The organism is Rhodococcus olei (genome assembly GCF_039540555.1).
Taxonomy (GTDB): domain Bacteria; phylum Actinomycetota; class Actinomycetes; order Mycobacteriales; family Mycobacteriaceae; genus Rhodococcus_G; species Rhodococcus_G olei.
The window spans coordinates 112,267-290,683 of the sequence record NZ_BAABFB010000030.1 but is presented as its reverse complement, the minus strand read 5'-3'; the positions used below and the strand labels follow the sequence as shown (position 1 = coordinate 290,683).

Genomic DNA, 178,417 nt, shown 5'->3' with positions numbered 1-178,417 from the left:
TGCAGCGCGGTCCCCGATTCGGCGCGCAGTGCCATCTCGTCGACCGGGAACCCGCTCCGCGCCTGCAGCTCCTGGAGCCGTTCCCCGAGCGCCGTCGCAGTGGGCCGATCCGCCGGTGCGCGGGCCATCGCGTGCTCGATCACCGCCGCCATCTCGTCGTCGACCCCGTCCTCGCGCAGGTCCGGCACCGGCGCGGTGGTGATCCGCAGGAACTGCGCCACCACCTGCTCGCCGCTGCGCCGCTCGAACGCCGCATGCCCGGTCAGCGCCGCGAACAACGTGGCACCGAGCCCGTACACATCCGCGGCGGGCGTCGGCGGCTCCCCGCCGAGCACCTCCGGGGCGGTGAACGCCGGCGACCCGGTGACCGTGCCGGTCGCGGTCTCGAACCCGCCGGTGACGTGCGCGATACCGAAATCCGCCAGAGCGGGCTCGCCGAAGTCGGTGAGCAGGATGTTCGCCGGTTTGACGTCCCGATGCACGATCCCGGCCCGGTGCGCCATGGCGAGCGCCCCGGCCGTCTTCACCCCCAGCCGCAGCACCTCCTCCGCGGTGAGCGGACCGTGAACCCGGATCCGGGCGTCCAGGGACCCCTGCGAGTAATGCGGCATCACCAGATACGGCCGACCGCCCTCGGTGGTCCCGACCTGCAAAACCGCCGCGATGTTCGGGTGCCCGGTCAGCCGGCCCATCGCCCGCTGCTCCCGCAGGAACCGCCCGAGGTTCTCCTCGTCCAGCTCGGCGGTGAGCACCTTCACCGCCACCGTCCGCTCCAGGACGCTTTGCGTGCAGCGGTACACCACCCCGAAACCGCCGCGCCCGATCTCCTCGGCGCCGTCGAACCCGACCGCACCCAGCTCGTCCGCGACGGTGGCGGTCACGTCGCGTTGGGTCCGGAACGGATTGCTGTCGGTCATCGGGTACGCGATCTCCGCCACCCCGCGACACCCCCGACAGTCGGGAGGGGCTTGCTTACAACTCCGGCGAATGTCTGTTCAGGATATCGCCGCTCTGCTGCATCTCTGCCGGGTTCGTCGGTGCACCCCTGTGGTCGCGAACACGGCGGCTTGATCCCGCCCGCCGTTCAGCCCAGCGGTCCCGCAACCCGCTCCGCCGCGGCGACCAGACTCCCGTCGGCCGCGAGTTCCACGACCGCCTCGATCTCGGGTGCCAGATGCCGGTCCGGTCCCGGGCCGGGGATCCGGTCCCGGATCGCGTCCCGCACCGCCGCGGTCGCCTGCGCGGGCTCGAGCGGTGCCCGCAGGTCGAGTGCCCGTGCGGCGGTGAGGACTTCGATCGCCAGCACCCGGGTGAGCCCGTCCAGCGCGCGCCGCAGCTTGCGCGCCGCGGACCACCCCATCGACACGTGGTCCTCCTGCATCGCCGAGGACGGGATCGAGTCGACACTCGCCGGGACCGCGAGCCGTTTCAGTTCGGCGACGATCGCGGCCTGCGTGTACTGCGCGATCATGTGCCCGCTGTCCACCCCGGGGTCGTCCGCGAGGAACGGCGGCAGACCGTGGTTGCGGGCCTTGTCGAGGAACCGGTCGGTGCGGCGCTCGCTCGCGCTCGCCAGATCGGCGACCGCGATCGCGAGGAAGTCCAGGACGTACGCGACCGGCGCCCCGTGGAAGTTGCCGTTCGACTCCACGCGCCCGTCGAGGGTGACGACGGGATTGTCGACGGCACTGGCCAGTTCGCGGGACGCGACCTGTTCGGCGTGGGCGAGGGTGTCACGGACCGCGCCCGCGACCTGCGGCGCGCACCGCAGCGAGTAGGCGTCCTGCACGATCGGGCAGTCGGGTGTCGCGTGACTGGCGACGATGCCCGACCCGGCGAGCACCCGGGTCATGTTGGCCGCCGCGACCGCCTGCCCGGGGTGCGGTCGCAGGGCCTGCAGGTCCGGCGCGAACACCCGGTCGGTGCCGAGCAGGGCCTCGACGCTCATCGCGGCCGCGATGTCGGCGACGCGCAGCAGGCCGCGCAGGTCGGCGCTCGCGAGCACCAGCATGCCCAGCATGCCGTCGGTGCCGTTGATCAGCGCCAGCCCCTCCTTCTCGGCGAGCACCAGCGGATCGATCCCGGCCGCGGCCAGCGCGTCGGCGGCCGGGCGCAGCTCCCCCGCGGCATCCCGAACGGTGCCCTCCCCGGTCGCGGCGAGGGCCACGTGGGCGAGCGGTGCCAGATCGCCGGAACAGCCGAGGCTGCCGAATTCCGGCACCACCGGGGTGATCCCGACCGACAGCATCCGTGCGTACGTGCGCGCCACCTCGGGCCGGGCACCGGTCCGCCCGGTCGCGAGCGTCGACAGGCGCAGCAGCATCAGCGCCCGCACCACCTCGCGTTCCACCTCAGGGCCGGATCCCGCGGCGTGCGACCGGATCAGGCTGCGCTGCAGTTGCGCCCGCAGCCCGGGCGGAATGTGCCGGGTGGCCAGGGCACCGAATCCGGTCGACACCCCGTACACGGGCCGGGCCTCCTGCGCGAGCGCCTCGATGCGCGCGCGGCTCTCGGCCATCGCGGCCATCGCGGCGACCGACAGCCGCACGTGCGCGTTCGAACGTGCGACGTGCACCACCTCGTCGGGCGTCACTGCGCGGACGCCGACGACGACCGTGTCCGGGCTGTCCACTGCGCGCTCCTTCGCCGAGGGAAGCGGGCCGATGCTCACATCATCCCCGTTCCCGGCCCCGACAGGGGCGTTATCCGACGTTGTCCACTGGCAGAATCGGCCCGGTGAACAGGCCAGCTGGTTCCAGCACATCACCGGCGGTCGGTCGCGCGCTCGACATCCTGGTACGGCTCGCGCAGCGCCCCGGCCCGGTTCAGGCGGCCGCCCTGGCCCGCGACCTGGACCTGCCACGTTCGTCCGTCTATCACATCCTGTCGGTGCTGGTGGACCGCGGTTTCGTCGTCTACATGCCCGGCGAGCAGGCGTACGGGCTCGGGGTGACGTCGTTCGAGATCGGCTCGGCGTATCTGCGCCACGAGCCCCTCGAGCGGCTCGCGCAACCGATCCTGCACCGGCTCGCCATGCAGCTCGGCCAGGCCGTGCACCTGGGGATCCTGCACGGCAACGAGACCGTCTACCTCCTCAAGGAGCGCCCCACGTCGGGCCCGGCGGCGGAGGTCTCGCTGATCACCGACATCGGGGTGCGGCTGCCCGCCCACCTGACCGCCAACGGCCGCGCGATCCTCGCGGCACTGCCCGACGCCCAGGTCAAGGCGCTGTACTCGCGGCGCACGGACTTCATCACCCGCACCGGGCACGGACCCCGGACACTGACCGAGTTGCGCCGCACCCTCGCGGAGGCCCGCGCGCGCGGCTGGGCGGAAGAGGTGGACCTCGTGACGACGGGTCTGCGGTCGGTGGGCACCGCCGTGTTCGACCACAACGGCCGCGCGGTCGCGGCGCTGAGCACCACGTGGCGCAGGCAACTGGCCTACCCCGAGCCGGAGGCCGTGGGACAGATCCTGTCGGCCGGCGCGGAACGCCTCACCTCCCACATCTCGGGCCACGCCCCGTCCCCCGGCTGAGCCCGTCGCCACAGCACGGTAGGGCTTGTGAGGCACTTCACATGGTTGTACAGTCCTGTATATACAACTGCTGCCACACGAGGAGATGCCGACGATGACGCAGGCCTGGGACGACGACTTCCGCACCCGGATGGCGGACCGGGCGCTGGCGGAGTTCTACTCTCGAACCCTTCCGGAGGCCTACAAACAGGACTTCGATCCGCCGCGCGCGGTCGCGGACGTCACCCGGATCGAGGCGTTGCGCACCGACTCCTTCGAGGTGGCCCTGCACGCGCCGACCGGGTCCGCCCGGGGCCAGCTGCGCCTGACGCTCTACATCGACGGCGCCGCCGTCTCGCTCAGCCGCATCCTGCCGGTGATCCAGTCCTTCGGAGTCGAGGTGCTCGACGAGCGCCCCTATCCGATGGCCGACTCGACCGGCAGCCAGTGCTGGATCTACGACTTCGGCCTCGCACTCGACGTCGATCCGTCCCCGACCGACACCGGCATGGCCGCCCGGTTCACCGACGGCTTCGCCGCGGCGTGGCGAGGCGACTGCGAGGTGGACCCGTTCAACCACCTGGTCCTCCGCGCCGGATTGACCTGGCGGCAGGCGTCGATGCTCCGCGCCTACGCGAAATACCTGCGTCAGGCCGGTTTTCCCTACAGTCAGGCGCGGATCGCCGAGGTGCTCGCCGGCCACCCCGGGTTCGCCAGGCAGTTGGCCGGACTCTTCGCGGCCCGTTTCGACCCGGCCGCGCACGACGAGGCGGCGGAGACCCTGATCGTCGACCGGCTCGACGCGGCCCTCGGCGAGGTGGTCAGTCTCGACGAGGACCGCATCCTGCGGGCCTTCCTGACGCTCGTTCGAAACACCCTGCGCACCAACTACTTCGTCCGAGGCGGGACCTCGACGTTGCTCTCGTTCAAGTTCGATCCGAGCCGCGTCGACGAACTCCCCCACCCCCGACCACGATTCGAGATCTTCGTCTGCTCCCCGCGCGTCGAGGGCGTGCACCTGCGGTTCGGCACCGTGGCCCGGGGTGGGCTGCGGTGGTCGGACCGCAAGGAGGACTTCCGCACCGAGGTTCTCGGTCTGGTGAAGGCCCAGGCGGTGAAGAACGCCGTCATCGTGCCCGTCGGCGCCAAGGGCGGCTTCGTCGTCAAGCAGCCACCGGCACCGACCGGCACCGACGCCGCCGATCGCGACGCCCACCTGGCCGAGGGCGTCGCGTGCTACCGGCAGTTCATCGCCGGACTGCTCGACGTCACCGACAACATCGACCCGGCCACCGCTGCGGTCGTGCCCGCCCGGGACGTGGTCCGCCACGACGCGGACGACACCTACCTCGTCGTCGCCGCGGACAAGGGCACCGCGTCCTTCTCCGACATCGCCAACGAGGTCGCCGCCGAGTACGGCTTCTGGCTCGGGGACGGTTTCGCCTCCGGCGGTTCCGTCGGCTACGACCACAAGGCGATGGGCATCACTGCGCGTGGCGCCTGGGAGAGCGTGCAGCGCCACTTCCACGAGATGGGCCGCGACACCCAGAGCGAGGACTTCACGGTCGTCGGCATCGGCGACATGAGCGGCGACGTGTTCGGCAACGGCATGCTGCTCAGCGATCACATCCGGCTGGTCGCCGCCTTCGACCACCGCCACATCTTCCTCGACCCCACACCGGACGCGGCGACCTCGTTCGCGGAGCGCCGGCGACTGTTCGGCCTGCCGCGCTCGTCGTGGGCGGACTACGCCCCCGGGCTGATCAGCAGCGGCGGCGGCGTCTGGGCGCGGTCGGCGAAGTCGGTGCCGATCAGTCCGGAGGTGCGGGCCGCGCTCGGCCTCGCCGACGGCGTCACCGCCCTCGCTCCGGCCGATCTGATCGGCGCGATCCTGTGCGCCCCGGTCGATCTGGTGTGGAACGGCGGCGTCGGCACCTACGTCAAGGCCTCCACCGAATCCCACGCCGACGTGGGCGACAAGGCCAACGACGGGGTCCGCGTCGACGCGGGTGCCCTGCGGGCCCGGGTCGTCGGAGAAGGCGGGAACCTGGGGCTGACCCCGCTCGGCCGCATCGAGTTCGCCCGCGCCGGAGGCCGGGTCAACACCGACGCCCTGGACAACTCGGCCGGCGTCGACTGCTCCGACCGCGAGGTGAACATCAAGATCCTGCTCGCCGGCCTCGTCGCGTCGGGGCACCTCGCCCCCGGCGAACGGGACGGGCTGCTGCGGTCGATGACCGACGAGGTGAGCCGACTCGTCCTGGCGGACAACCGCTCCCAGAACCGCCTGCTCGGGGTGAGCCGATCCCACGCGGCCACCGCCCTGGGAGTGCACGCCCGGATGATCGCCCGGCTCGAACGCGATCGCGGACTCGTCCGCGCCCTCGAGGCGCTGCCCGACGCGCGCGAACTGGCCCGCCGGGCACAGGAAGGCCAGGGGCTGACCTCACCGGAGCTGGCCACCCTGATGGCCCACGTCAAGCTCGCGGTGAAGGACGAACTGCTGGCCGGTGACCTGCCGGACGATCCGGCGTTGCGCGACCGGCTGCGGGAGTACTTCCCCGACACCGTGCGGCGCCGATTCGGCACCCGTCTCGACTCGCACCGCCTGCGCCGCGAGATCGTCGCCACGATGCTGACGAACGATGTGATCGACCACGGTGGCATCACTTTCGCGTTCCGCCTGGCCGAGGACTCCGCGGCGATCGGATCCGATGCCGTGCGTGCCCACGTCGTCGCCGCGCGGATCTTCGACCTGAACCGGTTGTGGGCGGACATCGCCGAGAGCGGCCTGCCCACCGCCGTCACCGACGCCCTCGTCCTCGACACCCAGCGGGTGCTCGACCGGGCCGCACGCTGGCTGCTCGCCCACCGGCCGCAGCCACTCGACATCGGCGCCGAGATCGAGCGGTTCGCGCCGCGCCTGGCCCGGCACGCGCTCGCCGTCCCGGAATGGCTTCGGGGACAGGAGCTCGCCGATCTGCACGCGCGGGTCGCCGCATCGGTCGACGCCGGTGTTCCGCACGACCTCGCCACTCGCGTGCACCTGCTGCTCGACCAGTTCGGCCTGCTCGACATCATCGAGGTTGCCGACGTCAGCGGCTGCGGGGTGCCCGAGGTCGCGGAGCTGTACTACGCCCTGAGCCAGCATCTCGGCGCCGTGCACCTGCTGCAGTCGGTGTCGCGGCTGTCCTACGACGATCGCTGGAACTCCCTGGCCCGCCTCGCGATGCGGGACGAGCTGTACGGTTCCCTGCGCGCCCTCTGCCTCGACCTGCTCGCGAACCCGTCCGGCGGGTCCGCCGCGGAGATGATCGCCGGGTGGGAAGAACGCAACTCCACCCGGATCCGGCGGGCCCGTTCCACGCTGGACGCGATCTTCGAGACCCCGTCGGTCGACGTCGCGGCCATGTCCGTTGCGGTGCGCCAGATCCGGAGCCTGGTCGGCAGCGCCTGAACCGAACAGCACCCGGGCGACCGCCCGTGGCTCACTGGGTGTCGAAGGTCCCCTCGAGCCGGTAGCGGGAGCCCGGGTGCACCAGCCGTGCCGTGCTCACCAACCTGTCCTCCGACCAGGTGCGCCGGTGGATCAGCAGACACGGCTCGGTCGGGGAGATCCCGAGCAGCCGGCACTCCTCCGCGGACGCCAGCACCGACTCGACCACGTGCTCGCCGCGGCCCAGCGGTGCGACCGACATCAGGTAGTTGTTGGGCGTCTGCGCGGTGAAGTCCTGGTCGAGGTAGTCGGGCGCGATCTGCGGATTGACGTGCCGGTCCTCCACCTGGATGGCGAGGTCGTCCTCGAAATGCACGAGGCGCGAATGGAACACGGGACTCCCGTCGGGCACACCCAGCTGGTGCGCGATCAGCGCATCGGCCGGTTCGGCGCGCACGAAGTCCACCTCGCTGCGGTGCCGGTGCCCCCGGTGCACGACCTCGTCGGCGATGTTGCGTACCTCGAAAAGCGCTGAACTGACCTTTCTTTCGGCGACGAAGGTGCCGACTCCGATGAGCCGGACCACCAGCCCGTCCGCGCTCAGCTCGCGCAGCGCCCGGTTCACCGTCATCCGGGACAGTCCCAGCGTGTTGACGAGCTGGTTCTCCGAGGGCAGCTGATCACCGGCCGACCAACGGCCCGAGACGATCTCCTCGGCGATCAGGTTCTTGACGCGTTGATAGGCGGGCGCCGATTCGTGCCCGCGGGCCCGATACAGCGACGCCACGTCGGACTCGTCGATCGCCACCCTTGTCACCATCCACATCCCGGCCCGCTCGTGGGCACCCTCGTTTCGGCCAGTCTATCGGCCGGCGGTGGGCACCCCGGACGGACGCGCCCGGAGCACGCCGTCTCGTATCCGAGATCTTTCGACGGCGGCACTGTTCCCGGGCGCGGCGGGCCGGTGTCATTGCGTCACACCACTTCGTCAGGAGACTCACGATGACCGACCACGCCACCTCCGGCCCCCGCCCCGTCCGCGCCCCGCACGGCCCCGAGCTGACCTGTCGCGGCTGGCAGCAGGAGGGCGCCCTGCGGATGCTGATGAACAACCTCGACCCCGAGGTCGCCGAGCGCCCCGACGACCTGGTCGTCTACGGCGGCACCGGCCGCGCGGCCCGCAGCTGGGAGGCCTACGACGCGATCGTGCGCACGCTGCGGACGCTGGAGTCGGACGAGACGATGCTCGTGCAGTCCGGCAAGCCGGTCGGGGTCTTCCGCACCAACGAGTGGGCGCCGCGGGTCCTGCTGGCGAACTCGAACCTGGTCGGCGACTGGGCGAACTGGGAGCAGTTCCGCAAGCTCGAGGCCGAAGGCCTGATGATGTACGGCCAGATGACGGCCGGCTCCTGGATCTACATCGGCAGCCAGGGCATCCTGCAGGGCACCTACGAGACCTTCGGCGCCGTGGCGCGCAAGCGGTTCGGCGGCACCCTGGCCGGGACGATCACCCTCACCGCGGGCGTCGGCGGCATGGGCGGCGCCCAGCCGCTCGCGGTCACGATGAACGACGGTGTCGCGATCTGCGTCGACGTCGACGTCACCCGCATCGACCGCCGGATCGCACACGGCTACCTCGACACCAAGGCCGAGAGCCTCGAGGCCGCCCTGGCGCTGGCGATCGAGAAGCGCGACGCCCGTGAGCCGCTGTCCATCGGTGTGGTCGGCAACGCCGCGGAGATCTTCCCGCAGCTGCTCGCGATGGGCGCCCCGATCGACATCGTCACCGACCAGACCTCCGCCCACGACCCGCTGTCCTACCTGCCGGTGGGGATCGCGGTCGAGGACTGGCACGCGATGGCCGAGAAGGACCCCGAGCACTTCACCCGCGAGGCACAGAAGTCGATGGCCGCGCACGTCGAGGCGATGGTCGGCTTCATGGACGCCGGCGCCGAGGTCTTCGACTACGGCAACTCGATCCGCGACGAGGCCCGGAAGGGCGGCTACGAGCGGGCCTTCGAGTTCCCCGGCTTCGTCCCCGCCTACATCCGCCCGCTGTTCGAGGAGGGCCTCGGCCCGTTCCGCTGGGCCGCCCTGTCCGGCGACCCGAAGGACATCGAGGCCACCGACAAGGCCATCCTCGAACTGTTCCCCGAGAACGAGCACCTCAAGCGCTGGATCACGATGGCCGGCGAGAAGGTGCACTTCGAGGGCCTGCCCGCGCGGATCTGCTGGCTCGGCTACGGCGAACGCCACCGCGCCGGACTGAAGTTCAACGAGATGGTCGCCAACGGCGAGCTGTCGGCGCCGCTGGCCATCGGCCGCGACCACCTCGACTCCGGATCCGTCGCCTCCCCCTACCGCGAGACCGAGGCCATGGCCGACGGCTCCGACGCGATCGCCGACTGGCCGCTGCTCAACGCCCTCGTCAACACCGCATCCGGCGCCTCGTGGGTGTCGATCCACCACGGCGGCGGCGTCGGCATGGGCCGCTCCATCCACGCCGGCCAGGTGTGTATCGCCGACGGCACCGAGCTCGCCGCCCAGAAGCTGGAGCGGGTCCTCACGAACGACCCGGGCATGGGCGTCATCCGGCACGCCGACGCCGGCTACGAGCACGCGACGCAGGTCGCGGCCGAGCGTGGCGTGCGCATCCCGATGCGGGAGGCCTGACCCGTGTACGACGCACCCGGGCCGGCCGGCCGGTGGACGGTCATCGACAACATCGGGACCCTGGTCACCAACGATCCCGAGGTCGGTGCCGGCCCCCTCGGGGTCATCCAGGACGCCGCCGTCGTCATCGGTGACGGGGTCGTCCACTGGGTGGGCCCGCGGTCCCGGATTCCGGAGGGCAGCGCCGGCTCGCGATACGACCTGCGCGGGCGGGCCGCCCTGCCCGGGTTCGTCGACAGCCACTCCCATCTCGTCTTCGGCGGCGAACGGGCCGAGGAGTTCGCGGCCCGGATGACCGGCGCCCCCTACGGAGCCGGCGGCATCCGCACCACCATCGCCGCCACGCGGGCCGCCTCGGACGCCGAGTTGGGCGCGAACGTGGGCCGGCTGGTCGCCGAGTCCCTGCACTCGGGCACCACCACGATCGAGACGAAATCCGGCTACGGGCAGTCGGTTCCCGACGAGCTGCGCAGCCTCGAGGTCGCGGCGGAGCACACCGACGAGACGACACTGCTCGCCGCGCACGTCACGCCGCCCGAGTTCGCCGGTCGCACCGACGACTACGTGCGGATGGTGATCGACGAGATGATCCCCAAGTGCGCGCCGCACGCCAAGTGGATCGACGTCTTCTGCGAGGAGGGCGCGTTCGACGCCGACCAGTCGCGGGCCGTCCTCGAGGCCGGCATCGCGGCCGGGTTGACGCCGCGTGTCCACGGCAACCAGCTCAGCTACGGCGCCGGCGTGCAGCTGGCCGTCGAGCTGAATGCCGCCTCGGTGGACCACGTCACCTACACCAGGGACGCCGACGTCGAGGCGCTCGCGGCGAGCGGCACCGTCGCCACGCTGCTACCCGGTGCGGATTTCTCCACCCGCAACAAGTATCCCGACGCGCGCGCCCTGCTCGACGCGGGCGCCACGGTGGCGCTGGCCGCGGACTGCAATCCCGGCACCTGCTACACGACCAGCATCCCGTTCTGCATCGCCCTGGCGGTGCGCGAGATGCACATGAGCCCGGACGAGGCGGTGTGGGCCGCCACCGCGGGTGGCGCGGCGGCGTTGCGCCGCACCGACGTCGGGCGGATCACGGTCGGTGCGCGCGCCGACCTGATCGCGCTGGACGCGCCCTCGTACGTGCACCTGGCCTACCGGCCGGGGGTCCCGCTGGTCCGCGAGGTCTGGAAGGACGGTCACCGACGATGACGGATGTCGATGTGACCCCGGCCGCCTGGACCGGGCGCGACGACGGACCCGGCGCCCGGCACCTGCGCTGGCACCGCGCCGTCGAGCCGCTCGACGGTGACGCTCGTTCGGGGGCAGGCGTTCTCGTCGGGTTCCGCAGCGACGAGGGGGTGCGCCGGAACAAGGGCCGGCCCGGCGCCGCCGACGGCCCGGCCGCACTCCGCCGGGCCCTGTCGTCGATGTCGCTCGCGGCGCCGGTCCGGGTGTTCGACGCGGGCGACGTCGCGGTCCGCGACGACGACCTCGAGAGCGGCCAGACCCGGCTCGGCGCTGCCGTGACCGGCCTCCTCGACGCCGGTCATCTCGTCACCGTGCTCGGCGGTGGACACGAGGTCGCGTACGGCAGCTATCTCGGTGTCGCGGACTCCGCGTCCGTCGCCTCGGGCGCCCGACTCGGCGTGCTCAACCTCGACGCGCACTTCGACCTGCGCGCCGACGCCCGGCCCAGCTCCGGAACACCCTTCCGACAGATGGCCGAGCGGGAGGCGTCGCTGGGCCGGGAGTTTCGGTACTCGGTGCTGGGCATCTCCCAGCCCAGCAACACCGCGGCGCTGTTCGAGACCGCGGCGGAACTCGGTGTGCGCCACCTCCTCGACGACGACTGCACGGCGGCGAACCTGCCCGTCGTCGAGTCGTTCGTCGAGGACTTCCTGGGCACCGTCGACGTGGTCTATCTGACGATCGACCTCGACGTCCTGCCCGCCGCGGTCGCGCCCGGGGTCAGCGCACCGGCCGCGTTCGGGGTGCCCCTCGAGGTGATCCAGCGGGTGTGCGATCTGGTGGCGTCCAGCGGCAAGCTCGTGCTGCTCGACGTCGCCGAACTCAACCCGGCGCTGGACATCGACAACCGCACCGCGCGGACCGCGGCCCGGCTGATCCACCGGATCGTCACCACCGCGCTCGAGCGGGCGTAGCCGCTCCCTCATCGTCCCCGGCCCGACGCGTATGTCACCGCGTCGGGCCGGGGATTTCCACGTTCGGGCCGAATTGGTGAGATGCCGTCAGAACCCCGCTACCGAACCCCACGGGCCCACGCTGCGATCTGTACCCGCTAATCGGCTCTCACGCGTCTGCTGGCGTATGCCCACATCGCGATCTCGACACGGTTGCGGGCACCGAGCTTGCTCATCAACGATGCGACGTGGGTCTTGACCGTGCTCAGGCCGACGAAGAGCTCGGTGGCGATCTCGGCGTTGGTCCGGCCCCGTGCCACCAGCGCGAGCACCTCCTTCTCGCGCTCGGTGAGCGGGTCGATGGGCTGGACCGGTACCACCGGCGCCTGGTCGGCGAAGGTCGCCAGCAGCCGGCGGGTGACGTTGGGGGCGATCAGCGCGTCCCCGCGGGCCGCCGCGTGGATGGCCTGCACGAGGAGCTCCGGCCCGGCGTCTTTGAGCAGGAAGCCGCGGGCGCCGGCGCGTAGGGCGCCGAGGACGTACTCATCGAGGTCGAAGGTGGTGATCACGACGACCGCCATCGGGTCCGTCACGTCTGGCCCGGCCAGGCGCCGCGTCACCTCGACGCCGTCGAGCCCGGGCATCCGGATGTCGACAAGGAGGACATCGGGACGCAGCCGGGTCGCCAGGTCGAGCGTTGCGAGCCCGTCTGCTGCCTCCCCCACGACCTCGAGGTCGGGTTGCGCGCCCAGGATCATCACGAGCCCGGTCCGGACCAAGTCCTGGTCGTCGGCTACGACGACACGGATGCTCATGCCAGCGCCTCCACCGGCAGCACGGCCTCGACCACCCAGCCACCCTCGGGCCCCGGCCCCGCGGAGAGCGATCCGCCGAGGAGCTGGGCACGTTCGGCCATGCCCAGCAGGCCGAACCCAGGCTCCGGGACAGGCCCCGGCTCGGTCTGTCCATCGTCGCTGACACGCAGCCTGACGGCGTCGCCCTCCCGGCGCACGTCGATCCCGACGCGGGTCGCGCTCCGGGCGTGCCGTACGGCGTTGGTCAGCGACTCCTGCGCGAGCCGGTAGAGCGCGGCATCCACGGGTCGTGCCAGCCGGGTCAACGACCCGTCCAGCGAGACCTCGACGGTGGGCGTCGCGTCGGCGCGCGCCAGAGCAGGCAGGTCCGCGACACCCAGCTGCGGCGAGTAGGCGACGGCTACCTCCTCACGCAGCACCCGCACCATGGATCTCATCTCCGCCAGGGTTCGCGACGCTTCGGACTCGATCGCGGCCAGGATCTCGGCAGCCTTCTCAGGCTCGATGCCGGCAACCACGCCACCGGCCTGCGCCTGCACCGCGATGGCCGAGACGTGGTGGGCCACGGTGTCGTGCAGCTCGCGAGCCAGCCCCACCCGCTCCTGATTGCGGATCTCGCGCTGTTGGCGATGCCAGAGGTCCGCGCGGTAGCGGAACACCGCCGCGAGGGCGACGAACAACAGCAAGAGGACGCTCCCGCCGAAAGCGTCGGCCCAGCCCGCGGAGGAGACGTACATCCCCAGCGCGACGACGACCGTCACGAACGCCGTCCCCAAGACCATCTCCCGGCCCGAGCCCCACCGCACCAGGGAGTAGAGCAGGATCAGGACGGCCATCATGGAGTAGAGGCCGAGGTCCCCGGCGTGTGCAGTCAGCTGGAGGACCGAGAGCAGCCCGGCGACGCCCCACCCGACCAGGGCGGCCATCAGGGGGCGACCCCGCCGCCAGAGCAGGGCAGGAATCAGCGCCAGGGCGAGCACCGTCACAAGGGGTCGCCAGGACAAGCCCGGCCGAGCGATGCCCTCGACCAACGCGGCGGCCGCGAACACGCCCACCAGCAGCCAGTCGAGCCGACCGATGGGTGGGGCGTCAGCAGGCCGCGGCTCATGCCAGATGGAGCGCCGGACAGTGACCACGGCTCCAGACTAGGGGTCGGCGCGCCTCGGCGTACCCGCCGAAAGTACGAGAGAGAGACCATGCCATCGGCCAGGCGAACCCCGGCCTCCGGGCCGAGGCGCCCGCCGCCGGGCTCAGCGATCGTGGACCTACCGATCCTCACCACGACAACGGAGCCCATGATGAGAACAGGTCAACCCCCCACCGCCACACTGGAAGACCAGCCGATCCCGGTGAGAGCCAAGCTCGCCGCAACGTGGACAAGCTTCATGTTCCTATACGCCTACGTGGACATTCTCAACTTCTTCACGCCCGGCGTCATCGAAGACATCCTCGACGGCAAGGTCTTCGAGTTCGCCCTCTCCCAGACCTTTTCGACCACGGCGCTGACCCTCATGGCCATCCCGATCCTCATGGTCGTGCTGTCGACGACGCTGCCCGCCCGGGCGAACCGCATCATGAACCTCGTCGTGGCCTCGCTCTACGTCCCCGTCACGGCATTCAACGCGGCGGGCGAGTCCTGGCTGTACTTCTACGGCCTCGGCATCGTGCTGGAATTGATCCTTCTCGCCCTCATCGTGCGGTACGCCTGGACCTGGCCCCGCACCGCACCGTCGGCGAGCACGGCGACCAGCCCGGACCGTGAAACCGTTCGCGCCCAACAGCAAGCGTGAACCCAAGAGCAGTCCCCCGTCCTGTTCGGAGCCATCTGCCTCGGTGCCGCGGTGGGGGCCTCCTGGCGGTGGGACACCAACAGCCACTGGGACCGTCGCGTAGGGGCCTTCCAAGGCCCCTACCGGCAGGTCAGGTCGAGATCGAGATGATCGCACACCTTCCCGGACGTACAGGCGGCATCAACTCGCCGGGTGGCACGACCAGGGCGTCTTCGGTTGCGAGGTCGAGACAGATCCGGACCGAACCGGAACGGTCGGGAATCTCCGACGACCCGATCTCCACCATCATGTCGGCCACACCCCGCCTGGCCATGACGTTGAGGGCCCGCGTGCGAGACGCCGCCCGAGACGTCGGCGCCCACTCCCCCGGGAATGCGAATGATTGCAGCGGCTCGATCACGTGTCGCACGACGATGGCCGCATCGAGACCGTCCTCCGTTGCGGAGAAGGGCGGGCCGGTGAGCTCGAGAGCGACCGAGCCGATCGGGATGATCAATCGGTCGTAGCCCGCGATCACCGAGAATGTCGACTCGAGCGGTTCCTCTGCGATGCTCACGCGCCAGTCGCCGGTCTCCGCAACCACCTGGGTGGTGCCCTGGCCGTTCAGCCAAGGCACCACCCTGCGGTCGGACGCCGTGGTACGGAACGACGTTGTCCCGTAGCCGGTTTCACCGGTTGCCCGATATGCCATGTCGAGGTGCGGCCGGCGGTGATTCAGGCGAGCTTGCCGATCACGGCCTCGGCACTGTCCAGCAGCGCGCCGGACGCGGCCAGCTGCACCGCGGCCTCGATCTCCGGCGCCAGGTGCCGGTCGGTGCCGGGACCCGCGACGTGCTCACGCAGGGTGTCGCGGACCGCGGCCGTCGCGGGCGACGGCTCGAGCGGGGCCCGCAGGTCCAGGCCCCGGGCGGCGGTGAGCGTCTCGATGGCGAGCACCCGGGTGAGCCCGTCGACGGCCCGCCGCAGCTTGCGGGCGCCGGACCAGCCCATCGACACGTGATCCTCCTGCATCGCGGAGGACGGGATCGAGTCGACACTCGCCGGCGCGGCGAGCCGCTTGAGCTCCGAGACGATCGCGGCCTGCGTGTACTGCGCGATCATGTGCCCGCTGTCCACACCGGGGTCGTCCGCGAGGAACGGCGGCAGACCGTGGTTGCGGGCCTTGTCGAGGAACCGGTCGGTGCGGCGCTCGCTCATGCTCGCCACGTCGGCGACGACGATCGCGAGGAAGTCCAGGACGTACGCTACCGGCGCCCCGTGGAAGTTGCCGTTGGACTCGACCCGGCCGTCCAGGGTCACCACCGGGTTGTCGACCGCGCTCGCCAGCTCGTACGACGCGATGCGCTCGGCGTGTGCGAGGGTGTCGCGCGCGCCGCCCGCGACCTGCGGCGCGCAGCGCAGCGAGTAGGCGTCCTGCACCACGGTGCAGTCGGGGGTGGCGTGGCTGGCGACGATGCCCGATCCGGCGAGCACCCGGGCCATGTTGGCGGCCGCGACCGCCTGCCCGGGGTGCGGGCGCAGGGCCTGCAGGTCCGGCGCGAACACCTTGTCGGTGCCCATCAGGCCCTCGACGCTCATCGCCGCCGCGACGTCCGCCAACGACAGCAGCTTGCGCAGGTCGTGGCAGGCCAGCACCAGCATGCCCAGCATGCCGTCGGTGCCGTTGATCAGGGCCAGCCCCTCCTTCTCCTTGAGCTCGACCGGCTCGATCCCGGCCGCCGCCAACGCCTCCGCGGCCGGCATGAGCTCGCCGTCCGCGTTCCGCACGGTGCCCTCGCCGATCACGGCCAGCGCGACGTGCGAGAGCGGCGCCAGGTCGCCCGAGCAGCCGAGGCTGCCGTACTCGTGCACGACCGGGGTGATGCCCGCCGACAGCAGCGACGCGTAGACCTGCGCGACCTCGGGGCGAACGCCGGTGCGTCCGGTCGCCAGCGTCGACAGGCGCAGCAGCATCAGCGCCCGCACCACCTCGCGCTCCACCTCCGGGCCGGACCCGGCGGCGTGCGAGCGGACCAGGCTGCGCTGCAGCTGCGCCCGCAGCTCCAGCGGAATGTGCCGGGTCGCGAGGGCGCCGAACCCGGTCGACACGCCGTAGACCGGCTTCGGGTCCTCGGCGAGGGCCTGGATGCGGGTGCGGCTCGCCCCGATCGCCGCGAGCGCCTCGTCGGACAGTCGCACCGGCGCGCCGAACCGCGCGACACGCACGACCTCGTCCGGGCTCACCGCGCCGATTCCGACGACGACCGGCTCCTGCGTGTCCAGTGCGTGCTTCTCCATGTTCGGGAGGGTGTTCGTGCTCATGGTTGTTCTCCGTTTCGAATGAGCGGTAGTGAAGAGTCCGGCTCGGTCAGGGGGTTTCGACCGCGACGGCAAGATTCGGCGCCACCGGGGCGGGTCGCACCCACCGCCGGTACGCGAGGGTGAGCAGCAGCAGCCAGCCTGCCCCGACCGCGAGGGCGACGCGGGTGTCGGCGTCGAAGGCGAGGACCGCGATCACGAACACCAGGAACCCGATCGCGATCAGCTGCCCGTACGGCCAGAACGGCACCGGGAACTTCAGGGCGGCGGCCTCGGCGGCATCCATCCGCTGACGGGACCGGTACTGCGACAGCAGGATCATCAGCCAGACGAAGATCGTCGCGAAGGTGGCGATCGACGCGATGACGAGGAACACCTTGTCCGGGATCAGGTAGTTGAGCAGCACGCCGATCAGCAGGGTGACGGTCATGATCACGACGGTCATCCACGGGACGCCGTTGCGGGACACCTGCTTCATCACCGCGGGTGCCTGGCCGCGCTGGGCCATGCCGTACATCATCCGGCCGGCGCCGAAGATGTCGCTGTTGATCGCCGACAGGGCGGCGGTGATGACGACGACGTTCAGAACCGTCGCGGCCGGTCCGATGCCGAGGCTCTGGAAGATCTGCACGAACGGGCTGCCCTCGGATCCGATCGACTGCCAGGGGTTGATCGCCATGATGACGGCCAGGGTGAGGACGTAGAACACGATGATGCGCACCGGAACCGTGTTGATCGCGCGGGGAATGGTCCGCTCCGGGTTCTCCGCCTCACCGGCGGTGATGCCGATGATCTCGGTGCCGCCGAACGCGAACATCACGATCGCGAAACAGCTGACGAAGCCGCCGAAGCCGGTGGCGAAGAAGCCGCCGTCCGACCACAGGTTGCTCACCCCGGCGTCGGCGTCCTGCATCCCGAATCCCCAGATCAGGATCGCGATGCCGCCCGCGATCATCGCCACGATCGCGACGATCTTGACCAGGGTGAACCAGAACTCCACCTCGCCGAACACCTTGACGCTGAGCAGGTTGACCGCGCCGATGAAGAAGATGATCGACAACACCCAGATCCACCGGGGCACGTCCGGGAACCAGAACCCCATGTAGACGCCGAACGCGGTCACGTCCGCGAGGCACACGACGACCATCTCGAAGGTGTACGTCCAGCCGGTCATGAAACCGGCCAGCGGCCCGAGATGCTTGCTCGCGTACTCCCCGAACGAGCCCGACACGGGATTGCTCACCGCCATCTCGCCGAGCGCGCGGAGCACGATGTAGATCGCCGCACCCCCGATGAGGTAGGCGAGCAGTACCGCCGGTCCGGCCCGGTTGATCGCCTCCGCCGATCCGTAGAACAGGCCCGTCCCGATGGCCGAACCAAGCGCGATGAACCTGATGTGGCGTGCTGACAGACCTCGGGTCAGCGCCGCGGCGGTGTCTTTCACAATCGATCTCCCTGGACTGGGGTGGCAGTGTGTCGGCCGGACCGGCCAGCCAACTGTGTGGCGAGTCACACCCTCATAGGCATGTATAGTCCTGTATATACATTTGACTGTCAAGAGGGTGGTCCCGAGAGCCGGCCACCGGACGGCCGGTTCAGCCCACCCGGACCTCCGTCGATTCGGCCTGTACCGCCCGCCGCGGCCGCACGAACCGCCGATACGCGAGAGTGAGCCCGACCAGCCACGCCGCCCCGACCACCAGCGCCACCCTGCTGTCCGCGTCGAACGCGAGCACGACGATCACGAACCCCAGAAACGCGAGCGCCGCCCACTGCGCGTACGGCCACAGCGGAACGGGGAACTTCAACGCCGCCACCTCGGCCGCGCCCATCCGTCGCCGCGACCGGTACTGCGCGAGCAGGATCATCACCCAGACGAAGATCGTCGCGAACGTCGCGATCGAGGCGATGACCAGGAACACGCTCTCCGGGATCAGGTAGTTGAGCAGGACCGCGACCAGCAGCGCCACCGTCATCACCACGACCGTCATCCACGGCACCCCGGCCCGGGAGACCTTCGTCATCACCGCCGGAGCCTGACCGCGCTGGGCCATCCCGTACATCATCCGGCCGGCGCCGAAGATGTCGCTGTTGATCGCCGACAGGGCCGCGGTGATGACGACGACGTTGAGCACGGTCGCGGCGGGGCCGAGCCCGATGCCCTCGAAGATCTGCACGAACGGGCTGCCCTCGGTGCCGATGGTGTGCCACGGGTTGATCGCCATGATCACCGCGAGCGTGGCGACGTAGAACAGCAGAATCCGCATCGGCACCGTGTTCACGGCGCGGGGAATCGTCCGGGCCGGATCCTCCGCCTCCCCGGCCGTGATGCCGATGATCTCCGTCCCCCCGAACGCGAACACGACGATCGCGAACGAGGCGACGAAACCTCCGACGCCGTTGGGGAAGAATCCGCCGTCGGACCAGAGGTTGCGCACGCCGTCGCCGGTGTCGTGGGCACCGAACCCGAAGATCAGCACCGCGACACCGGCGGCGATCATCGCGACGATGGCCGCCACCTTGACGATCGTGAACCAGAACTCGAGTTCCCCGAAGACCTTGACACTGAGCAGGTTCAGCGCGGCGATGAAGAACACGATCGCCAGCACCCAGATCCAGCGCGGCACGTCCGGAAACCAGAACCCCATGTAGACGCCGAACGCGGTGACGTCCGCGAGGCAGACGACGATCATCTCGAAGGTGTACGTCCAGCCGGTCAGGAACCCGGCGAGCGGGCCGAGGTGTTCGCCGGCGTACTCACCGAACGACCCGGACACCGGGTTGCGCACGGCCATCTCGCCGAGCGCGCGGAGCACCACGTACACGGCGGCGCCCCCGATCAGGTACGCCAGCAGCACGGACGGGCCGGCCTTCTCGATCGCACCCGCCGAGCCGTAGAACAGCCCGGTCCCGATGGCCGAGCCCAGTGCGATGAATCGAATGTGGCGGGCCGTCAGCCCTCGGGTCAGCGCCGTGGCGGCGTCCTTCACTTCGAGCTCCCAGCTTGGTCGTGCAACGTGCGACCTAGCAGGGTAGTCGTGTTGCGCAGATCACCCGGAGTCGGGTTGGGTCGGCGTCCGTTCGGACCACTTCGCCATCCAGCTCGCGTTCTCGGCCGAGATCGCGTTCTCGCAGTCGTCGACGAACCGGGTCCAGCTCGCCGGGTCGGTGGGCGACCCCTGGCTGCGCCAGCGATTCAGGTGCCGCTGCAGTCTGGCCGCGGTCGCGGCGAAGCTCATCGCCAGGAAGTCGTAGCGGCACGCGGCACGGTGCGCGGCCACCGCGCCGCCGAGCGTGGTCAGCACCGCGACCCACGGCGCCAGGCCGGACGGGCTCGCCCCCGCCTGGGCCGCCGCGCCCGCGGCCACGGCGGCGACGATCGCGGTGACGACGCTCAGGGTGAGCGCGAGTCGACGAAGCCGGCGCGCGCGTGCGAGGTGCTCCTCGGCCCGCGGGAGGTAGTAGCCGGACAGCTGTGCCTCGACCCGGTCGCGGACGTACTGCTGGGGTGACATCGGTCCCGGGGCGGCGGGCACCTCGAAGGTGAGGCCTGCGCGTATGGCGAGGAGGTCCTCGGACGCCTCTTCGATCTCGGCGTACTCCTCCTGCAGCCGGTCCAGCGCGCTTCCGCACCGATCCGGCAACGCGCCGGCCCGGTACCTGAACACCAACTGCTTGATGCCCTCCGACGTGGCACGCGCTCGCGTCCACCGGCGGATCGCCTCGGCGGTGAGGTACATCGCGGAGACCACCGTCGCCAACCCGAGGCACACGGCACCCGTCGTCGCCGCCACCACCCGCGGCGCACCCGGCGTCTCGAGCAGCGTCGCGGCCAGCGTCGCGGCGATCGCGCCCGCACTGCTCAGGCACAGGACGGCGGCACGGGCCCGGACGATCCGCCGCTTCAGGGAATCCGCGGCGCGCGACCAGCGAATCCGGTTGTCCCACATCGAGGCGACGACCATGTCGGCCCGACCGACCATGCCCTCGGCGCTCATCGGCCACCTCCGGCGTCGGCGTCGTTCGAGGTGTCGGGCGGGACCGGAAGGCCGTCGCAGATCTGCTGGAACCCTGCTCCCTCCGGTGCCCAGTCCCGCCACACCTCACGGCTGATGTTCTCGGTGATCTTGGCGCACAGCGCCTCCGCGTTCGCCTCCGGCACCGACCAGATTCGTGTGGTCGAGTCGGCACTCCCCGAGACGATGCTCCGGCCGTCGGGGGCGAACGCGACACCCGTGACAGCACCGTGGTGGCCGGTGAGCGGCGGGCCGACCGTATCCCCCGATTCCGCATCCCAGATCCGCAGGTTGTTGTCACTTCCCCCCGACGCGATCCGGGTTCCGTCCGCGCTGTACGCGACGCCGTTCACGTACCCGTCGTGCCCGACCATCGCGGCGCCGACCGGGTCCCCGGTCTCCGCGTCCCACCGGCGCACCGTCCTGTCGAGACTCCCACTCGCGATCCGCCTCCCGTCCGGGCTGTAGACGACACTTCTCACCCAGCCGGTGTGCCCCTCGAACGGCGGAAGGGCGAGTTGCCCAGTGTCGACGTTCCACACGCGCACCTTCCAATCCGTGCTACCCGTGACGACTCGACTTCCGTCCGGACTGAATGCGGCACTCAGCACCATCTGGTCGTGTTCGAGCGTCGGACCGACCGGCTGACCACTGTCGGCATCCCGGAAGCGAACCGAGCCGTCATCGCCTGCCGAGGCGATGCGGCGACCGTCCCGGCTGATCGCGACCTGGTTCACCACTTCCCGGTCGATCAGTGGTGGACCGATCGGCGCAGCGGTGGCCGGGTCCCATCGACGAATCACGTTGCCGCCGCCGGACACCAGAAGACGGCCGTCCGCGCTGAACGCAACGCTGGTCACCGGGCCGCCGGGCACGGCGGGCGTGGCGGCGATCGGCACACCGGTTTCCCGGTCCCACAGCCGCACCACCCCGTCGAGGCCGCCGGTCGCGATCCGGCGACCGTCGGGGCTGACGGCAACTGCGAGCACCCACGAGTCCTCACCGGCCGGTGAGGCGATGGAGCGAACAGATTTCGTGGACCACACGCGGATCGTCCGATCCCAACTGCCCGACACGACATTGCCATCGGGCGTGAAGGCGACACTCGACAGGAACCACTCGTGACCGGTGTACGGGTCGCCGATCGGCCGCCCGGTGCCCGCGTCCCACAGTCGCACCGTCTTGTCGTCGCCGCCCGACGCGATCCGCGATCCGTCGCGGCTGAAGGCGACGGCCTCGATTGCCTGGGTGTGCCCCGTCAGCGGTTCGCCGATCGGTGCGCCCGACTCGGCGTTCCAGCGGCGAATCGTCTTGTCCGAGCTGCCCGAGACGATCGTGCGCCCGTCCGGACTGAACGCGACGCTCGAAACCCAGAAGGTGTGCCCCTCCAGCGGCCCTCCCACCTGCCGGTGCGTGTCCGCGTCCCAGATCCGCACCGTCTGGTCACTGCTGCCCGACACGATTCTGCGGCCGTCCGGACTGACGGCGACACAGTTGACCTGATCGCTGTGCCCGATCAGGGGCTCACCGATCTGCATCCGCGAGTCGGCATCCCAGATTCGGATGGTCTTGTCCCCGCTTCCCGACACGACGCGCCGCCCGTCCGGGCTGAACGCCACGCTGGAGACCAACTTCTCGTGACCCCGAAGCGGCTCCCCGATCGGTTGCCGCGTGTCGGCATCCCAGATTCGGATGGTCTTGTCCCAGCTACCCGAGACGATCCGGCGACCGTCGGGACTGAAGGCGACGCCTGCCACCGTGTCCGCGTGGCCCTTCATCGGGTCACCGATCGGCTGACCGGTCTGCGCGTCCCACAGTTGCACGCTGTTGTTCCAGCTGGCGGAGGCGATGCGGCGGCCGTCCGGGCTGACCGCAACTCCCATCACCTGGTCTGGGGTGTCGATGATCCTGACCAGGTCGCGTTCGGCGAGGGCCGCCTGCATGAGTCCGTACTTCGTGTTGTCACCGGGGTCGACCGCATTGGCCGTGAGGACACGCTGAATGGCTGTCGCGTCGTTGGTGCCCGGGTTCAGACCGTCGAATTCGACACCGGCGTTCGCCATCATCGCCAGTGCGGCCTGCTCGCGGGCGCGGGTGTCGGCCTCCCCCTCCGCGATCTTCGCCCGCACCCATCCGGCAGCGGCGACCACCGCGACCACCGTCGTGACGGCCAGCACGGCCCGCAGCGCCCGGGTCCTCTTGTGTAGCGCGACGGCGTGCGCCTGCGCCTTCTCCCTGGCCTCCGTCTCGGCGGCCGCGAGGGCCTCGGCGGCCTGCTGCCGGTCGCGGGCGGCCTCCAATTCCGCTTCCCTGCGCCGTTTCTCGTCCGCCAGCCGGGCGTCCTCGCGCTGCCTCGACGCGAGGAGGAACTCGCGGGTCGAGCTCAGTCGGTCCCGGAAACCCGGTTTGGCGGCAAGGGTCTCGGCGCCACCGAGCCGATCCCCACCGAGCAGCCAGGACTCACCCCGGTCGCTCTTCGCCCAGGCGGCCGCGGTCCGCTCCAGATCGTCGGCCGCCCTGAGGTCGGTCGCTTCGGCGCGGAGCCACCCGGCCAGTTCGGTCCATTGCCGCAGCAGCGACTCGAGGGCCACCTCGACCACGACCTCGCCGTTGCGTTCGCCCTTGACCAGCAGTCGTCGGCCCACGAACGCGTCGATCAGCGCGCGACCGTCCGCGGGCAGGTCCGACCAGCGGGCGACGCGCCGCAGGGGCTGGTCGTTGTCCGGACTGACGGTCGCCAGCCACGGAATGAACGCCGCCTTCAGCCGCTCCAGCTGCCACCCACGCTCGGCGGGGTCGTCGGAGAGCAGCGCGTCGATCTCGGTCTGCACGACCTGGCGCATCCCGCCCATCGCCTCGTACTCCGCCACGGTGAGGTCGCCGTCTCCCCCGTAGTCGCGGTACAGCCGCGACAGGGTCAGCGCCAGCAGTGGCAGGGTGTCCGCGCCGCGCGTGGACTCGTCGAGCAGTCGGTCGATCAACTCCGGTTCGATGGTGAGCGGCCGGCCCGCCTCGGTCGCCCGCACCGCGGGCCCGGCGACGACCTCCTTGAACTGGGTCGGGGGCATGGGTTTGAGGTCGTCGAAGACGACGGACCCGACCGCCGCCAGTTCGGGAGCCGTCTGCAACGGCTCGTAGCGGTCCGATCGAATGGCGAACACCGAGACGATCGGCAGCGCCGACCCGCTGTCGCCGTCCAGCAGGCGCGCGAGCAGGGCGAGGAACTGCGTCGCCTCGGGCCCTGCTTCCGCCCCGAACAACTCCTCGGCCTGATCGACGGGCAGCACGAGCGTCGGCGGCGGCATCCCGACCGGAACGTCCACCACCCGGCCGAGCGCCGCGTCCTGTGCCTCGCGCAGCCACACCGCGAGCCGCTCGGTGTCGTCGGGGCAGGCCGCCTTGATCTCCCCCAACGTCGGCCGGGTCAGGCCGAGCCGGGCGCGCACCGCGTGGACCGCATCCGCGAATCCGCCGTCACCGGTCAGCGGTCGCCGGCCCGGCCGCACCACGTCGAGCGGCAGGAAGTGCCGGTCGTCCCGAGCGAGTCGGGGCAGCAGACCGGCGCGCAGGAACGAGGACTTCCCCGCCCCGGACGGTCCGAGGATCACGAAGAGTTTCTCGGCGCCCGGGGCACACATGCCGCGGAGCGCTCCGAGACTCCGGACGAGTTGCGCGTCCCGACCGAAATACACGGCCGCGTCGCCCGCGTCGAGCGGCTCCCACCCGCGATAGGGCGCCCGGTCCGGATCGCCCGGCGGCGGCCACGGGAAGCCCTCCGCGCCGACCCCGGACCGCCGCAGCCCGTCGTAGAGCCGCTCCAGCCCCTCGGTGAGGAACACCACCGGAGCCTCGTCCCCGGAGACCACGATCTCGGTGGTCGGCCCGTCACCGAACAGATCGCAGCGCTGCCACTCCGCGGTGATCTCGCGGCCGACACTCGGCTCCAGACGCGCCGGGAAGATCGGCTTGTTCAGGTTCTCGGCGGTGCGGTACTCCGCCTGGCATTCGCGGGAGCCGTCCCAGTTCCGGGACAGCAGGCAGATCACCGCCTCGCAGCGCGCGTTGGCCCGCTGGAGGGCCTCCTTCCAGCGAACGCCGACCGGGATTCCGGTGTGGCGGTCGAGGTCCAGGAAGATCTCGTCCGCGAGGCCGGGATCCCGCTCGGTCAACCACAGTCCGAGCGCGATCGCCTGGCGGTTGTCCCGGCTGGAGTGACTGAGGAATATGCGCGACATTGGGATCATCACCACTCGACGCCTCGTTGAAGGCCCGCTCTGCGTCCACAGTGCTGTCCCGACGTCGCCGCGTCACGAGTAGTCGACTACCCGGAAATCCGTGCCGGCCCGTCGACGCGGCGAGCTCCCGGTCCGGTCGAGGCACCGATCGCCGAGATTCTGCCCGCGTGAGCCAACCCGCTGCGGACGATGTGACCGGTACCGCTAAGATCGCGGGCAGGTCATGAGTGCCAGCGCCAAGCCCCGGCTCGCTGGTCGGCAACCCTCCATCCGCGGTGGGGTGCCCCGGGTGATGACCTGGTTCTCCGGGAAATCGGAGGACAAGCGCGGGTCCGCTGGGACGGACCCACCGACCGGGCCACGACCCAACGGAGGTTTCACCATGTGTTGTTGTCGCAGATAGGCCTCAGCCGTCCAGGGCGCCGTCGCGCCCGCATCTCCCACATCCTCTGGAGTAGAGACAACCCATGAGCGAGAGCATCGCCGACCCGTCGGCCAACTGGAGCTTCGAGACCAAGCAGATCCATGCCGGACAGACCTCGGACGCCACCACCAAGGCCCGGGCCCTGCCGATCTACCAGACCACCTCGTACACGTTCGACAACACCGACCACGCGGCCGCGCTGTTCGGGCTGGCCGAACCGGGCAACATCTACACCCGGATCATGAACCCGACGCAGGACGCGGTCGAGCAGCGGATCGCCGCGCTCGAGGGCGGCGTCGCGGCGCTGCTGCTCTCCTCGGGCCAGGCCGCGTCGACGTTCGCGCTGCTCAACGTCGCCGGCTCCGGAGACCACGTGGTGTCCAGCCCGAGCCTGTACGGCGGCACGTACAACCTCTTCCACTACACGCTCGCCAAGCTCGGCGTCGAGGTCACCTTCGTCGAGGATCCCGACGATCTCGAGCAGTGGCGCGCCGCGATCCGCCCCAACACCGTCGCGTTCTACGGCGAGTCGATCGCGAACCCGCGCAACGACGTCCTCGACATCCCGGGCATCTCCGCGGTCGGCCACGCGGCAGGCATCCCGCTGATCGTCGACAACACCGTCGCCACCCCGTACCTGCTGCGGCCGCTCGAGCACGGCGCCGACATCGTGGTGCACTCGGCGACGAAGTACCTCGGCGGCCACGGCACCGCGATCGCCGGCGTCATCGTCGACGGCGGCACCTTCGACTGGTCGCAGGGCCGGCACCCCGGTTTCACCACCCCGGACCCCAGCTACCACGGTGCGGTGTTCGCGGACCTGGGCGCACCGGCGTACGCGCTCAAGGCCCGGGTGCAGCTGCTGCGCGACCTCGGGTCGGCGGTGTCCCCGTTCAACGCGTTCCTGATCAGCCAGGGCATCGAGACGCTGAGCCTGCGGATCGAGCGGCACGTGCAGAACGCGCAGCGGGTCGCGGAGTTCCTCGAGGGCCGCGACGAGGTCGTCTCGGTCGCGTACGCGGGGCTGCCCAGCTCGCCCTGGTACGAGCGGGCGCAGAAGCTGGCCCCGAACGGGGCCGGCGCGATCGTCGCGTTCGAACTCGCGGGCGGCGCCGAAGCGGGCAAGAAGTTCGTCGACGGCCTCACCCTGCACAGCCATGTCGCTAACATCGGCGACGTGCGCTCGCTCGTGATCCACCCGGCCTCGACCACCCACGCGCAGCTCTCCGCCGAGGAGCAGCTGGCGTCCGGTGTCACTCCCGGCCTGGTTCGCCTGGCCGTCGGCATCGAGGGAATCGACGACATCCTCGCCGACCTCGAGACCGGATTCGCGGCGGCGAAGTCTTGACAGTCGGTTCCGTCTCCGGCGCCCGTCCGGCCGGTCCCCTCGCGGGGTTCCCGTCGCCGGACGGGCGGCTGGCGCACGTCTCGGTCGGCACCCTGACCCTCGAGAGCGGCGCGGTGCTGCCCGACGTCACCCTCGCGGTGCAGGTGTGGGGCGAGCCGAACGCGGCCCGGGACAACGTGGTGCTGGTCGAACACGCGCTGACCGGCGACTCCCACGTGACCGGGCCCGCCGACGCCGACCACCCCTCACCCGGGTGGTGGGACGGCATGGTCGGTCCCGGCGCGCCGATCGACACCGACGAGTGGTGCGTTCTCGCCGCCAACGTGCTCGGCGGCTGCCGCGGCACCACCGGCCCGGCCTCACCCGCGCCGGACGGTGCGCCCTGGGGGTCGCGCTTCCCGTACATCTCGATCCGGGACCAGGTGGCCGCCGAGGTCGCGCTCGCGGATCGTCTCGGCATCGATCGGTTCGCTGCCGTGGTCGGCGGTTCGATGGGCGGGATGCGTGCCCTCGAGTGGATCGTCGGCCACCCGGACCGGATCACCTCCGCACTGGTCCTGGCCGTCGGGGCGCGTGCCACGGCGGACCAGATCGGCACGCAGACCACCCAGATGGCGGCCATCACCACCGACCCGGACTGGCAGGGCGGCGACTACCACGACACCGGGCGGGCCCCGGAGGCAGGTCTGGGCATCGCCCGGCGGATCGCGCACCTGACCTACCGCACGGAGGGCGAGCTCGACTCCCGGTTCGGCAACGCGCCGCAGGACGGCGAGGACCCGCGGGACGGCGGCCGGTACGCGGTGCAGAGCTACCTCGAACACCAGGCGGCGAAGCTGGTCGCCCGCTTCGACCCCGGCACCTACGTCCTGCTGACCGAGGCCATGAACCGGCACGACGTGGGTCGCGGCCGCGGCGGCATCGAGGCGGCGCTGGCGTCGTGCACCGTCCCGACGATCGTCGGTGGCGTCGACTCGGACCGGCTCTACCCGCTGTGGCAGCAGCGGGAGATCGCCACCCACCTCGCCGGCTGCGAGGGCCTGCGGGTGGCGAACTCGAAGGACGGCCACGACGGGTTCCTCACCGAAGCCGCCTGGGTGACCGAGCTCCTCGGGGAGACGATGGCAATGGCCCGCGACGGGCGCCTCTCGTCCTGACGGTCTCCGCTCGCCGGTAACCGCAGTTTCGCCAATGCGTCCATCGCGACGGCGCCCGCTCGCTGGCATCGGCGCCGTGCGCCCGCCTGCGATGGACCCCATGTCGACGCCCCCTGCACCGCTGACCGGTGGGCCACAGCTGGTCGGGCTGCCCTCCGCCACGTCGCCCGGACGGCACGGCGGCGCGGCGGCGGTCTCGCACCCGGCGGACATCGGGCCGATCGGCGCCTTCCCACCGGCCGACGGGACCCTGACCCGGGTCGACATCGGAACACTGCGCCTCGAATGCGGCGGCGACCTCCCGGACGTCACGCTGGCGGTCCAGTGCGGGGGCGAGCCGAGCGCGGCCCGGGACAACATCGTGCTGATCGAGCACGCGTTGACCGGGGATTCCCACGTTGTCGGCCCCGCCGACGCGGAGCATCCCAACCCCGCCGGAACCTACGTGGTTCTCACCGACTCCATCAATAGGCACGACGTGGGACGTGGTCGCGGCGGCGTGGCCGCCGGGCATTGGCGTCCACGCCGGTTCCGGTGATCGTCGGCGGCGTGGACTCCGATCGGCTCTTCCCGCTGCGGCAGCTCGAGGAGCTGGCGACACTGCTGCCCGGGTGCGACGGCCTGCGGACAGTGCACTCCGCGGCCGGGCACGACGGATTCCTCACCGAAGCCGAGTGGGTGACCGGCCTCCTCGGCGAGACGCTGGAGCTTGCCCGCGCACGTCGCCGCGCCGCCTGACAGTCCTCCGGGTCGCGCGCGCCTACCCCGTTCCCAGCGGGTCGATGGACACGGCGAGCCACACGATCGTGCCGCCGACCAGGGTCAGCGCGGTGACGTCGAAGGCCTGACCGCGGACGGCCAGCAACCCGACCTCCTCGGGCCGCAGGCACAGCCGGAACCCGGCGGCGAGCAGCGTCGCGATGCCGAACACGAAGGCACCACGACGCCACCGGTCCGCGAGGACGAATCCGATGCCGACGAGGACGACGGCCGACACCACGAGCAGTGGCAGGTTGCGACGGGCGAACCCGAGCCACCGCCTCGCGGCGCCGGCTGAGGCGGGCACCCCGGTCAGGCCGACTCTGCCGCGAGCTGCTCGGCGCGCTCGACGACGTTGCTGAGCAGGAACGCGCGCGTCAGCGGTCCGACACCACCCGGGTTCGGCGAGATGTATCCGGCGACCTCGCGGACGTTGTCGGCGACGTCGCCGCGCAGGCCGTCCGGGGTGCGGCTGACCCCGACGTCGAGGACCGCGGCGCCCGGCTTGACCATGTCCGCGGTGATGAGGCCGGCGACACCGGCGGCGGCGACGACGATGTCGGCGCGCCGCACCTCGGCGGCCAGGTCCTTGGTGCCGGTGTGGCAGAGCGTGACGGTCGCGTTCTCGCTGCGGCGGGTCAGCAGCAGACCGATCGGGCGGCCGATCGTGACACCGCGGCCGACGACCGTGACACGAGCGCCGTCGATCGGCACGTCGTAGCGGCGCAGCAGGTGCACCACGCCGCGCGGTGTGCACGGCAGCGTCGCCTCCTTGCCGAGGACGAGGCGGCCCAGGTTGACCGGGTGCAGGCCGTCGGCGTCCTTGTCCGGATCGATGCGCTCGAGCGCGGCGTTCTCGTCGAGGTGCTTGGGCAGCGGCAGCTGCACGATGTAGCCGGTGCACTCCGGGTTGGCGTTGAGCTCGTCGATGACGGCCTCGAGCTCGGCCTGGGTGATGTCGGCGGGCAGGTCGCGGCGCAGGGAGTTGATCCCGACCTTCGCGCAGTCCGCGTGCTTGCCCCGCACATAGGACGCGGATCCGGGGTCGTCGCCGACCAGAACGGTGCCCAGTCCGGGGGTGATGCCCTTCGCCTCGAGCGCGTCGACCCGGGCCTTCAGGTCGATGAAGATCTCGTCGCGGGTTGCCTTGCCATCCAGGATCGTCGCAGTCACGGCGCCCATTGTTTCAGGTAAGACTGGAGCCATGGCACACAGTCCTGCCCTCGCACCCGAATTGCACGGTCCGCGCGTGGTGCTGGAGCCGCTGCGACCGGAGCACCGCGCCCGCCTGCGGGAGATCCACCGCGAGCCGGAGGTCCGCCGATGGTGGCAGATGCCCGACGACGACTGGCCCGAGGTTCCGGAACCGGACACCACCAAGTACACGGTGCTCGAGGACGGCCGGATCATCGGCTTCGCCCAGTGGTACTTCGAACCGGACCCGGACTACCGGCACGCCGGGCTCGACCTGTTCCTGTCCGCGGAGGTCCAGGGCCGCGGCCTGGGCACCGAGGTGGTGCGGGTGCTGTGCGCGCACCTGATCGACGACCACCGCTACCACCGCCTGGTCATCGACCCGAAGCTGTCCAACACCCCCGCGATCGCCTGCTACCGGAAGGTCGGGTTCAAGGACGTCGGGGTGCTCCGCGAATACGAGATGCGCCACGACGGCACCTGGGAGGACGGACTCCTGATGGACCTGCTGGCCCGCGAGTTCATCCGCTGACCCGATACCCGCGCCCGGGACGGCGGGGGCCGACGGCGGGCCTCAGCTCGGCGCGGCGGTCGCGAGCCAGGCGGGAGCACCCTCGTCGCCGTGGAATCTCGTCTGTATCCGCTCCGGCTCGACGGAGACGACTCGCCACCCGCCGGAGTCGAACGCCGCCCGCAGCTCGTCGCGACCGACCGGGTGTGGACCGGTGCCGGGGGCCACGTCGCTGAAGCACAGCAGAATCAGGACCCCGTCACGCTCGATCACCGCCGCCAGGCTCGCCAGGTACCGCTGCTGCTCCTCGCGGTCGAAGGTGTGAAAGAGCCCGCAGTCCAGCACGGTCGTGAAGCGGCGACCCACCCGCGACAGCCGGAGGGCGTCGACGTCCTCGAATCGGGCCTCGATCCCGCGGTCCGTCGCCTTGTCCCGGGCGATCGCGAGCGCCGTGTCGGCCACGTCGACACCCAGCACCGGAAGGCCCGTCGAGGCGAGGTACAGCGCGTTCTCGCCGGTCCCACAGCCCACGTCGAGCACCGCGCCGGTGAAGCCGCCCGCGGCGGCGACCCGCACGACCGCCGGCTGTGGCCGGCCGGTGTCCCAGGGCGCGGGGCCGCCGTGGTACGACGCATCCCAGGGCTGTCCCGTCGTCCGTTCGTGGCTGGTCGGGCGCCGGCCACCGAACGGATCGTCGGCGAGGGGTCCTGATCGCTCGGACATCGTCGGCTCCTTCCGGCGGGACTTCCACGACCGATCGTGCCACCTCGGCCGTAGCCGGCCGATCCCCCGCGCTCAGTGCTCGACGACGAGGCCGTGCGCGGCGGCCATCGCGACGGCCTGGGTGAGGTCGATCTTCGCGCCGTCGAGTTTCGCGGTGGTCCACAGGCTCGCGTCGACGTGCGCGCCGCGCAGGTCGGCGCCCTCGAGGCGCAGCCCGAACGTGCGCGCCCCGAACAGGTCGACGGCCCGCAGCGCGGTGTCGCGCAGGTCCGACTCGACGAGGTTGGCCTCCCGCAACCGGCAGTCGGTGAAGTCCACCCCGCGCAGGTCGGCCTTGCCGAGGGAGGCGAGCGTGAAGTCGACCTCGTCGAACTGGATCGGCCGCAGGCGACACTGCTCGAACGTCGACCCGAGCATTGTCGAGGAATGGAACTCACTGTGCCACAATGTTGTTCGCGCGAAGGTGCAGGACCGGAACGCGGCCACGGTGTGGTGGGACCCGGTGAGGTCGGCGCCGGTGAAGTCGCAGTCGGTGAACACGACACGCTCGGTGCGCAGCTCGCTCAGATCGGCGTCCCGGAACGTGCAGCCGGTGTAGCGCCGATCGGACCACTGCTGTCCCGACAGCCGCGCATCCGAGAAGTCCTCGCCGACGATGTCCTCGATCTCTTCCGCTGCCATGCCCCCGATCCTGCCCGCCCCCACCGACGGCATCAGCCGGCGGTGCCCGCCCACCCAGCGCACCACGTCTGCTACTCGACTCCGGGACGTTGGTCCAGTAGCGCATTGCCTGCCCCTGTGACGCCGCGCTTCCAACGGCATGTACACGGGCAGTGATCGTCCGCCGCGGGAATTCGGATGATTCGACACACCAGCACTCCGAGTCGGACACATCGCACGCTCGGCACCGCGAACGGGGTTGTCCATCGATCAGCGGACTGCTGCCGTCACGTCGCCGCCAACTATGGTCTTCACAGTCGAATATGGAGGAGTGTGAATGACTTTCACGGAGAACGTCGCTGCTCTCGCCGGGAAAATTCGGGCGAAGAAGGATGACATTGCAACCGAGGAAGCAACCAAGAATGCCTTCATCATGCCCTTCATTTCCTCGGTCCTCGGCTACGACGTGTTCGACCCCAGCGAGGTCGTGCCGGAACTCGTTGCCGACGTGGGAGTGAAGAAGGGCGAAAAGATCGACTACGCCATCATGAAGGACGGTCAGGTTCAGATCCTGATCGAATGTAAGAAGATCGGCGAACCGCTCAATCTTAACCATGCATCGCAGCTGTTCCGGTACTTCGCCGCAACGTCCGCTCGGATCGCCATCCTGACGAACGGCCAGGAGTACCAGGTCTACACGGACGGTGACGCACCGAACCGGATGGACGAAAAGCCCTTCCTCGTCTTCGACCTGCTCAACGTCGACCGGACCTTGCTCCCCGAGATACAGAAGTTGTCGAAGGAATCGTTCGACCTCGACTCCGTGGTCAACGCCGCCGAAGAATTGAAGTACATCGGCATGATCAAGCGGATCATCGGCAACGAGGTCAGGGAACCCAGCGACGACTGGATACGATACTTCGTGTCGCGTGCCTACGACGGCAAGGCGACGCAGAAAGTGGTCGATCAATTTCGGGGCCTGGTCGGGAAGGCCACGACGCAGTACATCAGCGACCAGGTCAACGACCGGCTCAAGAATGCACTGGGGGGCGATGCACCCGAGATCGCAGTTTCGAACGTTCCTCTGATGCCCGCTCAGCAGCCATCCGGCGATGCCGTGGCCATCGAAGTCCCGGACGCAGACATCGTCACCACCGACGAGGAAATCGACGGATTCAACATCGTTCGAGCGATAGCGGTGTCCGAAGTCGCACCCGAGCGGATCGTCCACCGGGACGCGAAGACCTACTTCGCAGTGCTGCTTGACGACAACAACCGCAAACCGATCATTCGACTCCATTTGAATGGCAAGAACGTCAAGTTCGTGACCACGTTCGAAAACGACAGCAAGGCCGGCGTGCGGCACGACATCGAGTCGGTTGTCGACATCTACAAGGTTGCCGACGTGATCCGATCCACCATCCGCGCATACATCCACGACGGCGTGCCGGCGAACGCCTGACGGCGTCGCGGTGGCCAGGGGCCGAGGGCGATGGTCGGGCGGTCCGCGGCAATGGCAAGCTGATCGCGTGTTCCGTCTGCTGTTCCACGAGCCCCGCATCCCGCCCAACACCGGCAACGCGATCCGGCTGGTCGCCGGTACCGGGTGTGAGCTGCACCTGGTCGAGCCGCTGGGGTTCGACCTGTCCGAGCCGAAGTTGCGCCGGGCCGGGCTGGACTACCACGATCTGGCGTCGGTGACGGTGCACGCGAACCTGGAGGCGGCGTGGGCGGCGCTGGCCCCGGAGCGGGTGTTCGCGTTCACGGCGCACGCGCGGACGCGGTACGCGGACATCGCGTACCTGCCGGGTGACGTGCTGCTGTTCGGTCCGGAGCCGACCGGCCTGTCGGAGGAGGTGCTCGCCGATCCGCACGTCACCGAACAGGTCCGGATCCCGATGGTCCCCGGGCGCCGGTCGCTGAACCTGTCGAACGCGGCCGCTGTCGTGACCTACGAGGCGTGGCGGCAGCACGACTTCGCGGGCGGCGTCTGACGCGCGCGGGCGTCCGACTCACGCCGGGCTACGGAGCACCGGCTCGACACCGTCGCCCGTCAGCTGCGGCAACGCCGCCCGGCGTCCGGTGAGCAGCAGCCGGCCGCGGTGGACCGGCACCGCCCCCACGGCACCGCCGTGAACACGCGGGCCGTGCCCCGGCCGCCGTACGACCACCCCGGGACGCGGCGAACGCCGCGGCGGCCGTGGACATCCCGAGTTCCCGCCCCGGCGGCACGGCGATGTCCCGGCCGTGGCCGGCGCGCCGCACCAGCGTCCATCGCCGGCCGCGAGATCACCGACCCGTACCGGCCGCCGCGCACAGCTCGGCCCGCATCTGGGTGAACCGGAACAGTCCCGGCCGGCCGACGACCTCCTCATAGGCCCCGACCACCTCGGCCGCGAACCGGTCGGCACGATCCGGCGCGAGCCGACCCGTCCAGTCGGTGGAGCCGACGCGGCACCACCGGGTGAAGTCGTCGCGCGAACCGAAGTCCCACTCGACGTCCCACGTCCGCAGATCGGCCACCGCCAACCCCGCCGACGCGGCGAGCGCGGGATACGCGTCGGGATCGGGGTGGATGTACGGAGCGGGGAAATCCTCGAAGTACCGGGCCCATTCGGGACGCCGGGTGACCGCCATCTCGACGTCCTCGATGCTGGGCCGCTCGTTCGCGCAGACCATCTGCACGACCGCCCGACCGCCGGGGCGCAGCGTGCGCGCGATCGCGGCCAGCGCCCGCCGCTGCTCCGGCACCCAGTGCAGCGCGTTGAACGAGACGACGACGTCGAACTCGCCCGAGAACGGCAGGTCGCGCGCGTCGGCGACGAGGAACCGGACCGACGCCCCGTCCGGCACCGCCCGGCTCACGGCGGTCTCGACCATCCGCGGGGACGCGTCCACACCGACGACCGATCCGCGCGGTACCCGCCGCGCCAGGTCGAGCGTGACGTGACCATCGCCGCATCCGACGTCGAGAAGCCGCTCGTCACCGGCCAGGTCGAGCCCGGCCAACGCCTGCCCGGCGAGCATGCGCTGCAGCGCACTCACCTCTGCGTACTCCCGACCGTCCCACGCGGGCACCGTTCAATCCTGCACCTCGAACCGCTTGTGCCGCGAGGTGGCGCCCGAAATCAGCGTCACCGAACTCTTCGACACCCCGAAGTGCCGGGCCAGCAGTTCCGCGGCGGCCCTGTTCGCCTTCCCCTCCACGGCCGGCGCCCGCACGTAGAGCAGCAGCGTGCCGTCGTCGAGGGTCTCGACGAGCGGCCCCTTCCTGCTGTTCGGTTTGATCTGCGCAGCGACGATCATCGGGACCCCGCCGCGATGTCGAGGAAGTCGCGCGCCGATCCCCGCAGCCCGCGGTTGCGGTCCCAGACCGCGAGCAGCCGCCGCGGCATCCGCAACCCCCGCAGCTCCACCGCGACGAGCCGGCCGTCGACGAGATCCGCCGCAACGGCCAGCGACGACACGACCGCCGGGGCGTTGCCTGCGACCACGGCCGCCTTGACGGCGGTGCACGAGGTGAGTTCGAGCAGCGGCGCGACGCAGCCGGGGACCGCCTGCTCGAGGGTCGTGCGGGTGCCGGAGCCGAACTCGCGCTGGATCAACGGTGTCCGCGCGAGTTCGGCCGCGTCGATCGGGCCCGACCGCGCCCACGGGTGGGCGGGTGGCACCACGACCACCAGCTCGTCGCGGGCGACCTCGCGGACATCGAGACCCGCCGGCGCCTCGGGGCCCTCGACGAAACCGAGGTCCGCGTCGCCGGCCAGCACGAGGTTGGCGACGTCGGTGGAGTTCAGCAGCCGCACCGAGGTGACGACGTTCGGGTGTTTGCGGCGCATCGTCACGGTCCAGCCGGGCACCAGGTACTCGGCGATCGTCATGCTCGCGGCCACGGTCAGGTTCGCCGCCCGCTCCCCCCGGAGTGCGGAGATCCCGGACGCGAGTTGTTCTGCGGCCGAGAGGGTTCCGGCCGCCCACTCGAGCACGAGCCCACCCTCGTAGGTGGGGGTGACACCGGTGGTGGTGCGGTCGAAGACCTTGATGCCGAGCTGGCGTTCGGCGGACCGGACGCGGGCACTGATCGCCTGCTGACTGAGCCCGTGCTCGCGTCCGGCGGCTCCCATGCTGCCCAGGCGCGCGACGGACAGCAGCACGTCGAGGGCGGCCAGCTCGGGGACGCGGGGCGACAGTGGCATGACACCCAGGATAGCCCGGCCACAAACGGTGGTTGTGACCGTGGCGGTTCAGATCAGCAGGAACACCGTCGCCGCGGCCACGGCCACCACCAGCAGGGCGACGAGCACCCAGAGCAGGACGCGCGACCCGCCGCTCGGCTCGGACTCGGACTCGGCCCGCGCCTCGACGGTGACGACCGGCGCGGCGGCGACCTCGGCCTCCCCCGCCGACTCCGCAGGCTCCGGTCCCGGCGGTTCCGTCTCGGCGCCGGGCGTCTCGTCGTCGAGCCGCAGCGGGCCCCGGATCGCGGTGAGCACCTCGGTCACGTCGTACGACGGCGGGAGCCCGATCGGCTTGTTGGGACGCGTCGAACTCCGGAACCCGGCCGCGATGATCGCCGCTCCGAGCGCGGCGGCCTGTTCCGGTCCCGGCCCGACCACGACGTGCACACCGAACTTCCCGGCGAGGGCGTCGGCGACACCCCGCAGCGCCACGTCGTCGCGCGCCACCACGCCGTCGGCCGTCACCACGATCGCGTCGAGGTTCGACGGCAGCCAGCCGAATGCACCCAGTGCACTGGACAATTGCGCGGTCGGCGACGAACCACGACCCGCCGCGAAGCGGAACGACCGTCCACTGGACGACCCGGATCGGACCAACGTCACCGTCGCACCGGTGTCGTCGACGTGATAGCTGCCGATCAGCTGGCCCGGCTTCTCGGAGACCTCGGACTCGAACCACGCGCACGCCGCCTCGGCGTCCGACACGAGCGAGATCTCGCTCAGGCCCGCATAGTTCAGGGAGTTGCGCAGGTCCGCGACGAGGTCCGGCTCCCACATCGACGGATAGCACGCCACCACCCGCGGGGCGCCGCCGTCCCGGCCGCCGAAGGTGGGCAGCGGTTCACACTCGCGCACCAGGCTGCGCATCGCGGACGCCACCACGTCCTCGGCGCGGAACCGGGTGCCGTCGCTGGTCGCGACGCCCTCCGGATCACCGACGCGCGCGACGAACCCCGACACGGTGCTGACGAACTCGGCGCCGGCCGGGGGTTCGCCCCCACCGAGAACCGCATCGCCGTCGGAACACAGGTAGAGCACCGTGTCACGGACGATGACGATCGGGTCGGGAGTGCCCGGCTCGTTCGACGCCACGACGAGAGTCGACACCAGACTGCCGACCCTGACCCCAATTCCCACGGACATGCGCGCACTCCATTCGGACGACGAACAGAGAAGAATCTACGCGCCCGCCGCCGCACCGCCGACCACACCGGCACGGGACGGGTCCACTGGCGCCGCCGATCTCGGCTCGACGGCCGTCAGTCGGCCAACGAACCGATCGCGGCCCGCAGCAGACCGGCCGCCTCCTCCGCGACGGCGGCGAGTTCCGCGTTGCGGGTGACCTCGACCATCAGCTGCGGGTTCATCGCCTCGACCACGACCGTGTCGCCGTCCGCACGCACCACCACGTTGCACGGCAGCAGCAGCCCGATCCGCGGGTCGATGCCGAGCGCCCGGTGCGCGAGCGTCGGGTTGCAGGCGCCGAGAATCAGGTAGCGGTCGACGTCCGCGCCGATCTTCGCCTTCAGCGTCGCCTGCATGTCGATCTCGGTGAGCACGCCGAATCCCCGTTCCTTCAGCGCTTCCCGGGCGCGGGCGACCGCGTCGTCGAAGTCGGTGGTCAGGGTGGCGCCGATGCCGATCTCCATGGGTGTCCGTCCTCGTTTCGTGTCGATGTGCGTTGTTCGGTCGCCCGGTCAGCGGTGCTCGGGCAGGTCCCACCGCGACGCGTCCAGCAGGATGTCGACGGCGGTGCCGTCGCCCTGGGGGTGCCGGACGTGCTCGAGAGCGTCGACCCGCAACCCGGCGGCCGCCGGCGCAAGGTCGGCGATGCCGGGCAGGATCGCCGGATCGGGCGGCCCGCCGACGCCACGGTGGTAGTTCTCGATCGAATGCCCCAGATACAGCAGGCGTCCGCCCGGTGCGAGCCATCCCGCCGCGCGGGTGAGCAGCGCCTGCAGGTGCTCTGTCGGCAGGTGCAGGAACGCGAGCAGCACCAGGTCGACCTCGCCCGCGGGCTCCCAGTCGACGACGTCACCGACCTGCCAGCCGATCCGCGCCTCGGGGTCCCGGTCCCGGGCCTGTTCGATCGCGACCGCGGAGTGGTCGACCGCGGTGACCGTCCACCCCGCGCGGGCCAGCCACCGGGCGTGTCGGCCGTCGCCGCACGCCAGGTCGACCGCGCGCCCCGGGGCCGCGCCGGCGAGCCGCTGCCGCACCGTGTCGGCTGGCTCGCTTCCCCACGGGTCGGGCCGGTCGCGATACCGCGCGTCCCAGGCGGCGGCGTCCATCCCGGTCACGCGAGCGCGAGGAAGAGCTTCTCGAGCTCCGCCTCGGTCATCGGTTCCTGGTTCTCCCGGTTGGTGCCCTGCAGGCAGTCCCGCAGCCCGGTCGCGACGATCTTGAACCCGGCGCGGTCGAGCGCCCGCGACACCGCCGCGAGCTGGGTGACGACGTCCTTGCAGTCGCGGCCGTTCTCGATCATCGAGATCACCCCGGCCAGCTGGCCCTGGGCCCGGCGCAGCCGGTTCAGCACCCGGGCGATGCTCTCCTCGTCTCCGGTCATCGGAAACACCTGCACTTTCTGTCGACTGTGAATGAACCCAGGTTACCCCGAGGGGTATCCGGGGGCGGGCGCCGCCGAAACCGATGGCACGGCCCGCCGATCGAGGCCACACTGGTGGCACGCACCCACAACACCAGGGAGATGTCATGAGCGAGAACCGGCCCTTCGGCTTCGATCCGGAGGACTTCGACCGCAAGGCCCGAGAGGTGGGTGAGGGCATCCGGGAGACCCTCCGTGGCCTCGGGAACCTGCTCGGGGAGGCCGGCGTCGGGACGGTGTGGTCGTCGAACGTGGGGCCGAACGGGGTCACCGTCACCTACCCGCGCCGCCGGACCACCGGCGACACCGGTGACGGCGTGTGGGCGATCTTCGTCGTCGGCGACGACGGCGGCGCCACCGTCGAGCAGGTCTACGCCACGGAATTGGACGCGTTGCGCGCCAACAAGACCAACACCGATGCCCGTCGGCGGGTCCGCTTCCTGCCGTACGGGATCGCGGTCAGCGCCCTCGACGACGATCCCGACTCGGACGCCGGCTCCGGATCGGACGCGGACGTCGAGCCCGATCCGGAGCACTGACCGCCTCAGTGCGAGAAGCTGATCTCCGGCAGGAGGCGGCGCAGCCAGGCCGGTGACCACCAGGCGGCGCCGCCGGTGATCCGCAGCAATGCGGGCAGCAGCACCAGCCGGATCAGCACCGCGTCGAGCAGGACCGCGACGCCGAGGATGATGCCCATCTCCTTCGGCGGCAGCGGCTCGGCCAACGCGAAGCTGAAGAACACTCCGACCATCACGGCCGCGGCGGCGAAGATCACCCGGCCCGAGTGCGCCATGCCCTCGACCTGAGCGGCGGCGGCGTCGCCGGTGCGTTCGTAGTGCTCCTTGACGGTCGAGAGCAGGAAGACCGTATAGTCCATCGCGATCGCGAAGATCATCGCGAAGAAGAACACCGGCCCCCAGCCGTCGAGGAAGCCCTGCGGCGCGAATCCGAGCAGCCCGGCACCGTGTCCGTCCTGGAAGATCAGCTTCGCCACCCCGAACGCGGCGCCCGTGGACAGCAGACTGACGACGGTCCCCATCAGGGCGACCAGCGGCGCCCGCAACGCGACCAGCAGCAGCGCGAACCCGAGCACCAGGATCACGGTCATCACGATCGGCAGGTAGTCGTTCAGGGCCTGCTGCAGGTCGAGGTTCTCGGCGGGGGCGCCGCCGACGATCGCGGACTCGGGCAGGTCCGCCCGCAGCCGGTCCAGCGTGCCGGCCAGCGCGGGATCCGACGGGTCGACGTCCGGCACCGCCTGCAGCAGCACCAGATCGGCACCGTCGGCCGTGGTGGACGGCATCGGCGGGCTCACCATCGCCACGCCCTCGGTCGCCGCGGCGACCCGTGCCACCTCGTCGGCGTCCCGCGCGGCGGCGACGATCTGCAGCGTGCCGGGCACGCCGGCACCCATCTGCTCCTGCACGACCTCGTAGCCCTGCCGCACCGCGGCGTCCTCCGGCACCACCTGGATCGACGGCATCGCGACCTTCAGCCCGAACACCGGGATCGCCAGCAGAGCCAGCGCACCGAGCGCACCGACGGCGAGCGGCCACGGGTGGCGGTGCACCAGCGAACCCCAGCGCCCGAACCACGACGACCGCTGCTGCTGACGCTTCGCGTGGGGCAGCGCCCCGGCGTTGACCCGGCGTCCGAGCTTGCCGAGCACGGCAGGCAGCAGAGTCAGGGTCGCGGCCAGCACGAAGACCACCGCGAGCATGATCCCGACCGCCATCGTCCGCACCGCCGGTGCCGGCACCAGCAGGACCGCGGACAGGCTCACCAGCACCGTCAGCCCGGACAGCAGCACCGCCTTGCCCGCGGTGCCCATCGTCTCGGCGACGGCCAGCCGGGCGCTCGCGCCATTGCGCAGCGCGTCCCGGAAACGGACGACCAGGAACAGCGCGTAGTCGATGCCGAGCGCCAGGGCGAACATCATCGCGAAGTTCATCGCCCACACCGAGATCGGGGTGAGCTCGTTCAGCAGCACCAGCGCGCCCGCGGACGCGACCAGCCCCGCCATCGTCAGCAGCAGCGGCAGACCGGCGGCGACGAGGGACCCGAACGCCAGCACCATGATGGCCAGGGTCACCGGCCACGAGAACATCTCGGCCTTGATCATCGCGTCGTGGTTGGCGGCGTTGAAGTCGCTCCACAGCGCGGACGCACCGGTGGGGTGGATCTCGATGCCATCGGTGGCGACCGCGGCCAGCGGGTCGGCGAGGTCGCCGGCGGCGGTGACCATCGCGTTCGGATCGGCGCCTGCGCCGCCGAGCACGATCGCGGTGTGCCGGTCGGGACTGATCGTCATGCCCGGTTGCGGCGGCACGACCTGGGAGATGCGGGAGTCGGAGTCGAGGACGCCGGTGACGCCGGCGATCGCGGCCGCCATCTCGGGGTCGTCCACGGTGTGCGTCTCGGAGTGCACGACGACCTGCAGGGCGTCGGACCCGGTGCCGCCGAAGTGCTCCTGTGCGAGCTCGCGGACCTGAACGGATTCGGAGCCGTCGGCCTGCCAGCCGGCGCCGGCGAGCGAGCTGAACACGCTCGGCGCGGCGGCACCGAGCGCGACCACGACGGCGATCCACGCGAGGACGACGAGGCGGAAGCGGTCGGCCATCGTGGCGCCGAGCCGGGCCATCAGGCCGTGGATCGGCGGGTCGGCGTGACCGGAGTCGGCGGGCGCGTTGTCGGTGACGGTCATGACACGGGGGTCCTTCCTAAATACGGGTGGGGGTATATGAACGGGCCGAGAAAACCCCCGGCGAGCCGGGGGTGTCCCGAAGGTCAGACGAGGATGTCGACGTGGTCGCCCGCGGCGAGCCAGGTGCGGTACCCGCCGTCGAGGTTGCGGACGTCGTGGCCGAGCTGGCGCAGGATGCGGGCCGCGGTGTGCCCGCGCTGGCCGACCTGGCAGGTCACGACGACCTCCCCGGCCGGCAGCTGACCGGCCCTGGCCCGCAACGTGTCGAGTTCGATGTTCACGGAACCGGGGATCGACCCGGCCGCGTACTCCTCGGGGGTGCGGACGTCGACGAGCGTGGCGCCGGCGGCGAGCGTCGCGGGCAGCTCGTGCCACTGGATCGTGGCGGCGGTCCCGGCCCGCAGGTTGTCTGCGATGTAACCGAGCATGTTCACCGGATCCTTCGCGGAACCGAACTGCGGCGCGTACGCCAGTTCGAGGTCGGCGAGTTCGGACGCGGTGATGCCACCGACCATCGCGGTCGCGATCACGTCGATGCGCTTGTCCACGCCGTCCCCACCGACACCCTGGGCGCCGAGGATCGCGTCGGTGTCCGGGTCGACGAGCAGCTTCAGGGACATGCCCTGGGCGCCCGGGTAGTACCCGGCGTGCGACTGCGGGTGCGAGTGAATCGCCCGGTACCGGCGCCCGGCCGCACGCAGTCGCTTCTCGTTCCAGCCGACCGCGGCGGCCATCAGCGAGAACACGCCGACGATCGCGGTACCGACGACGCGGCGCGGCCGCACGGGCAGCCCGGAGATCACGTCGGCGACGAGCCGGCCCTGCCGGTTCGCGGGGTTCGCGAGGGGAACCAGGCCGGGCTCGCCGGAGACGGCGTCGACCTTCTCCACCGCGTCGCCGACCGCGTAGACGTGCTCGGCGGAGGTGCGCATCAGCTCGTCGACGGCGATACCGCCGCGCGGACCGGTCGCGATGCCTGCCGCGACCACGAGCGCCGACTCCGGGCGCACACCGATCGCCATCACCACGACGTCGGCGGGCAGGACCCGCCCGTCGGCGAGCGTGACGTCCCCGCGCCCGATCGCGGCGACCTGGTTGCCGAGTTCGAGCCCGATCCCGCCCGCGCGCAGCTCGTCCGCGACCGGCGCTGCCATCTCCGGATCGAGCGGGCCGAGCACCTGGTCGGCGAGCTCGACGACGGTGACCTCGAGATCCCGGCGGCGCAGATTCTCGGCCAGTTCGATCCCGATGAAGCCGGCACCGACGATCACCGCCGTGCGCGCGGTGTCACCGATCGCGGCGACGAGGCGGTCGACGTCGTCGACGTCGCGCAGCACCAGCGCGCGCTCGACACCGGGCAGGTCGGGGACGATGGGGCTCGCGCCGGGGCTGAGGACCAGTTCGTCGTAGGACTCGACGGTCTCGTCGCCGGCGCTCAGGTCGCGGACGGTGACGGTGCGGGCGTCGGGATCGATCGAGATCACCTCGGTGTGCACGCGGACGTCGAGTTCGAATCGCGCGGCGAGCGACTCCGGCGTCTGCAGCAGCAGCGCGTCGCGGTCCTCGATCACGCCGCCCGCGTAGTACGGCAGGCCGCAGTTCGCGAACGAGACGTGCGCACCCCGCTCGAACACCACGATCTGCGCGTCCTCGTTCAGCCGGCGCAACCTGGTCGCGGCGGACATTCCGCCGGCGACCCCACCCACGATGACGACCTTCACGTCGACTCCCTTCGTCCGATTCGAGAGCAAGCATACCCCCTGGGGTATTTGAACGGCCTCCAAGCGGGTGCTGTTCCCCGACCGGCGGGGACGTGGCGCAGGTCACCACGCGACACTCGGCACCCAACGATCGCCTCGCACGCTCCGCTCAGCACCCAACGATCGCGTCGCACGCTCCCCTCAGCACCCAACGATCGCGTCGCACGCTCCCCTCAGCGCCAACGATCGCGTCGCACGCTCCGCTCAGCGGAAGTCGCGCGACGTGCCGGCCATCCGCAGATCCATCCGCTGCAGCCGGTCCGCGACCACGGTCACCGCGCCCTCCGCGTTCTGCACCCGGCCCCGCACCAGCAGCGCCGGCGCCGTGTGCGCGAGGGTGCGGTAGCGGGCCCACAACCCGACCGAGCAGACGACGTTCACCATCCCGGTCTCGTCCTCGAGGTTGATGAACGTGACGCCGGCCGCAGTGGCGGGCCGCTGCCGGTGCGTGACCGCTCCCCCGACGAGGACGCGATCGCCGTCGGGCACCGCGAGCAGTCGTGACGCCGGGACCACCCCGAGCGCGTCGAGCTGCGGCCGCAGGAACTGGGTGGGGTAGGAGTCCGGCGAGACCCCGGTCGCCCACACGTCCGCGGCCGCCAGTTCCACGTCGCTCATCCCGGGCAGGGCCGGCGCCGCCACCGAGGCCCCGGTGCCGGGCAGCCGGTCCGGACGCTCGCCGGCCGCAGCCCCGGCCGCCCACAGCGCCTGCCTGCGAGTCCCGGCGAACCCGGCCAGCGCCCCCGCCGTCGCCAGCGACTCCGCCTGCGCGGTGCTCAACTCCACCCGCCCGGTCAGGTCGAGCAGCGAGGCGAACGGCCCACCCTCCTCCCGCGCGGCGACGATCTTCTCCGCCAGTGCGGACCCGATGTGCCGCACCTCCCCCAGCCCGAGCCGCACCTCGGTGCCACCCGCCTCGAGACCGGCGTGCGCGAGGCCGGCGTTCACGTCCGGTCCGTGCACGACGACACCGTGCCTGCGGGCGTCGGCGACCAGTGACTGCGGCGAGTAGAACCCCATCGGCTGGGCGCGCAGCAGACCGGCGCAGAACGCCGCGGGGTGATGCAGCTTGAACCACGCCGAGTAGAACACCAGCGCGGCGAACGACTGCGAATGACTTTCGGGGAAACCGAAATTCGCGAAGGCGTACAGCTTCTCGTAGATCCGGTCGGCGACCTCGCCGGTGATGCCGTGCCGGGCGTGCATGCCCTCGTAGAGCCGCCCCTTGAGACGTTCCATCTTCTGCGGTGACCGCTTCGACCCCATCGCCCGCCGCAACCGGTCGGCCTCGGCGGCGCTGAACCCGGCGACGTCGACCGCCATCTGCATCAGCTGCTCCTGGAACAGCGGGACCCCGAGGGTGCGTTCGAGCGAGTGCTCCAGGCTGGGGTGGTCGTAGGTGACCGGCTCACGGCCGTTGCGCCGCCGGATGTACGGGTGCACCGAGCCGCCCTGGATCGGACCCGGCCGGATCAACGCGACCTCGACCACCAGGTCGTAGAACGTGCGCGGCTTCAGTCGCGGCAGCGTCGCCATCTGGGCACGGGACTCGACCTGGAACACACCCACCGAGTCGGCGCGGCAGAGCATCTCGTAGACCGCCGCCTCGGACAGGTCCAGCTTCGCCAGGTCCACCTCGATGCCCTTGTGCTCGGCGACCAGGTCGATCATGTAGTGCAGCGCAGAGAGCATGCCGAGACCGAGCAGGTCGAACTTGACCAGCCCGACGGCCGCGCAGTCGTCCTTGTCCCACTGCAGGACGCTGCGGTTCTCCATCCGCGCCCACTCGACCGGGCACACGTCCGCGATCGGCCGGTCGCAGATCACCATGCCTCCGGAGTGGATGCCGAGATGCCGTGGGAACCCCTCGATCTGACCGGCGAGGTCGAGGACGGCCTGCGGAATGTCCGTCCCCTTCTCGTCTTTCACGCCGGACCATCGGCTGACCTGTTTGCTCCACGCGTCCTGCTGGCCCTGCGAGTAGCCGAGCGCCCTGGCCATGTCCCGGACCGCCATCTTCCCGCGGTAGGTGATGACGTTCGCGACCTGCGCGGCGTACTCGCGGCCGTACCGGTTGTAGACGTACTGGATGGCCTCCTCCCGCCGGTCCGATTCGATGTCCACGTCGATGTCCGGCGGACCGTCCCGTTCCGGGGACAGGAACCGCTCGAAGAGGAGCTTGTTGCCGACCGGGTCCACGTTGGTGATGCCGATGGCGTAGCAGACCGCCGAGTTGGCCGCCGACCCCCGGCCCTGACAGAGGATGTCGCTGCGCTTGCAGAACGACACGATGTCGTGGACCACCAGGAAGTAGCCCGGAAATCCCAGTTGCGCAACGATACCCAGCTCGTGCTCGATCTGGCGGTAGGCGTCGGGCCGCTGCTCGGGGGTACCGTATCGGCTGCGGGCCCCGGCCACCGCCAACTCCCGCAACCAGCTGTCCTCGGTGTGCCCGTCGGGCACGTCGAACGGCGGCAGACTCGGCGCGATGAGCGCGAGGTCGAAGGCGCACTCCCGGCCGAGATCGGCCGCCGCCGGCACCGCCGTCGGATGGGCGGCGAACAGGCGCGTCATCTCGGCCCCGGATCGCAGGTGCGCTCCCCCGGTCGGCGCGAGCCACCCGGCGGCCTCGTCGAGGGACTGCCGGGCCCGGACCGCGGCCATCGCCATCGCCAGGCGGCGCCGGTCGGGTGCGGCGAAGTGCGCGCCGGCGGTCGCGACCACCGGGAGCCCGCACCGGCGGGCGAGATCGGCCAGCGCGGCGTTGCGCTCGTCGTCCTCGGCCACCCCCTGCGCGGTGAGCTCGACGGTGACCCGATCCGCTCCGAATCTCTCGACCAGTCCACGTAATTCGTCCTCAGCGGCGGACCTTCCCCCGGCGGCGAGGGCGCCACGGACGTGCCCCTTGCGGCACCCCGTGAGAATCTGCCAGTGCCCGCCCGCGGCCTCGGTCAGCGCGTCCAGGTCGTACCGCGGGTGCCCCTTCTGCCCCCCGGCCAGGTGCGCGGCGGCAATCTGCCGGGACAGCCGCCGGTAGCCCTCCTGCCCGCGGGCCAGCACCAGCAGGTGGGTACCGGCCGGGTCCGGGGTTCCGGTACGCGGCGGAGCCGACACGGAATCCCGCGCCGGAAGCGACAGTTCGGCACCGAACACGGTCCGCATGCACAGCTCCTTGGCCGCCTCCGCGAACCGGACCACCCCGTAGAGCCCGTCGTGGTCGGTCAGTGCCACCGCCTCGAGACCGAGCCGGACCGCCTCCTCCACCAGTTCCTCCGGCTGGGCGGCACCGTCGAGGAAGCTGAACGCGGAGTGCGTGTGCAACTCCGCGTAGGGCACGACCGGGCCGTCCCCCCGGGCAATTCCGTCACCCCGGTAGGCGCCGCGCGTGCGGGACCACGCCGGACTGTCACTGCCGTCGCCGGGGTACATCGCCTCGGGCGGGTTGCGCCCCGGCCGACCCGAGAGCACCCGCTCGAGCTCCGACCACGTCGGCGGGCCGTTGTTCCACCCCACCACACACTCCTCCCGCTCGACCGCGTCGACAGGACCTGCCGACGGACCCGAAGCGGGGAAGACGCTTCGAACGTGTGTTCTATGGTGCATGCACCCGCGCGTCGCGTCAACCGCCCGGAGTCGACCTCCGCGTCGAACCGGCCGCCGCCACGCGCCCCGACTCCGACATTTACCGTGACGCGAATTCTGACCACCCGGTAAGCCGAATCGATACTCGGAAGTAATTTCAGAGCATCCATTTCACAAATATATGTGACGGAATTTCCGAGACACTCCACGGAACACGTAAACGCGCTCGCCACAACCGCAGGTGGCTGCTGAAACCGGGTTTGAACTGGACATTCGTACAGCAACTCAGCGGGAAGCCCGATGTGCGAACCGATTGCCTCCGCTATATGCTCCCGCTCGATCGATGCGAATTCACCAATTCGCGGCACACCGAGGGTGAATTGCCCACTCACCGAGATCTCGGCCCACGATCGGCGATTCAACCGTGCAAATCTCAACAATTGTCAGGGGTTCGAGAGAACCTCGAATCCACGTACCAGGGGGATACGATGGCCACCACAACCAGCCGCCCGGCGACGCACCGCGTCACCATGGCGCACCTTCCCGACCTCGCGGGCACCCGCCTCGGAGCGTCGTCCCGGATTCCGGTCACCCAGGACCGGATCTGCCAGTTCGCCGATGCCACCGGCGACCACCAGTGGATCCACGTCGACCCGGAGCGCGCCCGCAGCGGGCCGTTCGGGACCACGATCGCCCACGGTTACCTCACCCTCTCCCTCGCGGTCGAGATCTTCTCCGGCCTGCTCGAGGTCACCGACTGCGCACAGGTGATCAACTACGGACTCGACAAGGTCCGATTCCCCGCACCGGTGCCGGTCGGCTCGTCCGTCGGCGCGGTCGCCGAGGTGACGTCCGTCGAACCGTGCGCCGGCGGCTACCAGCTGGCGGTGACCCTCACGTTCGACGCCAGCGGCGTCGAACGGCCGGTGTGCGTCGCGCAGATGATCCTGCGCTACCTGGCCGGAGGCGACCGTGCTTGAGTTCACGAAGCGGCAGCTCACCGCACGCGTCGACCCCGTCGGCTGGCTCTCCTCGACCGCATCGGTCGCCCGGTGCGCCGCACGGCGTCCGGACGCCGTCGCGGCCGCGACCGGACGGTTCGCGCTCGACCTCGCGCACATCCCGGCCGAGGCCGCCTGCGTCGCGATCGGGACCGACGGCGCGGCGACGCTGCCCGACGACGCCCGCTTCCGCGATCCGGCGTGGCGGGACAATCCGGCCTACTACAGCGTGCTGCGGTCGTACCTGGCCACCCGCTCCTACGCCGACGACCTGGTCGAGGCCGGCGCGGACGACGATGCCGCCACGGCCAAGGCACGTCAGTTCGTGCAACTGCTGTTCGACGTCGCCGCGCCGACCAACAACCCGATCACCAACCCGGAGGTGCTGACCCGGGCGATCACGACCGGCGGCAAGAGCCTGGCCCGCGGGGCGTCGAACCTGGTCGAGGACGTCGTCAAGCGCGGCGGCCGCCCCAAGCGGGTGCCCGACGGCGCCTACACGGTCGGCGAGAACATGGCCGTCACCCCCGGAAAGGTGGTGTACCGCAACGATCTGATCGAGCTGATCCAGTACACACCACAGACCGAGCGGGTGCACGCGACTCCGCTGCTGGCGTGCCCGCCGTGGATCAACAAGTACTACATCATGGACATCGGGCCGGACCGGAGCTTCGTCGAGTGGGCCGTCCGGCACCACCGCACCGTCTTCCTCATCTCCTACCGCAATCCCGACGAGTCGATGCGCGACGTGTCGTTCGACGACTACCTCACGCACGGAGTGTCGGCGGCGATGGACGTGGTCGGCGAGATCACCGGGGCCCCGAAGATCGACGTCGTCGGACTGTGCCTGGGCGGCGCGATGGCGTCGATCGCGGCGGCCTACCTCGCCGGTACGGGTGACCAGCGGCTGGGCACGCTCACGCTGGCGAACACTCTGCTCGACTACGCCGAACCCGGCCAGCTGGGCCTGATGTCCGACGAGAAGTCCCGCGAGGCCCTGGACACACTGATGGCCACCGAGGGCTACCTCGACGGCGCGAACATGTCGCTGACCTTCGACCTGCTGCGCGCGAACGACCTGATCTTCCGGTACTGGGTCAGCCGCTGGATGCTGGGCGAGGAGCCGCCGGCGTTCGACCTGCTGGCCTGGAACGAGGACTCGACCCGCATGCCCGCGGCGATGCACAGCACCTATCTGCGCACGCTCTACGGGGAGAACCGTTTGGCCGGGGGAACATTCGAGATCGCCGGCCGGGAGATCTCGCTGGCCGACGTGAACAGCGACGTGTACGTCGTCGGCGCGATCGACGACCACATCGTGCCGTGGACCTCGTCGTACGCCGGGGCGCGCCTGTTCGGGGGACGGGTCCGCTACGTGCTGTCCAACGGCGGGCACATCGCCGGCATCGTCAACCCGCCGGGCAAGAAGTCCCGGATCGAGGCCGTCGGCAGCCCGGAGTCGAATCCCACTGCACTGCCCGAGGATTCGACGTCGTGGCGGGAGTCGGCACAGACCACCGCGGCCTCGTGGTGGGAGGACTGGGCGACGTGGTCCGGGGCCCGCGCCGGCGAGTTGCAGGCACCGCCGCCGATGGGCACCGCCGCTCATCCCGTGATCGGTGACGCGCCGGGCACCTACGTCTTCGGGTGACCGCCGAACTAGACCGTTAGCAGTCATCGTGCTAATTTGCTAACAGCACGCCCGGACCACCGAAGGAGCCCACATGGCCACCCAGAACACCACCCAGAACAGCGCCCAGAACAGCGCCCAGAACGCCGCCAAGAACATCGTCACCGACGGCGTCGAGTCGATCACCAAGACCTTCGACGAGAACCTGGAGCGGGTGCAGGGACTCAACGAGAGCGTCCTCGGTGCGGCCAAGCTCAGCGGCACCGTCGCGGTGGACGCCTACGAGAAGGCCGTGACGTCCGTCCTCGACTTCCAGAAGTCGATCGCGGCCGCATCCCGGATCGACCTGGTCACCTCCGTCGTCGACGCGCAGGCCTCCCTGGTCAAGGGCATCACCTCCGCCGCCACGACCGCGGTGCGCGAGGCGCTCAAGTAGCCCGACAGAGAACAACACTCTGCCCCGGACGGCCCACTCGGCCGTCCGGGGCAGATCCGTTTCAGTCGACCGATTCCGTCCGCACGGTCGACGCCGCTCCGCCTCGGCGCCGCTTCGCGACGGTCACCTCGACGAAGGTTCCGTACATCTCCTCGAGCGCCGACCGCTGCGCCTTCGTCAGGTCCGGGTCCCGGCGGATCGCCGCGACGACCTCCGACTCGGCGGGGGAATCGGCCCGACGGGCCTGCGCGGTCAGCACGGCCGCAGACATGTGCAGGTGTTCGGCGATCGCCTCGAGCACCTGCTCGCTGGGCTCACGGAGGTTGCGTTCGATCTGGGACAGATAGGGATTCGAGATCCCGACCATCTCCGCGAACTTGCGCATCGGCACCGCCGCCAGCTCCCGCTGCTGTCGGATCAGCTCGCCGAGGGTAGGGGCCCGGCCGTCGTCCACCATGCGCGTCAGCCTACCCAGGCCGCCCCCGCCGCCGGCTCACCCCGCGATCAGCACCGCGGCGCCGACGACGCGTCCCTCCTTCAGGTCGGTGAGCGCGCGGTCAGCCTCGTCGAGGGTGTAGGCGTTGGCGGTGACGAGAAGCCGGTGCTGTGCCGCGAAGTCGAGGAACTCGCGCGCATCGCCGCGGGTGTTCGCGGTGACGGACCGCAACGTCCGCTCCTGGAACAGGTGTCGCTCGTAGTTCAGCCGCGGCACGTCGGTCAGGTGGATCCCGGCGACGGCGAGCGTGCCGCCGCGGTCGAGCGCCGCCAGCGCCGGCGGGACGAGGGTGCCGACCGGAGCGAACAGGATCGCCGAATCCAACGGCACCGGCGGCGGATCGCTCGGCCCCTGGACCGACGCCACCCCCAGCTCGACCGCGAGCCGGCGGGCCCGGTCCCCGCGCGTCATCACGTGCACCTCGGCGCCGCGGGCGAGCGCCACCTGCGCCGCGAGGTGGGCACTGCCCCCGAACCCGTAGATGCCGAGCCGGCCGCCGTCGGGCACCGCGGCGCACTGCAGCGCGCGGAAACCGATGATGCCGGCGCACAGCAACGGGGCCAGCTCCTCGTCGAGATACCCGTCGGGCAGCCGGTGCGCGAACGCGGCGGGGACCACCGCATACTGCGCGTACCCGCCGTCGACGTCCCACCCGGTGTATCGCGAGTCGGGACACAGGTTCTCGGCCCCACGCAGGCAGTACCGGCAGCGACCACACGTGCGGCGCAACCAGCCGATTCCGACCCGGTCCCCGAGCCCGAACCCGTCGCCGACCCGGCTCCCCCACGCGACGACCTCCCCGACCACCTCGTGCCCCGGCACCACCGACGGCCGGTGCGGCTGCAGGTCGCCCTCGGCGACGTGCAGGTCCGTCCGGCACACCCCGCACACCCGGACCCGGACGAGCAGCTCGTCCGGCCCCGGGTCCGGCACCGGCATCGTGAACTGTGCCAACGGCCTACTGCGCATCGGCCCGGGTCTGCGCACCCGCCAGCCGGTCATCGTCCCGGGGACGTCCATGACTCCACTCTGCGCGCTCCCCCGTACCGAGGTCCAGGCCGCCGTCGGCCCGGTGGCGGCTCGTCATCCGAAAACGGACGGATCCTCGAGATCCGTCGAGGTCCCCGGCCGTACCGACATCCACGTGTCCGGGCCGCGGACCCGGCCAACCGCGCCCTACCCGTTACCGTCCGTTCGGTTGGCCAACGGCAGTGGCGAAAGCCCCGCGGTCAGGAGTGGCGTCGACCGCTTCACTCGTCGAAAGCGCACCGGCGCCGACCGCCGGTGCGCCGTCTGTAAAGTCGTGGCGCCGTCGACCCCACCCGAGACCGGAGGAAGCCGATCCATGACGCGCTGGGCCAGATTCGTCGTCTCACGGAAATGGTGGGTCCTCGTCCTCGCCGTCGTTGCCGTCCTGGTCTCCGGACTGTGGGGCCTCGGGGTGTTCGGGAAGATGAGCCAGGGCGGCTACTTCGATCCGAACACCGAAGCCGCGCAGGTCAGTACGCTGATCGACCGCGAACTCGGCCAGCAGTCACCGGACATCGTCGCGATCTACTCGGTGCCGCCGGGCCGCACCGCCGCGGACATCGGCCCCGAGGTACAGCAGTCGCTCACCGAGTTCCGCGCGGCATGGCCGACGAAATCCGTCACCTCCTACTGGTCGGTGGACCCGGCGTCCGCGAAACCGTTGCTCTCCGAGGACGGCACGAAGGCCATCACCACCGTGTTCGTCGACTGGGACGCCGGCCCGACACTCGCCGACCTGGACGCGATGACGGCGGCGCTGCACCCGCCCGGCATCGACACCGAGTTCGCCGGTGGCACCCTCGTCGGCCACTCGTTCAACCAGCACCTGCAGCAGGATCTGGTGCGAGCGGAGGCGATCGCCCTGCCGATCACCCTGCTGCTGCTGGTCGTGGTCTTCGGCACGGTCACCGCGGCTGCGGTGCCGGTGTTCGTCGGCATGCTCACCGTCTTCAGCGCCCTCGGCACGCTGCGCCTGCTCACCGAGATCACCGAGGTCAGCTCGTTCGCGTTGAACGTGGCGTCGCTGCTCGGCCTCGGTCTGGCGATCGACTACGGCCTGTTCGTCGTCAGCCGCTTCCGGGAGGAACTCGCGGCGGGCGACGATCCCGGAGAGGCGGTGCGCCGAACCGTGCTCACCGCGGGCCGTACGGTGATGTTCTCCGGGCTGCTGCTGGTGTGCGCGTTCGCAGGGATGCTGGTGTTCCCGCAACCGGTGATCCGGTCCCTCGGCTACGGCGCGATCGCCGCGGTCACCAGCGCGGCCGTGCTGTCGCTCACCGCCGTGCCCGCGATCCTCGCGATCCTCGGCCGGCGGATCAACGCCCTGGCCTGGCGCCGCGGCGCGGTCGAACGTGGCGAGCAGCGCGCCGCCCGGTTCTGGAGCCGGGTGGTGACCGGGGTGATGCGTCGGCCCGTGTTCTTCACGGTCACGATCATCGCCGGACTGCTCGTGCTCGCGTCCCCGCTGCTGCGGGTCGCCCTCGGCGAGGTCACCTACACCGTGCTGCCGGCCGACGACCCGGCCCGGGTCGCAGCCGAGACGCTCGCGACCGAGTTCACCAGCACCGGCGACGGCGCCAGCGTGCTGCTCCGCGGCGAGAACGGGAACCCCCCGACCACCGCCCAGCTGGCCGAATTCACCCGCGAGGCACGCCAACTCGACGGCGTCGCGCAGGTGCGCCTGGTCGCCACGCCCGGTGATGCCGCGGTCCTGAACGCGACATTCGTCAGTGACGTACCGCCCGCCGACACGGTGCGGGAGCTGCGCGCGATCGACCCGCCCGCGGGCACCGACGTGATGGTGGGCGGCGGCGCCGCCCTCACCGAGGACACCAATTCGTCGATCGTCGACCACCTGCCGCTGATGATCACGATCATGGTGGTCTCGACACTGGTGCTGCTGTTCCTCGCATTCGGATCGGTGGTGCTGCCGATCAAGGCGGTCGCGATGGCCGGATTGAGCCTGGCCGCGACGTTCGGTCTGCTCACCTGGATCTTCCAGGAGGGCCACGGAGCGGGTCTGCTCGGCGTGTCCCCGAACCCCCTCGAGCCGACGTTCGTGGTGCTGATCCTCGCGGTGGTGTTCGGCCTGTCCACCGACTACGAGGTGTTCCTGATGTCGCGGATGGTCGAGGCGCGAGCGAACGGTGCGAGCACCGAGGAGGCCGTGCGGGTCGGCACCGCGCGCACGGGCCGGATCGTGACCGCGGCCGCAGCACTGCTGATCATCGTCACCGGCGCGTTCGCGCTGTCGGGTCTGTCGATCATGCGCTTCCTCGCGGTCGGCATGATCATCGCGCTGATCATCGACGCCACGGTGGTGCGGATGCTGCTGGTGCCGGCGCTGGTCAAGTTGATGGGCGACGCGAACTGGTGGGCTCCGGCGTGGATGCGCCGCGTCCACGAGAAGGTCGGCATCGGGCACTGACCCGGCGCAGCCGGGGATCGCGGGCACCGACCCGGCGCGGCCGGGGATCGCGGTCAGTCCGCCACCGGGGCGACGGTGCCGGCGACGAGCGCGGTCGCCGGCTTCGGCTCGGCACCGCAGCTGGCCGGCCGCGGCGGCAGGTCGACCCTGCCGACCGGCACGGTCCACGACCGGCCGTCGCGGTGCCGGACCACCAGGCCCGTGTCCGGCCCGGCCACCGTCAGGTCGTCCGGGCCCGCCGGAACCCGTTCCCGCACCGCGATTTCCGCGACCTGGCCGGCCGGCGACCAACAGCTGCGCCCGCGCAGCCCGGGCAGGTACACCTGCCCGTGAGCGGCGGCCGTGACCGCTTCGGCGGACGCCGCGGCGTCGAGCCGGCCGTACGTGTACCCGGTCGGCAGCAGGATCATCGACGGGGCGAACCGGTGCCCGCCCGTGTGCGAGCACTCCCACACCGCGTCCGGGAATCCGGCGCTCAGCTCGGCGGCGACGGGACGGCCCAGCACCGCACAGCACTGGTCGCGTTTGCCGTGCGCACACACCAGTGCCACCGGGCCGGTGACCGGCTCCCCGAACTCCGGCGCAGTGGCAGCCGCGGTGAGTGGGAGGTCGAGCAGGTCCGCCGCGCTCGTGACCTCGAACCGGACGCACCACACCCCGTCCGGCGCCGACCGCGCGAACAGGACCGTGCGACGCTCACCCGCCGCGGTACGTCCGGGCCGCCGGATCAGCATCAGCCGGACCCCGGCGGCCTCGGTGTGCGCCTGCAGGCGCGCGGACAGGTCGGGCCCGAACGCGTCCCCGGCGAACACGTCCCGACCCCACGCCCCCGGATGCTCGAGGCACAGCCAGGCCGTGACCTGAGCGGCCGTCCCGGGCAACGGCTCGTCGACGGCGGAGAGCGCCGAACAGGTGCGGGGTCCGAGGACGGTCGGGTCGCGGTCGTCGGTCAGCGGTGCCTGGCTCACCCGGCCATTGTGCCCCGACGCCGCGGCGCCCGGTCAGCGCCGTCCGGTCCACACCCGGACGAACCCCCGCGTCAGATACGCCAACGTCCCCAGGCTCAGTACCCACTTGGTGATGCTGACCGTGGAGATCGCGCGGACCCGGGTGTCGGTGATCGCCTCACGATGGTCGAGCAGGTGCAGATCCACCACGTTCTCGACGTAGTCGCACGCAGCCGCGACGACCGGCGCGACCCGCAGGGCGCGCTGCGTGCCCGGCGACAGGTCGGTGAGCTGCGCGAGCAGCGTCCCGCCCGTGTACAACGCGACCGCGTAGATCACCGGGTGCACCATGTCGGGCGCGAAATGGCTACGGAACCGGGCGGTTTCCGCCTCGTCCATGCTGTCCAGGATGCTCCGGTAGGCGCGCGCGGACATCGCGGTCTGGCTGGCGAGCAGTGTCGGCCCGGTCCGCCCGAGCAACCGCGCGATGTTCGCCTGCGAGAGCACGTACGCGACGGACCATCCGATGAGGCGGCGGTCGAGTGCGGTCGGTGTCATGCCGCGATCCTAAGCTGGGCGTCGTGACCGACCCGAGCGGCGAACCCCGCGGCGTACCGGAGGCGATCGTGCGGCCCGACGAGGCCGCGCAGTCCATCGCCGTGGCCCGGCGGTTTCCCCGGGAGTCGTTGCGCCCGTTCGTCGACTACCTGTGGATCGTGCACTGGGTGGTGCCGGACAGCCGCGACCAGCAGGTCCTGCCGCAGCCGAAGATCCATCTCGCCGCCGAGCGCGGACGCCTGCTGGTGCACGGCGTGAACCGGGCACCGTTCCACCGCACCCTGTCCGGGACCGGCCACGTCATTGGGGTGGCATTCCGCGCCGGCGGCTTCCGTCCGTTCCTGCGATCGAGCGTCGGCGCGCTGGAGGGCACCGTGCAACCCGCCGGCCCCCTCGTCGGCGCCGACGACGCCCCGGTCGCCGCCGCCGCCCTCGCGACCACCGACGACGACACGATGACCACCCTGGTCGAGGACTACCTGGAACACCTCGCACCGCAACCCGATCCGGCGGTCGACGAGGTCGACCGCCTCGTCACGCTGATCGAGTCCGATCGTTCGGTGCACCGTGTCGACCAGCTCGCGGCGATGACCGGCACGAGCGCGCGGACGCTGCAGCGGCTGTTCACCGAGTACGTCGGGATCGGTCCCAAATGGGTGATCCAGCGGCACCGCCTGCTCGACGCCGCCGCGCAGGCGCACGATGGCACCCCCGTCGTGTGGGCGGACCTCGCCCAGCAGTTGGGGTTCAGCGATCAGGCGCACCTGGTGCGCGCGTTCACCGCCGCGGTCGGCACCCCGCCGGCGACCTACGTGCGCAGCCTGGACGGCTGGCGGCCGCGCGGTTAGGGCGTGTCTTCCCACTCCGTCTGGATGCATCCCGTGAAACTGTCCGGCGAGGCGAAGGAGGAGCCGATGCCGAGGTCGTGTCGGTGACGACAACGCGGCCGAGCGGCGATCGGGCGCCCGGCGCGCCGGTCCCGGAGTTGGGAGACCTGCCCCGGGTCAGCCGCCGAGGAACCGCGCGACGGTGGTCTCGAAGTCGCGGGGCCGGTCGCGGTGCACGCTGTGCCCGACCTCGATCGTCACGGTCCGGCTGTCCGGGATCGCCGCCAGCGCGGCGTCCAGACGCGCCGGATCGACCATCCCACGGGGGCCGCCGCTGATCAGCAGCGTCGACGCGGTGATCGACGGCAGCGCGGCCCACCAGTCCGGGTGCGGGGTGTGGAACTGGTCGAGCGCCGGTCCGGTCATCGACCGGTCGAACGCGAGCGCCGCACGCGGACTGCGCACCATGCTGGTCACCGCGTGCCACAACTCGACCGGCGTCGGGAGCCGGCGCACGAGCGTCCCCATCTGCTCCCCCGCACGCAGCGGAATCGGTGCTTCCTCGAGCACCAGACGCCGCACCAGCTCGGGCCGGGACTGGGCGACCAGGGACACCGCATGCCCGCCGAGGGAGTGCCCGACGAGGTCCACCCGGTCGAGGCCGAGGTGATCGCACAACGCGAGGATGTCGTCACCGAACTCGCCGAACAGATAGCTGGAGGCGTGCGCGCTGCGGCCGTGACCACGCAGGTCCACGACGACGACGCGGCGACCGCGGGTGGTCAGCGCCCGGGCGAACCGGTCCCACGTGCGTCCGTCGCCACCCATGCCGTGCACGAGCAGGACCGGCACCGGGTCGGCACCGCCGGAGTCGCGGTAGTGGATCTCGACGCCGGCGAAGGTGGCCGTTGCCGTCATCATCGTCCTGGACCCCCTGCGCACCGCTCGTGTTCGAGGTCGAGGCTATCGGGCCGCCCTCCCGAGCACCGCCTCGGGCCGCAGGTCGAACCGCCGCAGCAGCTGCGCGTTGATCGCGACCACCACCGTGGACGCCGACATCAGGATCGCCCCGACCTCCATCGGGAGGGTGAACCCCCACGGCGCGAGGGCACCGGCCGCGAGCGGCACCGCGATCGCGTTGCACCCGGGACACCGCCGGCACGGCGGTCACTCGTACACCCCTTCGACGCACCATCCGTCGCCGTCGAACAGCATCAGCAGCGCCCGTGGCTCACCCTCCGCGGCACCGGCGACGGGCCCGAGCAGGACCTGCGCCCGCGACGCCGTGCGCGCCGCGCCCGGATCCCACCACCGCTCGTCCACCGACCACGGGCCGGCGTGGCCGAGCAACTCCCAACTCCGACCACCCCATCGCAGCCGGACCGGGCGCGCGCTGAACTCGCCCCGCTCGGTCACCGTCACCGGCTCCCCGGCAGCCCCGTCGACCAGCACCCGGGACGGGACGGGCAGCACCGAGGTGGGTGCCGGTTCGGGCAGACGCCCGGGCCACGGCGCCGCCGGATCGGCGCCCGGCACCAGTTCGTCCCCCAGCGGCAGCACCGTGACCCGCTCACCCGGACCGCGGCCGCCGCTGAGCACCCCGACCCGCACCGCATCCCCGCCGAGCAGACCCTGAACCCGGATCAGTGCGCGCCGGGCCCGCTCGTCCTCGGCACCGACGCCACCCCACAGTCCGAGTTGCAGCGCGCCGGCGTCGACCACCTCCACCGGTTCGAGCCGCAACACCTCGATGCCCGCGGTGGGCCGGGACTCGCTGCGACCGGTCAGCCAACCGTCCAGCTGCCAGCGCACCCGGTCCGCGGTGCCCTCCGGAGTCAGCGGCTCCGCGCACCGCCAGGTCCGCGAAAGGCGTTCTCCGTGACCGGTGCTCGCGTGCACGGTCAGACGCGTGCAGGCCACCGATGCCGCGGACAGTCTCGTGTGCAGCCGTTCCGCCAACATCCGGCCCGCGAACGCGGCGGCATCCACCCGGTCCACCGGCGGGTCGCACCGCAACTCGACCTCGAGGTCGGGCGGCAGGGGCCGGCCCGACGGCGGCCGCTCCGGCTCCCCGCGGGCACTGCGGTGCGCCGCTGCCGCGTCCGCCCCGAACCGGGACGCGACCGCCACCGGCGTCAGGGCCGCGAAGTCCCCGATGGTGCGCAGCCCGAGCCGGCGCAGCAGGTCGACCAGGTCGGACCGCTCGCGTGCCGCCAGCGCCGGCTCGGCGGCGAGTTCGGCGACCGGGAGCCCGGCCAGGAAGCGGGCCCCGGCACCGGGCGGCACCAGCGCGGACCGGCGGGCCGCGATCACCGCGGTCGACAACTCGTCCGCCACCCCCACCTGACACTCCGCCCCGACCGCCGCGACCTCGTCGACCAATCTCTCCGCGGCAGCCTCCTCCGAGCCGAAGTACCGGGCGACCCCGCATGCGGCGAGGACCAGCAGCCCCGGACGCAGCACCTCGACCCCGGGCGCCGCCGCGTCGACCGCCGCGGCCACCGGTTCGAACATCCGGGCGTCGCGGGCGTCGTCCGCGACGAGCACGTGCAGCCGGGGACAACGACCCTGCGCGTCCCGCCGCCGCAGCCCTCGCGTGACCCCCTCGGCCCGGGCGGTCGCCGAGCACGCGACCACCCGGTTGCCGGAGACCACCGCGACCGGCTCGGTCGCAGGCAGGTCCGCGACCGCGGCGGCGGCGACCGCGGGCCAGTCCGGGCACCACAGGGCCAGCACCCGCGATCCGGCGCTCATGCCACACCGCTCTCGGAAATCGACTGCCGTTGCAGCTCAACGGCTTCCGAAACCCACTCCACCCGACCACGACGCGAACGCAGACCTACGCAGGCCGTGCGCCGCCGGAACGACCGCCCCTCGGCACCGACCGCCAGCCGCAGCCCGCGCACCCGACCACATCCCGCCGGACCCCCCAGCCCGTCGTAACCGCGGACGGCGGCGTCGAGCCGGATCTCCGCCCCGCTCCAGCGACCGCCGGTGACGACCAGCGTCGACCCCTTGCTGCGGGCCCGGGCCACCACCGCCCGCGCCCGCGACGGCGACACCGCCGCCCCGGCAAGTCCCAGCACCACCAGGTCCAGCCCGTCCAGGAGCACCGCCGCGACCTCGACCGGGTCGGGACCCGGGTCCGGGATCACCGCCAGCCGGCCGAGTTCGGCACCCATCTCGGCCGCGGCGAGCAGCCCGAGCCGGGGGTGCCCGATCACGGCCGCGTGCCCGCCGGATCCGGTCACCGACGCGAGCAGGCCCACCAGCAGCGAACCCGAGCCCGACACGGTGACCACCGACCCACGCGGAAGACCACCCCGGGGAAGCAGGCCGGCCAACGCCTCGGGCACCGGCAGGACCGGGGGCTCGGCGACTCCCGGCACCCGCTCCGGCCGGGCCGCCACCGCCTCGCCACGCACCGGCACCGCGGCCATCCGGCGCCGCAACTGCTCGAGCCGTTCCTGCCGGGACAACCCGGCCAGGTCGGCAGCGAGACCCGTCCCACCCACAACACGCTCCGTCCACACGCATCCACACACGACACCGGGCCGAGGTACCGCCGCGGGGAAGACGCGGAACCACCGAACACTCACACCGGACACTCACACCGGCAATCATTCGAACATTCATTCGAACATCTTCAAGTAAAGCCCGTCCTCCGTGCCGCGTCAAGGCGGCGGGTAACCGCAGTTCACAGCGCCGAGCGACGCCGCCGGACGGCGGTCGTCTACCCTCGCGGTGTGGCGCAGCACGAGCAGCGAATAGTCGGACCCGACCACCTCGTGGCCGGGCGCTACCGACTGCGCTCGAAACTCGGCGGCGGCGGCATGGGAGCGGTCTGGCTCGCCCACGACACCCTGCTCGACCGCGAGGTCGCCATCAAGCAGGTCACCTTCCCCGCAGACCTCACCCCGGAGGTGGCCAGGGAGACCCGCGCCCGGGCCATGCGCGAGGGCCGGCTCGCCGCACGCCTGACCCATCCCCACGCGATCGCGATGTACGACTTCACGCTCGAGCGCGAGGACCCGTGGCTGGTGATGGAGTACATGCCCTCGCGCAGCCTGGCACAAGCACTGAACGTCACCGAGACGCTGCCGCCGACGCAGGTCGCCCAGATCGGTGCCCAGGTGGCCGACGCGCTCACCGAGGCACACGCCGCCGGCATCGTCCACCGCGACGTCAAGCCCGGCAACATCCTGATCGCCGACCGGGGGCTCGCCGCGGGCACCGTCAAGATCAGCGACTTCGGCATCGCCCGCGCCAAGGGCGACGCACAGCCCGGACAGAACTCCGTGATCACCGGCACCCCAGCCTATTTCGCGCCGGAGGTGGCCCGCGGCGGAGACCCGACCGAGGCGTCCGACGTGTTCTCCCTCGGCGCCACGCTGTACACGGCGACCGAGGGACAACCGCCGTTCGGCATCGACGAGGACACGATCGCCCTGCTGCACCGGGTCGCCAAGGCGCAGATCATGCGCCCGGCGCGCAGCGGGGAGATCACCGATGCCCTGCTGCACATGCTCGAACCCGATCCGGCCCGCAGACCGACGATGGCTCAGGCCCGGGACCTGTTGGCGCGCAGCGCCGTCGGCGCGGACGGCAACATCGCCTACGTGCTCGACGCCCCGCTGCGGGACTCGGACGGAGCGGTCCCGTTCTGGGCACGCCGTGGCGCCACCGGCGGCCCCTCCCGGCCGGCCCGCCGGTTGCCCACCAGCACCGCCAGCGGCCTGCCCGCAGTCGACCAGTCGGAGCCGCTGCAGTCCGTGCACCGCCCCAGTCCGCGAACGCCGCGGCCCCCGGCGTTCGAGCCGAAGAACAGCGGGCCCGGCCTCCCCGTGCCGCTGATCGTGGCACTCGCGGTGGTGTCGGTGCTCATCGTGGTCCTGATCGTCGCCATCGTCGTCTGACGCACGCACACAACGGAACCTACCGTCGCCCAGCACGATTCACCGAACCAAACCGCTCGCCCCGGGCTGTGATCCTCGTCCCCTCGGCATCGGGACCTTCGACTCTGGCACCCATTCGGACGGCGGACGATCATTCCGGTCCATGCGTGAGCACAGAAAGCCCGGACTCCCGGCACCCGTCCGCCACGGTCGTGAGGGCATGCGCCATGGTTGATCTCGCACCCCGCACCGCACCGGCGATCGAGGCGTCGCGGCCCGTACCGGCGAGGGCGCCGAAGGGGTCGTGGATCGTGCGGCTCCTCACCACGACCGACCACAAGACGATCGGCATCATGTACATCGTCACCTCGTTCGCCTTCTTCCTCGTCGGCGGGCTGATGGCGTTGCTGATCCGCACCGAACTCGCGGTCCCCGGCATGCAGTTCCTGTCGAACGAGCAGTACAACCAGCTGTTCACGATGCACGGCACGGTCATGCTGCTGCTGTACGCGACACCGATCTTCTTCGGCTTCGCGAACTATCTGATGCCACTGCAGATCGGCGCTCCGGACGTCTGCTTCCCCCGGCTGAACGCGGCCAGCTACTGGATGTACCTGTTCGGCGGGTTGATCGCCTCCGCCGGCTTCATCACACCCGGCGGTGCCGCCGACTTCGGCTGGACCGCCTACGTTCCCCTCACCGACGCGGTGCACTCGCCCGGCGCCGGCGCCGACCTGTGGATCATCGGCCTGACCCTCGGCGGTCTCGGCACCATCCTCGGCTCGGTCAACCTGATCTCGACGATCGTGTGCCTGCGCGCCCCCGGCATGACGATGTTCCGGATGCCGATCTTCACCTGGAACACGCTCGTCGCGAGCCTGCTCGCCCTGATGATCTTCCCGCTGCTCGCCTCGGCACTGATCGCCCTGTGGGTCGACCGGCATCTCGGCTCCCACGTCTTCGACCCCGCCAACGGCGGAGTCCTGCTCTGGCAGCACCTGTTCTGGTTCTTCGGCCACCCCGAGGTGTACGTGCTGGCGCTGCCGTTCTTCGGCATCGTCTCGGAGATCTTCCCGGTCTTCTCGCGTAAGCCGATCTTCGGCTACAGCGGCCTGGTCTACGCGACCCTCGGCATCGCCGCCCTGTCGGTCGCCGTGTGGGCGCACCACATGTACGCCACCGGCGCGGTGCTGCTGCCGTTCTTCTCGTTCATGACGTTCCTGATCGCGGTCCCGACCGGCGTGAAGTTCTTCAACTGGATCGGCACCATGTGGAAGGGCCAGCTGACGTTCGAGTCGCCGATGCTGTTCTCCGTCGGCTTCCTGGTGACGTTCCTGTTCGGTGGGCTGTCCGGCGTCCTGCTCGCCAGCCCGCCCCTCGACTTCCAGTTGCACGACTCGTACTTCGTCGTCGCGCACTTCCACTACGTGCTCTTCGGCACCATCGTGTTCGCCACCTACGCAGGCATCTACTTCTGGTTCCCGAAGATGACCGGACGGCTGATGGACGAACGCCTGGCCAAGCGGCACTTCTGGACCACCTTCATCGGCTTCCACACCACGTTCCTGGTGCAGCACTGGCTCGGCAACGAGGGCATGCCCCGCCGCTACGCCGACTACCTGCCCTCCGACAGTTTCACGATGCTCAACGCGGTCTCCACGATCGGCGCGTTCATCCTCGGCGCCTCCACGCTGCCGTTCATCTGGAACGTCTTCAAGAGCTACCGCTACGGCGAAATCGTCACCGTCGACGACCCGTGGGGCTACGGCAACTCCCTCGAGTGGGCGACCAGCTGCCCGCCGCCGCGGCACAACTTCACCGAGCTGCCCCGGATCCGCTCGGAGCGCCCGGCGTTCGAGCTGCACTACCCGCACATGGTCGAGCGGATGCGCGCCGAGGCGCACGTCGGACGCGGGCACGGCGCCACCGAACCCGAGAAGGTCCCGTCGTGAGGGCCGGCCCCTCCCCGGCCTGGCAGGCGAACCGGATCACCCCGACGTACCGACCGGATCCGGCGACGCTACTGGTCCCGATGCTGATGCTGGTGGCGGCGCTGGCCTCCCCACTGCTGCTGCCCCTGCCCGTCGCGGGCGTCACGGTCGCCGCCGCGCTCGGTCTGGTGGTGCTCAGGGCCCGCGCCGGCGGTCCCCGCCGAACCTGACGTCACCGGCGGCGGATCACTCGATCCGCCGCCGGTGCGCCCAGCGGGTCAGGGCATTCCGGTTGGACTGCTGCGTCTTTCGCAGGACGTTCGAGGCATGCGTCTCGACGGTCTTGACCGAGATCACCAGCGTCTCCGCGATCTCCCGATACGTGTAGCCGCGGGCCAGCAACCGCAGCACCTCGAGTTCCCGCGGGGTCAGCGAGTCCAGCTCCGGATCCAGCGGCGGCTCCGGCACCGAGGACCGACCGGTGAACGAGTCGAGGACGAACCCCGCCAGCCGCGGACTGAACACCGCATCGCCCCCGGCGACGCGCCGCACCCCGTCCGCGAGTTCGCTCCCGGAGATCGTCTTCGTCACGTAGCCGCGGGCACCGGCGCGGATCACCGCGATCACGTCCTCGGCGGCATCCGAGACACTCAACGCCAGACACACCGGCCCCGGCGTGATCCCCTGCAGCACCGCGACCCCGCCGCCGTCCGGCATGTGCACGTCGAGCAGCACGACATCCGGTGCGGCGGCGTTGATTCCGGAGATCGCCTCGGCGACCACCCCGGCCTCCCCCACCACCTCGATGTCCGGCTCCGACGCGAGCTCGGCCCGCACCCCCGACCGGAAGACGGCGTGGTCGTCGACGAGGAAGACCCGAAACCTGGCCGAATCCGCGTCGCGGCTACCGGGGGACGTCACCTGGGCTGCTCCTTCATCGGGGACTCGTGCTGCAACGACTCTAGGGGTTCCTCGTGCGTCTTCGACACCGACTCCTCGTGCGTCTTCGACACCGACTCCTCGTGCGTCTTCGACACAGTGTCGGACGTGTCGGCGGCGGCCGGCGCGCCCAACGGCATCCGGATCCGGACCTCCGTGCCCCGGCCCACCGCCGAGTCGACCTCGACCTCGCCGCCGCGCCGCTGCACCCGCGCCCGGATCGACTTCGCCAGACCCTGCCGGTCGACCGGGACCGCGCCCGGGTCGAACCCGACGCCGCGGTCCCGGACGAACACGCTCACTTCCGTCTGCTCGGCCTCGGCGAACAGGTCGACACTCGACTCCCCGGAATGCTTGGCCGCGTTGACGAGTGCCTCACGGGTCGCGCCGAGCACCGCGGTGACGGCTTCCTTCGACAGCCCCGACTCGTCCTCGGGCACGTCCAACCGCACGTCGCCGACGGTCACCGTCTGCACCGCGATGCCGTGCTGGTCCTCGACCTCCCCGGCGATCGTGCGCAGCGCCTCCGCCAGGCTCGCGTGCGCCGCCTCCCCCTCACCGAACAACCACTTGCGCAGTTCCCGCTCCTGCGAACGCGCCAACCGCTGCACCTCCTGCGGACGGTCCGCCTGCTTCTGGATCAGGGCGAGCGTCTGCAGCACCGAGTCGTGCAGGTGGGAGGCGATCTCCTCCCGCTCCTCGTTGCGGATCCGGGCCGCCCGCTCCCGGCCGAGGTCACGCCACATCCGCAGCCACAGCGGCACGGTCAGCAACCCGATCCCGACGAGCGTCACGACCACCGCGAGCAGCGACGAACGCAGCGATGCCAGGTCCACCCGGGCGAGCACCACGACACCGAGGCCGAGCACGATCAGGGTGATGCCGCCGAGCACGCGCGCCCAGGTCAGGACCGTCGGGCTCTGGGGCAGCCCGAACGCGGAGCGGGGCCCGTCCGAGTCGTACTCGCGCCACACCAGTGCCGCGCCGACGGCGACGACCACGATCGGGACCAGCACCTCTCCGGCGGTGCCGCTGACGACGAACCCCAGGCCCGCGGACAGTGCGAGACCGAGCACCGCGAGTCCGAGCGCCCGGCGGCGTTCGGCCGGACTCGGCCGTTCGGTGTCGTGGCCGGCCGGGGTGAAGATCCACAGCAGTCCGTACGCCACGATGCCGGAGCCGGCCAGCGCGCACAGCAGCACGAACGCCACCCGGACCTTGAACACGTCGACGCCGAGGTGATCGGCGATCCCGCCGGCGACACCACCGACCACCCGGCCGCCGACTCGGCGCTCCAGTCGGGGCAGGGACACCTCGCCCGGAATGTGGGCACGCGGAATCGGCTGCACACCATCGATGGTGGCACGCGCGCGCCGGGACGCGCATCAGGGTGGACCCTGATCCTCGGGAGCCGAGCTCGGCACGTGGGCGGCGAAAGATCAGGGTTTGTCCCGATGTGCGGGTGCCCACGCGGACGCCAGGATGGTGGACATGACCACTGCGACCTTCTCCGAGCAGCTGACGAAGTTGTGGCGCACCCGGCCGGTGCGGTTGCCGCGGCAGGGCCCGGTGGCCGGCGTCGCCGCAGGCATCGGCCACCGCTACGACGTCGACCCGGTCCTCGTCCGGGTGGCGTTCGTCGTCTCGACGCTGTTCGGCGGCGTCGGCATCGTCCTCTACCTCGCCTGCTGGCTGCTGCTGCCCCGCGCCGGGGACCAGTCGTCCGCCGCCGAAGCGATGCTCGGACGCGGCCACAGCTCGGAGTCCGGTACCAAGACGATCGTGCTCGCCGTTGCACTGCTGATCGCGGCGACCACGATCGGGCCGATCGGGGTGGGCCTGGGCGGTTCCGGACTGATCAGCCTGGCGCTGATGCTCGGTGGCCTGTGGATGCTGTACCAGCGCAGGCCGGAGCCGCCGGCCATGCCGCCCGGCACCGACCCGTGGTTCGGCCTGGCTCCGCCGACGCCCGGCCATCCCCCGGCCGCGGGCCCCTTCGGCGGCTACACCGCCCCCGGAGTGTTCACCACCCTGCCGAAGACCTACGAGCCGTCGGCCACCACCCCCGACACAGCCACACCCCCCGAACCCACCGTCACACCCGCCGAACCGGCGACGCCGATGGACGGCTTCCGAGGGCAGGGGGCGGGATCGGCGCCGCCACGGAACACCGAATCATCCTCGGACACAGGCATGTTCACCGGATCGGGACCGCAGACGCCGGGCGCCGCCGACGGCCCGCCGGCCTGGGACCCGCTCGGGGTGGCGCCGTTCGCGTGGGACCTGCCCGAGCCGACCCCGGCGGCCACACCGGCACCGCTGCCGCGGACCCGGCCGAAATCCCGCTTGACCACGGTCGTGCTGGGGCTGGCGATCCTCGCCTCGGTCGCGGCGTGGGCACTCGGCGCCGCCACCGACTGGGAATGGATGTCCCCGGGCCGGATCGGTGCCGTGGGCCTGGCCGTGATCGGTGTCGGATTGATCGTCGGGGCGTTCCTGCGCCGGGGCTACGGCCTGCTCGTCGTCACCGGCCCACTGGTCGGATTCGTCGTACTCGCGTCACTGGTCGGCCCGGTCGACTGGAGCAGTCAGAACGTCGGATCCCGGACCTGGGCGCCGATGACCGTCGCGGAGATCGCACCCGAATACTCCGGCCAGCTGGGCGATTTCACGCTCGACCTGCGCGGGGTGACGCTGACCGAGGACCGGACCGTCACCATCAACTCGGGCGTGGGCAGTTTCACGGTCCTGGTCCCGGAGAACATGAACGTCGTCAACCACTGCTCGATTGCGGTCGGTGACGTCAACTGCCTGCCCGAGGGCCTCAGCGGCGGCGCCGACGGCACCGCCGGCCCCGTGCTGACCCTCGACATGACCGGCCGAATGGGAGATCTGGAGGTCCACCGTGGCTGAGAACACCGACACCGACACCACCACCGGCACCCGCAGGCCGTCCGCGCTGCTGTTGCTGTCCGGGCTGGCCGCCCTGCTGATCAGCGCGTGGGCCTTCGTCGGCCCCGACCACCTCGGCGCCCTCGGGGACTGGCAGTTCAAATGGGTGCTCGTCCTCGCCGCGGTCGTCGTGGGCGTCGTCCTGGTGGTCTCACCCGGCCGCCGGAAGTGACGGGACGACGCTCACCACAGCGACCCGCCGGCCACCGGAGCACACGATTCCGGGGGCCGGGCGGGTCGCGTAGGGCTCAGCTTCCGAACAGGTTCCCGAACTGCCCGAACTGATTGAAGAGCCCGCCGAACTGCCCGAACTGGCCGAACTGGTTGAACTGCGGCCCCTGCTGCCATCTCCACATCTGGCCGGGCGGCACGCCACAGCCGTTCCACTCACCCTGCCAGTCGTCATCGTCGTGGCCGCAGTGTCTGCCCGGCTGGTTCCAGCGGTGGCCGTCGTTCCAGTGGTGCCCGTCCACCTGTACCTGCGGAACCGCCGGTGCGGGCCCGGGCGCCGCCGTGGCCGGTCCGGCGATCGCGACCACCGGTACCGCGACGGCGACACCCATCAGGGCGGCCTTGACGAGAAGCGTCCCCGCACGCTTCCCCTTTGCGGTGTACATCGTCGATCCTTCCTCGTGAACGGGGAGGTGCGGCGGGGAGCCGCGACGCCTCCCTGCACATCAAGTCAACTCCTCCGACGGGCTCCTGACACTGGCAATCACCTGTGAATCGGGGCGCCCGGGGCGGTACGTCTGCGCAGGGTGCCGAGCGCCGCGTGCTGGTCGAGCAGCACCCGGGTGGTGGTGCCGGCCAACGCCACGGCGGTCTGCTCGACGGTGAGCCCCACCACCGTCCGCAGCACCAGCACGTCGCGTTCGTGTCGGCCGAGCCCATCGAGCCGGTCCGACGGCGGCGCGACATCGCTCGGGGGACGTGCCGCCTCGACACCCAGGACCGCCTCCGTGTAGACGACGCGAAGCGGCGCGCCGGTCCGATCGGTGAGCACCGCAGCCACCACGACGGGAACCAGCGCCTCGGCCGCGGCGTCCGCTCCCGGCACACCGATCGTGGCGCCGAGTTCGACGCGGAACATCCGGGTCACGAACGATCTCGTCGCGTCGCAGACCCGGTTCAGGGCGTCCCGGTCGCCGGTCGCGGCGCGTTCGATCACGTCCTCGTGGTCGAACGGATCGTAGTCGCCCGCGACGACGGGCAAGCCGCTCATGCGGTCCTCCTCTCACACCACCCCGACGCCCATTGGACTCCGCCGACCTCGAGGCAGGCTGGGAGAAATCCCGCGTTTCACACAGCGTTCTCCCAGGAAGCACCCGCAGAGTGGTCGCGTGAATCCGAACCAGAGCGGATACCAGCACGGCGGGATCTCGCTGCTCACCGGATGGCTTCCCCTCACCGCCGAGATCGTCACCGTCGTCGTCCTGATCGCCGCCGTCGGGTGGCGCACCCGACGGTGGCGGTCGATCTCGGTCCCGGTCGGCATGTGCCTCGGGGTGGCCGCAGCGCTCACCGCGCGGTGGTACGTCGACGACCAGGGGCTGTCGTCGGACCCGGCGCCGACCCGGCTGTGGGTGTGGGTGGCGGCGACCGCGGCCGCCCTCGCGGTCGCGGTGCTCGGCTGGCGCGGCAGCCGGTGGCGCCGCCGCGCGCTGTCGCTGCTGGCCGTGCCGCTGGGCCTGCTGTGCGTCGCGCTCGCGGTGAACCAGTGGGTCGGCTACTACCCGACCGTCCAGGCGGCGTGGGGCGCGGCCACCGCGGGTCCGCTTCCCGACCAGGTCGCGGCCGACGAACTGGCGGACCTCCGCGGCACGACGACGGCCACCGGAAAGGTCGTGCCGGTCGACATCCCGGACTCCGCGAGCGGATTCGCCCACCGCACCGAATACGTCTATCTGCCGCCCGCGTGGTTCGCCGGTCCCACGCCCCCGACCCTGCCCGTCCTGATGATGATCGCAGGCGAGTTCAACACCCCCGCCGACTGGATGCGCAGCGGTGACATCGTCTCCACCGTGGACGCGTACGCGGCGAGCCACGCCGGCCGAACCCCGATCCTGGTGTTCGTCGACGCCGGCGGGAGCTTCAACAACGACACCGAGTGCGTCGACGGTCCCCGCGGGAACGCCGCCGACCACCTCACCGGCGACGTGCGACCGTACGTGATCTCGACCTTCGGCGCCTCGCCGGAGGCGGCGAACTGGGGCATCGTCGGGTGGTCCATGGGCGGCACCTGTGCGGTCGATCTGACCGTGATGCACCCCGACCTGTTCTCCACATTCGTCGACATCGCCGGCGATCACGGACCGACGGCGGGCACCAAGGACCAGACCATCGACCGGCTGTACGGCGGCGACAGCGCACAGTGGGCGGCGTACGACCCGGCGACCGTGATGTCGGTGCACGGGCCGTACACCGGAGTCAGCGGCCTGTTCGAGGACACCGACGGCACCGGCCGGCGACGCGGCGGCGGCAACCGACCCGCCCCGCGGTCCCAGCCGGGCAGCGACGACCGGGCCGGGATCGGCGGCCACGACGGCACACCCGACACCGACGAGAAGGGCGCCGCCACCGACCTCTGCACGGCGGCGACGGCAGTCGGGATCACGTGCGACGTGCACACCGCACCGGGCGGCCACACCTGGCAGTTCGCGGCGAGCGCCTTCGCCGACTCGCTCCCGTCGATCGCGTCGCGGATCGGCACGCCGGACCGGGGCGCCCCCTCGAACGACCCCGGACCCACCCTCGGCGGCTGACGGGTTCGACCCCGTGCGGTGACGGCACCCGCGACAGCACGGCGCGACCGGATCCGGGGGCCGGCGTGGTCGCCCGCCGTCACCCGCTCGAACACCGCACCGCCACACGGGCATCTGACCCGTCCCGCCACTCGGAGATCGTGCTCGCGACGACGAGGGTCACGCCGGTACTCGCCTCACGCCCGCGAGGCGGCCAGGATGTCGAGGTAGTGCTGGTTGTACATGACGCCGAGGATGTTGCCGAACGGATCGACGACGGAGGCGGTGACGAACCCGGGTCCGCGTTCGACCGGCTTGTCGTGCACCGTGGCGCCGAGCGAGAGCAGCCGCGCGAAGGTGGTCTCCACGTCGTCGACGTGCCAGTAGGTGACCTGGCCGGCCGGCTGCTCCGGGCGGGTGTGCGGAGCGAACCGGCTGTCGATGATGCCGAGCTCGTGCTGGAAGTCGCCGATGCGGAACTCCACGTACGCGATGTGTCCGTCGATCGGACGGGCGAAGTAGGGCGGGGTGCCGAGCACCTCGGTGTACCAGGCCTGGGCGGCGGCGACATCGTCGGCGAAGAAACTGACGGTGGTGAGTCCTCGCAACATCGGTGGTTCCTTCCCTCGTCCGGTTGGTGACGACGCAATCCTCTCGCCCGAAGTGCTCATCAACTGAGCACTTTTACGGGGAAACTGACACCCATGCGCGCAGACCGGCTCGTCGCCACCCTCCTGCTGATGCAGGCCCGCGGCCGGGTGACCGCCGCCGAACTCGCCGAGGAGCTGGAGGTGTCGATGGCCACCGCCCGCCGCGATCTGGAGGCGCTGTCCGCGGCGGGCATCCCGGTGTATCCGCAGCCCGGACGCGGCGGCGGCTGGGCGCTCGTCGGCGGGGCCCGCACCGACCTGTCGGGCCTGTCGGCGACCGGGGCGCAGGCACTGTTCCTGCTGGTCGGCCCGGCCGCGGCGGTGTCCGGCGAGGCGAAGGCGGCGCTGCGCAAACTGGTACGGGCGCTGCCGCAGACCTTCCGGGCCGACGCCGAGGCGGCCGCCGAGGCCACCATGATCGACCCCACCCGGTGGGGTGAGCGCGACCGGGACCGGCCCGCGACGGTCGACCTGCTGCAGACCGCCGTGGTGCGGCGGCGGAAGGTGCGAATCGGCTACGTCAACGGCGCCCGCGAGCGCAGCGAGCGCCTGGTCGACCCGTGGGGCCTGGTCGACAAGGACGACACCTGGTACCTGATCGCCGGGACCGACCGCGGCCGGCGCACCTTTCGGGTCGATCGGATCGTGGAGGCCACGACCACCGATGAATCCGCACACCGCCCAGATGATTTCGAGCTCGCCACCGCCTGGGACGAGGTGGTCGGGAAGATGGAGGAGCGCCGGTCACGCATCTGGGCCACGGTGCTCGTCGAGGCGCGGTTCGTGCCGATCCTGCGCGATCACTTCGGCCGGCACTGCCACACCGACGGCGAATCCGACGACGGCCGTGCCCGGGTCCGCCTCGCCGCACCGACCCCGCTGGACATCGCCCGCAACCTCGCCGGCTGGGGAGATGCGGTGGAGGTGCTCGAACCGGACGCGGTGCGCGGCGAACTGACGCGGATCGGCACCGAACTCCTGGGCCGCTACGCGGTCGAGCACTGAGCGGTCCGCGAGCGAGCGGGACTGCGCCGGCCCGACGTCGTCGCCCTGCTCGGCCGACCACAGGTGGTGGCGGCCACCCCGCCGCCACGGGCGGGTCAGCCCCGGTACCCCGACAGGTCGTAGACCGTCGTCGACCCCACCGTGACGGGCGTGAAGTGCGCGGCCACCCAGTCCGTGATGTCCTGGTGCGCGCTCTGCCGTCCACCCGGCGCACCGGGTGGGTTCTGCGTCTGCGGTCCGGCCTGTCGCCCGCCGTCCTCGCCGCGGTTCTGCACCAGGTAGTAGGCCACCCGGTGGGTGGCGACGTCGTCGACGAACTCGCTCAGACCGGGAGTCGGATCCGATCCGGTGAAGCCGCTGATCGCCATCACCGCTGTGCCACTGGACAATTCGAGAGCAGCGGCCGCCGAGGACCGATCGATCGCGGCCGACCAGGTGGTGTCGGTCTCGCCGAGCATCGAGTCCAGTTGCGGGTCGGGCGCGCTCGCACCGAACATGCCCCCGGGTCCGCCGGCTCGGTGCGCTGTCGCGGGCCCGACCGTCGGCCCGCCGCCGCTGTGCGCCTGCCCGAGGGTCGCGACCGCGTACGCCGTCGAGCCGGACAGGGCGGCGATCAGCCCGACCGCGACGGCGACCGTCCCGACGCGACGGCCGCGGCCGCCCACCGTCAGCACGACCAGCGCGGCAAGAAGCGACACGGCCGCCACCGCCCAACGCAGCGCCGGCATCCAGTCGGCATTCCGGCCGAGGATCCAGAAGCTCCACACACCGGTCACCGCGATGATTGCGGCCAGACCGGAGCGGCCGAACCAGGTCGTCCGCCGCGTCCACATCTCGTGCACGCCGATCGCGAACAGTCCCGCGACCGCGGGTGCCAGCGAGAGGCAGTAGTACGGGTGGATGGTGCCGCTCATGTAGCTCAGGACCAGTCCGTCGACCAGCAGCCAGCCGCCGAACACGAGGACGCCGGCGCGGACGAGGTCGGTCCGCGGCGTCCCCCACCGGGCGACGATCACCAGCACCAGCGCGAGCAGGGCCGCCGGGATCAGCCAGCCGATCTCGAATCCGAACTCGCCGGTGAACAACCGGCCCAGGCCCTGCTGCTGGCCACCGAAACCACCGAAACCGGCACCGCGACCGGTGAATCCGGCCGCGCCGTCACGGGCGGACCGCGCGGCGGCACCCGGGCCGGGCTGCGGGCCGCCGCCCCCGGGATGGTTGTGGCCGAGTACCCGCCCGAAACCGTTGTAGCCGAGCACCAGGTTCATGAAGTTGTCGTCGGTGGACCCGGCCAGGTACGGCCGGGACGCGGCCGGCCACAGCAAGGTCAGCAGGACGAACCATCCCGACGAGGCGAGCAGGGCCGCCAGTGCGCCGAGCAGTCGCACCAGCCGACCGCGCAGTGACGTCGGCGCCGCCACCAGGAACGCGACCGCCAGAGCCGGCATGACCAGCAGACCCTCGAGCATCTTGGCCAGGAAGGCGAACCCGAGCGCCACACCGGCGAGCGCGATCCACCGCCCGCTCGCCCGTTCCAGCGACCGCACCGTGCAGTAGGCACCGGCCGTCATCAGCAGGACCATCACGGCGTCCGGATTGTTGAACCGGAACATCAGCGCCGCAACGGGGGTCAGCGCCAGCGCCGCGCCCGCGAGCAGACCCGCCCCGCGGCCGCCGACCCGGCTCACCGCCCCGTACAGCAGCGCAACGGACCCGACCGCCATCAGGGCCTGCGGGACCAGCATGCTCGCGCTGCCGAACCCGAAGATCTGCCCGGACAGGCCCATCACCCACTGGGAGACGGGCGGCTTGTCGACGGTGATGAAGTTGGCCCGGTCGAGCGATCCGAACAGCAGTGCCTTCCAGTTCTGCGCCCCGGCCTGGGCGGCGGCCGCGTAGAACTGATTGCCCATGTCGTTGACCGTGATGTTCCACAGATACGCCACCGCGGTCCCGGCGAGCAGGACCACCAGACCGATTCGCTCCCATCGGGTGGCCGGCGGTCGGCCGCCGTCGGCGATCGGATCCGCGGGCGGAGGTCCGGCAACGGCGGTCGGGTCGGTGGTGTCGATACGGGTGTCGGTCACCCCGCCATTGAGTCACGGGCACCGTGGACGTCCCTGTGACCTTCCCGCGAATCTGCTGGGAATCCAGGGCGGCGCCGGTTCCCGAATGGCCCGGTCGGTCGGTCCACGCGAACGAACGGCCCGTTCAGGAAACAGCCGCACTCCCCACAGCCCGTCGGGGCGCCGACCACTGCTCGCCGAACGCCCCGCGGCCGTGGGTACTCACTCCCACTCGATGGTTCCCGGCGGCTTGCTCGTGACGTCGAGGACCACGCGGTTGACCTCCGGCACCTCGTTCGTGATGCGGGTCGAGATCCGTTCGAGGACGTCGTAGGGCAGCCGCGTCCAGTCCGCGGTCATCGCGTCCTCGCTGGAAACCGGGCGCAGCACGATCGGGTGGCCGTAGGTGCGGCCGTCGCCCTGGACGCCGACACTGCGGACGTCGGCGAGCAGCACCACCGGGCACTGCCAGATCTGGCCGTCGAGGCCGGCGGCGGTGAGCTCCTCGCGGGCGATCGCGTCCGCCTGACGCAGCAGCGCCAACCGGTCCCGAGTCACCGCCCCGACGATGCGGATCGCCAGACCCGGGCCCGGGAACGGCTGGCGCGCAACGATTTCCTCGGGCAGACCGAGCGCACGTCCGACGGCGCGGACCTCGTCCTTGAACAGCAGCCGCAGCGGCTCGACGAGCGAGAACTGCAGGTCCTCGGGCAGGCCACCGACGTTGTGGTGGCTCTTGATGTTCGCGGTGCCGGTGCCGCCACCGGACTCGACCACGTCCGGGTACAGCGTGCCCTGGACCAGGAAGTCGACGGCCTCGCCGTGCGCGACCGACTCGCCGAGCACCTCGGTGACCGCACCCTCGAAGCTCCGGATGAACTCGCGGCCGATGATCTTGCGCTTGGTCTCCGGGTCGGACACGCCCTCGAGCTCGGACAGGAAGGTGTCGACCGCGTCGACGGTGATGAGCTTGGCTCCGGTGGACGCGACGAAGTCCTGCTGCACCTGCTCGCGCTCACCGGCCCGCAGCAGACCGTGGTCGACGAACACACAGGTGAGGCGGTCGCCGATCGCACGCTGCACCAGCGCCGCCGCGACCGCGGAGTCGACACCACCGGACAGGCCGCAGATCGCCTTGCCGTCGCCGACCTGCTCGCGGACCTGCTCGATCAGGGCGTCGGCAATGTTGGCGGCCGTCCACGTCGGCGCGATTCCGGCGATCTCGCGCAGGAACCGCGTCAGCACCTGCTGGCCGTGCGGCGAGTGCAGCACCTCCGGGTGGTACTGGACACCGGCCAGCCGCCGCGCACGGTCCTCGAACGCCGCGACCGGGGCGCCCGCGCTGGTGGCGGTCACCTCGAAACCGTGCGGCGCGTCGGTGACGGCGTCGCCGTGGCTCATCCACACCGGCTGGGTGGTCGGCAGACCCTCGTGCAGGATGCCGCCGTCGACACTGAGCTGGGTGCGGCCGTACTCCCGGGTGCCCGTGTGGGTGACGGTGCCACCGAGCGCACCGGCCATCGCCTGGAAGCCGTAGCAGATGCCGAACACCGGGATGTCGTGGTCGAACAGGCGGGCGTCGAGCTGCGGTGCGCCGTCGGCATACACGCTGGACGGGCCGCCGGACAGGATCACCGCCGCCGGCTTGCGCGCCACGATCTCCTCGACGGTCGCCGTGTGCGGGACGACCTCGGAGTAGACGCTGGCCTCCCGCACCCGGCGGGCGATCAGCTGCGCGTACTGCGCACCGAAGTCGACGACGAGGACCGGATTCTGCTGGCTGGTGCCGGAATGCTGGGTGTCTGCCACCCGCTCAGTCTAATCTGCCCAGCTCCGGCGCCTCGCACAGCCCGTGGGCGGACGGTCACGACCCGGTGCATTGTCCCGTCGGTGCGGGCGGCGCGACGTCACCCGGCTCGCCGCCGTCCGCCCGGCGAACCAGCGTCAGCGCGTCGGGTCCGAACGCGGACGAGTAGGAGACCGAGTCCGTGCAGCCGCCCTGGTCGAGCCCGCCGACCACCGCACCGACCCCCGACGCGTCCACCCAGGGCGCCCCGCTGGTCCCGTCGCTCAGACCCCCGCAGTCCAGGGTCGGGAATCCGGCGGTCGAGGTGACCCCGCCGGTGCACGCGACCGGGCGGTCGTTGCCGGCGGGGTACCCGGTCACGGTGACTCCCACCCCCACGGCCGGTGCGACGGTCATCGGCAGCCCGCCGCCGACCGACGCCTCCACACCGCCGCCGACAGCGGCGTCGGCACGTCGCACGCGAACGACCGCGTAGTCGCTGCGGGGATCCTGCGTCGCGACCCACCGAGGGTCGAGATACACCTGCGTCACCGCCCACTCCCCGAAGGGCGCCGCGCCACGGTCGAACCCCGGCACGAAACCGACCCCGACGCCGGTGCCCACGAGACAATGCGCGGCGGTCACCACGAGGTCGCCGCCCGCGCTGTCGAGGACCGCTCCGCTGCAGAAGTGCACCGGGGTGCCGTCGACGAACAGCGGACCGATCCGCGGGTCGGGATCGGCCGCACGGGCACCCGGGCCCGCCGACGCCACCGGCGACCCGGCGGACGTGACGGTCGCGGCGAGCAGAACCGCCGCGGCCGCTCCGGTCACGCGTCCGACCACCCGATGATCCACGGGTCGATCATGCTCCCCCGGGTCGTCGGTGTCAGGCCGCGCCTGTGCCGGACTCGGACTTCTCGTCGTTCTTCGCGGCAGGCTTCGTCGCGCCAGGGGTGCCGCTGCGGATCTCGACGATCGGCAGCACCAGCGCCGCCGGTGCACCCGCGGGCACCACCGGGTTCGTCGGCGCGACGGCGTCCACCCGCCGATAGCCCTCGCCCTGCGCGGGGCGAGTGTCGTGCTCGCCCTTGTTCGGCCACAGCGACGCCGCCCGCTCCGCCTGGGCGCTGATCGTCAGCGACGGGTTCACGCCCAGGTTCGCCGACACCGCGGAGCCGTCGACCACGCTGAGCGTGGGGTAGCCGTACACCCGGTGGTACGGGTCGATGACGCCGCGGGTGACGTCGGCGCCGATCGCGCAGCCGCCGAGGAAGTGCGCGGTGAGCGGGATGTTGAACACCTCACCCCAGGTGCCGCCTGCGACGCCGTCGATCTTCTCCGCGATTCGCCGGGTGGCCTCGTTGCCGACCGGGATCCACGTCGGGTTCGGCTCGCCGTGACCCTGCCTGCTGGTGACCTTGCGGCGACCCAGCAATCCGGGCTTGGTGTAGGTGGTGATCGAGTTGTCGAGGTTCTGCATGACCAGCGCGATGATCGTGCGTTCGCTCCAGTTCCTGACGCTGAGCATGCGCAGCATCTGCCGCGGGTTGGCGGCGATGGTCTTGAGCAGCTTCACGAATCGCGGGGTGCTGCCGCCGCCGTCGGTCATCAGGGTCTGCAGCAGGCCCATCGAATTCGAGCCCTTGCCGTAGCGGACCGGCTCGATGTGGGTGTCGGAGGCGGGGTGGAACGACGAGGTGATCGCGACTCCCCTGGTCAGGTCCAGATCCGGGTCGACCGTCAGCTTCGCGGCACCGAGGATCGCCTCGGAGTTGGTCCGGGTCAGCTCCCCCAGCGTGGCCGACAGCCGCGGCAACGCGCCGGTGTCCTTCATCTTGTGCAGCAGGTGCTGGGTGCCCCAGGTGCCGGCCGCGAGGACGACGTGCCCGGCGGTGTACGTCCGGTGAATCTTGCGCACCTTCGCCCCGGTGCGGCGGGTCTGCACCTCCCACGTCCCGTCCGACGCCTCACGCAACGCGGTGACCGTGGTCATCGGCACGATCGTGGCGCCCGCCTTCTCGGCGAGACCGAGGTAGTTCTTGACCAGCGTGTTCTTGGCTCCGTGACGGCACCCGGTCATGCACTCGCCGCATTCGATGCACCCCGTGCGGTCGGGACCGGCGCCGCCGAAGTACGGGTCGGCGACCGTCTTGCCCGGCTCCCCGAAGAACACGCCGACCGGGGTCTGGATGAAGGTGTCGCCCACGCCCATGTCGTCGGCGACGGACTTGATGATCTCGTCGGCCGGGGTCATGTGCGGGTTCTGCACGACACCGAGCATCTTGCGGGCCTGCTCGTAGTGCGGCGTCAGTTCGACGTCCCAGTCGGTGATGTCCCGCCACTGCGGGTCCTGGAAGAACGACGACGGCGGCTTGTAGAGGGTGTTGGCGTAGTTGAGTGAGCCGCCGCCGACGCCGGCGCCGGCGAGGATCAGCACGTCGCGCAGCAGGTGCACACGCTGGATGCCGTAGCAGCCGAGAGCCGGCGCCCACAGGAAGCGCTTGAGGTCCCAGCTGGTCTTCGCGAAATCCGCGTCGGTGAATCGCCGGCCCGCTTCGAGGACTCCGACCTTGTAGCCCTTCTCGACGAGCCGCAGCGCCGTGACGCTGCCACCGAATCCGGAGCCGACGATCAGGACGTCGAAATCCGTCGCACGCTTGCCCATGAAGAGACCTCCACCGTGAAACCTGGGTTGTTACTCGCCAGTATGCACCCCGGATCTGTGACCGATCCCACAAGGGTTGCCTAAGCGTAACCACCAGTACCGGAAAACGTTGCGGACCAGGGCACGAACACGTCACCGCCCGACCCGGGGAACCGGATCGGGCGGTGACGGCAGCGGAGGTGCGGGGCTCAGGCGCGGACGGTGAGCCCGACCTTCTGGAACTCCTTGAGGTCCGAGTACCCGGCCTTCGCCATCGAGCGGCGCAGGCCGCCGACGAGGTTCAGCGAGCCGTACGGGTCGTCGGACGGGCCGGTGAGCACCCGGTCCAGGCTGGGGCGGTCGCCGAACCCGACCGGCAGCAGCGCGCCGCGCGGCATCGACGGGTGCGCGGCCGCGGACGGCCAGTACCAGCCGCCGCCGGGCGCCTCCGCGGACGCCGCCAGCGGAGCCCCGAGCACCGCGGCGTCGGCGCCGCAGGCGATCGCCTTGGCCAGGTCGCCGGACGTGGCGATGTCACCGTCGGCGATCACGTGCACGTACCGGCCGCCGGTCTCGTCCAGGTAGTCGCGGCGGGCGGCCGCCGCGTCCGCGATCGCGGTCGCCATCGGCACGCCGATGCCGAGGACCTCACCGGTGGTCGTGGCGCCCTCGGTCGAGCCGTAGCCGACGATCACACCGGCGGCGCCGGTCCGCATCAGGTGCAGCGCGGTGCGGTGGTCGCTGACGCCGCCCGCGACGACCGGCACGTCCAGTTCCGAGATGAAGGTCTTCAGGTTCAGCGGCTCGCCGGCCCCGTTCGCGACGTGCTCGGCGGAGATGATCGTGCCGTGGATGACCAGCAGGTCGATGCCCGCCTTGACCAGCTCCGGGGTCAGCGCGCGGGCGTTCTGCGGGCTGACCCGGACCGCGGTGGTCACGCCCGACTCCCGGACCTGCGCGACCGCGGCGGCGAGCAGGTTCGCCTGGATCGGCGCGGCGTGCAGCTCCTGGAGCTTGCGGATCGGCGCGTCCGGGTCCGCGTCGGACTCCGCCAACTCGACCAGCTCGGCGATCCGCGCGTCGACGTCGGCGTGCCTGCCCCACAGCCCCTCGCCGTTGATCACACCGAGGCCGCCGCGCTTGCCGAGTTCGATCGCGAACGACGGCGACACCAGCGCGTCGGTCGGATGCGCGAGCACCGGGATGTCGAACCGGTAGGCGTCGAGCTGCCAGGCCGTCGACACCTCCTTCGACGACCGGGTCCGGCGGGAGGGGACGATGTCGATGTCGTCCAGCTCGTAGGTGCGACGGGCGGTTCGGCCCATACCGATCTCAACGAGGTCGCGCACGCGCGCCCCTTTCTTCGATGTGTAGTTGGGTGAGTACTAGCGGGCGGCGTAGTTCGGGGCCTCGACCGTCATCGTGATGTCGTGCGGGTGGCTCTCCTTCAGTCCGGCAGCGGTGATCTGCACGAACTGCGCCTCCTGCAGGTGCTCGATGGTCGCCGAGCCCGTGTAGCCCATCGCGGCCCGCAGGCCGCCGGTGAGCTGGTGGATGACCGAACCGAGCGGCCCGCGGAACGGGACACGACCCTCGATGCCCTCCGGCACCAGCTTGTCCTCGGACAACACGTCGTCCTGGAAGTAGCGGTCCTTCGAGTAGGACTTGCCCTGGCCACGGCTCTGCATCGCACCGAGCGACCCCATGCCGCGGTAGCTCTTGAACTGCTTGCCGCCGACGAGGACCATCTCGCCGGGCGACTCGGCGGTGCCGGCCAGCAGCGAGCCCAGCATCGCGGTGGAGGCACCGGCGGCGAGGGCCTTGGCGATGTCGCCGGAGAACTGCAGACCGCCGTCCGCGATGACCGGCACGCCGGCCGGCTTGCAGGCCGCGACGGCCTCGAGGATCGCGGTGATCTGCGGGGCACCGACGCCGGCGATGACGCGGGTCGTGCAGATCGAGCCGGGCCCGACACCGACCTTGACGGCGTCGACGCCGGCCTCGACGAGCGCCTGCGCGCCGCCGCGGGTCGCGACGTTGCCACCGATGATCTGCACCCGGTCGCCGACCTCGGCCTTGATCTTGGCGATCATCTCGAGCACGCCGTTCGAGTGTCCGTGCGCGCTGTCGACCACCAGCACGTCGACCCCGGCGTCGGCCAGCGCCATCGCGCGGGTCCACGCGTCGTCACCGACACCGACCGCGGCGCCGACGAGCAGGCGACCGTCGCGGTCCTTGGTGGCGTTGGGGTGCTGCTCGGTCTTGACGAAGTCCTTGACCGTGATCAGCCCGGTGAGCTTGCCCTGGCCGTCGACGATCGGCAGCTTCTCGATCTTGTGCCGGCGCAGCAGGCCCAGCGCGGCCTCGGCGGTGACACCCTCCTGCGCGGTGATCAGCGGCGCCTTGGTCATCACCTCGGAGACGGGGCGGTTCTGGTCGACCTCGAAGCGCATGTCGCGGTTGGTGATGATGCCGACCAGCTGGCCGTTGGCATCGGTGACCGGCAGCCCCGAGATCCGGAACCGTGCGCACATCGCGTCGACGTCGGCGAGGGTGTCGGTGGGATTGCAGGTGACCGGGTCCGTGACCATGCCTGCCTCGGAGCGCTTGACGGTCTCGACCTGCCCGGCCTGCGCCTCGGTGGAGAGGTTGCGGTGCAACACGCCCATGCCGCCGGCGCGGGCCATCGCGATGGCCATCCGCGCCTCGGTGACGGTGTCCATCGCGGAACTGACCAGCGGAACGTTCAGCCGGATCTCGCGGGTCAGCTGGCTCGAGGTGTCCACCTGGCTCGGGATGACGTCCGAAGCCGCGGGCAGCAGCAGAACGTCGTCGAAGGTGAGCCCCAGCATCGCCACCTTGTCGGGACGATCTCCGCCGGTGCGCACGTGCCCTCCGGAATTAGTCATGCGGCTTTCGAACCTTTCCCTCGAACGTCGGTTGCGCTGGACCTTCGGACACGGACGCGCCGGGCGGGACACCCGCTGCACGCGCCCTTTCCTGTGCCGATTCGCCGCGATTGGTTGAACTGAAACAATGCTCGAATCCCGGCGAACTATTCCCTCAGACCGTCCACCATGGTATCGGCTGCGCCCGTGAGCGAGCGAACCTGGTGGTTGTCGCGAGCGAACCTGGTTGCGTCGCGCGCGAACCCCCGGTCACCGAACAGGTGGCGCAGACCGCCCCGCGCTGCGTACCGTGGACCTGTGCGTGATCAACTGCCTCCCGGTCTGCCTCCGGATCCGTTCGCCGGCGACCCGTCCGACCCCTCCGCCGCGCTGGACGCGATCGAGCCCGGTCAGCCGCTCGACCCACACGAGCGACTCGCCGTCGAGGAGGACCTCGCGGACCTGGCGGTCTACGAGGCGCTGTTGGCGCATCGCGGGATCCGTGGCCTCGTCGTCTGCTGCGACGACTGCCAGCAAGATCACTACCACGACTGGGACATGCTGCGGGCCAACCTGCTCCAGCTGCTCGTCGACGGCACGGTCCGCCCCCACGAGCCCGCCTACGACCCCGTCCCCGAGGCGTACGTGACCTGGGACTACTGCCGCGGTTACGCGGACGCGTCCATGAACGAGGCCCTGCACGGGGACGCCTTCGACGCCTGATCGTCGACCGCGCACACCTCGGAATCCACGACAACGGCCCGACAAGCATTGCTTGTCGGGCCGTTTCGTTGTGGGTCTACCCGGTCGGTGTGCCGGGCAGGTTCGGCAGCAGGTCCGCCGACGGCAGCTTCGGTGTCGGGACGACGATGACGGGCGTCGACGTCGATCCGGTGCCGGTCGAGCTCGGCGGTTCCGGCTTCGGCGACTCGGTGGTCGTCACGACGGGACCGGGACTCGGCGTCGTCGCCTCCACCGGCGGCGGCAGGGACGGCAGGGTCAGCGACGGCAGCGTCGGCACGACCGGGAGGCTGGGCAGCTCGGAGGGGACCGTCGGCACGGTCGGCAGGACCCCGCCCGGCAGGGTGGTCGGCGGCGGGACGGGAACGGTGGTCGTCGCGCCGGGAGGTGTCGTCGTCGACGGCGGGACCGTGGTGGTCGTGGCCTTCTCGACGTCCGCCATCAGCCGGTCGTGCCAGGCGTTCAACTCGTCGCGCTTGTCGGCGTCGTTGACGGCACCGACCCGCTTGCTCGCGGACTGCAACACGGTCATCGCGGCCTGGGTGTCCCCGGACTGGATCAGCCGCTCGGCTTCCTGGAGATTGCTGGTGGTGTCGATGCTGGCGACCGTCGAGTTGGCGCGCTCGGTGAACACGACCTCCTTGACCCGCCACAGCGGGTCACCCGGCTGCGCGTTGTAGGAGAACACCGTCAGACCGGCCATCACGACGGCGATCGCTGCCGCGGCACCGGCGAGTGGGCGCACCAGGCGCAGGCCGCCGCGACGTGGTGACGCCTGTCGCGCGAGTTCCTCGTCGACGGCGGCGGCCACCTCGTCGAGGGTCGGTCCGGCAGGCAGGTCGGGTCCGACGATGTCGGCGCGCCAGCCGGCGAGGAGCGCCGCGAGCTGGTACTCCTCGGCGCTCGCGGTGGGGACGTCGCCGCCCCCGGCGATCGCGTCGATCAGGGCGTCGTCGCGCTGCACCGCCGCCAGGTCGACGGATTCCCCCGGGCCGGATTCACCACCGGCCGCGCCCGACGCATCACCCTGCTCCGGCTGGGTGAGGTCGGCGTCGGACGCATCGTGACGCCGCGACCACTTGTCGTGCCCGCTGCGTTTGCTCCCCCTAGCCATACATCTCACCCGCTTTCGCCACTTCGTTCTTCAACTTCGCGAGCGCCCGGTGCTGGGCGACCCGTACTGCTCCGGCCGTGCTCCCGACAGCGGCGGCCGTCTCCTCCGCCGACAGTCCGACGACGAGGCGGAGGATGATGATTTCGCGATGCTTCTCGGACAGCGTCGCGAGAAGGTTGTTGACCTGCCTGCTGGTCTCGGAGTCCAGCGCGAACTTCTCCGGTCCCTCGTCCGTGGACACTATGTCCGGTACTTCGGCCATCGATTCCGCCCTGTTACGCCCGGCGTTGCGGTGCGCGTCCGCGACCTTGTGTGCGGCAATCCCGTACACGAATGCCATGAAAGGCCGCCCCTGATCCCGATACCGCGGCAGAGCGGTCATCACAGCCAGGCACACCTCCTGCGCCACATCGTCCGCGGACAGATGTCCTCGTTCCGCGGCTCCGACCCGTGATCGGCAATACCGCACGACCATGGGTCGGACAAACTCCAGAACCCGAGCCAAGGCAACCCGATCGCCCTGCGCTGCGGCAGCGACGGCTGAGTCCAACTCCTCGCTCGTACTACTCATCGACAGACTGCGTCCTGGCGTTACAGTGGCGTCCGCGTGACCGGACGCTCCCACCGGTTGGCGGAACGTTTGAAGAATAGCGACCAGCCCTCACGATTCCCTGAATCGCCCGCCCGCGCGGACGATTCGTCCCTCCATACGCGACCGGACATCGTCCGCGTCGGGGCCGGGAGCAACGCCGCCGAGCAGCATTGCGGCCGCCCATTGCAGCGGGAGGAGACCGTGCTCCTCGCACCGGGCCAGCACCGCCCGGGCGGGCGCGACGGCCGCGGACGGGTCGGGGCCGGCGCTGGTCGCGGCGGCGAGCAGCAGCTCGGACTTGACCTGGTGACGCACCGACGGCGACGCGTCGGCGAGTTCGACCGCGCGTGCCGCGTGACGCCGCCCCCGGTCGGGATCACCGGATGCGAGCGACATCTCGGCCGTCACCCAGTGCAGCCGGATCCGCTGTCGCCAGAGCGGGTCGCACGAAGCGGAGCGGAGCCGCGCGGCCCCGGACTCTCCGCCGCACGAAGCGGAGCGGAGCTGCGCGGCCCCGGGCTCTCCGCCGATCAGTTCCGCGCAGCGGTCGAGGAGTCGGAACCCGAGCGCGATCCGACCGCACCCGAGGGCGTCGGCCGCCAGCCCGGTCAAGGCGTCGCAGCGGGCCGCGACGGCCGGTACGGACTCGTCGCCGCCGAGCACGACGAGCGCCCGTCCGTCGTGTCCGGAGGCGAGCCGGTGCCACCCGAGCTGGCGCAGCAGCGACGCCTCGGTGCTGGCGGCGAGGGAGTCGAGGACCGCGCCGGCCCGACAACGGCGCAGCGCGGCGAGTTCGGCTCGGGCGCCGGCGTACCGGCCCTGCCCGCCGAGTGCGACCGCGCGCAACCAGTGGCCCTGAGCGGTGACCGCCGGGGGCAGCGGCACCCGGCCGGGTGACGGTCCGAAGGCGATGTCGTCGAGTGTGTCGAGCACGGCGGTAAGCGTAGGCGGCACCACGACGGGACCCCCAGTAGGCGTTGGTGGCGAGTTTGTCGAGAGTTTTGGTCACATTAACATTTCGACTTGCACAATGATTGAACTCAATCTCGGAGCGCGCGACCGATTCGCCCTATCCGATCCGAGTCGACGCCCGCACGCAACGTCTCACACAACGCAGCCGGGCACGCGCGTACCCGGTCTGCGCCACCCTCCGCCGGAAATGGCGCACAACCTGCGTGAACGCCGCCAACCCGGGCCTGAACTGCCGTTTCCGATCCGGCGGCAAAGAATCACGAAATTGTGTCGATGTCGATGAACGGAGCGTTAATTCTCGCGTCGCGGGGTATGTAAATCACCACGTGAAGATCTATTGACTCGATTTCCGCGGCGCCTATAACGTTGCGGTGGAAATTGGGTACACGCGTGAACGGTCTTTGTTCTCACGCCGGGCTCCGGCCCGGCGCGAGCGAACCACCTGGAAGCGAGTGCAGTGCTCGAGTAGCCGACGTCAGGAGATGGCATGCCGCAACCGAATCACCTCCCCGGCCCAAACGCCGACATTTGGGACTGGCAGATGCACGGACTCTGCCGCGGCGTCGACTCCGCAATGTTCTTCCACCCCGACGGCGAGCGGGGACGGGCCCGTGCCCAGCGGGAGATGCGGGCCAAGGAGATGTGCCGGCAGTGCCCGGTCCTCAACCAGTGCCGCAACCACGCGCTGAGCGTCTGCGAGCCGTACGGCATCTGGGGCGGAATGTCGGAAGCCGAGCGCGAGGCGCACGCTCGCCGCTACCGGCAGCGCATCGCCTCCTGAGGCACCGCACCACGCACAACAGAAGGAGCCCCGGACGGCGACGCCGTCCGGGGCTCCTTCTGTCGCTGCGGAACTAGTGGCTGTGGCCGTGACCGTGGCCGGCCTCGTCCTGCTGGACCGGCTTGTCGACGACGGCGGACTCGGTGGTCAGCACCATCCGTGCCACGGAGGCGGCGTTGACGACAGCGGAACGCGTCACCTTCACCGGGTCGACGACACCGTCGGCGAGCAGGTCGCCGTACACCAGGGTCGCGGCGTTGAAGCCGTGCCCCTTCGGCGCCTCGGAGACCTTGCTGACCACGACGGATCCGTCCAGACCGGCATTGGTGGCGATCCAGTACAGCGGGGCCTCGATCGCGGTGCGGACGACCTCGACGCCGGTCGCCTCGTCGCCGGACAGCGACGCCGCGAGGTCGGCGAGGACCCGACCGGCCTGCACGATGGCCGAGCCACCGCCGGGCACGATGCCCTCCTCGACCGCGGCCTTGGCCGCGTTGACCGCGTCCTCGACGCGGAACTTGCGCTCCTTGAGGTCGGTCTCGGTGGCCGCGCCGACCTTGATGACCGCGACGCCGCCGGCCAGCTTCGCCAGGCGCTCCTGGAGCTTCTCGCGATCCCAGTCGGAGTCGGTGTTCTCGATCTCCCGCTTGAGCTGCGCGACCCGGGTCTCGATGTCGGCCTCGGTGCCCGCACCCTCGACGATCGTGGTCTCGTCCTTGGTGACGACGACGCGACGCGCGGTGCCGAGCAGGTCGAGGCCGGCGTCCTTGAGCGTGACGCCCATGTCGGCGGTGATCACGGTGCCTGCGGTGACGACGGCGAGGTCCTCGAGGAACGCCTTCCGCCGGTCGCCGAAGTACGGCGCCTTGACGGCGACGGCCTTGAGCGTCTTGCGAATCGAGTTGACCACGAGGGTCGACAGCGCTTCGCCCTCGATGTCCTCGGCGATGATCAGGACCGGCTTGCCGGACTCGGCGATCTTCTCGAGCAGCGGCAGGAAGTCGGGCAGGGAGCTGATCTTCTCGCGGTAGAGAAGGACGAGAGCGTTCTCGAGGACGGCCTGCTGCGCGTCGATGTCGGTGACGAAGTACGGCGACAGGAAGCCCTTGTCGAACTGGACACCCTCGGTGACGACGAGCTCGGTCTGCAGGGTCGAGGACTCCTCGACGGTGACGACACCGTCGGTGCCGACCCGCGTCATCGCCGCGCCGATCAGCGCACCGATCTCCTCGTCGCGGGACGAGACGGTCGCGACCTGCGCGATCGCCTGCTCGCCCTCGACCGGGGTCGCGGCGGCGAGCAGGGCCTCGGACACCGCGTCGGCGGCCTTGGCGATGCCCGCGCCGAGCGCGATCGGGTTGGCACCGGCCGCGACGTTCTTCATGCCGGCCTTGACCAGCGCCTGGGCCAGGACGGTCGCGGTGGTGGTGCCGTCGCCGGCGACGTCGTTGGTCTTGGTCGCGACGGACTTGACGAGCTGGGCGCCGAGGTTCTCGAACGGGTTCTCGAGCTCGATCTCACGGGCGATGGACACGCCGTCGTTGGTGACGGTCGGGCCGCCGAACGCCTTGGCCAGCACGACGTGCCGGCCGCGGGGCCCGAGGGTGACCTTGACCGCGTCCGCGAGCTGGTCCACGCCGCGCTCGAGTGCGCGTCGCGCGGTCTCGTTGAATTCGATCTGCTTGGACATGTGTGCGGTTACTCCTGGGAGGGTCCGTGAACGCGATCCGCCCCGGGTCCGTGGGTGGACGCCGGGGCGGATGCACGTGGCTTACTTGGAGATGACAGCCAGCACGTCGCGCGCCGACAGAATCAGGTACTCCTGGCCGGCGTACTTGATCTCGGTTCCGCCGTACTTGCTGTAGATGACGGTGTCGCCCTCCTGGACGTCGAGCGGGATGCGCTTCTCGCCGTCCTCGTCCCAGCGGCCGGGGCCAACGGCGACAACGGTGCCCTCCTGGGGCTTCTCCTTCGCCGTGTCGGGGATGACCAGGCCAGAGGCGGTCGTCGTTTCGGCCTCGTTGGCCTGGACGAGGATCTTGTCCTCGAGCGGCTTGATGTTCACGCTCGCCACGATGAGCCCTCCACTTTCAGGGGTTTCCAGCGCCCAGGGCTGATCCCTGGGCGGGTCGGGTTGTACTGCACGATTACGGCGCCGCACCAGGTCCCGTCGTCGCGGGTGCCGGGACCAAGCGAGTGCCAACTAGCACTCTATACACGCGAGTGCCAGCGCTCAAGAGGTGCGGGTGCTGACCCGCCCCGCCGCGCCGGCCGTCACCGTCCGTTCACCGCACGGACGGTTCCCGGCAGCCCAGTTGAACATCTGACCTAGAGTCGGTGCCGTGGCGGACATCAGCAGGCGCAATTTCATCGGACTCGTCGGGCTCGGAGCGGCCGGCGCAGTCGGGGTCGGGGCGTTCGGACGCGCACCCTGGGGCACCTGGTACGCGGCGGCGGAACCCCTGCCCGCACACATCGCAGGCACCACCCTCGAGGCCGTCGCGACGCCGATCGGGACCTCCGGCTACCGCCCGCTCACCGCGGGCCCGGGCTGGCCGACGGTCGTCCGCGGTGAGCTGACCGAGCCGCGGGCCGGCCGCGAGGATCGCCGGACCGCGCTCGCCTCGCTGGTCCAGCTGACCGACCTGCACGTCCTCGACGCCCAGTCCCCGATGCGATTCGAGTACCTGCACCAGTTCACCGGGTCGGCGTTCCGCCCCCACGAGACGCTGACCACCCAGGGGCTGGTCTCGCTGGTGTCCCGGATCAACTCGCTCGGCCGGGGTCCGTACACCCGCCGCGCGTTCGACGCGGTCGTGACCACCGGCGACAACACCGACAACAAGGAGCACGCCGAACTCGGCTGGTTCCTCACCGCGCTCAACGGTGGCACCTTCGTCCCGAACACCGGGGCCGCCGACCGCTACGAGGGTGTGCAGAACTCCGGCTCCGAGTTGTACTGGAACCCGGAGTCGCCGATCCCCGACCGGTACAAGCGGGCCGGGTTCCCGGAGATGCCGGGGCTGCTGGGCGCCGCGCTGCGCCCGGTGACCAGTCCGGGCCTGCACACGCCGTGGTATTGCGTGTTCGGCAACCACGACGACTCGGTCGAGGGCACCGTACCCAGCGGCATCGGCGTCCTCGAGGCCATGTACACCGGGTCGGTGAAGATCGAGTCGCCCGATTCCGCGCAGGCCCGCGCGATCGGCAGTGCCGCCAGTTCCGACCCGGCGGCGCTGCCCGCGGTCCTGGCCGCGGTCACCACTCCGCCCCGCATCGTCACCCCGGACCCGGCGCGCGCCCCGTTCACCCCGCGGCAGTTCATCGCCGCCCATCTGGACCCGGCGAACACCGGCCCGGGCCCGGTCGGGCACGGCTTCGCACCGGACGCCGGCGACACCGGGATCGGGTACTACTCGTTCGAGATCGCCCCCGGTGTGGTCGGGATCAGCCTGGACTCGACCAACCGCGCCGGCTTCGTGGACGGATCGCTGGGGCAGGCCCAGTTCCGGTGGCTCGAGCGGACCCTCGTGGCCGGCAGCAGCCGCTACCACGACACCGACGGTCGCCTGGTCACCGAGCCCCGGGACGACACCTGGTTCCTGCTGTTCAGCCACCACACGAGCGGGACGATGGACAACGTCACGCCGGACCCGGAGAACCCGGGCGAACCGCGCTACCGCGGCGCTCAGCTGATCGACCTGCTGCACCGGTTCCCGAACGTGCTGGCCTGGATCAACGGCCACACCCACGACAATCGGATCACCCCGCACACCGGCCCGACGCCTGCGCAGGGGTTCTGGGAGATCAACACCGCCTCGCACGTCGACTTCCCGCAGCACGCCCGGATCGTCGAGGTGGTCGACAACGCCGACGGCACGCTCTCGCTGCTGACCACCCTGATCGAGTCCGACAGCCCGTACGACGTGCGCCCCGGCGACTTCACGCAGCAGGGTCTGGCGTCGCTGTACCGGGAGTTGTCGTTCAACGACATCCACGCCGACCCGACACGGCTCGGCGCCGCCACCGACCACAACGTCGAGCTGCTGCTGCCCTCGCCGCGGGCGTGAACGCCGGGATTTGTTGCACCTTGTATGCAAGTAACCTACGGTGGCTTCCGTGCAGCTGACTCGTTTCACCGACCTCGGGCTGCGCGTGATCATGCGCCTCGCCGTGTCCCCCGGAGGCGGCGGCCTGACCACGGGTCAGGTGGCGGATGAGATGGCGATTCCGTACACACACACGACGAAGGTCGTGTTGCGTTTGAAGGAACTCGGCATGGTCGAGGCCCGCCGCGGTCGGGGCGGCGGGCTCACGATCACCGAACGGGCCCGCGGGACGTCGGTGGGGTGGCTCACCCGGCAACTCGAAGGCGACGACGAGGTCGTCAACTGCGAGGGCAACGCGCCCTGCCCGCTGCGCGGCGGCTGCCGGCTGCGCGCCGCGCTGCGCCGGGCGCAGGACGCGTTCTACGACTCCCTCGACACGATCACTATCGAGGACCTCGTGTCCTCGCCCTCCACCCGGACCCTGCTGACCCTGTCTCGTCCGCCGGCGTCCGGCGCGAGTTAGTCAGTCGCCGTCCTCCCGCGCGTCGCGCCGTCGCTTGCCGGCCTTGACGGCCGCGGTGATCACGCGGACTCCGGCCGCCAGCAGCACCAGGTTCCCGACGATCTGCACGGTCACCACGGCCCGCGCGCCCTCGGATTTGGCGACGATGTCCCCGAATCCGACGGTCGAGAAGCAGACCAGGGTGAAGTACAGCGAGTCGAGCCGCGAGAGCTCCTCGTTGAAGCTGTCCACCGACGTCTGCGACACGATGTGGTAGACGGTGGCGAACGCCAGCAGATAGACGGGCAGCGACACGGCCAGTGCCTCGACCGACTGCACCGCCGGGTACTGCGCGGTGAGGATCTTGCGGATCTGCCAGACGAACACGCCCGCGACCAGCAGCAGGCACGCCAGAAGACCGCCCACCGCACTCAGCGACGACAGGTTGTCCATCGGCACCACGAAATACACGACCACGCACAGCAGTGCGGTGACGATCGGCCGGATCACCGCCCGACGGATCAGCGTGGCCCGCGTCTTCCGCGGCAGTCGCGCGAACTTCGCGTCGTCGCCGTCGTCAGCGGACATCGCCCCGGTCCGACGACTGGCTGACGGTCACGGACAGTCCGGGGTCGGTCGCGACGGTCAACGGCGACGGCGACGCTCCCCCGGCGATGACGTGGGCACCCAGTGCGGCGATCATCACGCCATTGTCGGTGCACAGTCGCGGCTTCGGGATGCGAAGCGTCAAACCTGCGGCCGCGCACCGCTCCTCCGCGAGCGACCGGATCCGCGAGTTCGCGGTCGCGCCGCCGCCGAGGACGAGGGTGTCGACGCCGACGTCGGTTGCCGCGCGCACCGCCTTCATCGTCAGCACGTCGGCGACGGCCTCCTGGAACGACGCCGCGATGTCCGGGATCGGCAGCGGTTCACCGGCCCGTTCCCTGGACTCGACGTACCGCGCAACCGCGGTCTTGAGGCCGGAGAACGAGAAGTCGTGGCGGGAGTCCCGCGCACCGGTCATGCCGCGCGGGAACGCGATCGCGTTCGGGTCGCCGTCGCGGGCGGCCGCATCGAGCGCCGGCCCGCCCGGGAACCCGAGGCCGAGCAGTCGGGCCACCTTGTCGAACGCCTCGCCGGCGGCGTCGTCGACGGTGGTGCCGAGTTCCTCGATCGGCTGGGCGAGGTCGCGTACGTGCAGCAGATGGGTGTGTCCGCCGGAGACCAGCAGCGCCACGCACGGTGGCATCGGTCCGTGTTCGAGGGTGTCGACGGCGACGTGCCCACCGAGGTGGTTGAGCGCGTAGAACGGCACGTCCCAGGCCGCGGCGTACGCCTTCGCGGCGGCCGCGCCGACGAGCAGCGCCCCGGCCAGGCCGGGGCCGATGGTGACGGCCAGCGCGTCCGGCTTGGCGATCCCGGCCTCCGCGAGGGCACGGCGCATCGTCGGCACGATCGCCTCGAGGTGCGCCCGGGACGCGACCTCCGGGACCACGCCGCCATAGCGGGCGTGCTGGTCGACGCTCGAGGCGACCTCGTCGGCGAGCAGCTCGCACGTGCCGTCCGCACGCCAGCGGACGATGCCGACTCCTGTTTCGTCGCAGGAGCTTTCGATGCCCATCACGATCACGGCTGCGGCTCCTCGGTCTCGCTCGGCGGTGCCGGGCGGCGCATCGTGTACGCGTCGGCTCCGCTGGGCTGGTAGTAGTTGCGGCGGGTTCCGACGATCTCGAATCCCTCCCGCCGGTAGAGAGCGATCGCGGCCTCGTTGTCGGTGCGCACCTCGAGGAACACCGGGCCGCCGTGACCGTCGGCGAGCCGCAGCAATTCCGCGAGGAGCACCGAGCCCAGACCGCGGCGCCGGTGGGTGGGGTCGACGCCGATCGTGTGGACCTCGGATTCGGCGTCCGATGTGGTGCCCAGCAACGCGATTCCCGCGTAGCCGATCACGATGCCGGACTCGTCGCGGACGACGACGTAGTGGTTGTGCGGGTGCGCCAGTTCCGAGCGGAACGCGTCGGCGCTCCACGGCCCGTCGCCGGAGAACAGCAGTGCCTCGAGTTCCGCGCAGCGCCCGGCGTCACCCGGCCGCATCGCAGTGACCTGTGCGTTCATCGTCGGCGGTCCGCCATCTCGACCGCGTCGGGGCGCCGGAGGTACAGCGGCACAAGCGGTTCGGGAACGACACCGCCGACGATCGCGGGCGCCGCGACGGACACCAGCCCGGCCGGCGACGGCGTCTGCACGGCCACCACCGGCAGGTCGAACAGCTCCGCGTGCGGAGCCGAACCGGCCACGATCACCGACGGCTGGGGCTCCAGGTCGGCCGGCTTGGCGACCTCCGGCCCGGCCACCCGCGTGCCGCCGGAGTAGCGCGCCCAGTACACCTCGCGGCGGCGGGCGTCGGTGACCACCAACAGATCCCGGCCGTCGATCGCTGCGGCGTCGGCCGCGATCGCGTCGAGGCTGCACACCCCGTGCACCGGCACCCCCAGGGCGTCGCCGAACGCGGCCGCGGTGGCCATGCCCACGCGCAGGCCGGTGAACGGCCCCGGCCCGCACCCGACCACGACCGCGTCCAGGTCGGCGGGGACGTGGCCGGCCTCGGCGAGGCAGTCGAGGATGTGCGGGGTCAGGACCTCCGCGTGAGCGCGGGCGTTGACGGTGATCCGCGACGACAGGGGGCGGGGGGCGGCGCCGTCGAGGGACACCACCCCCGCGGTGACGGCCGGGGTGGCGGTATCGACGGCGAGTACGAGCACAGTGCGTCAGAATACCCGCACGTCAGTGCGGTATTCACCGCGGCAGGCGTTCACGCGACCCAACCCCACTGCGCGGTACGAACATCGGAGTCGGGTTCCCGGCGCAGCCGAACCAGCAGGTGCCGGTCGGCGAGGTGCTCGACGATGCCCTCGCCCCACTCCACGACGACGACGGCCCCGGCCAGGTCGGTGTCCAGGTCGAGGGCGTCGAGCTCGTCGAACGTCGCCGAACGCTGCCCGCCGAGACCGAGCCGGTACGCGTCGACGTGCACCATCGCGACCGGCTCGCCGCCGCCGGGACGCTCCCCCGCCCGGTGTTCGCGGGCGATGATGAACGTCGGGGAACTGACCCGGCCCCGCACCCCGAGTCCGGCGGCGATACCGCGGGCGAGCGCGGTCTTTCCCGCCCCGAGGGGTCCGTCGAGAACCACCAGGTCGCCGGCGGACAACTCGACCGCGAGCCGCCGGCCGAACGCCTCGGTGTCCGCGACGGTGGGCAGATGGATCACGGAATGTGTCGACTCAGCCACCGATGCCCGCCTCCGCGACGACGTCGCCGCTCTCGTCGATCGCCCGGGTGACGAGCCGGTCGATCGCATCCGTCACCCGGATCGGGAACTCCAGCTGCACGAGGTGCCCGCCCGAAACCACCCGTACCAGTTCGCAGTTCGAGAGCGCGTCGGCGAGCGCCTGTGACTGCGCGAACGGGATCACCATGTCCGCGTCACCGCACAGCACCAGCGCGGGAAGGTCCGCGATCACCGGCAGCGCCGCCGACTCGTCGTGCAGCTCCAGCGATTTGAGGAAGTTGACGATCGTCGTCACCGACGTCTCGTTCAGCATGCTCTCCGAGAACCTCGTCAACGACGGGCTCACCTCGGTGCCGAAGGACGCCGCGCGCAGGATCGGGGAGATGATCGCGCGGGCCGCGCCCCGACCGATCTGAACGACCCCCGGAGCGGTGCGCACCGCGAGCCGGAACGCGTCGATCACCGGATTCTGCAGGTTGCGGCTCAGCCCGGCCTTGTTCAGACCCGCGGCGGCGGTGGCGAGCAGCCCGACCCCGATCACCTCGGTGCCGAACAGTTCCGGCACCTGACGGGCCAGCGACAGGATCGTCATCCCGCCCATCGAGTGGCCGACGAGCACCACCGGACCGGTCGGTGCGACCGCCCGCAGCACCGCATGCAGGTCCCGGCCGAGCTGACCGATCGTGCAGGACTCGGGAGTCGGGGTGCCGGACCGGCCGTGACCGCGCTGGTCGTAGAACACCATCCGCACCGAGTCGCCCCAGCGCCGTCGCAGCTGGCGGCGCTGGAAGTGCCAGGAGTCCATCCGCAGGCAGTACCCGTGCACGAACACGACGGTGACGGCGGCGTCGACCGGTCCGACCTCGCGGATCGCGAGCATCACCCCGTCGTCGGCGACGACGAGGCTGCCGCGGTCGGAGTCGAGGAGTCCGAAGTCCTCGCCGGCGTGACGGTCCCGGCCTCTCCGGCTCGGCTCGGTCCTGTGGTGCACGGCCCGGACCCCGGCGAGCGCACCGAGGGCCGTCGCCACGCCCGCACCACCGATGACGCCGCGGCGACCGAACGACATCACCGGCGCACCTGTTCGCCGCCGACGTAGGTGCGCACGACCCGGCCGCGCACACCGGTGACGACTTCGTAGTGGATGGTGTCGAGGGCGTCCGCCCAGTCCTGCGCGACCGGTTCGCCGTCGTCGCCGGAGCCGAACAGAACCGCGGTGTCGCCCTCCGCGACGGAACCGGGATCCGTACCGAGGTCGATGACGACCTGGTCCATGCACACCCGCCCGACCTGCGGGAAGCGGCGGGACCCGATCTGGACCTCGAAGCGTCCGCCGAGCGCGCGCGGCACGCCGTCGGCGTATCCGACGGGCAGCAGCGCGACGGTGGTGTCGCGCGGGGTGACCCAGGTGTGGCCGTACGACACACCGGAACCGGCCGGAATGGTCTTCACCAGCGCGACCCGCGCGCGCAGCACCATCGCCGGACGCAGTCCGAACCCGCCGAGTTCGGGGACCGGGGACAGCCCGTACAGCGCGATGCCGGGGCGGACCATGTCGAACCGCAGGTCGGGGCGGGTCAGGGCGGCGGCGGAGTTCGCCATGTGCACCCGCTCGGCGTGCAACCCCATCCGGGCCGCCTGCGCGACCGCCTCGCGCAGCACCTGGGCCTGCGAATCGATGATCGGGTGATGCGGCTGGTCGGCGTGCGCGAGATGCGAGAACACGCCGCGGAACCGCACGGCGCCCTCGGCCTGGGCGCGGGCGAGTCCGTCCAGCAGGTCGGCGAGTTCGACCGGGGACACGCCGTTTCGGCTCAGGCCGGTGTCGACCTTCATCGTCACCGTCGCCGTCGTCCCGACCTCACGGGCCGCCGCGACGACCGAGTCGAGGTGCCGCGGCGACGAGACCGCCACCTCCACGTCGGCCGCGATCGCCGCCCGGAAGTCGGTGTCCGGAGTGTGCAGCCACGACAGCACGGGCGCGGTGATTCCGGCCGCCCGCAGCGCGAGCGCCTCACCGACGGTGGTGACCCCCAGTTCGGCGGCTCCGGCGGCGAGGGCCGCCCGGGCGACCTCGACGGCGCCGTGGTTGTAGGCGTCGGCCTTGACGACGGCCATCACGTCGGCATCGCCGGAGCACTCGCGCAGCAGCCGAACGTTGTCTGCGACGGCGTCGAGGTCGATGAGGGCCTCTGCCTGCGGTGACGTAACGGACAAACCGACACCCGGCGAGAGGCCGGGTGTCGTGCGGTCGGACTGCGTCGCGATGCTCATGGTGCCCCCGATCCTGCCACCACCTGCCGTTACACCCCAATGACCTCGCTCACCGTGTGGGTCACGTTTTGGGCACCTGATGGGCCCGCAGAATCCGGATTGCGGCCCTGATCTGCGTCAACAGGGCGCCTGCCGAGATCGGAGCCGGAATCTCCGATCCCTCCCCCGAGGCGAGCGCCGCGGCCAGGGAGTGCGCCCGCGCGCCCATCGCCGCGGCGGCCGACGGCTCCAGCCCGGTCGACAGCAGCGCCCCGATCACTCCCGCGAGGACGTCGCCGGACCCGGCCGTCGCAGCCGCCGACCCGCCGGCCTCGTTGACCAGGACCCGGCCGTCGGGGTCCGCGATCACGGTCGAGCGGCCCTTGAGCAGCACGGTGACCCCCCAGCGGGCGGCCAGCGCGCGAGTGTGTCCGACCCGGTCACCTGAGGGGTCGTCTCCGGTCAGTCGTGCGAACTCGCGTGCATGCGGGGTGAGCAGGGTGGGCGCGGCGCGCCCGGCGACCAGTCCCGGCTCGGCGGCGAGCACGGTCAGCGCATCGGCGTCGAGCAGGACCGGCAGATCGCTCTCCAGCACCCGGACGAGCGCCTCGCGCGCCTCGCCCCCGGTCCCGATTCCCGGCCCGACCACCCACGCCTGCACGCGGCCCGCGTCCGCGACCCCGTCCGCCGCGACCACCTCGGGCCACCGCGACAGCACCTGCGGCGCGGCGGCCCCCGCGTACCGCACCATGCCCGACGTCGCGGCCACCGCGCCCCCACAGCACAGCACCGCGGCCCCCGGATACCGGGCACCGCCGGCGACGACACCGACCACCCCCTGGCTGTACTTGTCGTCGGCTGCACCGGGCAGCGGCCAGCGCGCCCCGACCTCGCGGGGCGTCATCGCGGCGATCGACGACGCGGGCAGCTCCAGTCCGATGTCGACCAGTTCGACGCGGCCGCAGCGCGCCCCGGCGAGCACGTGCACCGGCTTGAGCGCGCCGAACGCGACGGTCACCGCGGCCGTCACCGCCGGTCCCGGGGTGGCTCCGGTGTCCGGGTCGACGCCGCTGGGCAGATCGACCGCGACGATCGGCGCGGTGACGCCGGCGACGAGGTCCGCGGCCGCCGGCCGCAGCGGTCCCCGGCCGGAGATCCCGACGATCCCGTCCAGCACCAGGTCCGGATCGCCGACGACCGCGTGGACCCGCCCTCCGGCCGCCCGCAGCGCCGCCAGTCCGGCGCGGTGCGCGCGCGCCGGGTCGAGCAGGACGGCCCGCACCGAGACACCGCGGCGACGCAGCATCGAACCGGCCCACAGGGCATCGCCGCCGTTGTCACCGGAACCGACCAGCAGTGTCACCTCGCGGCCCACGACCCCGCCTGTCCGCGAACGCAATTCGGCTGCGACCACGCGGGCGAGCCCGTGCGCGGCGCGACGCATCAAGGTCCCCTCCGGCAGTGCCGCCAGCAGCGGCGCCTCCGCGGCGCGGACCTGCGCGGTCGTGTGGAATTCACGCACGGGAGACCCTCCGATCGACAGAAGCGGACGGGTCGACGGTATCGGCAGGTCTACTCTCGGTCCATGCGTGCACTCGCCACCTCGGCCGCCGCCGGCCTGCTGCTCGTCGCGACGCTCACCGGTTGCGGCACCTCCACGGACGGTGCCTCGTCGACCACGACGGCATCCGCCGAGGCGGAGCCGCCCGCGGACACCGCGGTGGTGCGGGTGGCCGGGATGGCGTTCACGCCCGCCTCGGTCACGATCCGCGCCGGCCAGTCGGTCACCTGGCGGTTCGACGACAACGCGATCCCGCACAACGTCACCGGCACCGCCGCCGGGGCGTCCGGATTCAAGAGCCCGATCCTGGCGACCGGTACCTACACCCACCGGTTCGACCAGCCCGGAACCTACCCGTACAAGTGCTCGCTGCATCCGGACATGACCGGCACCGTCGTCGTGACGGGGTAGCCGGGAAGGCGGCCGTTCCCCTCACCGGCGGCGTACCCTCGAGGGATGAACGTGATACGAGTCACATCGTCGTGTGTGGCCGCTGCCGCGTTGATCGTGTTCGCCGCACCGCTGACGGCCCAACCGGCGGTGGCGCAGCCGAACAGAACCTTCACGGTCACGGTCACCAACATGGCCTACCGCCCGTCGACCCTGCGGGTCCACGTGGGCGACACGGTGACGTGGGATTTCAGCGACACCAGCTCCGCGCACAGTGTCACCGCCACGCAGCAGGGCACCACGCACGACTACTTCGACAGCGGCACGATGACCGGTGGCACCTACAGTCACACCTTCAACCAGCCGGGCACCTACCCGTACCAGTGCAACGTGCACACCAGCATGGGCGGCACGATCATCGTCGGCTGAGCCTTGGACCGAGCGCGCCGCGGGTGACGCGACGCGCTCGGCACAGCATCACTCGACGGTGACCGACTTGGCCAGGTTGCGCGGCTTGTCGACGTCGTAACCGCGGGCGCGGGCGACCTCGGCCGCGAACACCTGCAGCGGAACGGTGGACAGCAGCGGCTGCAGCAGCGTCGGGGCGGCCGGGATCGTGATCAGGTGGTCGGCGTGCGGCCGCACGGTCTCGTCCCCCTCCTCCGCGATCACGATGGTGCGGGCACCGCGAGCCTTGATCTCCTGGATGTTCGAGACCAGCTTCGAGTGCAGCACCGCCCGCCCCTTCGGCGACGGCATCACGACGATGACCGGCAGGCCCTCCTCGATCAGCGCGATCGGACCGTGCTTGAGCTCGCCGGCCGCGAAGCCCTCGGCGTGCATGTACGCCAGCTCCTTGAGCTTGAGCGCACCCTCGAGCGCGACCGGGTACCCGACGTGCCTGCCCAGGAAGAGCACCGTCGACGAGTGCGCCAGCTCCCGGGCCAGCGCCCGCACCGGCTCGACGGTCTCGAGGACCCGGTCGACCAGCGCCGGCATCGCCTCGAGCTCCCGGTACTCCCGGGCCACCTCGTCCGGGTACTTGGTGCCCCGGGCCTGCGCCAGCGCGAGCCCGACCAGGCAGTTCGCGGCCACCTGGGCGAGGAACGCCTTGGTGGACGCGACACCGATCTCCGGACCGGCCCGGGTGTAGAGGACGGCGTCGGCCTCACGCGGGATCTGGGCACCGTTGGTGTTGCAGATCGCGAGCACCCGGGCCTTCTGGTCCTTCGCGTGCTTGACCGCCTCGAGCGTGTCCGCGGTCTCGCCGGACTGCGAGATCGCGACGACGAGCGTCGACCGGTCGAGAACCGGGTCGCGGTACCGGAACTCGCTGGCGAGCTCCACCTCGACGGGCAGCCGGGTCCAGTGCTCGATCGCGTACTTCGCGAGCAGACCCGAGTGGTAGGCGCTGCCGCACGCGACGACGAAGACCTTGTCGACGTCGCGCAGCTCCTGGTCGGAGAGCCGCTGCTCGTCGAGGACGATCCGGCCGTCCTCGAAGTGCCCGAGCAGGGTGTCGGCGACCGCGGCCGGCTGCTCGTCGATCTCCTTGAGCATGAAGTAGTCGTGACCGCCCTTCTCGGCGGCCTCGAGGTCCCAGTCGATCCGGAACGGGTGACCGGTCGCCTGGTTGCCTGCGAAGTCGGTGATCTCGTAGCCGTCGGCGGTGATCACGACGACCTGGTCCTGGCCGAGTTCGATCGCGTCCCGGGTGTGCTCGATGAACGCGGCGACATCGGACCCGACGAACATCTCGCCCTCGCCGACACCGACGACGAGCGGGGTGGACCGGCGCGCCGCGATGATCGTGTCCGCGTGGTCGGCGTGGGTGAACACCAGTGTGAACGCGCCTTCGAGGCGGCGCAGCACCTTGTGCGCGCTGGCCACGAAGTCGCCGGCGGTCTCGCCCTCCGCGTAGGCCTGCGCGACCAGGTGCACGGCCACCTCGCTGTCGGTGTCGCTGCGCAGCTCGACACCCGCGGCCTCGAGTTCCTGCCTGAGGGGCGCGAAGTTCTCGATGATCCCGTTGTGCACCACGGCCAGCTTGCCGCTCGCGTCGCGGTGCGGGTGCGCGTTGCGGTCGGTGGGCCTGCCGTGCGTGGCCCACCGCGTGTGACCGATGCCGGTGCTGCCGACGAAGTGGTCGGAGCCGGCCTCGGCCAGCTCGGCGGTCAGGTTGGCCAGCTTCCCGGCCTTGCGTTCGACGGCGAGTCCCCCGGCCCCGTCCAGGATCGCGATCCCGGCGGAGTCATAGCCGCGGTACTCCATCCTCCGCAGCGCCTCCACCACGACATCCAGGGCCCGGCGGTGGCCGACGTATCCCACGATTCCGCACATGGTGACCAAGCGTACTGGGCTCGTGGACCTCGGTCAGTGCGGCCCCACCGGCCCCTTGGCGAAGCGGGCGGTGCACACGCCGTCCTTCAGCGTGACCGCGATTTGCAGGAGATTCGCCCCACCGTCGACGGGCAGCAGCGGCGAGCTGTAGTTCGCGCACGTGTCGGCCTTCGGGTCCGGGACCGGCACCGGCGCGGCGATCTCGAACCAGGGGCCGAGACCGTAGTTGTCGTTGACGAGCAGCACGCGGCCGCTGCGCCCGTCGCGTTTGCCGTCGCGGTCGATCAGCGCCTGCCCGCCGAGGACGAGCCGGGTACCGTGCGGCCCGCCGGCGATCGCGGTCAGGAACGGCGAGTGCTTGAGCCTGCTGCCGTCGTCCGCGACCACCTGGATGCCGGGGTCGGTGGTCCCGTTCCCCCACCACAGTCCGGTGTCGGAGAACTTCAGGTAGGGCGTGCAGCGGTCGCGTCCGGTCTCGCACATCTCGTGGGTGGACGCGAGCCTGCCGTCGGGCAGCCGGGCGATGGTGGCCATGCCCGGGCGCAGGCTCTGCTGGTCGTTTGCCTGGACGATGTGGCGGCCCCACCAGTTCATCCCGTCGAGGGTGGCGACCCGGCTGAGCACCTGCGAATGCCGGGGGCTCTCGGTCTCGTCGGCGTAGTAGAGCCACAGCAGGCCCGCGTCGACGGTGAACTCGGGTTCCCACACTCCGCCGTTGCCCGGGGACCGCGCCGCGACCCCGAGCGGGGTCCAGGTGCGGCCGCCGTCGGAGCTCGACCAGACCTTGATCGCGACCTTGCTGTCCGGGCCGGCGAGGTACCCGACCGTGCCCGCCCACAGCAGCGTCCCGGCCCGCAGCGTTCCGACCTGCTGCGGCATCTCGAAGATCGTGGCGCAGCACTGCCCGCTCACGGCCTCCGGATCGCGCACCTCACCGATCGGATGGAAGCTGACGCCCTCGTCGGTGCTCTCCATGATCCGGGTGACGTCGCCGCGATCGTCGTGGGTGGTCAGGGACGCGACGATCGCCCCCGAGTCCAGTCGCACGAGCCGCGGGTACTGGCCGTCACCGAGCACCCCCGGCGCGGGCGCCGGCGGCGGCGTCGGCGCGGGATCGGCGGCCGCCGGGGCGATGCCGGCGCCCAGGAGGAGCAGTGACGCGAGAGCGAGAGCACGGACCGTCCGCCGCATACATACCGTCCTTGTCGTCGGGAAGCGGCGTCATTCAAGCAAACGACCAGGCCTTTTCGTGGCCGTTCCGGAAATCCCGATCCGGCTGCCGGACATCGGTCCACGACCCGGGTCGGCTCCTCGTCGTGGTGCGGATCGGATACGGTCGTGGCGTGGCGCCGACTCCGAAGAACCTGGCCTCTCGACTGTCCAAGCGTGGACCGCACCCGGTGCTGCGCGGCGACCTCGCGCTGGCCGGGCTGCCCGGCACCGTGTACACCCCGGCGAGCGGGTTCTCGCTGCCCGCCGTCGTGTTCGGACACGCCTGGATGACCAGCACCGAACGCTACCGCGACACGCTGATCCACCTGGCGTCGTGGGGCATCGTCGCGGCCGCACCGGACACCCAGCGCTCGCCGATCGCCTCGCACCTGGCGCTGGCCGCGGATCTGCGCAGCGCCGCCGAGATCTGCACCGGAGTCCGGTTGGGCTCCGGCAAGATCAGCGTCGCACCGGACCGCGTCGCGTTCGCGGGGCACGCGATGGGTGCGGGCGCGGCGGTGATCGCCGCGGCCGAGCACGGCTCCCCCGCCGTGGCTGCACTCTTCCCGGCCCCCACGGCACCGCCTGCGGAGAAGTACGCCGCCCACCAGTCCGGCCCGGCGCTGGTGCTCGCGGGCGCCGAGGACATCGACTCGATGAACTGCAACGCACGGTCGCTCGCCGAGGCCTGGGGCGGGCAGGTGATCCTGCGGAGTGTGGACAAGGCCTCGGGCAGCGGGCTGACCGAGGGCCGGGCACTGTTCGGCGCACTGGGGTTGGGTGGGCCGCAGCGCCGGACCCAGCACGTCACACGCGCACTCCTGACCGGCTACCTGCTCTACCACCTCAGCGGCGCCACCGAGTATGCGCCGTTCGCGACTCCTGGAGTCGAAATCCCCCACACCACACTGGTTTCCGAAGAAGCGGAGACCGAGGGGCCGGATCACACGAGCCAGCTGCCGCGCGGATAGTCCGCCGACGGATCCCGCGGCTCGGGCACCGGCGCGGCGGCGGGCGGGGCCCATTCGCGGGCCGCGCGGTCGGCAGCGACGATCGACGCCTCGACCACGGCGAGGGCGGCGCGCCACTGCGCGCGCAGGTCGTCGATGCTCACAACGGTCCCGCGCCGGCCAGTTCCGCGCCCGTGTCGTTGCCGTCGGCCGGCGCGGGTGCCCCGGCCGGGCTCTCCCGGCGCCGATCCCGATCCCGCGGCGGGGAGGCGAAACCGAGGGCTCCGGTTTCGGATTCCGGCTCCACTGGACGCTCGGTCTCGGACTCGGTCTCGGCTTCGGACTCGGTCTCGGACTCGGTCTCGGCTTCGGACTCGGTCTCGGCCTCGGACGCGGCTTCGGTCTCGGACGCGGTCTCGGTCTCGGTCTCGGCCTCGGACGCGGGCTCGGGCTCGGCGGCCGTTTCCGGTTCGACGACCGGCGCCGGTGGCGGGGTCGGCGGGCCGGCCCCGGGCCCCGGTTCGGAGTCGGCCCCGGCGGCGGCGACCGCGTCGATCGCGGACTCGACCACGCGGCGGGCGCCGTCGACGACGAGGTCGGTGAGGGCGAGCAGATCCGTCAGCGCGACGAGGTGCGCCCGCACGTGCGGCACCAGGACCTCGCCGAGCCATGCGACGTCCGGATCGTTCGATCCGGCGAGCATCAGGTCGATCTCGGCGGCCGATCGGCCTCCGACTCCGGCCGGGTCGAGACCACCCACGAACCGCGCCTGTGCCGCGACCGCGTCGCGGATCAGGTCGGCGGCGCCGTCGAGCGACTCCGACACCGAGGCGACCGCCGCGCACTCGGCCCGGGCCCGGTCGAGACGGCGGGACATCACCGCCACCGCCGCGTCGGCGGCCTCGCCCCGCCATGCCGATGCGAGCCGTGCGACGGCCTGGTCCTGGGCGAGCAGGTGCGCGCGAAGCACGGTTGCGGCCGCCCGGAGGGTGTCGGCATCGTGGTGCATCGCGGCCAGGTCCGGCCCGCTCTGCGCCCGATACCGCGCGATCACCTCGCCCGCGGCACCGAGCGACGGGTCGACCCGAGCGGCCCGTGGCACGAACCGGGTGTAGTAGTGGAGTCCGGGTGCCGCGCGGTCGAGGAGCGTGTCGACCGTCTCGGCGCGGCAGCTCACGGCTCGAGGCGCCGGAATGCGGCGCCGGATTCGGCCTCCTGCGCGGCGTAACCGTCGGCGGTGGCGGTCAGCCGAGCGGCGTCGGCAGCGGTCCGGTCCGCCCAGTCACGGACGACGCGGCCGAGGACCCGGCACCCGGCGCCCCGCGTCGCGTCCACGCGGACGGCGAGCCGGGCGAGCTCCTCGGCCGAGTCCATCAGTGCCGCGGCGACGCCGCGGACCGTTGCTTCGTCGAATTCCAGCTCCGCGTCCACCTCGACCACTCCCCCGTATCGTTGCGCGGCGCCGCTGCCCTGCGTGCCTTCGCACCGGACCGTCATGGGGTCAGACGCAGCGCACACGGTTTCGGTTCCTCCCGTCCCGGCCCGCGCCGCGCAACAATTCCCACCGGCCGGGATTGCGCCCCCCGGGACGGGGCGCGAGGGGATGGAATCGGGTTCATGTCTCACAGCCCGGCTTTCACCCCAGGCGCGCTGCTGCCCGGACGACGCGCGATCATCACCGGCGGCGCCGCGGGCATCGGTGCCGCCGTCGCCCGCGCGTTCGCGGCGCACGGAGCCGACGTCCTCGTCGTGGACGTCGACACCGCGGATCCGCTCGACGTCACCTCGACGGCCGGCGGTTCGATCACCCTCGTCGACCACGACATCCGCGACCCCGACATCCCGGCCGCCCTGCTGGACCACCGGCCCGACATCCTGGTCAACAACGTCGGTCACTACCTGCGCCCGCCGCACCCGTTCGCCGAGAACGACAAGGATCTGTGGACCGACCTGCACGAGATCAACTTCGGCCACGTGCTCCGCGTGACCCACGCGCTGCTGCCGGGGATGACCGAGCGGGGCCGCGGCGGCGCGATCGTCAATCTCACGACCGTCGAGGCGCACCGGGCGATTCCCGGTCACAGCGTGTATTCCGCGTACAAGGCCGCACTGATGCAGTTCACGCGCTCCCTCGCCGCGGAGGTCGGCCCGTCGGGGATCCGGGTCAACGCCGTCGCCCCCGACCTGATCGAAACGCCACAGGTCCCGTACGCCGACATCGTGCCCGCCGACGACGTCCCGCTGTGGCCGACCTGGTCGCCCCTCGGCGGACCCGGCCGGCCCGAGGACGTCGCGGGCGCCGCCCTGTTCCTGGCCTCCGACCTGTCGCGCTTCGTCACCGGCGGCACCATCCACGTCGACGGCGGCACCCACTGCTCCGGCGGCTGGGTGCCCCGCGCCTCCGGCGGCTGGACCAACCGCCCCCGCAACCCCTGAAAGGCAACACCGTGAAAATTCTCGTCATCGGCGGCACCGGCATGATCGGCGCCCACGCCGCACTCCACCTGCGCGAACAGGGCAACGACGTCACCCTGGCCGCGCGCAGCCCCCTCGCGGACGGTTCACCGGTCGCCGATTTCCCGGTCCTGATCGGCGACTACACGATCCCGTCGTTCACCCCCGACCAGCTGTCCGGATTCGACGGCATCGTGTTCGCCGCCGGCCAGGACGTGCGGCACAAGAGCGCCGCCGACGACGACGCCGAGTTCTGGGAGAAGACGCAGACCGGCGGCGTCCCGCGTTTCGCCGCGCTGGCCAAGCAGGCCGGCGTGCCGCGGTTCGTGCAGGTGGGCAGCTACTACCACCACCTGCGCCCCGATCTGGCGGCGGGCAACCCGTACATCACCGCCCGTCAGGCCGCCGACGAGCGGGCACGCGCCCTCGCGGACGACTCGTTCACGGTCTCCACCCTGAACCCGCCGTCCATCATCGGGGCCGTCCCGGGGGCATCGGCGAACCGCTACCGCCGGATGGTCTCGTGGGCCGCAGGCAACGAGCCCGGCATCCCCGACTTCGCCCCGACCGGTGGCACCAACTACATGTCCGCCCGCTCACTGGCCGAGGCGATCTGGGGTGCGCTGCGCGGCGCCGAGACGGGCACCGCATACCTGATCGGTGACCAGAACCTGCGCTACCGGGAGTTCTTCCAGATGCTCGTCGACGCGGCGGGCGGCTCCCGGGTGATCGAGGAGCGCGACGAGGAGCACCCGCTGCTGCCGGACGGTTTCATCATCCAGGGCCGCGGCAACGTTCTTGCCTACGAACCGGATTCGGAGGCCATGCAGGTGCTGGACTACACGCGCAACGACTGCGCCCGTGCGGTCCAGGACCTCGTCGACGTCGTGCGCGCCGCGGGCTGACGCGCGAACAGAAGGCCCCGCCACCGGTGTCGGTGGCGGGGCCTCCTCGTGTGCACCGAACGCTACTGGGCGCGAACGATTCCCGGCATCGGGTAGGAACCGTCGATCAGCCCGGACGTCGGGCCGTAGAACCGCGCGGCGAGCCGGAAACCGTCGCCGCCGGCGGTGGGCAGCCAGTTCCGGGCCTGCTCGGGGTCGGCCGGCGGGTCGGGCTGCAGGTAGAAGGTGAGCGTGCCGTCCACGACGGAGTACCGGCCCGCCTTCAGCAGTTCGCTGGTGGCGCTGTACCGGTTGACCGGGTTGTCGATGAAGTACCCCGCCGAGTCGTAGACCGGGATCTCCCAGAACTCGGTGGTCGGCGGCAGGTCGTTCACGTCGAAGGTGAGGGTGTACCGGTTGGCCCCGTCCAGCGGCCTGCCGTCGCTGTCCTCGAAAACGTAGGCGATGGTGTGGGATTCGTACGGCACCGGGGTGCCCCAGGCGACGTCGTCGGCGCCGGCCTTGGCGACGTAGTCGAGGTCGTCGAAGAACAGACTCGACTGCAGCCGCCACCCGTTCATGTCGATCTGGCTCTTCTCGAACGCCTCCTTTGCCGCCGCGCGAGCGCGGGTGAAGCCCTCGTCGATCCGCGCCTTCTGCTCGTCGGTGACCTGACCGGGGTCGAAGATCGTGCCCTCGCGCAACCCGAGGCGGGAGAGCCGCTCCAGCGTCCGGGTCTCCTTCACCGAGTCGGTGCGCCGGGTGATCGACGGGTCGTTGATCGACAGGCTGAGCAGCTGCAGGTAATCGATCGCGGTCATCGATCTGCCGATGTCGGCGATCTGGTCCATGCGCGGGAAGGTGCGGTACTCGCCCTTGACGACCGGCTGCTGGTCCAGCGGTGGCACCTGCCCGCCGTTCGCGGACGCCAGGCTCAGCGGCGCGGCCATGAACGCGGACACCGTGGCCCGGGCCGCGGCGAGGTCCGCGTCGTCGCGGGTGGTGACCCCCACCCGGACGGCGATGGTGAACGAATCGGAGGTCGCCCGGATGATTTCGGTGCCCGTGAAACCCGGGGGCAGGCTGCCGTGCCAGTCGGGTCCGACCACGATGTAGCGCTGTGGGGCGTTGCCGGTGAACTGTGATCCGGCCTTGAAGAAGGTGTTCACGTTCTGATCCATGGCCTGCACGCTCCAGTACCGGCCGTCGGTCACCGCCGGGGTCTGCACCACGATCGGCTCGCGCGAGGTGTCGAACGTGCTGCCGGAGTACAGCGTCGAGGCGTTGACGGTGGTGGCGTAGCGGGTCTTGGCGTCGAACAGGTTCATCTGCGGCTGCATGCGGTTGACGCCCCGATAGGCGGGTTGCCCCGCCATCTGCGTGTACACATGCCGCAGCTCGTAGAAGCCGGCGATGTTGAGGCCCCAGTAGAAGGCCTCCTCGGTCAGCGCCGCCACCTCGTCACCGGACAGTGTCGAGTCGATCGGTCCCGCGTGTGATTCCGCCGAACCGCCGGACGATCCACACCCGGCCACCACTGCCAGCGCGGACACGCTCGCGGCGACCGCGAGTCTCGCGCTCCGCATCGTGAACGTCATTTCTGCTCCTTCTCGTGTCGTACGATTTAAGTCAGACTGTCTTAATCTGCGAGCAGGGTGAACGCAGAACGAGCACACCCGGAGATCAGGGTGCGGACAGGAACGCGAGCATGCCGCTCACCAGCCCGTCGACTGCGAGCGCCGCCGCGGCGGGCGTGATCTGCCGGTACTCGAGCCGACGCTCGACGTCGGCGAGAACGGCCGTGACCATCTGCCCGAACTGGCGGATGCGTTCGGCCCGAGCCGGTTCCGGCAGATGGTCCAGCCGGATCGCGAGTTCGCCGGTGATCGCCGTGACCCCGCTGTTGTGGCGGGGCGTGAACGGCTCGAAGTCGCCCGCCCCCTCGCCGAGGTACCGGTGGATGAACCGCGCGTAGGCGTTGGCGCCCGCGGCCTCGACGACCGCCGACCCGAGCGGCCTGACGTACGCGTCGACCAGGTCCGCCGTCGAGTGCTCACTCCGCGCGGCGAGCATCTCGACCCGGCGCCTGTTCAGGGGAACCAGCCGGAAGTCGTAGAGCGCGAGGATGAGTCCCTGCTTCGTCGAGAAGTGGTACTGCACGGCCGAGTTGTTCCGCTGACCGGCCGCCGCACCGATCTCGCGCAGCGACACGTTCGCAACACCGCGTTGCGTGAACAGCCGTTCGGCCGCGACCAGGATCTTGCGCTGCACATCGGTCGGAGCCGCCACATCGGTTCCGTTCGCCATCACCGTCACACCTCCCACGAGTCCTCGGATAAGACAGGGTGACTTATCCGAGGACTCGCGTCAACGGCGCCGGTCCGCCCAGCGGGATCGGCCCGCTACCCGGCCAGCTTGCGCTCGAGGACGGCGACCGTCTGCGCACTCAGCCCCAGCCCGGCGGTGAGGTAGTTGGCCACCGTGCCGTAGGTGGCGGTCAGCTGGTCGATGCCCGCCTGCAGGTAGCTCCGTTCGACCCCGAGCAGCGGCGCGATCTTCGCGGCCATCTCCGGCCCCTGCCCCTGCTCGATGTGCGCGAGCGTGGCCGAGATCGACTCCGCGGCGTACTCGTTGGTGAGCAGGTAGTCGTCCATGATCGCCTCCGGCGCCACCCCCGCGATGCTCAGCAGCAGATACGACGTCCAGCCGGTGCGATCCTTGCCTGCGGTGCAGTGGAACACCTGCCGCCCATCGGTGTTCGCGAGCTCGGTGAGCAGTTTCCCGAATCCGGCGCGCTCCACCTCACCGGTGACGAACGTGCGGTTCGCCGTCCGCATCATCTCGCGCGCGTCCTCGGGGGTGTGGATGCTCGCGACGATCTCGGCCTCGTTCACGTTGCCCGACAGGATCGGAATGTTCACGTACGCAACACCGTCGGGCAGCCGATCCTGCTTCTTGGCGATCTCCGCCGCGCTCCGCAGGTCGTATGCGACGGTCAGCCCGAGGCCGGCGAGGGTCGCGAGGTCCGCGTCGTTCGGCGCGATCGCGTTGGAGCGGTAGAACACCCCCTTGGCCACGTGCCCACCGTGTGCCCTCGCATAACCTGCGCCGGTGCCTGCCACGTCACGGAAGTTGTCGACGCTCGCCAGGCGCGGCGCATCCGCGACCGGGGCCGAGCTTCCGAGACCCGCCGAACCGGACTCCAGCAATCCGGCGAGAACCGGGACCGGAACCGGCTCGGCCGCCGCGAGACCCGCCGAACCGGTGAACAGAACAGCACCCGCGATCAGGAGCGCCGGGATCCTGGAACCGCATCGAGACATGAAGACCTACCTCCGTCGATTGACCGAACACTGTCGCCAGGGAACGTAGGTCGCGGTGAACCACCACCGGGCGCGGTGTTCCCACGGAGCGGACAAACCCGCCATACCCGGCCCGGTGCCGACCACCGGATCCGGAATCGACTGCCGCATGGGCACTCTCAGCGCAGCGCGTCCTGCCGGAGTTCCCGCCGAGCGGACATCGGCGGCCTCCCGCCGCTGCGGCGGCGTTAGCGTCGGCGCCCAGCGACACGGACCCACTACCGGAGGTGCACTCACATGACGCTCGACCTCAGCGGAAAGACCGCACTGATCATCGGCGGAGCCGGCGGCATCGGCGGCGCGGGTGCCCGCGCGCTCCTGTCGGCGGGCGCCTCCGTCACGATCATGAGCCGTGACGAGTCGCGGATCGCCGAGTTCGCGGCCGAGCTCGCGTCGCAGGCCCCCGACGGCGCCCGGGTCGATCACATCGCCGGCGACTCGCTCGTCGAGGAGGACGTCGCCGCCGCCGTCGTGCGAGCGGGCGGGGACTCGGGACTGGACATCTGTGTCAGCACCGTCGGCCGGGGCAGCACCACGCCGCTGCTGATGAACAACGCACACGACTTCACCGCCGAGCTCCAGGTCAACATCACCAGCGCGTTCGTCGCGATCAAGGCGTGCGTGCCGGCGATGGCGAAGGCGGGCGGCGGATCGATGGTGTTCACGTCGTCGGTCATCGCGGCGCAGACGTTCCCCTACATGAGCGGCTACTGCGCGGGCAAGGCCGGGCTCGAGGCACTGGTCCGCACGGCCGCCGACGAATTCGGCCACCTCGGCATCCGGATCAACTGCATCCGGCCCGGCCTGGTGAACTCACCGGACAATCCCAAGGTCGCGGCCAGCTTCACGGGCAGCAGGCCGACGGCGTTCCTCGAGCAGACGCCGCTCGGTCGCCTCGGGGTGCCGACCGACATCGCCGGCGCCATCCGGTTCCTGGCGGGGCCGGAGTCGTCCTGGGTGACCGGCACGGCGATCACCGTCGACGGTGGCGCCCACATGCGCAGGGCTCCCGACATCACCCGCCGCCTGCGGGACGAACTCGGCGACGAGGCGGTCGACCTGCTGCTGGCGGGGCGCGCACCGGGTCGACACGAGTGCTGACCGCCGAACGCCGACTGTTATTCTCCAGCCGTGGTTGAGCGCCCCCCGGATAGCGCGATGTCCTACCCCGAGCTTCCGGCGACGGCTTGGGCGGTACTGGGCATGTTCACGTTCGGCGAGAAGCTCACCGGCAACGATCTCAAGCGGTGGGCCGACATGAGCGTCAGGTACTTCTACTGGGGTCCGTCGCTGAGTCAGGTCTACGCGGAACTGAAGAGGCTCGAGGAACTGGACCTGGTCACCTCCACGGTCGTCAGCGAGCCGGGTGTCCGGGCCCGTCGCGTCTACGAGATCACCCGGGCAGGCGTCGACGCGATCCGGGCGTGGTCGCACAGCGCCCCGGTGGAACTGCCCGTGCTCAAGCACGGCGTCGTGCTCCGGCTGTGGATGGGCCACCTGAACGACCCCGAGCACCTGAAGACACTGGTCACCGAACACATCAGGAATCTCGGCGAGATCCGGGACCGGGCCGGCGCGCAGGCCGCGAGGTCCGATCGCGAGCCGGCGTGGGCCTTCAGCGCGTTGAGCCTGCGGTGGGCGCAGCGCTACTTCGAGGCGGAAATGGATCTGGCTCGCGGCATTCTCGAGGACATCGACTCCGCCGCACGGGAGTTCGACAGGGTCGAGGAATTCGACGAGTGGGGCATGCCGAAACCGATCACGCCGGGCAGCTGGCGGACCCGGAGGACGACCGACACCGATCCGGGCGCGGAGAGCTGACCGCGGCCGGATCGTGCGGGGCGCCTCACGCCAGCGCTGGGTGCCGGCCAACGGCCGGCCTGCGCACCACTCCGCTGCGCGCATCCTGGATTTCGCGCCAGATCTGGGCGGCCGCCTCGCGCACCGGGATTCGGAGGCGGTCCCCCGAGAGCACGCGGCCGATGGGCGCACAGACGGACACCGCGGCGACCGCTTCGCGACCGCCGGGCGGGCCGATCGGCGAGGCGACGCAGCCGAACCCGCGGAGGGATTCCTCCCGCTCGTAGGCGATGCCGGTGTCGCGGACCGCCGCGAGCTCCGGCGCCTTGCGCAGCGCGCAGTCGTGCGACGCCAGCAGCGCCTTGCCCACCGCCGACGAGTACGCCGGCATCCGGCCGCCGACCCGGGACGGGACCGCCGCCGCCATCTCGCCACCGATCTTCTCCAGGTAGATCACGTCGGTGCCGTCGAGCACGCAGAGGTGCACGATGCATCCGGTGGTGCGGTGCAGCCACTGCAGGCTGGGCAGGGCGGCCCGCCGCAGTGGGTCCTGGTGCACCGCCGTCGAGCCGAGTTCGATCATCCGCACGCCGAGCCCGTACTCGTTGCCCTGACGGTGCACCCACTTGAGCGCGACGAGCTTCTCGAGTATGCGGTGCACGGAGGACCGCGGCAACCCCGTCCGGAGCACGACCTGCGAGAGGTTCAGCCGTTGCCCGCCATCGAACGCGTCGAGCACAAGCGAGGCTCGCTGCAAGGTGCTGGTGACCGACTCCGTCGCCGCCTGCTGAACCATAGGGGCTCCCTTCACACTGCATGACATGCCTATTTCTAATCGGAAGTGTGTCATGTCGGGGAGCCCAGTGCAATGGGTCACAGAACTGGGCGGCGGGCGCCCACCACTCACGGGCGCTCGGACGGGCGCCGGCGGTGGTGCCGGCGCCCGCCGTTGCCGGAGCTAGACCGAGGCGACGCGGCCCGCGAGATCGTCGGCGAGGGTGCGGGCGACCTCGATCTCGGCGGCCTCGACCATCACCCGAACCAGCTGTTCGGTTCCGGACGGGCGCAGCAGCACGCGCCCGGTGTCGCCGAGCCGACGTTCGGCCTCCGCAACAGCGGCGAGCACCTGCGGGGAGGCCGCGACCGCGGCCTTGTCGGACACCTTCACGTTGACGAGCACCTGCGGCAGGGTGCGCATCACCGACGCGAGGTCGGCGAGCGCGGTGCCGGTCTGCGCCATCCGGCTCATCAGGCGCAACGCGGTCAGCACGCCGTCACCGGTCGTGCCGAAGCCGGGGAGGACGACGTGCCCGGACTGTTCACCGCCGAGGCTGAAGTTGCCGGCGCGCAGTTCCTCGAGGACGTAGCGGTCGCCGACCGAGGTGGTGCGGACCTCGATCCCGGCTTCGCGCATCGCGATGTGCAGTCCGAGGTTGCTCATCACGGTCGCGACGAGGGTGTTGCCCGCGAGCTCGCCGTTCTCGCGCATCGCGACCGCGAGGATCGACATGATCGCGTCCCCGTCGACCACCGTGCCGGTCGCGTCGACGGCGAGGCAGCGGTCGGCGTCCCCGTCGTGGGCGATGCCGAGATCGGCGCCGTGCGCGACGACCGCGGCCCGCAGGTCGTCCAGATGAGTGGAACCGCACCCGGCATTGATGTTGTATCCGTCCGGCGCGGTGTGGATCTCGATCACGGTGGCGCCTGCGGCGCGGTAGGCGGCGGGCCCGACCGTGGATGCGGCGCCGTTGGCCCCGTCGACGACGACGGTCAGCCCGTCGAGCCGGTGCCCGACCGCGGCGGCCAGGTGCGCGAGGTAGCGCTCTGCGGCGTCGGCGGCGGGGACGACCCGGCCGATCGCCGTGCCGGTGGGCCGCGGGACCAGGTCGTGGTCGGCGAGCGCGGCCTCGATGCGGTCCTCGGCCTCGTCGTCGAGCTTGTGACCGCCGGCGGCGAAGATCTTGATGCCGTTGTCGGGCATCGGGTTGTGCGACGCGGAGATCATCACGCCGAGGGCGGCGTCGTAGGCCCCGGTCAGGTGCGCGACCGCCGGGGTGGGCAGCACCCCGACGTCGATGACGTCGACGCCGGCGGAGCACAGGCCGGCGGTGACGGCGGCGGCGAGCATCTCGCCGCTGACTCGGGGGTCGCGGCCGACGACCGCGGTCGGTCTGGGTGTGCTCCGTCCGGACAGCGCCAGCACCGAGGCGGCCGCGCCGGCGATCCGCAACGCCAGTTCCGCGTCGAGGTCCGCGTTCGCGAGACCACGCACACCGTCCGTACCGAACATTCGACCCATGAAGTGAGACCCCTTGCCGTCGGGTTGTCGAGAGTGTCCTGAATCTGGCCGTTCTACGCCGAGAGCAGGCGTCCGGTGTTGCTGGACGCCTGCTCTCGGGTGAACAGGTGCCGATGACCACCACGGAGGTGGTACCGGCAGCGCATCAGCGCTTCGAGTACTGCGAAGCCTTGCGGGCCTTCTTCAGGCCGTACTTCTTGCGCTCGACGGCGCGGGCGTCACGGGTGAGGAAGCCGGCGCTCTTGAGGGCGGGGCGGTCCTCCGGGGTGACCTCGATCAGGGCGCGGGCGATCGCGAGACGCAGGGCGCCTGCCTGACCGGACGGGCCGCCACCGTTGAGGATGGCGGTGATGTCGAAGGACTCGGTCCGCTCGACGGTGACCAGCGGGGCCTTGATCAGCTGCTGGTGCACCTTGTTCGGGAAGTAGTCCTCCATGGTGCGGCCGTTGAGCTTGAACTCACCGGTGCCGGGGGTCAGCCGAACGCGGACGACGGCCTCCTTGCGGCGACCCACGGTCTGGATCGGGCGGTCGATGTAGATCGGGGCCGCGGGAGCGACGGACTCCTCCGCCGCGTACTCCTCGACGACCTCGGCCTCACCGGCGAACTCCTCGACGACGACCTCGGAGGTCTCGTTCTGCTCGGTCACTGTGCCACCTGCTTGATCTCGAACGGAACCGGCTGCTGCGCGGCGTGGGGGTGATTCGGGCCTGCGTAGACCTTGAGCTTGCCGGCGATGGCGCGGCCGAGCTTGTTCTTCGGGATCATGCCGACGATGGCCTTCTCCACGAGACGATCCGGGTTCTTGTCGAGCACCTCGCCGACGGAGCGGGCCTTGAGGCCGCCCGGGTGGCCGGAGTGGTGGTAGACGTACTTGTCCTGCCGCTTGTTGCCGGAGATGGCAACCTTGTCGGCGTTGATGACGACGACGAAGTCGCCGCCGTCAACGTTGGGGGCAAAGGTGGGCTTGTGCTTGCCGCGCAGCAGGTTCGCTGCCTGGACGGCAAGGCGGCCGAGCACCACGTCGGTGGCATCGATGACGTACCACTGGCGGGTGACGTCACCTGCCTTCGGGGCGTAGGTAGACACAGCACTTCCTCGTCATGTCGTATAACTGCTGGCCAAGGCGTGCGGTTCGGAGTCGCTCCCGGCGGCCAGTGGAGACCCGAGAGCCCGCGCTACGAGCGCACCCGAGGATGCGCGTCGTACCGTACGCCGACAGAAGACCTTACCGCCCTGGTCAGGGACGGGTCAAAGTGGGGTCGACCTCAGGAGGAGGGCCGGTCCAGCCTGCCGCGTGCCTCGGCACGCAGCTTGAGCAGATAGAACCCGGACAGGGTCGCGACGACGAGCCAGGCGATCGCGACCTCGACATCGAGGGCGTAGACACCGATCGCGGCGCCGACGAGGCCGGCCAGGAACACGACGGTGCCGAGGATCTTCTTGGTGGGGGGCGGAATTGTGGCCATCGGTCAAACACCTACTCGGGACATCGTCGTCGAACTCGAACACTCGCTCCTTCACGGGACCCCAACACGGTCCCCGCGGCACCGGAGGTGCTCGCCGTCTACACCGGATGGAACGTTAGCGCCGGTCAAGGCTCGATCGCGGGAGGCGCGGCCGGAGAAGTCACATTTCCCGGCGCGCCCACGAAATCGACCCCGCACCGCGCCGGGCGACGCGCAGGCCCGTCATGACGACCTCGCGGCCGCCCTCCTGCACCGTGTCGCGGGCCGACTGCCGGACGCGACCGTCGGCAAGCAGCAGGTCGGCGCCCCGCGCCGGGCATGCCCGGCGAACGAAGCCACCGACGATCCGCTCGACCGGAGCCGACCGTCCGGTGCGACATCGGAGCGTGCGTGAGGCACACCGCACTCGTCGACACGCCGCGGCCCCGCCGACCGGTGGTCGACGGGGCCGCGGCGTGAGGGGGAAATGCGCGGGGGCGAGGCCTACTTGGTGAGCTCGACCATCTCGTGGTCGGCGACGGCACCGGCGAGGACCCGCAGGTGGTCGTCCGCGCCGCCGAGCGTGTGACCGATCGCGGTCAGCCGCGAGACGTAGTGCCCCACCGGGTACTCGGCGGTCATGCCGATGCCGCCGTGCATCTGGATGGCCTCGAGACCGATGTGCCGGGCCGCGCGGCTGATCTGCAGCTTGGCGCGCGACGCGACGATCGGGTCGACGACGCCGTCCGCGAGGGACATGGTGGCGTACAGACTCATGCTGGAGGCCAGCTCGAGCTCGACGTACATGTCGGCGGCCCGCTGGGTCAGCGTCTGGAACTTCGCCAGCGGCACCCCGAACTGCTTGCGCTGCTTGAGGTACTCGGTGGTCAGGCGCAGGGTCTCCGCCATCGCACCGACCGCCTCCGCGCACAGCGCCGCCTGGGTGCGGACCTGCGCGGCCATGATCGCGGCGGACGCGTCGCCGCCTGCCCCGAGCTGCTCGGCCGGGGCGCCGGCGAACTCGATCTGCGCGGCACGCAGGTCGTCGTGGGTGGCGTACGGCTTGCGAGTGACGCCGGCCGCGTCGGCGGCGACCAGGAACAGTCCGGTGCCACCGCCGGGCAGGACCGCGCTGACCACCAGGGTGTCGGCGCAATCACCGTGCAGCACAGGGTTCTTGGTACCGGTCAGCGTCCACCCGTCACCTGCCGCGGTGGCGGTGGTGGCGACGACCTCGTTCGGCCAGCGGCTGCCGGGTTCGGCGTGCGCGAACGCCAGCAGCACTCCCCCCTCGGCGAGCGCGGGCAGGATCTTGGCGCGCTGGTCGGCGGAACCGGCGTCGGCCACCAGCCCGCCCGGGGTGACGACACCGTCGAGGTACGGCTCCGGCGCGAGCGCCCGGCCGATCTCGGTCATCACGGCCATCGTCTCGACCGGTCCGGCGCCCATGCCGCCGTCCTCCTCGGCGAACTGGAGGCCCAGCAGACCGATCTCGGCGAGCTTGCCCCAGACCTCGTCGCTCCAGCCCTTGCCCTCGGCGGTGACGGCGTTGCGCTTCTCCGCGTCGTAGCTGCGGCTCAGCAGTTCGCGGGTGGTGTCCCGCAGCATGACCTGTTCGTCATTGAGTTCGAAATCCATGGCGGCTGCTCACAATCCGAGAATCGAGGAGGAGATGATGTTGCGCTGAACCTCGCTCGATCCGCTGTAGATGGACACCTTGCGGAAGTTCAGGAAGACCGGGGCACTGCGCTGCGCCCAGGCCGGGGAGGCGATGTCCTCGCCGGCCTCGAAGGCCAGCGAGTCGGGGCCGGCCACGTCCATCAGGATCTCGGTGGTGGCCTGCTGCAGTTCGGAACCGCGCAGCTTCAGCAGCGACGACGCCGGGTTCGGCTTGCCGTCCGCGGAGCTGGCGACGACACGCAGCTGGGTCAGCTCGAGGGCGACGAGCTGGTTCTCCAGCTCGGCGAAGCGGGCCGCGAACAGCGGGTCGTCGAGCAGGCTGCCGTCGCCGACCTTGGTCTGTGCGGCGTACTTCTTCGCCTTCGCGAGGCGGGCCTTGCTCGAACCGGTGCGAGTGACGCCGGTGCGCTCGTTGCCGAGCAGGAACTTCGCGTACGACCAGCCGGCGTTCTCCTCGCCGACGAGGTTCTCGGCGGGGACCCGCACGTCCTCGAACCAGACCTCGTTGACCTCGTAGCCGCCGTCGATCAGCTTGATCGGGCGGACGGTGATGCCGGGGGTCTTCATGTCGATGAGCAGGAACGAGATGCCCTGCTGCCGCTTGGGCGCGTCCGGGTCGGTGCGAACCAGTGCGAAGATCCAGTCGGCGTGCTGACCGAGTGTGGTCCAGGTCTTCTGACCGTTGACGATCCAGCTGTCCCCGTCGCGGACCGCGCGGGTCTTCAGCGACGCCAGGTCGGAACCTGCCTCGGGCTCGGAAAAGCCCTGGCACCACCAGATGTCGAGGTTCGCAGTGCCGGGGAGGAACTTCTCCTTCTGCTCCTGTGAGCCGAAGGCGGCGATGACGGGCCCGACCATGTCGGCGTTGAAGGCGAGCGGATCCGGGACGGACGCGAGCTGCATCTCGTCCAGGTAGATGTGACGCTGCACCGGGGTCCAGTTCTTGCCGCCCCACTCGGCCGGCCAGTGCGGCACTGCGAGGCCGTTGGCGTCGAGGATCCGCTGCGTGGTGACGAAGTCCTCGCGAGTCAGCGTGCCGCCGGCGGCGCGCTCCCGGATTTCCGCGGGGATCTGCGTGGTGAAGAACGTCCGCAGTTCGTCGCGGAACTGCAGTTCCTCGTCGGTCAGTTTCAGATTCATGGCGTGCTTTCTGTGTCAGATCTAGGCCCGATCGTCGGTCCGGGATCAGATGTCGTGGCCGTGTCCGCCTGCCGGTGAGCGCCAAAACTAAGCGCTCGCTCATTATCTAAGCGCATGCTTATAATCGTCCCGAGGCCGGTCGTTGTCAAGACCGACGTGCAGAGGCCCGACGGGCGAAGGGAGGTGCCGTGAGCGACACGAACGCATTGCCCCTCACGACTGCGAACACGGTGGTGAGCACGTCAAAGGCGGCGGCCCGGATCCGCGCCGCCGCGGTCGAGGCGTTCGCGGAGAACGGGTACGGCGGCACCACCACCCGGGACATCGCCGCCCGGCTCGGCCTGTCCCCCGCCGCGATGTACCCGCACTACAAGTCCAAGGAGGAGCTGCTCTTCGCGATCAGCTACGAGGGCCACCTGCGGTGCGTCGAGTTGCTCAGGGAGTCGGACCCCACCGACGAGCCCCCCGCCGTCCGCCTCGCGTCGGTGGTGCGCGCGTTCACCCGCTGGCACGCCACACACCACGCTCGCGGGCGGGTGGTGCAGTACGAGATGACGGCCCTGTCCCCCGAGCACTATCGCGAGATCGTGGAACTGCGGCGCGAGATCAGCCGGCTCGTCAAGCGGATCGTGCGCGCGGGCTCGGCGGACGGCTCGTTCGTCGTCCCCGACGTCGAGGGCGTCAACCTCGCGATCAACTCGCTGTGCGTGGACGTGTGCCGCTGGTTCCCCGGTCGCGGCTTCGACGACCCGGATGCGGTCGCCGACCTCTATGCGGAACTCGCGTTGCGCCTTGTGGGTTCGCGCGACACCACCGACGATCGAGCCGTCGGCGCACGCGTCGCCACCGACGGCTGAGCCCTCAGCGCGACCGGGCCTGCAGCGCCAGGATGTCGCCGTGCAGCAGCGCCTGGTAGCCGAGCATCACCTCGTCGAGACCGCCGATCTGGTCACCGACGTGATGGGTGTTCTCCGTGGACAATTCGCGGGCACCGGCCCGCGCGATCAGTTCGTCGATCCGCGAGTCGAGACTCATCGTGCGCTGCACGGCAGCCATCGACCGCAGCTGTCCCTCGGCTTGGCCGAGGAGGTCCCCGATCCGGGCGAGGGCGGCGACACGTTCGACGAGCTGATCCCACACCGGCTCCAGCGCGCGCTGCCGGGACCGGATCTGGTCGCGCGCCGCGTCGCCGTGGGCGGATCGCAGAGCGGCGGACAGCTCGTCGCCGATCCCCCGCAACGCGACGGTGTCGACCGCGATCTGCATCAGCTCGTCGGCGAGGTCGAGCTGGACACGCTGCACCGCAAAGTAGTCGCTGTGCCACGCGGCGGAGCCGTCGATCCGGTCGTACAGCGTCCCGGCCAGGTACAGCAGCGCGTCGAAGCGGTCCGCGAACCGGTCCCCCTGCTGCCCGGCCGCGGAGCCCAGCGCGTCGGCGGCGCGGCGCCCGGCCGCCGCCCACGGCGTGTGCTCGGCGAATCCGGCGAGGCGCTCGGCCGCGACCGACAGTGCCGCCGCGGTGGCCTGATCGGTCCGGCCCTCCGTCATCGGGGCCGGAGTCCTGGTCAGCGCGTCGAACAACTCCTCCCGCTGCGCCGGTTCCAGGTGGAGGCCGTCGCGGCGGTCCCGCCGGATGCTGCGCACCCCGTTCGCCCAGTGTGCCGGCGAGTGCACGAACCTCGCGCGGGCCGTGAGCAGCCGGCGTTCCAGGTCCCCGGCCCGGTACGACGCCAGCACCTGCATCGCGCCGGGTCGCATGCTCCGGGCCTTGTGGTCCAGGCGGGCGTTGTCGTCGGCGAGGATCCGCAGGACGCCGAACCCGCCGACGTCGGGCAGCGTCCGGCCGACTCGCCGCCGGTTCACGACCGTCTGCCGCGTCGACTCGTCGAGATGACCGGCGGCGATCAGGAGTGCGGCGTCGGCCGACAGGTCGCGGCGCGGCCCGTCGATCCGGGCGTCCTCACACCAGCGCCGGACCTGCGCGGTGATCCGCGTCCGTCGCTGCGCCGCCGACTGTGTCGCGTCCATCGGCCCTCCCCGAGTCGATACGTCAGGACTCCACTGTTCCAGAAGTTCGCCGGGCCCGTCACGACCGCTCCTCGGAGGCCGGGACGCCGGGCCGTTCCTCGCCGCCGACCTCGCGGATCAGCACCGGGTCGCCACCGACGACGAGCCGGTCCCGCGCCCTGGACAGCCCGACGTACAGCCGTTCCCGGGACCGTTCGACGCCTCCTTCGCGGCGGAGACGGATTCGGCTGCGGCGGACGCCACCAAGCGGACCCGTGGTCCCTCGCCGCCGCGCAACCGCATGCGCTGCCCGACCAGGCGGTCTCACCGGATCGATCGCCTCGTCACGTCCGGGGCATCCGCCGCGTCGGCCTACACCCTCGCGGACTTCCTGCCGCCGGAGATCGTCGCCCTCGTACCGTCCGCGTCCGCCGACTCGGTCGCGCCGCTGCTTCCGCCGGCCCCGCCCGCTCCCCCCGCTCCGCCGGCACCGCCGGCCCCGCCGGCCCCGCCCGCTCCGCCGGCCGTCGCACCGCAGGCCCCGGGGCCTGCGCCGAGCTGGTCGTATCTCAACTGCACCGAGGCCCGGAACGCGGGGGCCGCCCCGATCCACCGGGGTGAGCCGGGCTACGCACCGCATCTCGATCGCGACAACGACGGCATCGCCTGCGAGTAGCGGCCCGGCAAACCGACCGGACGCCGATCACTCCGTCGGAAGGCGGCGTCCGGCCCGTGCGGCGAGCACCATGTCGCAGCCGAGGACGTCGGCGACCGCCGCCAGGACGTCCAGCTGAACGGTGGCGCGGCCGGATTCGATGGCCTGCACGCTGGATCGGGACACCCCGGCGAGTTCGGCGAGCCGGGCCTGGGTGAGCCCGAGCTGCAACCTCCGGGCGACGAAGCCGTCCGCGATCCGGCCGGCCGGCGCCCGCGCGCTGCGGCGGGGCCGCGATCGGGTGCCGGACGTCGGTGTGCCGGGTTCGGTCACAGCGCACCATCTCCTCGCCTGGGTGTCTGTGGTGGCGCCGTCTGCAGTGTGCGCCGCGACCCGGGCACTGTCCAGCGGTGCTAACCTGCGGCGACCATGACATTTCTGGCATTGGTCCGGCACGGCGAGACGGAATGGAACGCGGAGCGACGCCTGCAGGGGTCCTCCGACATCCCGCTCAACGACACCGGCCGCGCGCAGGCGGCGCGCGCCGGTGCGCGCCTCGCCGCGCACCGATGGGACGTACTGGTCAGCTCTCCGCTCTCGCGCGCGGGCGAGACCGCGGACATCATCGGGACGCATCTGGATCTCGCGCGATCGGCGACGTATCCCGGTCTGACCGAACGGCATTTCGGGGCGGCGGAGGGTGTCACCGACTACGAGGCGTGGGACCTGTGGCCGGACGGGAACTATCCGGGGCTCGAGCCACGCGACGCGATGGCCCGCCGCGGGCTGGCCGCACTCGACGAACTGGCCGACCGTCATCCCGATTCCGCGGTCGTGGCGGTCAGTCACGGCGGTCTGATCCGGTCGGTGCTCGGCGCGATCCACGGCCGGTGGGCGCCACGGATTCCGAACGCCGGCATCAGCATCCTGCATCACGACGGGCGGCGGTGGACCGTGCGCAGCGTTAACGGCGTCGACCTCGGTGGGCACGGTGCGCCGGACCGCGCCGGCGTCACGTCCTGATCGGCGTCCCGGGAGCCGTCGCCGCTTTACACTGGACGAGACAGTGGACACCCTTCGACCGGTCATCGGTTGCCGCCGATGCGGAATCGGGGCCGCCATGCGTACGACAGTTGCCGGAGTCGCCGTCCTCACCGCCCTGACCGTGGTCGGATGCTCCGATCCCGACGACGCGGAGCCGCCGACCGACCAGCAGATCGCGGCGCTGTTCACCACCTGGAACGACGCGCTGGCCACCGGCAACCCGGAGACGGTGGCCGCCCTGTACGCCCCGGACGCGGTGCTGATCCCGACGGTGTCGAACGAGATCCGCACCGATCATGCGGGAATCGTCGCGTACTTCACCGATTTCCTGCCGAACCGGCCGAGCGCGGTCATCGAGCGGTCCATCATCGACGTCCTCGACACCGACCACGCGATCGACACCGGCGTGTACCGGTTCACGCTGCACAAACCGGAAGCCGTCGAGACCGTCGACGCGCGGTTCACCTTCGTGTACGAGAAGCGCGGCGACGCCTGGCTCATCGTCAATCACCATTCGTCGAAGATGCCGGAGTCCTGACCGACTCCCACCGGACACGGCGATTCGGGATGCCCGAATCGTCGGGTGGTCGGTGTTACGTTCCGGAACCATGGGCAACGGCAAAGCTCGAAAGGTCCACGGTCGCGCTCGATCCCGACGGGTTCTCGCCGGGGCCGCGGTCGGTGTGAGCCTGCTCGTGACGACGCCGCCCGCAACGGCCGATCCCGGCGCGAACGGGCCGGCGCCGTGCGTGCCGTTCGGCTCGGCGCAGATCCCGCCGGGACTGCCGTCGGGCGGCGGGTTGGCCGGCTTCGAGCAGTTGCCGGAGTTCCGCGGCGAGGGAGCGCCGACGAGTGTCGAACTTCGCACCGAGACAACCAGTTTCAACCGGTCGTGGGAGTACGCCCTGGTCGGCCCCGACCTGCTGGCCCGCCCGCGGGTCGAGGGACAGCGCAACGGCTTTCCGTGGCGTCACGTCCCGATGCCCGAGTGCATGCGGGGCGTTCTCGCCGGGATCTCGGTCGACGACGACGAGTTGATCGCGATCGACCGCAGCGGCTGGATCTACACGATGGATCAGGCGTCGCAGACACCGATCACGTGGAACTGGACGTCGGCGTTCGGGGCGCCGTTCTGGTTCGGCGGCGGCCGGCGGGTGCCCAACGGATCGCCCGGCACCTGGTCGTTGAGCGTGTCCTCGCCGTTCGACAACCACACGTACACCGACATCGCCGGCCGGATCCACTACGTCGGATGGGCGAAGATGACGATGGTGCCCGCCCTGACGGGCGACGGCAGCCGCATCACCTTCGCCGATCCGTGGCTTCCGAACGACGACAGCAGCGAGATCGGCGGTCCGCTCGGCAGCCGGTTCCGCTCGGCGTACCTCTCCGCGGCCGGATCGACGATGTTCGTGATGAACCGGTACGGGGACATGTACACCCGCACGTTCGACTACGACTCCTCCGGTTCGGACTCCGTGTTCTTCCGATACAGCTGGGACAGTCAGGCGCACAAGCCCACCGCCCCGAACGCCGGGGTCGAGACCCTCGATCGCGGGTTCGCGGCGATCCAACTGCCGGCACCGGACTGGATCCACCAGCCGAAGATCCCCGGTGAGATCACGTCGGCGATCAGTGTGCATTCGACCGGCATCGGCCCGGGCCGACGGGAACTCCGAGTCGAAGGTCGCCGGGACGGCGAAACCGGGTTCTGGCACAAGGATCCGGACGGACCGGGATGGGAGTTCACGGCCACCTCGGCTCCGCTGCTCGGTACGGCGGTCGAGAACCCGGCCGCGGATCGGTCGTCGGACACTCTCGCTCCCCCGGCGCCGTGGAACCTGTCGACGACGTTGCCTGCCCGGGACGGTGCGGTCGACGGTCGGGTGCTGGCCGAGGTGTCGATGCCGTACTCGTTGGTGGACCCGCAGATGCTCGACCTGGTCGGGTTGACTGCGCGGCCGTCGGAGTACCGGTTCGAGGTCGACAGCTTCGATCCGGCCGCGACGACGCGGCCGGCGACCGTGATCGCGGGCGACGGGACGCGGATTCCGGTGTTGATGCACACGGCGGACGGCATGCGGTTGACTCCCCGCGGGGCGGGACTCGACGACGAGCCGCGGCACCTGATCGGCGCGATCGAGGTCCCGGCGGACGCCTACCGCGACCGTCAGGGCAATCCGGCGCTGGAGCGTTTCGTCCGGGAGTGGATGTGGGGCAATCACATTTCGGCGATCACGCTCGACGCCACCCGCGACAGCCTGGTCATTCGCTGACCGCGTGTGGTCGTCGGCCGGGCGTGGCCGGTCGCCGCGCTACCCTTGTTCGATGATCGGTCGGCAGTCCCGCTCGCGCGGGTTGATCAAGCCGAGCGCCTCGGCAACGGCACTGGTCGCCCTCGGCGTCGTCGTGGCCGGATGCGGAGCCGACCCGCCGCCGGATCCGACGGCGACGGCGGCCGCCGCCTCGGCGATGTCCGAACCGGGTCCGGCGGGCATCACGAACGGGCACGCCGAGCTCACGGCGCCCGCCTCGCTGTCCGTGACCGATGTTCGTGTCGGCTCGCATGCCGGGTTCGATCGAGTCGTCTACGAACTCGGTGGCGTCGGCACCCCGGGCTGGACGGTCCGGTATGTCGATCAGGCGGTGCAGGACGCGAGCGGGAAGGTGCTCGACGTCCCGGGACGGTCGATCATCGAGGTGTCGTTGACCGGGACCGGCTATCCGTTCGACACCGGTGTTCCCCCGTACGCGGGGCCGAACCCGCTGCCGGGTGCCGGTGTGGTCAGCGCGGTGCGGATGCCGACCGTGTTCGAGGGCGTCACACAGTCGTTCGTCGGACTGTCCACCGGCCCACGGCCGGTGACGGTCTCGCTGCTGACCGACCCGGTGCGGTTGGTGCTCGACGTCGCCGGCTGAGCGCGCTCGGCCGGGAGCGCTCGGCCGCGGTCAGGCCCCCGGTCCCGGGCGCGCCGTCGGCGAGCCCGGGACGCGGGTGCACGGTGCCCTTCGGGCCGGCGTCGTCACTCGCGGGAGAGCATCGCGGCTGCTTCGCGTTCGAGGTCGACGTAGGGTTCGCCGCTCACGTCGACAGCGACCCGTTTCAGGGTGCCACCGGTGAACGCCCACGGAGCGGTGCCGGGGTAGTCGTCGGTGACCGTTTCCCCGGTGCTCCGGCCCACCGTGAGTCCCTCGCCGGCGATGCCGAACTTGCCGGGCTGCGTCCGGATCCGCCCCTGTCCCACTTCGCGGTCGCCGTGGTAGAGACGCAGCACGCCGTGGGCGGTCCCGGGCGGGTCCTCGCCGTCCTTGTCGAACGATGCGGCCAGGATCAGGTTCTCACCGGTCGGAACGTCCTCGGTGGCGGTGATCCGCTGTTCCTCGCTGCCGAGGAAGTTGTACACGTAGTGCAGGCGGTTGTCCTTGACGTACAGCGCGTGGCCGCCGAAACGACTGCCGTGCGAGAAGAGCACCCCCGACGCCCCCGACTCGGGCAGGTCGACCAGCGCCCCGATCGAATAGGACCGGTTGCGGACGCTGACCGCAACCGACTCCGGGACCTCGGCGCCCCCGACCCGGTACATGTAGCGGTTGCGCGGCGGCGCGAGCTGCGGGCGCGGGGTGGTGAGAATCTCGACGGCGGAGCGGTCGTCGAGCGGGTACGCCCGGTTGGCGCCGGCCTCGTGGAACCACGAGCCGACGAGTTCGGCGAGCCGGCCGGGCTCCGACTCGGCGAGATTGTGCAGTTCGGCCCGGTCCACGTCGGTGTGGTAGAGCTCCCAGGTGTCGTCGGGGAACCCGCTCCAGCCGCTGATCGCCGGATGCGTGGTGACGGCCTTCCACCCGTCGTGCCAGATGCCGCGGGTGCCGAGCATCGAATAGAACTGGGTGTGCTTCGCGGTCGGGATGGTCTTCGCGTCGAAGCTGTACTTCATGCTCACACCCTGCAGCGGATGCTGGGTGTATCCCTTGACGGTGTCGGGCAACTCGATGCCGAGGCAGTCCAGCACGGTCGGCACCAGGTCGACGGCGTGGTGGTACTGATCGCGCGTTTCCCCGCGCGCGGCCACCTGTGCGGGCCACGAGATGATGCACGGGTCGCAGGTGCCGCCGTTGAACGAGTACCGCTTCCACATCTTGAACGGGGTGTTGAACGCCATCGCCCACCCGTTCGGGTAGTGGTTGTAGGTCCTCGGGCTGCCCAGCTCGTCCAGCTTCGCCAGGTTCTCGGCCAGGTCGTCCGGCACGCCGTTGGCGATGTTGTTCTCGTTGACCGAGCCGTTCGGGCCGCCCTCACCGCTGGCACCGTTGTCGGCGACCAGCATGATCAGCGTGTTGTCGAGTTGCTCGGTGTCCTCGAGGTAGTCGAGCAGCCGGCCGATCTGATCGTCGCAGTGCGACAGGAACCCGGCGTACACCTCGGCCATCCGGGCGAAGAGCCGTTGCTCGTCGGCGGAGAGGCTGTCCCAGGGCCGGGTGTAGTCCAGCGGCGGGAACGGCTGTCCGTCGGGGCCGGTGCGGGACTCGGGGGTGCCGATCGGGTTCAGCGGCGGCAGCTCGGTGTTCTCCGGGACCAGACCGAGTTCCTTCTGCCGGGCCAGGGTCTGTTCCCGGATCGTCTCGTAACCCGCGTCGAACCTGCCGCGGTACCGGTCCGCCCACTCCCGCGGGACGTGGTGCGGGGCGTGCGCACATCCGGGCGCGTAGTACAGGAACACCGGACGGTCCGGGGCGATCGCCTTCACGTCGTCGATGTACTCGATCGCCCGGTCGGTGATGTCGATGCTGAAGTGATACCCCTCCTCCGGGGTGGCCGGCTGCTCGACCGGGTGGTTGTCGTGCACCAGGTTCGGGTACCACTGGTTGGTCTCCGCGCCGAGGAAGCCGTAGAAGCGCTCGAAACCCCGGCCGACCGGCCAGTTCCGCTTGGTGGACGCCATGTTCATCTCGTCTTCGGCGCAGAGATGCCACTTGCCGACCATCGCGGTGCTGAAACCGTGGTCGACGAGGATCTCGGCGAGGGTGGCGCACTCGGGCGGAATGTGTCCGTTCGCGCCGGGAAATCCGACGGCGGCCTCGCTGATGCACGCCATTCCGTTGGTGGTGTGGTTGCGACCGGTCAGCAGACACGACCGGGTCGGTGAGCACAGCGCGGTGGTGTGCCACTGGCCGTACCGCAGCCCGTTCGCCGCAATCCTGTCGATGTTGGGTGTGTCGATCGGGCCGCCGTAGCAACCGAGGGCACCGAAGCCCACGTCGTCGAGGACGATGTACAGCACGTTCGGTGAACCTGGTGGGGCCTTCGGCTGCTCGTACGGGCCCCAGTCCGGAACGGAGTCACGAATGTCGAGATTGACGACGCCTCTGAATGATTTGGCCATGACCTTGACTTCCTCATCGGGGGTCCCCTTGGTCCAGCCAAGCACGACGGCCCCGGTGTTGGCCAGGGGGCGACGCGCACCGGACAGCCACCCACTCCGTCGATGCCCGAGCTCGGCCCGCGTCCTCGACCTCCCCGCCCTCCGCGCGCGAGAGACAGCTGTGCCGGTGAGCGTGACGCTCACCGGCACAGCGTGGTTCACCGACTCCTACACCCCCGCGATCGCCTCCAGCGGCTTCGTGCGGGCGGCGCGGACCGCCGGCCAGAGGGCGGCGAGCACGCCGACGATCCCGGAGCCGAGCAGCATCACGACGACCTGGCCCCACGGGACGGCGACGGTGCCGAGGCCCTCGTCGGCGAGGGTGCGGACGAAGCCCCACCCGAACGCGAGGCCGAGGAGCACACCGACGGCGGCGCCGAACACCGCGATCAGCACCGACTCCAGGTAGATCGTGCGCCGGACCTGGGGCCGCTGCATCCCGACGGCACGCAGCATGCCGATCTCGCGGCGACGTTCCACCACCGACAGGGCGAGGGTGTTGACGATGCCGAGGATCGCGATCACGACGGCCAACGCGAGCAGCCCGTACAGGACCGCCAGCAGTGTGTCGATCTGCTTGCCCTGTTCACCCTTGAACTGGTCGCGGTCCTTGACCTGCACCACCAGGTACGGGTCGGTGGCCTTCTCGATGTCGCCGCGCAGCGCGGTGACATCGGCTCCCGGCTGCGCCGTGATCAGCACGGTCCAGTCGGCGCGCATGACGGCCGGGGTCATCCGGTCGTACACGGCCTCCGACGTCGCCCACTTGCCGAGCAGTTGGTTGTCGGCGTAGATGCCGGTCACCGGGGCGGTCAGCACGACCCCGTCCTTGTTCGTCATCGCGACCGGAGTGCCGAGCTGCCAGCCCTTCTCCGCCGCAAACGATTCCGACGCGAGCACCACATCGCCGTCCAGTGCGGCACTGCCCTCGACGAGTTGGTAGTCGAGCACGCCGTCGAGCTGTCCGCCGATGGCCGTGCCCGTCGTCTTCTCGTCGTCGATCTCGACCGACACCCCGTGCAGCGGTACCGCCGCCGCCACCCCGGGCACCTTCGCGACCGCGGCCGCGGCCCCGACCGGCACCCCGATCTGCTGCGGACCGGTGAGGATGTAGTCGGCCTCGATGCCGGTGTCGACCAACTCGTCGACACTGGCCTTCGCCGAGGAGCCGAACACACCGATCACGGTCACCAGCATCAACCCGAGGGTGAGGGCGAACGCGGTCGCGGCGGTGCGACGCGGATTGCGGACGGCGTTGGTGCGGGCGAGCCGGCCGACGGACCCGAACGGGCGCGCGAACACGGCGCCGAGCGCACCGACCACCGGGCGCGACAACGCGGGTGCGGCCAGCAGCACCGCGACGATCAGTGCGGCGGCACCGAGTCCGACGGTCGCGGCGGCACCCCCGCCGGTGCCCTGGGAGCCGGCCACCAGCAACGCGATTCCGATCACCGCGACCACCGAACCGACGAGGGTACGGACCCGCAGCGAGTCGCCGACCGCGGCGAACTCCTCCCGCATCGCGGCCACCGGCGGGATCTTCGCCGCGCGGCGGGCCGGCGCGTAGGCGCTGACGACCGTGACGGCGACGCCGATGACCAGCGCGACGATCACGGTGCGCGGCGCGAGTTGCAGCGACCCGGACGGCAGCCCGACGTCGAAGGCGTTGAGCAGGGCCCGCAGCCCGTAGGCGAGGGCGACACCGGCGGCGATGCCGATCGCGCTGCCGAGCAGTCCGACCACCAGCGCCTCGGTGACCACGGAGCGGCCGACCTGACCGCGGCTCGCGCCGACCGCCCGCAGCAGCGCCAGTTCCCGCAGTCGCTGCGCGACGATCATCGAGAAGGTGTTGTAGATGATGAAGGTGCCGACCAGCAGGGCGATCGCGCCGAACGCGAGCAGGAAGTAGTTGACGAACTTCAGCGCCGAGGTGACCTCAGCCTCGACCTCGTCCCGCACCTCGGTGCCGGTCTGCACCTTGGCGTCGGGCAGTGCGCCGGCGATCGCGTCACGCAGCTGCTCCTGGGTGCCGCTCCCGTCACCGGCGACATCGATGTAGTTCGCGTGCGCGCCGTCGGTGAAGAGCTCGCGCGCCTGCTGCCCGTCGAACACCACGCCGACGAATCCACCGGTGTCGGTGGGGGTTTCGTAGATCCCGGACACCGTGACGTCGAGGACGCCGTGGGACGGCACCAGCACCTGGGTGGTGTCACCGACCGCGAGGCCCGCCTTGCGGGCCCCACCCACGTTCAGCGCGACCTGTCCCGGCGCGGTCGGCGGCGAGCCGGCGACGATGACGGGCGGATCGCCGAGTTCACGGTCGGGCGGGGTGTACGACATGCCCATGCTGGGGGCGCCGCCGGTCTGCACCGGCGTCTTGTCGGCGCCGAGGAGCACCACCTGGCCCTCGACGGAGGGCACCACCGTCCGGACTCCGGGGACCGCCTCGATCGTCGGGATGTCGGCGAGCGGAACCCCGCTCGATCCCTGCTCGGGTGTGGACACCCGGACGTCGACGCCCTTCGCGGCGTCCTCGAACAGCCCGTTGAACGTGCGCTGCAGCGTGTCGGTGAAGACGAACGATCCGGTGACGAACGCGGTGCCGAGCACCACCGCGAGGACCGTGAGGACCAGGCGCACCTTGTGCGCGGCGAGGTTGCGCAAGGAGACCTTGCGCATCGGGTTCTGTGCCATCGGTCAGCCCCGCACGCTGACCCGGGCGTCGAGGCCCTTCATCCGGTCCAGCACTGCGTCGGCGGTCGGTTCCCGCAGCTCGTCGACGATCTGCCCGTCGGCGAGGAACACCACCCGGTCCGCGTAGCTCGCGGCGCGCGGATCGTGGGTCACGATGACGACGGTCTGGCCGAACTCGTCGACGGCGGCGCGCAGGATCGACAGCACCTCGCCCGACGAGTGCGAGTCGAGGTTGCCGGTCGGCTCGTCGCCGAAGATGATCTCGGGCTGTCCGGCGAGCGCCCGCGCGCACGCGACGCGCTGCTGCTGGCCACCGGACAGCTCGCTCGGGCGGTGGTCCAGGCGGTCCGCCAGGCCGAGCCGGGTGATCACCGAGTCCAGCCACTGCGGGTCGGCCTTGCGACCGGCGATGTCCAGCGGCAGCGTGATGTTCTCCAGCGCGGTCAGCGTGGGCACCAGGTTGAACGCCTGGAACACGAACCCGATCCGGTCGCGGCGCAGCGCCGTCATCTGCTTGTCGGACAGACCGGTCAGGTCGGTGTCACCGATCAGCACCGACCCCGAGGTGGCGGAGTCGAGGCCGGCGAGGCAGTGCATCAGAGTGGACTTGCCGGAGCCGGACGGCCCCATGATCGCGGTGAACTCGCCACGCGCGAAGTCGACGCCGACACCGCCGAGCGCGGTGACCGCGGTCTCGCCGGATCCGTACGTCTTCGTCAGGTCCACTGCCCGGGCGGCAACGGTCGGGGATGTCGGGTCTGGTGCGGCGTGCGCGCTCATGACGGCCTTTCCTGCGGATCCGGTGGAAGCCGGACCGGACGGTCCGACCCGACCATCCTTACTGCCGGAACCGCCGGTCGCCATCAGGGACCACCCTGATCTTCGGCCCTGACACGGACCCGGCCGCCTGTCGCCGCACCCCAGTAGGCTGACGACATGCGCATTGGAGCCCACGTACGCCAGGACGACGACCCGATCGGAGCCGGCGAGGCCCTCGGCGCAGAGGTCGTGCAGTTGTTCCTCACCGACCCGCAGAAGTGGAACAAGCTGACCCCGCACCCGCGGGCCGACGAGATCCGGCAGAGCCCGATCGACGTCGTGGTGCACTCGTCCTACGTCATCAACGTCGCATCGCTGAACAACCGGATCCGGATCCCGTCCCGCAAGGCCGTCGCCGAGCAGGCGAAGGCCGCCGCCGATCTCGGCGCCCTCGGGCTCGTCGTGCACGGCGGCCACGTTCGTGACGGCGAGGACCAGGCCGAGGGGTTCGCGAACTGGCGCAAGCTGTTCGAACGCGAAGCCGACAAGGGCGGATTCCCGCTGCCGATCCTGATCGAGAACACGGCCGGCGGGGACGCGGCGATGGCCCGCCATTTCGACGACATCGCCCGGTTGTGGGACGAGGTCGGCGAGTTCGGCGCCGGGTTCTGCCTCGACACCTGCCACGCATGGGCCGGCGGCGAGGACCTGGTCGGGGTCGTCGAGCGGGTCAAGGCGATCACCGGCCGGATCGATCTGGTGCATCTGAACAACTCCCGCGACGAGTTCAACTCGGCCCGGGACCGGCACGCCAACCTGGCCGACGGCACCATCGACGCGGCGGTGCTCGCCGAGGTCGTGCGGACCGCGCAGGCCCCGGTGATCCTCGAGACGCCCGCCGACGGCATCGCCGACGACCTCGCGTATCTCCGCGAGGCCGTCGGCTGAGTCGCGTCAGAGGTTCTCGGCGATGTGCTTGATCCGAGCCAGGCGGGCGTCCCACTGCGCGCCGATGGTCTCGAGCCGACGGCCGACCGCGCTGAGCACCGAGCCGAGCGCCCGGTAGCGCACCTCCCGGCCGACCGGGATCCGCTCCACCAGCCCCGCCGCCTCGAGCGCGGCGAGATGCTTGGCGATCGCCTGCCTGCTCACCGGCAGGCGATCGGCCAGCGCCGATGCGGACAGATCCTCTCCGCCGAGCAGTTCGAGGATGCCCCACCGGGTGTCATCGGCCAGCACCGCGAACACCGCCGTTGGGATGGACGGCACCGCCGTCGTTGGGATGGACGGCACCGCCGCCGTTGGGATGGACGGCACCGCCGTCGTTGAGCCGGACGGCACCGCCGTCGTTGGCGGCACGGACGGATTCATGCCGATACCGCCTCCAGGTACGCGACGAGCTCGTCGAGTTCGGCGTCCCATCCCTGCCGATTGCCCTCGAGCTGCCCGCGGCGGGTCTCCTCGTCGTCGCTGAGCCGGTCGAAGCCGGTCTCGACGACGGTGAGGATCGTCGTCTCACCCTGGTCGGCGAGGGTGAACCGGGCCTCGGTGGCGCGGTCGAAGTCGAACTCGCCGGGCTGGGTGAACCAGCGGTAGGCGAAGTGCACGGGCGGGTCGACCTCGGTGATCTCGATCGTGAACTCGCCGTGCTCGGTCCAGCCGAAACTGCCACGCGCGCCGACCTCGAGCGCGTCGATCCGGGCGGTCTGCCCGAACCACTTCGAGATGTGTTCGGGGTCGGTGAGCGCGCGCCAGACCGAGGCGCGGGGCGCGTTCACGACGACGGTGCGGCTGACCGTGTACCGGTCGGTGTCGACGACGGCGGCCTGGGTGTTCGTCATGTCGGAACTCCTTCGTGGTGGATCACTCGAATGACTGCAACCCAATGGTTGCACTAACCTCCCGGTCTGTGCAACCCCCAGGTTGCACCTAGGTGCGCGCAAACATGTCGCTACCCGAATTCAGCATCACCAATTGGTAGGTTCGGCAAGTGAATTCGCTGCTCGATACGTTCAGCTCCCCGGCGGCGCCGTGGTGGGCGGTGCCGGTGTCGTTGATCGTCGGGTTACTGCTCGGCGTGCTCGCGGTGCGCCGCGGCCGGCCCTCCGCCGCCTCCGCGGCCCCGTCGACGGCCGATCCCCAGATCCGGGCGGTCTACGTCCGGTTCCTCGCCGCCACCGACACCGCCCACAACAGCCTGGTCGACATCGACGGCGACGTCCTGGCCGCTGCCGACCTCGAGCACGCCGTCGAGTCCGACGACCCGACCCTGCGGGCGCTGGCGCGGTCCATCGTCGACCTCGACGGCATGGTCAACGAACTGCGACTGCTCGCCCCGGCGCCCGTGGTCGACGCCGCCGTCGACTTCTTCCGGTTCGTCACCGAGTCGACGATGGACGGGGTGCACGACCACGACGACTTCCGGGCCCGCTACAACGCCCGCAAGTCCGCGTTCGTCGACGCGGTCCGGGATGCCCACGGCGCACCGCGCCCGAGCCGGCGCTGACGCCGGTCAGGCCACGGGGACACCACCGTCCGCCTGACTCCGCACCAGCTCCGCGTAGCCACCGCAGGCGGCCATCAGCTCCTCGTGCCGCCCGGCCGCCACGATGCGGCCGCCGTCCAGCATCACGATCAGGTCCGCATCGCGGATCGTGCTGAGCCGGTGGGCGATCACGATCCGGGTCCGGCTCGCCCGGTGCAGGTTCGCGGTGACCTCGGCCTCGGTCACCGCGTCGAGGGCGCTGGTCGCCTCGTCCAGCAGCAGGATGCGCGGCTCGGCGACCAGCGCGCGGGCGATCGCGAGGCGCTGCCGCTGGCCCCCGGACACACCGCCGCCGTCGCGCAACATCGTGTCGTACCCCATCGGCATCGCGTCGATGTCGGTGTCGAGGCGCGCGAGCCGCGCGGCGGCGGCGATCTCGGCCCGGCTCGCCTGGGGCCGGCACAGCGCGATGTTGTCGGCGATGCTGCCGTCGAACAGCGGGCAGTCCTGCGTGACCACACCGAACTGTCGACGCAGCGAACGGACGTCGAGCGTGGCGGCGTCGATCCCGTCGAAGCGGACGGTGCCCTCGGTCGGCGGCACCAGGCCGAGCAGCAGCCGGGCGACGGTGCTCTTGCCGGATCCGGAGCGTCCCACCAACGCGACCGTCGATCCCGCGGGGATGTAGAGGTCGAGCCCGCGCACCACCCACGGCGCCCGCGGGTCGTAGCGGAAACCCAGTCCCCGCACCGTGATCGAGCCCCACAGCGGAGGGGCGGGCGACACCGCGGCACCGTCCTGTTCCGGGGCGGCCGAGAGGATGTCGCCGAGCCTGCGCAGGTGTGCGCCGGCGACCTGCAGCCGCTGCAGGGTACCGACGAGCGAGCCGATCGGGACCAGCGCCGCGACCGCGATGCCGCTCAGCGCGACCATCTCTCCGAGGGAACGGGTTCCGGCGATCACCTGCAGGGACCCGATCGCGATCAGGACCACCGGAGCGGCCACCCGCAACGTCTGCAGTGTCGCGTCCAGCCGACCCTGCAGCCGGGCACTGGTCGCGGCGTCCTCCACCGCGGTCGCGAACGACCGCGACCACTGCGCGGTCACCGCGGCTTCCGCCCCGGCCGCCTTGACCGCCTCGATCCCGCCGACCGCCGCGATCAGCCTCCCCTCCGCCGCGGCGGCACTGGCGAGCTCCCGGTGACCGGCCGCCGACACCCGGCCGGCCGTGACGGCGAGGAGCAGGACCTGCGCCAGCGCGAACACCACCAGCCCCACCCCCGTCGGCGGCGCAATCCACACCAGCACCACCAGATACCCGACGGCGAGTGGCGCGTCGAGGACGGCGGCGAGGACCGAGCCGGTGACGAGTTCCCGCAGTGTGCCCGCGGATGCGATGCGCTGGACCACGTCCCCGGTCCCCCGCCGGGTGAAGTAACCCAGCGGCAACCACAGCAGCCGGTCGACCACCACCGTGGTCAGGTCCCGGTCGATCGCGCTGCGCAGCCGGACCAGCACGGCACTGCGCACCAGCCCGGCGACGAGGTGGGCGGCGACCGCGACCACCACCGCCGCCGTCACCGCCCACCACAGCGTCCGGTCCCGGTCGGGGATGACGCGGTCTACCAGGACACCTGACGCCACCGGCAGCGCCATCCCGATGGCCTGCAGGACGATCGACGCGAGTGCCGCGGTGACGAGCAGTCCACGCCGACGCCGCAGCAGCGTCGTCGCCAGGTCCCGACCCCAGCAGGCCCGTTCGGTCCGCCGCCGCGGCGCGACCGTTCCCCGCGCGAACTCCAGCGTCACGCCGGAGTAGCCGGCCTCGAACTCGGCCCGGTCCAGCCGAAGTCGGCCGCGGGCCGGATCGACGACCCGCACCCCCCGTGGGCCGACCGATTCGACGACGACGAAATGGTTTCCGCCCCAGTGCGCCACCGCGGGCAACGCCACCCGGCCGCCGAGCAGCACCTCCGCCGCGACCCCGAGGCCACGGGCCTCGAGCCCGTACCCGCGGGCGGCCTGCACCAGCGCCAGCGCCGTCAATCCGTCTCGGCCGGCGCCCAATTCGTCCGCGACCTCGGCCACCTCGCAGCGGTACCCGTAGTGGCCGAGGATCATCGTCAGGCACGCCGCCCCGCAGTCCGCGAGCCCGTCCTGGGTGGCGACGCGCACGGTCACGGCCGTGCCGCGGCAGCCGCGGTGGGCGTCTTGTCGGCCGAGCCCCAGAACCATTCGATCCGCGCGTCCCGGCGCCGCCCCGCGAGCCAGCGTTCGAACGCCGCGTCCGCGAGGAGCCGATCGGTCCCCGGACCGGCGGCGGCCGGGAGCGTCGCGAGGACCTGGGTCACCCGCCAGCCGTCGCCGTCCCGGGTCGGACCCGACACGGTTCCGGGTCCGCCGTGGTCCACGACCTCGGCCGCCACCTCACCGAACTCGACTCCGGTGACCGTCGCGGACACCGCGTAGGCGCCGGCCGCGGCGGACGCGAATGCGCCGACGGCATCGGTGCCGTCCTCGGCGATCCGGGTCGCCACCACCGAGGCGAACGCGTCCGCGTCCGAGCGGTCGGCGAACCGCACCCATGCCACCCGGGCGCGATCGAGTGCGGCGACGTCCGGAGCCTGCTCGGCGAGGATGCGCCGCTTGAGTTCGGCCACCGCGGCCTCCCGTTCGACCAGGTCCTCGAGCGCCGTGTGGCCGAGGGCCCGCGCACGCATCCACTCCTCGGTCGCCTCCGGGGTCAGCAGTCCGCGGGCCCGCCGGAACGCGTCCATCGCCTGCTGTAGTTCGGCCGCGTCGAGCCGCACCGGGTGCTCCGCCAGTTCCTGTCGTACCAGGCACACGGCGATCAGCCGTTCCAGCAGCGCGGTCTGCTCCCACATCACGTCGAGGTACGCCATCGCCTCCTCGATCTCGAGCGGTTCGCCGTTGACCCGCAACAGCATCGACTCGGCGGTGCGCTGGGTGCCGCGCAGCGACCACGGCACCGCCGTCACCGGCGTCCACGACAGAGACGTGGTGCCGACACCCGGTTCGGTGATCAGCAGGCCGTGGTGGACCGAGTCCTCCAGCGCCTCACGGTGCCCGACCAGCCGCATCCGGGCGTCGGGGTGATCGGCACGCAACGGGTCGAGTGCGCGGTCCGCCGACCGGCGCGGTGCGCGAGGATCGAGCGCACGCAGGATGTCGAGGGCGTCGTCGAGGAGGGACGGTGTGGTCACGGGAGTGCTCCGATGGCTGGTCGCGGCGCGTCGCGGTCGGCACCCGACCTCAGCAGGTCGGCGATCGCGTCGCTGATGGGCAGGCCGGTGGCGTCCTCGATCCACAACCACTGGCCGGACGGGTTGATCTCGAGGAACACGTAGCGGCCGTCCGGGGTGAGGATCAGGTCGACGGCCCCGTAGCGGAGACCGAGTTCGGCGACGAGCAGCAGGCAGCGGCGCGCCACGTCGTCCGGGAGGCGGTGGATGCCGTGCCGGGTGGTCGCCGGGTCGTAGCAGCGCCAGTCGAGCCGGGTGTGATTGCTTTCCTGACTGTGGATTTCGGCGGCGAACACGCGGGTCCCGACCACGGTGACCCGCAGCTCGACCCGTTTCGGGACGTAGGCCTGCACGATCAGCGGGCACAGCCGCATCGCGTCGGCCGCCGCCACGTCGACCGTCGTGGCCGGCTCTGCCATCCGTGCGAAACCGTCGTCGCCGCGGAGCAGCCACGACCGCTGCAGCGGTTTGGTGATCACCCGGCCCTCGTGCTCGTCCCAGAAATCGAGGAACTCGTCGGGGTCGGTGGTGACGAGTGTCGGTGGCAGCTCGAACCCGAGCCGGCCGGCCAGGCGCAGCTGGACCTGCTTGTGCCCGGCGGCCCGGATGTCGGCGCGGGTGCCCGGAACCGCGAGCGCGTCGAGGTCGTCCCACAGCGCGGCCGCGAACACCTCGCACTCCTGCTCGACGTACTCCCGGACCGCGGGGTCGGTGATCTCGTCGTGGGCCCGCGGATCCTGTGGTCGGCGGAACCACACCGCGTCGACCGCGTCGAGGTCGACGCGCGTGCCGCCGCGAGTGAGCGTGCGCCGGGCCTGCCCGGCCGGGGTCAGGCTCAGCGACAGTGTGGCCGCCGACGGGAACTCGGCCGGGTCGAACACCGTCACGCGGGTGCCTGCGGCGCGCAGACGCTGCGTGACCGCGTCGGCGTGCGGGTCGCGGGTCTGGGTCAGCACCAGCACGTGCGGGGTGGTCATGGGTTCCTCCTGGGGGTTGTGAAACCGCCGGGGCCGGGGGCGTCACCGGCGGCGACGCCCCTCGACCCCCGACGGCTGCCGATCAGAAGTCGGCGTCGGTGCCCGTCCAGCCGTCGACGACGTCGATCACCTTGCTGGAGCGGCCGCGGTCGCGCATGCCACCGGCGACGGACGCGAGCTGCGCCTCGTTCAGCTCGGCGCCGGCAGCGGGGATCTCGGTGATCGTGGTGTTGCGCATGGGTGTGGTCTCCTTCGTTGGATGCGTCGGACCGTCCGACACGAACCACTGTGCCGGGGCCCGGTTGGAATCGGCTGGCAGCCCGCTTCACCCGACTTGCACGGCACTGGTAAGTCACTGGCAAGTGCGCCGCATACGCTGGGACCCATGCCCGGACCGAGCACCGCCTCCCCACCCCCGACCTCCGTCTACCTGCAGGTCCTGGGCCCCGTCCGGGTACTCGTCGGCGACGAGGACGTCTCGGTCGGCGGCCCGGTGCCGCGCGCGCTGCTCGCCCGGCTGGCGATCGCCGCCGGCGAAGGGGTGTCCGACGACGCACTGATCGACCACCTCTGGGGCGCCGCACCGCCCCGCACCGCGAAGCTGACCCTGCAGGGCTACGTGGCACGGATCCGCAAGATCCTCGATCCGCACCGTCCCGGCAGCCTGTCCCGGGTGCTGACCCGACGCGGCAACGGCTACGCCCTCGAACCCGACGCCACCGACTGGCAGCAGTTCACCGCGTTGTCGGCGGAGGGCAGGCACCTGCTCGCCGCCGGTGACGCATCCGGTGCAGCCGACGTCCTCGACACCGCACTGGACCACTGGCGCGGCGACGCCTACGCGGACGTCGCCGACTCCGACGCGATCGCGGTCGAGGCCCGTCGCCTCGACACCCTGCGTCTCGACGCCGTCGAAGACCGGATGGAGGCGGCGCTGGCCCTCGGCGACCACGGGGCCGCCGCCGCGCACCTCGACGTGTTCACCCGGAAACACCCTCTGCGCGAACGCGCCTGGGAGTTGCTCGCCCGGGCGCACTACCGGGCGGGTCGCCCGGGCGACGCGCTCGACGCACTGCGCCGCGCCCGGGAGACGCTGGCCGAGGAACTCGGCACCGATCCGCGGCCGAGCCTGCTGTCGTTGCAGGCGTCGATCCTCGCGCACGACGACGTCCTGACGCCCCCGATCCCGAGCGCGGCACCGATCGCGGCCACCGCGCCCGCGGCGCCGGACCCGTTCGCGCACAACATCCCCCTCGCACTGACGCCCCTGGTCGGGCGCCGCGGGCAGCTCGCCGAGGTGGGCGAACTGCTGCGCACCCATCGCATGGTCACGCTGACCGGGGCCGGCGGCATGGGCAAGACCCGGCTCGCCCTCGAGGTCGCGCGGATCAGGTCGGACACCGACGGTCCCTGGCTGGTGGAACTGGCCGGCGCCCTCGACAGCAGCCAGGTCGCGGACGCCCTCGCGACCGCGCTGGGCCTGACCGTCTCGGGCGGCGTCGACGCCCTCGCCGACGTGCTGCGCGGGCGGGAACTGCTCCTGGTCCTCGACAACTGCGAACAGGTGGTCGATCCCGCCGCGGCCGTCGCGACCGCGATCCTGACCCGCTGCCCGGCGGTCCGCATCCTCGCAACCAGCCGCGAACCACTGTTCACCACGGGCGAATTCGTGTACGAGGTGCCCCCGATGACCGACGGGGAGGACGTGCAGCTGTTCGTCGCACGCGCCGCCGCCCAGATCGGGACGTTCGCCCCCGACGCGGAGGAGCGCGACCTGCTGACCCGGCTGTGCGCCGAGCTCGACGGGATGCCGCTCGCGATCGAACTCGCCGCCGCCCAGTGCCGGACGCTGTCGGTGCGCCAGCTGATCTCGCACGTCGACGACCGGTTCGCGCTGCTGCGCGGCGGACCGCGCACCAACGCCCGGCACACCACCATGCTCGCGGCCGTCGAGTGGTCCTACCAGACCCTCACCGAATCGCAGCGGCGACTGTTCCAGTCGCTCGCGGTGTTCGAGGGCGGGTTCGACCTCGACGCGGCCCGGCTCGTCGTCGGCGACGCCGCCCTGCTCGGCGATCTCGGTGCCCTGGTGGACAAGTCCCTGGTGTCCGTCACCGGTGGCGACCCGCGCCGCTACCGGATGCTCGAGACGATGCGCGGCTACGCCGCCCGGGTCCGGGATCCGGAACAGACGGCGCTCCTGCGCCGCAACCACACTCGCTGGATCTGCGACCTCGCCGATGCCGCGTTCGTCGGCCTGCGCGGTCCCGACAGCTCCCGCTGGATGCGGCGCCTCGACCTGGACTTCCCGAACGTCCGTGCGGCACTGGACGCGACCGTCGACGACCCCGACACCTACCTGCGGATCGCCGGCGGAATCTGCTGGTACTGGTACCGCGGTGGACACGTCGCGGAGGCGATCACCCGGTTGTCGCCGGCACTGGCATCGGCCGGTGGACAGATCGACCCGGTGTCGTCACCGGTGCGGGTCCGCGCGGTCGCGGGCGCCGCCGTCATCCACTACCTGGCCGGGGACCTGCCCGGCCTCTTCACCGCGTTGGGGTTGCTCACCGACCTCGCCGCGACGGTTGCCGATCCGGTGAGCCGGGCGGACGCCGAATCGACGTTGGCGTTCTTCGAAGCCGGTTCCGGGTTGATCGAGCAGGCGCGGGCGCACGCGCAGGCCTCACTCGAGTTCGGGCTCCGCGCGGAGCGGCCGTTCACCGCCGCGGAGGCGTTGATGTGCCTGGGTACCGCGGACTTCCGGGCCGGCGAGTACGACGCCGCCGCGGAGCACCTCGACGAGGCGGTTCGCGTCGCCTCCGGGCACGGGTACGGCTGGTGCGAGGCGTCGTCGCTGTGGATCGGCGCGAAAGCCGATCTCGCGCAGGGCCGCTGGGGCGGTCCGGCGGAGGCGAAGCTGGCCCGGATGATCCGGGTGTGCGAGAGCAACGCGGACCTCACCTCGTGGCTGGTGGGGTTGGCGACGCTGGCGTACGCGGCGTTCCGGCGCGGCGACCACGAGACGGCGGCGACGTTGACCGCGGTCGTGGACCGGCAGGGCACCTCGATCGGCTACCGCCCGGCCGCGATGGATCCGGTCGACCTCGCCGCCTACGACGCCGAGCTCCGCGCCGGTCTGTCGCCGACCGAACTCGAGGACGGGCGCGTCCGCGGCGCCGCGCTGGACCGCGACGAGGTGTCCGAGCTGGTGTCGTCGGCGGTGGCCTGACGGGGCCGACCGGCCCCGCCCGTCAGTACCGGTCCCGCTTGGGCTTCTTGTCGGACCGGCCCTTCTCGAACTTGCCCTTGCCCCGGTCACGCTGCGGACGCTGGCCGGGCGGGCCCTGGTCTGGGGTGAGCTGGATCAGGACGCCGGAGATGCGGGTGGCACGCAACGCCTCGAGCGTTTCGCTGCTCAGGTCGGCGGGCAGCTCCACGAGACTGTGGTCGGGCCGGATGCTGATGTGCCCGAAGTCGCTGCGCCGCAGTCCACCCTCGTTCGCGATGGCGCCGACGATCGCGCCGGGCACGACACGGTGCCGCTTGCCGACGGCGATCCGGTACGTCGCCATCTCCTGACCGCTGCGCCCGACCTTCGGGCCCTCGTCGAACCGGCGCGGCGGACGCTCGCGCGGCTCGCGTTCCTTGCGCGGCGGTGCCGGCGGTTCCGGTTCCATCAGGAACGACTCCCCGTCCCGCGACTGCACCGCGAGCGCGGCGGCGATGTCGGCGAGGGGGACGTCGTGCTCGCGTTCGTAGTCCTCGATCAGCCGGCGGAACAGCGCCAGGTTGTCCGAGTTCAGCGACGCCGTGATCGAGTCGCCGAACTTCGCGACCCGCTGCGCGTTGACGTCCTCGACGGTCGGCAGCTGGATCTCGGTCAGCGGCTGCCGGGTGGCGCGCTCGATCGCCTTGAGCAGGTGCCGTTCCCGGGGCGCGACGAACAGCAGCGCGTCGCCGGTGCGGCCCGCGCGGCCGGTACGGCCGATGCGGTGCACGTACGACTCGGTGTCGTGCGGGATGTCGTAGTTGACGACGTGCGAGATGCGGTCCACGTCGAGGCCCCGGGCGGCGACGTCGGTGGCGACGAGGATGTCGAGGGCACCGGACTTGAGCTGACCGATCGTCCGCTCACGCTGCGCCTGCACGATGTCACCGTTGATCGCGGCGGCCGAGAAACCGCGCGCGCGAAGGCGTTCGGCGAGGTCCTCGGTGGCCTGCTTGGTGCGGACGAACATGATCATCGCCTCGAACGGCTCGACCTCGAGGATCCGGGTCAGCGCGTCGAGCTTGCGCTGGTGTGCGACCTGCACCCAGCGCTGGGTGATGTTCGACGACGTCGTCGTCTTCGTCTTGACGGTGATCTCCACCGGATCGTGCAGGTACTGCTTGGAGATCTTGCGGATCGCCGTCGGCATCGTCGCGGAGAACAGCGCGACCTGCTTGTACTCGGGCGTCTCCGCGAGGATCTTCTCGACGTCCTCCTGGAAGCCCATCTTCAGCATCTCGTCGGCCTCGTCGAGGACCAGGTAGTCCAGATGCGAGAGGTCGAGCGTGCCCTTCTCCAGGTGGTCGATCACGCGGCCCGGGGTGCCGACGATGATCTGGGCGCCGCGCCGCAGACCGGACAGCTGCACCCCGTAGGACTGGCCGCCGTAGATCGGCAGCACGTGCAGGCCCGGGATGTGCGCGGAGTACTTGCCGAACGCCTCGGCGACCTGCAACGCCAGCTCCCGGGTCGGAGCCAGCACCAGGGCCTGCGGCCGCTTCTGCTCGGTGTCGATGCGGGACAGGATCGGCACCGCGAACGCGGCGGTCTTGCCGGTACCGGTCTGCGCGAGGCCGACCACGTCGTTGCCCGCCATCAGCGGCGGGATCGTGGCGGCCTGGATCGGCGACGGCGACTCGTACCCGACGTCGGTCAGTGCCCGCAGCACCCGATCGTCGATGCCGAGATCGGCAAAGGTGGTGCTGTCGGTTTCCGGCTCGGGGTACTGCTCGGTGTCACTCATTTCCCCAGGAGTTTAATCGATTGCCGCGGGTCGGGCCGACGCACAGGGGCCGACCCGGAGTAACCCTGATCACGGACCCGGGCACAATGCGGGGCGGAACCACCACCTCGACGTCAGGAGCCCGTCGTGTCCGAGCCGACACCGATCCCCACGCATTGGTACAACATCGCCGCGGACCTGCCGGTCCCGCCGCCGCCGCACCTGCACCCGGGGACCAGGGAGCCGGTCACGCCCGACGACATGGCACCGCTGTTCGCGTCGGCCCTGATCGAGCAGGAGGCGTCGACCGAGCAGTACATCGAGATCCCGGAACCGATCCGCGAGGTCTACAAGACCTGGCGGCCGGCCCCGCTGATCCGGGCCCGCGAGTTCGAGAAGGCCCTGGGCACCCCCGCGCGCATCTACGTCAAGTACGAGGGCGTCAGCCCGGTCGGCAGCCACAAGACCAACACCGCCGTCGCGCAGGCGTACTACAACGCGCAGGACGGCATCACGAAGATCACCACCGAGACCGGCGCCGGGCAGTGGGGCTCCGCACTGTCGTTCGCGTGCGCGAAGTTCGGCATCGACCTCGAGGTGTGGCAGGTGCGCGCCTCGTACAACTCGAAGCCGTACCGCCGGTTCCTGATGGAGACGTACGGCGGCACGGTGCACCCGAGCCCGTCGCCGCTGACCGAGTCGGGCCGCAAGATCCTCGCCGAGCACCCCGACACCCCGGGCAGCCTCGGCATCGCGGTGTCCGAGGCCGTCGAGGTCGCCGCCGCGGACCCGAACGCCCGCTACGCGCTCGGCAGCGTCCTCAACCACGTGGTGCTGCACCAGACCGTCATCGGTCTCGAGGCCGTCGAACAGCTCCGCGCTGCCGGCGAGGAGAACGCCGACGTCGTGTTCGGTTGCGCCGGTGGCGGTTCCAACCTCGCCGGACTGGCGTTCCCGTTCATCCGCGAGGTCCTGCACGGCCGGGCCACGACCCGGATCATGGCCGTCGAGCCGGCCGCGTGCCCGTCGATCACCAAGGGCGAGTACCGCTACGACCACGGCGACGTCGCCGGTCTGACGCCGCTGCTGAAGATGCACACCCTCGGCCAGGACTTCGTGCCGGACCCGATCCACGCGGGCGGCCTGCGCTACCACGGCATGGCGCCGCTGCTCAGCCACACCGTCGAGCTCGGCTACGTCACCGGCCAGGCCGTCGACCAGACCGAGTCGTTCGCCGCGGGAGTGCTGTTCGCGCGGGCCGAGGGGATCGTCCCGGCGCCGGAGTCCTCCCACGCGATCGCCGCGTGCGCGGAGTACGCGAAGCGGCTCACCGAGCCGGAGGTGCTGGTCATCGGGCTGTCCGGGCACGGCATGCTCGACCTGCCCGCGTACCACGAGTTCATGCAGGGCAACCTGGTCTCGACCGTCGGCGACGTGTCCTGACGGCCCAACCCTGCGAGGCGATCTCGGCCGTGCGCACAATGTGTGCATGGTCGAGATCGCAGTGGCCCAGTTCTGTGCGGGCACGGACAAGAACGAGAACCACCTGACGGTGCGCAACCTCGTCGGCGAGGCCGCCGCGCGCGGTGCACGCGTGGTCGTCGCGCCCGAGTACGCGATGTACACCGCCGCACAGATCGACGAGCGACTCGTCGAGGCGGCCGAACCACTCGACGGCCCGTTCGTGTCCGGGTTGCTCGAGATCGCCGCCGAGTTCGGCGTCCATCTGGTGGCCGGGGTGAACGAGGCGCTGGCCGGCGACGACCACGTCTCCAACACCCTCGTCGCGGCCGCTCCGGACGGCACCCTGGCCGCCGTCTACCGCAAGATTCACCTGTACGACGCGTTCGGATACCGGGAGTCGGACGTGATCCGCGCAGGCGAGATCACGGCGCCGGCGACGTTCGTCGTCGACGGTCTGACCTTCGGCATGCAGACCTGCTACGACCTGAGGTTCCCGGAGGTGACCCGGCGGATCGTCGATGCCGGCGCGGACGTGGTCGCGCTGCCTGCGCAGTGGATTCCCGGCCCCCTCAAGGAGGATCACTGGACGACGCTGGTCCGGGCCCGGGCGATCGAGAACACCGTCTACGTGGCCGCCGCCGACCAGCCCGCACGCAACGGCTCGGGACACTCGATGATCGTCGACCCGATGGGTGTCGTGCTGGCCTCGCTCGGTGAGCGGACCGGCACCGCCCGGGCGGAGGCCAGCGCGGAACGGATCGCCGAGGTGCGGCAGCGGAACCCGGCTCTGACGCTGCGCCGGTTCGCGGTCGTCGAACGGTAGGCCGAGCGGCGCGGCGCGGCGTAGCGTCATGAAGTGACATGCTCTATGCCACGCGCGCCGAGGCCGGCCGCGAACTGGCCTCCTCACTCGGACACCTGCGCGGCACCGACCCGCTGGTGTTGGGGCTGCCGCGCGGCGGGGTTCCGGTCGCCGCGGAGGTCGCCGACGCACTCGACGCGGACCTCGACGTGATCGTGGTCCGCAAGCTGGGACTGCCGTGGCAGCCCGAACTCGCGATGGGCGCGATCGGTGAAGGTGGTGTGCGGGTCCTCAACGACGACGTGATCGCCCAGTCGCGGGTGTCCCGGCTGGCGCTCGCGTCGGTGGAGGCCACGGAACGGCGCGAACTCGAACGGCGCGTGCGGATGCTGCGTGGCGACCGTCCGCCGATCGCGCTGGCCGGCCGGACGGTGGTGATCGTCGACGACGGCATGGCGACGGGCGCGACCGCGGCCGTCGCGTGCCGGGTGGCCCGCGCCCAGGACCCGGCCCGGCTGGTGGTCGCGATGCCGGTGTCGTCCCAGGAGGCGATGACCCGTCTGGCCGGCGAGGCCGACGAGGTGGTCTGCCCGATGGTGCCGCGGTGGCTCGGCGGTGTCGGTGGCGCGTACCGGGACTTCCATCAGCTGACCGATCAGGAGGTGAGGGTCGCACTCGGGACGTGATCTTCACCTCACCGGCCGCGCGCCGTTCTGGGCGAACCCACAGTTCTCGGGACCGCGAGTAACAGACACACGAGCTTCACCTCGGCGCATTCGGTCAATCCGGACACCGAAGGTGATGCGTCCAGCCAGAGAGTGTGATGCAATGCACACCCGTACTTGTCAGTAGTCCTGGAGGGTCCTCAGTGCGAGAGTTCGAAGTTCCGCAGTCGTTTTCCATTCCGGACGACGTCTCGATGGCCGACACCGTGTTCCGCTTCGAGAAGGAATGCCCGCAGCACGTCCCCTTCAAGCGGCTCGTCGGCGGGTCCTGGGTCAACGTCACCGCGGCCGAGTTCGCCGCCCAGGTCAAGGACGTCGCCAAGGGCCTGATCGCCTCCGGCATCGAGCTGGGCGACCGGGTCGCGATCCTGTCCGCCACACGGTACGAGTGGGTCGTCCTCGACTACGCGATCTGGACCGCAGGCGGCTGCACCGTCGCGATCTACGAGACGTCCTCGGCCGACCAGGCGCAGTGGATCCTCGAGGATTCCGCGACCGCCCTGCTGGTCGTGGAGACGGCCAAGCACGCCGCGACCGTCAAGGAGGTCGCGGAGGCCGCTCCCGCACTGCGCGAGATGCTGCAGATCGACGCCGGCGCGCTCGACGAGCTCACCTCCCGCGGCGCCGAGATCACCGACGAGGCACTGCACGAGCGCCGCGGCCAGGTGAACGCGACCTCCCCCGCCACGCTGATCTACACCTCCGGCACCACCGGCCGCCCGAAGGGTGTGCAGCTCACCCATGCCAACTTCAGTGCCGAGTCGCAGGCCGTGAAGATCGCGATGGCCGACGCGATGTACGAGGGCCGCAGCACCCTGATGTTCCTGCCGCTCGCCCACGTGTTCGCCCGCGCGATCTCGTTCGGCGCGTTCGACAACAAGGTCACCGTCGGCCACACCTCCGACATCTCGACGCTGATCGACCAGTTCGCGGTGTTCAAGCCGAATTTCATCCTGTCCGTGCCCCGCGTGTTCGAGAAGGTCTACAACACCGCCAAGCAGAAGGCGGAGGACGGCGGCAAGGGCAAGATCTTCGGCAAGGCCACCGACACCGCGATCGCCTACAGCGAGGCCCTCGAAACCGGCGGACCGGGACTGGGTCTCAAGCTCAAGCACGCGCTGTTCGACAAGCTGGTCTACGGCAAGCTGCGGGCCGCGCTCGGCGGCGAGTGCGACCGGGCGGTGTCCGGCGGTGCCGCGCTCGGTGCTCGCCTCGGACACTTCTTCCGCGGCATCGGCGTCCCGGTCTACGAGGGCTACGGCCTGACCGAGACCAGCGCCGCGATCACGGTCAACACCACCTCGGCGCAGAAGGTCGGCACCGTCGGCAAGCCGCTCGACGGTCACGCCGCGAAGATCGCCGACGACGGCGAACTGCTCGTCAAGGGCCCGGTCGTGTTCCACGGTTACTGGCACAACGACGCCGCGACCGCGGACTCCATCCGGGACGGCTGGTTCCACACCGGCGACCTCGGCGCGATCGACGAGGACGGCTTCGTCTCGATCACCGGCCGCAAGAAGGAGATCATCGTCACCGCCGGCGGCAAGAACGTCGCACCGGCCGTCCTCGAGGACGCCCTGCGCGCGCACCCGCTGATCAGCCAGTGCCTGGTCGTCGGCGACGCGAAGCCGTTCATCGGTGCGCTGATCACCATCGACCAGGAAGCCCTGCCCGGCTGGAGGGAACGCAACGGCGTCGCCGCGGACCTGCCGATCGCGGAGGTCGTCAAGCACGCCGACCTCGTCGCCGAGATCGACGCCGCGGTGGCCGAGGGCAACAAGAAGGTCTCCAACCCGGAGCAGATCAAGAAGTACCGCATCCTCGACGTGGACTTCACGATCGAGACCGGGGAGCTGACGCCGACGCTCAAGCTCAAGCGCAACGTCATCCACGAGACCTTCGGCACCGCGATCGAGGCGATCTACTCCTGACGATTCCGCCCCGAACGGGGCGGGCATGTGGCTGAATGGGGCGTTCCCACCGAATCATCGTGTGGGGACGCCCCTTTCACCGTTTTACACAACCCATGAAGGAGACCCGATGCTGCCGCTGCAGGACGTGCTCGTGTTCGACCCCGTCACCTCGCTCCTCAACTCGATCGCGCTGGCGCTCGGCTCGAGCGACGCGGTGATCATGACCTAACGGCCTGACCCGGCCGCAGCCGCCAGCGCCGGCAGCGCACGCGCCGCGGTGGCCCGCCACGAGTGGGTCACCGCGGCCGTCAGATCCGTTGGATCCGGATTGATCTCGACGACGGTCGCCCCCGCCCGCACCGCCCGCACCGGCAGCTCCGCAGCCGGGTACACGACACCCGACGTGCCGACGACCACCATCAGGTCGCAGTTCTCGGCGGCGCCGACCGCGACCCGCCACGACTCGGCGGGCAGATCCTCCCCGAACCACACGGTGCCCGGGCGCACCGGTGCCCCGCACGCGACGCAGGCCGGAGGGGTGATCCGTTCGGCCGGTTCGTGACCCGGCCCCGCGAACCTGACGTCGTCGAGCTCGGCCGGGCGGGCACACGCGCTGCACCGGGGCGCGAACAAGCTGCCGTGCAGGTGCGCGGCCACGGTCGAACCGGCCCGCTCGTGCAGGTCGTCGACGTTCTGGGTCACGACGGTCAGGTCCGTCGCGCGCGCCCAGTCGGCCAGGGCGACGTGGCCCGCGTTGGGCCGCACCCGCCGCACCAGGGCCGCCCGCCACTCGTACCAGGCCCACACCAGCGCCGGGTCCCGCGCCCAGGCCTCCGGGGTCGCCAGCTCCATCGGGTCGAACCGTTCCCACAGTCCGGTCAGTGCGTCCCGGAACGTCGGCACACCCGACTCGGCGGACATGCCCGCACCGGAGAACACCACGACCCGCTGGGCGGAACGGACGGCGTCGACCAGCGCGGGATCCGGTTCAATGGGGGCCATGCCGACGATTGTGCCCGGATACGGTGACGCGCTGCCCTCGTTGCTGCTGGTCGATCCGGCCACGACCGCCGAGCTCCGGCTGTTCGGCGCCCTGCACCTGGCCGGGGTGGCCGCGACACCGGAAGGCCGCCACGGCGCCGGCCAGAAACTCTTCGGCGCCCGCATCGTCGCCGACCCCGCACCGGAGTGGACCGACCTGCGGCGGTTCGTGCGCGCGATCGTCGCGTTCGGACCCAGGGCCTGGGAGGCGACGCTGGGTGCCCTGTCACTCGAACCGTCCGGGTTCGTGCACGGCGGGACCGTGTCGAGCGCGGGCGACCGGCCCGTCACGGTGCTCGGCTGCCTGCCCCTCGACGACCCCGGCCTCACCGACGCGATGCTGGCCGAGACCCTGTCGGTCGCGCAGCGGGCCGCCGGGCTGTCCTGGGGTTGCGGCGGGCGGGGGTAGATCCGCGGTGGGCGGGCGGGGTCAGATCCGCGCCGCGTCCACCATCCGGTGCGCGAGGTCGACATCCCCGAACATCTCCAGCGCGGCCAGGGGTCGGCGCCGCCACACGGCGAGCAGCAGTTCCTCGGCGGTGCCGCGGACCGCGACGTCGCCCTTCGCGTGCCCGGCCTCGACGTGCACACCGTCCGGCCCGAACCCCAGGAGCCACTCGGCGTCGGGGGTGTCGGTGCCGTGCAGGTGAACGGTCTTGCCGTGCAACGCCTGCGGTACTTCCGGCAGCGCCCGCACGAGCATCAGGCGGGCCCACTCGTCGACCCCGTCGGCGGCACCGCGCGCATCGACGGACTCCGGGGCACCGCCGCCGGCCGCGTGCACGGCGTCCGCCGCGTCCACGCGGTGCACCGCCACCTCGTGTGCCTGCCGCCGTGCCCAGAACCGGACCGTGCCCGGTCCGACGAACGTCGGTGCGGCGCGGTCGAAGTCGTGCGCCGACAGTTCCGCGATCACGGCGTCGAGGGCCTCCCGGTACGCGGGCAGGCACTCCGGCCCCCGGGGCAGGGACTCGACGTCGTCACCCGGTGCGAGCGGCGCGTCCGGGCCGGCGGCGAGCGTCGCGGCGACCCAGCGGTGCACCTTGCCGGTGTGCCGGACCACCCGCTCGAGCGTCCAGCCGGGGACGGTCGGGACCGCGGCACCGAGCGCGTCGGCGGGCATCGCGGCGAGACGCAGACCCTCGGTCCGCAACAGTTCCAGGTGTTCGTCCGGCGTCATGACAGCACGCTATCCCGGATGAACGCCGCGACGTCGGACGTGACCCGGCGGTGCACCGGTTCGTGCAGCAGGTCGTGTCCGGCGTCCACGTATTCGGTCAGCCGCGCACCGGGTACCCCGTCGGTCCACGACCGCGTGCCGTCGATCGGCGCGAGGCGGTCGTCGACGCCGTGCACGACCAGGATCGGTGCGTGCACCGCGGCGATCGCACCCGGATCGGCCGCCACGGCTCGCGGCAGGCCGCACAGCACCACCGCGGCGAACCGGGCGGGCTCGACGGCGAGGGCCGCGACCGCCGCCCCGGCGCCGAGGGAATGGCCCATGATCGCGAGCGGCAGGCCGGGCCGCTCCCTCGCGGCGAGGTCGGCGAGGGTCAGCGCGTTCGCACCGAGGTCGGCGATCGGACCGGGGTCGCCGATCTCGCCCTCGGTCAGGCCGTGACCGACGTGGTCGAGCGCCCAGGTCTCGACGCCCTCGCCGGCCAGGGCCCGCGCGAACCGGTGGTAATGACCGCTGTGCTGGCCCATCCCGTGCAGAAACACCAGCCCGGCGACGGGGTCGGCGCACGGCCAGTGGCGGTAGTGGACCTGCCCGGAGACTCCTGCGAAGAACGACACCGCACGATTATCGACGTGACGGGGCCGAGCCCTGTCGGCGGTGTCTGCGATAGTCGGGTCCGTGTTCCTCCTCGACGACGTGATCGTGCACAGCGCCGGCGACCTGACCCAGGCCGCGGACTGTGAGTTCGCGCTGCTGCGCGGGCTCGACCGCAAGCTCGGACGCATCGAGCCGGACGCACCGGAGACGCCCGAGGCGCCGGACCCGATGCTGGCGCGGACGTCGGCGCTCGGAAACGCCCACGAGCGGCGGCGGCTCGACGGTTTCCGCGAGCGGTTCGGCGACGGCGTGGTGTCCATCGAGCGTCCACGCCCCGACTTCGAGGAGCTGACCCGCGCGAACCAGGCCACGATCGCCGCCGCCCGGGCCGGCGCCGACGTGATCTACCAGGGCACGTTCTTCGACGGCCGATTCCTCGGCTACTGCGACTTCCTGGTCCGCGACGACGAGGGCTATCGGGTCGTCGACACCAAGCTGTCGCGGCACGCCCGGGTCCCCGCGCTGCTGCAACTGGCGGCCTACGCCGACGCGCTCGCCGCCGACGGCATCCCGCTCGCCCCGACGGCGAGCCTGATCCTCGGCGACGACAGCACGGTCACCTGTCCGCTGGGCGACATCACCCCGGTGTTCCGGCAGCGCCGCGATGCGCTGGTGCGCCTGCTCGACGACCATGTGCGCGGCGGCGCGCCGGTGTCCTGGGGCGAGGTCCGCGGCTGCGGCCGCTGCACGGACTGCGAACCGCAGGTGACGAGCTCCCGAGACCTGATCCTCGTCGCCGGCCTGCGATCCACCCAGCGGGACAAGCTCATCCGCGGCGGCATCACGACGATCGACGCGCTGGCCGCGGCCGACCGACCCGTCGAGGGCATGAGCGCGCGGACCTTCGAGTCGCTGCGTGGGCAGGCCGCCGTGCAGGTGCGTCGGCGCAGCGACGACGATCCACCGGCGTTCGAGTTGATCGGCGGGGGCGCGGCGCTCGCCGGGATCCCCGCCCCGGACCCCGGCGACATCTTCTTCGACTTCGAGGGCGATCCGCTGTGGGCGGAGGGCGATTCCCCGGAGTGGGGCCTCGAGTACCTGTTCGGGGTGATGGAGTCCGACGGCACCTTCCGGCCGTTCTGGGCGCACGACCGCGCACAGGAACGGCGGGCGCTGCTCGACTTCCTCGACTACGTGGCCGAGCGCCGGAAGCGCTTCCCGCACATGCACGTCTACCACTACGCCGCCTACGAGAAGACCGCGCTGCTGCGCCTGGCCGGCCGGTACGGCGTCGGCGAGGAGAGCGTGGACGCGCTGCTGCGCGAGAACGTCCTGGTGGATCTGTATCCGATCGTGCGGGGCGCGGTCCGGGTCGGCGCACCGTCGTACTCGATCAAGAAGCTCGAGCCGCTGTACATGGACGCCGCGCGCGACGGTGACGGCGTGACCACCGCGGCCGCGTCGATCACCGAGTACGCCGACTACTGCGCGCTGCGCGACCGCGGCGAGGACGCCGAGGCCGCGGACACGCTGAAGAGAATCGAGGACTACAACCGCTACGACTGCCTGTCGACGCTGCGCCTGCGGGACTGGCTGCGCGCCCGGGCCGCCGAACTCGACGTCGCGCCGCGGGAGATCCAGCTGGCGGCGGCCGTCGAGGTCGAACAGCCCGACCCGACCGAGCTGGCCCTGCGCGAGTACGTCGGCGACGCGCTCGCGGGCAAACGCTCCGCCGACCAGCAGGCGGCGGCGCTGATGGCGGCGGCGCTCGGCTACCACCGCCGCGAGCGGAAGCCGTTCTGGTGGGAGCACTTCGCCCGGTTGACCGCCCCCACCGACGAGTGGGCCGACACCGCGGACGTGTTCGTCGCCGAGTCGGTCTCCGTCACCGAGGACTGGCACAAGAGCACCCCCCGGCAGCGGAAGCTGCGCCGGCAGCTCCGGCTCGTCGGCGCCTGGGGGTCCGGATCCACCACTCGGGTCGGCGCCAAGCCGTTCGCGCTGTACGACGCCGCGACCGGGATCGGCTCGTCCGACGGGTCCGCGCGGGGCACCGTCGACGTCACGGTGCTCGCGCTCGCGACGGAGACCGGGCCGGACGGCAAATCCCGCGACGTGGTCGTCGTCGAGGAATTGCAGGGCACCGACACCCACGAGAGCGTGCCGATGGCGTTGGCACCCGGCCGCCCGGTGCCCACGAAGAACATCGAGACCGCGATCGCGGCCCAGGCCGCCGCGATGGCCGGGGTGCTGCCGTCGATGCCCGGCACCGCGGCCGTCGACATCCTGCGCCGGATCCCGCCGCGGACGCGGTCCGGCCGCCCGCTGCCGGTCGCCGATCCCGACGACCGCGCGCCCGCGATCGTGGCGGCGCTGCTCGACCTGGACGACTCCTATCTCGCGGTGCAGGGTCCGCCCGGCACCGGCAAGACGCACACCGGCGCCGCCGTGGTCGCGGACCTGGTGACCCGGCACGGCTGGCGGGTCGGTGTCGTCGCGCAGTCGCATTCGGTGGTCGAGAACATGCTCGACGCGGTCGTCCGCTCCGGAGTTCCCGGTGAGCGGGTCGCGAAGAAGCCCGGGTCCGGTCTCGCCGCGGACCCCCGGTGGACGAAGCTCGAGCCCAGCGGCTTCCCCGAGTTCCTCCGCGAGCACGAGCGGAGCGGCTGCGTGGTCGGCGGCACCGCATGGGATTTCGCGCACGCCGACCGCGTGCCACCGGGGAGCCTCGACCTGCTGGTCGTCGACGAGGCCGGTCAGTTCGCGCTCGCGAACACCGTCGCGGTCGGGATCTCCGCACGTAACCTGCTGCTGCTCGGCGACCCGCAGCAGCTGCCCCAGGTCAGTCAGGGCATCCATCCCGAACCGGTGGACACCTCGGCACTGGGCTGGCTCGCCGAGGGGCACGGTGCGCTGCCGCCGCACCTCGGCTACTTCCTCGACGTCACCTGGCGCATGCACCCGGAGGTGTGCGCATCGGTGTCGGCGCTGTCGTACGAGGGTCGCCTGCACGCCAAGGAGTCGGTGACCACCGGCCGCAACCTCGCCGGCGTCCGGCCCGGCGTCGGCACGCTGTACGTGGACCACACCGGCAACTCGACCCACTCCGAGGAGGAGGCCGCCGCGATCACCGCTGGGGCGCGGTCCCTGGTCGGCACCCCGTGGATCCCCGGCACCGGCGAGGCGGCGCGTCCCCTGGACCAGTCCGAGATCCTCGTCGTCGCGCCCTACAACGCGCAGGTGTCCCTGATCCGCGAGCACCTCGCCGGCGCGGGCCTGGACCGGGTTCTGGTCGGAACCGTCGACAAGTTCCAGGGCCGTGAGGCGGCGGTCGTCTACGTGTCGATGACCGCGTCGTCGGCCGCGGAGGTGCCCCGCGGTATGGGGTTCCTGCTGTCCCGGAACCGGTTGAACGTGGCGATCTCCCGCGGCAAGTGGCGGGCGGTGATCGTCCGCTCCCCCGGGCTGACCGACTACCTGCCGACGACGCCGGCCGGACTGACCGAGCTGGGCGCGTTCATGCGCAGCCACCCGGCCTGAGTCACGCCGTCAGCCGAAGCACCGGCCCTCTCCGCGGTAGGTGGGCACCGTGGTGACGGCACCGTCGGCGTCGACGAGGTGCACGTCGGTGAACCGCTCGCACAGCTCGCCCGCCTTCGCGTGCCGGAACCAGACGCGGTCGCCGATCCGCAGCGCGGAGGCCGCCAGCCCGGTCACCGGGGTCTGCACCTCGCCGGCGCCCTCGTTGCGCAGCAGCGTCAGGCCGGCAGGCCACACCGGGGTCGGGACGCGCGACGCGCCGGCGGGACCGGAGGCGATGTAGCCGCCGGAGAACAGCGTCGCGATCTTCGGCGTCGGCCGTCGGACCGCGGCCAACGCGAAGAACATCGCCGGGCGCGGGGTGAAGGCCCGGTACTTGTCGAACAGGGTCGGCACGAACAGTCCCGACCCGGCGGTGACCTCCGTGACCACGGGGTCGGCGGAGCTGATCTCCAACGACCCGGTGCCACCGCTGTTGACGATCTCCAACCGTCCCGAGACCGCGGCAACCGCGTCGACGACCGTGCCGCGCCGCGTGGACAATTCGGCGGCCGAGGCCTTCTTGACCAGGCGCACCGCGGCGCTGCTGTCGGGCAGGCCGGCGATCTGTGCCTCGTAGAACATCACCCCGACGACCGCGAATCCGCGGGTGACGGCCACCCGGGCCAGGGTCGCGGCGTCCTCGGGGGTGCGCAGCGGGGACCGTCGGACACCGAGGTGCAGCGGACCGATCCGCAGCGAGGCGTCCACGTCGAGGCACAGCCGGGCCCCCCGGACGCCGGCCGCGGCGAGCGCGTCGAGGTGGTCGACGCTGTCGACCATCAGGGTGATCGAGTCCCGCAGGGTCGGGTCGGCGGCGACTTCGGCGAGCGCGGCCCGGTCGACCGTCGGGTAGCCCATCAGCACGTCCCGGGCGCCGGCGCGCACGAGCCAGATCGCCTCCCGCAGCGCGTACGCCATGATGCCGCGGAATCCACCACTCTCGGTGAGCCCCGAGCCGAGGGCGCGTTCGAGGACCGCGCGGGACCGGACGGACTTGCTCGCCACGCGAATCGGCGTACCGCCCGCCCGACGGACCAGATCGGCGAGGTTCGCCTCGAGCGACGGCAGATCCACGGCGGCCAGCGGCGGGTCGAGCGGGCGGGTCGCCGCGTCGAGCCGGGCGACGACCCCCTCGACGGTAGCGGCGTGCGGCTGGACTCCGGGGCGGTCTGTGGTCGCGGTCACGACTGCAGTCAACCACCGAACTGGACGACTGTCCATGTCCGGACGGAATCAGACCTCGACGGCCTTGCCGGTGACCATCTGCACCAGGTCGTCGAGCGATGCGATCACGGCCTCACCGTCGCGGTCGACGAGCCAGCGCAGCACGATGCCGTCGATCACCGCGAGCGCGAACCGCGCCAGGTCCGGAACCGGCTCGGCCCATCGGGTGCCGGTGTGCTCGGCGGAGCGTTCGAGAAACTCGACGGCCTCGGCGTCCATCGTCGAGTACTGCTTGTTCGCGATCGAGCCCGCCAGCTCCGCTCCGGCGGCCTGCTGACGCAGCCCGTACGCGGTGATCTCGTAGGTGAGCAGCTGCCGGTTCGGCGTCGCCTCGATGATCGGCCACATCGCCGACAGCCCGCTGTGCAGCAGTTCCCGCAGCCCGCGCAGGCCGGTCTGGGCCTCGTCGGCGTGCGCCTGCCCGAACGCGTACCGCATCGCCTGACTCAACTGCAGGACCAGCGCCTCGCCCATCGCGGCGACGAGCGCCTCCTTGCTCTCGAAGCAGTAGTGGACGACACCGAGGGAGACGCCGGCCTCCTCGGCCACCGCGCGGATCGTCACGGAACTGACACCGCCACGTTCCGCGATTCCCATCGCCGATTCCACGAGCTGTGCACGTCGTTCGTCCGCCGGAAGCCGATTCAGCATTCGTTGATCCTAAATCGTTGGAACTGGATTGGTGGAAGGTGTTGACCTGGACGGACGTCCAGGTAATAGTGAGCAGATGGATTCTCAGACGTGGCACAACTGGGCCCGCAGTGCCGCAGCAACGCCCCAACGGTTTGCCACCCCGAAGACGGTGGCCGAGCTGAGCGCCGAGGTCGCGCGCGCCGCGGAGGAAGGGCTGCACGTCAAGTGCGTCGGCGCCGGGCATTCCTTCACCCCGGTTGCCGTCACCGACGGCGTGATGATCTCCCTGGACAACCTGCGCGGGGTCGAATCCGTGGTGCCGGTCGGGGAGTCCGGCGCCCTGGTGACGGTCCTGGCCGGCACGCGGCTGCACGAGCTCAACCCCCGGCTGTGGGACCTCGGTCTCGCGATGACCAACCTGGGTGACATCGACGCACAGTCGCTCGCCGGCGCGATCTCGACCGGCACGCACGGCACCGGAGCGCGGTTCGGTGGGCTCGCGACGCAGATCCGGGCGCTGCAGCTGGTGCTGGCCGACGGCGCGATCGTCGACTGCTCGCCGGAGGAGAATCCCGAGCTGTTCCACGCCGCCCGCCTCGGACTCGGCGCGGTCGGCGTGATCGCGAAACTGACGCTGCAGTGCGAGAACGCCTACATGATGCGCGCCGTCGAGGCACCTGCCCGGCTCAGCGAGACCGTCGCCCGTCTCGACGAGCACGTCCACGGCACCGACCACTTCGAGTTCTACTGGTTCCCGCACACCGACCGGGTACTGACCAAGCACAACACCCGGCTGGCGTTCGACACGCCGGCCGAGCCGATCGGCGCGGTCCGCGGCTACGTCGACGACGAACTGCTGTCGAACACCCTCTTCGAGGGCGTCAACCGGGTCGCCACCCGGTTCCCGGCGGCGATCCCGCGGATCAACGAGGTCACCGCCCGGGTCCTCGGCGCCCGCGAGTTCGTCGACCGCAGCTACCGGGTCTTCGCGTCGTCGCGGCGCGTGCGGTTCCGCGAGATGGAGTACGCCGTCCCCGCCGAGGCGCTGCCGGAGACGCTGCGGGAGATCGACCGGTGGATCTCGACGTCCGGCTTCACCGTCGCGTTCCCGGTCGAGGTGCGGTTCACCGCCGCCGACGACGTCTGGATGTCCACCGCCAACGGCCGCGACACCGCGTACGTGGCCGTGCACCAGTACCACCGCCGGGACCACCGCGAGTACTTCGACGCGGTCGAGGCCATCGCGCGCGCGGCCGACGGACGCCCGCACTGGGGCAAGCTGCACTCCCGCACCGCCGCGGACCTGCGTCCGACGTACCGGCACTTCGACGAGTTCTGCTCGGCTCGCGACAAGTACGACCCGGAGCGGGTGTTCGACAACGCGTACCTGCGGCAGGTTCTCGGCTGATTCGGCTAGCGTCACGGGCATGACCCGACTCAGTCGCCGATCCCTGTTCGCGGTCGGCGCGGCGGCCGGTGCGTCGCTGCTCGCCGGATGCGGGGGCGGCACGCCGGAGCCGGAGATCCCCCCGTTGCCCGGCGGCGGCACCACCGCCGGCGCGACCCCCGCGGAGCGCGCGGTGTGGCGGCTGACCGGCTCGCCCCTGGTGCCGCCGACCGGATCCGGGGACCTCGACGGCCTGACCGTCGCGGTGTCCGACCTGTTCGCGGTCGCCGGGCAGCAGATCGGTGCCGGCAACCCGACCTGGCTCGGGCAGGCGCCGCGCGAATCGACGACCGCCGCCGCGCTGACCCGGCTGCTCGGCGCGGGCGCGGCCCTGCGCGGGCTGACCCAGACCGACGACCTCGGCTACGGCCACTCCGGCGTCAACGACCACTACGGCACTCCACCGAATCCCGCGGCGGAGCAACAGCTTCCCGGCGGGTCCACGTCCGGGGCCGCGGCCGCGGTCGCAGGCGGGGACGCGACGGCAGCGATCGGATCGGACACCGGGGCCTCGGTCCGCATCCCGGCGGCATACCAGGGCCTGTGCGCGTTCACCCCGACCCGCGGCGCCGTGTCGACCGCCGGACTGCTGCCGCTGAGCCCGACCCTCGACACGGTCGGATGGCTCGCAGGCGACATCGCGACGCTCGCGCGCGTGGCGACCGCCTCGGTCCCGAAGGCCGCCGCCCGCCGTCTCGACCGCGCGGTCACCTCACCCGGCGTCAACGCCGTCGCCTCCGCGGACGTGCACGCCGCGATGACGACCGCACTCGCCGGCTGGAAGGGCACCGGCCTGCCCGCGCTGACCGAGCAGGACCTCGACATCGCGGCGCTCCCCGACTGGTACGACGCCGTCACGACGGTGATCGGCCACGAGGCGTGGAAGCAGTTCGGCACCTTCGTGTCCCAGGCACCGGCCGCGGTCGGCGGCGAAGCGCGGGACAACCTCGCGGCCGCCGGCCGGGTCACCGAGTCGGCCTACACCCGCGCGCGCACGACGCTCGACGACGCCGCGGCGGCGGTCACAGAGTACCTCGGGGAGCGGGTGCTGGTCCTGCCGACCACCGCGACCACGGCGCCGTCCCGGACGAACGGCGGCACCGCCTCCGACGACTACCGGAACGCGCTGCGGTCCACCGGCCTGCTCACGTCGATCGCCACGGTCGCGGGACTGCCGACCGTCACGATGCGGCTGAAATCCGCGACGCCCGCGCCGGTCGGCCTGTGCCTCGTCGCACCCGCCGGACGCGACCTCGACCTGCTCGAGGTGGCCCGTCAGGTGCAGGGGTCCGGCCTGGTGCGCTGAGCCCGTCAGCGGGCGGGCCGGCCGCCGAGCAGCTCCGCCTTGCGCGCGGCACTCGCGAAGGACGCCTCGATCGAATTGCGCGCCAACGTCTCCCGCTCGGCGTCGGTCAGCCCGACCGCGTCCCGCAGCTGGGCCAGGTTGTCGTCGACGTAGCCACCGAAGTAGGCGGGGTCGTCGGAGTTGACCGTGACGGCGAGGCCGCGGGCCAACATCGCCCGGATCGGGTGGTCGGCGAGCCTGTCGACCACCCGCAGGCGGACGTTCGACAGCGGGCACACGGTCAGCGGCACCCGGTCACGCACGAGGCGATCGACCAGATCCTCGTCCTCGAGGCACCGGATCCCGTGATCGATCCGCTCCACCCCCAGCAGGTCGAGCGCCTGCCGGATGTAGTCCGGCGGCCCCTCCTCCCCCGCGTGCGCGACCGCGTGCAGTCCGGCGGCCCGGGCGCGGGCGAACACGTCCGCGAACAGCGACGGCGGATTCCCGACCTCCGCGGAGTCGAGGCCGATGCCGATGACCGGGGCACCGGACGCGAGCAGGTCGGTGAGCATCGCGTCCGCCTCCGGGACCGGTCGGTCCCGCAGGATCCCGACGATCAGCCCACTGCTGAGACTGAACTCGGCCTCGCTGGCGGCGACGGCGTCACCCAGGCCGTCGAGAACCTCACCGAGCGGCACCCCCCGAGCGGTGTGCGCCTGCGGGTTGAAGAAGATCTCGGCGTGCCGCACCCCGCCCGCGGCCGCGCGGGCGAAGTACGCGCGGGTCAAGTCGGCGAAGTCCGCCGCGGTCCGCAGCACCGACATGTTCGCGAAGTACAGGTCGAGAAACGACTGCAGATCGGTGAACTCGTACCGGGACCGCAGGTCGTCGAGGTCCCGGTACGGCAGCGTCACCCGATTGCGCTGCGCCAGTTCGAAGATCAGCTCGGGTTCGAGGGAACCCTCCACGTGCATGTGCAACTCGGCGAGCGGGGTGGTCGTCGCGGCAACGTCGTTCGCCATGGACCACACCCTAGGCGCTGCCCCGGCGGCACGCATCACGCGGCGTCACCGGCCGGCGTAACGCGCCTTTCCCGGCCCCTCGTCGAGGAAGCTGCGCACCGCCCCGCGCAGGTCCTCGGTGCCGAAGAGCGACCCCGACACGTCGGGGGTCACCGAGTCGGCATGTGCCACACCACCGGAACGCCACGCCTCGACGATCCGCTTGGTGGCCGCGTGCGCCCGCGTCGGCCCGTCGGCGAGGCGGGCGACCAGCTCGCGGGCCGCGGTGTCGACGTCCTCGTGCACCGCGTTGACCACACCCCAGGACAGCATCGTCGCGGCGTCGTACGTGCCGCCCGTCATCACCAGTTCGCGCGCCCGGCCCGAGCCCGCGCGTTCGGCGAGCCGCTGCGGGCCGCCCATCGACGGGGTCAGCCCGACGACGATCTCGACGAGGCCGAACTTCGCCTTCGGGGCGGCCAGGATGATGTCGCACGCGAGCGCGATCTCGAACGCCGCGGTAAGGGTCAGTCCGTGGGCGGCGTACACGACCGGGCACGGCAGCGCCTCGATCTGGTGGATCAGCTCGGCGAACAGCGTCCGCCACAGCTCCGCGCCCTGTTCGTCGGTCAGCCCGTCGAACACGTGCACGTCGACGCCGGCGGAGTTCACCTTGCCCTCGGCGCGCAGCAGCACGGCCCGCGGCGGCTCGGCGCTCAACGCGTCCAGGTCCGCGGTGAGCGCGTCGAACATGGCCCGGTCGAACAGGTTCAGCCCGCCGTCGTCGAAGGTGAGGACGGCGACCTCGGCGCCGGCGTCGGTGTGAATGCGTTCGAGACGGGTCGGCTTCCGAGGTGCGCTCATGCGGTCAGCCTGCCACAACCGAACCGCCCGGGCCTCAGGCCTCGACCGACTCGGGTGCCGCGCCGACCGGAGTCGACTCATCGGCGCGGACGGGTCGCGCGAAGCACAGCGAGGCAACGAATCCGACCAGCAGGACCGCAGCGGGCAGCAGCACCGACTGCGCCATCGAGGTGCTGAACCCGTCGACGATGAAGCTCGGTAGTGTGCCGCCCGCCTCCGGTCCACCGCCGGCGGGCACGCCGTTGGCGGCCAGCCGCGAGGTGATCAGCGCGCCGATGCCGGCGCTACCGAGCACCGCACCGATCTGACGGGTGGTGTTGTACACGCCGGACCCGGCACCGGCCGCATTCATCGGGAGGTTGCGGGTTGCGGTCGCGGCCAGCGGCGACCAGATGAAGGCCATCGCCACACCCATCAGCCCGATCGGCAGGAGCAGCTCCCAGATCGCGGTGTGCGGCTTCATCGTCGTCGCGAGCCACACGAACGCGATCACGAGCATCAGGAAGCCCGGCGCTGCGATGTACCGGGGGTGCACCCGGTCGACCAGCTTGCCGACGTTCGGCGCCAGCGCGCCGGTGAGCACGGCCATCGGCACCATCAGCAGCGCAGAACCGGTCGGCGAGAGCCCGCGGACCGCCTGCGCATAGAACATCAGCGGCAACACCACTGCGGTGATCGCGAAGCCCATCGACGTGATGGCGATGTTGGCGAGCGAGAAGTTGCGGTCCTTGAACAGTCCCAGCGGGAGCAGCGGCTCGTTCTTGTTCCACGACTGGTACCAGACGAACACGACGAGCAGCAGCACACCGGCCGCGATGAACGTCCACACCCGCGCCGACCAGTTGTAGGTGTTGCCCTCCTGCAACCCGAACACCAGGAAGAACATGCCCGCGGCACTGAGGACCACGCCGACCAGGTCGAACCGGTGCTCGTGCGTCTCGAGCGTGGGGACGTACCGCATCGCCGCGACGAAGGCGACCACACCGACCGGCACGTTCACGATGAAGATCCACTGCCAGCCCAGTCCGTCGACCAGGACGCCGCCGGCGAGCGGGCCGACCAGGGTGGCGACACCGGCGACCGCGCCCCAGAGCCCCATCGCGGTGCCCCGCTTGTCCGGCGGGAAGATCCTGGTGATGACGGCCATGGTCTGCGGCGTCATCAACGCCGCACCGAAGCCCTGGAACACCCGGGCGACGATCAGCATCGCGATGGTGCCCGACAGGCCGCACCACAACGAGGCGAGCGTGAACAGCGTCAGGCCGATCAGGTAGAGGTTCTTCGGGCCGAACCGGTCACCGAGGCGGCCGGTGATCAGCAGCGGAACCGCATAGGCCAGCAGGTAGGCGCTGGTCACCCAGACGACGCTGTTGATGTCGGCGTCCAGGTGCTCCATGATCGCCGGATTCGCGACCGCGACGATCGTGGAATCGACGAGGATCATGAAGAAGCCCAGACACAGCGCCCACATGGCGGGCCATTGCCGGATGGTCGGGTCGGTGGTCACGGTCATCCCCTTGCAGGTTGGGTCGGGAGCGGTTCCGGTGCGAACAGGTCCGGTGAGGTCCAGGGCAGGTCGCCGTCCTCGACCTCGGCGAGTGTGGTGCGCAGCCAGCCGATTTCGGTTTCGACCATCGCGCGCAGGTAGTCGACCGCGAACCAGAACACGCGCGGCCTGCCGCTGCTGACGTGGCTGTCGCGGATCGCGTCGAGTTCGTCGAGCTCGACCTCGAGCGGTCCGATCCGGTCGCTGAGCAACCGGATCACCGCGTCGCGGTCGAGGTTGTGCGCCTCGGCGAGGGCCAGCGGGAGTTGCGGGTACTCGCGCACCGGCGTCCCGAGCATCTCGGCGACCCGGTGCTCGAGCGCCGCCCGACCCGCCGCCGTGACCGCGTAGAGGGTGCGTTCGGGCCGGTTGCCGTCGCGAGCGGTGCCGACCACCCTCACCAGCTGGTCGCGGTCGAGACGGTCGACGGTGTGATACAGCGAACCCGGCCGCAGCTTCACGAGCCGATCGGCGCGACGCTGCACGAGCACCTGGAACATCTCGTACGGGTGCATGTCGCGCTCGTTGAGCAGGGCCAGCACGGTGATCGCGAGCGGCGTCAGCGCCACGGACGTCACCTCCCCTGTGCCGAATAGTCCACACGGAATATACGGCGCGGAACAGTCCGCGGCAAAGCGACCGGCGCGCCGCACCCGATACCGTCGCTGTGTGGACTCGCACCAACTCGACATCGTCGCCCTCGCCTGGTCCCGGGAACTCGGCCTGCCGGACGACGCGCTCCGCCGCACCGGAACCCGAACGGTACGGCCGGACACCGACACGGTCCGGTTCGTCCGGCTCGGCGGCGCGAGCGCCCTGGTCGGCCCGGACTGGCTGCTCGAGCGCGCGGCCGACGTCGACGACGACACGCTCGCGACGCGCTCCACGCTCCTCGAGCTGACGAAGGACCACGGCGGCCGCTGCACCGGACCCCGACTGCTCGCGTACGCGTCCGAGGTGGGCGACGAGATCGCCGCGGAGAACCCGCTCATCTCGCATGTGCTGCCACATGTGCTGGCACTGCAGGCGCTGTGCCCGCCCGACGACGTCACCGAGGCCGACCTGACCGGCCGTCGCAACTGGTTCACCGTCGTCGACGAGAACGAGCGCCCGCTCGCCGGCGCCGGATACTCGGAGTGGCAGGGCATCGTCGCCCGCGTCGGGGTGCTCACCGTCCCCGCCGACCGGCGCCACCGCCACGGCTCGGTGGTCGGGCGCCTGTGCACGAACGACGCGATCGACGAGGGCCTGATCCCGCAGTGCAGCTGCGACCCGGACAACACCGCGGCACGCCGGCTCGCGGCGCGGCTCGGCTACGAGGAACTCGGGTCGATCACCGAGGTGACGCTGCGCGCGTGACCCGTCGGCGCTCGGGTGACCCGCGCGAGCGCCGTCGGGCGCTACCGTGACGTCGTGACCGAGGAGAACAGCACCAGCGGCGCGTACGTCGATCCCGGCAAGGAGTTCGTTCGCGACTCCCGGTACATCGAGACGCGGATCACCGCGGACGGCCGCGACGGCTACCCGGTCGAACCCGGTCGCTACCGGCTGATCGTGGCGCGCGCGTGCCCGTGGGCGAACCGGGCGATCATCGTGCGCCGCCTGCTCGGCCTCGAGGACGTGCTGTCGATGGGACTGTGCGGACCGACCCACGACGAGCGCAGCTGGACCTTCGACCTCGACCCCGGCGGCGACGACCCGGTGCTGCAGATCCCGCGCCTGCAGGACGCGTACTTCGCGCGCGACCCCGGCTACCCCCGGGGCATCACGGTCCCCGCGATCGTCGACGTCCCGACCGGGCAGGTCGTCACGAACAACTACCCGCAGATCACCCTCGACCTGTCCACCGAGTGGACGGCGTACCACCGCGACGGCGCACCGGACCTCTACCCGGAACGACTGCGGGGCGAGATCGACGAGGTCGCCGAGCTGGTGTTCCGGGACGTCAACAACGGTGTCTACCGCTGCGGGTTCGCCGGCTCACAGGACGCGTACGACCGCGCGTACGACCGGCTGTTCGCCCGGCTGGACTGGCTCGGCGAGCGCCTCGCCACCCGGCGCTACCTGGTCGGCGACACGATCACGGAGGCGGACGTCCGGCTGTTCACGACGCTGGCCCGCTTCGATGCCGTCTACCACGGGCACTTCAAGTGCAACCGCAGCAAGCTCGACGAGATGGACGTGCTGTGGGCGTACGCGCGGGACCTGTTCCAGACCCCGGGATTCGGCGACACCGTCGACTTCACCCAGATCAAGCGGCACTACTACGTCGTGCACACCGACATCAATCCGACCCGGATCGTGCCGAAGGGGCCCGACCTGACGGGCTGGCTCACCCCGCACGGCCGGGAAGCGCTGGGCGGCAGGCCGTTCGGGGACGGCACTCCCCCGCCGCCCCCGAAGCCGGCCGAGGTCGTGCCTGCCGATCACGGGGCGGCGCCGGGCTCGCCCGCGTAGGTACCGAAGCTCCAGAGCACGCCCTCGGGGTCCCGGCAGGTGAATCCCCGTGAGCCGTAGTCCTCGTCGGTGAGTCCCTTGACGATCGTCGCACCGGCCGCGACCGCGCGGTCGTGCAGGGCGTCGGGCCGGTCGGTGACGATGTACACGGAACCGACACCGGTGGGCAGGTCCGCGAGCACCGAGTCCTCCCGCCTGCTGCCGAGCATGACGCCGCCACCGGCGGGCCAGTCGAGTTGGGCGTGGTCGACGCGGTCTCCCTCGCCGTACACGACCGTCGGGGCGAACCCGAAGGCGTCGACCAGGAAGGCGATCGCGGCGCGGGCGTTCGCGTAGGTGAGGGTCGGCCAGACATGGGTGACGGTCATCGTGGTGTCCGCTTCTGTGGTCATGCCCTCGACGGTGCCCCGTCGGCGGGAACGTCGTCTTGGACGAGTGGGAACAGTTCCGCGGCGCGCCATCGCGACGGCGGCACCCCGGCGAGGGAGCGCCACTCGCGTGCCAGGTGGGCCTGGTCGTAGAAGCCGCAGGACGCGGCGACGTCGGCGAGCGTGAGGCCGGGGCGGCGGAGTTGGAGGCGTTTGGACCGGTCGAATCGGGCCACCCGCATCGCGTCCTTCGGACCGATCCCGAACTCGGCCGTGAACCGGGTGATCAGATGCCTTCTGCTCCAGCCGATGTCGCGGGCGACGTCGTGCACGCGGGGCGCGCCCGGACCGGTGAGCAACTGCCACGCGCGGGCGAGATGGTCGTCGACCGCGGCGTCGAGGCAGCGGCGTAGCAGGATCTCGTCGAGGATCGCGAACCGTGCCGGCCACCGCGGCTCGGCGGCGATCCGGTCCGCGAGTTCGCCCGCGTCCGGGCCCAGCACGTCGCCGAGGTCCACGATCCACGCCCCGAGCGCGGCCGCAGGCATCCCGAGCAGGGCCCGCGACCCGGCCGGGGTCAGCGCCAACTGGATGCCGTGCTGGTTGCCGTCGTGCTCGATGGTCACCGCGCGGGTCGACAACCCGCTGGCGAGCGTGTCCCACGCCCCGGCCGGCTGCTGCGGGTGGGAGGTCGCGGAGATCGCGACGGGCGCGTCGAGCGAGATCACCACCGTCAGCTCCGGGGCGGGTGTGCCCAGGTGGACGCCGGAGTCGAACCCGGACAGCCGGTAACCCTCGTACGGCCCGAGCAGGGGCCGCAGCGGCGCGGCGGGCGCGGCCCGCATCCCCTCCGAGACACCGGTCACCGTCCGAGGCTAACGCGTGCGCACCCGACCGGCAGCGGTCGCGGCGCGGCCGTGCTCCCGGCCCGTCGCCCGTGGAACAATCGCGGCGCGCCGGACGTTGGCAGGATGTTCGGCGCGGGCGGCAGGACCGGCGTGCGCGGGACCGAGCAGGAGGGTGGACCGATGAACGTCACCGGACGGATCGAGCGGGCGATCGCCTCGCTCCTCGACAACGCGACCCGACTGCAGGGACCGGCGGTCGAGGCGAACGTGGCACGGCTGCGGCGTGCACACCCGGGCGAGAACCCGCAGCAGATCGTCGACCGCCTGGAGCGGACCTTTCTGACGGCGGTCACCGGCAGCGGCGGCGCGGCCGGCGCCGCGGCGGCGGTACCGGGCATCGGGACGGCCGGGGCGATCGCCGCGGTCGGTGCGGAGGCGGCGTTCTTCCTGGAGGCCAGTGCGCTGTTCACCCTCGCGGTCGCGTCGGTGCACGGGATCCCGATCGAGAACCACGAGCGGCGGCGGGCCCTCGTGCTGGCCGTCGCACTGGGCACCGCGGGCATGGAGATCGTCGAGAAGGCCGTCGGCGTGACGAGGAAGAACTGGGGTTCGCTGCTGTCCGGCACGCTCCCGACGCAGACCGTGGCCGGGATGAACCAGACCCTGCTGCGCACGTTCGTCACCAAGTACGCCGCCCGGCGCAGTGCCCTGATCCTCGGGAAGCTGGTCCCCGCCGGGATCGGCGCGGCGATCGGCGGCGTCGGCAACCGGGCGATCGGCAGGGGTGTCGTCGAGAACGCCCGCGACGCGTTCGGCCCCGCTCCGGCCCAGTGGGCGATCACCGTGGAGCACTACCCCCAGCGGGTATAGTCGCAGGCATGGACCTGCCGAGCACACCGAGCGTGGCGCCGCGTCGCGCGGTGCTGCTGCTCGCGATGATTCTCGGCGTCCTGGCGATGCATCACGTCGCGACGACGGTGACGTCGGCACCGATGACCCACACCGCGGTCGCGGTCGCCGACCAGCTCGACCCGGCCGCCCCGCCCGACCACGGCGACAGCGGCGGCCACGAGGGCGGGCAGCACATGCTCGTAGCGTGTCCGGCCGTGCTGACGGCCGGTGTGGCTCTCCTGGTGGTCCTCTGGTTGTTCGGGATGCTCGTCGACCCCGGCACCGGCGGCGGACGCAGCCACTCCGTCGGGGTACGGCACGGGCGCGGCCCACCGTTCGCGCCGCCGACCGCGAATCGACTCGCCCGCCTCTGCATCCTTCGGGTGTGACGGACCCACTGCGTGCCACGCAGTCCGGTCACCCGTCACACCACACGAAAGATCAAGGCAGGAAAATGAACACGCGCACAACCGTCGGGCTCGTCGCTGCCCTCGCCACCTCCGCCGTCCTCGTCGCGGGATGCTCCGGCACCGACGACTCCGGCCACTCGATGGGCTCGATGGGCTCGATGTCGATGACGATGTCGGCGCCCGCAGGCGAGGCCGCGTCCGACCACAACATGGCGGACGTGATGTGGACGCAGATGATGATCCCACACCACCAGCAGGCCGTGGAGATGGCCGCGCTCGCCGAGGGGCGCACCGGGAACACTCAGCTCCTCGCGCTCGCCGCGCAGATCAAGGCCGCACAGAACCCCGAGATCGAACTGATGACCGGCTGGCTCACCGCGTGGGGGCAGCCCACGATGGCGGCCGGGATGGACCACTCGATGCACGGGTCCGGTGGCACGAGCGGGATGATGCCCGGTGGGTCGATGCCCGGTGGGTCGATGTCCGACGGGATGATGTCGGCCGAGCAGATGACCCGGCTCCAGAACGCCACGGGCGCCGAGTTCGACCGGGCCTGGCTGGAGATGATGATCGCCCACCACCAGGGCGCAATCGACTCGTCCACGCAGATCCAGGCGAACGGCCAGAGCGATCAGGTCCACGAGCTGGCCGGGAAGATCATCGCCGGGCAGCAGGCCGAGATCGACCGGATGAGGGCGATGCTCGGGCAGTAGTCCCGGGTTCCCGTCTCACCGGCCGGGGGTGCGTCCCCACGCCAGTGCCCGAAGGCGAACCCAGTCCAGGGTCACCTTCGGCGGACGCACTCCCGGCCGGTTCCGCGGCACCCGCACCCGCAGCGCGCCGGGTGTGACGGTGCACCGCACCGGCGTCCGGACGGTCAGTGATTCCCCGTCCACCCCGACCGGGATCTCGTCGACGTCGGCGTCCACCACCGCTTCGGTGACGGTCTGCTGGGTCATCCCGCGTTCGTGGACCCGCCCGAGCAGGCCGACCGCCTGCCGAGCACTGGCGACGGAGACCGTCACCACGCCGAGGACACCCCGGTCCAGTCCGGCGCGCCGGCCGAGCCCGGCCAGGTCGTTGGTGCGGTACGGCCCGTTGCTGATCAGCACCGCCTGCGGTGCCTCCACCCTCACGTTTCCCGCGCGGACGACCAGCCGGGGGCCGCCGCCCTCGCCGAGCAGGTCGGGCAGCATCCGCAGCACGGTACCCGTCTTGTCGTCGCGGTAGGCGGGGCTCTGGACGATCTCGGCGTAGACGCCGAACGACGCGTTGTTGACGAACGCCCGGTCGCCGAGCATGCCGAGGTCCACCCGCACCTCGACGCCGTCGCGCAGGGCCTCCAGTCCGGCCACCGGATCGTCCCGGTCCAGTCCGAGGTCGAGCGCGAAGTGGTTGCGGGTGCCTGCACTGATGACCAGGAACGGCAGGTCGTGCTCGGCCGCGACCGCCGCGACGAGCGCCTGCGTCCCGTCCCCGCCGGCGACGCCCAGCAGATCCGCTCCGCGCGCGACGGCCTGCCGCGCCAGCTCGGTGACGTCCACGACCTCCGGTCCCTCGAGCAACGCCACCTCGGCGCCGAGCTCCTCGGCCCGGCGCACGAGGTCGTGCTTCACGACGGTGCCGCCACCGGAGTGCGGATTCATCACGAGGAACGGCTGCCGCGGCGGTGGGGCCGCGGCCTCCGCGACCGGCGCCCCGGACCCCGTCCCGTCGTCGAGTGCGCGGCGCCCGCAGGCCACCGCCACGGCGGCGAGCACGCAGGTCACGACCGCGACCCACAGCATGTTCTGCGACACGAACAGCACCAGGACCGCGATCGGCGTGAGCAGCGCCAGCGCCAGCGAGATCCACCGCACCGCACCGCGACCGGCGACGAACCAGTAGACGGTCGCTGCCGTGACGACCGCCGCCCCGATCGCGGACGCCAGCAGCGTCAAGGTGCCGAACAGCCCGGCGACGACGATCGGCAGCAGCACCGCAACGATCACCGCGGCGAACGCGGCACGCGCCCACCACCGCCGGGAACCGGACACGTCGTCGACCATGACGGTGCTCACGCGACGATTGTCGCGCATCACGCCGCATCGGTCAGGACGACACGAGGATTCCGCGGCGCCGGAGCGCACCGCGCATCCCGGTCTCGGGGACCGAGTCCCGGGCCGCGGCCCGCGCGATGGCGACGAGTTCGGCCTCGTCGGTGATCTTCTCGCGCACGCCGCCGCGAGCGGCGCCGCGACGGACCTCCGCCCGGTCGATCGCACGCCAGCCCGCCCGGTCGATCACCTCGGGACGTCGGCGACGCACCAGCCGGTGCAGGTCGGCGTCGCCCGCGCCGGGCGCGGACAGCCGGCCTGCGTTGAAGTCGTCGACGAGGCACCGGACGGTGTCCTGCGCACAGGACTTGTTGGTGCCGATGAACCCGCTGGGCCCGCGCTTGATCCACCCGGTCGCGTAGATCCCGGGCATCGGTGTCCCACCCGGCGCGCCGAGCACGCGACCGTGGTCGTTGGGCATGACACCCCGGGCGTCGTCGAACGGCACCCCCGCGATCGGCACCCCGCGATAGCCGATCGACGTGAGCACCAGCCCGGCCTCGAGGGTCTCGACGTCACCGGTCGGCTCGACGCGCACCGTTCCGCCGTCACCGACGGCGAACGCGTTGCGGTCGAACCTGACTCCGGTGACCCGATCGCCGCCGAGAATCTCGGTGGGGGTGAGCAGGTACCGCAGCCCGACGCGCCGATTGCCGGGCACCGGCTCCGGCAGCCGGGCCAGCAGGCGCAGCTTCTGCACGGTCGCGTGGTCGAGATCGCCGCGGGCGGCGAGCGCTTCCGACGCCACGTCCAGGCACACCTCGTCCGGACGCACGACGACGTCGACACCGGGGTGGTCGATCAGGCCCGCGAACTCGGGAACCGTGAACGCCGACTGCGCGACCCCGCGCCGTGCGACGACCACGACCTCCTCGATCCGGCTGCGCCGCAGCCCCTCCAACGCGTACGGCGCGATGTCGGTGCGGGCCAGCAGCTCGGGGTCGGTGGTCAGGATGCGGGCCACGTCGAACGCGACGTTGCCGTTGCCGATGACGACGGCCCGCTCGTGCGAGAGGTCGAACCGGTCGCCGGCGTGATCCGGGTGCCCGTTGTACCAGGCGACGAAGTTCGTCGCCGAGTCGGCGCCCGGCAGGTCCTCGCCCGGGATGCCGAGCGCCCGGTCCGTCGACGCCCCGACCGCGTAGATCACCGCGTGATGGTGGGCGAGCAGCTCGTCGTGCGTCAGGTGCTCGCCGATCTCCACGTTCAGGAAGTACTCGAAGCCCGGCTGCCCCGAGATGGTGTCGTACAACCGCGAGACCTGCTTGGTCTTCTGGTGGTCGGGCGCGACGCCGGCGCGGACCAACCCGTACGGCACCGGCAGCCGGTCGAACACGTTCACCGTCACCCCGGGCTGGGTGAGCAGCTCGTCGGCCGCGTACATCGCGGCGGGGCCGGATCCCACGATCGCCACCCGCAGCGGTCCCCGGTCGCGGCGAACCTCCGGAGCGGCGCTGAACTTCGCCAGCGCGGGCCGGGTGGCGGTCCCACCGATCTTCGCCCGCCCCTCCCGCGGCTCCTTGTAGTAGTCCGCGTTGATCTGCAGGTACTGCACCTGCGGCTCGGTCAGCTTCTTCTGCGGCACGATCGCGTCGACCGGGCACGCCGAGACGCACGCGCCGCAGTCGACGCACGCGGCCGGGTCGATGTGCAGCATCTCCGCGGTGAGGAAGTCCGGCTCGCCCGGGGTCGGGTGGATGCAGTTGACCGGGCAGGCGTAGACGCACGAGGCGTCGCTGCAACAGGACTGGGTGACGACGTGGGGCATGGCTGGGCGCTTTCGTACTGGGTCGGGACGGCCGGCGCCGCCCCGGGGAGGGGTCCGGTCCCGCGCTCAGGCGGCGCGGCGGACGGGTTCGCTGCGGAATCGCGAGGCGTCGCCGTCGATCTTGCAGGCCTTCCACACCTTCGCGGAGACCCGGTTCATCAGGCCGGCGTCCTGGGCGAGCATCCGGACGTCACCGAAGTAGTTGCGCAGCATCCGGCGCGACTCGGGCGCGTCCCAGAACAGTTCCTTGCGCACCGACTTCGGGATGTCGAACCGTCGCCAGAACGACTTGGGCGGAACGACGATCGCGTCGCACAGGATCCGCATCGTGATCGGTGTCGCGACCGAGAGCCCGAACCGGCCGAGCCGGGACATCATCGGCACCCGGCGCCGCAGGTACTGGTGCGCGAAGGAGATGTGGCGCGCCTCCTCGGCGACGTGAATCGCCATGACGCTCTTCATGATCGGGTGCATGTTGTCGTTGCCGCGCAGGAACGCCTTCTGGATGTGGTCGATCGGCTCCTCGCCGGCGAGCACGCCGACGAAGAACAGTTCCGACAGCGGGCCGGCGGCCAGCGGGATGAACGCGGCGAGCCGGCGCATGATCGGACCCATGCCGGGCGCATCGGCACCGATCCGGTTCACCATCTCCTGGAACATCAGGGTGTGGTTGCCCTCTTCGATGCACTCGTGGGTGCAGTACCGGTACTCGGCCGAGCCGTTGGGCAGGTAGAAGACGTACTGCATCATCCCGCGGATCAGGATGTTCTCGAACTGCAGGCCGACCTTGGCGACGTTCGCCTGCCGCCACATCCCGATCTCGATCTTCTTCTCGCGCGGCAGCGCCTGGTACCAGGGATGCGCGCCGAGCGGGTCGTCGTCCGGATGCAGGATCCAGCGCTCGTCGTTCGCGACGACCGCGAACTCCGGGGAGTCCCAGTCGATGTCGACGTACGGGTCGAAGTGCTTGTGCACCGACGCCTCCGACAGCTGACGCAGGATGTCGTCGTAGCCGTCCTGGCCGAGGTCGTCAGGTGTCGTCGACAGGGTCATCGCATCTCCCGGTGTGTCGTGTCGCGAGCGCTGGGCGGGCGCGGTCGGTGTCCCGCTACCGGCGTTAACTGTAACCGCTGGTTTCACGCAAATCCAGGACTTGCGCGAACAGCGCTCCGACCAGCGGTTACGCCGTTGTCTCCGCGCGCAGAACCGGCACCATGCACAGCGCACCGGCCGCGAGAACCGCGGCGGCGACGGCCAGTGCGGCGCCGTACCCGCGTCCCAGCAGCGGGGCCACCACCACCGGACCGAGCACCTGCCCCAACCCGTAGACGGAGGTCAGCATCGCGGCGGCGCGCGGCCCCGCCAGCCGGGCTCCCTCCCCGAGCGCCAGCATCACGATGCCGATCATCGTCCCGCCGAAGCACAGTGCGCCGATCAGTTGGGCCGCCGCGGCTCCCGTCGCCGCCGACACCGCGACCGCGACCGCGACCGCCTGGATCACCAGGGCCAGCGTCATCATCGACGCCGGTGAGTGCCTGCGGGACAACCGACTCCACATCACGCACGACGGCACCACCGCGGCTCCGACGGCGATCCACACGGCCGCGCCCAACCAGGGCGCCGACCCGGCGGCGGCGACGGCGGCGACCAGGAACGTCGCGGACACGATGTAGCCGAGTCCCTCACAGAAGTAGGCCACCGTCAGCCAGCCGAACCCCCGGCGCGGCCGCGCTCCGGGCACGGTCCGCGGCGACGCCTCACCCGCACCCGAGTGCCCGCCGCCGGGCAGCGTCCAGGCCGTGACCCCCAGCACCGCGGCCAGCGCGGCGGCCACCAGCCACGCCACCCGCCAGTCCGCGTCCTCCCCCAACGCCAGCACCGACACGGCCGACAACACGATTCCGCCGCCGACGCCGCCGAACACCCAGCCGACCCCGTCACCGTCGGCCCGGACCTGCTCGTGGGCGACGCGCGTGGTGAACACGAACACCCCCGCACTCGCGACACCGGCGACGAATCGCAGCCCGGCCCACGCCGCCACCGACTCGGTCGCGGCCATCGCCGCGATCGTCGCGACCTGCGCCACGAGGGACATCCGCAACGCCAGGACGCTCCGTGCGATCCCGGGCACCGCGATCGCGGCGACCGCACCGGCCAGGTACCCCAGGTAGTTCGCGGTCGCGAGGGTCGCCGCCGATGCCGGCCGCAGCCCGGTCTGGCCCAGCATCAGCGGCAGGATCGGGGTGTACGCGAACCGGCCCAGCCCCATCGCCACGGCCAACGCCAGGAACGCTCTCGCCACGACGGGACGGCCACCTGTTTCGAGCGTGCGGCTCACGCTACGGAGTCCTCCGCCCCCGGAATTCGTTCAGGGCGACGACTGTTGACTCGACCGTGACCATCACCACACAGACTCCCGACCTGGGACGGTTCGGCGTATGGCGGCACGCCTACGGCCTGACCCCCGAATTCGTGCACGAGCTCGACAGCCTCGGCTACGGAACCTTCTGGCTGGGCGGGTCCCCGCCCGCGGACCTGAAGATCGCCGAAGAGGTGCTCGACGCGTCCACCACGCTCGTCGTCGCCACCGGCATCACGAACATCTGGACCGCGCCCGCCGCCGAGGTCGCCGAATCCTTCCACCGTCTGGAAGCCAGGCATCCCGGCAGGTTCCTCCTCGGGATCGGCGTCGGCCACCCGGAGGCGTCGAAGGACGTGTACCGCAAGCCGTATCAGGCGGTGGTCGAGTACCTCGACGTTCTCGACGAGGCGGGCGTCCCCGCGTCGCGGCGCGTTCTCGCCGCACTGGGCCCGAAGATGCTGCGGCTGGCCGCCGAGCGGTCCGCGGGGGCACACCCGTACCTGACCACGCCGCAGCACACCCGCGAGGCCCGCGAGATCCTCGGCCCCGACGCGCTGCTCGCACCGGAACAGAAGTTCGTGCTCGACACCGCCCCCGACGCGGCCCGCACGCTCGCCCGCCCGTCGGTGGCCAATCCCTATCTCGGGCTGCGCAACTACCTGAGCAACCTGCGCCGGCTCGGCTTCACCGATGCCGACCTCGCCGACGGCGGCAGCGATGCGGTCATCGACGCGCTGGTCGCCCACGGCGACGCCGGCGTCGTCGCCGACCGGCTCCGCGAACACCTCGATGCGGGCGCCGACCACGTCGCCGTGCAGGCCCTGCCGCCGGAGCGGGACGCCCTGCCCGCGCTGACCGCGCTCGCGGCGGCACTGCGCCTGCGCGGGTAGCCGCCGCGGGGGCGCCGCGCTCGCTAGGGTGCACGCATGACTGCTGGCAGCACGCCCCTGCGACCGGCCATCGAGGCGGTCGGTCTGACGAAGCGGTTCGGCGCGGTCGAGGCCGTGTCCGGTCTCAGCTTCGAGGTGCCTGTCGGGTCCGTGACGGGGTTCGTCGGGCCGAACGGGTCCGGCAAGACCACCACGCTGCGGATGCTCCTGGGGCTCGTCGTCCCGACCGGCGGCCACGCCACCGTCGCCGGGATCCCGTTCGCCGAGCTTCCGCATCCGGCGCGGACGGTCGGCGCGGTCCTCGACTCGCTCAGCGTGCACCCCAAGCGCACCGCGCTCGGGCACCTGCTCGTCTACTGTGCGGCGATCGGCGTCCCCGACAGCCGCGCACACGAAGTGCTGGCGACGGTCGGACTCACACCCGCCGCCCGGCAGAAGGCGGGCACCTACTCGCTGGGCATGCGGCAGCGGCTCGCCCTCGCGACCGCACTGCTCGGCGACCCGCAGATCCTGGTGCTGGACGAACCCGCGAACGGCCTCGACCCCGAGGGCATCGCCTGGCTGCGCGAGTTCCTGCTCGCGTTCGCCCGGTCCGGCCGCACCGTGCTGGTGTCGAGCCACATCCTCCGCGAACTCGAGCAGACCGCGGACCGGCTGGTGATCGTCAACCGGGGCACCCTCGTCCACCAGGGCACGATCGACGACCTGCGGGCCCGGCACAGCGCCCGCGTGTTCGTCGCCGCGTCGGACCCCGCGACCCTCGCCCTCGCGCTCGGCGCCAACGGGTTCACGGACGCCCAGGTGATGCCCGACGGCCGGCTCGCGGTCCGCGGTGTCCCCGAACCGACGGTCACGGGCATCGCCGAGTCGGCGGGCGTCCGCATCTTCGGGTGCGACACCGAACACGTCGACCTCGAACAGGTCTTCCTGGCGATGACCTCCGGGCAGTACACGGCCCAGCAGTACGGCCCACCGACGATCCCCCCGCCCGCCCAGTTCCCCGGAGGTCCCCGATGACCGCGCTGGTCACCGCCGAACTGCGCAAGGTGCTCACGCTCCGCTTCTGGTGGGCGCTCGCACTCGCACCACTGGTCGTCGCGGTGTTCGCCGGGTCGATCTACGCGGCGTTGGCGGACGGACTCGATCCACTCGACACCGAACTGTCCACCGGCGCGGTGTCGGTCGGCCTGGTCGTCGCGATCGCGTGGGCCGTCCTGTTCGCGGGCATCTTCGGTGCCGTCAACGCGGGCACCGAGTTTCGGCACCAGACACTGACACCGACGTTCCTGACGACCCGGGGACGCGACCCCGTGCTCGCCGCGAAACTCGCGGTGACCGCGCTGTTCGGACTCGGCTACGCGGTCGCGGTCGAACTGGTCGCGGTCGCCTGCATGGTCGTGTTCGGCGGTGACCGCTTCTCGGTGACGCCCGCGATCCTCGGCATGCTCGCGAACGGCGTGCTGGCCACTGTCGCGTGGTCGCTGATCGGAGCCGGGCTCGGCCTGCTGTTCGCCTCCCCGACCGCCGCCGCGATCACGCTGGTCGCGTGGTATCCGGTCGGCGAGCTGATCACGATCGCGATCCTGTCCGGCATCGGCGCGGGATCGATCGGGCCATGGCTGCCCGGGGCGGTCACCTGGTCGACGGTGGTCTCCGCCGCCGGCGAGGTGGACGGCTTCGCGCCCTGGCCGGCCGCGGTGATCGCCCTGATCGCCTGGACCGCGGTCGCCGCCGGACTCGGCTGGTGGGCGACCCGACGTCGAGACGTCACCTGACCCCGGCGGCGAGCCGACGCCGGACGGGGCGGTGGGGTCACCCCGGCGGGCGCCGTCGGGCGGTGCGGCTACCGTGGGATTCGATGGCTACCACGGCGACCCACCCCGGCTGGATCAGGAGACTGACCGCCGAATGCTGGCGGCATCGCTCGCTGACCGTCGGTGCGCTCGTGGTCACGGCGATCGCCGCGGTCATCGACATCACCTTCCCGCTGCTGACCCGGACCGCGATCGACGACGCCACGGCGGGCACCACGGAGGTGATCGGCGCGATCGCGGCGGCGATCGCCGCCCTCGGTGTGGTCCGCTTCGGCTGCCAGTTCGGGCGCCGGATGCTGGCCGGCAGGCTGTCCCTCGACGTCCAGCACGATCTGCGGCTGGGTCTGCTCGGGTCGCTGCAACGCCTCGACGGTGTCGGGCAGGACCAGATCCGCACCGGGCAGGTGGTCTCCCGGTCGATCACCGACCTGCAGCTCGTGCAGGGCCTGCTGGCGATGGTGCCGCTGTCGGCAGGCGCACTGCTGCAGTTCCTGCTCGCGATCGTCGTGATGGCGTGGCTGTCGCCACTGCTCACCGTCGTCGCGCTGCTCGTCGTGCCCGCGGTGTCGCTGCTGGTGTGGAAGATCCGGCCCACCCTGTTCGCGGCCACCTGGTCCGCGCAGCAACGCGCCGCCGACCTCGCCCAGCATGTCGAGGAGACCGTGACCGGGGTCCGTGTCGTCAAGGGCTTCGGTCAGGAGGCTCGCGCGGTGGCGCGGCTCGAGGACCTCGGCCGGACGCTGTACGCGGAGCGGCTGCGCGCGGCGCGGATCAACGCCCGGTTCGCCCCGACGATGGCCGCGCTGCCGCAGCTCGGCCTGGTCGGGGTGATCGCGCTCGGCGGCGCGCTCGCGCTGGCCGGTTCGATCAGTGTCGGCACCTTCCTGGCGTTCGCGACCTATGTCGCGACGATGGCGAACGTGACCCGGCTGCTGTCGTCGGTGGTGATCATGGCGCAGCTCTCGCGTGCCGCGGTCGAACGGGTCCACGAGGTGATCGACACCGAACCCGAGGTCGCCGATCCGCCGCACCCGGCCCCCCTGCCGGACGGTCCGCTCGGTGTCCGGATCCGCGACGCACACTTCGGATTCGACCCGAACCGGCCGGTCCTGACCGGACTGGATCTCGACATCGCGCCCGGCGAGTCGCTCGCCGTCGTCGGCCGCGCGGGGTCCGGCAAGACCGCGCTGTCGCTGCTGCTGCCCCGGTTCTACGCGCCGAGCGCGGGCACCGTGGCGCTCACCGTCGACGGCCGCGACCTCGACGTCGCAGCCCTGCGCGCCCACGAACTGCGCGAGGCGGTCGGGCTGGTCTTCGACGAGCCGTTCCTGTTCTCGGACACCGTGTCGGCGAACATCGCCCTCGGTCGCCCGGACGCGAGCGCCGAGGAGATCCGGGCCGCCGCGGCGATGGCGCAGGCCGACGAGTTCATCGAGGCCCTCTCCGAGGGATACGACACCGTCGTCGGCGAACGGGGACTGACGCTCTCCGGCGGGCAGCGCCAGCGCGTCGCGCTCGCCCGGGCGTTGCTCGTCGATCCCCGGCTGCTGATCCTCGACGACGCCACCTCGGCCGTGGACGCCGCCACCGAGGCCTCGATCTTCGACACCCTGCGGCAGCGCAAGGACCGCACCACGCTGATCCTCGCGCACCGCCGGTCGACCCTCTCGCTGGCGGACCGGGTCGCGGTGCTCGACGAGGGCCGCGTCCTCGACACCGGCACCGTCGAGGAACTCGACGCCCGGTGCCCGCTGTTCCGAACCCTGCTCGCGGACCCCGATCCCGACACCGAACCCGACGGGCCGCCGCCGTCCGCTGAACGCCCGGTGCCCGGCGAGGGCGTCCTGTGGCCGGACACGGTGCCGGATGCCGCGTTCGGCGCGGTGGTCTCGGACGCGGTGCCGGCCCACACGGCGACCGCGCCGGGCGGCGGCGGGCACGGCGGTCGCGGCGGCGGCCCGATGGCGGGCGCGATGGGTGACATCGCCGCCACCCCGGCACTGCGCGCGGAGGTGGCCGCGTTGCCGCCCGCCACCGAGACACCCGGACTCGACGACGCGCAGCTGCGGCGGCCCGACCCCGGGTTCCGGTTGGCGACGCTGCTGCACCCGGTCCGGTGGATCCTCGCGGCGGTCGTGCTGTGCCTGGCGCTGGATTCGCTGGCCGGCGTCGTCTTCCCGTCGATCGTCCGGTTCGCGATCGACCACGGTGTCACTCCCGACCACCCGCCGGCGCTGTGGTGGGCGTCCGCGGCCGGGGTCGCGCTGGTCGCGGTGGACTGGCTCGTCGTCGCCGTGATGACGGTGATCACCGCGCGGGCCGGGGAGAAGGTGCTGTACGGGCTGCGGGTCCGCAGCTACGCCCACCTGCAACGACTCGGACTCGACTACTACGAGCGGGAGCTGTCGGGCCGGATCATGACCCGGATGACCACCGACGTGGACGCACTGTCGTCGTTCCTGCAGACCGGGCTGTCGACCGCGGTGGTCAGCGTGCTGACGGTGGCCGGGATCTCGGTGGCGCTGATGCTCACCGACGCGGTGCTCGCCCTGGTCGCGCTGGCCGCGGTGCCCCCGTTGCTGGTCGCGACGCTGGTCTTCCGCAAGGTGTCGTCGACGGCGTACTCGGTGTCGCGGGAGCGGATCTCGGTGGTCAACGCCGACTTCCAGGAGAACGTGACCGGCCTGCGGGCGGCGCAGGCCTATCGGCGGGAGGACTTCGCGGCCCAGCGGTTCGCCGAGCGTGCGGACGGGTACCGGCGCGCACGGATGCGTTCGCAGACCGCGATCTCCGTGTACTTTCCGCTGATCACCCTGCTGTCCGACCTGGCGCTGGCCGCGGTCGTGTACGTCGGCGCGATGCGCATCGCGGACGGCGACACGACGTCCGGTGTGCTCGTCGCGTTCGTGCTGTACCTCGGTCTGCTGTTCGGGCCGATCCAGCAGTTGTCGCAGGTCTTCGACGGGTACCAGCAGGCTCAGGTCGGCCTCCGGCGGATCGGCGACCTGCTGCGGACCCCGAGTTCGATCGAGACCGCGACGCAGGCCGGCACGACACCGATCGTGGGGCACCTGCGGGGCTCCGTCGATTTCGACACTGTGACGTTCCGGTATCGACGTGCTGACACCGACGCCCTGCAGTCCGTGAGCCTGCGGATCGACCCCGGCACCACGGTCGCGCTCGTCGGCCGGACCGGCGCCGGCAAGTCCACCGTCGTCAAGCTGCTGGCCCGCTTCTACGACCCGACCGCCGGGGCCGTCCGCGTCGACGACGTCGACCTGCGCGGTTACCCGCTGCACGAGTACCGCGGACGGCTCGGCGTCGTCCCGCAGGAGGCGCACCTGTTCTCGGGCGACGTCGCCTCGAACATCGCCTACGGCCGCCCGGACGCCAGCCGTTCCGAGATCACCGCCGCGGCGCGGGCGGTCGGCGCCCTCGACATGATCGCGGCGCTGCCGGGGGGCATGCTCACCCCGATCGGCGAGCGGGGCCAGGGGTTGTCGGCGGGCCAACGCCAGCTCGTCGCGCTCGCCCGCGCCGAACTGGTCGACCCGGACCTGCTGCTGCTGGACGAGGCGACCGCGACCCTGGACCCCGCGACCGAGCGGACCGTGCTCGAGGCCGGCCGGATGCTGACCCGGCGGCGCACGTCGGTGGTCGTCGCGCACCGCCTGGCGACCGCCGCCCGCGCCGACCTCGTGGTGGTGATCGACGGCGGCCGGATCGTCGAGGTCGGACCGCACGAGGTGCTGCGGCGTGCCGGCGGTCCGTACGAGCGGTTGTGGGACGCCACCCGCAGCCAGGTCGGGAATAATCGCGCGGCCGTGGCTGTCCTCGATTGAGGGCGTTCATCACCGTCGAGTGACCCAGATCACTCGACACGCGCCCGGTGCGCGCCCGTCACCGGAGGGGACTAGCCTCGGGTGTACAAGCGCCGATCGGGGACCAAGAGAGAAACGAGGCGAACACCTGCCGTGAGCAGCAGTTCTACGTCACAATTCGGACAGAACCAGTGGCTTGTTGACGAGATGTACCAGCGTTTCCAGGATGACCCCTCATCCGTGGACGCGAGCTGGCACGAGTTCCTCACCGACTACAAGCCGGATGCGCCGGGCGCGAACGGGCAGATCCCCGTGACCGTTCCCGCAGCCACCACGACCACCTCCACCAAGAACGGCGCCGCCACCAACGGCATCGCCGTCGCGACTCCCCCGCCCACCGCAGCTGCGCCGGCTCCGGCCGCCCCGGCCCCGGCCCCGCCCGCGCCGACCCCGGCACCCGCCCCGCCGAGCGCCCCGGCCGCCGCTGCTCCCGCCCCGACGAAGCCCGTCGCCCCGGCCGCCAAGCCTGCTGCTCCGGCGGCGGCCACCCCGACCGGCGAGGCCGAGTCCAAGGTGCTTCGCGGTGCCGCCGCCGCGGTGGCTCGCAACATGTCCGCCTCCCTCGAGATCCCGACCGCCACCAGCGTTCGCGCCATCCCTGCGAAGCTGATGTTCGACAACCGGATCGTCATCAACAACCACCTCGCCCGCACCCGCGGCGGCAAGGTGTCCTTCACCCACCTGCTCGGCTACGCGATCGTGCAGGCGGTCAACGCCTTCCCGAACATGAACCGGCACTTCGCCGAGATCGACGGCAAGCCGAACGTCGTCACCCCGGGCGGC

159 protein-coding genes, 3 pseudogenes and 1 riboswitch (1 of these 163 cut by a window edge) are annotated in these 178,417 nt (G+C 71.3%); of the genes and pseudogenes, 63 read left to right on the top strand and 99 right to left on the bottom strand.

The window, feature by feature from the left end; all coding sequences use genetic code 11:
- Together ABD951_RS10855 and hutH (ABD951_RS10850) are read right to left on the bottom strand one after the other, a co-directional pair.
- Nucleotides 1-917, bottom strand: a 917-nt coding sequence (locus ABD951_RS10855; protein WP_345344569.1) for a serine/threonine-protein kinase, incomplete at its 3' end; no start/stop codon positions are given.
- A gap of 167 nt (nt 918-1,084) precedes the next feature.
- Complete coding sequence (gene hutH, locus ABD951_RS10850) at nt 1,085-2,632, bottom strand: histidine ammonia-lyase (protein WP_345344543.1); 1,548 nt, start codon at nt 2,630-2,632, stop codon at nt 1,085-1,087.
- A 104-nt stretch (nt 2,633-2,736) separates the two neighbouring features.
- On the opposite strand from hutH (ABD951_RS10850), the gene ABD951_RS10845 reads away from it, so the two are divergent.
- Nucleotides 2,737-3,537, top strand: a complete 801-nt coding sequence (locus tag ABD951_RS10845; RefSeq protein WP_345344541.1) for an IclR family transcriptional regulator — start codon at nt 2,737-2,739, stop codon at nt 3,535-3,537.
- 100 nt (nt 3,538-3,637) lie between these two features.
- Nucleotides 3,638-6,973: pseudogene (locus ABD951_RS10840) on the top strand (NAD-glutamate dehydrogenase); the annotation flags it as partial.
- 31 nt (nt 6,974-7,004) lie between these two features.
- On the opposite strand, the gene hutC reads toward ABD951_RS10840, so the two are convergent.
- Nucleotides 7,005-7,772, bottom strand: coding sequence for a histidine utilization transcriptional repressor HutC (gene hutC, locus ABD951_RS10835; protein ID WP_345344539.1), 768 nt, complete (start codon nt 7,770-7,772; stop codon nt 7,005-7,007).
- Nucleotides 7,773-7,954: 182 nt separating this feature from the next.
- Between hutC and hutU the strand changes: the two genes are divergently transcribed.
- From hutU to hutG, 3 genes are read left to right on the top strand one after another with little or no spacing between them, the layout of a single operon-like run.
- Nucleotides 7,955-9,625 carry a urocanate hydratase gene (gene hutU, locus ABD951_RS10830; RefSeq protein WP_345344537.1) on the top strand — a complete coding sequence of 557 codons (1,671 nt, stop codon included), beginning with the start codon at nt 7,955-7,957 and terminating at the stop codon, nt 9,623-9,625.
- Nucleotides 9,626-9,628: 3 nt separating this feature from the next.
- Complete coding sequence (gene hutI, locus ABD951_RS10825) at nt 9,629-10,825, top strand: imidazolonepropionase (protein ID WP_345344535.1); 1,197 nt, start codon at nt 9,629-9,631, stop codon at nt 10,823-10,825.
- Nucleotides 10,822-11,778, top strand: a complete 957-nt coding sequence (gene hutG / locus ABD951_RS10820) for a formimidoylglutamase (protein WP_345344533.1) — start codon at nt 10,822-10,824, stop codon at nt 11,776-11,778. The genes hutI and hutG overlap by 4 nt, the downstream gene beginning before the upstream one ends.
- 137 nt (nt 11,779-11,915) lie before the next feature.
- On the opposite strand, the gene ABD951_RS10815 is transcribed toward hutG, so the two are convergent.
- Both ABD951_RS10815 and ABD951_RS10810 read right to left on the bottom strand, forming a co-directional pair.
- A complete protein-coding gene (locus ABD951_RS10815) occupies nt 11,916-12,572 on the bottom strand; it encodes a response regulator (RefSeq protein ID WP_345344531.1) in 657 nt (218 codons plus the stop codon).
- Nucleotides 12,569-13,708, bottom strand: a complete 1,140-nt coding sequence (locus ABD951_RS10810; protein WP_345344529.1) for a sensor histidine kinase — start codon at nt 13,706-13,708, stop codon at nt 12,569-12,571. The genes ABD951_RS10815 and ABD951_RS10810 overlap by 4 nt, the downstream gene beginning before the upstream one ends.
- Between ABD951_RS10810 and ABD951_RS10805 the strand changes: the two genes are divergently transcribed.
- On the top strand, nt 13,679-14,362 hold the full coding sequence (locus tag ABD951_RS10805; RefSeq protein WP_345344527.1) for a DUF6326 family protein: 684 nt from the start codon (nt 13,679-13,681) through the stop codon (nt 14,360-14,362). The two genes, ABD951_RS10810 and ABD951_RS10805, sit on opposite strands and share 30 nt — an antisense overlap.
- Nucleotides 14,363-14,492: 130 nt before the next feature.
- Here the strand turns inward: ABD951_RS10805 and ABD951_RS10800 are convergent, their stop codons facing one another.
- The 6 genes from ABD951_RS10800 to ABD951_RS10775 all read right to left on the bottom strand — a co-directional run bounded on the left by ABD951_RS10800 (nt 14,493) and on the right by ABD951_RS10775 (nt 24,911).
- Nucleotides 14,493-14,981 (bottom strand): HutD family protein, encoded by a 489-nt coding sequence (locus ABD951_RS10800; RefSeq protein WP_345344525.1) that lies wholly within the window; start codon nt 14,979-14,981, stop codon nt 14,493-14,495.
- Nucleotides 14,982-15,076: 95 nt separating this feature from the next.
- Entirely contained in the window at nt 15,077-16,663 is a 1,587-nt protein-coding gene (gene hutH, locus ABD951_RS10795; protein ID WP_345344523.1) for a histidine ammonia-lyase, read from the bottom strand.
- A 46-nt stretch (nt 16,664-16,709) separates the two neighbouring features.
- Nucleotides 16,710-18,104, bottom strand: coding sequence for an amino acid permease (locus ABD951_RS10790; RefSeq protein ID WP_345344521.1), 1,395 nt, complete (start codon nt 18,102-18,104; stop codon nt 16,710-16,712).
- A gap of 151 nt (nt 18,105-18,255) precedes the next feature.
- The gene (locus tag ABD951_RS10785; RefSeq protein ID WP_345344519.1) at nt 18,256-19,650 is read right to left on the bottom strand and encodes an amino acid permease; all 1,395 of its coding nucleotides are present in this window, start codon (nt 19,648-19,650) and stop codon (nt 18,256-18,258) included.
- A 60-nt stretch (nt 19,651-19,710) separates the two neighbouring features.
- Nucleotides 19,711-20,658 carry a DUF4231 domain-containing protein gene (locus tag ABD951_RS10780; protein WP_345344517.1) on the bottom strand — a complete coding sequence of 316 codons (948 nt, stop codon included), beginning with the start codon at nt 20,656-20,658 and terminating at the stop codon, nt 19,711-19,713.
- Nucleotides 20,655-24,911, bottom strand: coding sequence for an nSTAND1 domain-containing NTPase (locus tag ABD951_RS10775; protein WP_345344515.1), 4,257 nt, complete (start codon nt 24,909-24,911; stop codon nt 20,655-20,657). The genes ABD951_RS10780 and ABD951_RS10775 overlap by 4 nt, the downstream gene beginning before the upstream one ends.
- A 219-nt stretch (nt 24,912-25,130) precedes the next feature.
- Nucleotides 25,131-25,244: riboswitch (SAM riboswitch) on the top strand.
- Nucleotides 25,245-25,378: 134 nt separating this feature from the next.
- Between ABD951_RS10775 and ABD951_RS10770 the strand changes: the two genes are divergently transcribed.
- The 3 genes and pseudogenes from ABD951_RS10770 to ABD951_RS10760 all read left to right on the top strand — a co-directional run.
- Complete coding sequence (locus ABD951_RS10770) at nt 25,379-26,683, top strand: bifunctional o-acetylhomoserine/o-acetylserine sulfhydrylase (RefSeq protein WP_345344513.1); 1,305 nt, start codon at nt 25,379-25,381, stop codon at nt 26,681-26,683.
- The gene (metX, locus tag ABD951_RS10765; protein ID WP_425569818.1) at nt 26,680-27,840 is read left to right on the top strand and encodes a homoserine O-acetyltransferase MetX; all 1,161 of its coding nucleotides are present in this window, start codon (nt 26,680-26,682) and stop codon (nt 27,838-27,840) included. The genes ABD951_RS10770 and metX overlap by 4 nt, the downstream gene beginning before the upstream one ends.
- Before the next feature lie 433 nt (nt 27,841-28,273).
- Nucleotides 28,274-28,578 (top strand): annotated as a pseudogene (locus ABD951_RS10760) (homoserine O-acetyltransferase MetX); the annotation flags it as partial.
- A 22-nt stretch (nt 28,579-28,600) separates the two neighbouring features.
- Here the strand turns inward: ABD951_RS10760 and ABD951_RS10755 are convergent.
- Together ABD951_RS10755 and ABD951_RS10750 are read right to left on the bottom strand one after the other, a co-directional pair.
- Complete coding sequence (locus ABD951_RS10755; RefSeq protein WP_345344511.1) at nt 28,601-28,906, bottom strand: DUF3017 domain-containing protein; 306 nt, start codon at nt 28,904-28,906, stop codon at nt 28,601-28,603.
- A gap of 5 nt (nt 28,907-28,911) precedes the next feature.
- A complete protein-coding gene (locus ABD951_RS10750) occupies nt 28,912-29,772 on the bottom strand; it encodes a bifunctional methylenetetrahydrofolate dehydrogenase/methenyltetrahydrofolate cyclohydrolase (RefSeq protein ID WP_345344509.1) in 861 nt (286 codons plus the stop codon).
- 31 nt (nt 29,773-29,803) lie between these two features.
- On the opposite strand from ABD951_RS10750, the gene ABD951_RS10745 reads away from it, so the two are divergent.
- Entirely contained in the window at nt 29,804-30,325 is a 522-nt protein-coding gene (locus ABD951_RS10745) for a GNAT family N-acetyltransferase (RefSeq protein ID WP_345344507.1), read from the top strand.
- A gap of 42 nt (nt 30,326-30,367) precedes the next feature.
- Here ABD951_RS10745 and ABD951_RS10740 read toward each other — a convergent pair whose 3' ends face one another.
- Both ABD951_RS10740 and ABD951_RS10735 read right to left on the bottom strand, forming a co-directional pair.
- A complete protein-coding gene (locus tag ABD951_RS10740; protein ID WP_345344505.1) occupies nt 30,368-31,027 on the bottom strand; it encodes a class I SAM-dependent methyltransferase in 660 nt (219 codons plus the stop codon).
- Between the two features lie 72 nt (nt 31,028-31,099).
- A complete protein-coding gene (locus ABD951_RS10735; RefSeq protein WP_345344503.1) occupies nt 31,100-31,708 on the bottom strand; it encodes a pentapeptide repeat-containing protein in 609 nt (202 codons plus the stop codon).
- 316 nt (nt 31,709-32,024) lie between these two features.
- Between ABD951_RS10735 and ABD951_RS10730 the strand changes: the two genes are divergently transcribed.
- Together ABD951_RS10730 and ABD951_RS10725 are read left to right on the top strand one after the other, a co-directional pair.
- Nucleotides 32,025-33,149, top strand: a complete 1,125-nt coding sequence (locus ABD951_RS10730; RefSeq protein ID WP_345344501.1) for a type I restriction endonuclease — start codon at nt 32,025-32,027, stop codon at nt 33,147-33,149.
- Between the two features lie 67 nt (nt 33,150-33,216).
- A complete protein-coding gene (locus ABD951_RS10725; protein WP_345344499.1) occupies nt 33,217-33,681 on the top strand; it encodes a tRNA (cytidine(34)-2'-O)-methyltransferase in 465 nt (154 codons plus the stop codon).
- Between the two features lie 295 nt (nt 33,682-33,976).
- On the opposite strand, the gene ABD951_RS10720 is transcribed toward ABD951_RS10725, so the two are convergent.
- The 7 genes from ABD951_RS10720 to ABD951_RS10690 all read right to left on the bottom strand — a co-directional run bounded on the left by ABD951_RS10720 (nt 33,977) and on the right by ABD951_RS10690 (nt 38,491).
- Nucleotides 33,977-34,765, bottom strand: coding sequence for a class I SAM-dependent methyltransferase (locus ABD951_RS10720; RefSeq protein ID WP_345344497.1), 789 nt, complete (start codon nt 34,763-34,765; stop codon nt 33,977-33,979).
- A 3-nt stretch (nt 34,766-34,768) separates the two neighbouring features.
- Nucleotides 34,769-34,993 (bottom strand): DUF167 domain-containing protein, encoded by a 225-nt coding sequence (locus ABD951_RS10715; protein WP_345344495.1) that lies wholly within the window; start codon nt 34,991-34,993, stop codon nt 34,769-34,771.
- On the bottom strand, nt 34,990-35,883 hold the full coding sequence (locus ABD951_RS10710) for a LysR family transcriptional regulator (RefSeq protein ID WP_345344493.1): 894 nt from the start codon (nt 35,881-35,883) through the stop codon (nt 34,990-34,992). The genes ABD951_RS10715 and ABD951_RS10710 overlap by 4 nt, the downstream gene beginning before the upstream one ends.
- A 48-nt stretch (nt 35,884-35,931) precedes the next feature.
- Entirely contained in the window at nt 35,932-37,068 is a 1,137-nt protein-coding gene (locus ABD951_RS10705) for a hypothetical protein (RefSeq protein ID WP_345344491.1), read from the bottom strand.
- A gap of 116 nt (nt 37,069-37,184) precedes the next feature.
- Nucleotides 37,185-37,574, bottom strand: coding sequence for a DUF302 domain-containing protein (locus ABD951_RS10700; protein ID WP_345344489.1), 390 nt, complete (start codon nt 37,572-37,574; stop codon nt 37,185-37,187).
- Between the two features lie 48 nt (nt 37,575-37,622).
- Nucleotides 37,623-38,216, bottom strand: a complete 594-nt coding sequence (locus ABD951_RS10695; RefSeq protein ID WP_345344487.1) for a class I SAM-dependent methyltransferase — start codon at nt 38,214-38,216, stop codon at nt 37,623-37,625.
- A gap of 5 nt (nt 38,217-38,221) precedes the next feature.
- Nucleotides 38,222-38,491, bottom strand: a complete 270-nt coding sequence (locus ABD951_RS10690; protein WP_345344485.1) for a metal-sensitive transcriptional regulator — start codon at nt 38,489-38,491, stop codon at nt 38,222-38,224.
- Nucleotides 38,492-38,637: 146 nt separating this feature from the next.
- Between ABD951_RS10690 and ABD951_RS10685 the strand changes: the two genes are divergently transcribed.
- Entirely contained in the window at nt 38,638-39,069 is a 432-nt protein-coding gene (locus ABD951_RS10685) for a hypothetical protein (protein ID WP_345344483.1), read from the top strand.
- Between the two features lie 5 nt (nt 39,070-39,074).
- Here the strand turns inward: ABD951_RS10685 and ABD951_RS10680 are convergent, their stop codons facing one another.
- From ABD951_RS10680 to ABD951_RS10670, 3 genes are all read right to left on the bottom strand, one after another.
- Nucleotides 39,075-41,234, bottom strand: a complete 2,160-nt coding sequence (locus ABD951_RS10680; protein ID WP_345344481.1) for an MMPL family transporter — start codon at nt 41,232-41,234, stop codon at nt 39,075-39,077.
- 83 nt (nt 41,235-41,317) lie between these two features.
- Complete coding sequence (locus ABD951_RS10675) at nt 41,318-42,955, bottom strand: FAD-dependent oxidoreductase (RefSeq protein WP_345344479.1); 1,638 nt, start codon at nt 42,953-42,955, stop codon at nt 41,318-41,320.
- A 243-nt stretch (nt 42,956-43,198) separates the two neighbouring features.
- On the bottom strand, nt 43,199-46,507 hold the full coding sequence (locus tag ABD951_RS10670) for an error-prone DNA polymerase (RefSeq protein WP_345344477.1): 3,309 nt from the start codon (nt 46,505-46,507) through the stop codon (nt 43,199-43,201).
- Nucleotides 46,508-47,064: 557 nt separating this feature from the next.
- Here ABD951_RS10670 and ABD951_RS10665 point away from each other — a divergent pair.
- The 3 genes from ABD951_RS10665 to ABD951_RS10655 all read left to right on the top strand — a co-directional run bounded on the left by ABD951_RS10665 (nt 47,065) and on the right by ABD951_RS10655 (nt 49,643).
- Nucleotides 47,065-47,556 carry a MaoC family dehydratase gene (locus ABD951_RS10665; RefSeq protein ID WP_345344475.1) on the top strand — a complete coding sequence of 164 codons (492 nt, stop codon included), beginning with the start codon at nt 47,065-47,067 and terminating at the stop codon, nt 47,554-47,556.
- Nucleotides 47,549-49,228, top strand: coding sequence for a PHA/PHB synthase family protein (locus tag ABD951_RS10660; RefSeq protein WP_345344473.1), 1,680 nt, complete (start codon nt 47,549-47,551; stop codon nt 49,226-49,228). The genes ABD951_RS10665 and ABD951_RS10660 overlap by 8 nt, the downstream gene beginning before the upstream one ends.
- A 73-nt stretch (nt 49,229-49,301) precedes the next feature.
- Nucleotides 49,302-49,643, top strand: a complete 342-nt coding sequence (locus tag ABD951_RS10655; protein WP_345344471.1) for a hypothetical protein — start codon at nt 49,302-49,304, stop codon at nt 49,641-49,643.
- A gap of 61 nt (nt 49,644-49,704) precedes the next feature.
- Here ABD951_RS10655 and ABD951_RS10650 read toward each other — a convergent pair whose 3' ends face one another.
- Both ABD951_RS10650 and ABD951_RS10645 read right to left on the bottom strand, forming a co-directional pair.
- Nucleotides 49,705-50,100, bottom strand: a complete 396-nt coding sequence (locus ABD951_RS10650) for a helix-turn-helix domain-containing protein (RefSeq protein WP_345344469.1) — start codon at nt 50,098-50,100, stop codon at nt 49,705-49,707.
- 36 nt (nt 50,101-50,136) lie between these two features.
- The gene (locus tag ABD951_RS10645) at nt 50,137-51,141 is read right to left on the bottom strand and encodes a zinc-binding alcohol dehydrogenase family protein (protein WP_425569822.1); all 1,005 of its coding nucleotides are present in this window, start codon (nt 51,139-51,141) and stop codon (nt 50,137-50,139) included.
- A gap of 343 nt (nt 51,142-51,484) precedes the next feature.
- Between ABD951_RS10645 and ABD951_RS10640 the strand changes: the two genes are divergently transcribed.
- Entirely contained in the window at nt 51,485-53,596 is a 2,112-nt protein-coding gene (locus tag ABD951_RS10640; protein WP_345344465.1) for an MMPL family transporter, read from the top strand.
- 53 nt (nt 53,597-53,649) lie between these two features.
- Here ABD951_RS10640 and ABD951_RS10635 read toward each other — a convergent pair whose 3' ends face one another.
- Both ABD951_RS10635 and ABD951_RS10630 read right to left on the bottom strand, forming a co-directional pair.
- On the bottom strand, nt 53,650-54,564 hold the full coding sequence (locus ABD951_RS10635; RefSeq protein WP_345344463.1) for a ferredoxin family protein: 915 nt from the start codon (nt 54,562-54,564) through the stop codon (nt 53,650-53,652).
- A gap of 33 nt (nt 54,565-54,597) precedes the next feature.
- On the bottom strand, nt 54,598-55,101 hold the full coding sequence (locus tag ABD951_RS10630; protein WP_345344461.1) for a hypothetical protein: 504 nt from the start codon (nt 55,099-55,101) through the stop codon (nt 54,598-54,600).
- Between the two features lie 23 nt (nt 55,102-55,124).
- Between ABD951_RS10630 and ABD951_RS10625 the strand changes: the two genes are divergently transcribed.
- The gene (locus ABD951_RS10625; protein WP_345344459.1) at nt 55,125-55,949 is read left to right on the top strand and encodes an AraC family transcriptional regulator; all 825 of its coding nucleotides are present in this window, start codon (nt 55,125-55,127) and stop codon (nt 55,947-55,949) included.
- 156 nt (nt 55,950-56,105) lie between these two features.
- Here the strand turns inward: ABD951_RS10625 and ABD951_RS10620 are convergent, their stop codons facing one another.
- The 4 genes and pseudogenes from ABD951_RS10620 to ABD951_RS10605 all read right to left on the bottom strand — a co-directional run bounded on the left by ABD951_RS10620 (nt 56,106) and on the right by ABD951_RS10605 (nt 59,443).
- Nucleotides 56,106-56,849: an alpha/beta fold hydrolase gene (locus ABD951_RS10620; RefSeq protein ID WP_345344457.1), complete on the bottom strand. Its 744-nt coding sequence runs from the start codon at nt 56,847-56,849 to the stop codon at nt 56,106-56,108.
- 42 nt (nt 56,850-56,891) lie between these two features.
- Nucleotides 56,892-57,074, bottom strand: a pseudogene (locus ABD951_RS10615) (hypothetical protein); the annotation flags it as partial.
- Between the two features lie 21 nt (nt 57,075-57,095).
- Nucleotides 57,096-58,682 (bottom strand): DNA polymerase Y family protein, encoded by a 1,587-nt coding sequence (locus ABD951_RS10610; protein ID WP_345344455.1) that lies wholly within the window; start codon nt 58,680-58,682, stop codon nt 57,096-57,098.
- The gene (locus ABD951_RS10605; protein WP_425569817.1) at nt 58,679-59,443 is read right to left on the bottom strand and encodes a hypothetical protein; all 765 of its coding nucleotides are present in this window, start codon (nt 59,441-59,443) and stop codon (nt 58,679-58,681) included. The genes ABD951_RS10610 and ABD951_RS10605 overlap by 4 nt, the downstream gene beginning before the upstream one ends.
- A 231-nt stretch (nt 59,444-59,674) precedes the next feature.
- Between ABD951_RS10605 and ABD951_RS10600 the strand changes: the two genes are divergently transcribed.
- From ABD951_RS10600 to ABD951_RS10590, 3 genes are all read left to right on the top strand, one after another.
- The gene (locus ABD951_RS10600) at nt 59,675-60,844 is read left to right on the top strand and encodes a serine/threonine-protein kinase (protein WP_345344453.1); all 1,170 of its coding nucleotides are present in this window, start codon (nt 59,675-59,677) and stop codon (nt 60,842-60,844) included.
- Between the two features lie 206 nt (nt 60,845-61,050).
- The gene (gene ctaD / locus ABD951_RS10595; RefSeq protein WP_345344451.1) at nt 61,051-62,775 is read left to right on the top strand and encodes an aa3-type cytochrome oxidase subunit I; all 1,725 of its coding nucleotides are present in this window, start codon (nt 61,051-61,053) and stop codon (nt 62,773-62,775) included.
- The gene (locus ABD951_RS10590; protein ID WP_345344449.1) at nt 62,772-62,984 is read left to right on the top strand and encodes a hypothetical protein; all 213 of its coding nucleotides are present in this window, start codon (nt 62,772-62,774) and stop codon (nt 62,982-62,984) included. Before ctaD ends, ABD951_RS10590 begins: the two co-directional genes overlap by 4 nt.
- A 16-nt stretch (nt 62,985-63,000) precedes the next feature.
- Here ABD951_RS10590 and ABD951_RS10585 read toward each other — a convergent pair whose 3' ends face one another.
- Complete coding sequence (locus ABD951_RS10585; protein ID WP_345344447.1) at nt 63,001-63,675, bottom strand: response regulator; 675 nt, start codon at nt 63,673-63,675, stop codon at nt 63,001-63,003.
- Nucleotides 63,672-65,042, bottom strand: a complete 1,371-nt coding sequence (locus tag ABD951_RS10580) for an ATP-binding protein (protein ID WP_345344445.1) — start codon at nt 65,040-65,042, stop codon at nt 63,672-63,674. Before ABD951_RS10580 ends, ABD951_RS10585 begins: the two co-directional genes overlap by 4 nt.
- Nucleotides 65,043-65,184: 142 nt before the next feature.
- Here ABD951_RS10580 and ABD951_RS10575 point away from each other — a divergent pair, with 142 nt between their 5' ends.
- Entirely contained in the window at nt 65,185-66,606 is a 1,422-nt protein-coding gene (locus tag ABD951_RS10575; RefSeq protein ID WP_345344443.1) for a PspC domain-containing protein, read from the top strand.
- On the top strand, nt 66,599-66,817 hold the full coding sequence (locus ABD951_RS10570; RefSeq protein WP_345344441.1) for a hypothetical protein: 219 nt from the start codon (nt 66,599-66,601) through the stop codon (nt 66,815-66,817). The genes ABD951_RS10575 and ABD951_RS10570 overlap by 8 nt, the downstream gene beginning before the upstream one ends.
- A 76-nt stretch (nt 66,818-66,893) precedes the next feature.
- On the opposite strand, the gene ABD951_RS10565 is transcribed toward ABD951_RS10570, so the two are convergent.
- Nucleotides 66,894-67,262 carry a hypothetical protein gene (locus ABD951_RS10565; protein ID WP_345344439.1) on the bottom strand — a complete coding sequence of 123 codons (369 nt, stop codon included), beginning with the start codon at nt 67,260-67,262 and terminating at the stop codon, nt 66,894-66,896.
- A gap of 98 nt (nt 67,263-67,360) precedes the next feature.
- Nucleotides 67,361-67,867, bottom strand: a complete 507-nt coding sequence (locus ABD951_RS10560; protein ID WP_345344437.1) for a hypothetical protein — start codon at nt 67,865-67,867, stop codon at nt 67,361-67,363.
- Nucleotides 67,868-67,985: 118 nt separating this feature from the next.
- On the opposite strand from ABD951_RS10560, the gene ABD951_RS10555 reads away from it, so the two are divergent.
- Nucleotides 67,986-69,407, top strand: a complete 1,422-nt coding sequence (locus ABD951_RS10555) for an alpha/beta hydrolase (RefSeq protein ID WP_345344435.1) — start codon at nt 67,986-67,988, stop codon at nt 69,405-69,407.
- 176 nt (nt 69,408-69,583) lie between these two features.
- On the opposite strand, the gene ABD951_RS10550 is transcribed toward ABD951_RS10555, so the two are convergent.
- Entirely contained in the window at nt 69,584-69,997 is a 414-nt protein-coding gene (locus ABD951_RS10550) for a VOC family protein (protein ID WP_345344433.1), read from the bottom strand.
- 93 nt (nt 69,998-70,090) lie between these two features.
- Between ABD951_RS10550 and ABD951_RS10545 the strand changes: the two genes are divergently transcribed.
- The gene (locus ABD951_RS10545; protein WP_345344431.1) at nt 70,091-71,041 is read left to right on the top strand and encodes a helix-turn-helix transcriptional regulator; all 951 of its coding nucleotides are present in this window, start codon (nt 70,091-70,093) and stop codon (nt 71,039-71,041) included.
- 95 nt (nt 71,042-71,136) lie between these two features.
- On the opposite strand, the gene ABD951_RS10540 is transcribed toward ABD951_RS10545, so the two are convergent.
- The 6 genes from ABD951_RS10540 to guaB form a co-directional block, all read right to left on the bottom strand.
- Complete coding sequence (locus ABD951_RS10540; RefSeq protein WP_425569816.1) at nt 71,137-73,128, bottom strand: glycosyltransferase family 39 protein; 1,992 nt, start codon at nt 73,126-73,128, stop codon at nt 71,137-71,139.
- A 201-nt stretch (nt 73,129-73,329) separates the two neighbouring features.
- Nucleotides 73,330-74,916, bottom strand: coding sequence for a glutamine-hydrolyzing GMP synthase (guaA, locus tag ABD951_RS10535; protein WP_345344429.1), 1,587 nt, complete (start codon nt 74,914-74,916; stop codon nt 73,330-73,332).
- A gap of 55 nt (nt 74,917-74,971) precedes the next feature.
- Complete coding sequence (locus ABD951_RS10530; RefSeq protein WP_345344428.1) at nt 74,972-75,751, bottom strand: trypsin-like serine peptidase; 780 nt, start codon at nt 75,749-75,751, stop codon at nt 74,972-74,974.
- A 31-nt stretch (nt 75,752-75,782) separates the two neighbouring features.
- Nucleotides 75,783-77,561: an FAD-dependent oxidoreductase gene (locus ABD951_RS10525; RefSeq protein WP_345344426.1), complete on the bottom strand. Its 1,779-nt coding sequence runs from the start codon at nt 77,559-77,561 to the stop codon at nt 75,783-75,785.
- 188 nt (nt 77,562-77,749) lie between these two features.
- On the bottom strand, nt 77,750-78,889 hold the full coding sequence (locus ABD951_RS10520; protein ID WP_345344424.1) for a GuaB3 family IMP dehydrogenase-related protein: 1,140 nt from the start codon (nt 78,887-78,889) through the stop codon (nt 77,750-77,752).
- Between the two features lie 36 nt (nt 78,890-78,925).
- Nucleotides 78,926-80,449: an IMP dehydrogenase gene (guaB, locus tag ABD951_RS10515; protein ID WP_345344422.1), complete on the bottom strand. Its 1,524-nt coding sequence runs from the start codon at nt 80,447-80,449 to the stop codon at nt 78,926-78,928.
- A gap of 297 nt (nt 80,450-80,746) precedes the next feature.
- Here guaB and ABD951_RS10510 point away from each other — a divergent pair, with 297 nt between their 5' ends.
- Nucleotides 80,747-81,151 (top strand): DUF5319 domain-containing protein, encoded by a 405-nt coding sequence (locus tag ABD951_RS10510; RefSeq protein WP_345344420.1) that lies wholly within the window; start codon nt 80,747-80,749, stop codon nt 81,149-81,151.
- 76 nt (nt 81,152-81,227) lie between these two features.
- On the opposite strand, the gene ABD951_RS10505 is transcribed toward ABD951_RS10510, so the two are convergent.
- From ABD951_RS10505 to ABD951_RS10495, 3 genes are all read right to left on the bottom strand, one after another.
- Nucleotides 81,228-82,283 (bottom strand): anti-sigma-D factor RsdA, encoded by a 1,056-nt coding sequence (locus ABD951_RS10505; RefSeq protein ID WP_345344418.1) that lies wholly within the window; start codon nt 82,281-82,283, stop codon nt 81,228-81,230.
- The gene (locus ABD951_RS10500) at nt 82,276-82,854 is read right to left on the bottom strand and encodes a sigma-70 family RNA polymerase sigma factor (protein WP_345344416.1); all 579 of its coding nucleotides are present in this window, start codon (nt 82,852-82,854) and stop codon (nt 82,276-82,278) included. The genes ABD951_RS10505 and ABD951_RS10500 overlap by 8 nt, the downstream gene beginning before the upstream one ends.
- Before the next feature lie 90 nt (nt 82,855-82,944).
- The gene (locus tag ABD951_RS10495; protein WP_345344414.1) at nt 82,945-83,808 is read right to left on the bottom strand and encodes a hypothetical protein; all 864 of its coding nucleotides are present in this window, start codon (nt 83,806-83,808) and stop codon (nt 82,945-82,947) included.
- A 526-nt stretch (nt 83,809-84,334) separates the two neighbouring features.
- On the opposite strand from ABD951_RS10495, the gene ABD951_RS10490 reads away from it, so the two are divergent.
- Nucleotides 84,335-84,628 (top strand): WhiB family transcriptional regulator, encoded by a 294-nt coding sequence (locus ABD951_RS10490; protein WP_345344412.1) that lies wholly within the window; start codon nt 84,335-84,337, stop codon nt 84,626-84,628.
- A gap of 73 nt (nt 84,629-84,701) precedes the next feature.
- Here the strand turns inward: ABD951_RS10490 and groL are convergent, their stop codons facing one another.
- On the bottom strand, nt 84,702-86,318 hold the full coding sequence (gene groL, locus ABD951_RS10485; protein WP_345344410.1) for a chaperonin GroEL: 1,617 nt from the start codon (nt 86,316-86,318) through the stop codon (nt 84,702-84,704).
- Between the two features lie 81 nt (nt 86,319-86,399).
- Nucleotides 86,400-86,702 (bottom strand): co-chaperone GroES, encoded by a 303-nt coding sequence (groES, locus tag ABD951_RS10480; RefSeq protein ID WP_007535256.1) that lies wholly within the window; start codon nt 86,700-86,702, stop codon nt 86,400-86,402.
- 268 nt (nt 86,703-86,970) lie between these two features.
- Between groES and ABD951_RS10475 the strand changes: the two genes are divergently transcribed.
- Both ABD951_RS10475 and ABD951_RS10470 read left to right on the top strand, forming a co-directional pair.
- A complete protein-coding gene (locus ABD951_RS10475; RefSeq protein WP_345344404.1) occupies nt 86,971-88,698 on the top strand; it encodes a TIGR03767 family metallophosphoesterase in 1,728 nt (575 codons plus the stop codon).
- 49 nt (nt 88,699-88,747) lie between these two features.
- Nucleotides 88,748-89,200, top strand: a complete 453-nt coding sequence (locus ABD951_RS10470; RefSeq protein ID WP_345344402.1) for an RrF2 family transcriptional regulator — start codon at nt 88,748-88,750, stop codon at nt 89,198-89,200.
- On the opposite strand, the gene ABD951_RS10465 is transcribed toward ABD951_RS10470, so the two are convergent.
- From ABD951_RS10465 to ABD951_RS10430, 8 genes are all read right to left on the bottom strand, one after another.
- Nucleotides 89,201-89,767, bottom strand: a complete 567-nt coding sequence (locus ABD951_RS10465) for a potassium channel family protein (protein WP_345344400.1) — start codon at nt 89,765-89,767, stop codon at nt 89,201-89,203. It abuts the gene before it with no gap.
- Nucleotides 89,757-90,809, bottom strand: a complete 1,053-nt coding sequence (tsaD, locus tag ABD951_RS10460; RefSeq protein WP_345344398.1) for a tRNA (adenosine(37)-N6)-threonylcarbamoyltransferase complex transferase subunit TsaD — start codon at nt 90,807-90,809, stop codon at nt 89,757-89,759. Before tsaD ends, ABD951_RS10465 begins: the two co-directional genes overlap by 11 nt.
- On the bottom strand, nt 90,806-91,294 hold the full coding sequence (gene rimI, locus ABD951_RS10455; protein ID WP_345344396.1) for a ribosomal protein S18-alanine N-acetyltransferase: 489 nt from the start codon (nt 91,292-91,294) through the stop codon (nt 90,806-90,808). The genes tsaD and rimI overlap by 4 nt, the downstream gene beginning before the upstream one ends.
- The gene (gene tsaB, locus ABD951_RS10450) at nt 91,291-91,941 is read right to left on the bottom strand and encodes a tRNA (adenosine(37)-N6)-threonylcarbamoyltransferase complex dimerization subunit type 1 TsaB (protein WP_345344394.1); all 651 of its coding nucleotides are present in this window, start codon (nt 91,939-91,941) and stop codon (nt 91,291-91,293) included. Before tsaB ends, rimI begins: the two co-directional genes overlap by 4 nt.
- 50 nt (nt 91,942-91,991) lie before the next feature.
- Nucleotides 91,992-92,471, bottom strand: coding sequence for a tRNA (adenosine(37)-N6)-threonylcarbamoyltransferase complex ATPase subunit type 1 TsaE (tsaE, locus tag ABD951_RS10445; RefSeq protein WP_345344392.1), 480 nt, complete (start codon nt 92,469-92,471; stop codon nt 91,992-91,994).
- On the bottom strand, nt 92,464-93,540 hold the full coding sequence (locus ABD951_RS10440; RefSeq protein WP_345344390.1) for an alpha/beta fold hydrolase: 1,077 nt from the start codon (nt 93,538-93,540) through the stop codon (nt 92,464-92,466). The genes tsaE and ABD951_RS10440 overlap by 8 nt, the downstream gene beginning before the upstream one ends.
- The gene (alr, locus tag ABD951_RS10435) at nt 93,540-94,745 is read right to left on the bottom strand and encodes an alanine racemase (protein ID WP_345344388.1); all 1,206 of its coding nucleotides are present in this window, start codon (nt 94,743-94,745) and stop codon (nt 93,540-93,542) included. The genes ABD951_RS10440 and alr overlap by 1 nt, the downstream gene beginning before the upstream one ends.
- A gap of 61 nt (nt 94,746-94,806) precedes the next feature.
- Nucleotides 94,807-96,246 carry an NAD(P)H-hydrate dehydratase gene (locus tag ABD951_RS10430; protein WP_345344386.1) on the bottom strand — a complete coding sequence of 480 codons (1,440 nt, stop codon included), beginning with the start codon at nt 96,244-96,246 and terminating at the stop codon, nt 94,807-94,809.
- Nucleotides 96,247-96,309: 63 nt separating this feature from the next.
- Here ABD951_RS10430 and ABD951_RS10425 point away from each other — a divergent pair, with 63 nt between their 5' ends.
- Both ABD951_RS10425 and ABD951_RS10420 read left to right on the top strand, forming a co-directional pair.
- On the top strand, nt 96,310-96,696 hold the full coding sequence (locus ABD951_RS10425) for a cupredoxin domain-containing protein (protein WP_345344384.1): 387 nt from the start codon (nt 96,310-96,312) through the stop codon (nt 96,694-96,696).
- 45 nt (nt 96,697-96,741) lie between these two features.
- Entirely contained in the window at nt 96,742-97,104 is a 363-nt protein-coding gene (locus tag ABD951_RS10420) for a cupredoxin domain-containing protein (protein ID WP_345344382.1), read from the top strand.
- Nucleotides 97,105-97,152: 48 nt separating this feature from the next.
- Here the strand turns inward: ABD951_RS10420 and glmS are convergent, their stop codons facing one another.
- Together glmS and ABD951_RS10410 are read right to left on the bottom strand one after the other, a co-directional pair.
- Nucleotides 97,153-99,015: a glutamine--fructose-6-phosphate transaminase (isomerizing) gene (glmS, locus tag ABD951_RS10415; protein ID WP_345344380.1), complete on the bottom strand. Its 1,863-nt coding sequence runs from the start codon at nt 99,013-99,015 to the stop codon at nt 97,153-97,155.
- A gap of 33 nt (nt 99,016-99,048) precedes the next feature.
- Nucleotides 99,049-100,206, bottom strand: coding sequence for a sialidase family protein (locus ABD951_RS10410; protein WP_345344378.1), 1,158 nt, complete (start codon nt 100,204-100,206; stop codon nt 99,049-99,051).
- 152 nt (nt 100,207-100,358) lie between these two features.
- Here ABD951_RS10410 and ABD951_RS10405 point away from each other — a divergent pair, with 152 nt between their 5' ends.
- Entirely contained in the window at nt 100,359-101,198 is an 840-nt protein-coding gene (locus ABD951_RS10405; protein ID WP_345344376.1) for a dienelactone hydrolase family protein, read from the top strand.
- Here ABD951_RS10405 and ABD951_RS10400 read toward each other — a convergent pair.
- Genes ABD951_RS10400 through ABD951_RS10390 form a run of 3 tightly spaced genes read right to left on the bottom strand, consistent with a single transcriptional unit; the run spans nt 101,171 to nt 102,674 of the window.
- Nucleotides 101,171-101,341, bottom strand: a complete 171-nt coding sequence (locus tag ABD951_RS10400) for a hypothetical protein (protein ID WP_345344374.1) — start codon at nt 101,339-101,341, stop codon at nt 101,171-101,173. The genes ABD951_RS10405 and ABD951_RS10400 overlap by 28 nt on opposite strands.
- On the bottom strand, nt 101,338-102,354 hold the full coding sequence (locus ABD951_RS10395) for a WXG100 family type VII secretion target (protein ID WP_345344372.1): 1,017 nt from the start codon (nt 102,352-102,354) through the stop codon (nt 101,338-101,340). The genes ABD951_RS10400 and ABD951_RS10395 overlap by 4 nt, the downstream gene beginning before the upstream one ends.
- Nucleotides 102,351-102,674, bottom strand: coding sequence for a hypothetical protein (locus ABD951_RS10390; RefSeq protein WP_345344370.1), 324 nt, complete (start codon nt 102,672-102,674; stop codon nt 102,351-102,353). The genes ABD951_RS10395 and ABD951_RS10390 overlap by 4 nt, the downstream gene beginning before the upstream one ends.
- A gap of 120 nt (nt 102,675-102,794) precedes the next feature.
- Here ABD951_RS10390 and ABD951_RS10385 point away from each other — a divergent pair, with 120 nt between their 5' ends.
- Both ABD951_RS10385 and ABD951_RS10380 read left to right on the top strand, forming a co-directional pair.
- Nucleotides 102,795-103,613: an SDR family NAD(P)-dependent oxidoreductase gene (locus tag ABD951_RS10385; protein ID WP_345344368.1), complete on the top strand. Its 819-nt coding sequence runs from the start codon at nt 102,795-102,797 to the stop codon at nt 103,611-103,613.
- Between the two features lie 11 nt (nt 103,614-103,624).
- A complete protein-coding gene (locus ABD951_RS10380; RefSeq protein ID WP_345344366.1) occupies nt 103,625-104,536 on the top strand; it encodes an NAD-dependent epimerase/dehydratase family protein in 912 nt (303 codons plus the stop codon).
- 62 nt (nt 104,537-104,598) lie between these two features.
- Here the strand turns inward: ABD951_RS10380 and ABD951_RS10375 are convergent, their stop codons facing one another.
- The 3 genes from ABD951_RS10375 to ABD951_RS10365 form a co-directional block, all read right to left on the bottom strand.
- Nucleotides 104,599-106,113 carry a DUF1254 domain-containing protein gene (locus ABD951_RS10375; protein ID WP_345344364.1) on the bottom strand — a complete coding sequence of 505 codons (1,515 nt, stop codon included), beginning with the start codon at nt 106,111-106,113 and terminating at the stop codon, nt 104,599-104,601.
- An 85-nt stretch (nt 106,114-106,198) separates the two neighbouring features.
- The gene (locus ABD951_RS10370) at nt 106,199-106,822 is read right to left on the bottom strand and encodes a TetR/AcrR family transcriptional regulator (RefSeq protein WP_345344362.1); all 624 of its coding nucleotides are present in this window, start codon (nt 106,820-106,822) and stop codon (nt 106,199-106,201) included.
- 95 nt (nt 106,823-106,917) lie between these two features.
- Nucleotides 106,918-107,838 (bottom strand): tyrosine-protein phosphatase, encoded by a 921-nt coding sequence (locus ABD951_RS10365; protein WP_345344360.1) that lies wholly within the window; start codon nt 107,836-107,838, stop codon nt 106,918-106,920.
- A gap of 276 nt (nt 107,839-108,114) precedes the next feature.
- Between ABD951_RS10365 and ABD951_RS10360 the strand changes: the two genes are divergently transcribed.
- Both ABD951_RS10360 and ABD951_RS10355 read left to right on the top strand, forming a co-directional pair.
- Nucleotides 108,115-108,978: an SDR family NAD(P)-dependent oxidoreductase gene (locus ABD951_RS10360; RefSeq protein ID WP_345344358.1), complete on the top strand. Its 864-nt coding sequence runs from the start codon at nt 108,115-108,117 to the stop codon at nt 108,976-108,978.
- 57 nt (nt 108,979-109,035) lie between these two features.
- Nucleotides 109,036-109,698 carry a PadR family transcriptional regulator gene (locus ABD951_RS10355; protein WP_345344561.1) on the top strand — a complete coding sequence of 221 codons (663 nt, stop codon included), beginning with the start codon at nt 109,036-109,038 and terminating at the stop codon, nt 109,696-109,698.
- A gap of 25 nt (nt 109,699-109,723) precedes the next feature.
- On the opposite strand, the gene ABD951_RS10350 is transcribed toward ABD951_RS10355, so the two are convergent.
- The 7 genes from ABD951_RS10350 to ABD951_RS10320 all read right to left on the bottom strand — a co-directional run bounded on the left by ABD951_RS10350 (nt 109,724) and on the right by ABD951_RS10320 (nt 116,244).
- Complete coding sequence (locus ABD951_RS10350) at nt 109,724-110,473, bottom strand: IclR family transcriptional regulator (RefSeq protein ID WP_345344356.1); 750 nt, start codon at nt 110,471-110,473, stop codon at nt 109,724-109,726.
- Nucleotides 110,474-110,635: 162 nt separating this feature from the next.
- Entirely contained in the window at nt 110,636-111,976 is a 1,341-nt protein-coding gene (glmM, locus tag ABD951_RS10345) for a phosphoglucosamine mutase (RefSeq protein WP_345344354.1), read from the bottom strand.
- A 145-nt stretch (nt 111,977-112,121) separates the two neighbouring features.
- Nucleotides 112,122-112,625: a 30S ribosomal protein S9 gene (gene rpsI / locus ABD951_RS10340; RefSeq protein WP_345344352.1), complete on the bottom strand. Its 504-nt coding sequence runs from the start codon at nt 112,623-112,625 to the stop codon at nt 112,122-112,124.
- Nucleotides 112,622-113,065 carry a 50S ribosomal protein L13 gene (gene rplM / locus ABD951_RS10335; protein WP_345344350.1) on the bottom strand — a complete coding sequence of 148 codons (444 nt, stop codon included), beginning with the start codon at nt 113,063-113,065 and terminating at the stop codon, nt 112,622-112,624. Before rplM ends, rpsI begins: the two co-directional genes overlap by 4 nt.
- Nucleotides 113,066-113,244: 179 nt before the next feature.
- A complete protein-coding gene (locus ABD951_RS10330; protein ID WP_345344348.1) occupies nt 113,245-113,445 on the bottom strand; it encodes a hypothetical protein in 201 nt (66 codons plus the stop codon).
- Nucleotides 113,446-113,928: 483 nt separating this feature from the next.
- Nucleotides 113,929-115,062: an acyl-CoA dehydrogenase family protein gene (locus ABD951_RS10325; protein WP_345344346.1), complete on the bottom strand. Its 1,134-nt coding sequence runs from the start codon at nt 115,060-115,062 to the stop codon at nt 113,929-113,931.
- A gap of 9 nt (nt 115,063-115,071) precedes the next feature.
- On the bottom strand, nt 115,072-116,244 hold the full coding sequence (locus ABD951_RS10320; RefSeq protein ID WP_345344344.1) for an acyl-CoA dehydrogenase family protein: 1,173 nt from the start codon (nt 116,242-116,244) through the stop codon (nt 115,072-115,074).
- Between the two features lie 188 nt (nt 116,245-116,432).
- Between ABD951_RS10320 and ABD951_RS10315 the strand changes: the two genes are divergently transcribed.
- A complete protein-coding gene (locus ABD951_RS10315; RefSeq protein WP_345344342.1) occupies nt 116,433-117,101 on the top strand; it encodes a TetR/AcrR family transcriptional regulator in 669 nt (222 codons plus the stop codon).
- Nucleotides 117,102-117,105: 4 nt separating this feature from the next.
- On the opposite strand, the gene ABD951_RS10310 is transcribed toward ABD951_RS10315, so the two are convergent.
- Complete coding sequence (locus ABD951_RS10310) at nt 117,106-118,272, bottom strand: hypothetical protein (RefSeq protein WP_345344340.1); 1,167 nt, start codon at nt 118,270-118,272, stop codon at nt 117,106-117,108.
- A gap of 280 nt (nt 118,273-118,552) precedes the next feature.
- On the opposite strand from ABD951_RS10310, the gene ABD951_RS10305 reads away from it, so the two are divergent.
- Nucleotides 118,553-118,927, top strand: a complete 375-nt coding sequence (locus ABD951_RS10305) for an excalibur calcium-binding domain-containing protein (RefSeq protein ID WP_345344338.1) — start codon at nt 118,553-118,555, stop codon at nt 118,925-118,927.
- Between the two features lie 27 nt (nt 118,928-118,954).
- On the opposite strand, the gene ABD951_RS10300 is transcribed toward ABD951_RS10305, so the two are convergent.
- Nucleotides 118,955-119,239, bottom strand: coding sequence for a helix-turn-helix transcriptional regulator (locus ABD951_RS10300; RefSeq protein WP_345344336.1), 285 nt, complete (start codon nt 119,237-119,239; stop codon nt 118,955-118,957).
- A 96-nt stretch (nt 119,240-119,335) separates the two neighbouring features.
- Between ABD951_RS10300 and ABD951_RS10295 the strand changes: the two genes are divergently transcribed.
- From ABD951_RS10295 to ABD951_RS10280, 4 genes are all read left to right on the top strand, one after another.
- Nucleotides 119,336-119,929 (top strand): histidine phosphatase family protein, encoded by a 594-nt coding sequence (locus ABD951_RS10295; protein WP_345344334.1) that lies wholly within the window; start codon nt 119,336-119,338, stop codon nt 119,927-119,929.
- A gap of 97 nt (nt 119,930-120,026) precedes the next feature.
- A complete protein-coding gene (locus tag ABD951_RS10290) occupies nt 120,027-120,488 on the top strand; it encodes an SgcJ/EcaC family oxidoreductase (RefSeq protein WP_345344332.1) in 462 nt (153 codons plus the stop codon).
- 70 nt (nt 120,489-120,558) lie between these two features.
- Entirely contained in the window at nt 120,559-122,226 is a 1,668-nt protein-coding gene (locus ABD951_RS10285; RefSeq protein WP_345344330.1) for a hypothetical protein, read from the top strand.
- A gap of 52 nt (nt 122,227-122,278) precedes the next feature.
- The gene (locus tag ABD951_RS10280) at nt 122,279-122,869 is read left to right on the top strand and encodes an AMIN-like domain-containing (lipo)protein (RefSeq protein ID WP_345344328.1); all 591 of its coding nucleotides are present in this window, start codon (nt 122,279-122,281) and stop codon (nt 122,867-122,869) included.
- Between the two features lie 104 nt (nt 122,870-122,973).
- Here ABD951_RS10280 and ABD951_RS10275 read toward each other — a convergent pair whose 3' ends face one another.
- From ABD951_RS10275 to ABD951_RS10265, 3 genes are all read right to left on the bottom strand, one after another.
- A complete protein-coding gene (locus ABD951_RS10275; RefSeq protein ID WP_345344326.1) occupies nt 122,974-125,331 on the bottom strand; it encodes an arylsulfatase in 2,358 nt (785 codons plus the stop codon).
- A gap of 207 nt (nt 125,332-125,538) precedes the next feature.
- Nucleotides 125,539-128,064 (bottom strand): ABC transporter permease, encoded by a 2,526-nt coding sequence (locus ABD951_RS10270; protein ID WP_345344324.1) that lies wholly within the window; start codon nt 128,062-128,064, stop codon nt 125,539-125,541.
- 3 nt (nt 128,065-128,067) lie between these two features.
- Nucleotides 128,068-128,844, bottom strand: a complete 777-nt coding sequence (locus ABD951_RS10265; protein ID WP_345344322.1) for an ABC transporter ATP-binding protein — start codon at nt 128,842-128,844, stop codon at nt 128,068-128,070.
- A 156-nt stretch (nt 128,845-129,000) separates the two neighbouring features.
- Here ABD951_RS10265 and ABD951_RS10260 point away from each other — a divergent pair, with 156 nt between their 5' ends.
- Nucleotides 129,001-129,771, top strand: a complete 771-nt coding sequence (locus ABD951_RS10260) for a deoxyribonuclease IV (RefSeq protein WP_345344320.1) — start codon at nt 129,001-129,003, stop codon at nt 129,769-129,771.
- A 6-nt stretch (nt 129,772-129,777) separates the two neighbouring features.
- On the opposite strand, the gene ABD951_RS10255 is transcribed toward ABD951_RS10260, so the two are convergent.
- Nucleotides 129,778-130,092: an ArsR/SmtB family transcription factor gene (locus ABD951_RS10255; protein ID WP_345344318.1), complete on the bottom strand. Its 315-nt coding sequence runs from the start codon at nt 130,090-130,092 to the stop codon at nt 129,778-129,780.
- A gap of 98 nt (nt 130,093-130,190) precedes the next feature.
- Nucleotides 130,191-130,664, bottom strand: coding sequence for an SRPBCC family protein (locus ABD951_RS10250; RefSeq protein ID WP_345344316.1), 474 nt, complete (start codon nt 130,662-130,664; stop codon nt 130,191-130,193).
- Between the two features lie 149 nt (nt 130,665-130,813).
- Here ABD951_RS10250 and ABD951_RS10245 point away from each other — a divergent pair, with 149 nt between their 5' ends.
- Nucleotides 130,814-131,329: a hypothetical protein gene (locus tag ABD951_RS10245; protein ID WP_345344314.1), complete on the top strand. Its 516-nt coding sequence runs from the start codon at nt 130,814-130,816 to the stop codon at nt 131,327-131,329.
- 6 nt (nt 131,330-131,335) lie between these two features.
- Here the strand turns inward: ABD951_RS10245 and ABD951_RS10240 are convergent, their stop codons facing one another.
- The 4 genes from ABD951_RS10240 to ABD951_RS10225 all read right to left on the bottom strand — a co-directional run bounded on the left by ABD951_RS10240 (nt 131,336) and on the right by ABD951_RS10225 (nt 135,786).
- The gene (locus ABD951_RS10240; protein WP_345344312.1) at nt 131,336-133,489 is read right to left on the bottom strand and encodes a peptidase domain-containing ABC transporter; all 2,154 of its coding nucleotides are present in this window, start codon (nt 133,487-133,489) and stop codon (nt 131,336-131,338) included.
- Nucleotides 133,486-134,532, bottom strand: a complete 1,047-nt coding sequence (locus ABD951_RS10235; RefSeq protein ID WP_345344310.1) for a TIGR04500 family putative peptide maturation system protein — start codon at nt 134,530-134,532, stop codon at nt 133,486-133,488. Before ABD951_RS10235 ends, ABD951_RS10240 begins: the two co-directional genes overlap by 4 nt.
- Nucleotides 134,529-135,548: an MvdC/MvdD family ATP grasp protein gene (locus tag ABD951_RS10230; RefSeq protein ID WP_345344308.1), complete on the bottom strand. Its 1,020-nt coding sequence runs from the start codon at nt 135,546-135,548 to the stop codon at nt 134,529-134,531. Before ABD951_RS10230 ends, ABD951_RS10235 begins: the two co-directional genes overlap by 4 nt.
- 82 nt (nt 135,549-135,630) lie before the next feature.
- Complete coding sequence (locus ABD951_RS10225) at nt 135,631-135,786, bottom strand: putative ATP-grasp target RiPP (protein WP_345344306.1); 156 nt, start codon at nt 135,784-135,786, stop codon at nt 135,631-135,633.
- 147 nt (nt 135,787-135,933) lie between these two features.
- On the opposite strand from ABD951_RS10225, the gene ABD951_RS10220 reads away from it, so the two are divergent.
- A complete protein-coding gene (locus tag ABD951_RS10220; RefSeq protein WP_345344304.1) occupies nt 135,934-138,780 on the top strand; it encodes an AfsR/SARP family transcriptional regulator in 2,847 nt (948 codons plus the stop codon).
- Nucleotides 138,781-138,802: 22 nt separating this feature from the next.
- Here the strand turns inward: ABD951_RS10220 and ABD951_RS10215 are convergent, their stop codons facing one another.
- Nucleotides 138,803-140,563 (bottom strand): DEAD/DEAH box helicase, encoded by a 1,761-nt coding sequence (locus ABD951_RS10215; RefSeq protein WP_345344302.1) that lies wholly within the window; start codon nt 140,561-140,563, stop codon nt 138,803-138,805.
- Nucleotides 140,564-140,689: 126 nt separating this feature from the next.
- On the opposite strand from ABD951_RS10215, the gene ABD951_RS10210 reads away from it, so the two are divergent.
- The 4 genes from ABD951_RS10210 (at nt 140,690) to ABD951_RS10195 (ending at nt 145,464) form a co-directional block, all read left to right on the top strand.
- Entirely contained in the window at nt 140,690-141,985 is a 1,296-nt protein-coding gene (locus ABD951_RS10210) for a TrpB-like pyridoxal phosphate-dependent enzyme (RefSeq protein ID WP_345344300.1), read from the top strand.
- Nucleotides 141,986-142,031: 46 nt separating this feature from the next.
- A complete protein-coding gene (locus tag ABD951_RS10205) occupies nt 142,032-142,829 on the top strand; it encodes a carbon-nitrogen hydrolase family protein (RefSeq protein ID WP_345344298.1) in 798 nt (265 codons plus the stop codon).
- 38 nt (nt 142,830-142,867) lie between these two features.
- On the top strand, nt 142,868-143,494 hold the full coding sequence (locus ABD951_RS10200) for a phosphoribosyltransferase (RefSeq protein WP_345344296.1): 627 nt from the start codon (nt 142,868-142,870) through the stop codon (nt 143,492-143,494).
- 182 nt (nt 143,495-143,676) lie between these two features.
- Nucleotides 143,677-145,464: an AMP-dependent synthetase/ligase gene (locus tag ABD951_RS10195; RefSeq protein WP_345344294.1), complete on the top strand. Its 1,788-nt coding sequence runs from the start codon at nt 143,677-143,679 to the stop codon at nt 145,462-145,464.
- Nucleotides 145,465-145,671: 207 nt separating this feature from the next.
- Here the strand turns inward: ABD951_RS10195 and ABD951_RS10190 are convergent, their stop codons facing one another.
- The gene (locus tag ABD951_RS10190) at nt 145,672-146,448 is read right to left on the bottom strand and encodes an SIR2 family NAD-dependent protein deacylase (protein ID WP_345344292.1); all 777 of its coding nucleotides are present in this window, start codon (nt 146,446-146,448) and stop codon (nt 145,672-145,674) included.
- Between ABD951_RS10190 and ABD951_RS10185 the strand changes: the two genes are divergently transcribed.
- The gene (locus ABD951_RS10185; protein ID WP_345344290.1) at nt 146,447-146,896 is read left to right on the top strand and encodes a uracil-DNA glycosylase family protein; all 450 of its coding nucleotides are present in this window, start codon (nt 146,447-146,449) and stop codon (nt 146,894-146,896) included. The two genes, ABD951_RS10190 and ABD951_RS10185, sit on opposite strands and share 2 nt — an antisense overlap.
- 21 nt (nt 146,897-146,917) lie before the next feature.
- Here ABD951_RS10185 and ABD951_RS10180 read toward each other — a convergent pair whose 3' ends face one another.
- Both ABD951_RS10180 and ABD951_RS10175 read right to left on the bottom strand, forming a co-directional pair.
- Nucleotides 146,918-147,667, bottom strand: a complete 750-nt coding sequence (locus ABD951_RS10180) for a maleylpyruvate isomerase N-terminal domain-containing protein (RefSeq protein ID WP_345344288.1) — start codon at nt 147,665-147,667, stop codon at nt 146,918-146,920.
- Nucleotides 147,664-148,284: an alpha/beta hydrolase gene (locus tag ABD951_RS10175; protein WP_345344286.1), complete on the bottom strand. Its 621-nt coding sequence runs from the start codon at nt 148,282-148,284 to the stop codon at nt 147,664-147,666. Before ABD951_RS10175 ends, ABD951_RS10180 begins: the two co-directional genes overlap by 4 nt.
- 61 nt (nt 148,285-148,345) lie before the next feature.
- On the opposite strand from ABD951_RS10175, the gene ABD951_RS10170 reads away from it, so the two are divergent.
- Complete coding sequence (locus ABD951_RS10170) at nt 148,346-151,804, top strand: TM0106 family RecB-like putative nuclease (RefSeq protein ID WP_345344284.1); 3,459 nt, start codon at nt 148,346-148,348, stop codon at nt 151,802-151,804.
- 9 nt (nt 151,805-151,813) lie between these two features.
- Here the strand turns inward: ABD951_RS10170 and ABD951_RS10165 are convergent, their stop codons facing one another.
- Nucleotides 151,814-153,031, bottom strand: coding sequence for an amino acid deaminase/aldolase (locus ABD951_RS10165; protein ID WP_345344282.1), 1,218 nt, complete (start codon nt 153,029-153,031; stop codon nt 151,814-151,816).
- Between the two features lie 48 nt (nt 153,032-153,079).
- Entirely contained in the window at nt 153,080-153,721 is a 642-nt protein-coding gene (locus tag ABD951_RS10160) for a TetR/AcrR family transcriptional regulator (RefSeq protein ID WP_345344280.1), read from the bottom strand.
- A 76-nt stretch (nt 153,722-153,797) separates the two neighbouring features.
- Here ABD951_RS10160 and ABD951_RS10155 point away from each other — a divergent pair, with 76 nt between their 5' ends.
- Together ABD951_RS10155 and ABD951_RS10150 are read left to right on the top strand one after the other, a co-directional pair.
- Nucleotides 153,798-155,111: a D-arabinono-1,4-lactone oxidase gene (locus ABD951_RS10155; RefSeq protein WP_345344278.1), complete on the top strand. Its 1,314-nt coding sequence runs from the start codon at nt 153,798-153,800 to the stop codon at nt 155,109-155,111.
- A 19-nt stretch (nt 155,112-155,130) separates the two neighbouring features.
- The gene (locus ABD951_RS10150) at nt 155,131-156,456 is read left to right on the top strand and encodes an amidase family protein (protein WP_345344276.1); all 1,326 of its coding nucleotides are present in this window, start codon (nt 155,131-155,133) and stop codon (nt 156,454-156,456) included.
- A 5-nt stretch (nt 156,457-156,461) separates the two neighbouring features.
- On the opposite strand, the gene ABD951_RS10145 is transcribed toward ABD951_RS10150, so the two are convergent.
- Genes ABD951_RS10145 through ABD951_RS10130 form a run of 4 tightly spaced genes read right to left on the bottom strand, consistent with a single transcriptional unit; the run spans nt 156,462 to nt 160,418 of the window.
- Nucleotides 156,462-157,460: an adenosine deaminase gene (locus tag ABD951_RS10145; protein WP_345344274.1), complete on the bottom strand. Its 999-nt coding sequence runs from the start codon at nt 157,458-157,460 to the stop codon at nt 156,462-156,464.
- 45 nt (nt 157,461-157,505) lie between these two features.
- On the bottom strand, nt 157,506-158,303 hold the full coding sequence (locus tag ABD951_RS10140; RefSeq protein ID WP_345344272.1) for an enoyl-CoA hydratase/isomerase family protein: 798 nt from the start codon (nt 158,301-158,303) through the stop codon (nt 157,506-157,508).
- 34 nt (nt 158,304-158,337) lie between these two features.
- The gene (locus ABD951_RS10135; protein WP_345344270.1) at nt 158,338-159,816 is read right to left on the bottom strand and encodes a DHA2 family efflux MFS transporter permease subunit; all 1,479 of its coding nucleotides are present in this window, start codon (nt 159,814-159,816) and stop codon (nt 158,338-158,340) included.
- The gene (locus tag ABD951_RS10130; protein ID WP_345344268.1) at nt 159,813-160,418 is read right to left on the bottom strand and encodes a PadR family transcriptional regulator; all 606 of its coding nucleotides are present in this window, start codon (nt 160,416-160,418) and stop codon (nt 159,813-159,815) included. Before ABD951_RS10130 ends, ABD951_RS10135 begins: the two co-directional genes overlap by 4 nt.
- 100 nt (nt 160,419-160,518) lie before the next feature.
- Between ABD951_RS10130 and ABD951_RS10125 the strand changes: the two genes are divergently transcribed.
- On the top strand, nt 160,519-161,208 hold the full coding sequence (locus ABD951_RS10125; protein ID WP_345344266.1) for a GNAT family N-acetyltransferase: 690 nt from the start codon (nt 160,519-160,521) through the stop codon (nt 161,206-161,208).
- Between the two features lie 54 nt (nt 161,209-161,262).
- Nucleotides 161,263-162,306, top strand: coding sequence for a glutathione S-transferase family protein (locus tag ABD951_RS10120; protein ID WP_345344264.1), 1,044 nt, complete (start codon nt 161,263-161,265; stop codon nt 162,304-162,306).
- Here the strand turns inward: ABD951_RS10120 and ABD951_RS10115 are convergent.
- Both ABD951_RS10115 and ABD951_RS10110 read right to left on the bottom strand, forming a co-directional pair.
- Nucleotides 162,276-162,698 carry a VOC family protein gene (locus tag ABD951_RS10115; protein ID WP_345344262.1) on the bottom strand — a complete coding sequence of 141 codons (423 nt, stop codon included), beginning with the start codon at nt 162,696-162,698 and terminating at the stop codon, nt 162,276-162,278. The two genes, ABD951_RS10120 and ABD951_RS10115, sit on opposite strands and share 31 nt — an antisense overlap.
- The gene (locus ABD951_RS10110) at nt 162,695-163,540 is read right to left on the bottom strand and encodes a helix-turn-helix domain-containing protein (protein WP_345344260.1); all 846 of its coding nucleotides are present in this window, start codon (nt 163,538-163,540) and stop codon (nt 162,695-162,697) included. The genes ABD951_RS10115 and ABD951_RS10110 overlap by 4 nt, the downstream gene beginning before the upstream one ends.
- A gap of 162 nt (nt 163,541-163,702) precedes the next feature.
- Between ABD951_RS10110 and ABD951_RS10105 the strand changes: the two genes are divergently transcribed.
- The 3 genes from ABD951_RS10105 to ABD951_RS10095 all read left to right on the top strand — a co-directional run bounded on the left by ABD951_RS10105 (nt 163,703) and on the right by ABD951_RS10095 (nt 165,536).
- Nucleotides 163,703-164,392 carry a hypothetical protein gene (locus ABD951_RS10105; RefSeq protein WP_345344258.1) on the top strand — a complete coding sequence of 230 codons (690 nt, stop codon included), beginning with the start codon at nt 163,703-163,705 and terminating at the stop codon, nt 164,390-164,392.
- Nucleotides 164,393-164,400: 8 nt separating this feature from the next.
- On the top strand, nt 164,401-164,802 hold the full coding sequence (locus ABD951_RS10100; protein ID WP_345344256.1) for a DUF6153 family protein: 402 nt from the start codon (nt 164,401-164,403) through the stop codon (nt 164,800-164,802).
- Nucleotides 164,803-164,867: 65 nt separating this feature from the next.
- Nucleotides 164,868-165,536 (top strand): DUF305 domain-containing protein, encoded by a 669-nt coding sequence (locus ABD951_RS10095; protein ID WP_345344254.1) that lies wholly within the window; start codon nt 164,868-164,870, stop codon nt 165,534-165,536.
- Between the two features lie 15 nt (nt 165,537-165,551).
- Here ABD951_RS10095 and ABD951_RS10090 read toward each other — a convergent pair whose 3' ends face one another.
- The 4 genes from ABD951_RS10090 to ABD951_RS10075 form a co-directional block, all read right to left on the bottom strand.
- Nucleotides 165,552-166,901 carry a diacylglycerol/lipid kinase family protein gene (locus ABD951_RS10090; protein WP_345344252.1) on the bottom strand — a complete coding sequence of 450 codons (1,350 nt, stop codon included), beginning with the start codon at nt 166,899-166,901 and terminating at the stop codon, nt 165,552-165,554.
- 13 nt (nt 166,902-166,914) lie between these two features.
- A complete protein-coding gene (locus tag ABD951_RS10085; RefSeq protein WP_345344250.1) occupies nt 166,915-168,687 on the bottom strand; it encodes an FAD-dependent oxidoreductase in 1,773 nt (590 codons plus the stop codon).
- A gap of 66 nt (nt 168,688-168,753) precedes the next feature.
- Nucleotides 168,754-169,740 (bottom strand): AurF N-oxygenase family protein, encoded by a 987-nt coding sequence (locus tag ABD951_RS10080; RefSeq protein ID WP_345344248.1) that lies wholly within the window; start codon nt 169,738-169,740, stop codon nt 168,754-168,756.
- A 127-nt stretch (nt 169,741-169,867) separates the two neighbouring features.
- The gene (locus ABD951_RS10075; RefSeq protein ID WP_345344246.1) at nt 169,868-170,989 is read right to left on the bottom strand and encodes a YbfB/YjiJ family MFS transporter; all 1,122 of its coding nucleotides are present in this window, start codon (nt 170,987-170,989) and stop codon (nt 169,868-169,870) included.
- A 92-nt stretch (nt 170,990-171,081) separates the two neighbouring features.
- Here ABD951_RS10075 and ABD951_RS10070 point away from each other — a divergent pair, with 92 nt between their 5' ends.
- The 5 genes from ABD951_RS10070 to ABD951_RS10050 form a co-directional block, all read left to right on the top strand.
- Entirely contained in the window at nt 171,082-171,939 is an 858-nt protein-coding gene (locus tag ABD951_RS10070; RefSeq protein WP_345344244.1) for an LLM class F420-dependent oxidoreductase, read from the top strand.
- A 36-nt stretch (nt 171,940-171,975) separates the two neighbouring features.
- The gene (locus ABD951_RS10065) at nt 171,976-172,956 is read left to right on the top strand and encodes an ABC transporter ATP-binding protein (RefSeq protein ID WP_345344242.1); all 981 of its coding nucleotides are present in this window, start codon (nt 171,976-171,978) and stop codon (nt 172,954-172,956) included.
- A complete protein-coding gene (locus ABD951_RS10060) occupies nt 172,953-173,714 on the top strand; it encodes an ABC transporter permease (protein ID WP_345344240.1) in 762 nt (253 codons plus the stop codon). Before ABD951_RS10065 ends, ABD951_RS10060 begins: the two co-directional genes overlap by 4 nt.
- Before the next feature lie 83 nt (nt 173,715-173,797).
- Complete coding sequence (locus ABD951_RS10055; protein WP_345344238.1) at nt 173,798-177,595, top strand: ABC transporter ATP-binding protein; 3,798 nt, start codon at nt 173,798-173,800, stop codon at nt 177,593-177,595.
- Nucleotides 177,596-177,727: 132 nt separating this feature from the next.
- On the top strand, nt 177,728-178,417 hold the 5' end (the start) of the coding sequence (locus tag ABD951_RS10050) for a multifunctional oxoglutarate decarboxylase/oxoglutarate dehydrogenase thiamine pyrophosphate-binding subunit/dihydrolipoyllysine-residue succinyltransferase subunit (protein ID WP_345344236.1). It continues 3,084 nt past the right edge of the window; 690 of the gene's 3,774 nt are visible here — the first part of the coding sequence; it begins with the start codon at nt 177,728-177,730; its stop codon lies beyond the right edge, outside the window.

Coding starts and splice junctions, on each gene's coding strand:
- hutC (WP_345344539.1), bottom strand. CDS start 7,772: ATGGTGACAAGGGTGGCGATCGACGAGTCCGACGTGGCGTCGCTGTAT.
- hutU (WP_345344537.1), top strand. CDS start 7,955: ATGACCGACCACGCCACCTCCGGCCCCCGCCCCGTCCGCGCCCCGCAC.
- hutG (WP_345344533.1), top strand. CDS start 10,822: ATGACGGATGTCGATGTGACCCCGGCCGCCTGGACCGGGCGCGACGAC.
- ABD951_RS10815 (WP_345344531.1), bottom strand. CDS start 12,572: ATGAGCATCCGTGTCGTCGTAGCCGACGACCAGGACTTGGTCCGGACC.
- ABD951_RS10805 (WP_345344527.1), top strand. CDS start 13,679: ATGCCAGATGGAGCGCCGGACAGTGACCACGGCTCCAGACTAGGGGTC.
- hutH (WP_345344523.1), bottom strand. CDS start 16,663: ATGAGCACGAACACCCTCCCGAACATGGAGAAGCACGCACTGGACACG.
- ABD951_RS10780 (WP_345344517.1), bottom strand. CDS start 20,658: ATGAGCGCCGAGGGCATGGTCGGTCGGGCCGACATGGTCGTCGCCTCG.
- ABD951_RS10775 (WP_345344515.1), bottom strand. CDS start 24,911: ATGTCGCGCATATTCCTCAGTCACTCCAGCCGGGACAACCGCCAGGCG.
- ABD951_RS10770 (WP_345344513.1), top strand. CDS start 25,379: ATGAGCGAGAGCATCGCCGACCCGTCGGCCAACTGGAGCTTCGAGACC.
- ABD951_RS10745 (WP_345344507.1), top strand. CDS start 29,804: ATGGCACACAGTCCTGCCCTCGCACCCGAATTGCACGGTCCGCGCGTG.
- ABD951_RS10740 (WP_345344505.1), bottom strand. CDS start 31,027: ATGTCCGAGCGATCAGGACCCCTCGCCGACGATCCGTTCGGTGGCCGG.
- ABD951_RS10735 (WP_345344503.1), bottom strand. CDS start 31,708: ATGGCAGCGGAAGAGATCGAGGACATCGTCGGCGAGGACTTCTCGGAT.
- ABD951_RS10730 (WP_345344501.1), top strand. CDS start 32,025: ATGACTTTCACGGAGAACGTCGCTGCTCTCGCCGGGAAAATTCGGGCG.
- ABD951_RS10715 (WP_345344495.1), bottom strand. CDS start 34,993: ATGATCGTCGCTGCGCAGATCAAACCGAACAGCAGGAAGGGGCCGCTC.
- ABD951_RS10710 (WP_345344493.1), bottom strand. CDS start 35,883: ATGCCACTGTCGCCCCGCGTCCCCGAGCTGGCCGCCCTCGACGTGCTG.
- ABD951_RS10705 (WP_345344491.1), bottom strand. CDS start 37,068: ATGTCCGTGGGAATTGGGGTCAGGGTCGGCAGTCTGGTGTCGACTCTC.
- ABD951_RS10700 (WP_345344489.1), bottom strand. CDS start 37,574: ATGGAGATCGGCATCGGCGCCACCCTGACCACCGACTTCGACGACGCG.
- ABD951_RS10695 (WP_345344487.1), bottom strand. CDS start 38,216: ATGGACGCCGCCGCCTGGGACGCGCGGTATCGCGACCGGCCCGACCCG.
- ABD951_RS10690 (WP_345344485.1), bottom strand. CDS start 38,491: ATGACCGGAGACGAGGAGAGCATCGCCCGGGTGCTGAACCGGCTGCGC.
- ABD951_RS10685 (WP_345344483.1), top strand. CDS start 38,638: ATGAGCGAGAACCGGCCCTTCGGCTTCGATCCGGAGGACTTCGACCGC.
- ABD951_RS10680 (WP_345344481.1), bottom strand. CDS start 41,234: ATGACCGTCACCGACAACGCGCCCGCCGACTCCGGTCACGCCGACCCG.
- ABD951_RS10665 (WP_345344475.1), top strand. CDS start 47,065: ATGGCCACCACAACCAGCCGCCCGGCGACGCACCGCGTCACCATGGCG.
- ABD951_RS10655 (WP_345344471.1), top strand. CDS start 49,302: ATGGCCACCCAGAACACCACCCAGAACAGCGCCCAGAACAGCGCCCAG.
- ABD951_RS10650 (WP_345344469.1), bottom strand. CDS start 50,100: ATGGTGGACGACGGCCGGGCCCCTACCCTCGGCGAGCTGATCCGACAG.
- ABD951_RS10645 (WP_425569822.1), bottom strand. CDS start 51,141: ATGACCGGCTGGCGGGTGCGCAGACCCGGGCCGATGCGCAGTAGGCCG.
- ABD951_RS10640 (WP_345344465.1), top strand. CDS start 51,485: ATGACGCGCTGGGCCAGATTCGTCGTCTCACGGAAATGGTGGGTCCTC.
- ABD951_RS10630 (WP_345344461.1), bottom strand. CDS start 55,101: ATGACACCGACCGCACTCGACCGCCGCCTCATCGGATGGTCCGTCGCG.
- ABD951_RS10620 (WP_345344457.1), bottom strand. CDS start 56,849: ATGATGACGGCAACGGCCACCTTCGCCGGCGTCGAGATCCACTACCGC.
- ABD951_RS10610 (WP_345344455.1), bottom strand. CDS start 58,682: ATGAGCGCCGGATCGCGGGTGCTGGCCCTGTGGTGCCCGGACTGGCCC.
- ctaD (WP_345344451.1), top strand. CDS start 61,051: ATGGTTGATCTCGCACCCCGCACCGCACCGGCGATCGAGGCGTCGCGG.
- ABD951_RS10575 (WP_345344443.1), top strand. CDS start 65,185: ATGACCACTGCGACCTTCTCCGAGCAGCTGACGAAGTTGTGGCGCACC.
- ABD951_RS10565 (WP_345344439.1), bottom strand. CDS start 67,262: ATGTACACCGCAAAGGGGAAGCGTGCGGGGACGCTTCTCGTCAAGGCC.
- ABD951_RS10560 (WP_345344437.1), bottom strand. CDS start 67,867: ATGAGCGGCTTGCCCGTCGTCGCGGGCGACTACGATCCGTTCGACCAC.
- ABD951_RS10550 (WP_345344433.1), bottom strand. CDS start 69,997: ATGTTGCGAGGACTCACCACCGTCAGTTTCTTCGCCGACGATGTCGCC.
- ABD951_RS10545 (WP_345344431.1), top strand. CDS start 70,091: ATGCGCGCAGACCGGCTCGTCGCCACCCTCCTGCTGATGCAGGCCCGC.
- ABD951_RS10525 (WP_345344426.1), bottom strand. CDS start 77,561: ATGGGCAAGCGTGCGACGGATTTCGACGTCCTGATCGTCGGCTCCGGA.
- guaB (WP_345344422.1), bottom strand. CDS start 80,449: ATGACTAATTCCGGAGGGCACGTGCGCACCGGCGGAGATCGTCCCGAC.
- ABD951_RS10505 (WP_345344418.1), bottom strand. CDS start 82,283: ATGGCTAGGGGGAGCAAACGCAGCGGGCACGACAAGTGGTCGCGGCGT.
- ABD951_RS10500 (WP_345344416.1), bottom strand. CDS start 82,854: ATGAGTAGTACGAGCGAGGAGTTGGACTCAGCCGTCGCTGCCGCAGCG.
- ABD951_RS10490 (WP_345344412.1), top strand. CDS start 84,335: ATGCCGCAACCGAATCACCTCCCCGGCCCAAACGCCGACATTTGGGAC.
- groL (WP_345344410.1), bottom strand. CDS start 86,318: ATGTCCAAGCAGATCGAATTCAACGAGACCGCGCGACGCGCACTCGAG.
- ABD951_RS10465 (WP_345344400.1), bottom strand. CDS start 89,767: ATGTCCGCTGACGACGGCGACGACGCGAAGTTCGCGCGACTGCCGCGG.
- rimI (WP_345344396.1), bottom strand. CDS start 91,294: ATGAACGCACAGGTCACTGCGATGCGGCCGGGTGACGCCGGGCGCTGC.
- ABD951_RS10440 (WP_345344390.1), bottom strand. CDS start 93,540: ATGTCGTTCGGTCGCCGCGGCGTCATCGGTGGTGCGGGCGTGGCGACG.
- alr (WP_345344388.1), bottom strand. CDS start 94,745: ATGAGCATCGCGACGCAGTCCGACCGCACGACACCCGGCCTCTCGCCG.
- ABD951_RS10425 (WP_345344384.1), top strand. CDS start 96,310: ATGCGTGCACTCGCCACCTCGGCCGCCGCCGGCCTGCTGCTCGTCGCG.
- ABD951_RS10420 (WP_345344382.1), top strand. CDS start 96,742: ATGAACGTGATACGAGTCACATCGTCGTGTGTGGCCGCTGCCGCGTTG.
- glmS (WP_345344380.1), bottom strand. CDS start 99,015: ATGTGCGGAATCGTGGGATACGTCGGCCACCGCCGGGCCCTGGATGTC.
- ABD951_RS10410 (WP_345344378.1), bottom strand. CDS start 100,206: ATGCGGCGGACGGTCCGTGCTCTCGCTCTCGCGTCACTGCTCCTCCTG.
- ABD951_RS10390 (WP_345344370.1), bottom strand. CDS start 102,674: ATGACGGTCCGGTGCGAAGGCACGCAGGGCAGCGGCGCCGCGCAACGA.
- ABD951_RS10385 (WP_345344368.1), top strand. CDS start 102,795: ATGTCTCACAGCCCGGCTTTCACCCCAGGCGCGCTGCTGCCCGGACGA.
- ABD951_RS10375 (WP_345344364.1), bottom strand. CDS start 106,113: ATGACGTTCACGATGCGGAGCGCGAGACTCGCGGTCGCCGCGAGCGTG.
- ABD951_RS10370 (WP_345344362.1), bottom strand. CDS start 106,822: ATGGCGAACGGAACCGATGTGGCGGCTCCGACCGATGTGCAGCGCAAG.
- ABD951_RS10365 (WP_345344360.1), bottom strand. CDS start 107,838: ATGTCTCGATGCGGTTCCAGGATCCCGGCGCTCCTGATCGCGGGTGCT.
- ABD951_RS10360 (WP_345344358.1), top strand. CDS start 108,115: ATGACGCTCGACCTCAGCGGAAAGACCGCACTGATCATCGGCGGAGCC.
- ABD951_RS10355 (WP_345344561.1), top strand. CDS start 109,036: ATGTCCTACCCCGAGCTTCCGGCGACGGCTTGGGCGGTACTGGGCATG.
- ABD951_RS10350 (WP_345344356.1), bottom strand. CDS start 110,473: ATGGTTCAGCAGGCGGCGACGGAGTCGGTCACCAGCACCTTGCAGCGA.
- glmM (WP_345344354.1), bottom strand. CDS start 111,976: ATGGGTCGAATGTTCGGTACGGACGGTGTGCGTGGTCTCGCGAACGCG.
- ABD951_RS10330 (WP_345344348.1), bottom strand. CDS start 113,445: ATGGCCACAATTCCGCCCCCCACCAAGAAGATCCTCGGCACCGTCGTG.
- ABD951_RS10325 (WP_345344346.1), bottom strand. CDS start 115,062: ATGGATTTCGAACTCAATGACGAACAGGTCATGCTGCGGGACACCACC.
- ABD951_RS10320 (WP_345344344.1), bottom strand. CDS start 116,244: ATGAATCTGAAACTGACCGACGAGGAACTGCAGTTCCGCGACGAACTG.
- ABD951_RS10310 (WP_345344340.1), bottom strand. CDS start 118,272: ATGGACGCGACACAGTCGGCGGCGCAGCGACGGACGCGGATCACCGCG.
- ABD951_RS10305 (WP_345344338.1), top strand. CDS start 118,553: ATGCGCTGCCCGACCAGGCGGTCTCACCGGATCGATCGCCTCGTCACG.
- ABD951_RS10295 (WP_345344334.1), top strand. CDS start 119,336: ATGACATTTCTGGCATTGGTCCGGCACGGCGAGACGGAATGGAACGCG.
- ABD951_RS10290 (WP_345344332.1), top strand. CDS start 120,027: ATGCGTACGACAGTTGCCGGAGTCGCCGTCCTCACCGCCCTGACCGTG.
- ABD951_RS10285 (WP_345344330.1), top strand. CDS start 120,559: ATGGGCAACGGCAAAGCTCGAAAGGTCCACGGTCGCGCTCGATCCCGA.
- ABD951_RS10280 (WP_345344328.1), top strand. CDS start 122,279: ATGATCGGTCGGCAGTCCCGCTCGCGCGGGTTGATCAAGCCGAGCGCC.
- ABD951_RS10275 (WP_345344326.1), bottom strand. CDS start 125,331: ATGGCCAAATCATTCAGAGGCGTCGTCAATCTCGACATTCGTGACTCC.
- ABD951_RS10270 (WP_345344324.1), bottom strand. CDS start 128,064: ATGGCACAGAACCCGATGCGCAAGGTCTCCTTGCGCAACCTCGCCGCG.
- ABD951_RS10265 (WP_345344322.1), bottom strand. CDS start 128,844: ATGAGCGCGCACGCCGCACCAGACCCGACATCCCCGACCGTTGCCGCC.
- ABD951_RS10260 (WP_345344320.1), top strand. CDS start 129,001: ATGCGCATTGGAGCCCACGTACGCCAGGACGACGACCCGATCGGAGCC.
- ABD951_RS10250 (WP_345344316.1), bottom strand. CDS start 130,664: ATGACGAACACCCAGGCCGCCGTCGTCGACACCGACCGGTACACGGTC.
- ABD951_RS10230 (WP_345344308.1), bottom strand. CDS start 135,548: ATGACCACCCCGCACGTGCTGGTGCTGACCCAGACCCGCGACCCGCAC.
- ABD951_RS10225 (WP_345344306.1), bottom strand. CDS start 135,786: ATGCGCAACACCACGATCACCGAGATCCCCGCTGCCGGCGCCGAGCTG.
- ABD951_RS10220 (WP_345344304.1), top strand. CDS start 135,934: ATGCCCGGACCGAGCACCGCCTCCCCACCCCCGACCTCCGTCTACCTG.
- ABD951_RS10215 (WP_345344302.1), bottom strand. CDS start 140,563: ATGAGTGACACCGAGCAGTACCCCGAGCCGGAAACCGACAGCACCACC.
- ABD951_RS10205 (WP_345344298.1), top strand. CDS start 142,032: ATGGTCGAGATCGCAGTGGCCCAGTTCTGTGCGGGCACGGACAAGAAC.
- ABD951_RS10200 (WP_345344296.1), top strand. CDS start 142,868: ATGCTCTATGCCACGCGCGCCGAGGCCGGCCGCGAACTGGCCTCCTCA.
- ABD951_RS10185 (WP_345344290.1), top strand. CDS start 146,447: ATGCCGACGATTGTGCCCGGATACGGTGACGCGCTGCCCTCGTTGCTG.
- ABD951_RS10190 (WP_345344292.1), bottom strand. CDS start 146,448: ATGGCCCCCATTGAACCGGATCCCGCGCTGGTCGACGCCGTCCGTTCC.
- ABD951_RS10180 (WP_345344288.1), bottom strand. CDS start 147,667: ATGACGCCGGACGAACACCTGGAACTGTTGCGGACCGAGGGTCTGCGT.
- ABD951_RS10160 (WP_345344280.1), bottom strand. CDS start 153,721: ATGCTGAATCGGCTTCCGGCGGACGAACGACGTGCACAGCTCGTGGAA.
- ABD951_RS10155 (WP_345344278.1), top strand. CDS start 153,798: ATGGATTCTCAGACGTGGCACAACTGGGCCCGCAGTGCCGCAGCAACG.
- ABD951_RS10150 (WP_345344276.1), top strand. CDS start 155,131: ATGACCCGACTCAGTCGCCGATCCCTGTTCGCGGTCGGCGCGGCGGCC.
- ABD951_RS10145 (WP_345344274.1), bottom strand. CDS start 157,460: ATGGCGAACGACGTTGCCGCGACGACCACCCCGCTCGCCGAGTTGCAC.
- ABD951_RS10140 (WP_345344272.1), bottom strand. CDS start 158,303: ATGAGCGCACCTCGGAAGCCGACCCGTCTCGAACGCATTCACACCGAC.
- ABD951_RS10135 (WP_345344270.1), bottom strand. CDS start 159,816: ATGACCGTGACCACCGACCCGACCATCCGGCAATGGCCCGCCATGTGG.
- ABD951_RS10115 (WP_345344262.1), bottom strand. CDS start 162,698: ATGACCACAGAAGCGGACACCACGATGACCGTCACCCATGTCTGGCCG.
- ABD951_RS10105 (WP_345344258.1), top strand. CDS start 163,703: ATGAACGTCACCGGACGGATCGAGCGGGCGATCGCCTCGCTCCTCGAC.
- ABD951_RS10100 (WP_345344256.1), top strand. CDS start 164,401: ATGGACCTGCCGAGCACACCGAGCGTGGCGCCGCGTCGCGCGGTGCTG.
- ABD951_RS10095 (WP_345344254.1), top strand. CDS start 164,868: ATGAACACGCGCACAACCGTCGGGCTCGTCGCTGCCCTCGCCACCTCC.
- ABD951_RS10090 (WP_345344252.1), bottom strand. CDS start 166,901: ATGCGCGACAATCGTCGCGTGAGCACCGTCATGGTCGACGACGTGTCC.
- ABD951_RS10085 (WP_345344250.1), bottom strand. CDS start 168,687: ATGCCCCACGTCGTCACCCAGTCCTGTTGCAGCGACGCCTCGTGCGTC.
- ABD951_RS10080 (WP_345344248.1), bottom strand. CDS start 169,740: ATGACCCTGTCGACGACACCTGACGACCTCGGCCAGGACGGCTACGAC.
- ABD951_RS10065 (WP_345344242.1), top strand. CDS start 171,976: ATGACTGCTGGCAGCACGCCCCTGCGACCGGCCATCGAGGCGGTCGGT.
- ABD951_RS10060 (WP_345344240.1), top strand. CDS start 172,953: ATGACCGCGCTGGTCACCGCCGAACTGCGCAAGGTGCTCACGCTCCGC.
- ABD951_RS10055 (WP_345344238.1), top strand. CDS start 173,798: ATGGCTACCACGGCGACCCACCCCGGCTGGATCAGGAGACTGACCGCC.